This is a genomic window from Vibrio floridensis (genome assembly GCF_021852965.1).
Lineage (GTDB): Bacteria > Pseudomonadota > Gammaproteobacteria > Enterobacterales > Vibrionaceae > Vibrio > Vibrio floridensis.
Map to the genome: position 1 here is coordinate 1 of NZ_JAKGCY010000004.1, position 230,686 is coordinate 230,686.

Annotated in this window: 208 protein-coding genes, 1 riboswitch and 1 other annotated feature (1 of these 210 cut by a window edge); of the genes, 90 read left to right on the forward strand and 118 right to left on the reverse strand. The window is 46.4% G+C overall.

Annotated elements, in window-relative coordinates; translation table 11 throughout:
* Positions 1-191: 191 nt before the first annotated feature.
* The 5 genes from LZU85_RS08260 to LZU85_RS20890 form a co-directional block, all read right to left on the reverse strand.
* Positions 192-1,067: a hypothetical protein gene (locus LZU85_RS08260; protein WP_224635875.1), complete on the reverse strand. Its 876-nt coding sequence runs from the start codon at positions 1,065-1,067 to the stop codon at positions 192-194.
* Between the two features lie 1,590 nt (positions 1,068-2,657).
* Positions 2,658-3,581 carry a hypothetical protein gene (locus tag LZU85_RS08270; protein WP_237286870.1) on the reverse strand — a complete coding sequence of 308 codons (924 nt, stop codon included), beginning with the start codon at positions 3,579-3,581 and terminating at the stop codon, positions 2,658-2,660.
* A 269-nt stretch (positions 3,582-3,850) separates the two neighbouring features.
* Complete coding sequence (locus LZU85_RS08275) at positions 3,851-3,940, reverse strand: DUF645 family protein (RefSeq protein ID WP_113624546.1); 90 nt, start codon at positions 3,938-3,940, stop codon at positions 3,851-3,853.
* Positions 3,941-4,198: 258 nt separating this feature from the next.
* Complete coding sequence (locus tag LZU85_RS08285; RefSeq protein ID WP_039542897.1) at positions 4,199-4,456, reverse strand: hypothetical protein; 258 nt, start codon at positions 4,454-4,456, stop codon at positions 4,199-4,201.
* A 779-nt stretch (positions 4,457-5,235) separates the two neighbouring features.
* Positions 5,236-5,361, reverse strand: a complete 126-nt coding sequence (locus tag LZU85_RS20890) for a hypothetical protein (RefSeq protein ID WP_263155557.1) — start codon at positions 5,359-5,361, stop codon at positions 5,236-5,238.
* A gap of 218 nt (positions 5,362-5,579) precedes the next feature.
* Here LZU85_RS20890 and LZU85_RS08300 point away from each other — a divergent pair, with 218 nt between their 5' ends.
* Entirely contained in the window at positions 5,580-6,542 is a 963-nt protein-coding gene (locus LZU85_RS08300) for an integron integrase (protein WP_176297393.1), read from the forward strand.
* 57 nt (positions 6,543-6,599) lie between these two features.
* Here LZU85_RS08300 and rplT read toward each other — a convergent pair whose 3' ends face one another.
* From rplT to LZU85_RS08325, 5 genes are all read right to left on the reverse strand, one after another.
* Positions 6,600-6,953 (reverse strand): 50S ribosomal protein L20, encoded by a 354-nt coding sequence (gene rplT, locus LZU85_RS08305; protein WP_004727974.1) that lies wholly within the window; start codon positions 6,951-6,953, stop codon positions 6,600-6,602.
* 41 nt (positions 6,954-6,994) lie between these two features.
* Entirely contained in the window at positions 6,995-7,189 is a 195-nt protein-coding gene (rpmI, locus tag LZU85_RS08310) for a 50S ribosomal protein L35 (protein ID WP_011080265.1), read from the reverse strand.
* 103 nt (positions 7,190-7,292) lie between these two features.
* A complete protein-coding gene (gene infC, locus LZU85_RS08315; RefSeq protein WP_081036175.1) occupies positions 7,293-7,844 on the reverse strand; it encodes a translation initiation factor IF-3 in 552 nt (183 codons plus the stop codon).
* Positions 7,845-7,847: 3 nt separating this feature from the next.
* Positions 7,848-9,776 carry a threonine--tRNA ligase gene (gene thrS, locus LZU85_RS08320; protein WP_237286873.1) on the reverse strand — a complete coding sequence of 643 codons (1,929 nt, stop codon included), beginning with the start codon at positions 9,774-9,776 and terminating at the stop codon, positions 7,848-7,850.
* 346 nt (positions 9,777-10,122) lie between these two features.
* Positions 10,123-10,866: a sporulation protein gene (locus LZU85_RS08325; RefSeq protein ID WP_130251617.1), complete on the reverse strand. Its 744-nt coding sequence runs from the start codon at positions 10,864-10,866 to the stop codon at positions 10,123-10,125.
* A 193-nt stretch (positions 10,867-11,059) separates the two neighbouring features.
* On the opposite strand from LZU85_RS08325, the gene hutC reads away from it, so the two are divergent.
* The 6 genes from hutC to LZU85_RS08355 all read left to right on the forward strand — a co-directional run bounded on the left by hutC (position 11,060) and on the right by LZU85_RS08355 (position 18,330).
* A complete protein-coding gene (gene hutC, locus LZU85_RS08330; RefSeq protein WP_072610152.1) occupies positions 11,060-11,767 on the forward strand; it encodes a histidine utilization repressor in 708 nt (235 codons plus the stop codon).
* A 120-nt stretch (positions 11,768-11,887) separates the two neighbouring features.
* Positions 11,888-13,108 carry an imidazolonepropionase gene (hutI, locus tag LZU85_RS08335; RefSeq protein WP_206625296.1) on the forward strand — a complete coding sequence of 407 codons (1,221 nt, stop codon included), beginning with the start codon at positions 11,888-11,890 and terminating at the stop codon, positions 13,106-13,108.
* Positions 13,101-14,111 carry a formimidoylglutamase gene (gene hutG / locus LZU85_RS08340; protein WP_206625297.1) on the forward strand — a complete coding sequence of 337 codons (1,011 nt, stop codon included), beginning with the start codon at positions 13,101-13,103 and terminating at the stop codon, positions 14,109-14,111. The genes hutI and hutG overlap by 8 nt, the downstream gene beginning before the upstream one ends.
* A 62-nt stretch (positions 14,112-14,173) precedes the next feature.
* Positions 14,174-15,871 (forward strand): urocanate hydratase, encoded by a 1,698-nt coding sequence (hutU, locus tag LZU85_RS08345; RefSeq protein WP_206625298.1) that lies wholly within the window; start codon positions 14,174-14,176, stop codon positions 15,869-15,871.
* Between the two features lie 5 nt (positions 15,872-15,876).
* Positions 15,877-17,418 (forward strand): histidine ammonia-lyase, encoded by a 1,542-nt coding sequence (hutH, locus tag LZU85_RS08350; protein WP_237286874.1) that lies wholly within the window; start codon positions 15,877-15,879, stop codon positions 17,416-17,418.
* Between the two features lie 186 nt (positions 17,419-17,604).
* A complete protein-coding gene (locus LZU85_RS08355) occupies positions 17,605-18,330 on the forward strand; it encodes a DUF3581 domain-containing protein (protein ID WP_176297386.1) in 726 nt (241 codons plus the stop codon).
* Between the two features lie 104 nt (positions 18,331-18,434).
* On the opposite strand, the gene LZU85_RS08360 is transcribed toward LZU85_RS08355, so the two are convergent.
* From LZU85_RS08360 to ydiJ, 3 genes are all read right to left on the reverse strand, one after another.
* Positions 18,435-20,072 (reverse strand): S1 family peptidase, encoded by a 1,638-nt coding sequence (locus tag LZU85_RS08360; RefSeq protein ID WP_237286875.1) that lies wholly within the window; start codon positions 20,070-20,072, stop codon positions 18,435-18,437.
* 174 nt (positions 20,073-20,246) lie between these two features.
* On the reverse strand, positions 20,247-20,708 hold the full coding sequence (locus tag LZU85_RS08365; protein WP_176297384.1) for a methyltransferase family protein: 462 nt from the start codon (positions 20,706-20,708) through the stop codon (positions 20,247-20,249).
* An 89-nt stretch (positions 20,709-20,797) separates the two neighbouring features.
* Complete coding sequence (ydiJ, locus tag LZU85_RS08370; protein ID WP_176297383.1) at positions 20,798-23,833, reverse strand: D-2-hydroxyglutarate dehydrogenase YdiJ; 3,036 nt, start codon at positions 23,831-23,833, stop codon at positions 20,798-20,800.
* A 211-nt stretch (positions 23,834-24,044) separates the two neighbouring features.
* On the opposite strand from ydiJ, the gene LZU85_RS08375 reads away from it, so the two are divergent.
* From LZU85_RS08375 to purT, 7 genes are all read left to right on the forward strand, one after another.
* Positions 24,045-24,734: a DUF3334 family protein gene (locus tag LZU85_RS08375; protein ID WP_176297382.1), complete on the forward strand. Its 690-nt coding sequence runs from the start codon at positions 24,045-24,047 to the stop codon at positions 24,732-24,734.
* Positions 24,735-24,880: 146 nt separating this feature from the next.
* Positions 24,881-25,570, forward strand: a complete 690-nt coding sequence (locus LZU85_RS08380) for a DUF2786 domain-containing protein (RefSeq protein WP_176297381.1) — start codon at positions 24,881-24,883, stop codon at positions 25,568-25,570.
* An 87-nt stretch (positions 25,571-25,657) separates the two neighbouring features.
* Positions 25,658-26,323 (forward strand): YiaD family glycine zipper/OmpA-like lipoprotein, encoded by a 666-nt coding sequence (locus LZU85_RS08385; RefSeq protein WP_176297380.1) that lies wholly within the window; start codon positions 25,658-25,660, stop codon positions 26,321-26,323.
* 92 nt (positions 26,324-26,415) lie between these two features.
* On the forward strand, positions 26,416-27,405 hold the full coding sequence (locus LZU85_RS08390; protein ID WP_237286876.1) for a J domain-containing protein: 990 nt from the start codon (positions 26,416-26,418) through the stop codon (positions 27,403-27,405).
* A 173-nt stretch (positions 27,406-27,578) separates the two neighbouring features.
* The gene (locus tag LZU85_RS08395) at positions 27,579-27,758 is read left to right on the forward strand and encodes a hypothetical protein (protein ID WP_176297379.1); all 180 of its coding nucleotides are present in this window, start codon (positions 27,579-27,581) and stop codon (positions 27,756-27,758) included.
* A 348-nt stretch (positions 27,759-28,106) separates the two neighbouring features.
* The gene (cdd, locus tag LZU85_RS08400; protein ID WP_176297378.1) at positions 28,107-28,994 is read left to right on the forward strand and encodes a cytidine deaminase; all 888 of its coding nucleotides are present in this window, start codon (positions 28,107-28,109) and stop codon (positions 28,992-28,994) included.
* Positions 28,995-29,125: 131 nt separating this feature from the next.
* Complete coding sequence (gene purT, locus LZU85_RS08405) at positions 29,126-30,301, forward strand: formate-dependent phosphoribosylglycinamide formyltransferase (protein WP_237286877.1); 1,176 nt, start codon at positions 29,126-29,128, stop codon at positions 30,299-30,301.
* Positions 30,302-30,353: 52 nt separating this feature from the next.
* On the opposite strand, the gene LZU85_RS08410 is transcribed toward purT, so the two are convergent.
* Positions 30,354-31,007 carry a thiopurine S-methyltransferase gene (locus LZU85_RS08410; RefSeq protein WP_237286878.1) on the reverse strand — a complete coding sequence of 218 codons (654 nt, stop codon included), beginning with the start codon at positions 31,005-31,007 and terminating at the stop codon, positions 30,354-30,356.
* A 289-nt stretch (positions 31,008-31,296) separates the two neighbouring features.
* Here LZU85_RS08410 and LZU85_RS08415 point away from each other — a divergent pair, with 289 nt between their 5' ends.
* Positions 31,297-32,073: a nucleotidyltransferase family protein gene (locus LZU85_RS08415; protein WP_176297376.1), complete on the forward strand. Its 777-nt coding sequence runs from the start codon at positions 31,297-31,299 to the stop codon at positions 32,071-32,073.
* A gap of 105 nt (positions 32,074-32,178) precedes the next feature.
* Here the strand turns inward: LZU85_RS08415 and ihfA are convergent, their stop codons facing one another.
* The 3 genes from ihfA to LZU85_RS08430 all read right to left on the reverse strand — a co-directional run bounded on the left by ihfA (position 32,179) and on the right by LZU85_RS08430 (position 34,252).
* Positions 32,179-32,466, reverse strand: coding sequence for an integration host factor subunit alpha (gene ihfA, locus LZU85_RS08420; protein ID WP_011080242.1), 288 nt, complete (start codon positions 32,464-32,466; stop codon positions 32,179-32,181).
* 415 nt (positions 32,467-32,881) lie between these two features.
* On the reverse strand, positions 32,882-33,526 hold the full coding sequence (locus LZU85_RS08425) for a cysteine hydrolase family protein (RefSeq protein WP_176297375.1): 645 nt from the start codon (positions 33,524-33,526) through the stop codon (positions 32,882-32,884).
* 12 nt (positions 33,527-33,538) lie between these two features.
* Positions 33,539-34,252 (reverse strand): NUDIX hydrolase, encoded by a 714-nt coding sequence (locus LZU85_RS08430; protein ID WP_011080240.1) that lies wholly within the window; start codon positions 34,250-34,252, stop codon positions 33,539-33,541.
* Positions 34,253-34,529: 277 nt separating this feature from the next.
* On the opposite strand from LZU85_RS08430, the gene pncB reads away from it, so the two are divergent.
* Complete coding sequence (gene pncB / locus LZU85_RS08435; RefSeq protein WP_237286879.1) at positions 34,530-35,843, forward strand: nicotinate phosphoribosyltransferase; 1,314 nt, start codon at positions 34,530-34,532, stop codon at positions 35,841-35,843.
* Positions 35,844-35,945: 102 nt separating this feature from the next.
* Here the strand turns inward: pncB and pheT are convergent, their stop codons facing one another.
* The 10 genes from pheT to LZU85_RS08485 all read right to left on the reverse strand — a co-directional run bounded on the left by pheT (position 35,946) and on the right by LZU85_RS08485 (position 48,682).
* Positions 35,946-38,333, reverse strand: a complete 2,388-nt coding sequence (pheT, locus tag LZU85_RS08440; protein WP_237286880.1) for a phenylalanine--tRNA ligase subunit beta — start codon at positions 38,331-38,333, stop codon at positions 35,946-35,948.
* An 18-nt stretch (positions 38,334-38,351) separates the two neighbouring features.
* The gene (pheS, locus tag LZU85_RS08445) at positions 38,352-39,335 is read right to left on the reverse strand and encodes a phenylalanine--tRNA ligase subunit alpha (RefSeq protein WP_011080237.1); all 984 of its coding nucleotides are present in this window, start codon (positions 39,333-39,335) and stop codon (positions 38,352-38,354) included.
* Positions 39,336-39,602: 267 nt separating this feature from the next.
* Complete coding sequence (locus tag LZU85_RS08450; RefSeq protein WP_237286881.1) at positions 39,603-40,718, reverse strand: GGDEF domain-containing protein; 1,116 nt, start codon at positions 40,716-40,718, stop codon at positions 39,603-39,605.
* A gap of 210 nt (positions 40,719-40,928) precedes the next feature.
* Entirely contained in the window at positions 40,929-42,113 is a 1,185-nt protein-coding gene (locus LZU85_RS08455) for a hypothetical protein (RefSeq protein WP_176297370.1), read from the reverse strand.
* 12 nt (positions 42,114-42,125) lie between these two features.
* Entirely contained in the window at positions 42,126-42,944 is an 819-nt protein-coding gene (locus tag LZU85_RS08460; RefSeq protein ID WP_237286882.1) for an outer membrane lipoprotein-sorting protein, read from the reverse strand.
* Positions 42,945-42,957: 13 nt separating this feature from the next.
* Complete coding sequence (locus LZU85_RS08465) at positions 42,958-45,339, reverse strand: efflux RND transporter permease subunit (RefSeq protein WP_419795965.1); 2,382 nt, start codon at positions 45,337-45,339, stop codon at positions 42,958-42,960.
* Between the two features lie 171 nt (positions 45,340-45,510).
* Positions 45,511-46,299, reverse strand: coding sequence for a TetR/AcrR family transcriptional regulator (locus tag LZU85_RS08470; protein ID WP_237286979.1), 789 nt, complete (start codon positions 46,297-46,299; stop codon positions 45,511-45,513).
* Between the two features lie 254 nt (positions 46,300-46,553).
* Positions 46,554-47,363 carry a helix-turn-helix domain-containing protein gene (locus LZU85_RS08475; RefSeq protein ID WP_237286884.1) on the reverse strand — a complete coding sequence of 270 codons (810 nt, stop codon included), beginning with the start codon at positions 47,361-47,363 and terminating at the stop codon, positions 46,554-46,556.
* A 198-nt stretch (positions 47,364-47,561) separates the two neighbouring features.
* Positions 47,562-48,110 (reverse strand): GNAT family N-acetyltransferase, encoded by a 549-nt coding sequence (locus tag LZU85_RS08480; protein WP_217904491.1) that lies wholly within the window; start codon positions 48,108-48,110, stop codon positions 47,562-47,564.
* Complete coding sequence (locus tag LZU85_RS08485) at positions 48,107-48,682, reverse strand: DJ-1/PfpI family protein (RefSeq protein WP_237286885.1); 576 nt, start codon at positions 48,680-48,682, stop codon at positions 48,107-48,109. Before LZU85_RS08485 ends, LZU85_RS08480 begins: the two co-directional genes overlap by 4 nt.
* 214 nt (positions 48,683-48,896) lie before the next feature.
* Here LZU85_RS08485 and LZU85_RS08490 point away from each other — a divergent pair, with 214 nt between their 5' ends.
* Complete coding sequence (locus LZU85_RS08490) at positions 48,897-49,727, forward strand: HDOD domain-containing protein (protein WP_176297365.1); 831 nt, start codon at positions 48,897-48,899, stop codon at positions 49,725-49,727.
* Between the two features lie 78 nt (positions 49,728-49,805).
* Here the strand turns inward: LZU85_RS08490 and LZU85_RS08495 are convergent, their stop codons facing one another.
* A complete protein-coding gene (locus LZU85_RS08495; RefSeq protein WP_176297364.1) occupies positions 49,806-50,282 on the reverse strand; it encodes an HAD family hydrolase in 477 nt (158 codons plus the stop codon).
* 213 nt (positions 50,283-50,495) lie between these two features.
* On the opposite strand from LZU85_RS08495, the gene speA reads away from it, so the two are divergent.
* The 6 genes from speA (at position 50,496) to LZU85_RS08525 (ending at position 57,215) form a co-directional block, all read left to right on the forward strand.
* Positions 50,496-52,406, forward strand: a complete 1,911-nt coding sequence (gene speA / locus LZU85_RS08500) for an arginine decarboxylase (protein WP_176297363.1) — start codon at positions 50,496-50,498, stop codon at positions 52,404-52,406.
* Positions 52,407-53,342 (forward strand): agmatinase, encoded by a 936-nt coding sequence (speB, locus tag LZU85_RS08505; RefSeq protein WP_176297362.1) that lies wholly within the window; start codon positions 52,407-52,409, stop codon positions 53,340-53,342.
* Positions 53,343-53,707: 365 nt separating this feature from the next.
* The gene (gene emrD, locus LZU85_RS08510) at positions 53,708-54,913 is read left to right on the forward strand and encodes a multidrug efflux MFS transporter EmrD (RefSeq protein WP_237286886.1); all 1,206 of its coding nucleotides are present in this window, start codon (positions 53,708-53,710) and stop codon (positions 54,911-54,913) included.
* A 173-nt stretch (positions 54,914-55,086) separates the two neighbouring features.
* A complete protein-coding gene (locus LZU85_RS08515; RefSeq protein WP_013571554.1) occupies positions 55,087-55,329 on the forward strand; it encodes a hypothetical protein in 243 nt (80 codons plus the stop codon).
* A 147-nt stretch (positions 55,330-55,476) separates the two neighbouring features.
* Positions 55,477-56,508 (forward strand): sensor histidine kinase, encoded by a 1,032-nt coding sequence (locus tag LZU85_RS08520; RefSeq protein ID WP_237286887.1) that lies wholly within the window; start codon positions 55,477-55,479, stop codon positions 56,506-56,508.
* A gap of 2 nt (positions 56,509-56,510) precedes the next feature.
* Positions 56,511-57,215, forward strand: coding sequence for a LytR/AlgR family response regulator transcription factor (locus tag LZU85_RS08525; protein ID WP_237286888.1), 705 nt, complete (start codon positions 56,511-56,513; stop codon positions 57,213-57,215).
* 22 nt (positions 57,216-57,237) lie between these two features.
* Here the strand turns inward: LZU85_RS08525 and LZU85_RS08530 are convergent, their stop codons facing one another.
* Positions 57,238-57,699 (reverse strand): OsmC family protein, encoded by a 462-nt coding sequence (locus LZU85_RS08530; RefSeq protein ID WP_237286889.1) that lies wholly within the window; start codon positions 57,697-57,699, stop codon positions 57,238-57,240.
* 169 nt (positions 57,700-57,868) lie between these two features.
* On the opposite strand from LZU85_RS08530, the gene LZU85_RS08535 reads away from it, so the two are divergent.
* Entirely contained in the window at positions 57,869-58,321 is a 453-nt protein-coding gene (locus LZU85_RS08535; protein ID WP_131069764.1) for a hypothetical protein, read from the forward strand.
* Positions 58,322-58,357: 36 nt separating this feature from the next.
* Here LZU85_RS08535 and LZU85_RS08540 read toward each other — a convergent pair whose 3' ends face one another.
* Complete coding sequence (locus tag LZU85_RS08540) at positions 58,358-58,843, reverse strand: outer membrane beta-barrel protein (RefSeq protein ID WP_131069763.1); 486 nt, start codon at positions 58,841-58,843, stop codon at positions 58,358-58,360.
* A 120-nt stretch (positions 58,844-58,963) separates the two neighbouring features.
* The gene (hrpA, locus tag LZU85_RS08545; protein WP_237286890.1) at positions 58,964-62,896 is read right to left on the reverse strand and encodes an ATP-dependent RNA helicase HrpA; all 3,933 of its coding nucleotides are present in this window, start codon (positions 62,894-62,896) and stop codon (positions 58,964-58,966) included.
* 181 nt (positions 62,897-63,077) lie between these two features.
* On the opposite strand from hrpA, the gene LZU85_RS08550 reads away from it, so the two are divergent.
* On the forward strand, positions 63,078-63,665 hold the full coding sequence (locus LZU85_RS08550) for an FMN-dependent NADH-azoreductase (protein WP_176297355.1): 588 nt from the start codon (positions 63,078-63,080) through the stop codon (positions 63,663-63,665).
* A 143-nt stretch (positions 63,666-63,808) separates the two neighbouring features.
* Here the strand turns inward: LZU85_RS08550 and LZU85_RS08555 are convergent, their stop codons facing one another.
* Entirely contained in the window at positions 63,809-64,396 is a 588-nt protein-coding gene (locus LZU85_RS08555; RefSeq protein ID WP_176297354.1) for a TfoX/Sxy family DNA transformation protein, read from the reverse strand.
* Positions 64,397-64,755: 359 nt separating this feature from the next.
* Here LZU85_RS08555 and LZU85_RS08560 point away from each other — a divergent pair, with 359 nt between their 5' ends.
* The 5 genes from LZU85_RS08560 (at position 64,756) to LZU85_RS08580 (ending at position 70,269) form a co-directional block, all read left to right on the forward strand.
* Positions 64,756-65,676, forward strand: coding sequence for an HDOD domain-containing protein (locus LZU85_RS08560; RefSeq protein WP_176297353.1), 921 nt, complete (start codon positions 64,756-64,758; stop codon positions 65,674-65,676).
* Between the two features lie 158 nt (positions 65,677-65,834).
* Entirely contained in the window at positions 65,835-66,740 is a 906-nt protein-coding gene (locus LZU85_RS08565) for a LysO family transporter (protein ID WP_176297352.1), read from the forward strand.
* Positions 66,741-66,814: 74 nt separating this feature from the next.
* The gene (locus LZU85_RS08570) at positions 66,815-67,327 is read left to right on the forward strand and encodes a hypothetical protein (RefSeq protein WP_176297351.1); all 513 of its coding nucleotides are present in this window, start codon (positions 66,815-66,817) and stop codon (positions 67,325-67,327) included.
* A 114-nt stretch (positions 67,328-67,441) separates the two neighbouring features.
* A complete protein-coding gene (gene panP, locus LZU85_RS08575) occupies positions 67,442-69,100 on the forward strand; it encodes a pyridoxal-dependent aspartate 1-decarboxylase PanP (protein ID WP_176297350.1) in 1,659 nt (552 codons plus the stop codon).
* Positions 69,101-69,414: 314 nt separating this feature from the next.
* Positions 69,415-70,269, forward strand: coding sequence for a MurR/RpiR family transcriptional regulator (locus LZU85_RS08580; RefSeq protein ID WP_176297349.1), 855 nt, complete (start codon positions 69,415-69,417; stop codon positions 70,267-70,269).
* An 86-nt stretch (positions 70,270-70,355) separates the two neighbouring features.
* On the opposite strand, the gene LZU85_RS08585 is transcribed toward LZU85_RS08580, so the two are convergent.
* Positions 70,356-71,609, reverse strand: a complete 1,254-nt coding sequence (locus LZU85_RS08585; protein WP_336886288.1) for an iron-containing alcohol dehydrogenase — start codon at positions 71,607-71,609, stop codon at positions 70,356-70,358.
* A 274-nt stretch (positions 71,610-71,883) separates the two neighbouring features.
* Between LZU85_RS08585 and LZU85_RS08590 the strand changes: the two genes are divergently transcribed.
* The gene (locus LZU85_RS08590; protein ID WP_011080656.1) at positions 71,884-72,147 is read left to right on the forward strand and encodes a GrxA family glutaredoxin; all 264 of its coding nucleotides are present in this window, start codon (positions 71,884-71,886) and stop codon (positions 72,145-72,147) included.
* A gap of 163 nt (positions 72,148-72,310) precedes the next feature.
* On the forward strand, positions 72,311-73,993 hold the full coding sequence (locus LZU85_RS08595) for an aspartate:alanine antiporter (protein ID WP_176297348.1): 1,683 nt from the start codon (positions 72,311-72,313) through the stop codon (positions 73,991-73,993).
* Between the two features lie 114 nt (positions 73,994-74,107).
* Here the strand turns inward: LZU85_RS08595 and fabV are convergent, their stop codons facing one another.
* From fabV to LZU85_RS08630, 7 genes are all read right to left on the reverse strand, one after another.
* Positions 74,108-75,310 (reverse strand): enoyl-ACP reductase FabV, encoded by a 1,203-nt coding sequence (gene fabV, locus LZU85_RS08600; RefSeq protein ID WP_011080658.1) that lies wholly within the window; start codon positions 75,308-75,310, stop codon positions 74,108-74,110.
* Positions 75,311-75,491: 181 nt separating this feature from the next.
* Positions 75,492-77,777, reverse strand: a complete 2,286-nt coding sequence (locus LZU85_RS08605; RefSeq protein ID WP_176297347.1) for an acyl-CoA dehydrogenase — start codon at positions 77,775-77,777, stop codon at positions 75,492-75,494.
* A 62-nt stretch (positions 77,778-77,839) separates the two neighbouring features.
* Positions 77,840-78,466: a TetR family transcriptional repressor PsrA gene (gene psrA, locus LZU85_RS08610; RefSeq protein WP_011080660.1), complete on the reverse strand. Its 627-nt coding sequence runs from the start codon at positions 78,464-78,466 to the stop codon at positions 77,840-77,842.
* A 467-nt stretch (positions 78,467-78,933) separates the two neighbouring features.
* Entirely contained in the window at positions 78,934-80,103 is a 1,170-nt protein-coding gene (gene nhaA / locus LZU85_RS08615) for a Na+/H+ antiporter NhaA (RefSeq protein WP_176297346.1), read from the reverse strand.
* A gap of 272 nt (positions 80,104-80,375) precedes the next feature.
* Positions 80,376-81,500 carry a lipocalin-like domain-containing protein gene (locus LZU85_RS08620; protein ID WP_176297345.1) on the reverse strand — a complete coding sequence of 375 codons (1,125 nt, stop codon included), beginning with the start codon at positions 81,498-81,500 and terminating at the stop codon, positions 80,376-80,378.
* Entirely contained in the window at positions 81,501-83,954 is a 2,454-nt protein-coding gene (locus LZU85_RS08625) for an ABC transporter permease (RefSeq protein ID WP_237286891.1), read from the reverse strand.
* The gene (locus LZU85_RS08630) at positions 83,935-84,606 is read right to left on the reverse strand and encodes an ABC transporter ATP-binding protein (protein WP_013571971.1); all 672 of its coding nucleotides are present in this window, start codon (positions 84,604-84,606) and stop codon (positions 83,935-83,937) included. Before LZU85_RS08630 ends, LZU85_RS08625 begins: the two co-directional genes overlap by 20 nt.
* A gap of 178 nt (positions 84,607-84,784) precedes the next feature.
* On the opposite strand from LZU85_RS08630, the gene LZU85_RS08635 reads away from it, so the two are divergent.
* A complete protein-coding gene (locus LZU85_RS08635) occupies positions 84,785-86,275 on the forward strand; it encodes a DUF2867 domain-containing protein (protein ID WP_176297343.1) in 1,491 nt (496 codons plus the stop codon).
* Between the two features lie 28 nt (positions 86,276-86,303).
* Here the strand turns inward: LZU85_RS08635 and LZU85_RS08640 are convergent, their stop codons facing one another.
* The 3 genes from LZU85_RS08640 to rsuA all read right to left on the reverse strand — a co-directional run bounded on the left by LZU85_RS08640 (position 86,304) and on the right by rsuA (position 89,105).
* Positions 86,304-86,963, reverse strand: a complete 660-nt coding sequence (locus LZU85_RS08640; protein ID WP_017422197.1) for a DUF2913 family protein — start codon at positions 86,961-86,963, stop codon at positions 86,304-86,306.
* A complete protein-coding gene (locus LZU85_RS08645) occupies positions 86,963-88,165 on the reverse strand; it encodes a Bcr/CflA family multidrug efflux MFS transporter (RefSeq protein WP_237286892.1) in 1,203 nt (400 codons plus the stop codon). Before LZU85_RS08645 ends, LZU85_RS08640 begins: the two co-directional genes overlap by 1 nt.
* Before the next feature lie 238 nt (positions 88,166-88,403).
* Positions 88,404-89,105 carry a 16S rRNA pseudouridine(516) synthase RsuA gene (rsuA, locus tag LZU85_RS08650; protein WP_011080669.1) on the reverse strand — a complete coding sequence of 234 codons (702 nt, stop codon included), beginning with the start codon at positions 89,103-89,105 and terminating at the stop codon, positions 88,404-88,406.
* 73 nt (positions 89,106-89,178) lie between these two features.
* On the opposite strand from rsuA, the gene radD reads away from it, so the two are divergent.
* The 7 genes from radD (at position 89,179) to LZU85_RS08685 (ending at position 97,294) form a co-directional block, all read left to right on the forward strand.
* Positions 89,179-90,921 carry a DNA repair helicase RadD gene (gene radD, locus LZU85_RS08655; RefSeq protein WP_013571977.1) on the forward strand — a complete coding sequence of 581 codons (1,743 nt, stop codon included), beginning with the start codon at positions 89,179-89,181 and terminating at the stop codon, positions 90,919-90,921.
* Positions 90,922-91,003: 82 nt separating this feature from the next.
* Entirely contained in the window at positions 91,004-91,393 is a 390-nt protein-coding gene (locus LZU85_RS08660) for a PepSY domain-containing protein (RefSeq protein WP_011080671.1), read from the forward strand.
* 11 nt (positions 91,394-91,404) lie between these two features.
* Positions 91,405-92,064, forward strand: coding sequence for a response regulator transcription factor (locus LZU85_RS08665; RefSeq protein ID WP_237286893.1), 660 nt, complete (start codon positions 91,405-91,407; stop codon positions 92,062-92,064).
* Positions 92,054-93,403 (forward strand): ATP-binding protein, encoded by a 1,350-nt coding sequence (locus LZU85_RS08670; RefSeq protein ID WP_198102630.1) that lies wholly within the window; start codon positions 92,054-92,056, stop codon positions 93,401-93,403. Before LZU85_RS08665 ends, LZU85_RS08670 begins: the two co-directional genes overlap by 11 nt.
* A 180-nt stretch (positions 93,404-93,583) precedes the next feature.
* A complete protein-coding gene (gene rplY, locus LZU85_RS08675; RefSeq protein WP_011080674.1) occupies positions 93,584-93,862 on the forward strand; it encodes a 50S ribosomal protein L25 in 279 nt (92 codons plus the stop codon).
* Positions 93,863-94,358: 496 nt separating this feature from the next.
* On the forward strand, positions 94,359-95,987 hold the full coding sequence (locus LZU85_RS08680; protein ID WP_237286894.1) for a DUF1800 domain-containing protein: 1,629 nt from the start codon (positions 94,359-94,361) through the stop codon (positions 95,985-95,987).
* Entirely contained in the window at positions 95,981-97,294 is a 1,314-nt protein-coding gene (locus tag LZU85_RS08685) for a DUF1501 domain-containing protein (RefSeq protein ID WP_237286895.1), read from the forward strand. Before LZU85_RS08680 ends, LZU85_RS08685 begins: the two co-directional genes overlap by 7 nt.
* A gap of 14 nt (positions 97,295-97,308) precedes the next feature.
* On the opposite strand, the gene LZU85_RS08690 is transcribed toward LZU85_RS08685, so the two are convergent.
* Complete coding sequence (locus tag LZU85_RS08690) at positions 97,309-98,901, reverse strand: sensor domain-containing diguanylate cyclase (protein ID WP_237286896.1); 1,593 nt, start codon at positions 98,899-98,901, stop codon at positions 97,309-97,311.
* Positions 98,902-99,597: 696 nt separating this feature from the next.
* Here LZU85_RS08690 and LZU85_RS08695 point away from each other — a divergent pair.
* Positions 99,598-99,819: a hypothetical protein gene (locus LZU85_RS08695; protein ID WP_013571984.1), complete on the forward strand. Its 222-nt coding sequence runs from the start codon at positions 99,598-99,600 to the stop codon at positions 99,817-99,819.
* A 61-nt stretch (positions 99,820-99,880) separates the two neighbouring features.
* Here LZU85_RS08695 and LZU85_RS08700 read toward each other — a convergent pair whose 3' ends face one another.
* Positions 99,881-100,129 (reverse strand): DUF1289 domain-containing protein, encoded by a 249-nt coding sequence (locus LZU85_RS08700; protein ID WP_011080680.1) that lies wholly within the window; start codon positions 100,127-100,129, stop codon positions 99,881-99,883.
* A gap of 196 nt (positions 100,130-100,325) precedes the next feature.
* On the opposite strand from LZU85_RS08700, the gene LZU85_RS08705 reads away from it, so the two are divergent.
* The 8 genes from LZU85_RS08705 to LZU85_RS08740 all read left to right on the forward strand — a co-directional run bounded on the left by LZU85_RS08705 (position 100,326) and on the right by LZU85_RS08740 (position 109,769).
* Positions 100,326-100,772 (forward strand): META domain-containing protein, encoded by a 447-nt coding sequence (locus LZU85_RS08705; protein ID WP_011080681.1) that lies wholly within the window; start codon positions 100,326-100,328, stop codon positions 100,770-100,772.
* 278 nt (positions 100,773-101,050) lie between these two features.
* Positions 101,051-102,196 (forward strand): ABC transporter substrate-binding protein, encoded by a 1,146-nt coding sequence (locus LZU85_RS08710; RefSeq protein ID WP_045620140.1) that lies wholly within the window; start codon positions 101,051-101,053, stop codon positions 102,194-102,196.
* A 38-nt stretch (positions 102,197-102,234) separates the two neighbouring features.
* Positions 102,235-103,935 carry an ABC transporter permease gene (locus LZU85_RS08715; RefSeq protein WP_206624303.1) on the forward strand — a complete coding sequence of 567 codons (1,701 nt, stop codon included), beginning with the start codon at positions 102,235-102,237 and terminating at the stop codon, positions 103,933-103,935.
* Positions 103,901-104,551 (forward strand): ATP-binding cassette domain-containing protein, encoded by a 651-nt coding sequence (locus LZU85_RS08720; RefSeq protein ID WP_072603047.1) that lies wholly within the window; start codon positions 103,901-103,903, stop codon positions 104,549-104,551. The genes LZU85_RS08715 and LZU85_RS08720 overlap by 35 nt, the downstream gene beginning before the upstream one ends.
* Positions 104,541-105,164 carry a CDP-alcohol phosphatidyltransferase family protein gene (locus tag LZU85_RS08725; protein ID WP_061058436.1) on the forward strand — a complete coding sequence of 208 codons (624 nt, stop codon included), beginning with the start codon at positions 104,541-104,543 and terminating at the stop codon, positions 105,162-105,164. The genes LZU85_RS08720 and LZU85_RS08725 overlap by 11 nt, the downstream gene beginning before the upstream one ends.
* Before the next feature lie 105 nt (positions 105,165-105,269).
* A complete protein-coding gene (norR, locus tag LZU85_RS08730) occupies positions 105,270-106,799 on the forward strand; it encodes a nitric oxide reductase transcriptional regulator NorR (RefSeq protein WP_206624304.1) in 1,530 nt (509 codons plus the stop codon).
* 203 nt (positions 106,800-107,002) lie between these two features.
* Entirely contained in the window at positions 107,003-108,664 is a 1,662-nt protein-coding gene (gene hcp / locus LZU85_RS08735; protein WP_108678635.1) for a hydroxylamine reductase, read from the forward strand.
* 61 nt (positions 108,665-108,725) lie between these two features.
* On the forward strand, positions 108,726-109,769 hold the full coding sequence (locus tag LZU85_RS08740) for an FAD-binding oxidoreductase (RefSeq protein ID WP_039553370.1): 1,044 nt from the start codon (positions 108,726-108,728) through the stop codon (positions 109,767-109,769).
* A gap of 68 nt (positions 109,770-109,837) precedes the next feature.
* Here the strand turns inward: LZU85_RS08740 and LZU85_RS08745 are convergent, their stop codons facing one another.
* The 4 genes from LZU85_RS08745 to LZU85_RS08760 form a co-directional block, all read right to left on the reverse strand.
* The gene (locus LZU85_RS08745) at positions 109,838-110,770 is read right to left on the reverse strand and encodes a class I SAM-dependent methyltransferase (protein ID WP_017790573.1); all 933 of its coding nucleotides are present in this window, start codon (positions 110,768-110,770) and stop codon (positions 109,838-109,840) included.
* 20 nt (positions 110,771-110,790) lie between these two features.
* Entirely contained in the window at positions 110,791-111,486 is a 696-nt protein-coding gene (locus LZU85_RS08750) for a TIGR01621 family pseudouridine synthase (RefSeq protein WP_206624305.1), read from the reverse strand.
* A 113-nt stretch (positions 111,487-111,599) separates the two neighbouring features.
* Positions 111,600-113,216, reverse strand: a complete 1,617-nt coding sequence (locus tag LZU85_RS08755) for a methyl-accepting chemotaxis protein (RefSeq protein ID WP_206624306.1) — start codon at positions 113,214-113,216, stop codon at positions 111,600-111,602.
* A 133-nt stretch (positions 113,217-113,349) separates the two neighbouring features.
* Positions 113,350-114,777: a sodium-dependent transporter gene (locus LZU85_RS08760; RefSeq protein ID WP_026060822.1), complete on the reverse strand. Its 1,428-nt coding sequence runs from the start codon at positions 114,775-114,777 to the stop codon at positions 113,350-113,352.
* Positions 114,778-115,129: 352 nt separating this feature from the next.
* Here LZU85_RS08760 and cls point away from each other — a divergent pair, with 352 nt between their 5' ends.
* Complete coding sequence (gene cls / locus LZU85_RS08765) at positions 115,130-116,584, forward strand: cardiolipin synthase (RefSeq protein ID WP_039553367.1); 1,455 nt, start codon at positions 115,130-115,132, stop codon at positions 116,582-116,584.
* 124 nt (positions 116,585-116,708) lie between these two features.
* Positions 116,709-117,917, forward strand: coding sequence for a cystathionine beta-lyase (locus tag LZU85_RS08770; RefSeq protein WP_206624307.1), 1,209 nt, complete (start codon positions 116,709-116,711; stop codon positions 117,915-117,917).
* Positions 117,918-117,988: 71 nt separating this feature from the next.
* Here LZU85_RS08770 and LZU85_RS08775 read toward each other — a convergent pair whose 3' ends face one another.
* From LZU85_RS08775 to pspA, 7 genes are all read right to left on the reverse strand, one after another.
* Complete coding sequence (locus tag LZU85_RS08775; protein WP_206624308.1) at positions 117,989-118,558, reverse strand: DNA-3-methyladenine glycosylase I; 570 nt, start codon at positions 118,556-118,558, stop codon at positions 117,989-117,991.
* Positions 118,559-118,618: 60 nt separating this feature from the next.
* On the reverse strand, positions 118,619-121,726 hold the full coding sequence (gene vmeI / locus LZU85_RS08780) for an efflux RND transporter permease subunit (RefSeq protein ID WP_206624309.1): 3,108 nt from the start codon (positions 121,724-121,726) through the stop codon (positions 118,619-118,621).
* Positions 121,719-122,834, reverse strand: a complete 1,116-nt coding sequence (locus LZU85_RS08785) for an efflux RND transporter periplasmic adaptor subunit (protein ID WP_080932308.1) — start codon at positions 122,832-122,834, stop codon at positions 121,719-121,721. The genes vmeI and LZU85_RS08785 overlap by 8 nt, the downstream gene beginning before the upstream one ends.
* Positions 122,806-123,837 (reverse strand): efflux RND transporter periplasmic adaptor subunit, encoded by a 1,032-nt coding sequence (locus LZU85_RS08790; RefSeq protein ID WP_237286897.1) that lies wholly within the window; start codon positions 123,835-123,837, stop codon positions 122,806-122,808. Before LZU85_RS08790 ends, LZU85_RS08785 begins: the two co-directional genes overlap by 29 nt.
* 163 nt (positions 123,838-124,000) lie before the next feature.
* Positions 124,001-124,420 (reverse strand): envelope stress response membrane protein PspC, encoded by a 420-nt coding sequence (pspC, locus tag LZU85_RS08795; protein WP_080933266.1) that lies wholly within the window; start codon positions 124,418-124,420, stop codon positions 124,001-124,003.
* Positions 124,383-124,616, reverse strand: a complete 234-nt coding sequence (gene pspB / locus LZU85_RS08800; RefSeq protein ID WP_011080700.1) for an envelope stress response membrane protein PspB — start codon at positions 124,614-124,616, stop codon at positions 124,383-124,385. The genes pspC and pspB overlap by 38 nt, the downstream gene beginning before the upstream one ends.
* A 15-nt stretch (positions 124,617-124,631) precedes the next feature.
* Complete coding sequence (gene pspA / locus LZU85_RS08805; protein ID WP_011080701.1) at positions 124,632-125,303, reverse strand: phage shock protein PspA; 672 nt, start codon at positions 125,301-125,303, stop codon at positions 124,632-124,634.
* A gap of 230 nt (positions 125,304-125,533) precedes the next feature.
* On the opposite strand from pspA, the gene pspF reads away from it, so the two are divergent.
* The 7 genes from pspF (at position 125,534) to LZU85_RS08840 (ending at position 132,816) form a co-directional block, all read left to right on the forward strand.
* Positions 125,534-126,571 carry a phage shock protein operon transcriptional activator gene (gene pspF, locus LZU85_RS08810; protein ID WP_237286898.1) on the forward strand — a complete coding sequence of 346 codons (1,038 nt, stop codon included), beginning with the start codon at positions 125,534-125,536 and terminating at the stop codon, positions 126,569-126,571.
* A 177-nt stretch (positions 126,572-126,748) separates the two neighbouring features.
* The gene (locus LZU85_RS08815; RefSeq protein ID WP_176297328.1) at positions 126,749-128,365 is read left to right on the forward strand and encodes an ABC transporter substrate-binding protein; all 1,617 of its coding nucleotides are present in this window, start codon (positions 126,749-126,751) and stop codon (positions 128,363-128,365) included.
* Entirely contained in the window at positions 128,365-129,327 is a 963-nt protein-coding gene (locus tag LZU85_RS08820; protein ID WP_176297327.1) for an ABC transporter permease, read from the forward strand. The genes LZU85_RS08815 and LZU85_RS08820 overlap by 1 nt, the downstream gene beginning before the upstream one ends.
* A complete protein-coding gene (gene sapC, locus LZU85_RS08825) occupies positions 129,314-130,201 on the forward strand; it encodes a putrescine export ABC transporter permease SapC (RefSeq protein ID WP_176297326.1) in 888 nt (295 codons plus the stop codon). The genes LZU85_RS08820 and sapC overlap by 14 nt, the downstream gene beginning before the upstream one ends.
* The gene (locus LZU85_RS08830; RefSeq protein ID WP_080535974.1) at positions 130,201-131,196 is read left to right on the forward strand and encodes a peptide ABC transporter ATP-binding protein; all 996 of its coding nucleotides are present in this window, start codon (positions 130,201-130,203) and stop codon (positions 131,194-131,196) included. The genes sapC and LZU85_RS08830 overlap by 1 nt, the downstream gene beginning before the upstream one ends.
* Positions 131,193-131,978 (forward strand): peptide ABC transporter ATP-binding protein, encoded by a 786-nt coding sequence (locus tag LZU85_RS08835; RefSeq protein ID WP_237286899.1) that lies wholly within the window; start codon positions 131,193-131,195, stop codon positions 131,976-131,978. Before LZU85_RS08830 ends, LZU85_RS08835 begins: the two co-directional genes overlap by 4 nt.
* Before the next feature lie 55 nt (positions 131,979-132,033).
* Positions 132,034-132,816: a DUF2927 domain-containing protein gene (locus tag LZU85_RS08840; protein WP_237286900.1), complete on the forward strand. Its 783-nt coding sequence runs from the start codon at positions 132,034-132,036 to the stop codon at positions 132,814-132,816.
* A 93-nt stretch (positions 132,817-132,909) separates the two neighbouring features.
* Here LZU85_RS08840 and LZU85_RS08845 read toward each other — a convergent pair whose 3' ends face one another.
* Together LZU85_RS08845 and LZU85_RS08850 are read right to left on the reverse strand one after the other, a co-directional pair.
* The gene (locus tag LZU85_RS08845; RefSeq protein WP_103193155.1) at positions 132,910-133,299 is read right to left on the reverse strand and encodes a DUF2750 domain-containing protein; all 390 of its coding nucleotides are present in this window, start codon (positions 133,297-133,299) and stop codon (positions 132,910-132,912) included.
* A gap of 131 nt (positions 133,300-133,430) precedes the next feature.
* Positions 133,431-134,336: a manganese-dependent inorganic pyrophosphatase gene (locus LZU85_RS08850; RefSeq protein ID WP_026130783.1), complete on the reverse strand. Its 906-nt coding sequence runs from the start codon at positions 134,334-134,336 to the stop codon at positions 133,431-133,433.
* Positions 134,337-134,514: 178 nt separating this feature from the next.
* On the opposite strand from LZU85_RS08850, the gene LZU85_RS08855 reads away from it, so the two are divergent.
* The gene (locus LZU85_RS08855) at positions 134,515-135,729 is read left to right on the forward strand and encodes a putative manganese transporter (protein ID WP_237286901.1); all 1,215 of its coding nucleotides are present in this window, start codon (positions 134,515-134,517) and stop codon (positions 135,727-135,729) included.
* Positions 135,730-135,830: 101 nt separating this feature from the next.
* On the opposite strand, the gene LZU85_RS08860 is transcribed toward LZU85_RS08855, so the two are convergent.
* Positions 135,831-137,570 carry a glycoside hydrolase family 36 protein gene (locus LZU85_RS08860; protein WP_237286902.1) on the reverse strand — a complete coding sequence of 580 codons (1,740 nt, stop codon included), beginning with the start codon at positions 137,568-137,570 and terminating at the stop codon, positions 135,831-135,833.
* A gap of 236 nt (positions 137,571-137,806) precedes the next feature.
* On the opposite strand from LZU85_RS08860, the gene LZU85_RS08865 reads away from it, so the two are divergent.
* Positions 137,807-138,724: a sulfotransferase gene (locus tag LZU85_RS08865; RefSeq protein WP_237286903.1), complete on the forward strand. Its 918-nt coding sequence runs from the start codon at positions 137,807-137,809 to the stop codon at positions 138,722-138,724.
* A gap of 89 nt (positions 138,725-138,813) precedes the next feature.
* On the opposite strand, the gene LZU85_RS08870 is transcribed toward LZU85_RS08865, so the two are convergent.
* The 6 genes from LZU85_RS08870 to torE form a co-directional block, all read right to left on the reverse strand.
* Positions 138,814-139,785, reverse strand: a complete 972-nt coding sequence (locus LZU85_RS08870) for a porin (protein WP_237286904.1) — start codon at positions 139,783-139,785, stop codon at positions 138,814-138,816.
* A gap of 469 nt (positions 139,786-140,254) precedes the next feature.
* Positions 140,255-140,575: a transthyretin-like family protein gene (locus tag LZU85_RS08875; protein WP_336886289.1), complete on the reverse strand. Its 321-nt coding sequence runs from the start codon at positions 140,573-140,575 to the stop codon at positions 140,255-140,257.
* Between the two features lie 16 nt (positions 140,576-140,591).
* The gene (locus LZU85_RS20990; protein ID WP_332214734.1) at positions 140,592-140,720 is read right to left on the reverse strand and encodes a transthyretin-like family protein; all 129 of its coding nucleotides are present in this window, start codon (positions 140,718-140,720) and stop codon (positions 140,592-140,594) included.
* A gap of 271 nt (positions 140,721-140,991) precedes the next feature.
* On the reverse strand, positions 140,992-143,454 hold the full coding sequence (gene torA, locus LZU85_RS08880) for a trimethylamine-N-oxide reductase TorA (protein ID WP_237286905.1): 2,463 nt from the start codon (positions 143,452-143,454) through the stop codon (positions 140,992-140,994).
* 24 nt (positions 143,455-143,478) lie between these two features.
* Positions 143,479-144,663, reverse strand: a complete 1,185-nt coding sequence (gene torC / locus LZU85_RS08885; RefSeq protein ID WP_176297320.1) for a pentaheme c-type cytochrome TorC — start codon at positions 144,661-144,663, stop codon at positions 143,479-143,481.
* 50 nt (positions 144,664-144,713) lie between these two features.
* Positions 144,714-144,893: a trimethylamine N-oxide reductase system protein TorE gene (gene torE / locus LZU85_RS08890; RefSeq protein WP_011080718.1), complete on the reverse strand. Its 180-nt coding sequence runs from the start codon at positions 144,891-144,893 to the stop codon at positions 144,714-144,716.
* Between the two features lie 578 nt (positions 144,894-145,471).
* On the opposite strand from torE, the gene LZU85_RS08895 reads away from it, so the two are divergent.
* Entirely contained in the window at positions 145,472-146,266 is a 795-nt protein-coding gene (locus LZU85_RS08895; RefSeq protein WP_237286906.1) for an ABC transporter permease, read from the forward strand.
* A gap of 213 nt (positions 146,267-146,479) precedes the next feature.
* Positions 146,480-146,602, forward strand: coding sequence for a hypothetical protein (locus LZU85_RS20895; RefSeq protein ID WP_264921975.1), 123 nt, complete (start codon positions 146,480-146,482; stop codon positions 146,600-146,602).
* 82 nt (positions 146,603-146,684) lie between these two features.
* Here LZU85_RS20895 and focA read toward each other — a convergent pair whose 3' ends face one another.
* Both focA and LZU85_RS08905 read right to left on the reverse strand, forming a co-directional pair.
* Positions 146,685-147,527, reverse strand: a complete 843-nt coding sequence (focA, locus tag LZU85_RS08900) for a formate transporter FocA (RefSeq protein ID WP_176297318.1) — start codon at positions 147,525-147,527, stop codon at positions 146,685-146,687.
* A gap of 287 nt (positions 147,528-147,814) precedes the next feature.
* Positions 147,815-149,200, reverse strand: a complete 1,386-nt coding sequence (locus LZU85_RS08905; protein ID WP_237286907.1) for a DNA repair protein — start codon at positions 149,198-149,200, stop codon at positions 147,815-147,817.
* 359 nt (positions 149,201-149,559) lie between these two features.
* Here LZU85_RS08905 and LZU85_RS08910 point away from each other — a divergent pair, with 359 nt between their 5' ends.
* The gene (locus LZU85_RS08910) at positions 149,560-149,793 is read left to right on the forward strand and encodes a TIGR02647 family protein (protein WP_176297316.1); all 234 of its coding nucleotides are present in this window, start codon (positions 149,560-149,562) and stop codon (positions 149,791-149,793) included.
* 138 nt (positions 149,794-149,931) lie between these two features.
* Here the strand turns inward: LZU85_RS08910 and LZU85_RS08915 are convergent, their stop codons facing one another.
* Entirely contained in the window at positions 149,932-150,357 is a 426-nt protein-coding gene (locus LZU85_RS08915; RefSeq protein WP_130192819.1) for a PACE efflux transporter, read from the reverse strand.
* Between the two features lie 89 nt (positions 150,358-150,446).
* On the opposite strand from LZU85_RS08915, the gene LZU85_RS08920 reads away from it, so the two are divergent.
* The 3 genes from LZU85_RS08920 to LZU85_RS08930 are packed head-to-tail and all read left to right on the forward strand — an operon-like array spanning position 150,447 to position 152,790.
* Entirely contained in the window at positions 150,447-151,322 is an 876-nt protein-coding gene (locus LZU85_RS08920) for a LysR family transcriptional regulator (protein ID WP_237286908.1), read from the forward strand.
* Between the two features lie 2 nt (positions 151,323-151,324).
* Positions 151,325-152,155: an SDR family oxidoreductase gene (locus LZU85_RS08925; protein WP_237286909.1), complete on the forward strand. Its 831-nt coding sequence runs from the start codon at positions 151,325-151,327 to the stop codon at positions 152,153-152,155.
* The gene (locus LZU85_RS08930; protein WP_130192815.1) at positions 152,152-152,790 is read left to right on the forward strand and encodes a YdcF family protein; all 639 of its coding nucleotides are present in this window, start codon (positions 152,152-152,154) and stop codon (positions 152,788-152,790) included. Before LZU85_RS08925 ends, LZU85_RS08930 begins: the two co-directional genes overlap by 4 nt.
* A gap of 102 nt (positions 152,791-152,892) precedes the next feature.
* On the opposite strand, the gene LZU85_RS08935 is transcribed toward LZU85_RS08930, so the two are convergent.
* Together LZU85_RS08935 and cysS are read right to left on the reverse strand one after the other, a co-directional pair.
* Positions 152,893-153,471 (reverse strand): thymidine kinase, encoded by a 579-nt coding sequence (locus tag LZU85_RS08935; RefSeq protein WP_011150030.1) that lies wholly within the window; start codon positions 153,469-153,471, stop codon positions 152,893-152,895.
* 80 nt (positions 153,472-153,551) lie between these two features.
* Positions 153,552-154,934, reverse strand: a complete 1,383-nt coding sequence (cysS, locus tag LZU85_RS08940) for a cysteine--tRNA ligase (RefSeq protein WP_237286910.1) — start codon at positions 154,932-154,934, stop codon at positions 153,552-153,554.
* Between the two features lie 205 nt (positions 154,935-155,139).
* Between cysS and LZU85_RS08945 the strand changes: the two genes are divergently transcribed.
* The 4 genes from LZU85_RS08945 (at position 155,140) to LZU85_RS08960 (ending at position 158,328) form a co-directional block, all read left to right on the forward strand.
* Positions 155,140-155,634: a peptidylprolyl isomerase gene (locus LZU85_RS08945; RefSeq protein WP_176297312.1), complete on the forward strand. Its 495-nt coding sequence runs from the start codon at positions 155,140-155,142 to the stop codon at positions 155,632-155,634.
* Positions 155,635-155,695: 61 nt separating this feature from the next.
* Positions 155,696-156,427 (forward strand): UDP-2,3-diacylglucosamine diphosphatase, encoded by a 732-nt coding sequence (gene lpxH / locus LZU85_RS08950; RefSeq protein WP_237286980.1) that lies wholly within the window; start codon positions 155,696-155,698, stop codon positions 156,425-156,427.
* Between the two features lie 107 nt (positions 156,428-156,534).
* On the forward strand, positions 156,535-157,749 hold the full coding sequence (locus tag LZU85_RS08955; RefSeq protein ID WP_176297311.1) for an EAL and HDOD domain-containing protein: 1,215 nt from the start codon (positions 156,535-156,537) through the stop codon (positions 157,747-157,749).
* Between the two features lie 75 nt (positions 157,750-157,824).
* The gene (locus LZU85_RS08960) at positions 157,825-158,328 is read left to right on the forward strand and encodes a YchJ family protein (protein WP_237286911.1); all 504 of its coding nucleotides are present in this window, start codon (positions 157,825-157,827) and stop codon (positions 158,326-158,328) included.
* A gap of 191 nt (positions 158,329-158,519) precedes the next feature.
* Here the strand turns inward: LZU85_RS08960 and hisIE are convergent, their stop codons facing one another.
* From hisIE to tet(35), 9 genes are all read right to left on the reverse strand, one after another.
* Positions 158,520-159,155 (reverse strand): bifunctional phosphoribosyl-AMP cyclohydrolase/phosphoribosyl-ATP diphosphatase HisIE, encoded by a 636-nt coding sequence (hisIE, locus tag LZU85_RS08965; protein WP_065090569.1) that lies wholly within the window; start codon positions 159,153-159,155, stop codon positions 158,520-158,522.
* A complete protein-coding gene (gene hisF / locus LZU85_RS08970) occupies positions 159,152-159,925 on the reverse strand; it encodes an imidazole glycerol phosphate synthase subunit HisF (protein WP_060531982.1) in 774 nt (257 codons plus the stop codon). Before hisF ends, hisIE begins: the two co-directional genes overlap by 4 nt.
* Entirely contained in the window at positions 159,907-160,644 is a 738-nt protein-coding gene (gene hisA, locus LZU85_RS08975; RefSeq protein WP_005390889.1) for a 1-(5-phosphoribosyl)-5-[(5-phosphoribosylamino)methylideneamino]imidazole-4-carboxamide isomerase, read from the reverse strand. The genes hisF and hisA overlap by 19 nt, the downstream gene beginning before the upstream one ends.
* Positions 160,645-160,656: 12 nt before the next feature.
* A complete protein-coding gene (gene hisH, locus LZU85_RS08980; protein WP_011080736.1) occupies positions 160,657-161,271 on the reverse strand; it encodes an imidazole glycerol phosphate synthase subunit HisH in 615 nt (204 codons plus the stop codon).
* Between the two features lie 26 nt (positions 161,272-161,297).
* Positions 161,298-162,371, reverse strand: coding sequence for a bifunctional histidinol-phosphatase/imidazoleglycerol-phosphate dehydratase HisB (gene hisB / locus LZU85_RS08985; RefSeq protein ID WP_237286912.1), 1,074 nt, complete (start codon positions 162,369-162,371; stop codon positions 161,298-161,300).
* 69 nt (positions 162,372-162,440) lie between these two features.
* Entirely contained in the window at positions 162,441-163,481 is a 1,041-nt protein-coding gene (hisC, locus tag LZU85_RS08990) for a histidinol-phosphate transaminase (protein ID WP_237286913.1), read from the reverse strand.
* Positions 163,482-163,494: 13 nt separating this feature from the next.
* Positions 163,495-164,790, reverse strand: coding sequence for a histidinol dehydrogenase (gene hisD, locus LZU85_RS08995; protein WP_085760898.1), 1,296 nt, complete (start codon positions 164,788-164,790; stop codon positions 163,495-163,497).
* A 5-nt stretch (positions 164,791-164,795) separates the two neighbouring features.
* Complete coding sequence (gene hisG, locus LZU85_RS09000; RefSeq protein ID WP_011080740.1) at positions 164,796-165,692, reverse strand: ATP phosphoribosyltransferase; 897 nt, start codon at positions 165,690-165,692, stop codon at positions 164,796-164,798.
* 43 nt (positions 165,693-165,735) lie between these two features.
* Positions 165,736-165,872: a sequence feature (His leader region), on the reverse strand.
* A gap of 180 nt (positions 165,873-166,052) precedes the next feature.
* On the reverse strand, positions 166,053-167,654 hold the full coding sequence (gene tet(35), locus LZU85_RS09005; protein ID WP_039448992.1) for a tetracycline efflux Na+/H+ antiporter family transporter Tet(35): 1,602 nt from the start codon (positions 167,652-167,654) through the stop codon (positions 166,053-166,055).
* 108 nt (positions 167,655-167,762) lie between these two features.
* Positions 167,763-167,942: riboswitch (Lysine riboswitch) on the reverse strand.
* Between the two features lie 488 nt (positions 167,943-168,430).
* Between tet(35) and LZU85_RS09010 the strand changes: the two genes are divergently transcribed.
* On the forward strand, positions 168,431-168,838 hold the full coding sequence (locus LZU85_RS09010; RefSeq protein ID WP_176297305.1) for an H-NS histone family protein: 408 nt from the start codon (positions 168,431-168,433) through the stop codon (positions 168,836-168,838).
* Positions 168,839-169,004: 166 nt separating this feature from the next.
* Here LZU85_RS09010 and LZU85_RS09015 read toward each other — a convergent pair whose 3' ends face one another.
* Positions 169,005-170,216 carry a cyclic di-GMP phosphodiesterase gene (locus LZU85_RS09015; RefSeq protein ID WP_176297397.1) on the reverse strand — a complete coding sequence of 404 codons (1,212 nt, stop codon included), beginning with the start codon at positions 170,214-170,216 and terminating at the stop codon, positions 169,005-169,007.
* Positions 170,217-170,527: 311 nt separating this feature from the next.
* On the opposite strand from LZU85_RS09015, the gene LZU85_RS09020 reads away from it, so the two are divergent.
* Positions 170,528-171,406, forward strand: coding sequence for an AEC family transporter (locus LZU85_RS09020; RefSeq protein WP_237286914.1), 879 nt, complete (start codon positions 170,528-170,530; stop codon positions 171,404-171,406).
* 209 nt (positions 171,407-171,615) lie between these two features.
* On the opposite strand, the gene LZU85_RS09025 is transcribed toward LZU85_RS09020, so the two are convergent.
* The 11 genes from LZU85_RS09025 to LZU85_RS09075 form a co-directional block, all read right to left on the reverse strand.
* A complete protein-coding gene (locus tag LZU85_RS09025) occupies positions 171,616-172,092 on the reverse strand; it encodes a response regulator (RefSeq protein ID WP_011080146.1) in 477 nt (158 codons plus the stop codon).
* Entirely contained in the window at positions 172,061-173,416 is a 1,356-nt protein-coding gene (locus LZU85_RS09030) for an ATP-binding protein (RefSeq protein WP_237286915.1), read from the reverse strand. The genes LZU85_RS09025 and LZU85_RS09030 overlap by 32 nt, the downstream gene beginning before the upstream one ends.
* Before the next feature lie 4 nt (positions 173,417-173,420).
* Positions 173,421-174,839: an SLC13 family permease gene (locus tag LZU85_RS09035; RefSeq protein WP_237286916.1), complete on the reverse strand. Its 1,419-nt coding sequence runs from the start codon at positions 174,837-174,839 to the stop codon at positions 173,421-173,423.
* Between the two features lie 232 nt (positions 174,840-175,071).
* Positions 175,072-175,545 carry a DUF2947 domain-containing protein gene (locus tag LZU85_RS09040; protein ID WP_237286917.1) on the reverse strand — a complete coding sequence of 158 codons (474 nt, stop codon included), beginning with the start codon at positions 175,543-175,545 and terminating at the stop codon, positions 175,072-175,074.
* A gap of 9 nt (positions 175,546-175,554) precedes the next feature.
* Positions 175,555-176,142, reverse strand: coding sequence for an HD domain-containing protein (locus LZU85_RS09045; RefSeq protein WP_237286918.1), 588 nt, complete (start codon positions 176,140-176,142; stop codon positions 175,555-175,557).
* Positions 176,142-176,717: a ribosomal protein S5-alanine N-acetyltransferase gene (gene rimJ / locus LZU85_RS09050; protein ID WP_237286919.1), complete on the reverse strand. Its 576-nt coding sequence runs from the start codon at positions 176,715-176,717 to the stop codon at positions 176,142-176,144. The genes LZU85_RS09045 and rimJ overlap by 1 nt, the downstream gene beginning before the upstream one ends.
* Before the next feature lies 1 nt (position 176,718).
* Entirely contained in the window at positions 176,719-178,263 is a 1,545-nt protein-coding gene (gene tyrR / locus LZU85_RS09055) for a transcriptional regulator TyrR (protein WP_176297297.1), read from the reverse strand.
* 86 nt (positions 178,264-178,349) lie between these two features.
* Positions 178,350-179,375 carry a YcjF family protein gene (locus tag LZU85_RS09060; RefSeq protein WP_237286920.1) on the reverse strand — a complete coding sequence of 342 codons (1,026 nt, stop codon included), beginning with the start codon at positions 179,373-179,375 and terminating at the stop codon, positions 178,350-178,352.
* Positions 179,372-180,748: a YcjX family GTP-binding protein gene (locus tag LZU85_RS09065; protein WP_072616017.1), complete on the reverse strand. Its 1,377-nt coding sequence runs from the start codon at positions 180,746-180,748 to the stop codon at positions 179,372-179,374. Before LZU85_RS09065 ends, LZU85_RS09060 begins: the two co-directional genes overlap by 4 nt.
* Positions 180,749-180,944: 196 nt before the next feature.
* The gene (locus LZU85_RS09070) at positions 180,945-181,130 is read right to left on the reverse strand and encodes a hypothetical protein (protein WP_011080137.1); all 186 of its coding nucleotides are present in this window, start codon (positions 181,128-181,130) and stop codon (positions 180,945-180,947) included.
* Positions 181,131-181,276: 146 nt separating this feature from the next.
* A complete protein-coding gene (locus LZU85_RS09075) occupies positions 181,277-182,800 on the reverse strand; it encodes a fumarate hydratase (protein WP_011150610.1) in 1,524 nt (507 codons plus the stop codon).
* A 160-nt stretch (positions 182,801-182,960) separates the two neighbouring features.
* On the opposite strand from LZU85_RS09075, the gene pabB reads away from it, so the two are divergent.
* On the forward strand, positions 182,961-184,361 hold the full coding sequence (gene pabB / locus LZU85_RS09080; RefSeq protein ID WP_188011965.1) for an aminodeoxychorismate synthase component 1: 1,401 nt from the start codon (positions 182,961-182,963) through the stop codon (positions 184,359-184,361).
* A 30-nt stretch (positions 184,362-184,391) separates the two neighbouring features.
* On the opposite strand, the gene LZU85_RS09085 is transcribed toward pabB, so the two are convergent.
* The 3 genes from LZU85_RS09085 to LZU85_RS09095 are packed head-to-tail and all read right to left on the reverse strand — an operon-like array spanning position 184,392 to position 186,857.
* Positions 184,392-184,580 carry a hypothetical protein gene (locus LZU85_RS09085; RefSeq protein ID WP_013571486.1) on the reverse strand — a complete coding sequence of 63 codons (189 nt, stop codon included), beginning with the start codon at positions 184,578-184,580 and terminating at the stop codon, positions 184,392-184,394.
* An 11-nt stretch (positions 184,581-184,591) separates the two neighbouring features.
* A complete protein-coding gene (locus LZU85_RS09090) occupies positions 184,592-186,307 on the reverse strand; it encodes an ATP-binding protein (protein WP_237286921.1) in 1,716 nt (571 codons plus the stop codon).
* A complete protein-coding gene (locus LZU85_RS09095) occupies positions 186,300-186,857 on the reverse strand; it encodes a heme NO-binding domain-containing protein (RefSeq protein ID WP_011080133.1) in 558 nt (185 codons plus the stop codon). Before LZU85_RS09095 ends, LZU85_RS09090 begins: the two co-directional genes overlap by 8 nt.
* A gap of 67 nt (positions 186,858-186,924) precedes the next feature.
* On the opposite strand from LZU85_RS09095, the gene LZU85_RS09100 reads away from it, so the two are divergent.
* The 4 genes from LZU85_RS09100 (at position 186,925) to LZU85_RS09115 (ending at position 191,255) form a co-directional block, all read left to right on the forward strand.
* Positions 186,925-187,551: a CoA pyrophosphatase gene (locus LZU85_RS09100; RefSeq protein WP_237286922.1), complete on the forward strand. Its 627-nt coding sequence runs from the start codon at positions 186,925-186,927 to the stop codon at positions 187,549-187,551.
* A 290-nt stretch (positions 187,552-187,841) separates the two neighbouring features.
* Positions 187,842-189,095 (forward strand): aromatic amino acid transport family protein, encoded by a 1,254-nt coding sequence (locus tag LZU85_RS09105; RefSeq protein WP_176297291.1) that lies wholly within the window; start codon positions 187,842-187,844, stop codon positions 189,093-189,095.
* Between the two features lie 95 nt (positions 189,096-189,190).
* Positions 189,191-190,552 (forward strand): L-serine ammonia-lyase, encoded by a 1,362-nt coding sequence (locus LZU85_RS09110; RefSeq protein ID WP_103185759.1) that lies wholly within the window; start codon positions 189,191-189,193, stop codon positions 190,550-190,552.
* A gap of 235 nt (positions 190,553-190,787) precedes the next feature.
* Positions 190,788-191,255 carry a GNAT family N-acetyltransferase gene (locus LZU85_RS09115; RefSeq protein ID WP_011080128.1) on the forward strand — a complete coding sequence of 156 codons (468 nt, stop codon included), beginning with the start codon at positions 190,788-190,790 and terminating at the stop codon, positions 191,253-191,255.
* A gap of 72 nt (positions 191,256-191,327) precedes the next feature.
* Here the strand turns inward: LZU85_RS09115 and queD are convergent, their stop codons facing one another.
* Entirely contained in the window at positions 191,328-191,690 is a 363-nt protein-coding gene (gene queD, locus LZU85_RS09120; RefSeq protein WP_026050647.1) for a 6-carboxytetrahydropterin synthase QueD, read from the reverse strand.
* 299 nt (positions 191,691-191,989) lie between these two features.
* Here queD and LZU85_RS09125 point away from each other — a divergent pair, with 299 nt between their 5' ends.
* Entirely contained in the window at positions 191,990-193,615 is a 1,626-nt protein-coding gene (locus tag LZU85_RS09125) for a methyl-accepting chemotaxis protein (protein WP_237286923.1), read from the forward strand.
* A 175-nt stretch (positions 193,616-193,790) separates the two neighbouring features.
* Positions 193,791-195,191 carry an asparagine--tRNA ligase gene (gene asnS, locus LZU85_RS09130; protein ID WP_237286924.1) on the forward strand — a complete coding sequence of 467 codons (1,401 nt, stop codon included), beginning with the start codon at positions 193,791-193,793 and terminating at the stop codon, positions 195,189-195,191.
* A gap of 67 nt (positions 195,192-195,258) precedes the next feature.
* Here asnS and LZU85_RS09135 read toward each other — a convergent pair whose 3' ends face one another.
* On the reverse strand, positions 195,259-195,492 hold the full coding sequence (locus tag LZU85_RS09135) for a hypothetical protein (RefSeq protein WP_011080124.1): 234 nt from the start codon (positions 195,490-195,492) through the stop codon (positions 195,259-195,261).
* A gap of 82 nt (positions 195,493-195,574) precedes the next feature.
* Positions 195,575-196,981 (reverse strand): aminotransferase-like domain-containing protein, encoded by a 1,407-nt coding sequence (locus LZU85_RS09140; RefSeq protein WP_045618879.1) that lies wholly within the window; start codon positions 196,979-196,981, stop codon positions 195,575-195,577.
* A 160-nt stretch (positions 196,982-197,141) separates the two neighbouring features.
* Between LZU85_RS09140 and LZU85_RS21225 the strand changes: the two genes are divergently transcribed.
* The 4 genes from LZU85_RS21225 (at position 197,142) to LZU85_RS09160 (ending at position 201,102) form a co-directional block, all read left to right on the forward strand.
* A complete protein-coding gene (locus tag LZU85_RS21225) occupies positions 197,142-197,372 on the forward strand; it encodes a hypothetical protein (protein WP_013571481.1) in 231 nt (76 codons plus the stop codon).
* 177 nt (positions 197,373-197,549) lie between these two features.
* On the forward strand, positions 197,550-197,849 hold the full coding sequence (locus LZU85_RS09150; RefSeq protein ID WP_026050646.1) for a hypothetical protein: 300 nt from the start codon (positions 197,550-197,552) through the stop codon (positions 197,847-197,849).
* A 299-nt stretch (positions 197,850-198,148) separates the two neighbouring features.
* Entirely contained in the window at positions 198,149-199,603 is a 1,455-nt protein-coding gene (locus LZU85_RS09155) for an HD-GYP domain-containing protein (protein WP_237286925.1), read from the forward strand.
* 308 nt (positions 199,604-199,911) lie between these two features.
* A complete protein-coding gene (locus LZU85_RS09160; RefSeq protein WP_176297289.1) occupies positions 199,912-201,102 on the forward strand; it encodes an amino acid aminotransferase in 1,191 nt (396 codons plus the stop codon).
* A 60-nt stretch (positions 201,103-201,162) separates the two neighbouring features.
* On the opposite strand, the gene LZU85_RS09165 is transcribed toward LZU85_RS09160, so the two are convergent.
* Entirely contained in the window at positions 201,163-201,732 is a 570-nt protein-coding gene (locus LZU85_RS09165) for an outer membrane beta-barrel protein (protein ID WP_237286926.1), read from the reverse strand.
* Positions 201,733-201,980: 248 nt separating this feature from the next.
* Here LZU85_RS09165 and LZU85_RS09170 point away from each other — a divergent pair, with 248 nt between their 5' ends.
* Together LZU85_RS09170 and LZU85_RS09175 are read left to right on the forward strand one after the other, a co-directional pair.
* A complete protein-coding gene (locus LZU85_RS09170; RefSeq protein ID WP_176297287.1) occupies positions 201,981-203,858 on the forward strand; it encodes a DUF294 nucleotidyltransferase-like domain-containing protein in 1,878 nt (625 codons plus the stop codon).
* A 3-nt stretch (positions 203,859-203,861) separates the two neighbouring features.
* On the forward strand, positions 203,862-204,578 hold the full coding sequence (locus LZU85_RS09175; RefSeq protein ID WP_237286927.1) for a 3'-5' exonuclease: 717 nt from the start codon (positions 203,862-203,864) through the stop codon (positions 204,576-204,578).
* A gap of 113 nt (positions 204,579-204,691) precedes the next feature.
* Here the strand turns inward: LZU85_RS09175 and LZU85_RS09180 are convergent, their stop codons facing one another.
* Both LZU85_RS09180 and LZU85_RS09185 read right to left on the reverse strand, forming a co-directional pair.
* Positions 204,692-206,575 (reverse strand): methyl-accepting chemotaxis protein, encoded by a 1,884-nt coding sequence (locus LZU85_RS09180; protein WP_176297285.1) that lies wholly within the window; start codon positions 206,573-206,575, stop codon positions 204,692-204,694.
* Between the two features lie 200 nt (positions 206,576-206,775).
* The gene (locus LZU85_RS09185) at positions 206,776-208,347 is read right to left on the reverse strand and encodes a BCCT family transporter (protein WP_237286928.1); all 1,572 of its coding nucleotides are present in this window, start codon (positions 208,345-208,347) and stop codon (positions 206,776-206,778) included.
* A gap of 394 nt (positions 208,348-208,741) precedes the next feature.
* Between LZU85_RS09185 and LZU85_RS09190 the strand changes: the two genes are divergently transcribed.
* Positions 208,742-209,227: a MarR family transcriptional regulator gene (locus tag LZU85_RS09190; protein ID WP_176297283.1), complete on the forward strand. Its 486-nt coding sequence runs from the start codon at positions 208,742-208,744 to the stop codon at positions 209,225-209,227.
* Between the two features lie 13 nt (positions 209,228-209,240).
* Here LZU85_RS09190 and LZU85_RS09195 read toward each other — a convergent pair whose 3' ends face one another.
* The 6 genes from LZU85_RS09195 to LZU85_RS09220 all read right to left on the reverse strand — a co-directional run bounded on the left by LZU85_RS09195 (position 209,241) and on the right by LZU85_RS09220 (position 215,178).
* A complete protein-coding gene (locus LZU85_RS09195; RefSeq protein WP_176297282.1) occupies positions 209,241-209,879 on the reverse strand; it encodes a response regulator in 639 nt (212 codons plus the stop codon).
* A complete protein-coding gene (locus LZU85_RS09200) occupies positions 209,872-211,227 on the reverse strand; it encodes a cache domain-containing protein (protein ID WP_237286929.1) in 1,356 nt (451 codons plus the stop codon). The genes LZU85_RS09195 and LZU85_RS09200 overlap by 8 nt, the downstream gene beginning before the upstream one ends.
* Positions 211,228-211,338: 111 nt before the next feature.
* Complete coding sequence (locus LZU85_RS09205; RefSeq protein WP_176297280.1) at positions 211,339-212,625, reverse strand: TRAP transporter large permease; 1,287 nt, start codon at positions 212,623-212,625, stop codon at positions 211,339-211,341.
* Positions 212,626-212,635: 10 nt separating this feature from the next.
* Complete coding sequence (locus LZU85_RS09210) at positions 212,636-213,175, reverse strand: TRAP transporter small permease subunit (protein ID WP_176297279.1); 540 nt, start codon at positions 213,173-213,175, stop codon at positions 212,636-212,638.
* A 124-nt stretch (positions 213,176-213,299) separates the two neighbouring features.
* Complete coding sequence (locus LZU85_RS09215; protein WP_176297278.1) at positions 213,300-214,388, reverse strand: TRAP transporter substrate-binding protein; 1,089 nt, start codon at positions 214,386-214,388, stop codon at positions 213,300-213,302.
* Positions 214,389-214,779: 391 nt separating this feature from the next.
* On the reverse strand, positions 214,780-215,178 hold the full coding sequence (locus LZU85_RS09220) for a MarR family transcriptional regulator (RefSeq protein ID WP_176297277.1): 399 nt from the start codon (positions 215,176-215,178) through the stop codon (positions 214,780-214,782).
* A 235-nt stretch (positions 215,179-215,413) separates the two neighbouring features.
* Between LZU85_RS09220 and LZU85_RS09225 the strand changes: the two genes are divergently transcribed.
* Complete coding sequence (locus tag LZU85_RS09225; protein ID WP_176297276.1) at positions 215,414-216,085, forward strand: DUF2982 domain-containing protein; 672 nt, start codon at positions 215,414-215,416, stop codon at positions 216,083-216,085.
* A gap of 35 nt (positions 216,086-216,120) precedes the next feature.
* Here the strand turns inward: LZU85_RS09225 and LZU85_RS09230 are convergent, their stop codons facing one another.
* The 10 genes from LZU85_RS09230 to cydH all read right to left on the reverse strand — a co-directional run bounded on the left by LZU85_RS09230 (position 216,121) and on the right by cydH (position 226,483).
* Positions 216,121-216,777 (reverse strand): MBL fold metallo-hydrolase, encoded by a 657-nt coding sequence (locus tag LZU85_RS09230; RefSeq protein ID WP_176297275.1) that lies wholly within the window; start codon positions 216,775-216,777, stop codon positions 216,121-216,123.
* Between the two features lie 70 nt (positions 216,778-216,847).
* Positions 216,848-217,393 carry a peptidoglycan L,D-endopeptidase MepK gene (gene mepK / locus LZU85_RS09235; RefSeq protein ID WP_176297274.1) on the reverse strand — a complete coding sequence of 182 codons (546 nt, stop codon included), beginning with the start codon at positions 217,391-217,393 and terminating at the stop codon, positions 216,848-216,850.
* A gap of 163 nt (positions 217,394-217,556) precedes the next feature.
* Entirely contained in the window at positions 217,557-219,113 is a 1,557-nt protein-coding gene (locus LZU85_RS09240) for a L,D-transpeptidase family protein (RefSeq protein WP_176297273.1), read from the reverse strand.
* A gap of 83 nt (positions 219,114-219,196) precedes the next feature.
* Positions 219,197-220,291: a DUF1513 domain-containing protein gene (locus tag LZU85_RS09245; RefSeq protein ID WP_176297272.1), complete on the reverse strand. Its 1,095-nt coding sequence runs from the start codon at positions 220,289-220,291 to the stop codon at positions 219,197-219,199.
* Positions 220,272-221,297: an imelysin family protein gene (locus tag LZU85_RS09250; RefSeq protein ID WP_176297271.1), complete on the reverse strand. Its 1,026-nt coding sequence runs from the start codon at positions 221,295-221,297 to the stop codon at positions 220,272-220,274. The genes LZU85_RS09245 and LZU85_RS09250 overlap by 20 nt, the downstream gene beginning before the upstream one ends.
* A gap of 9 nt (positions 221,298-221,306) precedes the next feature.
* Entirely contained in the window at positions 221,307-222,686 is a 1,380-nt protein-coding gene (locus LZU85_RS09255; protein WP_237286930.1) for a di-heme oxidoreductase family protein, read from the reverse strand.
* 72 nt (positions 222,687-222,758) lie between these two features.
* Positions 222,759-224,021 (reverse strand): imelysin family protein, encoded by a 1,263-nt coding sequence (locus LZU85_RS09260; RefSeq protein WP_237286931.1) that lies wholly within the window; start codon positions 224,019-224,021, stop codon positions 222,759-222,761.
* A gap of 170 nt (positions 224,022-224,191) precedes the next feature.
* Positions 224,192-224,788 (reverse strand): GTP cyclohydrolase II, encoded by a 597-nt coding sequence (locus LZU85_RS09265; RefSeq protein WP_176297396.1) that lies wholly within the window; start codon positions 224,786-224,788, stop codon positions 224,192-224,194.
* A gap of 426 nt (positions 224,789-225,214) precedes the next feature.
* The gene (locus LZU85_RS09270; protein WP_176297269.1) at positions 225,215-226,375 is read right to left on the reverse strand and encodes a patatin-like phospholipase family protein; all 1,161 of its coding nucleotides are present in this window, start codon (positions 226,373-226,375) and stop codon (positions 225,215-225,217) included.
* A gap of 15 nt (positions 226,376-226,390) precedes the next feature.
* Positions 226,391-226,483 (reverse strand): cytochrome bd-I oxidase subunit CydH, encoded by a 93-nt coding sequence (gene cydH / locus LZU85_RS09275; protein WP_176297268.1) that lies wholly within the window; start codon positions 226,481-226,483, stop codon positions 226,391-226,393.
* A gap of 125 nt (positions 226,484-226,608) precedes the next feature.
* Between cydH and LZU85_RS09280 the strand changes: the two genes are divergently transcribed.
* The 3 genes from LZU85_RS09280 to LZU85_RS09290 all read left to right on the forward strand — a co-directional run bounded on the left by LZU85_RS09280 (position 226,609) and on the right by LZU85_RS09290 (position 229,215).
* Entirely contained in the window at positions 226,609-227,202 is a 594-nt protein-coding gene (locus LZU85_RS09280) for a porin family protein (protein WP_176297267.1), read from the forward strand.
* 454 nt (positions 227,203-227,656) lie between these two features.
* Positions 227,657-229,117: a sodium-dependent transporter gene (locus LZU85_RS09285; protein ID WP_176297266.1), complete on the forward strand. Its 1,461-nt coding sequence runs from the start codon at positions 227,657-227,659 to the stop codon at positions 229,115-229,117.
* A 2-nt stretch (positions 229,118-229,119) separates the two neighbouring features.
* Positions 229,120-229,215 (forward strand): MetS family NSS transporter small subunit, encoded by a 96-nt coding sequence (locus LZU85_RS09290; protein ID WP_017422301.1) that lies wholly within the window; start codon positions 229,120-229,122, stop codon positions 229,213-229,215.
* A 67-nt stretch (positions 229,216-229,282) separates the two neighbouring features.
* Here LZU85_RS09290 and LZU85_RS09295 read toward each other — a convergent pair whose 3' ends face one another.
* Together LZU85_RS09295 and ptsG are read right to left on the reverse strand one after the other, a co-directional pair.
* A complete protein-coding gene (locus LZU85_RS09295; protein ID WP_237286932.1) occupies positions 229,283-229,684 on the reverse strand; it encodes a hypothetical protein in 402 nt (133 codons plus the stop codon).
* 226 nt (positions 229,685-229,910) lie between these two features.
* Positions 229,911-230,686, reverse strand: partial view of a PTS glucose transporter subunit IIBC gene (ptsG, locus tag LZU85_RS09300; protein ID WP_176297264.1) — the 3' portion only. It continues 655 nt past the right edge of the window; only the last 776 of its 1,431 coding nucleotides appear in the window; its start codon lies beyond the right edge, outside the window; its stop codon occupies positions 229,911-229,913.

The window sequence follows — 230,686 nt, forward strand, 5'->3', positions numbered from 1 at the left end:
CTAGTCGCAGGAAAAGAGCCACAAAACGCATTGAACTCATCGTAATTCATATCATTCATCCTTGAAGCACATAACGCCCAATTAAGGGGTGAACAACGCCTCCACCCAGACCTAAAGCATTGTGCCATAAACACTAAAACTGAAGTAGAAGCAAAAGTGCCAAGCGTTGTGAATCCCTCTTAAATTGCTTGTTAAGTTTTTTTAGCATGTAGTACTCTTTGTAATTCTAGAGGCACATGCTCCCCTAAAGTTTCAGTAATTTTGCAAATGCCCGAACTGGAGCAATAAATTAATTCAGAGTCATTGGCAATTACTTGGTTTAAATCGTCATTAAATTCGCTATACATTGAGTTTGGCTTGTCTGAAAAAAGAAACATCGGCGAGCGGCGTCTCGAATGACTAGCATAGTAAGTACCAACAAGAAGTTTATCATCAAACTCATACATGGAATAACATGGTCGGGAACCATGCATGTATACTTGAAGTTGTGATCCCTTTCCAAGAGAGCCTCTAATTGCCTGAGAAACTACAGACCCTACAGACTCCCCTATTTTGTCTTTCATTTGATCATCAGTATATTGAAAGTGCTCAGTTAATGGTTTAAGAAATCTGTTCTCAAATTTGGGTATAACAAGAATCAATGATGAGTTATCTTGTCGCATATGATTTGATACCTCTACCGAATATCGATTTAGCCAAGAATGAGCGTATAACACAAAGACTCTTATCGATTTTGCATTATTTATTTCTTTAGCGTAATCAAAATCCAAGTAGTTTACAGTCACGTCCGCAAGTCCGGCACCTAACATTGATTCTTTCAACTCAATCGATTCTAGTACAAACTTAGTTTGTGCTTGTCGAATAAAGACCTCATAAATTAGCGCAAATACTCCCGAGCTTGCTAAAACAGAAGCAAAAGAGGGTAAAACAATTCCTAAGAATATTGGAGCAGAGTTTTTATATACTTGCGATACCCATAGTAACGCTATAGCAATCAACACTAGTACGATTGAAAAGAAAGCTGTTTTCCAATTCAGCACAATTCGCCACATTTCTTTTGCTTCCATGTATTCCTCCTTAAACTTAACGCCCAATTAAGGGGTGAACAACGCCTCCACCCAAACCTAAAGCATTGTGCCATAAACACTAAAACTGAAGTAGAAACAAAAGTGCCAAGCGTTGTGAATCCCTCTTAAATTGCTTGTTAGCACATAGGGTTACGCATTAACTAGCCCCAACCGTGAGGCATACCTTCATTGCTATCATGTTCCGCATTACAGACCTTGCACCTGAAGTAACTAACCTGCGACTCTGATTTGCTTGAGCCTAGCAGAACACCAAAAACGATATTGAGAATACGAGACTTGGTACTATTCTTCACTCGCTGCTGAGCTTCGACTTCAGATGCACTTAGCCTTCTATGAGCCGTCTTCTGATTGCAGTTTCCACAATGTAGAAGCGTTTCATCTTTAGACATTTACCTCTTCCTTAATCACGAATGTTGAACCTGTGTGCTAACGCCCAATTAAGGGGTGAACAACGCCTCCACCCAAACCTAAAGCATTGTGCCATAAACACTAAAACTGAAGTAGAAGCAAAAGTGCCAAGCGTTGTGAATCCCTCTTAAATTGCTTGTTAGGCGAAGTTTCTCACCAGTGTTTAAGTGACTTTGAAAGCAGGTTACCTGAAACCCTATTACCAACCAAATGCACACAGACTTTTTGCGATTCAAGAACCACAAAATCCACTATGTTTCATCTAAGATTTCAACATCCACAAAATGCGAATTTGCAGCAAAAAAGTAGGTTTTGAACCTGAAAAACCAAAAGCTACGAAATGACAGCAAAAGCCAGAGCGTCGTTCAACTTGCCTTTGCCACACTTTGAGCCAGTGAAACTTGCCACCAACCGGCACCAAAAGCCAATGAGGCAACCCACGAACTTTGGCTTGTTTTACGGCTGGAGAGATTCAAGAACTTAAGCCGACAACGCTAAATTGCCGACATAGAAAAACGAAAGGCCAAGGAGGAATAAGAAGATGAGAACAAAGAACTTTTCTGCCCGTCGCCTAACGCCGCGTTAAGGGGTGCAGGCACGCAATACAAAAGCTACCGCACAGTGCCGTAATCTCCGAACTCAACGCAAACTAAAAATGCCACGCGTGCCAAATCCCACTTTAACGCTTTGTTATGCTTAAGCTTCAACGCCCACATTTTTACCAAAACTAAGATTAACTCGACTAGGATTAGCTAACAAAAGGCAAAACCTAAAAAACTGAAATGACTCATAATCTTTGAAAATGAGACTTTGAAATTTGGCAGATAAAACTCAAAAACCTACTATCAAATTGCTGATTGAGCCAACTGCCCTAACCTCGTGCTTACCCGAAAACTGATTGAGGCAACTCTCTGAATTTTCAGCGCCAAAGAATAAGTGTCCAGAAAACAGCGACCAATGAAGTCAACTTGCCGACGAGCACAAAACCAATCAGCCAAGGGAACAAAGAAAAACCATAAACCACTGATTTTAGGTGATTAAGCATAACGCCCGCTTAAGGGGCAGCCAACGCCACGACCAACTTTCCGCATAACAATATAACCACAAAAATCAACGCATAGTAAAAATGCCACGCGTTGGCTGTCCCTCTTGAAGCGTTTGTTAGCTGCTTTGCTCTGAGCCACAAGTTAAGCAACAATTACTTATGTGTTCATAATATGAGTCTTCTGGGAAAATCACATTGGCTGGACAACCATTTTCGGTACAATCACGCCTTTCAACTTCCGTATGACAGTCGCAAATCCAACATTTAATCTCGTTAGAACCTGGCTGGTTAGGTTCAAGTCTTGCGTAATTTGCTTCAAATTGAAGACCGGATTCAACCACGTTGTTAGTACAATATGGACAGAGATAACGACGACCATCTTCAGGCATGCCGATCAAAGCCCTAAAGGCTTTTGCTGATAAATATTTTTCAAAAAACTTGTAGTAATAAAGTAATTGCATGTGTTCTTCTTCGTCGTTAGACAAGCCATATAACGACTCAGTTAACATAACGGATTTAAAATCATTAACCCAAGAATTACCCCATAACCCTGTAAGGAAAGTAGCCTGCGCTTCAACAATATAGGATGGTTCCAAAATTTCCCGATGAAGACCATGCGTGTACTTATTACGTTTTTTGCGCAAGTCTTCCAAGGTTGTTTTAACATCAGCATCAATCGTTTCTGACGTTATCTCTTGATAGATAACAAGTAGATCATCAAATTGATGTATATATAAGTCTTCAAAATCTTTATCGGCTCCAGATAAGCCCCATTTCGAGGGCTCACCCGCTAACAATAAAAGTGGATCAACTTTACATATTTCAAATTTTAGAAAGTTTTCAATAGCGAGGAATAGCATTATTAAAGAGTTACCTAAAATTCCTTGTCTGTCTTCCCATTCTTCTTCAAGTTCGTTTGTTTCCCAATCACCATGCACAGCTAAAGCAATTTCCGTATTCATCAAATGGTCGATTGATTGAGCTAAATATTGAATACTCAGACTTTGAAACTCATCTGGATTTGGTTTGTTTTTTATCATATCCCTATACTCAAATAATTATGACTTGCAGCTAACGCCCGCCTAAGGGGCTGGCAACGCATAACACTAAACTCAACCACAACAACCGTAACCACCGCGGTTCATTGGGACTGGAAACGCCACGCGTTGACAGTCCCTTTGAGGCGTTTGTTAGCTTCGTAGCCTATTGTTTACCAATGACCTTTTTAACACTTTTAGTTTAGTTGAAAAGCATTTTACGAAAATGCATCGGACAAACACACGCTCAACGCCAAAAGCTGTGAAGTGGTCTACCAAAACTTAAAACGATCTAGGCTAAGTTGGCCACGGTTAAGAGTCCGCGACAAAGAAAACGCAATTTCAGCGGCTTTGAAACTAATGAACTTTCAATACTTTCTACCAAATCAGCATCAGGCTAAAACACAGAACCAAATCGGGCAACTTGAACGCTAAAAGCTGCATGTTCAGAGCAACTGAGCTTAGATTTTGATAATTTTCCGCTTCAAGAAGCTAACGCCGCGTTAAGGGGTGAATGCCGCACAAACCAACTTTCCGCAAACCACTTTCACCACCAAAAATCACCGCATACCAAAAATGCCACGCGGCATGAATCCCTCTTAAACGCCTTGTTAGGTACACTATACCTCCAAGCCCTCGTATAGGTTAGCAAATTTGGAATACAAATCAGCTAGCTCTTTATTATTTGCTAATTCACTTTCGATAAATAGATGACCAAAACGTAATCGTTGTGGGGTAAATGGCGAATCAGATAGAGCATTATCTACGAAAGGAGTAATCTGTTCGAGTGACTCAGCAGATGCCGGAAACTCAAATTTTGCTTCCGATATAAGAATTTTAAGATCTGTGGCTACTTGCACAATATTATCGTTTTTCACACTTCTATCCATGTGTACCTAACGCCCTGTTAAGGGGTGAGCAACGCATTACAAAAGCCGCCGCAAACCGCCTTAAACACTAAAGCCAACGCATAGTAAAAATGCCACGCGTTGCGAATCCCTCTTGAACAGTTTGTTATAACGTAGTTCACTACACTCTGTGAACCCAAAAGCCACTAAATTGAGTACAGTCGTTTTTGATAGGCACTGTAAGTTGCTGAGATCATCGATACAAAACCAACTAGGAACCCGGCAAACCAACGATAGTTAAAAAACTTTGTCACCGCGCTCATTGCGTCAACTGGTTGAGGAGAGTTCCATGCAATAACGAAACTGATGCAACAGGCAAGGAACAAAATACAACTTAAAACGATACCTAGCTTAACTTTCCAATCAAACAAGTAATACATAGTTTTCCTTTACGTTATAACGCTGCGTTAAGGGGTGAATGCCGCATAAACCAAGTTTCCGCACACCACTTTCACCACAAAAATCACCGCAAACCAAAAATGCCACGCGGCATGAATCCCGCTTAAACGCCTTGTTATGCTTAAGCTTCAAAGGTTTACGTTTTAATTGAACTAAGATTAACTCGACTTTGATTTACAAACAAAAACCAAAACGTAGAAAACCGAAATGAATCATAGTTTTGACAATCAGGCTCAGAATTTTGGCAAATCTAGTTTGAAGTTTGAAAACCTAAAAATGGATTTCTGATTGAGCCAGCCGCCCTAACCGCGTAGTTGCTCAAGAATTGATTGAGGCAACTCTCAGAATTTTTAGCGACCAAGAATGGATGTCCAGAAAATAGCGCCCACAAAAGCCAACTTGCCGACAAACACCAAACTGACAAGCTGAGGGAACAAAGAAAAACCATAAACCACTGATTTTACGTGATTAAGCATAACGATCTCTATACATCTTCTTGTCGGTCTAATCGCCCACGCTACCGCATCCTCGAAGATGAAGATTATTGGCATGCTATCACATAACCATATGAAACAAATATCAAATTTGGATGAAAATACATGTTCATCATCTCAATTAAGTATCAATGTGTAGCCTAATTTTTTTATCCTGTTAAAAATGAGACCACTGTATGTAAGAACAGGTGTTTATCGAAATGAAAAATCAGTTTCTTTTAAGTGTTCAGGATCATATGAGAACACGTCATTACGCAAGTAAAACCATACAAGCGTATATAAGCTGGATTAAGCAGTACATTATTTTCCACAAAATGGCTCATCCTTCGACTCTAAATGAGACTCACGTTGAAGAGTTTTTAAGCTATCTCGCTTTGGAACAAAAAGTGGCCGCAAAAACCCAGGCGCTAGCTTTGAATTCGGTAATGTTTTTGTATCGAGAGTACTTTAGAACTCCATTAAGTAATGAGATAAAATTTCAAAAATCACTTCTAGACAGGAAACTGCCTGTTGTACTGACTAAGTCAGAACTCCGTTCCTTAATACAGCATGTTGACCCACGTTACAAACTGCACATCATGCTACTTTACGGATCTGGTTTGCGAGTAATGGAATGTGTACGACTCAGGGTTCAGGACATCGATTACCACTATGGTGCTCTACGGATATGGCAAGGAAAAGGAGGTAAGAACCGGACAGTAACGTTGGCAAAAGAGCTGTTCCCCATGCTTAAACAGCAAGAAGCGTTGGCACTTCGCTACTATCAGAAAGACATCAACACGGCTGGATACTCTGGTGTTTGGTTGACACATTCTCTACAACGGAAATATCGCGGTGCTGAAATGGATTTCAACTGGCACTATCTTTTCCCGTCAGAGAAGCTATCCATTGATCCCGAATCAGATCTATTGCGGAGGCACCATATAAATGAGCAGTCCTTGCAAAGAACAGTTAAAAGAGCGGCTAGGGATGCTGGTATAAATAAGACTGTCACGTGTCATACCCTTCGGCATAGCTTTGCTACCCACTTATTAGAATCAGGGGCAGATATAAGAACAGTGCAAGAGCAACTAGGCCATTCTGACGTTAAAACCACCCAGATATACACTCATGTATTAGAAAGAGGTGCGGGCGGAGTCCTAAGCCCTCTATCTAAGCTTTAGTTTCAGAATACAAAAAAGGAGAGCCTAAGCTCTCCTTTCTCTTAACCTAAACTCTAATTAAAGAGCTGCTTTCGCTTTTTCAACTAGAACTGCAAATGCAGCTTTGTCGAATACAGCGATATCCGCAAGGATCTTACGATCGATCTCGATAGATGCTTTCTTAAGACCGTTGATGAAACGGCTGTAAGATAGACCATTTTGACGAGATGCCGCGTTGATACGTGCAATCCACAGTTGACGGAATTGACGTTTCTTAGCGCGACGGTCACGGTAAGCGTATTGACCAGCTTTAGTAACTGCTTGGAAAGCTACGCGGTAAACACGTGAACGTGCACCGTAGTAACCTTTAGCTTGTTTTAAAACTTTCTTATGACGTGCACGAGCTTGTACACCACGTTTTACGCGAGGCATTATGTCTCTCCTAAACTAAACGATTATGAAACTAAAAAGAATTAAGCGTATGGAAGCATACGAGCAACTGCTGCTACTTCACATCTTGGAAGTAGAGAGTTTGGACGTAGCTGACGCTTGTTCTTAGTAGTACGCTTAGTCAGGATGTGACGTTTAGTAGCGTGCTTGTACTTAATACCACCAGCAGTTTTCTTGAAACGCTTAGCAGCACCTTTGTTGTTTTTCATCTTAGGCATGATGAATAACTCCGCATTGTAGTAGTTTAATAACAACGTAATTAGGGCGAATAAAACCCAGCCGCCTTTCAACGGCTGGGTTTTATTACTTGTAAGCCGTTAATTACTTCTTTTTAGGGGCTAGCACCATGATCATCTGACGACCTTCAATCTTCGTTGGGAAAGATTCAACAACGGCATGTTCCACTGTATCCACTTTCAAACGCTCAAGAACGTCTACACCGATCTCTTGGTGAGCCATCTCACGGCCACGGAAGCGAATTGTTACCTTCACTTTGTTGCCTTCTTCAAGGAAACGGATCAGGTTGCGTAGTTTTACCTGATAGTCTCCGATATCAGTTCCAGGTCGGAATTTTAGTTCCTTGATCTGAATCTGTTTTTGCTTTTTCTTCTGCTCTTTCGTAGCTTTGCTCTTCTCGAAGAGGAACTTGCCATAGTCCATCACACGACAGACTGGTGGCTCGGCGTTAGGGCTGATCTCTACGAGATCCATACCAGCTTCTTCTGCTGCAGCAAGTGCTTCTTGGATCGAAACGACACCTACAGATTCACCGTCAGCGCCTGTTAAACGAACTTCACGAACGCCACGAATTTCACCGTTTAAACGGTGCTGGTTTTGTTTGACCGGAACTTGGCCACGTCTTCCGCCTTTAATAGTTTATTCCTCCAGATTGAGCTTACGGCTAGCGATTTGATCTTGGATGTAAGAAACAAAGTCATCCACTTTAAATTTACCCAAATCGTTACCTTTACGTGTACGTACTGCGATTTCTCCGGCTTCCATCTCTTGGTCACCGCAAACCAACATAAACGGCACACGTTTCAAAGTATGTTCGCGGATTTTAAAGCCAATCTTCTCATTTCTCAAGTCCGCTTTTGCTCTAATTCCACATTTTTGTAGTTTCTGGGCGATTTCCTGAACATAATCAGCCTGTTTGTCAGTGATGTTCATGATCACAGCCTGCTCTGGTGCCAACCAAGTTGGGAAGAAACCAGCATATTCTTCGATAAGAATACCGATGAAACGCTCAAGAGAACCCAAAATGGCACGGTGAATCATCACTGGCACTAAACGCTCATTGTTTTCACCAACATAAGTCGCACCTAAGCGATTTGGTAGGTTGAAGTCGAGCTGAACGGTACCACACTGCCATGCGCGACCTAGGCAGTCGAATAGTGTAAATTCAATCTTAGGGCCGTAGAAGGCGCCCTCGCCCTCTTGAATCTCGTAAGCGATATCCATAGATTCTAGGGCCTGCTTTAGCGCTTCCTCAGATTGATCCCAAATTTCATCGCTACCTACACGCTGGTCAGGACGCGTAGACAGTTTCACCGCGATGTTGTCAAAACCAAATGTTTGGTACGTGTCGTAAACCATCTTGATACAGTTGGTTACTTCATCTTGGATTTGGCTTTCTGTACAGAAGATGTGTGCATCATCCTGAGTAAAACCACGAACACGCATGATACCGTGTAGCGCACCTGATGGCTCGTTACGGTGACAAGAGCCAAATTCCGCCATACGTAGCGGTAGATCGCGGTACGATTTTAGACCTTGGTTAAAAATCTGCACGTGACCAGGACAGTTCATTGGCTTGATAGCGTATTCACGGTTCTCTGAAGAAGTGGTGAACATCGCATCTGCGTATTTATCCCAGTGGCCAGAGCGTTCCCAAAGTACACGGTCCATCATTAATGGGCCTTTTACTTCTTGATAGCCATATTCCGTGAGCTTCTCACGAATAAAGACTTCAAGATCGCGGAATACAGACCAACCATTGTGATGCCAGAACACCATGCCCGGTGCTTCTTGCTGCATATGGAACAAATCGAGTTGTTTACCGATCTTACGATGGTCACGTTTTGCCGCTTCTTCAAGACGAGTCAGGTGATCTTTCAGCGCTTTCTTATCGTGGAAAGCGGTACCATAGATACGTTGAAGCATCTTGTTGTCGCTATTACCACGCCAGTACGCACCAGCCACGTTCAACAAAGTAAAGTGCTGACAGAAGCTCATGTTTGGCACGTGTGGACCACGACACATATCGATGTATTCTTCGTGATGGTAAAGACCTGGGCGGTCGTCACGTGATACGTTTTCATCCAAGATTTCCATCTTGTATGTTTCACCACGAGCTTCAAACGCGTCACGCGCTTCCTGCCAGCTTACTTTTTTCTTGATAACCTGATATTTGGTTTTCGCCAATGCTTGCATGCGTGCTTCGATCTTTTCCAGATCTTCTTGCGTCAATGACTCTTCCAAATCGATATCGTAGTAGAAACCATTATCAATGGTTGGGCCGATAGCCATTTTGGCATTTGGATAAAGTTGCTTCAGTGCGTGACCAAGTAGGTGAGCACAAGAGTGGCGAACAATTTCTAGACCATCGACTTCATCTTTCGTAGTGATGATCTCTAAGCTTGCATCTTCTTCGATTAAATCGCATGCATCGACGCGTTGGCCATTCACACGACCAGCGATGGTCGCCTTCGCAAGACCGGGGCCGATAGATAGCGCGACATCCATCGTTGATACAGGGTTATCAAATTGACGTTGACTGCCGTCAGGAAGAGTAATAATAGGCATTTTGATTCCTTTACAGTGGTGTTGCACACCAAGCAACACGTGTTCAGTAATTACGCTTTGAAAATCAATATATTAATAATCAAACATAAATGAATTTAGATAATTTTCGACAAGCTTTGGTACAAATACGGATGCACCTGCGCTTGAAGCGGAACATTGTAAACGATTAGGCTTAAATCACAACGATTTAAATCGCTCTCTTTAGGCGAATGAAAAGACTGAAGTGGTAACGGCCCGACGAAAGTGAGGTTTGAAGAGGACTTTAAGCAAAACAGAAAGAAGGCCGACATTCACTGATCCGCGAATATCGACCTGACTCGCTTAAGCAAAGTTCAGCGACACAACATTAAGCGCTTAATACTGGCGCGATGGCTTGCGCGACTTGTGAGTCCGTTGCGTTTAATGGCAGAGTGAATGAGCGGTACTGATCCCCAGCTAAACTGAGCGAACGATCAATTTCCGCTAAGCAATGCACCACACCACCCTCCAGAATAAAAGATAACTCAATCTCTTTGCTGCCTAGGAAGCCATTGCTACGAAACTCAAGCTCTTGATAACAACCAGAGCGCGACGCAAAATTTTGCCCTCGAAGAAAACCTTTCTCTACATCCGCTTTCACCATGTTAAAACCAGCGCTAGTGATTGCGGCAATCACTTTTTGTACCACTGGCAAAGGTTTAACATCAATAAAGTCTCGGTCTCTCGGGTCTATTGCAAACTCAATGTCTAATGACGTTTCCAGCCAAACATGACATTGGTTTTTCAATGCGTTCACCGCAGTGACTGGCGTTTCATCGTGAAGTTTTAACTCAAACGCCACGCTTTTTTGCTCGCCCGCTTGAATGATAAATGGCTCTACGGCTTGAATTTTGTCGATGGTGAAGGTTTGGTAGCTCACGCCATTATCTGATTCAACTTTGACCTCCGTGTTGAGCTTTACTGTAATTGCGTCGATTTTCTGCTCAACATCACCGCCTTGAATATGCACCTGACCTTTTAGAGTTTGTCCTTGCTGCACACTCATTTCATCAAGAATTGTATCGACCTTCGCCGCCCCAATACCCAAAGACGCTTTTAACTTCTTAAACATACCTTTCCTTTCTATCTCTGTATTATTTCAGCCGTTTTTGTTATCTGATTCTGTTTACACAACCCCACTCAAACCTGCAAGCAAATTAGCTCACCTCGCTCGTAACAATGTGTTTCACCACAAAATGTGGCGATGAAGTTGCATTTTCAACGTTAATTACGCACTATTTGTATAGTCAATTAGAGGAAAGATTATGCCATCACCGCTGTATATTCAGATCAAACAGTTTATTGAAAAAAAAATCGACAGTGGCGAGTGGCACATCGGCTTTAAGATCGCGACTGAGTTAGAGCTGACCGAGCAATTTGGCGTCAGCCGCATGACCGTCAATAAAGCCATTCGCGATTTGGTCAATGAGGGCAAATTGCAAAGGCGACCACGTTTAGGCACGTTTGTCTGTGATAAACCAGAAAAGGCAGAATCTCCACTGCTCGATGTCCGTAACATTGCCGAGGAGGTGGTCAATCGCGGCAAGACGCATCACAGCAAAGTCATTCAACAATTGGTCCTCAAAGCGGATGATACGATTGCAACCAAACTCGGTGTAATGCTAGGAACCAAAGTGTTCTACAGTGAAATTATTCACTACGAGGATAAGGAGCCTATCCAGCTCGAGTTGCGCTGGGTTAACAGTCTCTATGCACCCCGCTATTTGCAACAAGATTTCACCCAAATGACCCCCAATCAGTATCTTTCTGAGAACTGCCCTTTGAGTGCGATGGAACATACGGTTGAAGCCATCATGCCCGATACCCGTATTCGCCAAGAACTCAACATGAAAGTCAATGAACCTTGTCTGCTGCTCAACCGTCGTACTTGGAGTGAAGACAAACTCGTCAGCACCGCACTGCTGTATCATCCGGGTAATCGCTACAAGCTGAGCTCTAAGATTTTGTTGTAATTTAGAGTATCACACTTCGATTTGATCACATTTCAGCAACATTCACCTTGTCACAACGGTTATTTTCTCCTATTTATTTGTATATACATTTAGTCAATACAAATCATTGGAACCTTAATCATGGATCTGTTGCTTACCAACGCACGCCTTGTCACTTTGCAATCAGGGGAAATGGGTTATCAACCCAGCACGCCGATGTCGATTGGCATTAAGGCGGGGAAGATCCATTATCTAGGCAATGACACGGCACTGGCTGCTACTAAGCAAATTGATCTAAAAGGTAAGCTGGTTACTCCCGGTCTTATCGACTGCCACACACATCTTGTTTACGCGGGTAATCGGTCCAACGAATTTGAAATGCGATTGCAGGGCGTTCCCTATCAAGAAATCGCTCGCCAAGGCGGCGGCATTCTTTCTACCGTTTACGCGACACGCCAAGCCAGTGAAGCGCAGTTACTCGAACAAACGCTACCACGTCTTGATGGCTTGCTTGCCAGTGGCGTCACGTCGCTTGAAATCAAATCGGGTTATGGATTAACACTGGTTGATGAAATCAAAATGCTGCGAGTGGCAAAGTCCTTATCACAGCATCGATTGGTGAAGGTCACACCAACACTGTTAGCCGCCCATGCCCTTCCCCCTGAATTTACTGGCCGTGCGAACGACTACATCGAGTTTATTTGCCAAGAGATCATCCCACTGGTGGCCGAAGAACAGTTAGCCACCAGCGTCGATGTATTTTGTGAGTCAATTGGGTTTGATTTGGCACAAACAGAAAGAGTCTATGCTTGTGCTGTCGAGCACGGGCTGCGTGTCAAAGGGCACACAGAGCAACTGTCAAATTTGGGCGGAACCGCTTTAACTGCTCGTTATCAGGGGCTTTCTGCTGACCATATTGAATTTCTTGATCCAGCAGGCGTCGAAGCACTTGCCCGTTCATCGACCGTCGCGACTCTATTGCCTGGAGCGTTCTATTTTCTGCGTGAAACTCAATTGCCGCCGATTGAACTATTGCGTCAGTTTGGTGTGCCCATGGCCATTGCCAGCGATGTTAACCCCGGCACCTCACCATTTTGTGATTTAACCTTAATGATGAACATGGCTTGTACCCTCTTTCGTTTAACGCCAGAAGAAGCTTTACGTGGCGTCACTCAACATGCGGCGCAAGCATTGGGCTATGCGGGCAGTCGAGGGCAAATCAAAACAGGTTATGACGCGGATCTCGCTATCTGGCAGATCGAGCATCCCGCCGATCTCAGTTATCAAGTCGGAACTCAGCGTCTCTTTGCAAGAGTCGTTGATGGTCAATTCGAGCAGCACAAGGAGTGTTGTGATGAGTAAACATTTTTTTCTTCATAATGAATTTCATTGGCAAGGTCGCCACGATGCAGAAGACGGTGCCGCGGGTTTGCGTGTTCATCATGTGGTGCAGCAGATCGATTATACCCATATTGGTGAAAATCCTTATGGTGTCGCCCTGCTTGGCTTCGCCTGCGATGCGGGCGTGGCGCGCAATAAAGGCCGCATTGGCGCAAAGAAATCACCGGACTTGATCCGCCGAGCTTTAGCTAACTTAGCGTGGCATTCACCACATCCGCTCTACGACTTGGGCACCGTTGTGTGCGATGACGACCTGCTGGAATCAAGCCAGCAGCACTGCGCCAAAATTATTGCCGAAGTTCTTCCGAGTGTTCCTGTCATTACCCTAGGGGGTGGCCACGAAGTGGCATGGGCGTCCTTTTCTGGTTTGGCGCGCTATTTTGAACAGCATCATCCTGAAAAAGCCCCTAAAATTGGCATCATCAATTTCGACGCGCATTTCGACTTACGCGCTTTTTCAAGTTCACAAGCCGATGTCAAGCCTAGCTCGGGCACGCCTTTCAATCAAATACAGCACTATTGCCAGCAACAAGGTTGGGATTTTCATTACGCTTGCCTCGGTGTGAGTAAGGCAAGCAACACGCGCGCCTTGTTTGAGCGTGCCGAGCAACTCAACGTGTGGTTTGTTGAAGACAAAGATCTTGGCTCGGTCAATCACGACTACCATCTTACCCAGTTGCAGCATTTTATCGACGACTGCGACTACCTCTATCTGACGATTGATTTAGACGTTTTCCCAGCGGCCACCGCGCCAGGCGTAAGCGCCCCTGCGGCAAGAGGGGTCAGTTACGACAACTTAGCACCCTTTCTTGATCGTATCCTCGCGCACCGAGACAAATTAATGTTGGCCGACATTGCCGAATACAACCCGACTTATGACGTCGACAGCCAAACAGCGCGGCTAGCGGCCAGATTGTGCTGGGACATTGCCAACGCCATGAACGACAAAGTTGAACATCAATAAACAGAACAACAATCAGGTGAGCCAATGAGTTCACCGCTACGTGAAATTAAAGGAGTCTTACAATGACACAGAGCCAAGGACAAGATCCTCGCCTAGACACCAGCCGAACCATTCGCGCCCCTCATGGCACCACGCTAAGAGCCAAGTCATGGTTGACCGAAGCGCCATTGCGCATGCTGATGAATAATTTGGATCCTGATGTGGCTGAGCATCCGCACGCCTTAGTGGTGTATGGCGGCATTGGGCGTGCTGCACGCAATTGGGCATGCTTCGACAAGATTGTTGAAGTGCTTGAGCGTCTGGAAGACGACCAAACGTTGTTGGTTCAATCAGGTAAACCTGTGGGTGTCTTCCCTACACATAAAAATGCACCACGCGTGCTGATCGCCAACTCTAACCTGGTTCCACACTGGGCAAACTGGGAACACTTCAATGAGCTCGATAAACAAGGCTTGATGATGTATGGCCAAATGACCGCGGGCAGTTGGATCTACATCGGCTCTCAAGGCATCGTGCAGGGTACCTACGAAACCTTCGTCGCTGTTGCAAAAAAACACTTCGCCGGTGAAGCAAAAGGTCGTTGGGTACTCACTGGTGGTCTTGGTGGCATGGGCGGCGCACAGCCACTTGCTGCAACCATGGCGGGCTTTTCGATGATTGCCGTTGAATGTGATGAATCGCGTATCGATTATCGCCTACGTACGGGTTATGTCGATAAGAAAGCGACCACCCTAGATGAAGCGCTGGCCATCGTCAAAGAATCCGACACGCCTGTCTCTGTTGGCTTACTGGGTAACGCCGCCGATGTGTTCGCAGAATTGGTGGAGCGCAACATCACGCCCGATGTCGTCACCGACCAAACCTCGGCACATGACCCATTGAATGGCTACTTACCGCAAGGCTGGAGCATGGCCTACGCCGCGGAAATGCGTCAGCAAGACGAGAGCGCTGTCGTCAAAGCCGCAAAACAGTCCATGGCAGTTCAAGTCAAAGCCATGCTTGAGCTGCAAACTCGTGGAGCGGCCACGCTCGATTACGGCAATAACATTCGTCAAATGGCGCTAGAAGAAGGGGTCGAGAATGCATTTGATTTCCCGGGCTTCGTGCCAGCGTATATTCGACCTTTATTCTGTGAAGGCATTGGCCCTTTCCGCTGGGCGGCACTGTCGGGCGATCCTGAAGATATCTACAAAACAGACCAGAAAGTGAAAGAGCTGATTCCTGACAATCCTCATCTGCACAATTGGTTAGACATGGCACGCGAGCGTATTCAGTTCCAAGGTTTACCTGCGCGCATTTGCTGGGTGGGTCTGAAAGATCGCGAGCGCCTAGGTCAGGCATTTAATGAAATGGTGAAAAATGGCGAATTAAAAGCGCCGATCGTGATTGGCCGAGATCATCTAGATTCGGGTTCCGTCGCCAGCCCAAACCGTGAAACGGAAGGCATGGTGGACGGTTCAGACGCGGTTTCTGACTGGCCACTGCTCAATGCCCTCCTCAATACTGCCGGTGGTGCGACTTGGGTATCACTCCATCATGGTGGTGGTGTCGGCATGGGTTTCTCACAGCACTCTGGAATGGTGATTTGCTGTGACGGAACAGAAGATGCGTCCGCGCGTATTGCCCGAGTGCTGCATAACGATCCCGCGACGGGGGTAATGCGCCACGCCGATGCGGGTTACGACATCGCCAAACAGTGCGCAGCGCAGCAAGGTCTTGACCTGCCGATGCTGAACGAAGAATTGAGCAAGTTGAAGTAAGGAATATGGATATGTTAAATCTCACGCTAAAGCCCGGTTGTCTTAGCTTAAATCAACTGCGTCAAGTCAGTCGTTCGCCCATCAACCTTTCTCTTGATGCGTCAGCGATTCCAGCCATTGAAGAGAGCACGCAAGTGGTTGAACGAGTCATCGCCGAGGATCGCACCGTTTACGGCATTAATACTGGATTTGGCTTATTGGCCAATACACGCATTGCCCCAGAAGATCTTGAAACGCTGCAGCGCAGTATCGTCCTTTCTCACGCAGCGGGTATCGGCGAGTTCATGGCAGATGAAACGGTCCGTCTGATGATGGTGCTCAAAATCAATAGCCTATCCCGTGGTTATTCCGGTATTCGTCTCAACGTCATTCAAATGCTGATCGATTTGGTCAACGCGCAAGTTTATCCTTGTGTACCACAAAAAGGCTCGGTTGGGGCATCGGGCGACTTGGCCCCACTGGCTCATATGAGCACAGTGTTACTGGGTGAAGGGCAAGCACGTCACAATGGCAAAATTATCTCAGGCCTAGAAGCCCTCAAAATTGCTGGCCTTGAACCTATCACGCTTGCGCCAAAAGAAGGTCTGGCACTACTGAATGGCACGCAGGCGTCGACGGCTTTCGCGTTGGAAGGTCTGTTTATCGCTGAAGACCTCTTCGCATCCGCAACCGTCTGCGGTGCAATGTCAGTCGAAGCTGCGTTAGGGAGTCGCCGTCCTTTTGACCCGCGTATTCACCGCGTGCGTGGGCACCGCAGCCAAATGGATTCTGCGATGGCCTATCGTCACCTACTGGACACCAGTAGTGAAATTGGCCAGTCACACAGCAACTGTGAAAAGGTGCAAGACCCTTATTCGTTGCGTTGCCAGCCGCAAGTGATGGGCGCATGTCTGCAGCAGATCCGTAACTCAGCTGAGATCTTGTTGGTTGAGTCGAACTCGGTTTCCGACAATCCCCTCGTATTTGCTGAAGATGACGACATCATTTCTGGTGGTAACTTCCACGCGGAGCCTGTTGCTATGGCAGCAGACAACCTTGCTCTCGCGATTGCAGAAATCGGCAGCCTCTCGGAGCGCCGCATGGCATTGCTGATTGATAGTGCACTCTCTAAGCTGCCACCATTTTTGGTCGATAACGGTGGAGTCAACTCTGGTTTTATGATTGCGCAAGTGACCTCGGCGGCGCTGGCAAGCGAAAACAAAACTCTTGCACATCCGGCATCCGTGGACAGCTTACCCACGTCAGCGAACCAAGAAGATCATGTGTCCATGGCCACCTTTGCTGCCCGTCGTTTACGTGAAATGGGTGAAAACACACGTGGCATCTTAGCGGTAGAGTATCTCTCAGCGGCGCAAGGACTGGATTTCCGAGCCCCACATAAATCCTCACCTCGCATAGAACAAGCAAAGCAGATGCTACGAGAGAAAGTCAGTTTCTATGATAAAGACCGTTACTTTGCTCCGGATATTGAAAAAGCCAATTCACTGCTGAAGCAGGCCGTGCACAACGTGCTGATGCCAGAAGCGCTGTTACCGAGTGTTCTCTAATCACGGATAAGCCAACCATAACCACAAGAGGGCATAACTTGCCCTCTTGCTTCTTATTTCCAGATGTAAACCGTTCACTTTGCACCCAAATCTGTGAACAAATATTGAACTTTCACACTGGATGGACCATTGAATCTGTTCTCATAGCGTATAATCAGCCACAGTTTTGGCTATATCATACGACATATGTTTCTAACACCTTATTTTTCAAGCAATAACCATCAATTCCAGTTCACTCGCGAGCAAGCAAGCCACTTTGCAAAAAAAGTCGCGGGAGACTATAACCCAATCCATGATGAAGACAGCAAGCGCTTCTGCGTACCTGGCGATCTTTTGTTTGCCGTACTGCTCAGCAAAGAAGGCGTCAGCCAAAAAATGCGTTTCGACTTTTCTGGCATGGTCAACGATGGTGTGGCTCTTCACATTGAAAATAAGTGTGCGAAAGAGAGTGCCGTAGTTGATGCTGCAGGTAAAGAGTACCTGCACATGAGTCGCGAAGGCGACGTGAATCGCGATGCGGCTTTCATTGAGCATGTGGTGACCAACTATGTTCAGTTCTCAGGCATGAACTTCCCACACATCATGGTTCCTCTGATGGAAGAGCAACAGATGATGATCAATTGCCAGCGTCCTCTGGTGATTTACGAAAGCATGGAAGTCGAATTTGAACGTCTGGATCTTTCTCACCCAGAGGTGGCATTTACTGGCGCGACCTTTGATGTCGATGGGAAACGTGGTGTTGTCACCCTTAACTTCGCGTTCAAAGAAGATGGTGAAGTCGTTGGACGAGGGGTTAAACGCATGGTAGCCAGCGGCCTAAAGCCTTATGACCAAGATGCTGTTGATGACTTGGTTAACCGCTTTAACGAACGTAAAGAAGCCTTTTTGCAGCAGTTTGCGCAAGCGGCATAAATAACGTAAAGAACAACGAATGCAAAAAGGGAGCTTAATATAGGCTCCCTTTTTTCTATGACAGTAAACAGGCCTGCATCGAGGCCTGTTTTGAACACTTGGTGCTATGATTGTTTGCGTCTTGCCAAAACCAGCAAAGCGATGAGCGACAACCAGCCTAAGCTCCCACCGCCGCTACCTGTAGAGAAGCTAGGCTGTATTACTGATGGCAAAATCAGCGAAGAGCTGTAACGGATGCCATTTAAGTAACCACGATCTTCCCCTCCACTTCCTACCTTATCTTTCACATAAACCACTTCAACGACGTTCTTCTCACGTGGCAACACGAATGAAACTGTCCCTTCTTGCTCACCACTTGCTGATAACTCTAGCCGTCCATTCACAAAGACTTTCAGTTCATCATAGTCTTCTTCCGATGAGACCGCTAAGTCCAGAGCCACTTGCCCTTTAGCGATTCCTGAAATCGCAAAAGTAGAGTACTGATCATGGCCAATCACGCTTGATACAATACCTGTACTCGTTCGTTGCCACCCGTTGGCTTGGCTAAAAACGGACAGTTGCTGATTTGGTACTTGCTCGCTCACCCAATCCGACAAAGGTGAACTTGCCACTGGATAAGATTGATAATGCACTTGTGAACTTACAGAACCAATCCCTTGTGAACTATCCATAGTGACATTAAAAGAAAAGTCTCCATCGCCAGCAACGTTATAGCTTACTGTTACCTCGCACTTATCTCCCACCGGTAAGGGTTGAATACAGCTATTATTGTCAACTGTGACACCCTGACCCCTTGTTAGATTCGACAGAATCAACTCACTCTCAGTATTGTTTTGGTACGTTAGTGTCGTACTCTGAGCACCTTTTCCGAGGATACCTGCATAAACATGCTGATCGTAACTCAGACCTTTGGTTTTCGCTGCAATCCAGTTTGCGTAATAACTGACATTGGCATACACACCGTATTTGCCTGCCACCGCGCAGCCATCACCCCAGCTGACGATACCCAGTTGTTTGTATTGTCCTCCATCCATGACGACAATCGGACCACCACTGTCACCTTGACAGGAGTCTTTTCCTCCCTGCACCACACCCGCGCAGAATGCGTTTTCCGTGATTTTATCGTAGCCCAGCGCTGGTACGTTTTTGCAGACTTGCTGATCAATCAGTTCTACGTTGACCTGTTGTAACTGAGTTGCTTTTCTGAACTCATCCGTTGGGTCTTGATCCCCCCAGCCCATTACGGTGAGAGCTTGACCAGCCGCAAGTTCGTCTCTTAGGTTAAATTCTGCAAGTGTCACTGCAGGACCTTCGTAAGCTTCGCTCAGTTCGAGTATGGCGATGTCGTTTCCCTGAGCCGCACCATCATACTCTTCATGAATATATACTTTACGTACCGAAAGCCGCTGTTCACTCGTCGCTGCAGACAAGTCCTGCTGGCCGATGATCACTTCGATGTCATCACCCAGCGTCGCATCCAAACAGTGTGCTGCCGTCAGGACATACCGAGAGCCAATGAAACTGGCACCACAAAACTGACCTTTGCCACCCTTGTAGCCCTTACTCACAACCGCCGCCATAAATGGCCATTTTTCTGCAGGTGCGGTAGTACCACCAATTATACGGCTTGTACGTTCAAGTGAATTGATTGGGGTTATAGATGGTTCTTGGGCTATAACATGACAACTTGCCAATGCTATCGCCGAGGCAAATACTGGTGAGAGTTTACTTGGACGGGTCATCGAAATTTCCTTACAACATGACGTTAATGATTTGTATTTTTAACGAGATGTGAGGATGATATCCCAAGCCATCAATAGATAGAACGAATGAATACAAAGTTTCGTTGTATTTTATAGACCTATTTCACGCTGTTGAAAATTAACATTTTCTACATTAGTGCTTTATTGAAATAGTCAGAACCAACGCCTGACTTGATTTTTATAGTCTAAAAACGTTGGGCCAAAAAGACGCTCTAACGCTCTTTCTTCCGGACGTATTTGAAAGCGGTTCATATAAATCACAAACAAAGGACATCCGACAAACGCCAGGCCGTTTTGTAACCAAAGAGCATAAGCGAGAAGTAACAATAGCAAGGCAAGGTACATCGGGTTTCTGCTGTAACGAAAGATTCCGCTCGAAACTACTGAACTAGCACTTTCTGGTTTTATTGGATTTACCGTTGTTTTTGCACGGCGAAACTCGAGCACGCCAGAAAGGCCCACCACACCAGAAACCGCAAACAACGCACCTGCGAACCATTGGTAACCGACAATTGTGAACGTCAGCGACGGTAGACTCATTGAGATCAAATACATCACTAACATAACCAACAAAAATACCGCCACCGGTGGCACTTTTAACTCCAATTTGTCCATTTTTGGCTCCTACCAAAGCTTGAACTTCTCAAGTCAGAATATGCGTTACATCGATAAAAAACCCAGCAGAGCGCTGGGTTTGATATTGATTACTGCAACATTCCAAGTAACGCTTGAACTGGATGCTGCGGCTGAATACCTTCGAAACGTTTTACTTGGGAACGACAGGAATAGCCAGTAATTAAACAGCGATCTTTGGGCAACAAATCCAAGCTCGGTTTCCAACTAAGGCCATAAATATCTTTCGACATTTGTAGCTTGTCACTTTCGTGGCCAAATGTTCCCGCCATACCACAGCAGCCAACGGGGACAGTATTTAGTTGAGCGCCAAAGTGAGCAAAGATCCTTCCCCATTCTTTTTCCGCATTGGGTAGCTTGGTTTTTTCTGTACAGTGGGCAAACAAGTACCAAGGCTCATCAACCGTTTTCGTCTCAGTATTAAACTCAGCAAGACGTGGCAATAACCATTCATGAGCAGTTAATACCTCAAAATCACCCCGTTTATCGCCCAAAATCTCTTTGTACTCATCGCGATAACAGAGTACCAGCGCGGGATCAACACCCACCATTGGGATCTCTAAGTCCGCCACCATTTGTAGAAATGTTGCTGTATTCCCGGCAGTTTGTCCAAAGCGCTTCAAGAAACCTTTAATGTGTTGCGCTTTTCCGTTGGGTTTAAATGGCAGTAACACCGGCGTTTTACCCAGTTTAATCGCAAGCGTCGTAAAATCTTCTACCACTTGCGCATCATAATAGCTGGTAAACGGATCCTGAACGACCAACACATGATGGCGTTTTTCCTCGCTCGACAACCCCTTGAGCTGTTGCAAGTCAAAGGTTTTCAACGCAGAAAGTCGTTGCTTCAATGTCGGCACAGATAACAAAGGCGTATCCACATAGCCCACAGTTTTCTCGGTCAAGCGTTCTACCCAAGGCTGACCGATCACACCATTAATCAGTTGCGGTGCTTTCGCCATAATCGGTAGTAACGTCTCGATATTGGCAACCAGATAATCTTTCGCCGGACGCTGATAACGGCTGTGATAAATATTTAGGAAACGGGAACGGAAACTTGGTACATCGACTTTAATCGGGCATTGGCTGGCACACGCTTTACACGCCAAACAACCATTCATAGCCTCATACACTTCATGAGAGAAGTCGTACTCATGACGCTGATTAATTCGATTACGGACTCGATCAAGCATGTTCTTAATGGTCGGAGAACCCTGTAGGGTTTGAGCTTCCAAATCCAAAATATCAATGCCCTGCTCAGTCAGCTGGCGCAACCATTCACGAACCAAACCTGCACGACCTTTTGGCGAATGGCGTCTGTCTGCAGTGACTTTCATCGAAGGACACATGGGTGAGCTCGTGTCGTAGTTAAAACACAAGCCATTGCCATTACATTCCATTGCCTGTTTGAAGCTATCACGGACTTTGACATCGATTTGTCGGTCAAAGTACCCACGCTTGGTGCCAGAGACTTTAACAAGTTCTGCATCACTACCAAGCGGGGTACAGATCTTACCTGGGTTCATTTTATTGTGAGGATCGAACGCCGCTTTAATACGTCTTAGCTCGGTAAACAGCTCTTGGCCAAAAAACTCCGGGCCATATTCTGAGCGAAAACCCTTGCCGTGCTCACCCCACATTAAACCACCGTATTTTGCGACAAGCTTGACCACTTCATCTGAGACTTCATGCATCAGCAACTCTTGTTTAGGATCACAAAGGTCAAGCGCAGGGCGCACATGGAGCACACCCGCATCCACGTGGCCAAACATGCCGTATTCGAGATTTTTACTGTCCAGCAGCTGGCGAAACTCAGCAATAAAATCGGCCAAGTTTTCTGGTGGCACACAGGTATCTTCCGCAAATGCGACTGGTTTGGCTCGCCCTTTTGCAGCGCCAAGTAACCCTACCGCTTTCTTACGCATGTTGTAGATACGCCCCAAGCTAGCCACGTCGTTACACACTTGATAACCAATAATGCCGGCTTCACCGTGTTCCAGCATGCTGTCGAGTTTGCAGGTCAGCGCAGCAACTTGCTCTGCCACTTCCAACTCATTTTCACCTGCGTATTCCACCATGTTCAAACCGAGCATTTCCTGACCTGGTACATCAGTAATCAAATCACTCACGCTGTGCCAAACAATGTCTTGTTTAGCGAGATTCAGAACTTTGGAATCGACGGTTTCAACAGACAGTGCTTTTGCCTCAACCATAAAGGGCGCATTACGTAGCGCGGCGTCGAAACTGTTGTATTTTACATTTACGAGCGTGCGCGCTTTAGGAATCGGTGTAAGGTTGAGTTTGGCTTCAGTGATGAACGCCAATGAACCTTCGGCACCACAGAGTACCCGAGTAAAATTAAACTCTCCGGTTTGTTCTTCAATTGCATTCTTTAAATCATAACCGGTTAGAAAGCGGTTCAATGGCGGGAATTTCGCTAAAATCTGCTGACGCTTTTCTCGACAAACGGCTTCCGTCGTTTGTAAAGCGTGGTATGCGTACTGGCCTTCCTCAGGCAAGCCTTTTGAAAGGTCTGATTCGAGGACCGAACCATCGGCAAAAACCGCTTGCAGTGACAAGACATGATCGGACGTTTTGCCGTATTTCAGCGAACCTTGCCCAGAGGCATCTGTATTAATCATCCCACCCAGCGTTGCACGATTGCTGGTCGACAAATCTGGAGAAAAGAAAAAACCATACGGTCGAACCGCATCGTTAAGCTGATCTTTTACCACACCCGCTTGAACACGCACCCAGCCTTCTTGCTCATTGATCTCCAGAACCTTGTTCATATGACGAGACATATCAACCACAATTCCTTTGGTCAACGATTGCCCATTGGTCCCAGTACCACCGCCTCGAGGAGAGAAGGAGATGCGTTCATATTGAGTACTCAGGCTAAGCTTAGCGATCAAGGCGACATCTTCTGTACTTTTAGGTAAGAGAACCGCTTGAGGGAGCTGCTGATAGACGCTGTTATCAGTCGCCACAGCAAGGCGACTCGCGTAGTGTGATTCAATATCACCGTTGAAACCAGCTTGCTCAAGTTCTTTGAGAAAACTCAGGACAACGGGATCAACATCCGATTGAGAATTAAGTCTTGGTAACATTTGCTTCCTGCCCCTACAACACTGATCCTATCAGCCTCGGGTTTATATTAGAGTTTGAAATTAATCTTTGAATTTCGTCACTTTACAACATTTAAAAGGTGATCAAAACAGAATCTAAATGCAAAAATGAAAGTTGTGCTTTCATTTCTAACGATACCAACCTAAAGTCATTGAAAGACCATATGTAAAGAACTTAAACAGAGCATTGATAATGAAAAAAAACAGAGTCGTTACGACCGAAGATATCTTGTTAAAACTGTGTCAGTCCGTATCTGGAGTGCTCACTTCTGCCACTTCTTCTCAAATTCACTATTCTGCAATGGTGCAGAAAATCAACAAAACCAGTCTAAAGCCTGATTTCGGCTGTTTCGTTCTTTTTGATGGCGGTTTTACTGGCCTCGTCGTCATTAACTTTACCGCAAAAGCAGCATTAGAGATTTACACCAATTACATGCGTAATATGGGCATGCCAGAAGAAGAACTGGCCGTGTTGCACACCTCCGATGAAGTGGGTGATGTGTTGGGTGAACTGATGAACCAGTTAGTCGGCGATTTCACCAATAAAATTCGCAAAGAGCTGCAAACCAACATCACCCAAAACCAACCTAAGATGTTGTCTCTGAACAAACAAGTTATTCTTTCGGTGGATACCAACCTAGACCGACCACAGGCACGTCGCGTTACCTTTTCCACCGCTAACAACAATATCTTCTACTTAGAGCTTGCGATGGATAAAACTGAATTTATTCAGCTTGAAGATTTTGAAGTCGCAGAAGATGAAAACCCAGATGATATTTTAGAAGCGGCACAAGCAAACATGCTCGGCAAGAAAGCAGAGAGTAACTCATCAGCAGAGGAGTTAGACATTACCTCAGACTTGCTTGACGAACTGGGCATCTAAAACTCTTCGCAACATCTCGACTGCTATAGCCGTGTCCACTGAGGCACGGCTTTTTATCGCCATACCTTTCGCAAGGATTCAAATTTTGTCGGAAAAAAGGTATGATGTCCGACTTTGCTGATTGAGTTAGGTTTTTGCCATTGTCTATGGATAAACAAAAAGCGCTGAAGAAAATTGCCAAATGCCTAGAGCTAGGCAACTCCGCCAACGTCAACGAAGCGGCCAACGCGATTAAGATGGCGCATCGATTGATGCTCAAGTATGGTCTCGATAAAGATGATATCGAGTTCATCAAAATGGGCAAAACTCAGTCTACCCATCTTCTGCCTGCGAGTATCAGTTCCGTCTTGTTGCGTGTTATTCGCGGCATCAATACCAAATTTGGTGTGGAAGCGGTATTGCTTAACCATAAAGGACTCAAACGCTTGGAGTTTATTGGTGAGGCTGACCGAGCGATTTTCGCTGCTTTCGCCTTTGACATTATTTACCGTGAAATGAACGAAAGTACAGGTCAATTCCGCAATAGCTTCGCAGGATCTGGAACCTCTTCTCTTGAGGTAACACGCCGAGTCAACTCATTTGTCTCTGGCTGGGTGGAAGGTGCGTTGGAAAAACTACCGGAGATCACACCCGATGAAGAGTCAGCGAACAAAATCAACAGCTATATCGATAAAGAGTTCCAAAACATCGATCGTGAAACTTTTAAGCAGCAATTGCGTGAGGCGATGAAAAATCTCACTGCCGATTACGAAGTAGGCTTAAAAAAAGGACGCAAAATATCAGTTAATCGCCCGGTTGGCGGTGCGCAAGCGATGAAACAAATCGAAAAAAGATAACCTTACACTGACATTTCTCTCATTGACTTGCTGAATAATCCGCACGGAGGCAGCAGTTAGCCTCTGAATGTACATGGAGAGATGACTTTGAAAAAAGTTTCTATTGCTTTAGCAATTCTTCTGACTCTAAGCGGATGTCAGGCAACGCAACGTCAGAATGCAACCACTGGCGAATCTGAAACCAACTCAGCCACCAAAGGCGCACTCATTGGCGCGATTGCAGGCGCAGTAGCCGGTGCGGCAACTGGCGACAAAAAAGATCGTGGTAAACGTGCTCTGATCGGCGCAGCCGGCGGAGCCGCTATTGGTGGTGGTGTTGGCTACTACTTTGACCAGCAAGAACAAGCTCTACGCCAAGAGCTGCTTAATTCTGGCGTTCAGGTTGAACGTGTGGGTGAGAATCAATTGCTGCTGCGTTTGGAAAACGGTATTGGCTTTAGTTCAGGTTCCTACGCACTTGATAGCGGCATACACAACACGTTAAAAGGCGTCGCTCGCATACTGGTTGAGTACCCTGATACTAGCCTTGTGATTGACGGATTCACCGACAGCACAGGTAACGATAACTCTAATCAAATTCTCTCAGAGCGTCGCGCTGAATCCGTGCGTAGCTTCCTAATTTCACAAAACGTTGCTGCCGGTCGTGCAGTTGCAAGAGGCAATGGCGAGCGCTACCCACTTTGCACCAACAGCACCGCAGAAGGCCGTGCATGTAACCGTCGCGTTGAGATTCAAATCCTCCCTTTAAAATAATCGCACGCAACAAGCGATTTTCGCTTAACTGCTGATTTCGCTTCAGGTTCAGTCTATAATTTGGGCTGAACCTGAACTCTAGAGATCCTATTTTGCGCACTCTTTTTTCGTTTTGTCTTGGCCTATTATTCACCGCAAACACCCTTGCTGACACCACGCAAGAACTGACTGTAAAAGCCAAACAGCAAGATCCCAAAGCGCAATATCAACTCGCAGTTCAACTAGAAAAACACCAAACTGATGGCTCAGCCGTTGATGCGCTCTATTGGTATCAACAATCTGCTGATTTAGGCTATGAACCCGCCCAGTTCAAACTTGCTCAATCTTTCGAGCAAGGTTTAGGCACTTCTGTCGATGTTAAGCAAGCCGCCAATTGGTATCTTCATGCCGCTTTGCAAGGCAATCAACAAGCGCTATTTCAGTTGGGTGCTTTGTTTGAGAAAGAAGGTCAGCAATTTAGCCATCTCGACTTAGCTCAGCTTTGGTTTGGCTTAACCGCGAAACAGAATGAAAAAGCTGACGCCGAATACAATCGCATCTTAGAACTGAAGTTCAATCAACTTCGAGCCAAACAAGTTTCCGCGATTTCACAGTTGGATAGTGCATTGGCTGAACCAAGCGACCCCTCTTTCACGACAGAGCTGCATCAGGAGGAGAGTTCTCTGCTCTTCCCTATCTATAAAGATTGGTGGGTGCTTGTGATCTTACTGACCATTATCGCTTTAGTCACCATCGCACGGGCAGTGCGCAAGCGTCGTTTAACTCAGCAAATTGAACAACATTTAATGCTAGAAAAAGAGCTAAAAAACCAACAGTTCAATAATAAGCAACTAAAAAGACAGCTTGAGAAAGTTTTTAATGAGTACAAAAAAATCCAATCACAAAACAAAAATCACAAACTCGCTCTCGCCTGCGCCATGTTTGGCTATCTGCCAAGCAATATCCCTGATGAAAAGTCGATCAAAATACGCTTTCGCCAGCTATCTAAACTTTATCATCCCGACGCTCAAGGTAGTGAAGAAGAAATGAAGCGTTTGAATGGCGCGCTAAAAGTCTTATTACAAAATGTTACAAGTAGGTAAAGCAAAGACTAGTGACAGTTCCATCAAAAGCTGAATCACCCGTTTTATATAGGATAGCAATCGATCTCCTTCTCATTTTTCGTTTACAGACATTTAACATCCATAGAAAAGTTATGGCATAATACACAGGCAAAAATGACACCTGCAATAATAGCTAGGTGGGGAGAATAGAGATGTTTACCATTGAAGGCACCTGCGACTGGTGCAAAAAACCAAGAATGCTAACACGCCATGATTATTTAGATGGAAAAAGCCATCATTCATGCCAAGAATGCAATGACATTGCAAAAATTGATGTAAGACTGTTCAACATCGGTGAGCAACAGATGAGAGAACGTCAAGCCATCCTCTAAAAAATACTCTTTTCGTGGCGACTAAAACACGATCACGGACTGAACAAATAACGAAATGTTTCCTTCTTACCCTCAGTTTCCTGAGGGTATTTTTTTGTCTATTACAACGATCCAAAGCCAACATTTACGATCGTCATTTTCTAGGTTTATATATTTGATTGGCTAACGATTCGCCTAGTTGATTGCTATCGGCTATCTTTTGGGGGACATTGTGCAATCGAATACATTTGTGACATCACTCTAATTATGAAATACAAACATCCGTTACATTGGTTATGGTGACGCAGATCACTGAATAGTTTTCGTTCTTGCATAGAATAACCTTCCATGCAATTACAAGGATTCACTATGAAGAGTCGCTTTGAGAACGCGCTGGCAAGCGCACCAGAATCACTTTCACGCCACTTAGCGCCTATCATTTTGGCTGCTGATTTTGATGCATCCCTTTCAACAGCTCAGTTTGATGAGTTACTCAAGCAAACAGGGATGACTGACAACCAATTGCGCGTGGCGCTACTTCCTTTTGCTGCCGCCTATTCTTACGCGCCCATCTCTGAGTTTTATGTTGGTGCGATCGTTCGTGGCCTATCAGGTGCTCTTTATTTTGGCGCTAACATGGAGTTTGATGGGGTCCAACTTGGACAAACGGTTCATGCTGAACAATCGGCTATCAGCCATGCATGGATGAAAGGCGAGCAAGGTCTTTCAGACATCACCATTAATTTCAGCCCTTGTGGTCACTGCCGTCAGTTCATGAATGAGTTATCTGGTGCCAAAGAGCTTAAGATTCAATTGCCAGAGCGCGAAGAAAAGAAACTACACGACTATCTGCCAGATTCATTTGGCCCATCAGATTTGGGCATCGAATCTGCATTAATGAGCCAAGTCCATCATGGCTTCACCACTGAAGATGATGATGCCTTAATGCAACGTGCGGTTGAAGCAATGAACTGTAGTCATGCACCTTATACGCACAACTTGAGCGGTGTGGCATTGCAAACTGAAAGTGGACGCGTTTATCTGGGTGCATACGCTGAAAATGCGGCTTTCAACCCAAGCCTTCCACCACTGCAAGTGGCATTAATTCAATTGCTTCTCGCGGGTGAGAGATTTGAAAATATTCAGTCTGCGGCGCTTGTTGAAAGCCATAAAGGCAAAATTAGTCACTTAGCATGTACCCAGTCAACACTGGAAGCTTTAAACCCCGATATTCCAGTGAGTTATCTCAGCTTATAGTGATATGTCGTCAGCCCTACTTTACGTAGGGCTTTCTTTAAAATCACAAAGCAAACGTTTGCTTTGCAGGTTAAATTGAGTATGATCGGCGGCAATTTTATTCTCTCTGATTACTTTTTAAAGGAAGCACTATGTTCGGTACCGCGACTCGCGAAAGCGCCACACGCGTATTACTTTTGGGCTCTGGTGAACTCGGTAAAGAGGTGGCGATCGAATGCCAACGTCTTGGGCTGGAAGTGATTGCCTGTGATCGCTACCCTGATGCACCCGCGATGCAAGTAGCACACCGCAGTTATGTTTTCGACATGTTAGATGCAAGCGAGCTAGAAAAAGTTATCGCCGCAGAACAACCTGCGTTTGTAGTTCCAGAGATTGAGGCTATCGCAACGGACAAGTTGGTAGAGCTCGAGGAACAAGGCTTAAACGTGGTGCCTAGTGCAAAAGCAACCAAACTTACAATGAACCGTGAAGGGATCCGTCGTCTAGCGGCAGAAGAGCTTGGCCTCACTACCTCACCATACCGCTTTGCAGACAACTATCAGCAATTTGTCGAAGCCGTTGAAGCCGTGTCAATTCCTTGCGTTGTGAAACCCGTGATGAGCTCTTCTGGCAAAGGGCAAAGCGTCATTAAATCTCCAGCCGATATAGAGAAAGCATGGCAATACGCTCAAGAAGGCGGTCGCACTGGCGCTGGACGAGTGATTGTCGAAGGCTTCATCAACTTCGATTACGAGATCACTCTACTCACCGTTCGCGCAGTTGATGGCGTGCATTTCTGTGCTCCTATTGGCCATCGCCAAGAAGATGGGGATTATCGTGAATCTTGGCAACCACAGCAGATGTCTGAAAATGCCATCAAAGCTGCCGAATACACAGCAGAACAGGTCGTCAATGCGTTAGGTGGCTACGGTATTTTCGGTGTAGAACTTTTCGTAAAAGGTGACAAGGTGATCTTCAATGAAGTCTCCCCTCGCCCACACGATACCGGGCTAGTAACACTGATTTCACAAGAAATGTCTGAATTTGCTCTCCACGTGCGTGCATTTACTGGCATGCCAGTGAACAAGATTGTTCAATACGGCCCTTCCGCTTCAGCGGTGATTTTGGGCAATGGTCAATCAGAGAACCTTCGCTTTGACGGTATGTCTGACGCACTTGAACAACCGCAAACCCAGTTGCGTCTGTTTGGCAAACCCGATATTAATGGCCGTCGTCGTTTAGGTGTTGTGTTGACACGTCGTTCTAGCACTGAGAAAGCGGTGGATGCAGCAATAGAAAGTGCTAAGAAAATCAAAGTCATTTACTGAACATCGTTTTTCGATTCAGCCGATTAAAAAGGGTAGCTCACGCTACCCTTTGTTATTTATCGTTTTCAATAACGTAGACTTCTTCGCTAAAGCGGCTTAAGCCTTGTTTTGCAATTTTGGGATGATGTTCATCCGCAATGTCTTGGTGTAAACGAGTCACACGCATGCCCGCAAATAAGTGTTCTATCTCTTTTTGAGTGACCGAAAACGGAGGGCCGGACATTTCTTGCTGAGGGTAATCTAAACTCACCAGTAAAATACGCCCACCAGGATTTAATAGACCACGAATGCGTTGTACATACTCCACTCGCATCTCTTCAGGCAACGCAATCAGAGCTGCACGGTCGTATATCAAATCTGCTTTACTGAGCGGAGCGGTGAAAAAATCCCCCGCGTAAATAGACAACTCATCAAACTGATAGAGCTCATGTTGACCGGAAATCGGAGTCACCGTCGGAGTGTAGAAGTGCTCTGCAAAAAACGATCGCACGGCAATCAAACTGAGTTCAGCCCCTTCAACGTGATCATGCTTCGTTGCCAACCACGCAAGATCTTCTGTTTTACCACAAAGTGGAACCAAAACCGTTTCTTCTCGCTTCGGTACCAACGCAGACCAAAAACGGGTCAATAATGGATTAACGTCCTCCAAATGGAAGCCAATTTGGTTGCTGGCCCATTTGTTGTGCCAAAATTCTGCATCTCTCATCGTTATCTGTATCTTTCTTTTGAACTGACCTGCGCCATAGCCTAACCAATAATTCACATTGAAAACAGTGAAAAATGGTTTTCGTTCATATTAAGTTAATCCTAGGAATGTAGAGTGTATGACTGAAATCTGGGGATTATGCAGTGTGTGACACTGCGCACATAAGAGAAACATATACACTTATCTTGATTGTTTCCTGACAGTGCGCCCCCATAACTTAAGTAACTTGACTGTGTTTTAGACCTTTTGACTCCCCGTTTACTAAAACAACGCAAGTTAAGGAGAGTGAATGAGCTTATTTCTTCGTACTACCGCATTGATGCTTTTGGTACTAAGCCGTGCACCTGCGTTTGCAGCCATTCCCACCGCGCCATCGAACCAAGAAAAACAGCGCGAAACAAGCCAAAATGAAGTGTGCTCAAAACTGTTTAAACACAGCTTGAGTGGTTTATACGGCATTCAATCCACTGATACGCAACCACTTCAACCCTACACTGATTTTGACGTGCTTTATAGTAAAGCGCACCAAGCGCAATTTGAGCTCGAAACCATCGTAAAGAGCACCGCACTGTTGACGGATACTCAGCCCTATTTTGCAGGCGTGAAATCACAACAACGCGCGAAACAGAAAATTGCTTTGGAACTTAATAATCAACCAGAACGCATTACTGACCTCGCTAGAGCAACCATTGTAGCCGATGACGTAGCAAGCCTTGTTAGTGCCTACGAGGCTTTAGAGCGAGAAACACACATCGTCAAAGTGAAAAACCGCTTTAAGAGCCCAGGTGAGTCTGGGTATCGTGACCTCAACCTGCTGGTACAACTACCAAAGACCAACTTAGTTGCAGAAGTCCAATTGCACTTGAAAGCGATTGCAGATGTTAAAAGTGGCCCTGAACACGATTTATATCAGCAAATTCAAATGATGGAGAGACAAGCAGCAAGTGAAACGCGTTCACTGAATGATGTCGAGTTGGCGACCATTAAACGACTAAGAAGCCACTCAAAAGATCTTTACCAACAAGCGTGGCAACCTTATTTAACCACACACTTGGAAGCGGCTTAAGCGCTTAAGCAAATAAGCAAATAAGCAAATAAGCAAATAAGTTAGATACCGCTGAAAAACGAAGACCACGCAATGCGTGGTCTTTCTGTATTCATAGTTCCATTACTATTTCAGATTTTCGACACGAGCTTTTAGCTTCTGGCCTGGTCTGAAAGTGACAACGCGTCGTGCAGTAATTGGAATGTCTTCACCGGTTTTAGGGTTACGACCAGGTCTCTCGTTCTTATCTCGTAGATCAAAGTTACCAAAACCTGATAGCTTTACCTGCTCGCCATTTTCTAGTGCCTTGCGAATTTCTTCAAAAAACACTTCAACCGTGTCCTTGGCGTCCCGTTTACTAAATCCTAGTTTTTCAAACAGGTTCTCTGCCAAATCGGCTTTTGTGAGCGCCATAAAACTTTCCTCAAAGCTAAGTTATACCTTGCTACACAATGGGTAGCGCCAAAGCAATTTGCCCTACCAATCAACAACATATCGGGCTTACAACGGAAAGTGTATGCCAAGCTTCTGATTTACGCCAACTTTTTATTTGATCTAAATCGCGCATTGAATTCAAAAAGGCAGCGCTAGAGTGTCAATTTTTGAAGCAATTCAACAAAAAATGTAATAAAGCAAACACTTATAAAGATTAAAAAACCAAATCAAAGCAAAATTGCGAAATTTTTATCTATTTGATATTTTCGTTAGCTATCGCATATTTTTTCACCACCCTGACAAAACCTTCCTTTTTATCAGTAAGTTGCAACCGCAATAACATGCACATAAATAGGATAACACCCTAGCGATTTGTTTCAAAAATAGCAGTATTTCATTCGTGCAGTTGCACTTGATTCACATCATCGATACAGATAACGCCAAGCGCCGTTAAGTAACTAAGCACCTGTGCGTTGTTTTCTGGAAACACTGCGCGAGTTGACGCCAAATTTAGAATCACCTTAAAGCCTGCGGCGACAAGCTGTTCTATGGATTTTTTCACGCAAAAGTCCAACGCCAATCCACCCACAAGCACAGTATCTATTCCGTGGGCATGAAGGAACTCAATTCCCCCTGTCGATAGTGTATCGGCTTGGTCATGATAAAACGCCCCGTATGGGTGGGCATCGGGATCAATACCTTTGTTCATTTGGAAATCGTACTCTCGAATAGCAGGTAAGCCCGGCAGCAATTCGACACCTTGCGTACCGACAATACAATGTGGATTCCATTTAATATCCACTTCCGGAAGGCCAACCGGCTCTAACATGTTTGCAGGCGTTTCAGCTTCCCACGCGGCTCCCGGAGGATGCATATCGCGCGACACTAACTTCAGCTTTGCTTTTGTATGATTCTGCTTTAACGCTTCAACAATCTCTAACGCACCGGAGACAGGAAGTTCATTGGGGCATAACTCACTAAACCCTTGTTGCGGATCCACGTCTAACGACGCTGTGCGATTTTTGAAGATATCTACCATGTTTAACTCCCTTTAACGCAAGCAAGTTTGAAAATAGGTTACGTGTTTATCCGCTAAGCTATAGACCTGAGCGGGTTTGCCTCCCTTCCCTTTGTTGGTCGAGGCAATTTTATTCGCGCTCACGATCACACCAGTGTCGATCAAACGTCGCTTGATCGTCATGCGGTTCACATCCACACCAAACTTGGCGTAGGCGTGAATGATGTCAGAAACGAGAAACTCTTTTTCGAGTGCAAACAAGACCACCGATGTGTATTCGATCGCGGCACGCAACTTGGTCCATGCGAGGCGAATTAAATCGGCATGGTCAAAGGCCAGCGCCACTTCCCCTTGCAGCACCGACTCAAGCGCGAACCAAGCCAATTGCTGATCACACAAACCACAGTTTTGAATTTGTTCGATATTGGTTTGATTAAGCAGTGCATAGTGGGCGATGGTCACGCTCCAACCATGGGGATCGCGTTTTGGGTTACCATCCACCATCGGCTCACTGATGTAGTGAGGATAGGTATGAATTTTCTGCCGACAGATACGACGTCGTGCAGAATCAAAATCAGCGTCAGCGGGTTGTCCTCCCTCTTGGGATAAATCGTGTTCAAACACAAACCCTCCCGGAATAGACCACATGCCATGCTGTGGTCTCTCAGGATTGGTGCGCTTAATCAGCAGAACTTCCAGCCCTTTCTCACCTAGCTTCAGGCAAATCATGTCAATCGTAACAATCATACGGCAACTCTTAATATCAAACTGGCACTACAATACTGAGACGATCCTATAGGGTCAATAGGAAAGTACACTTTTGTTCCTAACTTTGATTTATACCTAATCATTCAATTCCAGGCATGCTTCATCCGTCAAACATAAGAATCAAATTAGCCCGGCACATCCCTCGCCAGACCATGTGATGTTAGTAACAAAAATTGACAAACCATACTCTCTCATTTAGAGTTCAGCACATTAACGAACAAAATGTTCTTAACCTAAACAGGGTGAAAACAGACACATGTGCGCGCCACTTTTTCAACCAGCCATTATTCAAAGTGTTCTTGATTTAGATGTGTATAAAATCAATATGATGCAAGCCGCGTATCGATTTTATCCTCAAACACAAGTGCGCTACGAACTGATCGTTCGCTCTGATGATAACTTGTCTGATTTAGTGGAAGAGGTTCGTGAGGAAATCAACCGCCTCGCAGAGCTTCGCTTTGATGCTGCCCAGTTGGCTTACTTGGCAGAGAAAGCGCCCTATTTAACGGCAGAGTTTCTCTCCTATTTAGAAACCTTCCGCTTCCACCCTCAGCAACAAGTCTCTGTCGGTATTTTCCGCACCGCACAGGGCGACTGCCAGCTCAGAGTCACCATAAATGGCATTTGGCACGAAACCATTCTCTACGAAACCTTAGTGATGAGTATTATCTCAGAACTGCGCAATCGTCGTTATTGGGCACAAATACCCCAATCTCAACTGCACAAGGTATTAGAGGACAAACTGGACTTTTTAGATTCGGAACTTAAACGCCGTAATATTACTAATTTCCGTTTCTCTGAGATGGGGACACGACGCCGATTTAGCTTTGCTGCGCAAAAAACGATGCTTGACGTATTGCGTGCACGAGTGCCAGAACTGCTCTTAGGCACCAGTAATTATCACCTTGCTCAAGAGTTCAATTTAACGCCAATTGGCACGGTCGCACATGAATGGACCATGGCACATCAAGCGCTTGTCGCTGTTCAACACTCTCAGCGTGTCGCATTAGACAAATGGCTTGAGGCGTTCGATGGCAGTCTTGGTATCGCTCTAACCGACACCATCGGTATTGATGCGTTTCTTAGCGATTTTGACCTAGACAAAGCCACTGCCTATGCAGGCGTGAGACACGATTCCGGCAGTCCATTTGTTTGGGGAGATAAAATCATTGCCCACTACGAAAGTCTAGGCATCGATCCAACCACTAAGTCCTTAATTTTTACCGATGGACTGGATTTCGCGCGTGCGCTTGATATTTGCGAGTATTTCGCCGGACGCGCACAGATAAGTTTTGGCATTGGCACTTTCCTCGCCAATGATATGGGGAACTGGACCAATGACAAAGGCACCCGTTACCAACCGATATCAATGGTGGTCAAGATGGCGGAATGTAATGGCTCCCCAGTGGCAAAAATCAGCGACGAGCCGGAGAAAGCCATGTGTGAAGACATCTTTTTCTTGATGAACCTCAAGCAACGCTTTGGCTTAGAAGTGGACCTTGATAAAGCGATCGAAACGCTAAAGCAGATGAAACGTCAGCAGAAAAAGCGCATTCAAAGCGTCGCTTAAAACAAATTTGCCTCTGTCCTCTCATGGCGCCTTTCGTGGCGATTAACGACAGACATAAAAAAACCTGCCAACTGGCAGGTTTTTTGTCTTCTATGTTTGAGATTAGTCGCGCAGTGACGCGCCAAACTTCTCAGACACATGTGCAACGATGGCATCTACCGCGCCTGCGATATCGGCATCTTCCAACGTGCGCTCGTTAGACTGTAGAGTCAAAGCGATTGCAAGGCTCTTCTTGCCTTCCTCAACGCCTTTACCTACGTAAACGTCAAACAGTTTTGCCGCTTTAAGGAACTCGCCGCCCACTTCTAGACACGCGTTAACGATGTCACCAGAAGCAACCGCTTCATCGACAACAACCGCAATATCACGACGGTTTGCAGGGAACTTAGACAATGCTACCGCTTCAGGGATCACTTTGCGATTGATTGCAGACCATTCGATCTCAAACACAATAGTGCGACCATTTAGACCAAACTTGCGTTCTAGCTCAGGGTGAACCGTACCAATCACACCGATTTCTTTACCATCAACAACAATAGCCGCTGACTGACCTGGGTGAAGTGCTGGATGTTTTGCTGCAACGAAGCTGTATGCTTTGTCGTTTGCAGAAAGATCAAGAATCGCTTCCACATCACCTTTAAGATCAAAGAAATCAACCGTGTTGGTATCGATGTTCCAATGTTCTTCACTGCGAGTACCTGCGATAACACCAGCCAGCATTGGCTCTTGGCGCATGCCGTTTTCAGCCGTGTCACATGGGATGAAACGCAGACCGTATTCGAATAGACGAACACGTGGTTGCTGACGCTTCTGGTTATGAACCACAGTGTTTAGCAAACCTTGAATCAAGCCAAGACGCATTGCTGACATTTCTGCAGAAATTGGGTTTGGCAGGATCAGCGCATCAACACCTGGAACAACCAATTTCTGTTGTTCAGGTTCAACAAAGCTGTAAGTGATCGCTTCGTGGTAACCACGGTCAACAAGCAGATCGCGAACACGTTTAAGAGGGATGTTCGCCTCTTGGTGATCGTGCATTTTCAGTGCGGCTGCTGGGTTTTGGTTTGGAATGTTGTCGTAACCGTAAATACGGCCAACTTCTTCCACCAAATCCTGCTCAATCGCGATATCGAAACGCCATGTTGGTGCCACAGCGACCCAACCTTCTGCGGTCGTTTCTACCGTCATACCCAGACGTTCTAGGATCTCAACCACGTCGCTGTCTGCAATGTGATGGCCTAGGAGGTTATCCAGTTTAGTGCGGCGCAGTGCGACTTTGTTTGGCTTAGGTAATTCCGCTTCAGATTCTACCGCCACAACAGGCGCAACTTCACCACCACAGATTTCAACAAGCAGTGCGGTTGCACGCTCCATTGCACTCGCTTGCAGTGCGTAATCCACACCACGTTCGAAACGCATTGAAGAATCCGTGTGTAGACCGTAGCTACGAGCGCGGCCACGAATGTGGTCAGGTGCAAAGAAAGCACACTCAAGTAGCACATCTTTGGTTTCAGAGGTTACACCAGACTCTTCACCACCAAAGATACCCGCGATCGCCAGTGCTTTGTTGTGGTCTGCAACCACCAAAGTATCGGCATTCAATTCTGCTTCGCTGCCATCAAGAAGGGTGATTTTCTCGCCCTGCTCTGCCAAACGAACCACGATACCACCGTCGATCTTCGCTAGATCAAAGGCGTGCATTGGCTGGCCTTGTTCTAGAAGAACAAAGTTTGTGATATCAACCACTGGATCGATTGAACGAATGCCACAGCGACGCAGTTTTTCTTGCATCCATAGAGGTGTTTTCGCTTGAACGTTAACGTTCTTCACCACGCGACCAAGGTAACGTGGACACGCGGCTGGCGCTTTCACTTCAATCGCAACGGTGTCATCAATAGAAGGCGCAACAGGAGCAACAGAAGGCTCAGTGACGTCAGCACGGTTTAGTACGCCCACTTCACGCGCCATCCCGCGAATGCTGAAACAGTCAGCACGGTTAGACGTCAAATCAACGTCTACGGTCACGTCATTCAGTGCTAGGAAATCACGGAAGTCCATACCGATTGGTGCATCGATAGCCAGTTCCATGATGCCATCCGATTCCACATCGATGCCTAGCTCTGTGAATGAACAAAGCATGCCGTGCGAAGGCTGACCACGTAGTTTCGCTTTCTTAATTTTGAAATCACCTGGTAGCACAGCACCGACGGTTGCCACAGCCACTTTCAGGCCTTGACGACAGTTCGCTGCACCACAAACGATGTCCAAAAGCTCTTCTTCACCCACGTCGACTTTGGTGACACGCAGTTTGTCTGCATCTGGATGTTGACCACATTCCACAACGTGACCAACTTTAACACCGTTAAAAGTGCCTGCGACAGGAAGAACATCGTCTACCTCTAGACCGGCCATCGTGATTTGGTGAGTAAGCTCGTCAGTAGTAACCGCAGGGTTTACCCACTCACGAAGCCAAGATTCGCTGAATTTCATTGTGCTTAAACCTCTGGATTACTTGAACTGTTTTAGGAAACGAAGATCGTTCTCGAAGAACGCTCGTAGGTCGTTCACGCCATAACGAAGCATGGTTAGACGCTCAACACCCATACCGAATGCAAAACCAGAGTATTTTTCAGGATCGATGCCAACGCTACGAAGTACGTTCGGGTGAACCATACCGCAGCCTAGTACTTCTAACCATTTACCGTTTTTACCTTTTACATCCACTTCTGCTGAAGGCTCAGTGAATGGGAAGTAAGACGGACGGAAACGGACTTCAACTTCCTCTTCGAAGAAGTTACATAGGAAATCGTGCAAGATGCCTTTTAGCTGTGCAAAATTCACGTTTTCATCCACCAGCATGCCTTCCACTTGGTGGAACATTGGCGTGTGCGTTTGGTCGTAATCGTTACGGTATACACGGCCTGGTGCGATGAAACGGAATGGTGGTTTACCATTTTCCATCGTACGGATCTGTACGCCAGACGTATGAGTACGCAACATCAAATCTGGATTGAAGAAGAAGGTATCGTGGTCTGTACGCGCCGGGTGATCCGCAGCGATGTTTAGCGCGTCGAAGTTGTGGAATGCATCTTCGATTTCTGGGCCAGACTCAACGTTAAAGCCTAGTTCACCAAAAAACTGTTCAATACGCTCAACTGTACGCGTAACTGGGTGAAGACCACCATTTTCGATACGACGACCAGGTAGGGTCACATCGATGGTTTCTGAAGCCAGTTTTGCTTCCAATTCCGCTCTTTGCAGTGCGTCTTTACGAGCTGCTAAAGCGTGTTGAACAACCTCTTTGGCCTTGTTGATCTCTTGACCAGCTTCGCGGCGCTCTTCTGGTGGAAGTTTACCTAGGCTTTGTAGTTGAGCCGTTAGCTCACCTTTCTTACCTAGATACTGAACTCGCACTTCATCGAGTGCGACAAGCGACTGTGCGGCATCAATCGCAGCATTCGCATTAGCAATGATCTCTTGTAGATGTTGCATCGTTTCCTCATCTACCTTCTGGTAGTGTCCATAAGGGAGTAATTGGTACTTTTTTGATAGCTGTACATAGTAGCTAAACCCGCCTCTAATGCCAAATTGAATTATTAAAAGAAGAGGTTATTGAGTAAAAAGACGCCAAATATTAAAAGAAGACAAAATCCCAGAAATCCGATTAATGACATTTGGCTGGAAAAGAGGCGAAGTGAACGAAAAGATAAGCGCTAGTTCGTCTCTGAACCAAGATGGCCCAGAGACGAATTGAGCATATTAAGAGTTGAGTTGAGTCGCGTTGACGCAATTTTTACCATGATGCTTAGAGCGATATACAGAATCATCCGCGACTTGAATTAACTCTGTGTAGGTGCTCATCGCGGGCGTTCTTTCTGCCACCCCGACACTGATGCTGCCGCGCCATGGTTCCAAGCCTGTCGGGATAAGCAAATTGTTCACTTGTTGACGTACAAGCTCAGCGACATGCAAACCGCCCGCTAAATCGGTATTTGGACAGATCACCAAAAACTCATCTCCACCCAAACGACAAACAATATCGTCACTGCGGAAACTGTGTTTCAGCGTGTGCGCTAACTCTTTCAACACCACATCACCAGCTTCATGGCCGCAACTGTCGTTCACTTGTTTAAAGTAATCCGCGTCAATCATGATACACACCAACGGCGCGTCAGCCAAAGAAGCATCATTCCACAGCTCTTTAAGTGTTTGGATGGCGCAGCGACGGTTAGGCAACTTAGTCAAAGAATCGGTATAAGAGAGCACTTCCAGTTGTTTATTGGCTTCAACCAGCTGCCGTGTGCGCTCCTCCACTTTTTGTTCAAGGTACTGATTAAGCGACAACAACTCTCGATTACGCTCCGAGACTTGATTAAATAACGCGTTCAACGCATCAAGCAGCGGCTGAGTCGAAGAATTACTTTTCCGTTCTTCTTGTTCATAGGCTTGTTGCGGTGACATCCCTAATTTAATCGCTTCCACTTGTCTCGCCATATTTTGGTCAATACCCAAAATATGATAAGCCAACCAATGAATCAGAAAATGCAGTAATTGTTCTGCGGATTTTTTGTTTTCTTCCGAGATAAAGCTCTGCATGCCCATGATGTCAGACATGAAAGCGCGATGAATTTTGATATGGTATTGCAAATGCTCGTGATAGACACCCGCGTTACGCATCAAGTTTTCTTCTTCTTTGAAGTGAAACTCGGCGTAACGCGACAGCTCAAACAATGCCATTTGAATGTCTTGTATTGATATCGTATTTTCTGAAATCAGCTCACCGTATCGGTTGATAAAACCCACCAAATACTGATGTTGCTCATCAACATCTGTGATGCCCGTTTCAAAGTTTTTATCCCATTTGAATGAGTTCAATTGACAGCCCTTTAAAATGTGTCCGTTTTTCGTGAACACTCTAAATCCACTCATTTTTCGAGGGATTTTATAGTGAATATAGTGAAAGAGCTTTATGGAAATGTTGAAAAAATGAGGTGGATCTAATTTGAATCGGTATCACAAAAACAAAACCAATAATCCACCTCAATCAATATCGAAAATATAACGCTAAAAATCAGTTAGTTATATTCAAAAATGGTAATCTAATGAAAATTCAATAAAGTCATCTTTACGACCAAAGTATAGCAGGTCATTCGGGGTTTCATTCTCAAACAGCCATGCATCGATACGCCACTTGAGCTGATTGTTAATTCGGCTGCTCGCTTCAAGCTTGGCGTTGTATACGTCACTATTATCAAGATCTTGAGTTATACCCATTAAGAGTTCGGTGCCATCCTCATCATTAAAGGCAAAACGTAGCCCTGCAAAAACATCATTTTGCCCTATCGTCTGAGCATTGTTTCCTCGGCTGTCATACAAGTATTCCGCAATAAAGCCGATATCAACGACGGAGTCCAACACGCCTACCCATGTGTATTCAAAACCGGTCACAACACCGGTGTGGTGATCGTCACTATCTCGGTAAATGCTCTCAAGCTTCCACAGCCAATCTCCGACAATACCTTGGATATCAATGCCAACTTGAGACATTTGTACGTAGTACGGTTTTATCTCTCCCCCATCCAAACGATAGTAGGGATCACGATTGGTGCCTTTAAAATAGCTGACTCCGACATCCCAATCTCCAAGCATTTTGCTATATCGAAAGGCAAAATCGGTGTGTTTCTCCGCTTGCGAAGATTGATATAACGCATCTTGAGAAATGGGCGGATTAGGCCTTAACCTGCCCTCTTCGCCTGAAAACGTTCGCTCACGAAAATACGGCAGCACAAACCAATCTGTTGTTCCCCACTCTTTTACGACCGTCACATGCACCATCGGCTGTCCTAATTTGGCTTCGCCATCTACCGATTCAACCGCATCGGTCTGGTTAATCACATCCACTAAATGCGCCGATTCCGTTACCCCCCAAAACACTTTGCCGACGCCTGCTCTGAGCTCATAATCTCCCCAATAATTGAGGTAGAGTGCTTCGCGTATATCGCCATGAGAGCGCTCTTCATCCACCGCATCCCAACGATAAAATGGAATAAAAGTAAAACGGCCATTACCCTCACTTTGCTGCCAATAAAATTCAGGTTCGAATACCAAGGAACTTTGGCCTTTGTCTTGGCCTTGTAACCCTGATGAAAAGAACTGCCTATGTTCAAGACTTGCGCTGCCCGAGAGCTCAATGCCAAAACATGGTAACGCTGCGGTGACAAGCAGCGTTGAGGCCAGCAACTGGCCTCCCTTAACGATGGTTTTCTTCATGTATCGATCCCATTACTTGATGCGTTTCAGCACGTTTTGCTCGAAATCGCTTTCCGTTAAGCCCGTTCGAAACGCCATTGCATTGGTCGTCAGTTCTGTACTTTTGCCTGTTTGATGATTCACCATCGTCATTTTATGGGCTCGCCAGTATTGATTGAGGTATTGCTGGTACTCATTGAACACGAGGGTTTTGAGTAACGCATTTTTGCGATCATAGAACTCCATCTTCAAAGGACGATAATGTTGCTGATCCAGCCAAACCAGTTGACGCGTATACCCCGAGTTTTCATCCGTTGGCACTTGCTCGATGACAAATGCGTTTTCTCCATCTATCGATTCATCACCCAAATAAGCAAAACGGTATTTTTCCAGCTCGAACGAGCTGAGATCTTCATAGGCAAACTCACTGCCCATAAAAGGGCCGGATTTATTGCGTGACGAAATGCGTTTCACCCGTTTAAGCGCAGGTAAATAAAGCCACTGATCGTCCGCATCGCTGATGTGCGAATGGTTGAGAAACGCCGTACCTTGAACGTCTCTTGGCTCATCGAAGATGGTGAGCCCTTTGTCACCATCGGCTTCGACCTCCAGCGACTTCAAACGCATCAAACGAAGGCTACTTTCGCCTTGTGCATTTTTGAGGAGCATTTCCATGGTCGCGACCGAGTCCCCCCAACCAAGGTCACGCTGCTTGCGCTCCTTGGCGATTTCTAGTCCTTTGGCTTGATCATTGGCCATTGCTGGCGTGACTCCCAGTGCAGCAGATAGTGCGATAAACAAAGCCGCCACCACCGCCATCGTATTGAGTTTTTGTATGCTGAGTTTTTTCATCTTGATGTCCTTATTATGCTTGATTCGGTTGAATGGGTGTTGTGTTCGGCTCTTGAGCGGCTTCCAACTGCGCGTATTCCGCTGTATCAAATCGCATCAGTAACGATGGCAATAGAACGAAGTCGATCACCAAAGCGACGAAAATAACGATGGCGCTTAACTGCCCCATATCTGAGTTGAGGCGGAATTGCGACATGGCCAACACCGAAAACCCGGCCACTAACACGACGGTGGTGATCCACAAAGCACGCCCGACGGTATGAAAGGCATATCGCACTGCCTGCTCTGCGTTTTGCCCTGCTTTGCGTGCGTGCTGATACTTGGCAAGGAAGTGGACTGCATCATCGACAACGATGCCAAGCGTCAGGGTCACCACAACCGAGAGACCTAAGTTGATTTCACCGGAGATCAACGCCCAAAGACCAAAACCAATCACCGCTGGGGCAATATTCGGAACCAAACTGATCATGCCAAGTCGCCAAGAGCGCAGAGCAAAAATCATCAACGCAGAGATGAGGATTAAGGTAATCGGCAAGGTAGACAGCATGCTGGCCATGTTCGTTTCACCGATATGAGCAAACATCAGCGATGGGCTTGATGCTACCACTTGATATTGCGGCGCATGGCTGGCAAACCATTGATAGAGGCGCTCTTCCAAGGCCACCAACTCGACGCTGCCTAAGTTTTTCACAGTCAATTGCAGTTTGACGGAAGACTTGTCGACATTGACTTGGTTATTCAGATCTAAGCCAAATGGCAATGACATTTCGTAGAGAAGCAAGTACTGCGCGGCCAACTCACGCTCTGCTGGCAATGTGTAATAGGCATTATCATCACCGTGCATGTTTTTGTTTAAGCGCTTATAGATGTCCGACAACGATGCCACGTGGTCCGTTTCAGGCTGCTCGCGTAGCCAGTGGGTGAACTCCCCCAAAACCGCTAAGAATTCCGGACTGGCAATCCCTTGTGATTGATGCGTTTTAATGGCAATGCTCATCGTGGTCATGCCACTAATTCGTTGCTCCATAAAATCGGCCGCTTGTCGAAATTCACTACTGGTATCGAAATACTTGACCGATTCGTCGTTAACTTTGTTGTAAGGAATCAAAGCGGCACTACCTGCAATCACCACGATGGAAAGTGGCAATAAAACGTTGCGTCTGTGCACCACAAGATCCGCTAACTTATCCATAATATCCGACGATTTCGCCGCTTGTTTGGCACTAAAACGCACTGGCAGCAGGTTAAGCAAGGCGGGCAGTAAACTCACGGACAACACACACGCGATCATCACCCCTAGCGCAGACAAATTACCAAAGTCTCGTAGCACGGGAGAATCAGACATGTTCATCATCAAGAAACCAATCGCGGTGGTCACTGAAGTGATGATGATAGGCACAAAATTGAGCGTCACACTACGATGAATCGCTTGTGATTTCGGCATGCCCTGGCGCATAAAATGGCGCATGCTGGCAATGACATGAACACAGTCTGCCACCGCCAATGTCATGATCAGTGTCGGCACATTCACAGAGGCTACATGCAAAAACATCCCAGCCCAGCCGACGATGCCTAAGGTCGCAACAATGGCGCCAATAATCACCACTAACGTCGCCAAAACACTGAGAAACGAACGCAGCATGAGGGTGAGAAAAACCAAAATCACCAACAACATTGTCGGAACTAACGTCGCGCTGTCGTTTTGCGCCGCCATCGCAAACGAATGGTTCATTGCGATGATACCCGCCTTGTAGATGGTGACATCAGGATACTGTGCGCGATAATGGCTGAGCATTTGTTCAACGTACGCGACCACTTCATTTACTTCAGCGGTTTCATCCACCCCCGGCATTTGCATGGTAATATTGATAACCGCAACATCGCCTTTTTCGGAGACCAAAGCGTTCACCAGTAGCGGTTCTGACATCGCAATCGTGCGAACCTTGGCAATGCGTTCTGCGGTAAGTGGATACGATTGATAAAGAAGATCTTCCACCAGCAGATCATCGTCTACCGCTTCGGTATGTTGGTAGTTGGCAAGCGAGTCGACACGGCTTGAATAAGGGACTTGCCACGCTTGTTCCGTCATTTCTTGGATTTGAGTCAGTGTGCGCTGGTCAAACACATCGCCACTTTTAGGCGCTAAGACTAACGCGATGTTGTCGGTTTTCGCGAAGGTGGTTTGAATCTCATCAAAGGCTTGTAGTTGAGCATTACTGCCATCAAAAAAGATATTGTAATCCCCACGAAAATAGAGATTTTTTGCCCCCATCGCAGTCGCGACAATGGCAATCAGGCTGATGATAAGGGTCCAAAAACTGAACCGCGTTGAGAACGCGAGCAGTGAAGTGCGTTCATTGGTTGACTGCTGAAGATGGTTCATCACACTCTCCATTTGTGACGTTTCGTCAATAATCTCTCTTTAAAAACCAGCAAATGCTGGTTAAGAGAGGAAGAATTTTGGAATCAACAAAGAACAACCTATTTTTGTTTTTCCAAGTTCATTTTTTGACGGTTCGTCACTAAGTGTGATTTAAAAGCCAATCCTTAGATTGGCTTTGTTCCCTTAACGACCAACAGATTCGAGATAAGCGATTTCTTCAGCAAACAGTTCTTGCTCTACCCGTCGCCAGGTTTTGCGATAATCCCATTCGCTCGAAAGCGGCTTCCATCCGAGTCCATCAAGTAGCAAATTCGCGTTATGTAGCACCGTAAATGGATCTTGAAGGCGGCTGATACAGTGACTGTTTGATGCGTTTTGCGTCAAGGCATTCGAACCAAATGCAATTGACCAGTTAGCAAATACAATGGCATCAGAACCCACTGCGGGTGAAAACTTCACATCGCCGACTTCGGCCGCGTAGCTCACGAGCGCATCCGCACCTGAAATCACTTTCTCTTCAAGCTCATTTAACTCATTCACCCTCGCTGGCGACGCTTTCTCTAGCACCCATGGTGTTTTGGCCATGATGGCGCAGGTCGATAGCACAGGCTCAAGACGCGAGTAGATACGGTAACCTACATGCATCGCGATCATTTTTTCTCGCGTCGTACCTTCAAACGCTGCGGTACGATTAAAGAGAAGCGCTTCATTTTTTAGCGAATGAATACACAGCGCTAAAATCACATCCTCTTTGCTGCAAAAATGATTGTAAATCGTCCCTTTTGAGTACGGACTGGCCGCTGTTAGTTTGTCCATCGTAAGGTTGGCAAATCCTTCCTTCTGTACAATGGCTTTTGCTAACAGAATTAATTCAACTTCTCGATCAGCGATAGCTAGCTGTTTTTTCGTCTTTCCAGCCGAAAATCCACATCCTTTTTGCTCATCACTTTTCTTACAACCAAAGCTAAACATCATTCACTCTTCCGTATCGACGTACTCCCGCTGCGATTGTAACACGAATCCCTATTAAAGGAATCTCACTCATTTTTGACGAATCGTCATAAATGACACTTCGTCATAATAGCTTTAAATTTATCCATGTCAACACTCTTCATCAATATAAAACCAAAATGAAATTCATAGCATCAATACAAAGACGCAATAAAAAGCCGACGCAAAATAAGGCTATTTTGCATCGGCCAAGAAAGCGTATTTTTAGTGAGTAACTAGAGGGCCAAGCTAGGTTTATCCCCTGCTTGTTCGATGCGATCTTTGATCTGTTCTAGCACGTCTTGCGGTAGTGAACCGATGCCGTCTGAAAACATCAAAGAGCCATGAGGACTGCTGATCAACATGACATTTTTGAAATCTGTCACCGAGAAGTTGCCATCCGCCATATTCTCGCTGTGGTAGCGTAGCACTTCTGTCGCCACTATTTTGCCCACCGCTTTTAATTGGTCATCGGTCAGATTCATTCGCGATAAACCAACCTTGACACAATCTGGAAACGCAGTGGTCTGCTCAATCAGTATTTGGGTGTATTTTTTGTTGAGCTTGGATTCTTCGGCAAAACTGTAGTACATCGGCCCGACTAAGCTAAAGCCATACTTCTCGTCTAACTTGATGAGTCCCAGCAGTTCTAAAGCATGAAAATAAGAACGCGTGGTCGCTTCATCTAGACCGTGTTTTTCCTTCATCCAGTTGAAGCCATTTTTATCACGTAAGTGTCTTAACTCTCTATAAAAGTCATAGATTTCGGGATACTCAAAAAACACATCATCTTGGGTTTGACTAAAATAGTTTTGATCGTTTTCTTTTAACTGATTTGCCAGTTTTTGTAACTCTTCTAAAGAAGTATCTGTCTCACGGCAATATTCCAGCAGTTTATCCAGCGAAATGTTCGAGCTGTAAAGGTGTCTTTTAAACGTAGAAAGAGGTATTCCTAACCTGTCAGACAACTCTCGATATGTCAGCCCCTTGCTTTTGATCGCCTGTCTTAAAGCAGCCAACAGATACTCGGGAGTGGTATCTTGCATTTCTTCTTTCCCTATTGTCAGTATTTCTGGGCTACATTTGTAACCAGTTCAAAATCTTTCGCAACTGTTTATATTAATTTAGTAATAAATAATGTGCTCAATAACCTATTTTTACCTTCATTCACAAGCGGCCTCTTTGTTGCCTTACCGATTCAATCGTTCCCAATCTCATCAAATTTCATCTAATCACGCGAGCAATTATCTCACTTTAAACTGGTGTTCATACCGATAACAGTCGACCGACTGGCCATGCAAAATGACATAGTTTGCGATGAGGTTCATTTGCCTAAAACCACACTTTTCCAGCACTCTTTGCGATGCAATGTTGTCTGAAGCAACAACCGCCAACACACGTCTAAAGCCGAGCCGTTGCAATACAGACATCGCTTTGCTGACCATTTGCGTAGCAATGCCTTTGCCCGCCACATTCTCCGCAAATCGATAACCTAGTGTCGCAACGCCACGGTTGAACTTGATATCGTGAAAGTTGACCCGTCCCACGATCGCACCCTCATCCGATTCAACAATCATCGGCAACATTCGCTTATGTCCATACTCTGACAAACAGTAGTCAATGTGTTTTCGTATCCCCTTCTCGGAAAATATCGACGGTTCTCTCGGTGTAATAAATCGCTCAAACCAATAGCGATTTTCGTATTCAAAGGCCAACAATGGCGCATCATCGCTGCCGTGAAGCATTCTCAAATGCAAACGCGCTTCATCCACACTCGTCACGTATTGTCTCATTCTTGATTCCACTGATACTCCATTTGCTTGGCTGTCTGACGAGCCAAATCCTCGCCTTTCAACTTGGCGACCAAATAGAGGCTCATATCTATACCAGCAGAAATGCCACCACTGGTGGTGTATTTTCCGCTATCTACCCAACGTCGTTGCGACAAAACAGTCAGCTTGGGGTAACGTTGTTTTAAATCTTCGATGTCTTCCCAATGCGTCGTGACTTCCAAGCCATCCAGTAAGCCGGTTTCCGCTAACAGAAAGCTTCCGGTACACACGGAGGCGACTAAATTCGCCCGCATTGCTGTTGTACCTATCCAGTTGATAACATTGAGCTTCTTGATTTCATCACGATGAACACCCCCTACAACCAAAAGCAAATCTAAGTGAGGGTGATTGTCAATGGAATAATGAGGCTGAACAGAGAAGCCACCTCGCCCTTTTACCGGCTTACCTGTTTCGCCAATCAATGCGACTTGCCAATGGTGTTCACCAAAACGGTTGGCGGTTGAAAACACTTCAAACGGCCCTGCAAAATCGAGAACCTCCGCCTCATCATAAATATAAATTCCAATGTTCATCCTTGCCTCACTGATTATTCATTGTTTGACTTCCAAGGGATTTAAGCGCTTTTCTAAGCGCGCTTAACGCTGCAGATTCACTGCTCTGATTACCTTGCCCATACAGGTATCAAAGGCCACCATCGGAATTATCTACTTTTTTGTAAACATCAAATGACCTGACCTATATTCAAATGACTAACGCTCATTACGCTGAGCACTGAGGAGACAGAACATGAGTCAGGCTGCATTAATAACTCGATTAAATGAATTACCACGTATTCAAAGTCTTCTGCAAGAATTACTGGAGATGGTTAACCAAGAAGACGTTAACTTTGGTGCGCTCGCCAAAAAGATATCGATGGATCAAGTGCTCAGCGCACGGCTATTGCGAATGGCCAACTCTGCCCACTTTGGCGGAAAAAAAACGATTGCGACAATCAACGATGCGCTTATTCGTGTTGGTACTGGACCGGTACGAACGTTAGTCGTGGCATCAGTCCTCTCCAGCGCGTTTCCAAAGGTGAGCACGTTAGACATGGAGCAATATTGGACCGACACGTTTGAAGTCTCTGTTATCTCGTCCAAATTGGCGGCCGAAGCTGGTATGGATGTGAATGAGACCTTCACCACTGGCGTATTGCATAATATTGGCGAATTGATGATTCACACGCTGGTCCCCGAACAAGCTTTAGTCATTAATCAAAGAGTGGCCAAGGGGGCCGACCCCATTACCGTCCAAGAGGAGTTGCTGAATGTCTCTTCTCCCACACTTGGCGCAAAACTTGCGCGCAGTTGGAACTTCCCAGAAGAGATGGCGGATGCCATTGAACATTTCCATGAGCCGAGAGAAGCCGATGTTTCACCCAAACTGGCCAGCATTATCCACTTTGCGCGAGCCATCAACAGCAGTTGGGACGATTTCAAAGACTCAAATGAAAAGGCTCATTTTCTCGCTAACCATCCCGATTCAAGACTGCTGTGCATTTCGGCGACATTTGTTGACCAAATTGACAGAATCCGAGGAAACGGTCGCGACCTCGCTATGCAGATGGTCGCCGCTTAAGAGAAACGGCGTCACCATCCTCCAGTAAGTGGTGTTTCAGCCCACTTACTGGAATCATTCACCGACTCAAGCAAAGCGCTACAGCAAAATCGCACAAAGTTGATGCAAGTGTTGAATCGTCACTATACCTGAAGGGTGCGGCCCCACTTCCTCCTGCAGCCAAACAGCGGTTAACCCAGCTTTTTTCGCTGGTAGAATGTCTTTTTGCAAGCTATCACCGATCATGCAAAGCTGATTGGGTTTTAGCCCAAGGGAGGCTGAAATGGCGAGATAAAAATCACTTGAACCTTTCGCAAAAGGAATGTTTTCTCGATTAAAATATCCTTTGATAAAAACATCGATTTCGCCTCGCTGAAACGTTGCATGAATATCTTCAATTGTTGAATCAGCCGCTCCGGTTGCGATGTAGATATCGTAGCGCTCACTCAGTGCCTCTAGCACCTCTTTAGCTCCGTTAATCAATTGAATTTGTTCCCAATACCTCATCTTTCCAGTTTGGCTGGCATCGTCTTTCATTAAGGTATTTCCCCAATCAAACAAGATCGCTTTATGCATTGTTCCTCCATGAAAATTCGCTACCATTTTTACCTATATCTCAATAAGCAGCTATTGTCGTAATAATAGATTTTATTCATTAGACTCAAGTGGTAAATTGTCCGTTAATTCGCGCAACACGCGTTGCGTGCCAGGCCATGAGAGGGACTTTCCACTCATGTTTTGTTCTTAATATCCGTAGCAGTATTGCGGATAGACTCTGTGAGATTAGATGTGGAACAAACATCCAAATTAGACCGCGTTCGCGCCGACTACAACGTTCACTACTGGAGCCAAGGCTTCTATGGCATTGATGACCAAGGTGAGATGTACGTTTCACCACGTAGTGACAACGCCCACCAAGTGCAGTTAAGCCAAATCGTTAAACAATTAGAAGAGCGTCAGCTCAATCTACCTGTTTTGGTTCGATTTCCGCAAATTCTGCATCAACGTGTGCATTCGATCTGTGACGCGTTTAACCAGGCAATTGATGAATATCAATACCCAAATAAATACCTGCTTGTTTACCCAATCAAAGTAAACCAGCAGCGTGAAGTGGTAGACGAGATTCTTGCCAGCCAGGCACAACTTGAAACCAAACAGCTAGGCCTAGAAGCAGGCAGTAAACCTGAACTTCTAGCGGTACTGGCGATGGCACAGCACGCAAGCTCTGTTATTGTTTGTAACGGCTATAAAGACCGTGAGTACATCCGTTTAGCATTGATCGGTGAAAAACTTGGCCACAAGGTGTTCATCGTTCTAGAGAAAATGTCGGAACTTGATCTCGTGCTACGTGAAGCGAAAAGCTTAGGCGTATCACCACGTCTTGGTATCCGTATTCGCCTAGCTTCACAAGGTGCCGGTAAATGGCAAGCCAGTGGTGGCGAGAAGTCGAAATTTGGCCTCTCAGCATCACAAGTGCTGAATGTGATCAGCCGCTTGAAGCAAGAAAACCAATTAGACACGCTGCAGCTCGTTCACTTCCACCTTGGCTCACAAATGGCCAACATTCGCGATGTGCGTAATGGCGTGAATGAATCAGCGCGTTTCTATTGTGAGTTGCGCACGTTGGGTGCCAACATCGCGTACTTCGACGTAGGTGGCGGTTTGGCGATTGACTACGATGGTACTCGCAGCCAATCTTCCAACTCGATGAACTATGGGTTGGTGGAGTACGCGCGCAATATCGTCAATACCGTGGGTGACGTGTGTAAAGATTACAAGCAACCAATGCCAGTGATCATTTCTGAGTCTGGTCGTTCACTAACAGCGCATCACGCTGTGTTGATTTCAAACGTGATTGGAACTGAAGCTTACAAACCAGAAACCGTCACCGAGCCAGAAGAAGATTTCCCTCTTCTACTGAACAACATGTGGCGCAGCTGGTTGAACTTACACAACGGTACCGATGACCGAGCGTTGATTGAGATTTACAACGACACGCAAAGTGACTTGGCGGAAGTACACTCACAGTTTGCCACTGGGGTACTAACCCTTGAGCATCGCGCGTGGGCAGAACAAACATCGCTGCGTATCTACTATGAATTGAACCGCTTGATGAGCACGAAAAACCGCTTCCATCGCCCAATTCTTGATGAGCTGACAGAGCGTTTGGCCGATAAGTTTTTCGTCAATTTCTCTCTGTTCCAATCATTACCAGACGCTTGGGGTATTGAACAGGTATTCCCTGTTCTGCCACTTTCTGGCTTACAAAACGCGGCGGATCGTCGTGCAGTGATGCTCGACATCACCTGTGACTCTGATGGTGCGATTGACGCTTATGTAGATGGACAAGGTATTGAAAGTACCCTTCCAGTACCCGCTTGGAATGCAGATGAACCATATTTAATGGGTTTCTTCCTAGTGGGTGCGTATCAAGAAATCTTGGGTGATATGCACAACCTGTTTGGCGACACACACAGTGCGGTTGTCAATGTCGGTGACCAAGGTGAGATCAATATCGATTTCATCAATGAAGGCGATACCGTGGAAGATATGATGCGCTACGTACATATCGACGTCGATCAAATCCGCAAAAACTATCAGTCGCTCGTATCACAACGAGTAGACGAAAACGAACAACAACAAATCCTGGCAGAGCTTGAGCAAGGCTTGTCTGGTTACACCTATTTAGAGGACTTCTAAATGAATGATTTGTTTACTAAAACTGATTATTCGCTTTACTCCAACTCAATGAGTTTTGTGCGTCGCCCGTATGTCAAAGATCCTGTTGCGGCTGATGCAGACCTCGTTGTGTTTGGCGCACCGCTAGACATGGCAACCTCTGGTCGTCCTGGTGCTCGCATGGGCCCAGATGCGATCCGTCGTGCATCGGTGAATCTTGCATGGGAAGGTAAGAAATTCCCATGGGATTTCAACCTATTTAAAAAGGTGAAGGTGATTGACGGTGGCGATCTTGTCTTCGATTGTGGTGATGCAGAAGACTTCACTTACCGTATGGAAGCAGCCACCTCTGCGATTCTAAAAAGCGGCAAAACAATGCTTGGCCTAGGTGGTGATCACTTCATCACGCTGCCTATTCTGCGCGCTTATGCAAAACACTACGGTGAAATGGCATTGATCCACTTCGATGCGCACACCGACACGTACGCAAACGGCAGCAGCTATGACCACGGCACCATGTTCTACCATGCGCCCAAAGAAGGGTTGATCTCTCCTAAGCATTCGGTACAAGTGGGTATTCGTACTGAGTACAAGCAACAAGGTCATGGCTTTAACGTTATCAATGCGATGCAAGCAAACGACATGAGCGTGGATGAGATCCTTGCGGATATCCGTCGCATCGTGGCAGACAAGCCAGTGTATGTGACGTTTGATATCGACTGTCTGGATCCTGCTTTTGCCCCTGGCACCGGTACGCCTGTGTGCGGTGGCTTGAACTCGGACAAGATTTTGAAAATCATCCGTGGCTTGAAAGACGTTAACATCGTTGGTATGGATGTGGTGGAAGTCTCTCCTCCGTACGATCAAAGCGATTTGACCGCACTGGCTGGCGCAACCATCGCGTTGGAACTGATGTACGCTTGGGCGGCGAATAAAGAGTTTGATTCAGAGTTCTAAGCAAACACTCTAACGCAAAATAACGAAATCCGATAAACCCTGTTTATCGGATTTTTTTATGCTTACTTTCCATGTTCCCCACTAACAACCCTAAGGCTATTCTACCTGCTCCTCACCCCGTCTCTTTGTTATCTCAAACCAAGGAATCACTAATGAACGGGTCGTTAAATAAAAAATAATCATTAATTTTTCTAATGCAAATGATAGATTTTTATCTTGCTTAAGATCACATTTTCAGATTGATCACAATGCCATCAACGACTAATATCTCGCGCCGTCAATCCCTATAAAACTCATTATTTGGCAGTCCTTACCGATCTGTCATGGTCTTTTTCGTTTTTAATTTAGCCGGAGAATTTGCGCAGATGTCCGCGTCATTTCCATTAGCCAAGCTTACCTTTTTGATCGCTATTTTGACCGCTGTGGGTCAAATGACTCAAACCATGTACGTGCCATCAATCGGTCACATGGCCAGTGAGTTTTTGGTATCGCCTGCTGCACTGCAGGCTGTCATGGCGTGCTATTTGATCCCTTACGGATTGTCGCAATTTGTCTATGGTCCACTGTCGGATCGCCTTGGCCGTAAGCCGATCATCATCGCCGGTCTGCTGGTTTACATTGCCGGCACTATGCTGTCACTGTTTGCACACGAGTACACTTGGTTCCTTGTCGGTAGCTTCGTTCAAGGCTTGGGGATCGGTTGTGGTGGTGCGATGTCTCGTACCCTGACTCGTGACTGTTTTGAAGGCGCAGAATTACATCGTGCCAACAGTTTGATCAGCATGTGCGTGATCTTTTCACCGCTGATGGCTCCTGTATTGGGTGGCGTGCTGACGGAAACCTTTGGCTGGCGTTCAAGCTATTTGTTTTTGGCACTATTTGCTATTGCGGTCATTATTACCATGATGACCAGCATGATGGAGACGTTGCCAAAAGAAAAACGTAAACACGAGCCTGTTGCTCGCAGCTACCACTACGTTTTATCCAACAAACGTTTCCAAGGTTACTTACTTTGCTTAGTTGCAACCTTTGCTGGTGTGGCGGTTTTTGAGGCAGCGGCGGGCGTGCTATTAGGCGGTGTGTTAGGGCTACCTGCGACTATCGTCAGCATTTTATTTGTATTGCCGATCCCGGGCTATCTGATTGGTGCGGGCTTATCTAGCTACATTGCTCAGCGTCGCTCAGAAAAGCGTGCTCTGAACGTTGGCTTAGTTGCAATACTGATCGGCGCAGCCGTGGTGCTGATTCCAGGTCTGTTTGGTCAAACAACGGCACTGACGTTGATCGGTGGTGCGACGATTTACTTCCTTGGCGCAGGCATTTTGTTCCCAGCGGCGACCACGGGAGCACTGGCTCCTTTCCCTTATCACGCGGGAACTGGTGGCGCTATTTTGGGCGGTATGCAAAATCTAGGAGCCGGTATCGCGACATTAATCGCCTCCTTGTTCCCAGCCCAAGATCAACTGCCTCTTGGCTGCCTCATGCTCGCAATGTCCATCCTTGCGATGTTAGGACTGCGTTTGGTTTATCGTAAACCTGATTCTTCCAATGAAATGCCGCTGGCAATCTGATCTTTCTAAGAGGCGATTTCATCGCCTCTTTTCTTATCTCCCCTATGCTCGTCATTAAGCATGGTTCTCTTTTGCCGTTTACTCAGTTTTTTTACCGCTCGTCCCTTTTCTTCGCAACCTAAATACCGCTGCTGCTATGTTGTCACCACAAACCCATTTTGTGAGGTCAACACATGAAGAACAAAACCGTTTGGTTTCCGAAAAGACGCTATGGCTGGGGTTGGGGTGTTCCGACGACTTGGCAAGGTTGGATGGTATTGGGAAGCTATTGTGTCGCGCTCTACATCACTTCATCCTACTTTCATCCGCAAAGTGAGCCCTTTACTTGGGCATTGTGCATAGTGATTCAAACAGCCCTACTGATTGCTTTTTGTTATTGGAAAGGTGAAAGACCGAGTTGGTCTTGGGGAGAGTAACCCCATCAGCTATGTAGCCTTCACCAAGAATTATTGATGCATAACATAGATTTACACATGTAACGTTGCTTGCATCATCAAAGTTTATAAAATCACCCTCACGACTCAAATGGGGGAAGTGAGTGGTGGCGAAAAAGGAGTTCTGCCATGTCGTTAACCAATAACCAAAAATTTTGGTTTATCCAACTCAGTATTTGGGGTGGCTTTAGTTTAATTAACATCATTACAAGAAGTGCTCTGCTTGGCTTTCAACCTTTTGAGTTGGCGAATGCCCTCGCCCTGCTGCTTGCTTTGCTGGTTGCCTCTGGATGGATGCGTTCTTTTTACCAAAACAAAAACGAGACCAAGATCGGCAGCTCGTTTTTTTACGCGCTATCTGGTTCGGTAGCTGCGTCTATTATGGCTAACATCGTCATTGCACTCATCCTTTATCCGGCGCAAATGCTTCTGTTTGAGCAAATATTACCGCAGAGTCATCTGCAAATTTTGGCGGTATGGCCAACGCTTTTTCTCTTTACATTTTGTTGGTCAATGACCTATTTGCTGATCAAACGTCATCGCACGCTAAAGCAAATACAGCTTGAGAAAGCAGAGCTTGATACTCAGTTACACCATGCTCAAATGGAGTTGATGCTCAATCAATTAAACCCTCACTTTGTTTTCAATGCCATTAACAACATACGTGCTTTGATCCTTGAAAACCCAAACAAAGCACGAGACAGCCTCACTTCGCTTTCTGAAGTACTACGTTCTTTATTGGCCGTGGAGGCAGAGTCTGAATGGACACTTGATGAAGAACTTTCACTCTGCCATGGTTTTATCAATCTTTGTAAATTGCAGTATGAACAACGCCTGCAAGTTGAAGAAAACATTCGAGGAGACACTCAATCTTGGATTGTGCCGAGAATGCTTCTTCAGTTGATCATCGAGAACGCCATTAAACACGGTATTGCTCAGCACCCTTCTGGCGGAAACATCCAAATCCACATCGAAGCTCAAACGGATAGCTTACTAATAGAAGTAACCAACCCTGGTGTACTAAATGATTTACGAGGTGGTGTTGGATTGAGAAATATTCGAACTCGCCTGGCACTGCTCTATCCAAGTCGGCACGTTATCCAGCTTAAACAAGTCGATTCTATGGTAGTCGCTACCATTCGTATCACGAACAAGGAATAAACATGTATCGCGTACTCATCGTCGAAGATTCTCGCCTAGCTCGCCTTGAGTTGCGAACTCAGCTTGTGGAAGTGATGCCAATTAGTGTTATGTATGAAGCCAGTTGTCTGAACGAAGCAAGAGTGATCTTGAGTGAACAAGAGATAGATGTGTTGTTTCTGGATATCGATTTACCCGATGGCAACGGTTTTGAATTGCTTTACGAGTTAACGTCGACACCCCATGTTGTCTTTACCACCGCATACAACCAGTATGCGGTCGATGCTTTTGAAAGAGATGCTGTTGACTACTTACTCAAGCCTTTTTCTGTTGAGAGATTAAAGAAAGCGTGTGCTCGCCTTCCTCAATGTGTTAATAACAAAGAAACCATCTTAAGTATCGAGCAAAAAATTTTTGTCAAAGATGGCACTCGTTGTTGGTTCGTCCCATTGGCCAATATTGAAAAATTTTCAGCACAAGGTAACTACACTCAAGTCCACTTTAGACAAAATCGCCCCATGCTATCCAAAACACTGGCAAACATTGAATTACGCTTACCCGAAGAGGCTTTCTTTAGAGCAAACCGCAGCGAAATTGTGCAGCTTTCCCACATCATCGCGACCGAGCTCTGCAGCTCCGGTGCCTTAGTCTTAACGTTACATAGTGGGGATAAAGTGGAAGTTTCTCGACGCCAACTGAGTAAGTTCCGTCAACTCTTTTCACTGTAGCCACGAAACTCAATTGTGATCACTAAAACTCTGTCACTACTTCACTTTTCACTGAATTGGCAATAAAGCAATGCTGATGCGCTAAATGATGCAGTTTTTCCAACGCTTGCCGATCAGGCTGCTTGTCACCGGAAAAACGAATTTGAGGCCGCAAAGTGACTTTGGCTACCCACGTTTTACCCTGCTCATTTTCTTGCATGAATCCCACCGCATCGTCAACGTACTCATCAATCACGTAGCGCTGTTTTGCGGCAATACCAAGGAACGTTAGCATGTGGCAACTTGAAAGAGCAGCAACAAACGCTTCTTCAGGATCGACATTTTCTGCCACAGAAAGCGGCAGTGGCACCACATGTGGCGATGCCGACGCAGGTACCTGCACACCACCATCGAATTCCCACATGTGACCTCGGCTGTATTGATTGTCTGAGAACACTTCGCTTCCCTGACGCTGCCACACGATTTTTGCTTTGTACTCTGCCATCTTCCCTCCACAGCTTGTATTGCTTTTTAATCCAATTTGAGTGAGACCCTACTCTAGGGCAACGTACAGTTGCAACTTTTCTTTTTGTCCACCATGCCTATTCGATGCTCAAATCTGCGTTACAATAAGCCCATCCAATCCGAGTTTACTATTAAGCCACATCGCACTTATGTACGACACCGATATAGAACTGCAGCACATCTTGTTAGAAGTGAAAGCGGAACGTTGGCACGCCATCGAACGCTTCCTTTTCCCTTATTATTGCTATCAGCACCAGTTGCTCACGCGTCAAGGCAAGCCAGATTGGCACTTAGCAAGAGAAAAGTTGCCTCGTTCGGTTTCAGTTGTCACCACTAAGCAATGTGTTATTGAGCCACTCGTGCCTGAGCAGAGCATCGTCGGTTTGCTGAAAGCCCACTGGAAAGACCATGAGCAGATCTCTTTGCTATCGCTGAAGTCGCTGTTTGAGCAATGGCTGCACTACACTGTGATCACCAAAGATGAACACGCGATTCTGAAAAAAGCGGGGTTAGAAAACGCCATGCCAAAGGAGTGGTATCAGGATGAACAACCCTTGGTGGAAGCACGTTTTGAGAAAGTGGGGATAAAAATAAACCGCTAACAAGGTAGCGGTTTATAGGAACAATTTCGCGTCAGCTTATAGGAAGTGTAGTGTCGCGTTCAGTGAGAAAGTACCCACATCGTCTTTGTCCATGGTGTAGTTCATGTAGCTTGCGCCGACAGAAAGTGGACCAAAGATAAAGTATTCAGCGCCCACACCAAACATCACATCAACACCGTCATCGTTTGCAGAAGAAAGACCCGTTACTTCTTTGTCCCATGAGTGCAAACCACCTTTTGCCCAAATGTGCAGTGGACCAAAATCGATGCTTGGTTTTAGCGCTGCATAAAAAGAGCTTAGTTTTGTATCACGATTGTTAATCTCAAATGTACCGTGTTGAGTGATACCACCTTCAATACCGATGATAGGTAGAATACCTGTACCTACATGCAGTGAGTAAGACGTGTCGCTTTCGCCTTTGTAGTCAGACTGACCTACACTCGCACCGCCGTAAATCCATGAATCTGCCATCGCAGTTGATGACGCGCCGATAAGCGCTAGTGCTAAAAGAGTCTTTTTCATTGTTAACCTTCTCTTGTTTACTAGTCAGTCATTCAGGTGGCATGGTTTTGCCACCTGACCGACATATCAATATCCGTTATTATAGCGTCTGCAATTTATATGCCTACCGCAAACAACGAATTAGCAAGCTTCTATAGCGTTTTTTACCCGTTTATCGGAGACCGGATAAGGTGTTCCGAGCTGCTGAGCAAAGAAACTGACTCGCAGCTCCTCGATCATCCAGCGAATCTCTTTCACATTTTCCGGTACCGCTAATCCTTTCGGAATCTTGTTCAATAGTTCTTTGTAGTCTTTGACTACCGACTCAATCTTCAACATATGTAAGCGATCTTTGTTCGGGTCGATAGGCAGTTTTTCCATTCGACGTTCAATCGCTTTCATGTAACGCAAGATGTCTGGCAGTCGTTTCCAACCACATTCCGTGGCAAAGCCTTTGAAGATCAGACCTTCGATTTGCGCTTTGATGTCCGACAGGGCAAATGCCATGGTGAAATCAATCTTGCCTTTGAGCTTTTTGTTGATGTTGAAGGCCGTGGTCAAAATCGTTTCCACTTGCTTGGCGATATCCACCACCGTGTCGCCCAATTCTGCGCGCACGTGTTCCTTCAACGCTTCAAATTTTTCTGGCTCCCAAACTAAGCCACCCTGCTCTTCAATCAGCTTGTCAACGCCACAAGCAATGCAGTCGTCGATCAAATCAAGCACTTTGCCATAGGGGTTAAAGTATAGGCCCAGCTTCGATTTGTTCGGCAAGTTCGCATGCAGATACTTAATCGGCGATGGCACATTCAACAAGATCAAACGGCGTTGACCGGCTTGCATCGCACTGATTTGCTCTTGCTCGGTTTCGTAGAGCTTGATTTCTACGCTGTCTTTGTTGTCAACCAGCGCAGGGAACGCCTTAACCTGATAACCGCCACGTTTCTGCTGATATACCTGTGGCAACTCACCAAAGCTCCATGTGTGTAAGCCTTGTTGCTCGATGTCGTCATCCGCTACTTTCGATAAGGTTTCTTGCACCTTCTCTTTTAAGCTTTCTTTTAACTCATGAAGATCTTTGTGTTCTTTCAGTTTACGATTTCTTTCATCAACCGCACGGAAAGTGACTTTCAGATGGTCAGGAACTTGATCCAGTTTCCAATCTTCACGCAGCACCGTCGCCCCGGTCATACGGCGTAGCTCTTTCTCTAAAGCATCGAGCAACGGCATTTCCATTGCAGTAACGCGAGATAGGAATGCATCGGCATAATTTGGTGCAGGCACAAAGTTTTTGCGCAGCGTCTTCGGTAGCGACTTAATCAAGCTCACCACCAATTCATGACGCAAGCCCGGGATTTGCCAATCGAAGCCCGCCGGATCGATTTGGTTCAAAATCGGCAATGGAATGTGCACCGTGACGCCGTCGCTGTCGTCACCCGGCTCAAACTGGTAGCTCAACTTGAGTTTCAAGCCATTCTGATGCCAGAAATTCGGGTAATCCAAATCCGTCACGTGGCTTGCATCGCCTTTGAACAGCATCTCTTTTTCAAAGTTCAGCAGCTCAGGCTCTTTCTTCGATGCTTGCTTCCACCAGGTGTCGAAATGGCGTCCAGAGACCACTTCCGTACCGACGCGTTGATCGTAAAATTGGAACAGCTCTTCGTCGTCGACCAAAATATCGCGACGACGAGATTTGTGCTCCAGCTCTTCCACTTCGAGCAGTAATTTACGGTTTTGTTTGAAGAAAGCGTGTTTGGTTTCCCAATCCCCTTCCACCAGCGCACTGCGAATGAAGATCTCACGGCTCACTGACGCATCGATATTGCCATAATTCACCAAGCGCTTAGGCACAATCGGAATGCCATAGAGCATCACTTTTTCGTACGCCATCACAGCCGCTTGTTTCTTCGACCAATGGGGCTCGCTGTGGCTACGCTTAATCAAATGCTTCGCCAGTGGTTCAATCCATTCTGGTTGAATCTTGGCAATAATTCGGCCCCACAGTTTCGAGGTTTCGACCAGCTCTGCCGACATCACCCACTTTGGCTGTTTCTTAAACAGACCCGAGCCAGGGAAAATATGGAAACGGGCATTGCGTGCACCGTGATACTCATTTTTCTCCTGATCTTTCATCCCAATATGCGATAACAGGCCAGTCAAAATCGCGCTGTGCACCGCATCGTAAGAACCGGGTTCACTATTGAGCTTGAACTCCATCTCACGCATCGATTGATGGATTTGGAAGTAAACATCTTGCCACTCACGCACACGCAAGTAGTTGAGGTAATCGTCTTTGCACTGACGACGGAACTGGTTGCCCGACAACGCTTTTTGTTGCTTCTGAATGTGATTCCACACATTCACAAAGGTGAGGAAATCAGAATCTTCATGGTAGAAGCGACGATGCTTATCATCTGCCGATTGCTGTTTGTCTGAAGGTCGCTCACGCGGGTCTTGAATCGACAAGGCCGCTGCAATGATCATGACTTCTTTCAAACAACCAAATCTTGGCGCTTCCAACACCATGCGCGCTAAGCGAGGGTCAATCGGCAAACGAGCCAACTGTTTACCCACCGCGGTGAGGCGTTTTTTCGGATCTTTGGCGTTGCTGTTGATGGCGCCCAACTCTTCAAGCAAGCGTACACCATCAAGAATATTGCGTTTATCTGGCGCTTCAACAAATGGGAACGCTTCAATGTCGCCAAGGCCCAACGCGGTCATCTGCAAGATAACCGACGCTAAGTTGGTGCGCAGAATTTCAGGATCGGTAAACTCCGGACGCGAATTGAAATCGTCCTCAGAGTAGAGACGAATACAGATACCTTCTTGCACACGACCACAACGACCTTTTCGCTGGTTGGCACTGGCTTGAGAAACCGGCTCAATGGGCAGTCGCTGTACTTTGGTGCGATAGCTGTAACGGCTAATACGCGCGGTACCAGGGTCAATCACGTACTTGATGCCCGGCACGGTTAACGAGGTTTCAGCAACGTTGGTCGCTAAGACAATGCGGCGGCCAGTATGCGGCTGGAAGATTTTATTTTGCTCGCCCGCAGAAAGACGCGCGTAAAGCGGCACAATCTCAGTATCTTTGAGCTTACGTTTGGCCAGCGCATCTGCGGTATCGCGAATTTCACGCTCACCATTCATGAAGATAAGAATGTCGCCCAAGCCTTCGTCGCACAGCTCGTCAACCGCGTCAAAGATGCCTTCAAGTTGATCACGATCGTCTTCGGTTTCGCCACCTAACGGACGGTAGCGCGTTTCCACAGGATAAGTCCGTCCCGACACTTCAATGATCGGCGCGCCGCCAAAGTGGTTGGAGAATCGCTCTGGGTCAATGGTTGCCGACGTGATGATGACTTTCAGATCAGGACGACGTGGCAGCAACTCTTTCAAATAACCCAAGATAAAATCGATATTCAGGCTGCGCTCGTGCGCTTCATCGATGATGATGGTGTCATATTGATTGAGGAAACGGTCGTGTTGGATCTCGGCCAGCAAGATACCGTCTGTCATCAATTTAATTTGGGTATTTTCAGAGATTTGATCGTTAAATCGAACTTTGTAGCCGACGAAATCCCCCAGTTGCGTTCCCATCTCTTCGGCAATGCGATTGGCCACCGAGCGTGCCGCTAAGCGGCGTGGCTGAGTATGGCCAATCAAACCAAACTTACCACGGCCTAATTCGGCGCAGATTTTTGGTAGCTGAGTGGTTTTACCTGAGCCCGTTTCACCCGCCACAATCACCACTTGGTGATGAGCAATGGCGTCTGCAATGTCATCTTTCTTCTGACTAACAGGCAGGATTTCTGGGTACTCAATTTTCGGTTGATAGCGGCTCCGCTGTTCCACTTCCATCATGGATTTGGCGATGTCCAGTGCGATCTCATCAAACACCGCGTTGCGTGCCGATTCTTTATTAATTTTACTGGCACCTGCAATGCGCTTACTCAGACGAAAGCGATCTTTGATCAAACACTGACTGAGCGCCTTGCGTAATGACGCGGCGCTGTTTGCTTGAGCCTTTTGCTCAGAAGCATGGGATTCTGTATTTGGCTGTGACGAAGTCAAAGCATTTCCTATTCATTTCATGGGATAAAACTGCGCGGATTGTAGCATAGCGTTAAGCAATTGACCCTAACTTGGTTTATTCAATTTTTTTGAATGAGATGAGCAAATTTCAACACTTCATCACCTGAGCGTGATGGGTAGAATGGCTCCATAGTTTGAACACTCATTGAAGGAACTCATTATGTCTCGTTTACTGGTACTAAAATCAAGCATCCTTGGTGATTACTCTCAATCCAACAAACTGGTTGACGAGTTCATCAATAAATTCGACCAACAGAATGTTGTCGTCCGCGACCTCGCTCAGCAGCCGCTGCCAATGCTAGATTTTCAGGTAGCCACAGCACTGCGTGCCACAGAGGCTCTGACTGCAGAGCAACAAGCCATCGTTGATCTATCAGATACTCTGATTCGCGAAGTGAACGCCGCTGACATTCTTGTCATTGCAGCACCGATGTACAACTTCACTGTTCCGACACAACTAAAAAACTGGATTGACTTGATTGCACGTGCCGGCGTTACTTTTACCTACACCGAGCAAGGCCCGAAAGGCCTAATTGACGGCAAGAAAGCGGTGATTGTAACCACTCGCGGTGGGGTGCACAAAGACAGCGCAAATGACATTATCACACCATACCTAAAAACCGTGCTGGGCTTTGTCGGCATTACCGAAGTTGAGTTTGTCTATGCAGAAGCACTGAACATGGGTGCAGAGTCTGCGGAGAAAGGTTTGGCGTATGCAAGCAACCACCTAGCATCACTCACTGCATAATCAAACGACCTGAATAAACCACTGCTTGACGTGCACACGGATGGATTTGCCTTTTGCTCAACGCATGTCACTTTCATTTGCCCTCACATGGCGTGAGGGCGCTATTGCTCTGCAAAAGAAAAAGGTAAGAAGGGACACAGCAACTAACAACAAGCCGCCAACAACTGCTTACGACGAGGCTCTTGCAATAGTTTCCAATGGATACCCTCTACCGCACCGGCAAATTTCCACAGCAACTTAACGTCCACATCATTACCATAGGCTTGCTTAACTCGATTGAAGACTTCAATTGCTCCCAGCTCCATAAAGGTTTCAACATCCTCTATGCCCGCCTTCTTAACCATGCGCTCCAGCGTTAACTGCATATTAGGCAAGTCCCTCAGCCGACGACTGGCAGAAGATTTCTGAAAATTACGCTGCTTTACGGAACATTCGATAGATTGTTTTACCAAACGATCAAGCTCAACACTGTGCTTGCCGAATAAATTCGAGATTTCATAATAATTAACTGTTGCAGTAGTTTGTCTCTTAACATGACGATATTTCTCACAACCTAACTGAGTAAACTCCTCATCTAAATTGTCACCACCACGCAAGTAGTAAGCACCCTCGCTCACCAATGCAAACATAGCATCGTCAGCAAAAAGGCCAACACCACCAAACATAGATCGTTTCTGGAATTCACCAAACTTATTGATGTAGTCAAAAAAAGCTTGTTCTGTCATATCCATTGACTCCTAAATCAAAGATTACCCCGATTAGTTTTGTCACCAGATAGCAGCATTTTGTAATAAGCGAAGAAAATATATAGAAAAGTAATTATTTGTTTATTGATTATTGAAATTAGCAACCAGAATCATACTGAACAAAAAAAAATAGTTCGAGATTCGCGTCACAAAGAAAGTTTTGAGCACTCAACCATCGTGAGCTATTTCACATAAATAAACAAAACCCAACTGATGAATAATCATATCGCCACGAACGAGTCGTACAAATATTCGCCAAACAAGTCTCGACACCTGTAGCATTCTGTTGCACTTACTCACCCGTAACTAGTACACTGTACCAAAACAAATTAACTATCTAAGTTATGGAACATCTATCGTTTTTTTGGCTACCCAATAATAAAGACTTGTTAATACAAGCCTTGGAGAGTGAGTTCGCTCAACTTGTTGAACATTCACTTTCTACTGGTAAGGTAACCTTGCCACCCATACCTGAAGCGGTCTTGAAAATTCAGCAACTCTGCACTCAGGAAACCACTGGCATAAACGATATAGCGGACTGTCTTCTAGAAGACCCAAGTCTAGCGGCTATTGTTATTCGCGTTGCAAATTCCGTCATTTTTAACCGCAGAAACATTACCTGCACAGATTTAACAACCGCTGTGTCACGCTTGGGTATTCTACGAGTAAGAGACATTGTTACCGCTCAAGCAATTGAGCAGCTGAAACATTCCGTTAATCTGAGTAAAGAGTGTAACGCCGTACTAATGAACAGTGCTGCAGTCTCGCGGCAGTTAGGCGCAGTCATGGTGATGGTCGTTAATGCCTTCAAGCAAAGAGCTCCTGATAGGTATCACTATTTAGAAGCAGAAAAAGCGTTACTCGTTGGTTTGCTTGCTGATATCGGCCTTTTTTGTTTAGTGAACGAATATCATTTTTACCTCGATAAAGGTAATTATCTCGATCATCAAATTGCGTTACAAATATTCCAAACCCGTTGTTCCGCAACGAGTAGACTGGTTTTGAAAACATGGGAGTTTGACGACGATTTTATAGAAGTGTCATCGAATCAAGTGTTAAACAGCCACCGGCCAGAAGTAAGCTATCTCGATATCGCTCGCATCGCCAATCACCTCTTAATGTACAGAAACCAAGATGAACGCATAGATGAACATGAAGTTGAGTTCAATCTAGATGGTGCGGAAGTGTTGTTTGAATTAAGCAATCTATCCGAAGAAAGATTCCAAGAGATGACGCAACACGTATTGAATTCCAGTGGTTTTTAGTATGCGTTAATCCAATGATACAGAACCGGCATGAATCAATACATTTAACTCTATATCAATGCGAAAACCGCCAAAATATAGTGATTGTCCCTATGGACGGACTCTACGTCCGAAGATAATTACGCTTTATCTTCGACGACTTATTATCAGGAGCTTTCATGCTTTCAGGGATGCTATTTATCTTCGCCCCTCTTGTAGTAGGGTACTTAATTCCAATCGCTAGCACTTCAACACTCGCTCGGATTAATAAAACCACCTCTCATCTTATCTACGTGATTTTGTCACTGATGGGCTTGAGCTTAGCTGCTTTAGATAACCTAAGCGCAAATTTGCAGGTTATTTTGACCTATACTGGCACATTTTTTCTTTGCTTGGGTCTATGTAATTTAGCGGTCTTACCCTTGATTGATCGTCTTCTTCCTGTTGTAACGGACACTTCACAGAAAAAACCACCACTATCCGCGATGGCGCTGGAATCACTGAAACTGATTTTCGTCGTAGGTGGTGGATTGCTTGCTGGTTTGATCCTACCGATTGGCTTGGAGTGGGTAGACACGGCTAGTGAATGGATCCTATTCGTATTGTTGTTCTTCATCGGGATTCAACTGCGCAATAGTGGCTTAACGCTAAAGCAAATCCTACTTAATAAGCAAGGGATGGTGATTGCGCTGGTTATCATCGTTACGTCGCTAATTGGTGGTTTGATTGCAGGGGAAATACTGGATATTCCTGTCTATCAAGCACTAGCAATGGCGTCAGGATTTGGCTGGTATTCATTGGCTGGAATTTTGATGGGCGACGCATTCGGCCCAATATTTGGTGGAGCTTCTTTCATGATCGAGCTACTGCGGGAACTGCTCGCTTTGGTTGTTATTCCACTTTTGATTCGAACCCGCCCTTGCACGGCAATCGGCTACGCCGGCGCCACGGCAATGGATTTCACCCTACCCGTTATTCAAACTACGGGAGGGGTAAGATGTGTGCCCATCGCGATTGTAAGTGGTTTTATCCTGAGTCTGCTCGTGCCCGTGCTGATGCTATTCTTTGTTTCACTTGCTAGCTAGATCTCAGGATAGGCGTGTAACATCGTATAAACTACGCGTTAAAAAATAATAACCGCTTTCAAAAAGGAATCTCTATGAAACGCTTCGTTGTGGCGCTGATGCTAGCTTCGACATCTACATTCTCCTTGGCCGCCAATGAGCAATGCTTGGCCCAAAAGTACGATGCTTATATCGATGCATCATTGAACTGGTACGCAGACCTTGCCGATCTCACTTCGGCTAAATACCCTGAGTTAACCGAAGTAAGTAGTTGGTTCCTTGAAGGGCGCAAACACCACTTCGAACTGAATCGCGCTGCTGTTCACTATTACTTGCAACATGACCCAAGCCGAGTTTCGGTCGAAAAGCCGGTCGAAAGTTGGCTACAACTCGAACAAAACGACATTAAACAGCTCGCTAGCCGCAGTGATGATTTGGGTGAAATAGCTAAGCGCACTTTCAATGATCGCCAAGCAGCAAACCACGAAAAAAACTATGAACTCCGTTCTGCTTTTGCCGATTTATTGAGCCATCCTCAACAAATCGATACTGCCCTGGTGAAATACAACCAAGCCATTGCAAAAGTGGCTGAAGCCAAGTGTCACTAAGCTCTCCCTATCATTTCAGTAAACGATGATTTGTTAATTAAAACGGGACTTTGTTCCCGTTTTGGTTTAGATTGTCTGGCTCGAACTACTAGTATAATTAAATCGATTTGTTATATGGCAATGGAACAAAAAATCGCTGATGTCAGCTTTGAAAGCCTACTTAAGATCTTCACTATTCCTGAAGGTCCAGACTCAACCCTGACTCAAATCGAAGCTAAGCTATCACAAAACTTAAATAAATTTCTCGGTGAGCACATCGTTGCAGAAGAAAAGCCTTTGCGTGAAATCGAGAAAGACTTTTCTTCTGCTCAGATCCCGGAAAGACCGTCGTTTGTTTCTGATCACACCGAGCATTTGCTAAATACTTTGGTTTCACACTCTGTGCATACCTCGTCGCCAAGTTTTATTGGTCATATGACCTCCGCACTCCCCTATTTTTTGATGCCTTTATCAAAAATTATGATCGCACTAAACCAAAACTTGGTAAAAATTGAAACGTCTAAAGCCTTTACGCCGTTAGAACGCCAAGTGCTGGGTATGCTTCATCGCCTTATCTATTCGCAAGACGAGCATTTCTACTCTCGTTGGATGCACAGTGCTGAGCATTCACTCGGTGCATTTTGCTCCGGTGGAACCATTGCTAACATCACCGCTCTTTGGGTAGCGCGTAATAATGCCCTACGGGCTGATGGTGCTTTTAAAGGCGTCGAGAAGGAAGGGCTTTTCCAAGCCATGAAACATTATGGCTATGAAGGATTAGCTGTATTGGTCTCAGAGCGTGGACACTACTCTCTTAAAAAAGCGGCCGATGTTCTTGGCATTGGTCAAGCAGGCCTAATTGCGATCAAAACCGATGAGAATAATCGTATTTGCCCAGAAGCATTAGACGCGAAAATTCGGAAGCTTGAAGCTGAGAGAATTAAAGTGTTTGCTGTAGTTGGCGTGGCGGGAACCACCGAAACCGGTAGTGTTGACCCATTGGCCGCTATCGCAAAAGTATGTCACAAACATCAATGTCACTTCCACGTGGATGCCGCATGGGGCGGAGCGACCTTGATGTCGAATAAATATCGCTATCTGTTGGACGGTGTTGAACTGGCTGACTCTGTCACCATTGACGCACATAAGCAGCTTTATATACCTATGGGAGCCGGGATGGTGCTGTTCAAAGATCCCAGTGCGATGAAATCGATCGAGCACCATGCACAGTATATTCTGCGCAAAGGTTCAAAAGACCTTGGCAGCCACACTCTGGAGGGTTCACGCTCTGGAATGGCGATGCTTGTCTACGCGAGTATGCATATTATTAGCCGCCCGGGCTATGAGCTCTTGATTAACCAAAGCATAGAAAAAGCGAAGTATTTTGCTAATTTGATTAAGCAGCAAAACGATTTCGAACTGATCTCCGAACCAGAACTCTGCTTACTCACCTATCGCTACATTCCAGAAAACGTTAAAAAAGCACTGCTGTGCGCAGATATTGAACAGCAAGCAAAGCTGAATGACATGCTCAATGAACTAACCAAGTTCACGCAAAAACGCCAACGCGAAACAGGCCGTTCATTTGTGTCGCGTACTCGTTTAAACCCAGCACAGTGGTCTCGGATGAATACGATTGTTTTTCGCGTTGTGTTGGCAAACCCACTTACGAGCGTTGATATACTCTCAAGCGTTTTGCAAGAGCAAAGGCAAATTATTACCCACGAAGCGCCAAACCTTTTGGCTAAAATCCATCAGTTTTCGGATGAAATTTTGTCGAATTTGACAAAATGACGATTTCTTTGTCAGTACAGCAAAATGAAATTTTCTTTCGTTTTGCTGTAATTTCAACATCAATATCGTGCCAGATAAACCCCGGTAAAACGTTCAAACATTCAGTTTTGTAGTTTAAACAAAATTTTGTTTGAGGCTTGTCAAATTCTCACCAAATAGTATGGCTATTTGGTTTAGTCACACTGATTAATCGGTTTATACTCATTTTATGGCGCTGATAGCGGTTTATCGTTGGTGATTTGCACTTTGCCCAAGAGCAGTTTCAGTCATCGCGATAGAGTCAGCGAGTTGTTCTCTATGCCCTCGTGAACACTATGAACACATTAGAAAAAATTCAAAAAAATTTGGAGAATTTCAGTAAATCTGAACGTAAGGTTGCGGAAGTAATCATGGCGTCTCCACAAACTGCAATTCACTCTAGCATTGCTACACTGGCTAAGATGGCTGACGTCAGTGAGCCTACGGTTAACCGTTTTTGTCGCCGATTGGACACGAAAGGCTTTCCTGACTTTAAACTCCACTTAGCGCAGAGCCTGGCCAATGGTACGCCATATGTAAACCGTAATGTCGAAGAAGATGACGGCCCAGATGCGTACACCCACAAGATTTTCGAATCGACAATGGCGTGCTTAGATGTCGCTAAAAATAGCCTCGATCCAATGCAGGTTAACAGAGCTGTTGATTTGCTGACGCAAGCAAAACGTATCTCATTTTTTGGCCTAGGAGCATCGTCTGCTGTTGCAAAAGACGCACAAAACAAGTTCATTCGTTTTAATATTCCAATTACTTGTTTTGAAGATGTCGTGATGCAACGTATGAGCTGCATCAATTGCAGTGACAATGATGTCTTCGTATTGATTTCGCATACTGGCCGTACCAAGAGTTTGGTCGAAATTGCCAACCTAGCACGAGAAAATGGCGCAACGGTTATCGCAGTTACAGCCAAAGACTCACCTCTAGAAAAAGCGGCCTCATTAGCCATCTCCCTCGACGTTCCTGAAGATACTGATGTCTATATGCCAATGGCAAGTCGCGTTGTGCAAATGACGGTCATCGACGTGCTCGCAACTGGCTTTACCTTAAGACGCGGTTCTGGTTTTAGAGAAAATTTGAAACGCGTGAAAGAGGCGCTGAAAGATAGTCGTTATGACAAACTTTCTCACTTCTAGTGCTCAATAATGAAAACGGAACCTAACGGTTCCGTTTTCATTTTAATCAGTAAAGCCGCTAGCACTGCAGATGTCCAAACCACTTGTCACTTTGTACCCATGCCCTCTTTTTGCTGAGAATTCAGTACTTCGTTACAAATTATTTCAGCAGATGTTGCTGCCCCTTGCTCAGGTTGTTCGACATTCAAACCGCACTGACACACCTGATCCAAAATATAGATCAAACGCGCTTTGGTTAACGGTAGTGGATTGCCTTTGATCGCCACGGAGCGTAATGCATCTTCTGCGACAACATCAAAAGACGTAGCACAAACACCAAACTGCCCGAGCTCTGGAAGCTGTAATTTCGCTAATACATTTCTGACCCATTCAACCCCATCCAACTCTGACGCATTAGGGTTATTAGTGACCAATCTTGATAACGATTTATAGCGCGACAATACATCAGCCCTGCCTGCTTCGCGCGCGGCCATAATGTTCTCATTCATGACGTGGGGCGCCAGTTGAGCCGTAATCACACTATGAGGAGCATCCAGTTTCCCTCCCAAAGCCGAAGCCAAACCATGAGCCGCACCTAACTTCGCATTAGTAATCGCCATTCCACCGAGCATGGCGGAAAAAGACAGATCAGAGCGAGCCTTGTAATCATCTTGTAAACATCCTGGCAAGATTGAGCTGCTCAATCGGCGCAAACCCTCTTCGCAAATCATATCGGTCAGCGGATTTGGCTCCCCGCATACATAAGCTTCCATTAAATGGGTAAAGGCATCCATCGCGCCACGACCGGATGTATAGGCATCAGTACCATAGGTGAGTGTCGGGTCGACAATCGCCACATCAGCCAGCATATCTGGACTGCGCAGACTCACTTTCACTTTATCCTGGCCCGATTTTAATACCGCATTTCGCGTCACTTCCGATCCCGTGCTGGCCGTCGTCGGAATGGCAATAAAATGTATGGGTTGTGTTTTTAATGGCACATTTCTGCCCACCACTTCGACGTAGTCGTACACGTCACCTTGATTTGGAATGATCGCTGCCAGCGCTTTCCCCATGTCAATGACACTCCCTCCACCAATGGCGACGACCATATCTGGCTTAAACTTCCGTCCTAATACAGCCGTTTCTTCAACCATAGTGATGTTTGGCTCGCCACTGATCGCGACATGTTGATAGCGAATGTTCTGCGATTTGAAATAACTCACGATGGGCATTGCCCTGGCCAGATCCTTACCGGTCACCAACAATGCGCTGTACCCAAACTGACTTAATATTGACAGCGAGGAGTGTAAGGCCCCTTCGCCAAAAATAATTCTTGTCGCGGTCATAAATTGGAACATACTAACTTGCCTCTCTTGAATCGAAATTCGTCGCTAGTCTCAAGCATTATTTCACTCTGCCTTGCTTTGTACGTAAAAAAATTGACCCAGTGCAACTTGTCGCAAATGACCTTTTTTTTTGTGGTGGTTTATAACCTGCTTCACACTGCTTCTATAAGCAAACTGACTAACTCTTATTCGATAGCTTTTCCCTATTGAAACAACAGGCATTTGTCTCTTTATTTCCGACAAAGGATCGGGCATAGTTGCGGTATCAAAATAAAGGAGAAAGAACATGTTCGTAGTTATCTTTGGTCGTCCGGCATGCCCTTACTGTGTTCGTGCAAAAGAACACGCAGAAACTCTTAAAGCTAAACGTGATGATTTCAATTACCGTTACGTTGATATTCAAGCAGAAGGCATTTCTAAAGCCGACCTAGAGAAAACCGTAGGTAAACCTGTAGAAACAGTGCCACAAATCTTTATCGATCAACAACACATAGGTGGTTGTGACGATTTCGAAGCATACGCTAAAGAGCATCTTGGTCTGTTTGACTAGCAAGTTTCGTAAAAAACCCGCTGAATCAGCGGGTTTTTTATTGGGTTTGTTCAAAACAATCTAACTAATTAGAGATCTTAAAAAATTTCACTTATCTTTTATTGATATTTAGTTACAATCCGACTCTAACCCTGTTCCTGAACCAAACTGTTTGAGCGACAACGTGAACATAGACGTCGTACTTCTTCTTCAGCAAAATCCAATACTACTGATTTTTGTGGTATTGGCCATTGGCTTAGCCATTGGAAAAATGCGTATAGCCAACATGCAACTCGGCAACTCCATTGGCGTATTGATCACCTCATTGATCATGGGGCATCTCGGTTTCTCATTTAACGCGGAAGCCTTAACCATAGGCTTTATGCTGTTTATTTACTGTGTTGGTATTGAAGCTGGACCCAATTTTTTTGGCATCTTTTTCCGCGATGGAAAACACTACTTCACACTCAGCATGGTTGTACTGGTGACAGCGGTGTCTATCTCCTACTTCGCTAGCCACTTTATGGGGTTAGATTTCGGCCTATCTGCTGGAATGATGGCAGGCGCACTCACTGCCACTCCCGTGCTGGTAGGTGCTCAAGATGCACTAAATTCAGGGTTAGCAACGATTCCGAGAAACATGGAGTTTTCTCTGGTGCTCGAGAATCTTTCAGTTGGCTATGCTATGGCTTATTTGGTTGGTTTAATCAGTATGATTATGTTTGCCAAACTGCTACCTCGTTTACAAAAGCAAAACCTCTCTGATTCAGCGCAGCAAATTGCCCAAGAACGTGGCTTGGGAGGCTCTGGACAACGTAAGGTTTATCTACCGATTATTCGAGCTTACCGAGTGGGTCCAGAGCTAATCAACTGGACCGACGGGAAAAACCTGCGTGAGCTGGGCATCTATCGTCAGACGGGTTGTTATATTGAACGAATTCGTCGCCATGGCATCTTGGCACATCCAGACGGGGATGCCATTTTGCAAGAAGGTGATGAAATCGCTTTGGTAGGTTTTCCCGACAGCCATGCGCGACTCGATCCAAGCTTTCGTAACGGCAAAGAAGTGTTTGACCGCAATCTTCTTGACCTTCGCATCGTTGAAGAGCAGATAGTCGTTAAAAGTGATGCCATCGCCGGCAAACGACTGTCAGAACTCAATCTTTCTGAGTACGGCTGTTTCCTAAACCGAGTCATCCGTGCGCAAATTGAGATGCCGATGGATCTCGATATCGTGCTTGCGAAAGGTGATATTTTACAGGTCAGTGGAGAAAAAAGCCGTGTGCATGGTCTTGCAGAACGAATCGGCTTTATCTCGATTCACAGTCAAATTGCAGACCTACTTGCCTTCTGTAGTTTCTTTATCTTAGGCATTATGTTTGGTTTGGTGACCATGACATTTGGTCAAGTCTCTTTTAGCTTAGGTAACGCTGTCGGCCTGCTGCTTTCAGGTATTACCTTAGGATTTTTGCGAGCGAATCACCCAACATTCGGTTACGTGCCTCAAGGGGCACTCAACATGGTCAAAGATCTAGGGCTGATGATCTTTATGGTCGGTATCGGTTTAAGTGCAGGTGGAAAAATGGCAGAGCATCTGACGCAAGTTGGCCCACAAATCATTGGTATTGCGTTTTTGGTCAGTGTCGTCCCGGTCTTTTTTGCTTATTTGGTTGGGGCTTATGTGCTGAAAATGAACCGAGCACTGCTATTTGGCGCCATCATCGGTGCGAGGACATGTGCACCCGCAATGGACATTGTTAACGAGTACGCCAAATCAACGATTCCAGCATTAGGTTATGCCGGCACTTACGCGATTGCCAATATCTTAATGACCTTAGCAGGCACCATTTTGATCATACTCAGCTAACCAAACACACTCTTTGGATACAAAAAAGGCGCTTACAAGCGCCTTTTTCATTCTATTTGTCTGTTTCGTTGACGGTAGCACAACCCAGTTTGATGCTGTGCTACGGTATAGAAACTAGATAGCAATAAAATCCGTTGCAACGTCTGGGTTAACGTCTGCTTCGTAATCTACGCCATCAATGCCGAAACCAAATAGCTTCAAGAACTCTTCTTTGTACTCAACGTAGTCAGTCAGCTCTTTTAGATTCTCAGTGGTGATTTGTGGCCATAGGTTACGGCAATGCTCTTGAATATCATCGCGCAATTCCCAATCGTCGAGGCGAAGACGGTTTTTCTCGTCCACTTCTGCCGCACTGCCATCTTCTTTATACAGACGCTGGCTAAACATGCGGTAGATCTGTTCCATACAACCTTCGTGAACGCCTTCTTCACGCATCTTTTTGAAGACCATCGCGATATACAGAGGCATCACTGGAATCGCTGAACTTGCTTGAGTCACAACAGATTTAAGCACTGCAACATTTGCACTACCGCCAGTGGCAGAGAGTTTATCGTTCAGTGCAGACGCTGCGCGATCGAGATCCATTTTCGCTTTACCCAGCGCACCATCCCAGTAGATAGGCCAGGTTAATTCAGTACCGATGTAGCTGTAAGCAACGGTTTTGCAACCGTCTGCCAGCACACCCGCTTCTGCTAGCGCATTGATCCAAAGTTCCCAGTCTTCACCACCCATAACCGTTACCGTGTCTTGGATTTCCTGCTCAGTTGCAGGTTCCACACTGGCTTCAATAATGATGTCTTTGTTGGTATCAACCGCCGTTGAGGTGTAAGTTTGGCCAATAGGTTTTAGCGCTGAACGAATAAGTTCGCCCGTTTCTGGTAACTTACGAACAGGCGAAGCCAAAGAGTAAACAACCATATCCACTTGACCCAAATCTTCTTTGATTAGGTCGATTGTTTTTTGTTTTGCTTCGTTAGAAAACGCATCGCCGTTTAAGCTTTTTGCGTACAAACCTTCTTCACGAGCCAGTTTCTCAAATGCTGCGGCATTGTAAAAACCTGCGGTGCCTGGTTTCTTCTCTGAGCCTTCTTTTTCGAAGAAAACACCGATAGTGGCGGCACCACCACCGAAAGCAGCTGCAATACGAGAAGATAAGCCGTAGCCACTGGATGCACCCACAACAAGTACGCGTTTTGGTGCGTTTTTGATAGGGCCTTGTGCTTTGGTGTAAGCAATTTGTTCTTTTACATTAGCTTCACAACCCACTGGGTGCGTTGTAGTACAGATAAATCCACGAATTTTAGGTTTGATGATCATATTCAACTTCCTTTAAAAAACTGTGTAAGGATAAAAGGTTCGTCGCCTATTCGCATCTAATTTCTGTAAAAATGCGCTGAAAATGCAAGTGGTTGGAGCTCTATGCACCGATTTCTATTGCTAACCATACGAAAAAGCACCTCATTTGAGGTGCTTGGTTCGTCTCTTCACTGCGATGGTGCTACGCCGCGCTAGTTAACTTCTTTTTTTTCTCAGGCGCATTGGTAAGCGTCTTTGAGAAGTCAAAGCTGAAGTGATCCACTTGGATTGCTTGGTAACGCAGTTTATCGGCGGCCAAGATTTTATCCACTTCACTTTGCGTTAGCACATCGGCGTCTAGCGCTTGTTGCAGACGCTCAGCCAGCAAGCCTTTACGAGCCACTTTGCCATCTTTTGCCGCTTTCATCAGCTTACGCTCCAGCGGTTTGATGTCATACATCGCAAGAAACGCTTGTTCCATTAAACCAACACTGTCCTCTTTCTCTTTGCCGATATAGCAGAGATTGGTCAGTCGGTCGCGCTGCACGCCTGGGGTCATCATCGCTTCCGCAATATCCACACAGAGTTCATCACTTGGTTTAGCAAAGTGATTGCCAAGTGGGAATAGTAGCCCTTTGAGCACGCCACCGACATATTTCACCGGGAAGTTAGCATAGGCTTCGTTCAACGACTTCGCTGCGTGATGCAAGCAGTGCTGCACTGCGTAATGGACGAAGTTGAGATCCGATTGTTGACGACCTTCATCTTCATATTTTTTCAATGCCGCAGAGGCCATGTAGAGATAGCTAAGGCCATCACCCAAACGTGCAGAAATCATCTCTTTACGTTTCAGTTCACCGCCTAGCGTTAACATGGCAAAATCGGCACTGACCGCCAAGGCGCGACTCAGACGAGTCATGTCTTTATAGTAACGTTGCGTTGGGCCGCTCATTTGCGCTTTTACAAAGCGTGAGCCGGTGAGCGCTGCACCTAAGGCACCGAGCGTATTGAACGTGGCATGTTTAATGTGCTTAAACAGCAAATCGTCGAATTGTTTCGCACCTTCTTTGGCATCTGGGTTCGCTGCTGCTTCCATTTCTTTCAAAACGTAAGGATGGCATCGCGTTGCGCCTTGGCCAAAAATCATTAGGTTACGAGTGAGAATATTGGCACCTTCAACCGTAATCGCTACGGGGATACCAAGATAATGGGTCGCTAGGTAGTTCATCGGACCATCTTGAATCGCACGACCAGAGTGAATATCCATCGAGTCATCAAGAATCGTTCTCGCCATCTCCGTCATGTGATACTTAGCAATAGCGGTTACAATGCCAGGTTTTTCCTTCAGATCGAGCGATGTTGTGGTCAAAGTACGAGTGGCTTCCAATAAGTAGGTCAAACCGCCAATTCGTCCCATCGCTTCTGCAACACCTTCAAACTTACCGATCGACATGCCAAATTGTTTGCGCACATAGGCGTATGCCCCCGTTGTGCGCGTGGTCAAATGACCAATGGCCGTACCAAGCGCAGGCAGTGAAATACCACGCCCAGCCGATAAACACTCCACCAGCATGCGCCAGCCTTTACCAGCATAATCCGCACCACCAATCAGCCAGTCCATCGGGATGAACACATCGTGGCCACGAGTTGGGCCGTTCATGAACGCCAGACCTAGAGGATCATGACGTTCACCAATCACCACACCTTCATGATTAGCTGGAATCAAAGCACAAGTGATGCCAACATCGGTTTTATCACCTAGCAGATGATCAGGGTCTTGAAGTTTAAATGCGAGACCAAGTACGGTTGCGACAGGCGCAAGAGTGATGTAACGCTTGTTCCAACTCAAACGAATACCAAGAACTTCTTTGCCTTCATGCATGCCATAGCAGACTACGCCTTGATCGGGAATACCACCGGCATCCGAGCCAGCTTCTGGACCCGTCAACGCAAAACAAGGGATGTCTGTACCATCGGCAAGACGAGGTAACCAGTAATCTTTTTGTGCCTGTGTACCATAGTGAGAAAGGAGCTCACCTGGGCCTAATGAGTTCGGTACCATAACCGTCACGGCGGTACTGATACTGCGTGTCGCAATTTTGGTTACTATGGTTGAGTTCGCCAGTGCAGAAAACTGACGGCCACCATATTTCTTCGAAATGATCAGTGAGAAAAAACGTTCTTTACGTAGGTATTCCCACACCTCTTTCGGTAGATCACGATCTTCTTTCACAATCTTATGATCATCGAGCATTGCAAGCAGTGTTTCTAGCTCGTTATCAATGAAAGCTTGCTCTTCAGCCGACAAGGTCGGTTTTGGATAATGATGCAGTTTGGAGAAATCTGGCTTCCCAGAAAACAGCTCCGCGTCCCACCAAACACTTCCCGCTTCCATTGCTTCCTTCTCTGTTTCAGACAAAGGAGGAAGTACTTTTTTGAACATTTTAAATGCTGGGTCGCTGACCCATTTTTTTCTTAGAGAGCACATAGTTCAGATCCTTTTGTTCACTTGGTGGAACCTGTTGGTCCTTGTTTGTATTTTAATAATAGCTACTCAGCGGACATGCCGGCTGAGAGATAGGGAATCAATAGATCAACGACAGATTTCACGTCGGTCTGTTGATTAAATTTACTGTCTGCAATTTCCACTAACGCTTGGCTAGAAGCCATGGTGAAAACACACGTACCTAAAGTGAAGTGCAAACGCCAGAATAGTTTTTCTTCCGTCAACGCTGGGTTGGCTTTTAGGATGGAGGCGATAAAAAGCTCCAGCACTTCGGCATAACGTGTCGTGATAAACCATCTTAGATGGCCCTGCACGTCGGTATAGCCTCGACCGATGAGAAGCATAAAAAGGCTGGTACCATTGGGCCTGACATCATTGAGCTCTCTTAGCGGCAATCGAAGCGACTCAAACACTTCATCCATCGTATAGCTCTCTTGACTATTGAGCTGAGTCAGAGATTGCTTTACCGCAGGCATCAGTGCCTCTAAGTAACGGTTAAGTACTGCACGAACTAAGGTTTTCTTATCGCCAAAATGGTAGTTCACGGACGCAAGATTAACGCCTGCTTTACCCGTTATGGTGCGCAATGACGTGTCATTAAAACCGTATTCCGCAAATAAACCTTCGGCTACATCAAGGATTTTTTCTTTTGTACTGCTTCTTGGAGCCATTTTAATCACCCGTATCAAACAACTGTTTGAAATATACGTTTGACACCATAAATTAACAAGCAATTAACATCACACTTTTCAACATTGGTCCGACCAGATGATGAATTTATTTGTTATGTGGTTGAATTTAATAATTTTTAAAATAAGAATAATTTTTTTAAAATTTTTTGGAACTGTTTAGAATTGAGGTGGTCTGAATAGATGTAACAAAAAGGGCAATTTAAAGTTCTACTGGCCGTCAAACTTGTTTCTTACTTTCTGTTACGTTGCTGCTTTATCTTATTAACTCCTATGTTTGTATCTGCCCAGACCCAATTGGTACTGGGCTTTTTTTTTGCTCTTCTCGCAACTACGATGCCAAGTGGTTGTAATCCTTCTCTATGTACAGATTTATCTTCAGCCTTTAGAGCGACCAAGAAAAGCCCCTGCATTCTAGCAGGGGCTTAAGGAAGAAAGTTGGGGAGCCGTTAGCTTACAGCTTTCTTGCTCTCAACTGCCGTTTTTGGCAGTGATGTGTGTAGTAAGAAATAACCTAGCAATGCTGCTGTCGTTGAACCCATCAAAATGCCCAAGCGAGAGTAAGTATCAAACTCTGGATTTGCACCACCAAACGCCAGCGATGAAATAAAGATCGACATGGTAAAACCGATACCACAGAGCACCGACACGGCAAAAATGTGCTTGAAGTTCACACCTTCAGGCAATTTAGCCACACCAAACTTCACCGCTGCCCAGCTAAAGGTGAATATACCCAGTGGTTTACCAACCAACAGTCCTAGTGCGATACCGAGCGGCAACATCGAAGTCAAGCCAGAAAGAGAAACCCCTTCAAGCGAGATACCAGCGTTAGCAAAAGCAAAGACAGGCAAGATAGCAAAAGCAACATATGGGTGAAGCGCATGTTCCATGTGTTTCAACGGAGAGTGTTCACCTTTTTTGCCTTGTAATGGGATAGAGAAACCAATCACTACACCGGCCAAGGTCGCATGGACACCCGATTTCAGTACCGCTACCCACAAGATAAAGCCGACAACGATATACCAAATTAACTTTGTCACATTCTTAGCGTTTAGCATGAACAAGACACCCGTCATCGCGAATCCAATCGTCAACGCCAGTGTCGACAAATCGCCACTGTAGAAGAGTGCAATAATCACAACGACGCCCAAGTCATCGATGATCGCTAATGCCAAAAGGAACACTTTAAGACTGACAGGAACGCGCTTACCTAGCAGCGCCATGATACCCAAAGCAAATGCAATATCGGTCGCTGCTGGAATTGCCCAACCTTTAATCGCTTCCGGATCATTGCCATTAAACGCAACATAGATAAGCGCTGGTGCCAACATACCACCCACGGCGGCAATCGCTGGGAAGATCGCAGTTTCACGCGATTTCAATGCACCTTCTAATAATTCACGCTTAACTTCCAAGCCGATAAGCAAGAAGAAAATTGCCATTAGGCCATCATTTATCCAGTGAGATACTGACATGCCAAATACATAAGTATGCAAAATCGCTTGATAACTTTCATTGAGAGGCGAGTTTGCAATCACCATTGCGATCGCGGCAGCGATCACAAGCAAAATACCGCCAGCAGATTCCATTTTAAAAAAGTCACGAAGGACATCGTTCATGATTTCACCCTTTTATTTATAATCGTAATCAACGAACTTCAAAGAATGTCAGCAGTGTATAGATAACCATTTTGTAGGAATAATCGCTTGTTTAGATGTTTAACTTCGGTTTTTCCGACAAAAACCTATTATCACGTCGTTGTATTACAGATGTTTTATGTTTCAAGCCATTGAAAAGATTATAGCGGCAACGTTGCACACATGTTAGCCAAACGCGTTATTATTCACAAATCGTAACAGATAAAACAAAAGGCCCAATCGGACCTTTTGTTTTAATAACCAGTTAATTGCATGAAACCGTGACCCGATTTGCTCCCCGACACTTCTATCGGCCCTTCCCAATATGGAATCAAGAATGGAAGCCACATTTCTGCGTAGAGCGCTTTCGTCTGCACGTAAATATCCTGACTAGGGACTTCTATTGCCCACTGCAAAGGCACGCGTCTACCATCTGTCAACGTGGTGTATAAAATCGGATAAATGGTTACTTCTTTTTCCGTCAAAGGAATCACTTTTCCAGACGTAGTAGATAATGTGCCAAAAATATAGGGTAGCCTACTTCGATGGCGGTAACGGCTCACACTTAACGCTTTATCGTTGTCCAGTTGCAACGTGAACCAGTCCCAGCCTTGCTGCCCTTCACCGAACAAGTTACTGCCCCACTCTTTTTGCAGCCATGCTTGCCCAGCAACCTCAATTCTGCGTCCATCAAGAGAAAGTATCCCTTTCACATCCAAGAAGGGAGCACTCACACTAAAAGAGGCAACGGATTCTAAGTCATGTTTAATCTGGTAGCCTTTATCACCATTTAACACAAATGGTCCACCGGTCCTTGTTGCTAACTCAATTGAAAAATCATCGGTATCCACACTTAAGCTTCCCGGAAATGGAGTGCTCCCCAACGCTCTCCACGACCAGTTATCGATCCACATTCGGAAAGGTTTATTCGTGGAACCCGCTTGTCCAATACCACCGCGAGCCACTCTTTGCTCAAACACAATATTTTTGGGGTCGGTAAGAACAATGTTTGCGAGATAAAGTTGTGGGTTTTGCCAACCACTGACTTCTCTTTCATCGGTAGCAATACGGAACATGCTGAACTGAACAGTATAAACTTGTTCTTGTGCGTCTTTTAGCGTAGCGAAATAGTGCCACCATTCATGTTGGTACTGCTCGTGAAACTTAAAATCATCCGGCAAAGTCACTTTTTTATTCGGCAAAACTGGCTCAAATATGGTTTTGTCTTGAATGCCTAATGAGGTTTTCAAATGATAATCTTGACCCTTATTGTCGCCAGGTTTTGACCAATACCAGCCTAGAAAGGCCGTACTGATTGCCACCACGATGAAGATGGCAATCAGTACTGCATTCTTTGATTGCACGGCATGTGATTTCATTTAAAACGAATCCCTTAGCGATTTCATTGGTGTGTTTTTGATTAAGCGCAACACGGGTAACGCACCTGCCAGCATAATCGCAATCATTGCCCACAGAATGGTTTGGCCGTATTCAAACACATCGATCTGCAGTTGCAAAGACCAACCAAAAGATTGCTTGATGACAATATCAACCACTAACGTCGCTAAAGCCATGCCTAGAGGCACCGCAATCAAAGCAGAAATTACACCAAAAACAAACAACTGTAGGCCACCCAAAACGATCAGTTCTTTGCCCGATACACCCAAGCAACGTAAAATTGAAATATTTTTCTGACGGCTCATTTCGCCAGCTAGTGTAGCAAAGAAGAGGCCAAAGACCGCAATCACGAGTGTAATGTTGCCCAAGGTGTCGGCAATCGCGAACGTGTGATCAAAGACTCTCATCGCTTGACTATAGATATTGTTATTATCAAACACTCGTTCAGACGTCAGTCTAAAGATGTTTTCTAGACGATGCTTGAGACCTTCACCATTCACGTTTTCTTTTAACAACACACCTAAACCAACGTTGCCCGTACCAGCAAAGGCATAAAGCCAGTTCCGATGAGATAAAAGCACTTGATTGTAGGGGTTACCATAGTCGTAATAAACGCCAACCACATGCCAGCCTCCCCCAAGAGGGGCAGCAAGATCAAGATAATCGCCGGGTCGGATATCGAGTTTTAAAGCCATCGATTCACTGATCATGACGCTTTTACTATGATGTAAGTGATACCAATAGTTGGGTACGCCCAGCTTCACCGTAAGCGCTTCCAACTCGCCATCACTTGGTCCTGTGCTGACCACTTGAACAACGTCACGCTCCCCTGCCAGCTCTTTCTCCCAGCGCCACCACACTTCATCCACTTCTGGCTGAGCTTCCAACCAATGACTTAAACGTGCGGCGGAATTGTTAGTGGGGTAAATATAGAGATCAGCTGCGAGACGCTGTGTTAACCATTTGTCCGTGGTATCTCGGAAGCTGCCCACCATGGTTTCAACACCAATATTGGCAGCCAACGCCAACATGAATGCCATCATAGCGACCCCACGATAACTCATACTGGCAGCCATATCGGCGAAAAACCAACGTAAATTCACCCAGCGCAAAGTATAAGAAAAGCTGTTAAATACCTTCCACATTAAAAAAGGCGTGAACAACGCCACACTCATCAGCATTAGTGCAATGATTGTAAAACCTGATTCTGGTGTTTTAGGCGCCTGATACACCGCAATGGCTGCCACACTGAATCCACAGGCAGCGAGCGCCTGCCAGGCAAATTCACGACCAGCAAATCTCACCAGAGAAAGCTTGGAAGAGAGTCGTATCGGTGGCGATTTTAGCAGGCGAATTAACGGCCAAAGGCAGGAAATTAACGCTCCCAAAACCGCCAGCAACAAGCTGTATAAACTCGATTCCCAACTCCAACCGATCGAAAGGCCAACGTTGGCATCGTACAAATCCCCTAAACTAGCCGATACAGCCGGAATCAGTTCATTGGCGAGGACGAGACCCAATAAATTGCCACATCCCCACGCGACTAAAACGAGAATGGCGAGTTCAAGCAACAGTGCTTTTGCCAACTGCATACCTGTCACACCCGTTTGGCGCAAAATTCCCACAAGCGGCTGGCGTTGGATCAATGACAAAGACATGGCTTGATAGAAGATAAATAGCCCGACCAGAAATGACAACATGCCCATTGCCGTGAGGTTTAGGTGAAACGCTTTGGTTAACGACTCCAATTCATCTTGGCTGTTGCGTACTAAGGTCAAGCCATTCGGCAGGTAGCGTTTCAAATGTTCTAGCTTCTCTGGCGGCATTTCTGCGCAAGCGATGACAGAGAGGCCGGAGCTACGCTTTAGCATCCTCAGCAATGAGATATCTGCAACCATACGACTGCCATTTAGACGCTGATCTCGATCGACCTTCAATGGCCCCAATTGGCTTCCATCGTCTAACGCAATAAAGTCGCCATCTTGCCAAGCCATATGTTTCGCTAAATCTTGGCTGATCAAAATCGGGTATGGCGGATTCATTAACGCCAGTGAGGTGGCGCGATTTAAAGAGGTTTCTTTCTCCAACTGCAACATGGCAACAGGATCCATACCTATCAACGTTAGACCCATCCCATCTGCCGTTTTGATCTGGTGCATGTCGAAAGGTGTGCATTGCTGGAAGCCAGCTCGGCGTAATTGAATATAGAAACCTTGTGGAATTTTATTGGCGCTGTGCTTTGGGCGGATGCGGTACGGCAAAGGGTTATTGAAGAGTTTTTCACCGTTTTGATAGCTTTCTTGCGCATGATGATTGATGGCTGTCACACCAACCAATAAAGACACGCCTAACGTGAGGCCAAGCCACACCAATAATATTTGTAGCGGGTAACGTCTGTAGTGACCAAGTAGCGCCTTAACTACGGGCCATAACATGCAGTTGCCCCCCTTGCAGGCGAATCATCCCTTCCATGTGTTTGGCCACTTTTTCACTGTGTGTTACCAACAACAAGGTGCAGTCTAGCTGACGGGTAAGCGAGGTGAGTAAGCGCATCACTGCTTCGGCATTGCGTTCATCAAGGCTACCAGTGGGTTCATCCGCCAACAGCAATTTGGGTTCCATATACAACGCTCGAGCAATGGCCGCTCTCTGCTGTTGTCCCCCAGACACTTCTTCCGGATAACGCCCAAGAAGCGGCATGAGATCCAAAGCCGATAAAATTTGACGCCACAATCCCTTATCATCAGGAAGGCCCTTTAATTGGCGGCAAAAACGAATATTGTCGGCAATATTGAGTGTAGGTAACAGGTTGAATTGCTGGAAGATATGGCCAATATTATTTCGGCGGTAGGCAGTTCGAAGATGCTCTGGAGCATCGTTCATAGCAAATCCCGGAAACATGATTTCGCCAGAATCAACAATGTCGAGGCCGGAAATCAAGTTCAACAAAGTGCTTTTGCCAGAGCCACTTTCCCCCATCAAAGCAAGTTGTTCCCCTTGCTTTAGGGACAATTCAGCACCTTGTAGTACGGGATGAAACTCGCCTCCATCCACATAGCCTTTACATAGGTCTGAAAGTTGTAGCATTGTTCGAATCACTTTGTTGCTTTGAGAAATTGGAACAAGAATCTACACTAAAAACCTGATAACCGGAAGTATTTTGAGCCCTACATCACGCTATTTCGGGTTTCCTTTGCCTTGAATCAAAAGCTCTCCTTTTTAAATCACTTACCGACAAAATAGACAGCAAGCGCTTGAGTCGACAATGAAAATGCGACAACATGAAAATATTCAGACAGGAGCATTACTCGTTAAGGAAAACGGAATGAAAAAAGTGCTGGTGTTAGGGGCCTCTGGCTACGTGGGTTCACAGTTGATCCCGCAGCTTCTTGAGCAAGGTTATCAGGTCACGGCGGCGGCAAGGCACATAGATCATTTGCGAGCGCGAGTGCTGCCCCACCCTTCTCTGAACTTTCACTACCTGGATCTGGCCGATCAAGAACAAACCCAGGCACTGATCCCCCAATTTGAGCTCATTTACTTCCTTGTCCACGGCATGGCCCATGGACACGACTTTGTCGACTACGAGTTATCGCTTGCCGATCATTTCTATCAAGCACTTGTGGACAGCGATGTTAAGCACGTTATTTATCTCAGTGCCATCCAACCGCAATCGGGCTGCTCGCAGCATTTACTGGCGAGAAAAATGACTGGGGATGTGATTCGTAAAGCCAATATCCCCGTCACCGAGCTACGCGCGGGCGTCATTATCGGCCCCGGCTCTGCGGCTTTCGAAATTATGCGCGATTTTGTTTACCACTTACCCATTCTGATCACGCCCAAATGGGTCGACTCAAAAGCCAATCCGATAGCACTCGACAATTTGAATCATTACTTGTTGCGTCTAGCGGAGGAAACACCAGAGCAGCACCACACTTACGAAGTCGGTGGACCCGATACCCTCTCCTACCGAGATCAATTTCGCACCATTTGCCAAGTCACCAAGATCCCGTTCCGCTTGGTCAGCTCTGCGTTACTCACGCCGAGGCTTGCCTCTCATTGGCTTGGGCTAATCACTTCGGTGCCCTCCAATATCGGCAAAGCCCTTTTGGCAGGCTTAGAGCACGACTACATTGCTAACTCCCAAGCAATACGAGAAAAATACCCTCAACCACTGATTCGTTACCAAGAGGCTGTGGCTCAAGCGGTTGAAAATGAAGGTACTTTCGTGAGGAGCAATGTTTGGGGATTTGATCCAACCGCACTTCAACGTTGGCAGCCAGGCTACGGTTACTACGCCAAACAGGCAGGAGCAAGCATTCGCACCCAAGCAAGCACAGAGTCACTTTGGACATGGGTGCAAAAAATTGGCAGCCGTGAAGAGGGGTACTTTTTCGCCGATATCTTATGGCGCACCCGCGAATGGCTCGATGTGCTATTTGGCGGCTCTCGGCCTGTTCGCCGCTCTCCAGCCGGCCCTGAGCTAAAAGTGGGCGACTATATCGATTCTTGGAAAGTGATTCGCTGTGAAAAGCAGCAATTTCTTTCGCTGTTTTTCGGCATGAAGGGGCCAGGCTTAGGTCGACTCGAGTTTACCATCCACGATCATGGCCATTATCGGGAGCTCAATGTCACCGCGTGGTGGCATCCACAAGGTTTTCCGGGCCTACTTTACTGGTTCGCCATGATGCCTGCTCACCTGTTTATTTTTAATGGCATGGTGAAAGCGATCGTAAAAAAGGCGCTAAACCATTAGCGCCTTCTCTGAAGTGTCTGCCTAACCACTAGCAAGTAAAGCTCAGCGGGATCTCCGCCAATTGGTTACCGAGGTTGCTCGGGAACACCAAATATTCACCATGATATTTGACGTTAGATTTATAGTCCGTCACCTTGTGAACCATAAACCCAGCCGCGCTCGCTTTCTCAACGAAACCGGCATGGTGACCGCGAACAAACCAGCTCATCGGTTTCACTAATAGCTCGCCGTCAAAACAGTTTTCGCACTGCTGCGCGCACAGTGCCAAAGAGTTCTGTCCTTCCGTGAAAATCTGCACTTTGCCACAGCCGACAATCGGATCTGAAGTCGACACTTCCCAGCCCGCGTTTTCCATTTCATCGAGAAAAGCTTCGATCTGTTTGTCGGTAATCGCTTTTGGTGCGCCCTCTTGGGCAAAGAACGAAGCATAAAACGCAGAAATACGTTGGAACGTTGGCAACAGCGCCGCGTCATTTCCTTTCGATCGTCCTGCTTTTTGCCAGCGAGTTAAGTCCGCGACAACACAACGGTCGAAACGCTGACCTTTCAGCGCTTTGGTCACCCAACGTACCAAAAAGTGGTTGTTGGCAATCGGTGCGTCGACCAATTTGCCCGATTGATGTTCCGCAGCCAGCTCAGCGAGTGCGGTATTCACTAAGCGCTGAATTTCACTTGTGTAGTTCGACATTATGCTTTTCGTCCGAAAATCCAATAAAACAGTGCTGAAAGCACAGAGCACGCAGACATCACTAGCACCATAGGCCAAGTCACTCCTGATGGCAGTATCGCAACCAAAGCACCAACTAGAGAGCCAGTGCCAAAACGCAATGTGCCCGCCAGAGAAGACGCCGTCCCCGCCATATTAGGGTAGCCAGAAAGCAATAGCGCCATTGCGTTACTGCCGATGGTAGAAAGTGTGCCGATAAATAGAACCACGAATGGTACCGTGCCCCATAGCCCAAGGTCTAGTAGCCAACTGACAAATAGACCAAGACCGGCGATCAATTGAACAGTCAGACCCAAACGCAACATGAAATGCGATCCCACTTTCTTCACCATTCGGCCATTTAGACTGGTCATGATGATCATCGCAACAATGTTCAAACCAAACAAATAGCCAAACTGATCGGGTGAAATGCCGTAAATATCAATATAGACAAACGAGCCTGCGGTTAAAAAAGCAAACATTCCCGAGAAAGAGAACGCGCCAGACAGAATCAACCCCATTGCCGTTTTGTTACAGCATAACTTTAAGTAGTTACGCATGGTCGTTTTGAAGCGCAATGGCTGTCGGTTTTCTAACTTGAGTGTTTCTGGTATTTGCCACCAAACAAGGGCGATCACGATAACGGCAAAAAACGCCAGCACCCAGAAAATTGAACGCCAACCAAACCAAATAGCGAGGTGACCACCGATCATCGGCGCGACAAGAGGCGCAATAGTGATCACCAATGTGACGAACGACATCGCACGCGCAAAGTCCTCGCGATCAAACATATCGCGAACCACGGCTTGAATGATCACCGCAGCCGCGGCACCAGCAAAGCCTTGCGCCGTGCGCACATACGTTAACGCATCAATGCCATTAGTGGTGGCACTGACCACCGCCGCTAGGCCAAAAAAGAGCACCCCAAGCAATAAAACCGGACGTCGACCAAAACTGTCTGCCAGTGGACCATGAATCAGCTGGCCGAGCGCAAAACCTGCAGTATAAGCGGTTAGAGTAAACTGCACCGCACCGGCATCGACGCCCAAATCGCGTGCTATGGTCGGCATCGCTGGTAGATACATGTCGATGGCCAAGGGTGTCAACGCACCGATGGCACCGAGTACAGCAAACAAAAAGAGACTAATTTGTGATTGGCTAACGGCTTGAGATTGATTGGTCATTAATGCTCCGTTTTGGTTGCGATTGCGTCGCAACACTCCGGTCGCAATACAATCTCGTTGCCCATGTTCCACAACAGTTTGCCAAACGTTGGCCGTTGTCCTTTCTGCTAGAAATTCTGGGAGGGAAATGATGGCGTGATGCCATAGCAGCCTGCGTGAAGAGGTTAAAGAAATGTCAGCAGGCTGAACTATTGTGATACAGATTAGGCAGAAACACTAGTTCCGTATAGGAACTAAATCATTTCCAAACAGAGTCTATTTCTTCCTGAGTGAGGTAACGGTATTCTCCCGGCTCAAGACTTTCATCCAGCTCGATCGCGCCAATACGCTCACGATGTAATTGCTCAACTTTGTTACCCAATGCCGCGAACATGCGTTTCACTTGATGGTATTTGCCCTCATGGATAGTCAGCAGCACTTCGTTTTCATCCGCATTGACGATGGTCATCTGCGCTGGAAGCGTTAGCTCCTTTTCGTTACGCAATTGTACGCCTTCGGCCAGTTTTTCTGCATAATCACTGCCAATCGGGTCCGCCAACCAAACACGGTAAGTTTTGTCGCATTTATGCTTAGGCGAAGTAATACGGTGTGACCACTTACCGTCGTCGGTGATCAACACCAAGCCCGTGGTATCCACATCCAAACGACCTGCAAAATGAAGCTCATCCATTTTTACTTCGTCTAATAAAACAAACGCAGTGTGGTTAAAACCATCTTCATGCGAGCAGACAAAACCTTCAGGCTTGTAAAGCATAATGTAACGCGGTCCTTGCATAGCCAGCTCGCGCCCTTGCCATTCAACCACACACTCTTCCGTTACTTTTACCGCACCGCTTTTTTGCACTTGTTCGTTAACAGTCACTTCACCACTTTTTAGAATCTTAGTGGCCTCTTTTCGCGTCGCGCCAAGCGCATCGCAAAGAAATTTATCTAAACGCATGAATACCTCATCTGGTTAAGGTCGGGTATTATAGCGAGCTCACAAAGAATAGTTGAGTGATTTCATCGTTTCCATGTACACCCTCAGACCTTATCAAGCCGACTCAGTCAAAGCCGTTGTGCATTATTTTCGCCGCCATTCCACGCCGGCAGTCATTGTACTGCCAACTGGGGCGGGCAAAAGTTTAGTGATTGCCGAATTGGCACGATTGGCGAAAGGACGCGTATTGGTTCTGGCACATGTAAAAGAGCTGGTTGAACAAAATCACGCGAAATATGAGGGATATGGCTTACAAGGTTCGATTTTTTCGGCAGGATTGGGACGAAAAGAAACCCAACATCAGGTGGTTTTCGCCTCTGTTCAATCGGTCGTTCGAAATTTAGAGCAGTTTCGTAATCAATTCTCTCTGCTGGTAATCGATGAATGCCACCGAGTACCGGAAGAAAAAAGCAGCAGCTATCAAAAAGTCATTAGCCATTTAACGGATCTCAATCCGGGGATAAAAATCCTCGGCCTAACGGCCACGCCTTATCGCTTAGGCATCGGCTGGATTTACCAGTATCACACTCGCGGCCAAGTTCGCAGCGAAGACGCGCGATTTTTCCGCGATTGTATTTTTGAATTACCCATTCGCTATTTGCTCGATGAAGGCTTTCTTACCCCAGCCAGAATGATGGACGCCCCCGTCTTGGCGTATGATTTTTCACAGTTGAAACCCGCTAACACTGGCCGCTATAAAGAAGCAGAGCTGGATATGGTGATCGATAAAGCCAAGCGTGCGACACCGCAGATCGTTGAGCAAATCCTTCATCTCGCCCAAACCAAGCAGGGTGTGATGATTTTTGCAGCCACGGTGCGTCATGCCCAAGAGATCCACGGCTTATTGCCCGTAGATGACAGCGCTATCGTCATTGGTGACACGCCGACACCAGAACGAGATGAGATCATCCGTCGCTTCAAAGCGCGTGAAATCAAGTTTTTGGTCAACGTCTCGGTGCTCACAACAGGTTTTGATGCGCCCCATGTTGATCTGATTGCGATTCTGCGCCCTACCGAGTCCATCAGCCTTTATCAACAAATTGTAGGGCGTGGTTTGAGGCTCTCCCCCGGCAAAGAAGAATGTTTAGTGCTCGACTACGCGGGTAACAGCTATGACCTTTATCAACCAGAAGTCGGCGATCCCAAACCAGACTCAAACAGTGAGATCATCACCATTCCCTGCCCTGCTTGCGGCTTTAATAACAACTTTTGGGGCAAGCTCGACAGCAATGGCTTTTTGTTAGAGCACTTTGGCCGACGCTGCCAAGGGTATTTCACTGACGAAGAGAGTGGAGAGCGAGAGCATTGTGGTTATCGCTTTCGCGCCAAATATTGCGGTGAATGTGGCGCTGATAATGACATTGCAGCGCGCATCTGCCACGAATGCGATGCCACTTTAGTGGACCCAGATAAAAAGCTCAAAGAGGCGTTAAATCTCAAAGATGCGTTAGTGTTTGAATGCCTTGAGATGGTGTTGAGTGTGCATAAAAATCCTGAAGGCAAATCGCAGCTAAAAGTCAGCTATCTCGGCGATAATCAAGCCCAAGTGCATGAATTTTGGCCTTTAACCACCGCCAAACAGAAATTGCTGTTTAAGAATCAGTTTGTGCGACCTCACTTGGCAGACAAACATCGTCCTTTCGAAGAGGCCTCGCCAACCAAAGTTGTGGCTCACCAGCATCGATTCCGACCGCCACAATTTGTCATCGCCCGTAAAAGTGGCCGTTTTTGGAAGATGCGCGATAAAATTTTCGAAGATGAACTGCAAGAGCGCTAGCCTGATTCGGAGAGACAAGGTTCACTTTCGATTCATCTTTATTCATTTATACTCGGCTCACACTCTTTACCAAGGTAAGAACATGTTAAATAGTAAGCTCACTTGCGCTCTTTTATTCTCTTCTCTCCTTGTTGCGCCCGCCATGGCGCAAAACCTTGAGCAAGATGGCCACAGACTTGTACAGGACGTCTACAAAGAAGGCACGGCAATCGAGTTTGATGAAGATCAGAACGAAGTCTACCAAGCTGTGCAGCAAGGGTTGATCAAGCCTTTTTCTGAACTTTATTCTACCGTCGACAAACAACTCAATGGTCGCCTGATCAAAGTCGAGTTAGAAGAAGATGATGACGAATGGATCTATGAGTTAAAATTGGTCCATGATAATCACATCATCAAAGTGGAGTACAACGCCACCACCTTGGAACTCATTGAGATAAAAGGTCGAAATTTACACGACGTCATCAAGAAATAGAGAAAGATCATATGAAAATTTTGGTAGTGGAAGATGACCCTCGTTTGGGCGAACAGATTATTGAATCCCTCGAAAAAACGGGCTGGGTGCCTGAGCTTTCTCAAGATGGAATCGATGCTTTGTACCGTGCGACGTCAGAAGAGTGGGATGCAATAGTGCTGGATCTGGGCCTACCGAAGCTAGACGGATTAACCGTACTAAAAGGCATTCGTGACGAAAACATCAACACACCAGTGGTTATTTTAAGTGCGCGAGATACCCTTACTCAACGCGTGGAAGGCTTAAACGCAGGTGCCGATGATTACTTAACCAAACCGTTTGAAATGGTTGAACTGATCGCTCGTATTCGCGCCCAATTGCGCCGAGCCTCCGGTAACGCGTCACCAGTAATGCAAATCGGAGACCTGAGTTTGGACACACGTACGTCAAAAGTGATGTGGCAGGGTCAAGCGGTGAGTTTGACCGCACTGGAATACAAAGTGGTTGCCTATTTTGTGCATAACGCCGATAAAGTGATTTCACGTACTGAGCTGGTGGAACACATCTACAAGCAAGACTTCGACCGTGATTCCAATACCATTGAAGTCTTCATTGGACGCATTCGTAAGAAGATCGCACCCAATATCATTAAAACCGTTCGCGGCCTTGGGTATCGGCTCAATGCCAACTAAGCGACCGCTTTTCAAGCACCTCAGCTTAAAAAGCCGCCTATTTTTGGCGGCTTGCCTGTGGGTGACCGCAATGATCATCGCCGCCGGTGTCGGGATTCCCAAGCTGGTTAAAGAGTATTTAGTCAGTGATGTGGAAAGCCAACTGCGCTTGGCGCTAGATGAAATTTCGGCCAACCTTGAAGCCGGTAAGAATGGCAGTATTGTGCTTTCATCACGGCTTTCCGATCCTCGTTTCAGTCAGCCATACAGCGGCCTATATTGGACGGCAACCATCAACAACCAAACTCTGCGTTCTCGCTCTCTTTGGGATCGCACGATTCAAATCAAGCAAGGTCCCATACGAAAAACGGTGCTTGGGGCGAAAAATGAACGTTTAATTGTGTTAGAGCAGGATGTATTTCTCCCTGAGTACGTGAAACCCGTCCACATTGTGATTGGCATGGATGAAGCGCCGATGAAATCCACCTTGGACCATTTAACTGGACAACTGTGGATGATTCTCGGTCTGCTCTTTGTTGGCGTCATGACCGTGATTGGTTTGCAAATCGCTTGGTCATTCCGACCATTAGGGAAATTACAACGCGAGCTCAAAGCGCTAAGAGCCGGTAGCCAACAACAGCTCGAAGCCAGTTATCCAGCGGAAGTATCGCCGCTGATCGATGATCTCAATGCCCTGCTCTTCCATTATCAAGAGTTGTTGCAACGTGCTCGCAACCATGCGGGCAACTTATCTCACTCCTTAAAAACACCGCTATCTGTTTTGCGTAACGAAATCAGCCAATTGGATATCGAATCAAGCCACAAGCTCTTACCACCGGTTGAACAGATTCAGCAGCATATTGATTACCATCTTGGTCGTGCTCGAATGGCCGGCTCGATGAATATTCTTTCGGTGAAATCCAACCCTTCTGAGCGTGTCGATGCCATTTCCATAGCGTTCGATAAAGTCTATGCCGAGCGAGATCTATTGCTTATCAACGAACTGGACAGTGAACTGGAGGTGGCCGTCGATCAAAGCGATCTCGACGAGATGCTGGGTAACTTACTTGAAAACAGCTACAAATGGGCACGCAGCCAAATTCGAGTCCATAGCACACTAACAAGCGACGACCAGCTTACGCTCATCATCGAAGATAACGGGCCAGGAATCGCTGAGGAACACCTCACTCAGGTGCTGAAACGGGGTGTTCGCCTTGATGAGACCACGCCAGGTACCGGCCTAGGACTGAATATTGTGGCGGAAATGGCCTACAGCTATCGCGGCGATCTTACGCTAGAACGCAGCCAACTTGGCGGTTTACGCGCCAATTTAACCCTTAAGCTGGCAGCAAAGGGTTAGCGACGATAAGAAACCACTATAAAACAGCGCTTTTGGCGGAATATCAGTTGCTCAAAGCACGGTTGAGTGGTAGTATCCGCGCTCGCTTTGACAGGAAACTTCCCGTTGAAGCCATACTTACTTCTGTAAGGTCGCATTACAGAGTATGAAATTAACTTTTACTAATTTGAGAGTAAAACTATGAAATTTGAAGCAGTAGTACGTACTGAACTAGGTAAAGGTGCGAGCCGCCGCCTACGTCTTGCTGGCCAATTCCCAGCAGTTGTTTACGGTGGTGAAGCAGCACCAGTTGCAGTAGCACTAAACCACGATGACATCGTAAACCAAATGGACAAGCCTGAATTCTACGAAGCAATCACTCTAGTGATCGGCGGCGAAGAAGTTAAGGTTAAGCCACAAGACGTTCAACGTCACGCGTTCAAGCCAAAAGTTGAGCACATGGACTTCATCCGTATCTAATTCCTCACCAGGGAATTAATCGGATTTAATCCAACCTTTTGCATATATAAGATTCTCGGCCTTACCATCCGAACAATCTAAAAAATTCGAAACCCCAGAGACTTACCACCTCTGGGGTTTCACCGTTTTATGCCCTTTCCTACGTTTATACTCTCTCCCACATCGCTGCCTTCTTTAAGATGCACCATCAAAACGCAAACCATCCAAAAGGCTTACTCCTTTTCATTCTATAATTTGCACTGCCTTTGCATTTTCTGTAATCAGCTTCGACGCAACTTGAAGCAACTGCACATTAATCCTGATCGACGCTTTTAATTACCGCACGCTTTCTGCTACTTTCCGCTCAATTTTTTACTCGATCACCGTTTATATACAAACTACTTGGTGTGACAGTTCGGCAGCCAATAATCCTCCCTCGACAAACATCACGAGAAACGCTTTCGAGGGTGAGCTTTTTGGGCCGATAGCACTGCGCCAGCAAGTAGGAAAGGAATCTATGAATTTTTGGCAAATACGCATTCTACCCGTCACTCTTTTGGGTGCTCTGTTATCGGGATGCGGCAGTGACAGCAGCAACTCATCCCCGGCAGAACCCAGCCGTCTAGAACCGAACCAACGCTACGATTTGCTTTATCGAGCGACCTTTGGCCCAACCCCGAATAGTTATCAACAAATGGCGTCAGTTGGCTACCAAGCTTGGTTGGATCAGCAATTTTCAATGCCCCCCTCATTCCATTTTCCGCTCTTACAAAGTTATGTGATTGAGGGCGATACGCCCACTCAATCAGATCGCGTTGCAGTCTGGTGGCATCAGGTGAATCATGCTCCTGATCAACTGCGTCAGCGAGTCGCCTTTGCCTTGAGTGAGATCTTTGTTGTGTCACGTTATGGCGCCAGCCTCAATGGCCGTGCGCAAGAGCTCACACACTATTACGATATGCTGTTGGAACACGCTTTTGGCAATTATCGTGATCTGCTGGAAGCGGTAACTCGCCATCCCGTAATGGGCGACTACCTTTCGATGATGGCAAACCAGCACGCCGATCCGCAAAAAAACCGCTTCCCAGATGAGAACTACGCGCGCGAAGTGATGCAGCTATTTAGCATAGGTCTGTACCAACTCAACCAAGATGGCACCCCTTTACTCAATAACGGGGCCCTGCTCTCGACTTATTCACAAGATGACATCGAAAACTTAGCGCGAGTCTTTACCGGTTGGCACTTGGCGGACAAAAGTAATGGCAGTTGGACCAGTAAGCAGGGAGATTGGTTTCAAGCCATGGCACCTTATGCGGACAAACACGATAGCGATGAGAAGTTCGTCATGGGTGAGCGCTTCCCTGCTGGGCAAAGCATTGAACAAGATATGGCTCAAGCGATGGCGATGTTGACCAACCACCCCAATACCGGTCCATTCATCGCTCGCCTACTTATCCAAAGGCTAGTCACGTCCAACCCGTCCCCTCAGTATGTTGAACGTGTGGCTTTGGCCTTTAATGACAATGGCAACGGCATACGAGGCGATCTCAAAGCCGTCATCCAAGCTATTTTGCTCGACCCAGAAGCACTCAATGGCCCAACAGAGCGCTTGAAAGAGCCGCTGATTTCAATGGCCAATCTTTACCGTGCGCTCGAAGCCAAAAGTGCCGACCCAACCGGACGTTACCACAACAGCAATGGTACGTTTTTCGCCTTTGGCCAAGCGCCTCTCTCTTCTCCGAGTGTGTTCAATTTCTTCTCGCCGGACTACGCGCCAAATGCGCAAATGAAGGAAAAAGGCCTAGTAGCGCCAGAATTTCAGATTCTAAGCTGGAACAACTTCATCAATATCAGTAACCAGATGTGGTCTACTACTGGAAACAGTCAATACGATTCAGAAGAAAACCCAAAGAAAATTGTCGTTAATCTCGCCCCGTTAGAAGCGCTCGCGAATGATCATCCCGCGCTGATTGCCGAGCTGAGCCGACGCTTTCTCTCCGAGCAAATCAGCCCAGAACTTGCGCTCATCATTGAGCAGAACTTAAATCAGCTCAAAGAGCACCAACAAAACACCAAAGTGCGTAATGCGCTGCATATCATTTTGAACAGTCAGGAATTTCACACCGAGGTAAACAACGCATGGTAACTCGTCGACAATTTATCTCTGCTCTCGCCGCCACACCTTTGGTATCGATGATGGGCAGCAAACCCAGCTTCGCTCTACCCACCAATGATTATAAAGCGCTTGTGTGCGTGTTTTTATTTGGTGGCAATGATGGCTTCAATATGTTGGTTCCGACCAGTGATGCCCATTACGATGAATATGCCCGCGCTCGGCCTGACATTGCATTAGCCAAAGAATCGCTATTGCCGCTGACATTGGCCACAGGTTCAACGCTCTCTTTGGGGCTTCACCCTGCCATGAGTGAACTGCAAGCATTAGTTAACCGCGGTAAAGCGATTCCCATTGTCAACAGTGGGGTACTCGTAGAACCCACAACCAAAACAGAGCTTCTCAATGGCACTCGCGCTCTACCGCCTTTTCTTTTTTCACACAACTCGCAACAAGCTGAATGGCAAAGGGGTTGGGCGGGCAGTTCCTCCACGTTAGGTTGGGCAGGCAGAATGATGGATGTGCTTTCCAATGGGCAGTTAGAAGTGAGCCCAACGTTCAGCATCAACGGCTATGTGCAGTGGCTGAATGGTGAGAAGCAGCGCGCGAACCTGATCAACCCAGATGGCATGCCCACTTTATGGGCAAACAACAATACGTTGAGGAAACAAAGCTTTGACCAAGTTTTGGCGCTGCAGCCCGATAGCCTATTTGCACAAGCTTTTGATCAGGTGAAGAGCGATTCTATTACCATTCGAGATCAGCTTTCAGCCGCGCTAGAGTCCTCTCCTGAGGAGCCACACTTCCCAGATAACCGATTGAGCCAACAGCTTCATACCGTGGCAAGATTGATCACATCCAGTGAACAACTGGGGCATCAAAGACAGGTGTATTTCGTTGGAATGGGTGGATACGACACCCATGCTAACCAATTGGTCGCCCATCAAACCTTGTTGGCTGAGCTAAGCCAATCCCTCGACGCCTTTAACACTTCGCTTGAAAACGCCGGGATCGCCCATCAAGTCACTACCATGACAATGTCCGATTTTGGCCGAAGGCTTGCCAGCAATGGCTCGGGAACGGATCACGGTTGGGCAAGCAATCACTGGGTCATGGGTGGCGCTCTGCAATCTGGTCGGATTTATGGCCAATGGCCTTCCCTCATCCTTGATGGGGAAAACGATTTTAATCGCGGCCGAATGATTCCAACCACCTCCGTCGAACAAATCGGTGCAACGGTGGCAAAGTGGATGGGTATTCAAACTGAGCAGCAATTGCTCGACGTATTCCCCAACCTCAAGCATTTTGCGCAAAAAGATTTAGGATTCCTTGCTGGATGATGTCTTGCGGATGATCAGTTGCTTTCATTGGCTTTTTGCACTTGGACAACTCTTCCCTTGCCTGCGGATTTTGCTTGGTACATGGCGATATCCGCCTCGTGAATGAGGCTATCCACATTGGTTGACGTCGTCTCGACGTCAACCGTCACTAATCCAATACTTGCGCCAATGACGAGGGCTTTGCGCTCAACAATCACTGGTATCGCAATCGTCTCAAGCAGTGCTTGAGCAATTTGGGTCGCTTCTTGCGTCGATTGATTCTTCAACAAAACGATAAACTCATCTCCGGCATAACGAGCTGCCATATCCTCCTGACCCACAGTATCCAGTAACCGCTGAGCGACCGCTTTCAAAAGGAGATCGCCTGTTTGGTGACCATACTCATCATTGACAGCTTTGAAGCCATCAAGGTCAATAAATAACAGTGAAAACGGCTGCTTACGCTCCAAGAATTTTGCTATCGCTTGTCTCACGGCAGTACGATTCGGCAAATCCGTGACAGCATCATGTGATGCGAGATGACGCGCGAAACGCTCTGCCGATTTCAGCTCTTTGGTTCTTTCTAAGACTCTAAATTCGAGCTCTTTTCGCCCGCGATTCACTTCATTAGCCATGAGATTGAAGCTTTCCACCAACGCTTGAGTCTCTTTAATTCCAGTAAAACCTTCGATGGTTTCCAAATGAGAGATGTGGCTCTCCGTCATTCCTTGAATTTGTTTAGTGAGTTTCCTTATTGGTCGCATTAGCAGGCCCGAGAGCTGCCAACTTAAGATAAAACAGATGACAAAACAGGCGATGGCTACCACCAACGTCACTTTTTTAAAATCGTTGATTGCAGCATCTAATTCACTCACAGGTTGAGGGATCATAATTCCCCAGCCTAACGTCGGCGTCACAGTAAACCCAGCAATCATGTCTGCCTTCATTGCTGGTGAATAAAAGCGCTCCACGCCTGTTTCACCTCTTAACATCCGTTTTACCACACTGATTTTGGCAATGTTTTTCGCCTGAGCTTGCCACTCTTTGTTTGGATGAGCCAAGACGCTTCCGGTGTTATCGACAATAGCGGCATGCCCTTTCTCGCCAAAGCTCACCGCCTCTTGAAGCTGAGCAACATACTCATTCGCCATCGCCGCCACCCAAACTCGACCGTATGTATCTTCGCGGTAGAGATAGAGGGTGGGAATGGGTAGACTTTGAGAAAAAACCGATGAGACCTGAGTGAATAGGCTGGCTCGGAATTCGAGACGTTCCGGTAAAAAAGCAGCATCACCAAAAATGATTTCCGGATTTGCTGCCTCTTTCTTGTACTGCCCTAAAGTATGTAAGTTGAGTTGTTTGAGCAGTTTTATCTGTTGAACGGTGATCGCTCCACTCTCAAGCTCTTCAGTGACAGCATTAAACACCGCAAGTACGTCTACGCTGTAGCGCTCCAAAGCGGCGCTCAGGTTTTTAGCGAGCAACAAATGCTTTTCATTGACGGCTTGATACTCTCTATCCAGCGCACGAACAACCGCCCAGTAAGAAAAAAAAACAATCGGCACCACAGAAACAAGCAGCATCACCGATAATAAGATGGAACGTAGAGAAGGTTGCAGCACAAACATAATCAATCCATATCAAAAGCAAGAATACCAACAAGCCTGTTGCCACCAACGCTTAGCAACAAAACTTGCTCTCAACTGCGCCAACCAACTTCTATAGATTCCCTATCCATTTATAAGATAAATGATTTAATTCGCCCTGGAAAACAAAACGTCGATACTCCTAGTACTACGTCCCATATTTCGTTGTGTTTGATACCGAAATCTTACTTCTTGGTAATGAATGTGCCACTAGAAACTCAATGTTATTTCATGATAAGTGAGTTAGCAGCCTAACCTTGTTAATCAATGCCCTATCGTGATGTGTCAGGTTTTTACATTCTCTTTGGTAGGAATTTTTCTGTTTACAAACAAGTCTTAAGACTCTTTTTTCCTTGCAAAATGTTAGAAAAACTCAAAACCAAAAAAATGAACAAAAAATAACCAAATCAGTATTGACGCGCCTACACTCCACTTCTAAATTTGATCAATGCCGCTGATGCCTACGCCATAATATGATCGTTGGGTAACTCGGTAACGTTACAGTCTCTTCGATGTCAGCAAAGAGACCGATGGCGTGTCTATCTGCTCTGAAAAAATGTGTTAATCGCTTGGCTATTGTGGTGAATAGCCTCCAGAGGTTTTGTGCCACTTGAGCACGAATGGGAGCAGGTGTTACGTCTTAAACACTGCTGCTATGTATTCACGGAGGTTAGAAATATGAAACGAGCCAGCAAATCCTATCGTCTACAGCTCATAAGAGAAGTGGTGACAAGACGAGAGCTGCAAACCAGTAACGACCCTATGGCGAATTACATCTATCAACTGATGACAGACAAAACGCATTCAACGCATGACGTTGAACAAAATCATAAATTTGTCGGTTGCCATTTTGATGAGCATGCCGGGGGGTGGGTAAACGATAAGTGGGGGCTAAAATAGTCATCAACGAATGCATTTGGCTCTCCTTAGTCAACACATCTCAAATGTGTGCTAGGGAGAGTTAAAATAAATCTTGCTGTGGGCTTTGTACTTCTTCTTTTGTGCTTGATGGATCTTTACCTTGTGCAAGCTTACGACGATAACGCTGACGACAGAGTTTAATCACGTGCAGCTGTTCACTTGGTGTCATGTTTAGCCAGTTAAAACGCTCTTCACGTTTACGCATGCATCCATTGCAATAACCTTTGTCATCCACACTGCAAACCCCCACACAAGGGCTGGGTACAGTGAAAAACTCCAATTGTTCCATACCGCCTCCTGCTGCTTATCGCTTTCACTGTTCACTCTAATCGTATCTCCATGAGCTAAGAAAGCATTCTCTAATAAAAACATGACCATGGTTGCTTTAAACGACAAATTTTCATACGAAACTATGACCGTATTCTGACAAATACAGTGTTCGATTAACTATACTTCCCACGTTCCCTAAATTCGGAGTTAATATAATGAAGCTTAGTTCAAAAACACTACTTGCTGCTATCTCAATGCCTATCCTAGTAACTGCGTGTGTAAGTAATGGTGACAACGTGAAACAATTAACAGCTCAAGATTTACAGCACCATAATTGGGAACTCGTCAGCATTGATGGCAATGCCATTACAATCAACGAACATCAGCAAGCCCCTCGTCTTGAAGTGGGTGAAAACATGATGGCCAATGGTAACGCGGGTTGTAATAACTTCTTTGGCCAAGCCGAGCTGAAAGATAACCAGTTCCGCATTGAAAAAATGGGCATGACCATGAAGATGTGTATCGATGACGCGATGAACACTGAGCAAGCCGTTTCTCAAACCTTGTCTGACTGGAGTGATATCACCCTTACTAAAGACAGCCTAGTGTTGAAAAACAGTAACCACACGCTCACATTCACATTAAAAGATTGGAAAAACTAGTCCAGTTTGATCGATTTTTTAGGGCCGCTTTTCGCGGTCCTTTTTATTATCTCGCGACTCTATACCTCACTTCCCCTCCTGTATTCTCTCGTCTTGCATCATGGGGCTTTCACTTTCTTTCTCCGCACCTGTTCATAGAACCATCAAAAACTGAACAACTTGCACACAAAACTCGTAAACATTTCAATAAATTCAATTTTTTCATTCATAATGAAAGAAAACCGAGACAAGCACGGTCTCTGGTTGCAACACATAAAGCTCAACATGAAAGGAATGTTATGAAACGGCTGACAACACTACTGACTGGCGCGCTACTCTCTGCCAGCGTTTTTGCTACCACACCCTCTTGGCAACAAATCGAAGAAAAAGCACAAGGACAAACGGTCTTTTTCCATGCATGGGGCGGTAGCCAAGAGATCAATGACTATCTTCGTTGGGCTGGAGGCGAACTGAAAACTCGCTATGGTGTCACGCTTAAGCACGTCAAAGTCACCGATATTGCTGAAACCACCACTCGACTCATCGCAGAAAAAGCAGCGGGGAAAAACCAAGGCGGAAGTGTTGATATGGTTTGGATCAACGGTGAAAACTTCAAGTCCATGAAGAACAATGACCTACTTTACGGACCTTTTGTTGAACAGCTTCCAAGCTGGCAATACGTCAATAAGGCGCTGCCAGTAGACAGCGACTTTTCAGAACCCACTCTGGGGCTCGAAGCGCCATGGGGCGTGGGCCAATTGGTGTTTATTCATGATGAAAAAACACTTAACAATCCGCCCAGTTCGTTTTCAGAAATGCTGAGCTATGCAAAGGCGTACCCGAATCGCGTCAGCTACCCACGCCCTCCTCAGTTTCACGGCACCAGTTTTTTGAAAGCGGTGCTCATTGAGCTAACGGATAACGACCCAGCATTAGCGAAACCGGTCAACGAGCAAGAGTTTCAACTCATCACTAAGCCACTTTGGCAATATTTGGATGAGTTTCACCGTGTTGCTTGGCGTCAGGGAAAACAATTCCCAACGGACAGCGCTGAGTCTTTTCAACTATTGGATGACGGCCAGTTGGATTTAGCCATCACCTTTAACCCAAATGCGGTTTACTCCGCTCAAGCGAATGGCACGCTAGCAGAATCAACCAAGACATTTGCCATGAGCAAAGGTGCGCTATCGAACATTCATTTCCTCGCCATTCCTTGGAATGCAAACGCAACGGAAGGGGCACTGGTCACCATTAACTTCCTGCTCAGTCCAGAAGCGCAGTCACGCAAAGGCGACCTGTCGATTTGGGGTGATCCCTCTGTATTGGAGAATCAGTATCTCACTGGCAGCGCTAAAAATACGCGCCTATTTAAATCGGTTGCTGAGCCACATCCAAGCTGGCAAACCGCGCTTGAAGCCGAATGGCAAAAGCGTTACGGCAATTAATTCGACCACAACCAAGAGCAAATGCAAACGAGAGCACGATGTTTAGAGCCGCTTATTTGATACTGATTTTAGTATGCATTGCCCCCGTTATTCCGGGCTTATTCGGCGTGTTGCTCTCGTCTTTTGGTTATATTCCTCCCGTTGGCTTGCACCAATTGTCTTCGATCGGATTTGATGCGGTATTCACTTGGACTGGCGTGGAAAAATCCATCGCTTTGACGGTGTTTAGCGCTCTTTTCAGTACCTACTTGGCTTGCTTGTTTACTTTCGCAATCTTGCAAGCCTTGTGGCAAAACCGCCATTGGAAAAAAGTGGAGTCGCTACTCTCTCCGCTGCTTGCGATGCCCCACGTGGCGTTTGCTATCGGTTTCGCCTTTCTCTTCTCTCCCACAGGGTTGGTTGCGCGAGTCGCTGCGCAAACGTTGGATGTTGGCCTATCAACGGACGATAGTGCTTGGTTTGTCAACGATCCGTATGCGTTGGGGTTGACCATTGCCCTCGCTCTAAAAGAAATCCCATTTTTGTTGCTCATGAGCGTGCCGGTTTTGCAACAGTTAAACGTGGCTCAGCTCAGTCAAGTCTCCGCCTCCATGGGCTATTCACCAGCACAATTCTGGTGGAAAACAGTCCTGCCTCAGTGGCTACAAAAAATGCGTTTTCCACTGTTTGCTGTAATGGCGTATGGCGTTGCGGTGGTTGATCTCAGCTTGATCCTCGGCCCGACGAATCCTGCCACGTTTGCCGTATTGGTGTGGCAGTGGTTTAGTGATCCTGAGTTGGAGTTATTACCAAGAGCTGCCGCAGGTGCGATGGTTCTGTTTGTTATCGCCAGTCTGCTTATGGCAGCTATTGTACTGTTTGAAAAGAGTATCACGGGTTATTTTGGTCGCTGGCAGTATTCCGGTCGATTTGGTTTTTCGCTGCCAGGAAAAACACTCTTTGCTTTTTCAGCGTTATTGGCACTGACCATGTTTCCTTTGATGTTGCTCTGGAGCTTTGCCCACCGCTGGCGATTCCCCGATCTTCTACCCAGCCGTTATAGTGATCGCTTTTGGCAGGCCGAATGGCAAAACGTACTGCCAACCATAGAACAAAGTTTGCTTTTTGCCCTCGCTACAGCATGCGTGACTGTGCTTTTAGCCTTGGTGGCACATGAATACCGCGATAAGCATCGCATTCATCTTCCAGGTTATGTGATTGCCTTGCCGATGTTGATCCCACAGCTTTCAATCTTATTTGGATTGCAAATTGCGACGCTTTATCTCTCGTCCGATGCCTATTCGCTTTGGGTATTGTGGTCACACGTGTTTTTTGCGTTTCCGCTTGTTTATTTGGCTTTGGATGGCCCTTGGCGCAGCTACAACCACAACTACACGCGCGCTGCGCTCAGTCTTGGTAAAGCACCGATTTGGGTCTTTATTCGCATCAAGATGCCCATTCTGATGCCGGCTATTTTGTATGCTTGGGCAGTCGGGGCAAGCGTGAGTCTTGCACAATATTTACCAACACTGATCCTCGGTGCGGGCCGCATCACCACCATTACCACCGAAGCGGTAGCGCTCTCGAGCGGCTCAGATCGTCGCGTGACTGCCATTTACGCATTGTGGCAAGCCATACTGCCATTCGTTTTCTTTTCTATTGCCCTCTTTATTGGACATTTGCAAACGCGCCGCCATCACGCTCGCGTTAAGGACACTAAAACTCATGACGTTTTGTCTCGAAAACCTCGCCATCCATAAACGCTCGGGCGAGACGCTGTTTTCCGACATCAATTTAACGATTGACGCCGGTGAGATTGTTAGCTTAATGGGCCCAAGTGGCTGCGGAAAATCCACATTATTGAGCCTTATCGCTGGTCATTTGAGTGACGAATTTGAATACTCAGGCACGCTTTCGCTTAACCAGCGTGATCTCGCACCTTTGGCCCCCCACCAGCGTCAGGTAGGTATTTTGTTTCAAGATGATATGCTCTTTCCTCATTTGAATATTTGGCAAAATTTAGCGTTTGCACTGCCCAACGACATCAAAGGGACGGAGCGAAAAGCACAGGCTATCAATGCTCTCGACAAAATCGCGTTGTCTGAGTTAGCCGACTCTTATCCAGAGCAAATTTCTGGGGGACAACGGGCGCGGGTCAGCTTGATACGAATGCTATTAGCGAAACCACAAATGGCGCTGCTCGACGAGCCATTTAGTAAACTGGATAAGGAACTGAGAGTGCAATTTCGCGACTGGGTAATCAGCCAACTGCAACAGGCCAATATCCCAGCACTGATGGTGACACACGATATCGATGACGTGCCGCCGGGAAGCCGAGTGCTGCATTGGCCTTGGGAGCAGTGCCATGTTAGATAGATTTAGCATTAAAGTGATACGTTGGCCGCTGACGCAAAGTGCCCAAGTGCTCAACCATTATGGTGTCACCGCTAATCAGATCACCGTACTCGGTTTTGTCTTAGGCTGTTTTGCCCTTCCCGCCCTAATGGCAGAGCAATACCTGCTGGCATTGGCTTTTATTGTTTTAAATCGAGTCTGCGATGGGCTTGATGGGGCGTTAGCACGTATTCAAGGGATCACTGACGCCGGTGGTTTTCTCGACATCAGCTTGGACTTTCTCTTCTACTCGCTCGTCCCTTTTGGCTTTGTCTTGGCTAACCCAGAACAAAACGCCATTGCTGGCGCGTTTTTGATTTTCTCTTTCATTGGAACAGGCAGCAGTTTTCTCGCTTTCGCGGTGATGGCGGGTAAACGGGGCATTGATAACCCGGTTTATCAAAACAAATCACTTTATTACATGAGTGGTCTGACCGAAGGCACAGAAACCATTGCCTGTTTTGTGTTGTTTTGCCTCTTCCCACACTCTTTCGCGACACTTGCTTACCTCTTTGGTGCGGCATGTTGGTTCACGACAGGGACACGTATCTACTCTGGCTTCCATACCCTCAATCAGGTTGATGAAGAGGAATAAGACAAATTGATCGACGTCAATAGAACATCAACTTTTGCCTGAATGCGATGTTCAAATGACATCAGCTTGGTAGCATAACCGCTCAAAATCCCATAAGAGGCGGTTATGTCCCAAACGATTGACCAAGCGGTGTTGAAAATCGCACTGAATTTAAGTTCAACCCTATCAAGCGAACAACAGTACCAACACTTGATTGATGGTATCGCTTCGGTATTTCCTTGTGATGCCGCCGCGTTATTTGTGTTTGACCGCAACGGTTTTCTTACGCCCGTTGCGGTGAAGGGCTTATCCCCAGCGGTATTAGGCCGGCGTTATTTTCCCGCCACCCATCCCCGTTTAGAGCGTATTTTACAAAGTCGCCACACGGTGCGCTTTGATGCCGATTGCGCCCTACCCGATCCCTTTGATGGTTCGCTGCTCACCGAAGATCAATGTATCGATGTGCACGATTGTCTTGGCAGCAGCCTTTATGTCGACGGCCAATTGGTTGGTGTACTAACAATGGATGCTCTGACCGTCGGCGCCTTTGATTATCTCGACCCCGTGATGGTGGAAACCTTTACCGCCTTAACCGCGGCCACCTTGCGCAATATTGCCCAGTTCAAGGCCTTGAAAGCGCAAAACAAAAAGCAAAAAAGCGTCACGCAAACGCTGATCCAGCAAGCGCGATCTCAGCAAGGAGAAATGGTGGGATTTAGCCCGCAAATCAATCAGCTGCGCAAACAAATCACCACCGTAGCCCCTTCAGATTACGCAGTATTGATCATGGGAGAAACGGGCACGGGCAAAGAGCTGGTGGCGCATAACGTTCATGCGCAATCACATCGCAGTGACAAGCCGATGATTTACGTGAACTGTGCGGCGCTCCCAGAAGGATTGGCCGAGAGTGAGCTGTTTGGGCATGTAAAGGGCGCCTTTACCGGCGCCAATCAGCACCGTGCAGGGAAATTCGAGCTGGCTGATGGGGGCACTATTTTTCTTGATGAAGTGGGCGAGCTGCCTCTGGTACTGCAAGCCAAATTGCTGCGCGTGATTCAGCAAGGCGAATTGCAGCGAGTCGGGAGTGATAAACACCTGCTGGTGAATGTGCGCATCATTGCCGCCACCAACCGAGATTTGGAGAAAGAAGTCGAAACAGGCCATTTTCGCGCCGACCTTTTCCATCGTCTGAATGTTTTCCCAATCAAGGTTCCAGCCCTACGTGAGCGAGAAGGCGATATCCCAGTATTAGCCGGTTATCTGCTTGAAAAAGTTCGCCATCAATTCAATGAGCCTAACTTGCATGTTCACCCAAAACTTTTGAACCAATTAGAGCATCTTCCTTGGTATGGTAACGTTCGTGAACTAGAACACACCCTCACTCGCGCCGCTTTGCATGCCATTCAACAAGGACAGACCACCATCAAAAGCGACCATATTGGGACACTGACAAATCAACTTGATGTCAAAAACACATCCACCCTCTTTCCTGAACAAACTCAAGGGATGAGAGAGTTGGTCGAATCCTATCAAAAACAATTAATTGAACACGCTTTATCCCAATCGGATGGAATTTGGGCGAAAGCCGCAGAGTTTCTACAGATGGACAGAGGCAATTTGTACCGGATGGGGAAAAAATTAGGGGTTAAAGCGTAAGCAGCTGAGTATTTCTTGATGTAAAAAAGACACGGACAGCGTGTCTTTTTCACATCGCAGGCATGAGCAATTTAAAAATAAATTATTTAATTTCATATAGATAACAGTTGGCACGCAATCTGCTCTTAGGTGAACGTTTTTAATCTAATAACAACAACCTAAACCCATTTCGTTTAGGGATAACGACACCGGAGACGCCAACTATGTTCTGTATTCAATGTGAACAGACGATTCAAACCCCAGCCGTAAAAGGCTGCTCTTTTGCTCAAGGTATGTGCGGAAAAACCGCAGAAGTGTCCGATTTGCAAGACGTCCTTGTCTACTCATTACAAGGGGTTTCCTACTGGGCGACTCAAGCACATCGATACGGCATCATTAACGATGAAATCAATCAATGGGCGCCAAAAGCATTTTTCTCCACACTGACCAACGTTAACTTCGATCCTGAACGTATTCTGCAATTAACCTCTCAAGCCGCTCAATTTAAAGCACAGCTAAAAGACCAAGTACTCACTGCCTCTTCATTAGCAAACTCGCCACTGTCAGAGGTTCCTGCGGTTGCCGAGTTTGAACTGCCAGAAAACGCACAAGCCATTCTCGCCTTCGCCCCACAAGTTGCGGTCAATCGTGGCAAAGAAAGTGTTCATGAAGACGTCATTGGCCTGCGCTTACTCTGCCTGTATGGCTTAAAAGGGGCCGCCGCCTATATGGAACACGCACGCGTGTTGGAACAAACCAGCAACGACATTTATGCGGAGTACCACGAAATCATGGCTTGGTTAGGCACCGATCCTGAAGATCTTGGCGAGCTACTAGACTGTTCAATGCGTATTGGCCTAATGAACTACAAAGTGATGGAAATGCTCGATCATGGCGAAACCGCGACCTTCGGCCACCCGGTTCCTACCGCGGTCAACGTCAAACCAGTCAAAGGCAAATGCATCTTGGTTTCCGGCCATGACTTACACGATTTAGAAAAAATCTTGCAACAAACCGAAGGCAAAGGCATCAACGTCTACACTAACGGTGAAATGTTACCAGCACACGGCTATCCAGAACTGAACAAATATCCACACCTAGTTGGTAACTATGGCAGTGCTTGGCAAAACCAACAAAAAGAATTTGCGAACTTCCCGGGTGCCATTGTGATGACGTCAAACTGCCTGCTGAACCCTAATGTGGGCCAATACGCAGACCGTTTGTTCACGCGTAGCATCGTAGGCTGGCCGGGTGTCGCTCATATTGAAGGTGACGATTTCAGTGCCGTGATTGAATCTGCGTTGGCACAACCGGGCTTCCAGCACGATGAGATTGAGCACATGATCACCGTCGGCTTTGGCCGTAACGCACTGATGAATGCCGCCCCTGCGGTGATCGATCAAGTGAAACAAGGCAACATCAAACATTTCTTCCTTGTGGGTGGATGTGACGGTGACAAGGCCGAGCGCAGCTACTACACCGACTTCACCGAAGCCGCACCAGAAGATACGCTGATCTTAACGCTTGCTTGCGGTAAGTTCCGTTTCAACAAAAACACCTTTGGTGACATCAACGGCATTCCTCGCCTACTCGATGTTGGCCAATGTAACGACGCGTACTCCGCGATTCAATTGGCGTTGGCGCTGGCACAAGAGTTTGACTGTGGTATCAACGAACTGCCACTAACGCTTGTCCTCTCATGGTTTGAGCAAAAAGCGATTGTTATCCTACTCACCTTGTTCGCACTGGGAGTGAAAGGCATTTACACCGGTCCAACGGCTCCTGCGTTTTTGACCCCTAACCTGATTGCCATCATTCAAGAGAAGTTTGATATGCGCAGCATCGGTAATGTTCAGGACGATCTGAACGCCATTCTTGCCGCTTAATCACTCGTGCCCTCCTTCGTGAGGGCACTTATCTTCCTTCTATCCCAACAAAGAGTGCTCTATGTTTTTTGAATGGCAAGGCAACGAACCCGCAACGTTGCAATGCGTAGACAAGTTTTTTGAAACTGATGACACGGTTTCCATCCGTCTCGCTGATCTCACTGAATCGCTGCTTTTTCAATTTAAGCCAGGCCAGTTCGTTAACCTTGGTGTAGAGATCGACGGCAAGATGGAATTTCGTGCCTACTCAATCAGTTCGCTGGCTGGTGAAGAATACCTTCAGTTCACCATCAAACGAGTTGAGGGGGGCAAAGTGTCAAACTTCATCATCGACTCTCTGCTTATCGGAGATACGGTTCAAGCCCTCGCCCCTGCGGGTGAGTTTAATTGTGTTGACCACCCACCACGTGAATTAAATGGACAAGGGAAAGCACTCTTGATCAGCGCTGGATGTGGTGTCACTCCCGTTTTTGCCATGGCCAAACATTGGCTGAGTAACGAGATGAATGTCGATATTGAGTTTCTTCACATTGCCCGCTCAGCCCAAGAAACGATCTATTTTGATCACCTATCAACCTGCCAGTCGGCCTATGCTCATTTCCACTTAAAGCTGCTGCTCAAAGATGCCCAAGGTACAACGCACCCACAAGGGCGATTCAATGCGCAATGGCTGCAAGATTTGGTGCCAGATTTTGCCACTCGTACCATCTATCTCTGTGGGCCAAATCAGTTTATGCAAGACACGCAAGACTATTTGCAAGCCTTAGGGTTTGATATGAACCACTTTTATCACGAAAGTTTTACCCCAGAGAAAGTCGAAGCTATGGAAGCGAGCGATGAAGAGGTTTGTATTTCGGTGCCTGACTTCGCCCAAACCATCAACGCCAAGAAAGGTCAGTTGTTGGCAGATGTACTTGAAAATGCAGGTCTGCCGTTGATTGTCGCTTGTCGCAGTGGCATTTGTGGCTCATGTAAGTGCAAAGTGGCGAATGGCCAAGTGCGTTCCATCAGCCAAGAAACGCTCACCGCCGAAGAAATTGCGCAAGGTTATGTTCTGGCTTGCTCATCGCACATCGAATCGGATCTGGACGTGAGCTTGCACTAACAAGCTATGCATTTGATAAACAAACGCCCTCACGATTGAGGGCGTTTTCACGTGCGGTGGATACGCTGTTAATTGAAGCGCAGCACTTTCAGCGCGGCTTCACTGTCGATATCCATAAACTCAGGGGGATTGTCCAAACGCTCACGGAAGGTCAACTGAGGCGCTTCTTCTTTCATGCTTTCAATCAAGAAATCACTGCTCACTGCAGGAGAGTTAACGCATGCCAACACCTCACCTTGGTCTGTCAATAACTCTGGCAGACGGCGAAGAATCTTCTTGTAATCCTTGGTTAGCGCAAAACTGCCCTTTTGAAACGACGGCGGATCAATAATCACCAAATCATAAGGGCCCGCTTTTTTGATTTTCCCCCAAGATTTGAAGATGTCGTATCCCAAGAAGCTAACCTGATTGATGTTGTGCTCATTTAACTTGTGGTTGTCACGCCCTTTCGACAACGACGATTTGGCCATATCGACGTTCACCACTTTGTCCGCTCCACCCGCGATCGCCGCAACAGAGAAACCACAGGTGTAGGCAAACAGGTTGAGTACATTTTTGTGTTTGGCATTTTTGCGTACCCAATCGCGGCCATAGCGCATATCCAAAAAGAGGCCAAAGTTCTGATTTCGGCCAATATCTAATTGATATTTCAGGCCACTTTCGACAACCACAGGACGCGCTTCCAACTCGCCAACCAACACTTCGGCTGGATCACCATCGGCATAGCGGTGCTGAATCACCACGCAGCGACCAAGCTTCTCTTGCCACAAAGGTGTGTGCGTTAGGGCTAACAAGCCTTCTCTGAGGCATTGCAAGAACGCCTCATCCACTTGTTTGAAGAGATTGACGATCAACTGGCCGTGCAGCCAATCACAGGTAATTTGTTCTAGCCCTTCAAAACGTCGCCCACGCCCATGAAAAAGACGGCGAATCTCATCGGGAGCTTGCTGTAACTGTGATTCGACATGCTGGAAAAATGTCGTTAGGTGTGATGCTTGCATCTCTGTCTCTACTCATTCGTTTATTTATTGATGGTTGGCCAGTTGAGTTGCCAAGGTGTTAACCATTGTTCAATCGCCTGGTTAAGCGCCTCGCTGTTCCATTTCTCACCCAAGGCGGGCTGATTTCTCGGGTCGCACACGAAGTGGTATTGCTCACCTTGGTATTGGAAACCAAGACAAAACGCGTGTAAGTAGCCACGATCGGAATCGCTGCCCGCATTGTAGATGGGATCGCCAATAATGCTTGAGCCTACCGATTTTAACGCCACGCGGATCTGGTGGGTTTTGCCTGTGTAGGGTTTACACAGAAAGGCACGTTCTCCCGGTTCTCCGGCAAGGGAAAAGAACTGAGTGATGGCGGGATTTTGCTTACTGTTGACCAGCTTCCAGCTGGCCCGTCGTGAGCGTTCCATATCGCCAATAACGGTACCTTGTTTTTTCTTTGGCTTCTTCGCGCCAATGGCGAGATAGAACTTCTCCACCTCTCGTTGCGCAAAGCGTTGTGAAAGCGCGCTGGCCGCCGTGCTGTTTCTTCCCAGCAGCAAAATACCAGAAGTCATTTTGTCCAAACGATGAATGAGGTAAAGCTGCTCATCGCCACTCACTTTCGCGACTTCTTGGAGCAACATGGTGTCGCCATCGTCCTTATGTACCGAAACATGCGGGTATTTGTTGATGATTATAAAATCGGGATGGGTGAAGAGTATGTCAAACATGGCGTAAAAAGCGTTTAAGCCCAATGAAGCGTCAATGGCTGGTTTCAAGAATAAGGGCGAAGTATACCCTTTATCACCATGAATACCAGCCAAAGAGCCAGAGTGCGTCGGTGTTACGCGATACGGAACTTACCAATCAACTGTTCAAGCTGTGCCACTTTGCTTCCCAGCCCCGCCACGCTGGCTGAGCTGCGATTGGCAAGTGCAAGAGATTGCTCTGAGATGTCACTGATGGCCGTGATGTCAGAGGCGATTTCTTTGGTCACGGCGGTCTGTTCCTCTGCGGCGGTCGCGATAGAATTCACCATGCTTTGCACATTCGCCGCTCCAGCCACGATCGCCTCTAGCGACGAGACTGCACCTTGGCTTTGCTCAACACCAATTTCAACCAAACGGCAGTTGTCTTGAGTGTAAGTCACCGCATCATGCGTCCCTGATTGAATGGCTTGAATGATATCTGCCACTTCCTTGGTCGCTTTGGTGGTTCTTTCAGCTAACGCTCTAACCTCATCTGCTACCACCGCAAAACCACGGCCAAACTCACCAGCGCGGGCCGCTTCAATCGCCGCATTCAACGCCAAAAGGTTGGTTTGCGCTGCAATATCTTCAATCACCTTAATCACGCTACCAATTTGTTCGCTATGTGTTCCTAGTGCGTTCATTTGTACCGACATATCACTCATTTGCTGAGAGACTTGCTGAATGCTCGCCACCATATCGACGATCACTTTTCGCCCTTCTTCGGCTGAAGACTCTGAACGTTTGGCTTCCTCAAACGTTGAGGTGCCTTGTTGCGCGACTTCAGAGATCGTGAGGCTAAGCTCTTCGGCTGCGGTGGCAATCAAATTCGCTTTGTCAGCTTGCGCGGATGCGCCCTGAACAATGTCTCGGCTCACATTATTGAGATCGCCAGTCACCACTTGCACTTCACGGGTGACCGAAGAGATTGAGCCAATGAGACTCACAAGCGAATGCTGCATTTTATTGACGGATGCGGCAAGGTTAGCCAACTCATCGCCTGAACGATCTTCAATATCTTCTGCGGTGAGATCGCCACCAGCAACACGTTGAGCCACTTCATCTAGCTTACTCAAGCGCACGGTAATCGAATTCGAAAGCAGATAAGCAATGGTACATGTTAGGACGATACCAATCGCTGTGAGTATCATGATGGTACGCTCAATATTAGACAGAGAGTCCTCTAAGGCCCCCATGGCCGCATCTGCACCCGCAATTTCTTCCTCTGATGCCTCATCAAGCATGTTTTCAATGGGAATTAAATTGGTTTGATATAGGCCACGCAACGCAATGATCAGTGACTCATCGATCACGCCTTGCTGGGTTTTCGTCAAAATTTGAGCTTCAAATGCGTCAGTAAACTGCTTCATGGACGATTCAATTTTCTCAAGGCGGCGATCATCTTCTCCCCCTGGCGTTTCGAGTTTACGCACCTCGCGTAGTGCAGCGGCAAATTCACCTTTATTGTCTCGATAGTCTTGTGCTGCGCCTTCTACGCCTGTCACAACCCCCATCGCATCACGGTAGACGTCTCCCGCTTCATCCACCAAAATTAAGTAGTAAACCACTTCTGGTACATCGTCTTGACGCACTTCATTGGCCACAGAATGCGACTCCGTCACTTCTATCCAAATCGTCGTCACCATCACCAGCATAATGGCTAAAATACTGCCAAAACCAGCGTAGAGCTTTTTCCTGACTGACATCTTCACAACACTTCCCTTCTTAATATAAATAGAACAATCACCATTTATATCGACAAGCTAATCAATATGTTTAGTGTGACGCGTCGCAAAAAAAAACCTCCTTTTGAAGGAGGTTTTTATCACTCAAACGGATTTGAATTTAGAGTTTCTTCGACAGTAGCCCTGCGAAGACGAAGATGGAAATACCAAGAACCATGATCTCGCCTTTGCCGCTATCAAAGCCCGACTTGATGCCCATCACTGCTACGATGGCAATCGCTACAGGGATAATGTACTTCACTAGGTTGTACCAAACACCGAATAGTGGGAAAGAAACTTTGCCGTCGTTGGTGATCTCTTTTTCAAGATCTTCGCGGCTCAAACGCCAGCCGGCAAAGATACATACCAACATACCACCCACTGCAAGGAAGATTTTATCAGTGAGCAAGTCGAAGATATCAAATGCACCAGTATCAAACAGTTTTGGACCCACACCACCTAGCGACAGTGAAGCGAAGATACACAAAGACGCCATCACAACACTTGATGAGATGACAGCCGTTGAACGCTTCATGCCTTTCTCATCGATGAGGTAAGAAACCACCACTTCAAGAAGAGAAACGGAAGAAGTCAGTGCTGCTACAGTCAAACCGATAAAGAACAGGAGCGCCAGAACTAGACCAATAACGCCACCCATTTCAGAGAACAACTGAGGCACAACAACGAATACAAGACCTGGGCCAGCTGCTGGCTCCATACCAAAAGCAAACATCGCTGGGAACATTGCGACACCCGCTAGGATAGCGACACCGGTATCCATCGCAGTAACCATACCCGTGGTTTGTACAAGGTTTTCTTGCTTCTTCAAGTAAGAGCCGTAGGTCATCATACAACCCATACCTAAGCTCAGTGAGAAGAACGCCTGACCTAGAGCGGCCAGCACAACATTGCTGTCTACTTTTGAGAAGTCCGGCATAAACAGGAACTCAAGACCTGCCATCGCGCCTGGCAACATCAAACCTTTCACCGATACGATGATGAGGATGATAAATAGCAGTGGCATTAGGACCTTGCCCGCTTTCTCGATACCACCTGAAACACCACGCATAACAATTACGATGTTTAGTAGTAGGTAGATACCCATCCAAAGCAAAGGTTGAACCGGATCGGAAATAAACGCACCAAAGCTCGAACCAATGGTGTCTGGTGTGCTTAATAGACCACCGCCCACTTTGAAGATGTAAGCCAGTGCCCAGCCACCAACCACTGGGTAGAAACCCATGATCAATAGACCACTGAATACACCTAATACGCCTGTGAACGTCCAACGACGATCCGTTGACTTAAATGCGCCAACTGCAGAAAGACCTGTCTTACGACCAATCGCAAACTCAGTGAGCATTACGCTAAAGCCGATAAAAATAACGAAAAATAGGTAGATCGCAACGAATGCACCGCCGCCGCTCTCACCTGCTGTGTAAGGGAACTTCCATATATTGCCTAAACCGACCGCAGAGCCTGCGGCTGCCATCACGAAGCCTAGTTTAGACCCCCACGTGTCACGTGGTGCTGCACTTGTATTACTCATATCCACGCTCTATCTCCAAAAAATATGTTGTGTTTGCATCCAGATGAGCGTCTAAATAGGTTATGTACAAAATTTTTTACACACGAACATTGTTCGCTTGACGTCATCCTGCTAGCAAGTAAAACAGTTTAAGAATAAAATTGGAAGCCCGAACAGTCTATTTTCCCACCTTATCTTTCATTATCGCGATTAAGTGCTGATTTTTTAGCCACAAACACCTCATCAACCTTAATTTTACAAAATCTTTACAACTTTTCGCTATATGAACTCGGTTCTCTATTGAGGCTGCTATTTCTAATTTTTCTATTTCAGCTTACTATCTGAATCGTTTACTAGTTTCTACGAGATAGCGATGGACAAGTTCTACCATTTTCTCACCCTCGCAGGGATCGGACTTTATTGGGTCCTGATTGCTGGTGTGACGTTCCGTGTCGTGTTAAAGCGTCGTGCCGTGAGCGTTTCGCTCGCATGGCTAATGATCATTTACATTCTCCCTGTGCTGGGCGTCGCCTGCTATTTTCTGTTTGGTGAGCTAAATCTAGGCCGCAAACGAGCCGAGCGTGCCAAAGAGATGTTTGCCCCCTTTGCCACTTGGTTCTCGCAACTGAATGACTGCCAAGCCCATGCGCCAGAGTCGATGGGACGCCATATCTATCGTATTGACGAATTGTGCAATACTCGGCTGGGCTTACCCGCACTCAGCGGCAACACGCTCTCTTTGCAACGTTCGCCTGAAGAGATTCTTCATTCCGTCATTCAAGATATCGAAAACGCGCAAAGTAGTATTCGTATGGTGTTTTACATCTGGCATCCTGGAGGCTTAGCGGATTCTGTCGCTTCAGCGCTTATCCAAGCCGCCAAACGAGGTGTGGATGTCAAACTGTTGCTGGATTCAGCGGGGAGTCCACGATTTTTCCGTAGCCATTGGCATCAGATGATGGTGAACGCAGGCATTCACGTGGTACAAGCGCTAGAAGTGAGCCCATGGCGTATTTTTCTACGTCGTCTCGATTTAAGACAACACCGAAAAATCATCGTTATCGACGATGAGATTGCCTACACAGGTTCAATGAATTTGGTCGACCCCGCCTACTTCAAACAAAGCAGCGGCGTTGGGCAATGGGTGGATATCATGGTGCGTTTGACTGGTCCAACGGTGAACGTGCTTTCCGCCATTCATTGCTGGGATTGGGAAGTAGAAACTGGACATCGCCAATTACCCAGACTGCCTGAATGCCCGTTAGACTCGACGCAATACCAAAACCCCATTCAAGTGGTTCCATCGGGCCCCGGCATGCCAGAGAACTTGATTTCTCAAGTGTTGATTCTCGCCATCAACCAAGCGAATCACTCGGTCACGATTACCACACCTTACTTTGTGCCGAGTATCAATCTGCTCGACACGTTAAAAATGACCGCTCAACGTGGTATCGACGTTCAGTTGATCATTCCTCATAAGAATGATTCTTTAATGGTTCAGTGGGCATCACGGTCGTTTTATAGCGAACTTATGGAAGCGGGCGTGAAGATCTTCGAATTTTACGGTGGATTGCTGCACACTAAATCCGTCGTGATCGACCAAGAGTTTTGTCTCGTCGGGACGGTCAACATCGACATGCGCAGTTTGTGGCTCAATTTTGAAGTCACACTGGCGGTAGATGATGAGCATTTCACCCAACAAATGCACCAATTACAACAAAACTACAAATCGCGCGCTCATCCTGTTCATCTGAGCGAATGGAACAAACGCTCGCTTTACTCGCGCTTTTTAGAGCGACTCTACTACCTCTTTAATCCTTTGCTGTGAAACTCACCCACAGTGACAACTTGAAAACATCCCCTTGTCGGGGATGTTTTTGCTTTGCAACCCTTGCCAAGCCTATACGCTCCATGTTTTAAATAGGGCATTCTCTCATAGACAAGGAATTAACATGTCGGAAGGCAAACAAACCAAGCTGGTCACCGCTGGACGCGATAAAAAATGGACTAATGGCGTGGTAAACCCGCCAATTCAGCGTGCGTCGACGGTGGTTTTTGACACAGTGGCAGACAAACACCACGCGACCGTCAATCGAGCCAACAAAACACTTTTTTACGGACGTCGCGGCACTCATACCCACTTCGCCTTTCAAGAAGCGATGACACAAATTGAGGGCGGTGCCGGCTGCGCACTTTACCCATGTGGCACCGCCGCCATTTCCAACGCGATTATTTCCTTCGTCGAAACCGGTGATCACATTCTGATGGTCGATACCTGCTACGAACCAACTCGCGATTTCTGCGATAAGATCATGAAAAAAATGGGGGTAGAAACCACCTATTACGATCCGATGGTTGGAGAAGGCATTCGTGAGCTCATCAAACCCAATACCAAAGTGCTGTTTTTGGAATCTCCCGGCTCTATTACCATGGAAGTGCAAGATGTCCCTACTCTCGCACGTATTGCGCATGAGCACAGTATCATCGTGATGTTGGATAACACGTGGGGTGCCGGTGTCAACTTCTCACCTTTCGAGCATGGTGTAGATATCTCGATTCAAGCAGCAACGAAGTACATTGTTGGCCATTCGGATGTGATGTTGGGAACCGCTGTCGCAAGCGAGCCCTATTGGGATCAGTTGCGTGAGCAAAGTTATTTGATGGGACAGTGCGTCTCACCGGATGACGCCTACCTTGGTCTGCGTGGTCTGAGAACGATTGATGTACGTTTGCGTCAACACGAACAAGCCAGCCTAAAAGTAGCGCAATGGCTCGCAACCCGACCAGAAGTGGACCATGTTCGCCACCCAGCATTGGAGAGCTGCCCTGGTCACGAGTTTTTTAACCGTGATTTCACTGGCGGTAATGGCCTGTTTTCTTTTGTATTGAAGACCTCATACCCTCGTGCAACCACAGCGCTGCTCGATGGAATGAAACACTTCAGCATGGGCTATTCGTGGGGTGGATTTGAAAGCTTAATTTTGGCCAATGAACCAAAGAGTTTCTCAAGCTTACGTACTGTCGCCAATCCGAACTTTGAAGGTACCTTGATCCGCCTGCATATTGGTTTAGAAAATGTCGAAGACCTAATTGCCGATCTCGAAGCGGGGCTTGAACGTTATAACGCATTGATTCTTGAAAGAGAAACCTCTCTTAGCTAGCGGCGATTTACCTCGTTAGGCGCTCCCCGCTATGCATATAAAACAGCCCCTCATCTCTGCGGGGCTGTTTTTTATCTGCATGCTTTGCTGGGGCAGTGAATTAAATGGTCATCGACCATCCCGACGGCCTGCATGAAGGCATAGCAAATGGTTTCTCCAACAAACTTAAAGCCACGCTTTTTAAGAAACTTGCTGAGCGCTTTGGATTGCTCAGTGACCGCAGGCACTTCATCCATGGATTGCCATTGGTTAACAATCGGCTGATGGTCGACAAACGACCACAAAGCGTTAGACAGTGAACCAAACTCTTCTTGAAGCGCTAATGCAGCGCGTGCATTACTAAACACCGACGCAATTTTCCCACGATGTTTCACCACATCGTACTGAGCAATGATCTCCTCAACCCTTTGCTCTCCCTGTTGCGCGAGTCGTTTGAGGTCATAGCCTTCAAATGCCTCTCGATAACCTTGACGTTTTTTCAGAATCGTAATCCAACTCAATCCTGCCTGTGCACCTTCTAGCGTCATGAACTCAAAAAGTATGGTGTCGTCGTAAACAGGCTTACCCCATTCCGCGTCATGGTATTCACGTTCTAAAGGGTGATTCATCGCCCACGCACATGTTTTTTGTTCTGCCATCATCTAACTCCTTATAAAAACGCCCTCACAAGGTGAAGGCGTTTAGATTCCTAGGCCGATTCATTATTTCGGCACCGCCACTTTGTGGAAGAGACGATACAACACTGGCACGACAATCAGTGTCAGGATTGTCGCAAAACCCAGACCAAACATGATGGTGACTGCCATCGGCTTAAAGAAAATGTCGGGTAACAGAGGCACCATGCCCAGAATCGTGGTGATCGCCGCCATACAGACTGGGCGAACACGGCTCAACGCAGCATCCACAACCGCAACATACGGATCTTTGCCTGACTTCATCTCTATTTCGATCTGATCAAGCAATACGATACCGTTTTTCAACAGCATGCCAGACAAGCTTAAGAAGCCGAGTAACGCCATAAAACCAAATGGCGTATTGAGCGCTAACAAGCCAGTTGTTACCCCAATCACCGCTAGAGGCACCGTCAGCCACACGATCAATGGCTCTTTCACTGAGTTAAACAAGAACACAGTGATCAAGAACATAAACAGGTAACCCATCGGCATGGTGGTAAAGAGCGACGCTTGTGCATCACGAGAGGATTCATATTCCCCACCCCATTCCAGAGAGTAACCTGGTGGCAGTTGAATGGCTTCGATTTGTGGCATCAAACGTTTCTGTAACGTTGACGCGGTCTCTTCACCAAGAATGTCAGGATCAGCCATCACCGTCAGCACGCGTTTGCGGTTCTTACGCACAATAATTGGGTCTTCCCAAAGCAATTCATAGCCTAACGTCACCTGTTGAAGAGGAATGAATTCGCTTAACGCCGGGCTCCAAATTTTCATCCCTTCGATATTACGAATATCCACACGCTCTTCATCTGGTAAACGGGCAACGATCGGCATTAACGTCGTGCCATCACGATAAATACCAATCGCCATTCCCGAAAACGACATGGCAAGGAAATCGTCCACATCCGACTTTGTGATGCCGTAACGTCTGGCTTGGCTTTCGTTAAACTGTGGCTCAAGCACTTTGGTACGTTCACGCCAGTCGTGGCGAACGTTGGTTGCCCCTGCATCGGCGTACATGATATCCATCACCTGAGCGGCAATTGAACGCAATACCGTTGGATCCGAACCGATAATGCGCGCTTCGATCTTCGCACCACCGCCTGGACCTAACTCAATTTGCTTCAATTTGTAGTTGATCTCAGGGAAGTTCTCTTTGACATGCTGGCGGAATTTCGCCATCAAAGGATCAAGGGCTTCATAGCTGGTGACACGCGTAGTAATTTCACCATACGCGGCATAGCTCTTCTCTGGTGCGTAGGTCAGCATGAAACGCTGCAAACCCTTACCCGCTGTGGTCGTGATGTGCTCGACATTGTCTTGTTCGGCTAACCAGCTTTCCAACGCTTTAAGCTTGGTGTTAGTCGCTCGAATGTCCGTCCCTTCCGGCAGCCAAATATCGGCTTGGAACATTGGCGTGGTCGACGATGGAAAGAATGCCTGCTTAACCAATGTAAAGCCGTACAAACTGACGCCTAAACCCAGCACCAACACGATCATAGTCAACCAAGCTCGCTTCATACAGAACTCTAAGAAGTTCTTGTATACCACGAAGATCATGCCGTTATACGGGTCCACTTCTTCGCCCGATTCTGACACATTCACTTTCTGGCCTTTAAAGAAAATATCGGCGAAGAAAGGCGTTAAAGAAATCGCAGTGAACCAACTCAGCATCAGAGAAATCAGCAACACGGTAAAGAGAGTGCCACAGTATTCACCTGTCGCATCTTCAGACAGACCGATAGGAGCAAATGCGGTCACCGCAATGACCGTCGCCCCAAGGAGCGGCCACTTAGTTTGCGTGACAATGTCGGTCGCTGCCTGCAGACGCGTTCGGCCTTTTTGCGTGCCAATCAATATCCCTTCAACCACCACAATGGCGTTATCCACCAGCATCCCCAGCGCAATAACCAACGCGCCGAGAGAGATACGTTGCAAGTCGATCTTGAAATACTGCATGAAGATGAAGGTACCCAGTACCGTGAGCAGCAAAATCAAACCAATCAACAGGCCAGAGCGCAAGCCCATAAAGAACAACAGGACGATAATAACAATCGCAACTGCTTGCCCCAAACTCACCACGAATCCGCTGACCGACTTATCCACTTCCTTCGGTTGGCTATAAATCTCGGAGATATCAATGCCAACCGGTTGCTGGTATTTCAGTTCTGCTAGGCGACGGTCGAAGGATTTACCCACTTCCACCACGTTGACACCTTGTGCAAAAGAAACGCCGACGTTCAACGCCAGTTTGCCATTGAAGTTGATGATGTTGTTCGGCACTTCAACATAGCCACGTTTGATATCAGCCACGTCGCGAAGATAGATCAATCCCTGAGCACCGCTTTCGGTGATAATGAGATCGCCCAACTGATCGACGTTTTGGAACTCACCCGTAGGATGGATACGAACGTATTCATCGCCAATTCGGATCGCACCAGCGTCAGACACCACGTTTTGCGTCGAAAGCAGGTTAAAGACCGTGTTTGGTGAAATACCTAAGCTACTTAAACGCTTCATCGATATCTCGATAAACACTTGCTCTTGCTGTTGTCCAGTGACGGAAACTTTACTGACCCCATCGACCAGTTCGAGCTCACGTCTTAAATAATCGACATAATCCAGCAGTTCTTTGTAACTGTAACCATCACCGGTGACTGCAAGTAAAATCCCGTACACATCACCAAAGTCATCAATCACTTGCGGGTCATTCACTCCGGGAGGAAGCTGACCTTTAAGGTCGTTGACTTTACGACGCAGTTCATCCCAGATTTGTGGCAGATCATCCGGACCATAATTGTTTTTCATGGTCACAGTGATTTGAGATAACCCGCGGCTGGAAATGGAGTTAACCTCATCCACATAAGTTAATTGCTGAATCGCTTTCTCAAGCGGATAAGTCACCTCTTCTTCAACCTGCTGAGGTGTGGCACCCGGATAGGAAGTCACCACCATTGCGTCTTTGATGGTAAAGGCCGGATCTTCTAAACGACCTAAACCAAAAAACGCAGCCACCCCACCAATCAAAAAGATCAGCGAAATCATCCAACTAATCACACGATTTCGAATAAAATACGCTGCGACGCCCGTTACTTCATCATCGCTTTGAGGCGACACTACTGGTTTATCACTCATTGTTCGCCTCCTGAGAAATCACATTCACTTTAATGCCGTCGCGCAGTCGTGCGATACCCGCCACCACCACTTGCTCTGAATGCGTTAGCCCCTCAATAATTTGCGCACTCTCTTTCGACGCTTTACCTACAACGACTTGACGTTTGCTAACGCTATTGTCCGCGTTTAACACCCAAACAAATTTTTTCTCTCGATTCAGCTCATCCCCATCAGCATTAAAAATGGCCTCAATCGGTACACGAATACCCGAGTTCAGCTCCAGCCCGACACCTTCTCCTCGTGAAGTCACCTCAACGGCCATGCCGTCTAAGATGTACTCTTTTTCCGGCATCGGCATGGTCAGCGTGACCGTAAAGGTGCCTGTTTTTGGATCGGGCTCTGTGGTGAACTCTTTGATTTTTGCCGAGTACTCATTTCCACTGCGAACACGAACTAGGGCATCAACTTGCTCAAGCTTTTCTCTGGTGGGCTGATTGACATACAGCTGATCGGGAAGCTGAATTAAGATTTCGACTTCATCAACACTGTGAATGTTGACCACTTGCTGCCCAACTTGAACGTTTTCAAATTGATCAACACTGACTCGTGAAATGATGCCGTCAACAGGTGCTTTTAACTGTGTAAACGAGAGGCGCAGTTTTGCCAATTCAAGTTCAGCCAGTGCAATTTGGCGCTGCGCAGCGATCTCATCAAACTGAGATTTTGCCAGTAACCCTTTTTTCACCAGCGGCTCCGAGCGCTTAAACTGGCTATCCACTACCGAGAACCTTGCTTGCGCGTTATCCACGTCCAAGCGGTAATCAGTGGGGTCAAGTTCAGCAATCACATCGCCTTTTTTTATCCTATCCCCTTCTTTGACGTATAAGCTCCTGACTTCTCCGGCGACTCGAAAACTGAGGTGAGAACGTTCTGCAGCGTTTGCTACAGCAGGGAAATAGAGGCTGTCGATCATCTCTTCGTCAGTCAACGAGACAATTTTGACATTTGGGTCAGCCAAAGCGGCTGGCTGATTTTGTTGCCCACATCCGGCTAACAGTAAAGCGGCGGACAACGCGGTTAAACCAATCCATTTATTCACGTTATAGCCCTCGCTCTTTAACCCATTCACGAACTTTTATCCCTGACTCGATACCACTGACACCAGAAATAATGATTTGGTCACCATCATTGAGACCATTAACCACTTCGCGCTCGTCGTTAAGCTCCACTTCCGCGAGCTCAACAATGCTCTGATCATTCACTCGCCAAACATACTTTTTCTCATCTTGCTTAAAGATGGCAGAGGTAGGGATTTGTGTGGCAGATTGAGATTTGGCACTCACGTGGACACTACCAGCCATACCGGGGAGCACTCCAAGATCGGCAGGACGCTCCATGATCATAGTGACTTTATAACTGCCGGTTTTGGTATCCGCTTCGGTATCGATTTCTTGGAAGCGCAGTGGGAATTCACTCCCTGGGAATGCATCAAAACGCATCACCGCGTTCGGCTCAACACCCTGAGAGAAACGGCCCAATAGATGATCTGGCAACTGGAAAATCACCTTCATCAATTGATTGGTTTGGATATTCATTACACCTTGTTTGGCCGCAACGTATTCGTGATTTTCAGCTGGAATAAGAGAAATGGTGCCATCATAAGGTGCAATCAGCTTAGTGTAACGAAGGTTGGCCTCAGCTTGCTCTAACGTAGCGCGCGCAGAGTTGTGGTTGGCTTGTGCTTGATCGAAGTCTTGCTCAGAGACCACCTTATCGGCGCGAAGCTTTTTGTAGCGCTCATATTGCACATCCGCCAGTTTAAAATTCGCTCTCGCTTGTTTTGCCAGCAAAGCGTACTCATCTGGGTTCAAGGTGGCTAAAACCTGCCCTTTTGTCACTCTTTGACCTGCAGTAACATCAATGGTCTGCAATTGTCCAGGGACACGAAATGTTAAAACTGCCTTATCACCCGCTTCAGAAACAGCAGGAAAAGTTCGTTCAAATTTGGCGTCACCCACCGACACCGTGAACAACTTGGCAGGCCGCGAATCGGGTTCGGGAATAGGAGGAAGCTCTCGACCACATCCTCCCAATGCTGTGGCGACAGCAAGAAAAACCAATGCTTTTCTCATGGTTATCATCCTGTTAGAAAATGTTCTCTATACCTTAGATGAAACTATGATTTTGTTCCAGTTAACAGCTTTGTAAATATCTGAAATTTAATAAAATGAGAGCAAGGTTAAACCTTGCTCTCATGAAAATTGCCCAAGAAGGGTTATTTTTACTAAAACAAACTTAAAGTTTGTTAAATTCACGGTTCACTTTGAAGGTATCGGAAGTGACATACGCTTCCATATCACGCACTTTGTTTTCAATTCGATTGAAATCCGCTTCAAGGATCGCCAACAAGGATTCCGCCGTTTGCCCTTGCTGCCAAGGTTTGGCTTTGAGCTTATGGTCATGACGCATTTTTAAATCCTCTTGGTACTGGATTGGTTGCTTTTCCAACATAAATGTCAGGGCAACGTACGCCAGAATAACCAGAAAACTTCCGCCTAACAGCGCCGCAGAAATCACTAGGATTCGAATCAACCAAACTTCAATGGCCAAGTAGTTTGCAATACCCGCGCAGACACCACTCAATTTGCCGTTGACTGGGTCACGGTAGAGCTCTCGACTATTCATAGCGACGTCTCCAATTTGGGTTTTCCGCATCGAGGATACGTTCCAAGGTGTCTATGCGTGATTGAAGCTTTTCCGCTTGACCGGACAAAGACTCCAACTTCTGCAAATCTATGTCCGACAAACCGCTACCTACTTTGCGCTGACTGCGATAGTGAAGAAATAGCCACAGTGGTGCGACAAAAATCAGAAATACGATTAATGGCCCTGCAATCATAAATGTCGTCATAGATGGCTCCTTTGCTTATTTTTGTTGTGAGTTCACTTGTTCTTTTAACTTTGCCAACTCTTTTTCAATTTCATCCTGAGCTTGAAGCTCAGCAAATTCCTGTTCCAATGATTTTGATGAACCTGAGTTGGCGTAGAGATCCGCTTCGGCTTCCAGCTCATCCACTTTACGAGCGTATTGCTCAAACTTTGCCATCGCTTCATGCGTGCGGCCGGAACTCAAATGACGCTGAACATCACGACGATTGGAAGCCGTTTGATTGCGGATCATCAAAGCTTGCTGCTTCGCGCGCGTTTCGGCAATTTTGGTTTCCAACTTGCCAATTTCGCCAGTCAATTTCTCAATGGTTTCTTCCACAAGAGTTTGCTCTGTATGCAAACCTTTGATCAAGTCTTGTAGCTTTTGCTTTTCAATTAATGCTGCACGCGCCAAATCTTCACGTTGCTTAGTCAGCGCCAATGTCGCTTTTTGTTGCCAATCCGAAATTTGGCTTTCCATTGCTTCCACTTTACGAGCGAGCTCTTTTTTATCCGCAATGGCTTTCGCCGAGTTGGTACGCACTTCGACCAGCGTGTCTTCCATTTCTTGAATGATGAGACGAATCATTTTTTCCGGATCTTCTGCTTTATCCAGCAGCGCACTGATATTGGAATTGATGATGTCTGCAAAACGAGAAAAAATACCCATGATGGAACTCCTCTATTAGTCTCGATATCGTGCTTTTGTCTAAAAATGCACTCAGTCAGTGTTCTAGTTATTAACGTTATAACAAGAAGCATGCCAAAGTTGATTTTCTTTATTTTTCAATAAAATAGAATTCAACTTGTCTCTCACCGAACCTATGCTATGATGATTTTCACCAAATATTGGTGAATTTAACCAATTTCGTTTCCCAAACGCTCACTAAGAAGGAACTTATGAAGCAAAACTTGATCGGAGAATCACCTGCCTTTCTGTCTGTCCTCGACAAAGTGTCAAAACTGGCACCGATTGAGCGTCCAATCTTGATCATTGGTGAGCGAGGCACAGGTAAAGAACTGATCGCTCAGCGCTTGCATTACCTGTCTAAACGTTGGGATAAGCCCCTACTCTCTCTCAACTGTGCCACCTTGTCTGAAGGTTTAATCGACTCCGAGTTGTTTGGCCATGAATCCGGTTCTTTTACGGGCTCAAAGGGGAAACATAAGGGGCGATTTGAACGTGCAGAAGGCGGTACCCTGTTTCTTGATGAGCTGGCCACTGCGCCTTTGATGGTACAAGAAAAATTGTTACGAGTGATCGAATACGGTGAGTATGAGCGCGTGGGTGGCCATCAGCCACTGACCGCGGACGTTCGCTTGGTGTGTGCGACCAATGCGGATCTGGTAAAAATGGCCGAAGAAGGTCAGTTTCGCGCTGACTTGCTCGACCGACTCGCGTTTGATGTCATTACGCTACCGCCATTACGAGAGCGCCAAGAGGACATTTTGTTGCTCGCCGAGCACTACGCGATAAAAATGTGCCGCGAACTCAAACTCGATTACTTTGTTGGCTTCACGTCCCATGCGAGTTCACAACTGATTGCGTATCGCTGGCCGGGCAACGTTCGAGAGCTGAAAAACGTGGTGGAACGTGCCATTTATCGTCACGGCCTGAACCCAGATCCGATTGATGAATTGATTTTTAATCCCTTCGCTACCGGATGGGAGAGCGAAAAGGCCGAACAAGAGCAACCGAATGCATCAAGTACTGCTTCAAGTTCAACAAGCAACGATCAAGTCTCTTCGCCAGCAACGACCGAGATTTCGTTTCCCATTGATTACAAACAGTGGCAGGAAGAGCAAGACATCAAGCTACTCAATCAAGCCTTGGAAGCCAGTAAATTCAACCAGCGCCAAGCCGCCGATCTTTTAGGGCTCAGCTATCACCAGTTCCGAGGTATGGTGAGAAAATACGCTTTGGTCGGACAAAACTAGACCTAGGTCCACCAGCAATTTGTCGGCAAGGTGTTACACTTAACTCAAAGAAAATACGCTTACTTAACGCTTTGCTGAAAAACGAATTTCTGTTTGGAGCAAGGTAAATTAAATGGTAAATTAGCCGGATCTTTTGGCGCTGACAAAGGCGTACATTCATACGATACGTTTCATTTTATGAAAACACTAATACAACTCACATTGGGATTATTAGGCTTTAGCTTATTAACCGGGTGTGGCAAAGACATTGACCACAAAGAAGTACGCCAAACTGGCTTTGTTTTTTGTGGGCAAAGCAATCTTAAAACCTTCAACCCTCAGTTGATTGATAGCGGTATTACGGCAGACACTCTCAGCCCGCAGATTTTCGATACCCTTTTAACGCTTGATCCACAAACACATCAGCCCATTCCGAGCCTTGCTGAAAGTTGGAAGGTCAATAAAACAGGTACAGAATACACGTTTACCCTACGCAAAAATGTCACTTTTCAAACCACAGCATGGTTCGCCCCGACCCGTCAGTTAAACGCAGAAGATGTTGTTTTCAGTTTTCGTCGAATAATCGACCCATCTCATCCTTTCCACCTCGTCGGTGGTGGTCACTACCCTTGGTTTGCGGGCATCGATTTAGCCAACTTACTTGTGGATGTTGTCGCGATCTCCGATCGCCAAGTAAAATTTACGCTCAGCCGTCCCAATTTTGCTTTCTTATCCAACCTCGCTACCACCCATTCGGTCATTCTTTCTGCGGAGTATGCGAATCAGTTGGCGGCTGCCGATACAAAAGAGCGTATCGATATGTATCCCGTTGGCAGTGGCCCATTTTTATTGGAGGAATATCAGATCAACGATTTGGTTCGTTTGCGTCGCCACGAAGGCTATTGGCGGAACCCGGTAAAAATGGAACAAGTGGTTTTCGATATTTCACAACGTGGTACGGGCACGCTTGCCAAACTACTGCGTAACGAGTGCGATGTGTTGCGCTCCCCCATCTCCAGCCAGATCCCGATTATTGAAAACAACCCCAATATGGAACTGACGGCAACGCCGGCGATGAATGTGGCGTTTATCGCCATCAATACCAGCCATTCTGCACTAAAAGATGTGCGTGTGCGCCAAGCGTTGAACCTCGCGATCAACCGACAAAATATCCTCGACTCCGTCTACTATGGAACAGGAACAAAGGCGTACACCTTGCTGCCACCGAACTCTTGGGCATACCAAAAAGACAGTGTCAAAGTGCGCTTTGATCGTAACTATGCACTTGCGCTAATGCGTGAAGCTGGGTACGAGCAAGGCTTATCACTTACTATGTGGGTACCACTCGAACCACGTGTTTATAATCCAAGTCCACGTAAAACCGCCGAACTGATTCAGTCTAACTTGGCTGATATCGGCATTGAACTGATTCTGATCACTGATGAACGAACCGAGCGCGTAACCGTTGATCATTCTCAAGGTGATTTGTCTCTCACTGGGTGGGTTGGCGACACAGGCGATCCGGATAACTTCTTACGCCCACTGCTTTCTTGCAGCTCTGAAAGAGCGGGGATTAACGTAGCCATGTGGTGCAACAGCGACTTCGATTTCTTACTCGATTTGGCGTTGGAAACAGAGAAAAGTCGATATCGCCTAAACTTATATCGCCAAGCACAGAACATTCTCAATGAAGAATTTCCAGTGATTCCATTGGCACACGGCGTTCAGTTCAGAGCTCACGACAAATCGTTGATTGGCTTTAAATCCAGCCCATTTAACTCCCAACCATTTGACAGTGTAGAGAGAGTTTACTGATGTTTTGGTATACAGTACGACGCTTAAATCTATTTGTAATTACACTGGCCATTTTAACCATGGTTGGTTTTTCGATCTTACGCTTAGACCCAGAATCGGTATGGGCTCAAGCAGATTATTGGCATGGTTGGTCTATCTATCTTTCTGAGCTGGCACAGTTAAACTTTGGCGTGAGTAAAAATGGCGTTGCAATCTATGATGAACTCGCCGTTGTTTTCCCTGCCACCCTAGAGTTGTGTTTCTTTGCCTTTTTGGTCGCGCTGCTTATTGGTATCCCCTTTGGCACGATTGCGGGCATGAAGCAAGGCAAGTGGGTCGATACCACCATCTCTTTTGTCTCCATGTCTGGCTACTCAGCCCCGCTCTTTTGGGTCGCACTATTGATGCTGATGGTGTTCTCTCTCCATTTCGAGATATTTCCTGTCTCTGGGCGCTATGACCTACTTTATGAAATCAAACACGTAACTGGTTTTGCCATCATCGATGCGTTTCTTGCTAAAGGGCCTTACAAAGCTCATGCACTGCAGAGCGTCATTGAGCATATGGTGCTGCCCTGTTTGGTCTTGGCGCTGGCGCCAACCACACAAGTGATCGGATTGATGAGAGCCTCGGTCGCAGATGTGATGAGCAAAAACTATATTCGCGCCGCTCGAATTAAAGGTTTGACTACCCGTGAAATTGTCACTCAGCATGTGTTACGTAACGCCATCCCACCTATTATCCCTAAAGTTGGCGTACAGCTTTCTAGCATGTTAACACTGGCTATCATCACAGAATCGATTTTTAACTGGCCGGGTATTGGTCGTTGGCTATTAGATGCGCTCTCTAATCGCGATTACGTGTCGATTCAAGCGGGAGTGATGGTCGTAGCGACGTTAGTACTCACAGCCAACATTTTGTCGGATCTGATTGGCGCAATCATCAATCCACTGGTAAGGAAGGAATGGTATGCTAACCGATAGTGTTTACCAGGAAGAGCATATTCCGACTCAATTTGAGCGCTTTTGGCGTAGTTTCCGCAATAATAATCTAGCCATGTTTGGATTGTGGTGTTTGATCTTGTTGTTGCTGGTTACCATCAGCGCACCTTGGTTGGTTCCACATGATCCTCAGCAGCAAACCGCGCAATTGCTGGTACCGCCATCATGGAGCCCTGCAGGAACAGTCGAGTACTTTCTTGGTACTGATGATTTGGGCCGAGACATCCTCTCGCGACTGATTATGGGAGCTCAACCCACTTTAGGCGCCGCGATCATCATCACCGCCATTGCCGCCATCATTGGCTGCTTTATCGGTGTTCTTGCCGGGATGACACGCGGACTTCTTTCCAGTACGTTGAACCACTTACTGGATACGGTCATGTCCATTCCATCACTGCTTTTGGCGATCATCTTTGTCGCGTTCTTTGGTGTGGGTGAATTCACCGTGTTGTTGGCCGTTGGGCTGGCGCTTATTCCGCGTTTTATTCGTTCGGTTTATATTGCAGTGCATACTGAAGTTGAGAAAGACTACGTGATGGCGGCACGCCTTGATGGCGCCAACAACTTTTACCTGCTTTGGAACTCGATTTTACCCAATGTGCTGATTGTCATTGCCACTGAGATTACTTTAGCCCTTTCTGTGGCCATATTAGACATCACCGCGCTTGGCTTTCTGGGGTTGGGGGCACAAGCACCAAGCACCGAATGGGGCGCAATTCTTGGCGATTCCGTGGAGCTGATCTATCTCGCGCCTTGGACCGTAACACTGCCTGGTTTGTCCATTATGTTTACCGTTATCGTTATCAACCTTGTCGGTGATGGCGTACGCCGAGCACTCAATGCGGGGATCGAATAATGCCGTTATTGGATATTCGTCATTTGACGATCGAAATTGAGACACCGCAAGGCTTAGTAAAAGCCGTTGACCGCATGAGCCTCACGCTAAATGAAGGTGAAATTCGCGGTCTCGTTGGCGAATCAGGCTCGGGTAAAAGCTTAGTCGCCAAAGCCATCGTTGGGGTATGTAAAGACAACTGGAAAGTCACCGCCGACCGTATGCGATTGGGCAACATTGATCTGCTGCAACTCACGCCAAGTGAGCGTCGACGAGTCATTGCTCGCGACATCGCAATGATTTTCCAAGAGCCATCCACCTGTCTTGACCCGTCTGAAGAAGTGGGTAAGCAGTTGATTGAATCGATTCCATCACGCACTTTTGACGGAAAATGGTGGGAACGTTTCAAATGGCGTAAGAAACGCGCCATTGCCCTTCTCCACAAAGTTGGGATTAAAGACCATGTACGCTTAATGAAGAGCTATCCTTATGAGCTTACAGATGGTGAATGTCAAAAAGTGATGATTGCGATGGCAATAGCCACCGCACCTAAGCTCTTGATTGCCGATGAACCCACTAATGACTTAGATCCAATCACTCAGAACCAGATTCTGCGTTTGCTAAGTCGTATGAATCAGCTGAACAACACCACGATTCTGCTCATCGGCCACGACTTAACCAATATTACCCAATGGGCTAACCGTATTACGGTAATGTACTGTGGGCAATCAGTAGAGTCTGCTGATACAGATAGTATTTTGGAGGCGCCAAAGCACCCATACACCGCTGCGCTATTGAAAGCGATGCCTGATTTTAGCCACTGGATTCCTCACAAACAAAAGTTGCAGTCTCTACCGGGGTCGATCCCGCCATTGCAGCATTTGCCTATTGGCTGCCGTTTGGGGCCACGCTGCCCTTATGCACAGCGCCAGTGTGTGGAGATCCCTTATGCACGCCGCATTAAAAATCATAAGTTTAGCTGTCATTTCCCTCTTAACACGGAGAAAGATTCATGAGTGCCTTGTTAGAGGTAGAGAACCTATCCAAGAACTTTGTCACGCGTTCGGGCTTGTTTAAACGCAGAGTACAACAAGCGGTCAAACCGGTCAGCTTTACGCTCGAAGCGGGTCAAACCATTGGTTTTATTGGCCAAAATGGTTCAGGGAAATCAACACTAGCCCGTATGCTGGCGGGCATGGTGGAACCGACTTCTGGCGAAATTCGTGTCAACGGCGAGCGACTCGAGCACCGAGATTACGCCACGCGCTGCAAACTGATTCGGATGATTTTCCAAGATCCCAACACCTCGTTGAATCCACGTATTCAAATCGGGCGTATTTTGGAAGGTCCACTCAAGCGAAACACCAATATGCCACCAGAAGCACGTCTAAAACGGGTTAAAGACACGCTATTGCGGGTTGGCCTGTTACCCGAACACGCCTATTTTTATCCGCAAATGCTGGCAACCGGGCAAAAACAGCGTGTCTGCTTAGCACGAGCCTTGATTCTACAACCCTCTATCATCGTTGCCGACGAAGCGCTAAACGGCTTAGACATGGCAATGCGCTCACAAATCATCAACCTCTTTTTAGAACTGCAAGAAGAGATGGGCGTATCGTTTGTCTACGTATCACAACACATCGGTATCGTTAAACACATCACCGATAAAGTGATGGTGATGCATGATGGAGAAGTGGTGGAATCTGGAGATACGCAATTCGTGTTGAGCGATCCACAGCATCCTCTTACACAACGCTTGGTCGAAAACCATTTCTACAAAACCCCTTCTCACTACTAGTAGAAGCCATCTGTCAGCGTGATGAGAAAATAGTCAGCGAAGCAAGGAGCAATGCATGAATAACATTTGGGTGAAACCACTGATTGGCATTGCTCTCCTGCTTTTGACATCGGGCACTCATGCAGTGGAGAAAACGTGGCTTCAACCCGCCTTCGTCAGCAACGCATTCATTCAAGTGGCATTGCGCAATGAATATAGCCCAGGGGAAAAAAAAGTTCGCAAATGGCACACGCCGATACGTGTGTACGTTGAGCATCAGGTCGCAGATAAAGCGCTGCATGCATCGCTATTAAAAATGCACCTGCGTGATTTGTCCGCCATCACAGGCCTCTCAATTGAGACCACCAGCGACAAAGCGCAAGCCAACGTTGTTTGGGTGTTCACCCAAGAATCGAGCTATCAAAGTGAAGTCAAACGTCTCATGGGACGCAAATCTGCCAACAATCTGGGCAGCGCGGTTTGCAAAGCGGGTTTTAAAACTCGCCAAAGTGCCATCTATTACGCTGCGATTGTTATTCCTGTCGACAAAGCACGCGAGCACGGCAAATTAGTCGCTTGTATTGTGGAAGAAGTCACGCAGGTTCTTGGCCTGCCTAACGATTCAGAACAGGCTTACCCTTCTATTTTTAATGACAATTCCCCAGAAGAGTTACTCTCACCACTCGATATCGTTCTACTCAAGTTGCTTTATCAACCGGAGATTAAAGCCGGTATGTCGGAGGCGGAAGTCAAACCAGTGCTAAGTACACTGCTCACGCGTTTCGCCGACAACGGCACCTTATCTCAATCCGTCGATGTCGCGACGCAAACCGAGCTGTTTCAGTTTATTGGGTATTGATCGTTAAGCGGTTCAAAGCCGTTAAATTGCTATACGGCGATAAAAAAACGGCGCTGAATCGCACCGTTATGTTCTGTGATTGACCAGAGCGTTTTATCTCTTCGCCGCCTGTTTTTTCAGTTCAAAGTCAAACTCATCAGGGAACAGCACCACCCCTTCCTCATTAATGCTCGGAAACACGACAACCGATAGCTCGTCGTCTTCTAAGCCACGAGTCCAGCGGCTGTGCCACTTGTTTAGCGAGATCGATTCCGCTTGGCACTCTTGCCAATCGCCCGTGGCCCACTCTTCGGCAAACTCTTTATTTGGCCAAACCGGTACGCACTCTTCCTCTTCGCTGTTGAGCATCACGCAGCCATGCTCATCAGTGAGGATCCATACTTGGCGCTGGGCGACAATTTCCTTAACGCAGTAACGTAAACGTTGCTCTTGATCGTAACTATTAATGGTACGAATTTGATCTTGGGATAATGGTGTGGTCATTGCGCCTCTCCACTTTTGCCTTTTGGCGACATTCAATTAAAAACGCCCACTTGCCGTGGCAAATGGGCGTTTCCATTATGGTGCAAAGTCTCATCGAGTACCAGCGAGACTCTTTCACTCTGTGCGACTGATTACGCAAGCTCAACTTGAAGCCAAGGCCAGCCTTGCTTCTTACGACTTAGCGTGTTTTCCATCATCAGCAGGCCATCTTTTTCATGCTTAGCCAGTTTGTCTGACCACTCACCTTTGTAGATCAAGCGAGTCCATGCTGTCGTGATGTCAGTGAGCATAACCGCAGCAAACGCAAGGCCATCTTCGTCACAACGACGTTGTAGGTCTGCTTCTAGTGCTTCGATCATGCCATCTACTTGCTCAAGCGTTGCCAGTTCAACTTGGCCTACAACCACGTCACGACCATTGAATGGGTAACCTTTCAGATCTTTCTCTACAAGCTGTGCAGCAGACAGACCTTCAATGTTTGTTTTCGCGATCAGTAGATCTTTAGTGAACGCATCAATATCAGTAACACCGGCAATTTGCGCAAGCTCTGCTACTGCATCTTTATCTTTTTGCGTACAAGTTGGAGAAGCAAAACCTACGGTGTCAGACAGGATTGCAGACATCATTAGCTTAGCGATTTTTTCAGAGATCGCGTGACCTTCAATCTTAAACATGTTGAACAGAACGGTGTTAGTACAACCAACAGGCCAGATCCATGCTTCCATTGGGTTTACGGTCATGACGTCACCAAGACGGTGATGGTCAACGATACCCGCAACTTCAGCTTCAGCGATATCATCAGGCGCTTGCGCAAGATCTGAGTAATCCACCAACCATACCGTTTCACCGGCTACTGATGTACGTAGCTCAGGAACCTCTGCACCAGCCACTTCAAGAATGTGCTGTGTTTCGCGGTTGATTTCGCCTTGACGAATCGGCATCGCTTCAACGCCACGCGCTTTTAGCAGCTCAGTGGCTACGATGGCACTACAAATACTGTCACTGTCTGGGTTTTTATGACCTACAACTAGAATCATTATCTTTCCTATCCAAGTCTCGTTATTCCTGCTTAACCAAAAAGCAGGGTTGCTCACAAAGGGGCATACTTTACCTGAAATGAGCGGATTTGACATCAAGAAAAGTGACCTCTCGCTATTGCGAATAATTCTCACTTTCATATAATGATAATCATTCTTATTTGCATTAGAGACAACAATGAACGCAACGAAATTTTTTAGCTCAACGCACCCGTTGCTGCAACCGACGCAGTTTCGTCTCGCTCATAAACGGTTGGTGTTGCCTGTTGCCCTTTTGATGTTGCTGCTTAGTGACACGACTCGACAAATCACCGTGACGACTCTCTCTGACTCTTTCTGGGCGGTTTCTTGTTACGTCGCGGCCACGCTTGCCATTTACCACTATTTGTCTGGCTTTATGTCGCGCACCAATCGAGTGACACAACTTTATCGCGCATCACGTCACTACCAAGTCTTTTTTGCCGCTTTACTTGGCGCTCTGCCCGGTTGTGGCGGCGCCATTGTTGTAACAACGCAATTCATCAGCGGCCGAGTTGGCTTTGGAGCGATTGTCGCCGTGCTAACCTCAACCATGGGCGACGCTGCCTTTCTGCTGCTTGCCGCCAAACCCGTGACTGGACTCGGCGTTATTGCGTTGGGCATTGCGGTAGGAACCCTTTCTGGCATGGTGGTGAACGCACTCCATGGCGACGATTTTTTACGGCCCAAAGTGAGCGATGAACCTAACCGACCACATTGTTGCCAAAACAAGCAAGACGCACATACCCCATTTGAACAGCGAGCCATTAACTTGCAAGGCGCATTTTGGAAATGGCTTCTGATACCTGCCGCGGGCGTCGCTCTGCTTGGTTCGTTTCAAGTGGATGTGAATTTGCTGTTTGGTCTTGAGGAAAACACCATCGAATGGATGGGCGCGATTTTCGCCGTCACCAGCATGTTCCTTTGGGCATTGACCAAAGAGTTCGGCAGCTATCAATCCGCCGTCTCTGAAGACGAAAAGATCATCGACTCCCATCCGATTCAAAAAGCCGCCCAAGACACGAATTTCGTCAGTGCTTGGGTGATTTTGGCCTTTCTCGCCTTTGAACTGACTCGCTATTTTTCTGGGCTGAATTTACAGGTGACGTTCTCAGGATGGGGCGTATGGATGCCACTCATCGGGGTTGCCGTGGGAATGTTGCCCGGATGCGGGCCACAAATTCTCATGACCAGCTTATATCTCTCCGGTGCTGCTCCGCTCTCCGCGCAGCTCGCCAACGCGATTTCAAACGATGGTGACGCGCTCTTCCCTGCCATTGCAATGGCACCGAAAGCGGCCTTGGTCGCGACGATTTACTCTGCCATTCCGGCTTTTATTGTGGGTTATGGTTATTTCTTCCTGTTTGAATATTAGTTTGTACAAAGCAAACAACCGTCAAACACCCCATCATCTCAACGGAAAAGAGCCTCTATAAAGTGAGGCTCTTGTCTGGATATGCTTACGACTAAGCGCGCTTACGCTGTGACGATGGCTTTGGAATTCAAGCCCGGATTTAATTGGGTCACAAACAACTGGCAAGGCTCATCACTTAAACGTTCTTGTGTCCAGTAGTCGTACCAATGCACTGGCGTATCAGAGATCAACGTAAACTCTTTGTCTTGCTGGCCGTCATAATTGAACAAACAGTGCAGATCGTTTTTCTCGGTCAGCTTCAAGAAGGCGTGGTTGAGACTGAACGCGGTAAATTTCGCCGCATTCTGATTGTGCTTTTGACGAACCATCAATTTGGCAAGACAAGATTTGGCGAATGGCGTGATCTCTGGAAGTGGATCGCCCGACAGCAGCAGCCCGCCACACGCAAGTAGGACATTGCGGTGAAATTCATATTCTTGCCTTTGCACACCTTGGTTAGGTAGCGAAGTGAAGGTTGCGCAGTCAGGATCAATCTGCCAAAGTTTTCGATGCTGCCAACTGCGGTAGAAGGTCTCTTTGGCAATTTGTTCGAAGCGATGTGCGTGGCGCTCAACGTCATCCGAAACGCGCATGGCATCAACCAATCCTAAAGAAGGCCACATTGGCGCGTTACAACCAAGTAGCCACGCTTCGCCCGCTCCTTGAGCGATCGCATCCATCCCGAGTCGATACGCTTCAACACCTGTTATGCCTTTTTGGTAACGCTGCCCTTTTAGCGTCCCCCAATAGTTAGCGTCCAATTTAAAGAGCTCTACACCCCACTCTTCTCGCATGGTTTTTACTACATGAGTTAGGTGCTCCTGCACTTCAGGATGTGATGTATCAAGGATATACCAAGGTGTACAGCGCCAACCGCCATAAGTGATGTCCTCTGCTTTTAGCAGTGAGCCATCCTGATGTTTAACAAACCATTCGGGATGCTTACGAAAGATCTCTGATTCAGGCTGAGCAATAAAGGGCGCCAGCCAAATCGCTGGTTTTTTGCCACTCGCTCGAATTTGTGCAATCAGTTGTTTGACTCCCCCTGAAAACTTGTCAGAAGGAGTAAGCCAATCGCCCATAAAGGCCTGATAGCCATCATCAAGTAAGACCCACTCCAGCGCCTCTAAGCTGCCCTGCATCTGCTCGACATTCGCTAAGATATTTTGCTGGCTCACATCGGCATAATAGGCATACCAAGAACACCAACCTACTGGCGAATTCTGCTCCACCCCTGCTCTGATCGGATGATGAACCGTAATATGTTGCGCAAACTCAGCATAGAGCTCAGACAAAGAGGCGCCTTCCAACAGCACTACAGATTCCAGCGTATTGGTTTCCCAATCTTGGATTTCCGTCTGTTCGCCATCAAGATAAGCGACAACATGCCAGTGGTTACCCGCCTGTTCCAGCTCAAAATAGCCAGCGAAGCGCCGACAGGAGGTAAAACCAAACAAGGTGTAACCTTGTGATTCCTCAATCACTAAGTAATTGTAGTAACGCTTAGGCGCATGCTGTGAATAAAGGCGATATTGTGGGTTATTGTCAGGACAACGACCGATGTCGATCACTTGGTCTCGAGTGCCAGTGGTCTGCGCCAACATTTGAAACCCGTCCCCCAAGAGCTGAGCCTGAGCTTCAAAATTGAAAGGAGTACGAAAAAGTTCAAATCGATCATTGATGATACGGTTGTGCATACCGTGATAGCAGAAGTGAACTTCATTGTTATTTATCGTCACTTCCAGTTCATCATCATTCACCTCGAAAGGGATGTGATTGCCTAAGGTATAAGGGCTTTTCATGAAATCTGCTCACTGTGTTTTTCTTGTATTATCAGTCAATAGCAGCACTACAAATCGTTATCTTCATCACGATTTGCTGGCAAAGATTTTCAAATTGCCTATCAAATTGAGAATAACTCAACGCCGAAGAGTCAATTTTCTCTAACGAATTGTTATTTATAAAAATTCCCCTTGGCACAAGCTTTGCGTACAACCTAAAAGCAAGCACAAAACCGACTCTAACGTGGGACGATAGCATGATGACAAGCAAACCCGATCATCAAACACGATTATCAGCGCCAATCATTTTTATCGGTCCCGGCCGTTCAGGCTCGACCGTTATTTCTGAGTTTGTCATGGCTCATCACAGCCTTGGCTGGCCAGATAACTACTGCGAGTGGTTTCCGTCTCTACCATCACTTGCTTGGCTCACCCGACTCACCAATAACTCGCTTTGGTACGTATCCGGCGAAAAAGCGCAGCTTAATCACACGTTACCGCTCAATAACTTGCTACCCAGACCCGCTGAGGCATGGCCTTTGTGGCAAAAGATCACTCGTGATGAGATCGATTTTAGCCGGGAATTTTTGCTTCACCAGAGAGCCAGTGCAGAGGAGAAACAACGGATTCGTCGTTATTTAAATCAGCATTTGCGAGCGCAAGGCAAACCGCGTTTAGCAATGAAATTTACTGGTCCCGGACGTGTGGAGTATTTGTCCAGTATATTCCCAGATGCGTTGTTTATTAATGTCGTTCGCGAGCCCATCGCCACCGTCAATTCACTGCTCAAGGTACCATTTTGGCAAGCACAGGGGTTACATCAACTATGGTGGCGAGGCGCCTACAGCAACCGCGAACTCGAAACCTATCAGCAAATTCGTCACGACCCGGTATGCAGCACCGCCTTTCAACTGAGTAAAATCCTGAAAACCACCGAGGAGGAAATCGCACGAACAAAAGTAAAATCGTTGACGGTTCATTACGAGGACTTTGTTCGAGATCCACAGTTTATCGTCCATCAAATTATGCATTTTTGTCACCTTCCCCCTTGCGAAAGAGTGCGCAACAAACTGAGAAACAGTCCCATTAGGGATCAAAACAAAGCAGCAAAAGTGAGTGGTATCGCGAAAAGAGTATCCACTTGGTGTGAAAACGAAAAGACCCTCGAATCCTGAGGGTCAAAGAAAAGGCAGTGGATTATCGCCAAAAAAGCGTCCTGCTTTAAATGGCCCGCAATGCAGGCCATAAATTGCTAAGGAAGTTCTTAGAAGTCGTAAGCAACTTTGAAGAATGCGGCTAGATCATCGCTGTTGTTGTTATCAGACAGATCAACATTGAAATCCACTAGTGCAGACAGCTTGTTAGTGAACTGGTAAGAACCACCAAAGTTAACTGACTCTTCGCTAGCTGAATGATCATAATCTTTAGCTGCGTAACCAGCAGCTAGGTACAGTTTATCGATAGTGTAGCCTACTGATGCACTGTACAAAGACGCGTCTTCACCCTTGAATGATTCATGGTTAGCGAAGTTTGCACCGATCGCTAGGTCACCGAAAGTCACCACACCGTTTACTAGGTAGATTTGCTCGATGTCAGTGCCGCCAACTTTCTCATCATTCTTCTCGTAGCCAGCGTTAACTTGGAACTGTTCGTTTTTGAAACCAACATAGCCGTTGAAACCACGTTGACCAGATGCGTCTGCTTCGCGGTCACCGTAGTAAGAAATACCGTATTTGAAGCCTTCTTTCATGCCTTCAAATTTGATCACTTGGTTTACGTCAGAAGCGTCAGAAGCGGATGCACCAAACTCAATAGTTAGGTCGGCTGCGCCATCTACTGCATCTAGAGCAGAGTCGTTTGCGTAACCGATAGACGCTACGCCAAAACCAGTTTTGTAACCAACCCAAGTGTCGATCACTGTGAACTTAGCATCCATTGAAGAGTAGTTGTCTGCAAGGTCGAATTCACCAGCAAACTGACCAACTACGTTGCCTTTTTGGTAGTTGATGAATAGATCAAAACCAGTCACACCGTCATTGTAAAACTCTCTATCAGGACGACCTTCTTCATAGTAACCACCGACAGCCACTTGACCACCAACAGAGAATTCTTCGCCAGAAAGGATTAGGTCGATCATTGACTCACGAGCACGCTCAGAAACGTTTTGGTTTACGTCTGCTGCGATTGCAGAACCAGCAACAAGAGATAGCGCCACCGCTAATACTGTTTTTTTCATTTTTATTTTGTCCTATCAATTTTATAGATTTTTTCACCACTCGACTTAGCCCGTAAGCACCAGTCGTTGCGGCGAAATTATTCTCAAAGACAAAACTTTCCTAATAAAACATTACAAATAGATATAAATCACAACCACTAAGGCAATGGAGTTTTTCTAAAAAACAATGAAAAATGCGCTCCATTTAATCGATTGTCTGTATTTTTAGCGAGCGTAATCACAAAAACAGCCAACAATTCACAAAAAAGTATAAATTTAAAATGAGCATATAATTTTTCAGTTTTAATCACTTTCAATGACACCCCACCAAATACAAGCGAAAAAAGCCGCACCAAAACGCTCACAAAGCATACAGCTCAACCTATTACTCAGCGTCTAATTTAACTCTTTGTTTAGCATTAAATATACGTTTCTAGGACTGCGGCGTCTTCTTATAACGTATATAGGTATCGGTACTTTGATCATATACCTATGTGTTTATGCTCGGACTGTTCCAGTCGCCAATGGAGTGAACAGGCACACGCCTTTCTTCTATAGGAGAGATATCGACTTCGTGAATGCGCTTCGAATGCGATAGCTCACAGCGAAAATGAGTCAACATCCAACGCAGTGACTTGGCTCCTTCTATTGGAGCCCAAGCACTCCAACTCTCTTTTTTCTCACTTTGATATTCAACACTAATTTGCTGATAGACTTTTAAGCTTCCGCCAAAAATATCTCCTGGCAATTTCGAACGAATGGTTATAGAGGGAAAAGAAAACTCCCGCTTGTTCATTGGTTTGAGTCTCATCAACAACCGTTCTCCCTTAGCTATACCCTTCGTAAAACAACTCTCGAACAACCGTCATCCCTTCCTGTGGCACTCCTTCAAGCGTGATCACCCCATGCACTTCTGGAGACATCTCAACATCATATTTTTTAAATGGCCAAAACATGGCATTTGCTCCTGACGAAAAAGACCCTAACGAAAACCGCACAAAACCAATAGCAGCGAGACTCTTTGAGCCATAGCCCCACTTTATTGAGTACATCCAGTTGAGATCATATGGAAAACGACAAAACAGCGAGCGTATTTCGCTAGAAGAAAATAACTTGTGGGAAGGAACTCGAAGGAATATGTAATGGTGATGCTATTTTTGCGTTGTCGACATAAAAAAAGGTCCGGCATGTATGCCAGACCTTTTCTCGTTCATTATCAAGCTGCGATTACGCGACTTCGATTGGACCACCAAATGAGGTGACTGGTGGAACTTTACCAGTGAACTTCTCGAAGTCCACGATACAGGTGTTCGCAGAAGTCGCCTGTGCCAATTCAGAAGAGCCGATGTCTTGAGTCAGTGTGTTTGGATCACCATATGTGTCGATTGCGCCCACTTTCTCGTTAAGCGGACCGTACCACGCACCTTCTTCGATACGGATCACGCCACGTGGGTAGCTATCAGTCACAACTGCGCCCGCTAGAAGCTGACCACGGTCGTTGAATACACGCACTAGGTCACCATCTTTAATGCCTTTCGCTTTCGCATCAACTGGGTTGATGTAAACGGGCTCACGACCTTGAACTGCGTAAGTCGCACGGAACTCTTCAGACTCACACATCTGAGAGTGCAGACGCTTGTCTGGGTGACAAGATTGCAACCAGAACGGATGTTTGTCTGAACCTGGTCCGCCGTGTGAACGTTCTGATTTTTCGAACCACATTGGGTGCTCTTGACAATGTTCGTAACCGTAACGACCGATCTTACGAGACGTGATCTCGATAAAACCTGAAGGTGTACCCAGTGGGTTGATTTCAGGGTCTTGACGGAAGTCCGCGTGACGAACCCAAGGTTGACCTTGACCGAAGTCCAGCACGCTCTTCTCCCAGAACTCATCAAATTCTGGCATCTCGAACTTGCCTTCGTTCGATTTCTTACAATCGTTGTATAGGCTGCGAATCCAATCCATTTCACTCATACCGCGAGAGTATTCTTCACTGCGGCCAAAGCGCTCAGTCAATTCCTTCATGATTTGGAAGTCTGGCTTAGATTGGAACAGTGGATCCACCAAACGGTGCATCGCAATCAAACCACGGCTTGAGTATGAACCGTATACGTCGATGTCATTGCGTTCCCACTGGGTACATGCTGGTAGCACGATGTCTGAGAAGCGACACGTCGCTGTCCACGCGAAGTCGATCGTCACAACAGTTTGTAGTTTCTGGAACGCTTGCTTCATGCGGTTGCGATCTTGATGGTGGTGCCATGGGTTACAACCCGAAATGACCATCATCTTGAAGTCTGGCAGCTTCACTTTGCCACCGTTGTAGTTGATCTCTTTGCCTGGCTCTAGCAGACAGTCGATCCAACGCGCAACAGGGATAGTACGGCTGTAACCATTGAAGTCATTGTTGTCCCACTTAGGTTTCATGCCTGCATCAAGGTTACGAGGGAAACCACCAGGGCCAGCAAAACCGGTTGAAGGCACACCGATACTTGAGTAGTGGTGACCATAAGAGATACCACCGCCAGGCAAGCCGATTTGACCGATCATTGCCGCAACAACCGCTGCTGCCCAGTAAGGCTGTTCACCGTGCTCTTGACGTTGGATACACCAACCCATCAGGATCTGAGTGCGACCTTTCACAAGCATGCGGGCAAATTCACGGATTTTGTCCGCTTTCACGCCACAAATAGGCGCAGCCCATTCTGGTGTTTTCTCAACTTTGTCCTTAGTTTTGCCTTGAACGTAGTTGATGAACTCTTCAAAGCCAAGACAGTAAGTTTCGATGAACTTCTTATCGTATAGGTTTTCAGTGTAGAGAACGTGTGCAATCGCCAACATAAACGGTACATCTGTCATTGGGTTGACATACAGATGATCGTTCTCTAGGTAACGCTGTGTTTTGTTCTTAACTGGGTCAACCGAAATCACGTTGATCTCGCCTTTGGCCACTTTCTCTTTTAGTTGCGCAAGGTAAGCGTAAGATTCATGCGTTTCACAGTTCCAACCCACTTGTAGGTTTTTCACTGGGTCGTTCGCCCAAAGAATAATGTTGTCTGCGTTTTCTAAAATCTCAGACCAAGACGTGCCTTGTGCGTATACTTCGGTAGAACCTAGCACGTATGGCAGAATCGTTTGACCGGCACCGGTTGAGTAGTCACCAACTTTGGTGATGTAGTTACCGTGCATGCCCACAGCGCGCTGCATATGTGCAGTACAGTTGTTGAATGAACCGGTTTGGTTCCAACCTGTTTGGCCTGCGTGTAGCGCCCAAGGGCCGTACTCTTTTTGTACGCGCTCTAGCTCACGGTAGAACAGATCCAGCGCTTCATCCCAAGTCACACGTACAAAACGGTTGTTACCGCGCGTATCTGCGCTGTACTTGTGTTTTTTCAGCCAGTCAAGGCGCACCATTGGGTAACGCACACGTGAAGGGCTGTAGATGATGCCTTTGATGCCGTTTAGCATCTCAGTTGGGTTTTGGTCTAGCTCTATCGGTTTGATCTCTTGAACTTTACCCGCGTAGATGTGGGCGCGGAACGCGCCCCAGTGAGAACCAGATACTTTCCAAGTTCCTGTTGTTTCTACTGCGTTTGCAGAAGCCGACGCCAATAAGCTAGGACCGATAACAGAGGCAGCACTTGTCGTTGCTACGCCCTTAAGAAAACTTCTTCTTGTAATAGCCATTTAAATTACTCCATCCAATGCTTATTAGTGATGACCTTCAGCATAATCTGAAGAGTGCTTCTGTAGATATTTCAAGATCAGTGCTTCGCTATCCGTATCAAGGTTCACGAACGCTAGCATGCCGTCAAACATACCTGGCCAAGTATTGGCATCGAAGTGCGCTTCTGCTGGTTGCGTGTGACACACTGAACAGTTTGTTTTGTATGCTTCACGAGATTTTTCCCACACTGGGTTGATGTCGTTCAGCATTGACTCTTTCTTGATCCACACTTTCGCGGCCACTTTTTCCCATGGAAGACCAGTCAGCTCATCCACTTTCTCTTCACCAGTGGTGACAATCTTGTCATCCATAGACGCTTCTTTTAGTAGCGAAGCCACTGCGATGTTCTTGCCGAAATCTTCTTGGATTACACGACCAAAGCCTTTTGCTTTACGCCAGCCGTCGATCTCGATTTCGACATAATCGCCTTTGTCTTCCAATACTTTTACGGTAGACGCAGGGTTCAATAGACCCGCTTCGGTTTGACCTTGTGCATCAAAGTAGATTGGTAGGTGACGAACACTCACGAGCTCTTTACCCACAGAGTAATCGGTATTGGATGCCATCTGCTCTAGGTCACCCACGATGCCGCCAATGCTATCCATACCTGCTGGTAGTTTGTGTGCGATACCTTTGTGACAGTCAACACAGCTTTGATCTTTCTCTGCCGCTTGCTTCATTTGGATGCGAGCTGTTGGAGACATTTGCTCGAAATCCATCGAGTCGTAGTTATGACAGTTTTTACATTCAAGGGATTTGTTGGCTGAGAAGCGATCCCATTCGTGTTTTGCTAGCTCGATACGGCGAGCTTCGAAAACGCCCGGTTCATCGTAGTTGCCAAATACTTGCGCAAAAACTTCTTTAGACGCCTGCATTTTACGTGCAATTTTGTCCGTCCAGTTGTGGGGTACGTGGCAATCAGGACAGGTCGCGCGAACACCTGAGTGGTTTTTCCAGTGCACCGTCTCTTGCAATTCTTGGTACACATTGTCACGCATGGTGTGACAACTAACACAAAACTCTTCGGTGTTGGTCGCTTCCAACGCGGTATTAAAACCACCCCAGAAAATCACACCGGCAATGAAGCCGCCCACGGTCAGCACACCAAGGCTGATATGAACTGCTGGGCGCGTTACAGTACGCCACAATTTAATGATCAATGATTTCATTGTCTGCTCTCTTAAAATCTTTTCAAAAGTGTGGAGGTAAGTTCACAGGCTTACATGCCGTGAGCACCTGGAGGTCCGAAGAAGAAAACCTGCAACATCCAAACGATGAAGCCATATCCACCAACGAACGCCACACTCAAGATTGGAAAGAGGACGACGGTAATGAAGAGGAAAGATTTCCACTCCAATGAGCGCTTTTCAGCACTCTCAATTTTGTTAACATCACTCATACATTTGCCTATTTTGTATTTAGTAATTTCAGTTGCCTCACCCCAACAGGATGAAACTTTTAACACTATCTAATGCAAAATGTTAGACCATACACAATGTATGGTTCAATCAATTCCCGACGCCCTACCCTTGTTATTCAACACTTTTTTGAGCTCATCCAGAGATGTGTCGGATTGATATTTCATGTGTAAATTTGTGAATAGATGTGAAGAAATAAGTCCTTTGCATTATTGTTAAAAACAAAACAACCACATAACACAAATGCTAGCAAAGTGATATTTTTTAGCTGGACTGATTCTTATTCTCTCAAAAATAAAACAATCCGCATGATGATTATGTGATTTTATTGTTACCACAATGTGAATGCCAAAGGAGCAAAATAGCAGTCTAAAGTGGCCCTCTTAATGCAAAAACCGTTCAACATTTAAGCAAACAAGCAACTCAAGAAATACATACGCTGCGACTCACCATTCGTGATTTACGCAGTGTGACTTCTGACAAGAAATCGAATCAGACGCCTTCCCATATCACCTCAGATTCGTTTCAATCCCGATATGACCAATGGAAAGAGATGGGTATGGAATCGGTTATTGATCTCACTTGGGAGGCACTCTTGGCGTTTTCCAGCCTCCTTGTTATCCCGCTATTCATTAGCCACTTCTATCAGCTGGCGATCGCGAAAGAAGCCCTACTGAGTGTTGGCCGTATGGCACTGCAACTGATTTTAGTGGGCTTCTATTTGGAGTATCTGTTTACCCTAAATGACTGGCGCATCAATGTAATTTGGTTATTGGTGATGCTCACCGTTGGCGCTTCTTCCATTGTCAGCAAAGCCCACTTGCCACAAAGTCAGCTACTCTTTCCTACCTTATTCGGGCTCGCTGGAGGTATGTTGCCAATACTCTCAGTGTTGCTTGTTGGCATCATCGTGCCAACACCTTGGTATCACACGCAATATATGATTCCTTTGGCTGGTATGCTGCTGGGCAACAGCTTAAGTGGCAATATTGTCGCTTTGCAAAATCTGTTTGATTGCTATCGCAATCGAAGCAATGAATACGAAGCTGCGATCGCCCTCGGTGCATCGCCACGTTATGCGTCACTTCTGTTTGTTAGGCAAGCGATGCAAAAATCTTTTGCTCCTATTCTTGCCTCAATGGCGGCGACAGGGCTGGTCACATTACCTGGCATGATGACAGGACAAATCTTGGGGGGCGCAAGTCCGATGGTGGCGATTAAATATCAACTGATCATTATGATCGCGATTTTTGTCACCCTAGCCCTTTCTGTTGTCATCACTTTAGAGCTGGTGCTACATCGCTGTTTAGATAGAAATGGGCGAGTGAAAATAAACACTCAGGATACAAAATGAGCAGTTTACTCTCTTTTTCTAACCGCCTCTTTTCTAATCACTTTTAGCCGAAATAAGATACCCACGAACTTTACGACAGGTTATCCACAGAAAATGTGGATAACCTCATTCGGTGCCGATCTGTTGGTGTCTTAAAAACGCAGGAAGTTCGTCACACGGCCGTCATGATTGAGACGTAACTTACCTATTAGGCATCCGACGGAGAGGAAGAATATGGACTATTCACCGCAATACCACGATGAGCTGCAGCAAGATTGTCGAGAGTGGCTAATTGATAAGCCCTTTGAGTTGCCACCGCAACCAACCGAGTTCTCATCAAGCTCAAGTGATTTCTAAAGGGTATGAAAAGCGAAAAAAGCAGACTTAACGTCTGCTTTTTAGTTATCTAAGAATCGCGGTGAATAGTGTCACTCAGCGATTAATCGCGCAGGTAGATTAACCAATACCACATGCCAACAAACACACCACCACCGATGATATTGCCAAGCGTAACGGGCAATAGGTTATTCAGCAGAAAGTCCATCATGTTCAGGTCGGCGTAATCGGCAATGTTGGCACCCGTCATTTGCCAAAATTCAGCAGGGGCAAAATTTTTGATACCAATCGCCATCGGCACTTGGAACATATTGGCAATACAGTGCTCAAAACCTGCCGAGACAAACATCGCAACAGGAAGAATCATCACGGCAATTTTATCCGTTAGTGTACGACCGCTAAACGTCATCCACACAGCGATACAAACCAGCACATTACACATGATGCCTAAAGCTACGGCAGAGAAAAAGCTGTGGTGCATCTTATGCTGTGAAATCGCCATCGCGTTTAGGCCAACCTGTCCATGGTCAAACATGTACTGCTTAGTGATCAACATGCAAACCACCAGCAAAATGGCGCCAACCAAGTTACCGACATAAACCACAAACCAGTTTTTGATCAGAACACGCCAAGAGATTTTACCGCTGGCACGTGCAACTAAGGTCAGCACTGAACTCGTAAACAGTTCACCACCAGTCACAACAACAAGGATTAAGCCTAAGCTAAATGCCAAGCCACCAATTAAGCGCGTAATTCCCCAAGGAAGATCCACTGCGCCAGTGGTCACTGTGGTATAGAAAACAAAGGCGATACCAATGTGAATACCTGCCGAAATAGCAAGTAAAAATGATTTAACCGGATCCTTGGTCGCTTTCCCTTCACCGATCTCTGCCGCTCTTTCCGCGGCCTGTGGTGGTAATAGCGAGTCAAATTGATTGAAGTTCATTGCAAAGTAACATTTGGAAACAATTTCGAGTGGCGCGGATAATCTCTCCTTTTCCAGAGTTTTTCAAGGGGTATTTTTTATGTTTACAAAAAATGTTGTTTTAGTGAGTTGATGTAAAAAACCAGATTGCGACAACCTATTCGCATCTTCTGCTTTCAGTTTCTGTGCTGGCATTAAGAATGGCTCGCCAACACCTTATATCCAAACGTATTTTAGCAAACCATAGAAACAAAAATGCCTCATATGGTTGAGGCATTTTTGGGATTAGTGTTAGCGAAGCTCTGAGGTTATTCTGCTGCATTCTCTGGCTGCGTTTCTGGCGCTGCGGTTTCGCTACTCGCCTCAACGGCGCTTGCTGCTTCTTCAGTTTCAATCGCTTCGGCTTTAGGGGCTGCCTCTTCTACTTGAGGATCTTGCTCTTCTAATGCTGTCCCCTCTTGCACTGGCTCTGCCTGTTCCACAGTAGACGCAGGCTGATCTTTTGCCGCTAACTGAAGTTTCAGATTCGCGACCAACTCTTCCAAGCTCTTGATATGCGCAGCTTCACGTTCAATGTGGGCATTTAACGCCAACTCACGTTGATTGGCTTTTTCCAATGCTGCTTTCTGCTCCGCCGACTTGGTTTCAAGCACTTTCACTTTGCTATTAAGCTCCGTCACCTGCTGAGACAAATCGGTAGTTTTGTTTGCTTCGTGCATGCGTTTCACGCTGTCAAGAATCTTTTCGCTTTGTTCTCTCAACATCACATCACGGTAATCAGAACCATCGACTGCTTTAGAGATGGCGAGCAGCTTATTTTCAATTTCTAAAACTGAGTTTTCAAAAGCATCATCTTCAACAGAAGCCAACAACTTCACCTGATGCGTGACTTGCTTAACGTGTTCGATTTCGAACTTCGCATTTGCAACAGCCAGCTCAATCGCTGCTTTGTCACGAGGATTCGTTTGAGCGATATTGGCGGCGATATTGACTACATTTTCTGCGGTTGCAAAACTCACTGGCGCCACTTCGTTAAAGTCTTCTTTCTTTAGCGTGGTCAGTTCTTGCTTCAGTGGAAGAATCAGCGTTTTATGGATGACCTTCACTTCTAGCTGTTTCGCCGTGTTCAAAAACGCAACTTGTTTTTCTTGCGCTTCATCAAGTTCATCAACCACAACATAGGCGAACAGTTTCTTGTATTGTTGTAGCACCTTGTTGTAATCGGAGGCGTAGTGGTCCGCCGCATTAATCTCTTTTAGATAGTCCATCTGAGAAATCGAGTCAGCCAGAATCACATCTGCTTTCAACTTCAGGCTCTGCAAGGCAGCATGGTTTTGCTCAACGAGCTTAAGTTGCTCTTGATACGCTTGTGCATAAGTTTCACCTGAAAACAGTGAATGACTTTTACCAGCAAGTTCTGGCTCTTTTTCCAACTTAGCGTAAATTTCACTCAGTTCCTTCCACGCAGAGTTCATGTCCTTGAAATTTTCTGGCGCATAGATCGCCAACTCAGCACTTTGCTTTAGTGTTTCTTGCCACTGTTGGTAAGACGTTTGGATTCCCGCAAATGGGGTGGCTGTATTTTCTGCGACAACATTGGTGGTTGCTTCGCTCACCTTTTCATCAGGAGTCGATTGACAGCCAACCATCGAAAGCACCATTGATGTAACCAGTGCCATCTTAAATTTGTTCATCATTTGTTTCCTTCTAAAACTAGCTCATTGACGCGCAAGTGTTTTTTCCCCCTCGATGCTTCTAAAGCCAGCAGGCGAAACATGAAGAAATGAAGCACTCGCAAAAAATTGATAGTAAACGGGCGTTTTCGTACACCCTGTAATCTTGAATAGACGTCTAAATATATTACAAATGTCTTGAGATTAATACTTTGTATTGATTGTGAGAATAATAAAACAGCGTTTCTTATCGAAAAACCACATTCATCTGGTTAGAAAAAGAGCAAATCATTGTCTAGCTAACAATTCTTACTCTTTATGATTGTAACTGCTGGGTAAGCATACTAAGTTGAAACAAAACGATTTGTCGGAGTATGAGTATGAAATTTACAGAAGAACACTTAGCTGAAATGAACCTATTACTGCAATTTGATTTGAGCAGCGCAGCAACAGGGATAAAAGTGCACAAAGATGCGGCGGAATCGACTCAAGCTGCGGTAAAACGTCTATTTGATAAAGGCCTATGTACTCAAATCGACGGAGGCTACCTCACTGACGAAGGTATTGAAGTAGCAGAGCACGCAGAAAAAACATTGAGAGTATTAAGCGCATAATGCTTTAGCGCAACTGACTGAGAATAATAAAGACTCGCTTTTGGTTTATTCAAAAGCGAGTCTTTTTGTTTCTCTAGCTAGGTGACGGAGCGTGCTAACAACACACTGTTGAATATTGCGAACCCCGCAGAGCATTGTCTAGCGAGAAAATAAGGCATTCACCCGTTGATAGGGTTGAACGCGGTCATAAAACCAATTAAACCCCGTCGCGTAAACTAGGAAAAAGAGCAAAAAACCCGCTTCCAGCAGCAAGGCTTGTAATATCGAGATGCTGAGGAACCAAGAGATCACTGGAATGGTAATAAAGATGAGCCCTCCCTCAAATCCGAGCGTATGCAAAAGACGCATTTTTAATCCTCTCTCTGCTCGATTCTCACCAAACCATTGATCAAAATATTGGTTATAGATGTAATTCCAAATGACGGTAAAGATACTCAGCCCGATCCCTACAATAGCCAGTGCCGAAGCCCCTTTTCCAGTCATCAAAGATGTCGCTGGTACAATAATCGCCAATGCCAAAAGTTCAAACGCCACGGCATGAAAAAGTCGTTCACCTTGTGTCATCACAAAACCTCTTACTGATGCTTTTCAATCACACACATTCTATCTACCATTAAGATACACAAAAGTTAGATACCATCTATAAAAGCGATATGTTTACTATTGAGCAACTACAAGCATTCGTCACTACCTCAGAAAAAGGCTCCTTTTCTGCCGCTGCGAGGGCGCTTGGTAAAGCGCAATCGGTCATCAGCCAACATATTATGAATATGGAGCTTGATTGCGGGGTACCTCTTTTTGATCGCACAGGACGATACCCTGTACTCAATTCGTCAGGTTTAGCACTTCTCCCTTACGCGAAAGCAACTCTGGAACAGTTGGAGAGATTCTCTAATAAAGCCCGTTCGCTATTTGAACCGCGCGCGTCGCAACTGATTCTTGCCGTCGACGAAGGTGTACCGCTGTTAACGCTGCCACACGTTTTTCGTACCTTGGAGGCGTCATTCCCAGAGCTACAAATCGAGTGTTTAACGGCTTCAAGCCCCGATATTATTGAACTTGTGGAATCAGGACGCGCGACTACTGGCATCATTTTGAGTGAAACCGTACTGCCATCGACCATCGATTTCTCAAGCTTAGGAGCGGTTGCTTTTGATGTGTTCGTGTCCACTGAACATCCTTTGGCTTCGATGTCATTAACGCATAGCGACCAACTCAAGCTGCATCGGCAATTGGTCATACGGTCTAAGAACGCTCAGTTCAGCTCCCTGAATCAAGCCTTTGGCCCAGACGTTTGGTACGCTGATAACTATTTTATGCTGTTAGAGATGGCAAAAGCGGGCTTCGGCTGGTGTCTGTTACCAGAACACCTTATCGGCGCAGAACAACACGGCTTGGTGAAAATACAAAATCCTCAGTTGCAATTTGGCTGGCAAGCCAATATCGATGTGATACAACATCAAAAATGGCACTCTGATCCAGTGCATTTAGAAACGCGTAGATTGCTGCGTAACTTATTTGGGAAATAGCGATGAAAAAGATATTAATCATTGGAGCCGGTTGGTTGGGTTTACCTTTTGCTCAACAATTGTCCGCGTTAAAACATCAGGTGATTGTCACTCGACGCTCTACAGACAGCCTTCGTGAAGTCCCTTTGGCGCAAGAAAGCAAAGTCGTCCTCGATCTCGCCAATGATGATGCCGCAAAGAAGGTGCGAGAGCTCGTGGACAACAATGCCATCGATATTGTTGTTGGCAGTTTCCCCCCCGGCTTTCGAAAAGGTAGCGGTGAAGAATATGCCCATCAGTGGCAAAAAATCGTCGACGGCATCAAGGATAGCGCGGTACAAAAAGTCATTATGGTCAGCTCGACGACGGTTTACCCAAATCAACCCGTCGAGATGAGGGAAGACGACGCAACACTCGCTAAGGCAAACAGCGAGAGCGACTTATTCAGTGACAAAGCACGCGTGATGTTGCAGGCAGAGCAATCACTGCTAGATTCAGGCAAAAACTTTACCATCTTACGGTTGAGCGGACTCTTTGGGCCTAATCGCCACCCTGCCCGCTTCGTCCCTCATCTAAAACAAATTAGCAGCCGTGCGCCTGCCAACATGCTTCATCTTGACGATGCAATCAATGCACTTTTGTTTGCGCTTAGTGCTGTCGACCAGCAAGTGCTCAACGTCTCAACGCCAACGACGGTCGATAAAGCGGCCTTCTATCAAGCCGCGCTTGAATCTGCACAACTCGACGTTGATTTCCCACCCGTTGTCGCCGTTGAAGACAAACGTATTGTGGTGGATAAGTTGCTGCAATCGGGTTTTCAATTTCAATATCAATCAACGCTGGATGCTTTATGAAACTTTTCCGTCAAATTGAACTGCTCTGGCAATACATGCAATTGCAGCATCGCTTAACCCCCGTTGAGTGCTTGCTCGTGATGTGCAGTAACGATCTTAGAGTGGCTGAACATGCTGCGAATTTGTACAAACAAGGGTACGCCCCCTATATCCTTTTTTCTGGTGGTGAGGGACGTTTCACTGAAGGGCTATTTGAAAAAAGCGAAGCTGAGACTTTTGCCGAGCTCGCCAAAGCATCAGGCGTGCCTGCAGAAGCCATCTTACTCGAAAAAAAATCCTCCAATAGTGGCGAAAATGTCTGTTTTTCCGAGCAACTTTTGCTCGAAAAGGGGTTGGCGTTTGAGTCGTTTATTTTGGTCCAAAAACCCTTTATGGAAAGACGCGCCCTCGCGACGTTCGAGAAACAATGGCAGGGGCCTTACTCACACCTGTTGGTGAGCTCCACCGGAGAGGCCTTCTTTGATTACATCAATGAAGAGATGCCTCTAATGTTGGTGCTTGAAGCGCTTCTTGAGGACTTTGAGCGCATTAAACGTTATCCAGCAAAAGGCTTCCAAACCGAACAACCGCTGCCCGATGACGTCGAAACCGCTTACCAAGGTATCCGAGAAAAGCTCACTTCGCTGCTTATTTAACGCAGTCACACGCTTAATGCGGTAACCAACGAAAAAAAGCCACTGCACATGATGTGAGTGGCTTCATTGCATTCTTGTCAGTAGGGTTACTCAAAGAACCTGTTATTTACCCAACGCTTCTTTGTAGTGTTGACGACAGACTGACACATAACGATCGTTCCCGCCAATCGCCACTTGGTCGCCTTCTTTAATTGCGTTACCGTGCTCGTCGGTGCGGATAACCATGTTGGCTTTGCGTCCACAATGACAAATGGTTTTTAGTTCGACCAATTTATCAGCCCAAGAAAGGAGGTATTTGCTGCCTTCAAACAGCTCACCAAGAAAATCCGTACGAAGTCCGTAACACAATACAGGAATGTGCAGCTTATCGACCACTTCCGTTAACTGATACACTTGCTCTTTCGATAAGAATTGGCACTCATCCACCAAAATACAATGGCGTTTCTCCACTTCATTCAGAGCAGCGATCTCTTGATAGAGATTGGTGTCTGCTTTAAACAATTGCGCTTCAGCTTGTAAACCAATTCGTGAGCTGACTTTACCAATACCATAGCGATCATCTAAAGCCGCGGTAAAAATAACGGGCGTCATACCACGCTCTTGATAGTTGAAAGAAGACTGAAGAAGAGTCGTTGATTTACCCGCGTTCATCGCTGAGTAATAGAAATACATCTGAGCCACAGAGCACTACCTAAGTAAAATTGGAAAATGTAAAAATATAAAGAAAAGGGCTGAATCAACAGCCCTTTAAAAAGATGCAATTACTTGCGACGCCACGTTGTTCCTTCAGGGCCATCTTCAAGTACGATACCCATCTCGTTCAGCTTATCGCGCGCCATATCCGCGTTTGCCCAATCTTTCGCCGCACGAGAATCGTTACGCAGTTTGATCAACGCTTCAATTTCTGCCACTTCATCATCATTGCCCGCGTCACCTTTCAAAAACGCGTCTGGATCTTGATGAAGAATACCGATCACGTCCGCAAGCTCACGCATCAAAGCACCTAGTGCGCTAGCGTTGGCCAGATCTTCGGTTTTCAAACGGTTGATCTCACGCGCCATATCAAACAACACGGAATAGGCTTCCGGCGTGTTGAAATCGTCGTTCATTGCTGCGGTAAAACGTGACACATACTCTTCACCACCTGCTGGCGCAGCCGAGAAATCCAAACCACGCAGAGAAGTGTATAAGCGCTCTAGTGACGCGCGAGCTTGGTTGAGATTTTCTTCGCTGTAGTTAAGCTGACTGCGGTAGTGACCTGACATTAGGAAGTAACGTACGGTTTCCGCATCATAGTGACCTAACACATCGCGAATAGTGAAGAAGTTACCTAGAGACTTAGACATCTTCTCTTTGTCGACCATCACCATACCGCTGTGCATCCAAGTATTCACATACTGAGTATCATGGGCGCAGCACGACTGAGCAATTTCGTTTTCGTGGTGCGGGAACTGAAGATCAGAGCCGCCACCGTGAATATCAAAATGATTACCAAGAATGGACGAGTTCATTGCCGAACATTCGATGTGCCAACCAGGACGACCAGGTCCCCATGGTGATTCCCATGTAGGCTCACCCGGCTTGGACATTTTCCACAACACGAAATCCAGCGGGCAGCGTTTTGCTGTTTCTACATCGACGCGCGCGCCTGCTTGAAGCTGGTCAAGGTCTTGCTTAGAAAGCTTGCCGTATTCGTCAAATTTATTGACTTCAAACATCACGTCGCCGTTGTCGGCGACATACGCGAAACCGCGTTCAATCAGTCTTTCCACTAACTCAATGATTTCTTGAATGTATTGCGTTGCACGCGGTTCCACATCTGGGCGTTTCATGTTTAGCGCATCGAAGTCAGCGTGCATTTCACCGATCAAACGTTCAGTCAGTGATTCACAGCTTTCACCATTTTCCGCGGCACGTTTGATGATTTTGTCATCGATATCGGTAATGTTGCGCACAAACGTCAGGTCGTAGCCTAAATAACGCAAGTAACGAGATACGACGTCAAAAGAGACAAATGTACGGCCATGACCGATGTGACAGAGATCGTAAATGGTAACTCCACAGACATACATACCGATTTTACCGGCTGTGATTGGTTTGAATTCCTCTTTCTGTCTTGTCAGTGTGTTATATATCTTCAACATGATCTCTATCTGTATATTGATTGAACTAAAATGAATCGGCAGTATACCAACTACATTGTTTTAAGGTAATAACAATTCCGCTGAAAAACGATAATCGGCTAAACTTCCAACACAAAAGCGTAATTTGCTTAGTCCTTCGTTTTGCATGAGCCTGAACTTAGGCTAGAATTCTGACTTTAAACAAAACAGCACAAAGGAAAACAGCATGATCACCCTTCACACAAATTTTGGTGACATCAAGATTGAGCTAAACGCAGAAAAAGCACCAGAAACAAGCGCAAACTTTCTTCAGTACTGCCGCGATGGTTTTTACGACAACACCGTTTTCCACCGTGTTATCGATGGTTTTATGATCCAAGGCGGTGGCATGGAGTCTGGCCTACGTGAGAAACCAACTCGCGCGCCAATCAAAAACGAAGCGAACAACGGCCTAAGCAACAAAGTCGGTTCTATCGCGATGGCTCGTACTATGGATCCACACTCTGCTAGCTCACAGTTTTTCATCAACGTGAACAACAACACATTCCTTGACTTCCGTAGCGAGAGCCGTGATGGCTGGGGTTACTGTGTGTTTGGTGAAGTTGTTGAAGGCATGGAAGTGGTTAACAAAATCAAAGGTGTTAGCACAGGTTCTTACGGTATGCATCAAGACGTACCACTTGAAGACGTTGTCATTACTGGCGCGACTATTGAAGAGTAATATTGATACTCGTTATCCTAATTAAAATAGGTATGGGGAGGCAGTGCCTCCCCTTGTTTCTATGACGACACTTTTTATTTCAGATTTACACCTAACACCTTCTCGCCCTGATATTACGAATTGTTTTGTACGATTTATGCGCGATGAAGCCATATATGCAGACGCTCTCTACGTGCTAGGCGATCTTTTTGAGTTTTGGATTGGCGATGAGGACAGCACCCCATTTGCCCAAGAGATTCGCAGCGAGTTTAAAGCCCTCACGGCGAAAGGTGTTCCAGTTTTTTTCATTCAAGGCAATCGTGACTTTTTATTAGGCGAACGATTTTGCCAAGAAACAGGGGTGACTCTGCTAGACGACGTCTGCACCATCGAACTCTACGGGCAAAAAACCGTCATTCTTCATGGCGACACACTCTGTATCGATGATCACAAATACCAAGAGTTTCGCAAGACCGTACATAAGCCCTGGCTGCAGTGGATTTTCAAACGCATTCCTTGGTTTGTAAAAAAGCGCATCGTTGCCAAAGTACAGTCCGGTGTTCGTGATGACAAGCAGCACAAAACTCTCGAGATCATGGATGTCAATCCAATAGAAGTTGAACGAGTAATGTCTCAGTTTTGCGTCAACTTGATGATACATGGACACACTCATCGCCCCAACATTCATCAAATTCGCAACGAAGATGGCGAAAAAACTCGCATCGTTTTAGGCGATTGGTATTCACAAGGTTCTGTTTTAAAAGTAACTAGTGATCATTTTTCGTTAGAACAGCGTTCTTTTTTTAGTGAGTAAATTATTAATACAACATCACTAGCAATCCGCCACATTCGATATAGATATTTTAGAAAAAGTCGCTATCATCAAATCTAAAGCACGTTAACAGAACAGAGTCCAGCAAATTGAAGTATTCCTACGTTGCCAGACAACCCATTCTTGATCAAAACAAAAAAACCATTGGTTATGAATTGCTGTTTCGCGATGGCCCCAAAAACACCTTTCCAGAAGTAGAGCCCGAACTCGCCACGAGCCGTTTACTTTCAGATCACTTTCTTTCGACTCATTACAGCACTTTGGGTAACAAGCTCGGGTTTGTTAATTTTCCTTATCAAAGCTTGATAAATTTAGTACCCATTCTTTTTCCTAAAGAGAGCCTGGTCATAGAGATTTTGGAAGATTGTGAGCCTACCGATGAGCTCTACGAAGCGATCATCAAACTTCATAAGGCAGGCTATCGTATTGCATTAGACGACTTTGTCCCAAATCGCGCTTGGAAACGGTTTTTGCCCTATATTCATATCATTAAGTTTGATATTCGCATCGTTCCGATTGAAAAAGCGGCTCTGTTCATTCAGTCACTAAAAAAACTAAAAATCAAGTTCTTAGCGGAAAAGGTGGAAACTTACCAAGAGTTTGAGCAGGCTATCAAAGCTGGATTTGATTACTTTCAAGGGTACTTCTTTAGTCGCCCCGAAATGATTCAAAAGAGAAGAATTAACCCTTCTTTTTTAACGGTCGTGCAACTGTGCAAAGAGATTGCCGACGAGCCAATCGATTTCAATGAAGTTGAGCGCTTGTTTTCCATTGATGTCACGTTATCCTACAAGTTGATGACCTATGTAAACTCTGGGTACACGCTAACTTCCAAAATTAAATCATTCCGCCAAGCATTGATTTACATGGGGGAAGAGAAGCTAAGACGCTTTATTTCACTGGTCGCGGTGGCGTCCGTTCACGAAGATAAACCCGATTCTCTTTATTCGTTAGCCGTTCAAAGAGCTCGAGCTTGTGAACTGACTCTCGGTTACACTTCTACCAAATATGATCCTGGGCAAGCGTTTCTCACTGGGTTGTTTTCACTTTTGGATTCTCTACTCGATCAACCGTTGGCCGATATCATCATTGATATTCCTGTCGATGAAGAAATCAAACTCGCATTAAGCCAAAGAGACGGACACCTCGGTTCGATTCTTTCGATGGTTATCGCCTACGAACAAGCTGACTGGGAGAAAGCTAACGATTACCAACGACTGTTAGGGATTTCTGAAGAGCAAATCTGCAAGGCGTACAGTGAGGCGACGGCTTGGACACAAGAATTGCTGTCGCAGACACCGTAACTCGTTATAATGACAAACAACCCCACAACAGTGGGGTTGTTTGTTTTATCGCTTTATTTGCTGAGATTTCAATTTATGGCTGCTTCTTGCCCTTGCGGATCAAACCGTACCTATGCTCTGTGTTGTGAAATTGCCCATAAGCATCACGCCAATGTGATCACACCGGAACAACTGATGCGTTCTCGTTACAGTGCCCACGTATTGGGGTTGGTCGATTACGTTGTGAATACCTACCACCCAAGCTGCCATGCCGAAGAACAGCGCGAAGGCATCGCGGAATCCATTGAGAACGATTGGTGCAAGCTTGAAGTGGTTAAAACAGAAGCAGGCAGCAACGAAAATGAAGGCTTTGTTGAGTTCAACGCTTACTTTGATGAAGACGGTAAACGCTACTGTATGACCGAACGCTCACGCTTTGTGAAAGAAGACGGACTTTGGTATTACATTGATGGCACCTTTCCGGAAGAAGAGCCAGAGCAAGATCCGCGGTTAAATCAATCTGTCAGTAGTTTGAAAGTGGGCCGCAACGATCCGTGTATCTGTGGCAGCGGTAAGAAATTTAAGAAATGTTGTGGGTAAGAGCCAAGGGAAAAACTAGGTTCTAGGTTCTAGGTTCTAGGTTCTAGGTTCTAAAAAACCTTAAATCTTTCCTTTCCGTAAGTAAAGCGCCCTGTATTCCATAACACTTGCTACAACAAATGAAGTGCACAAGACTTCCCGTGCACCCCACCTAGGATCTAGGTCCTATAACCTAGGACCTTTAACTTCCCTTACTTATGACGCTCTTTAAGCTTATTGATCACATCATTCATCGATAAGCCTTGGTCTTGCAGCAATACCATTAGATGGTAAATCAAGTCTGCCGATTCACACACTAACTCCGCCTTATCACCCGACGTCGCCGCAAGCGCGACTTCAACGCCTTCCTCACCCACTTTCTGCGAAATACGCTTGGTACCACGAGCATACAGACTGGCAGTATAAGAGGAGTCTGGGTCGGCACTCTTGCGGGCAGCCAGTAGCTGCTCAAGTTGATGAAGCCACACCATTTGTGACTCTTCCTGTGGATCACCATCCCAGCAAGTGGTGGTGCCCGTATGACACGTTGGCCCAAATGGGTTGACTTTCACTAGCAGTGTGTCGTTATCACAATCCAACGACATGTTCACCAATTGCAGCACGTTACCTGACGTTTCACCTTTGGTCCAAAGGCGTTCTTTGGTACGAGAGAAAAACGTTACTTGGCCTGTTTCCCCCGTTTTCACCAAGGCTTCTTGGTTCATGTAACCCATCATCAGCACTTGGCTCGATTGGAAATCTTGTACGATGGCAGGTACCAGACCGTCCACCTTTTCCCAGTTGATTCGCTCAGCGAGCGAGCTGACTTCGGCGGTTTTAAAACTCATAGTCGTACCTCAATGCCTTGTTGCTTTAAATACTGCTTTAAATCACCAATATTGATGACTTGTTTGTGGAACACCGATGCAGCCAGCGCACCATCCACATTGGCTTTTTGGTAGGCTTCCGCGAAGTGCTCCATGGCACCGGCACCACCAGAGGCAATCAATGGCACCTTACACACTTCGCGTACCATATTCAGTTGTTCGATGTCGTAGCCGTTACGTACGCCGTCTTGGTTCATCATGTTCAATACAATTTCACCAGCGCCACGTTTTTGAACTTCTTGCACCCAATCACGTGTTTCCCATTGGGTCGCTTTGGTGCGTTCTTCGTCACCAGTAAACTGGTAAACCTGATACTTACCGGTCTCTTTATCGTAGTATGAATCAATACCAACGACGATACATTGCACACCAAACTTATCGGCAAGGTCAGTAATCAACTGCGGGTTTGCCAATGCAGGTGAGTTTATAGACACCTTGTCTGCGCCAAATTCAAGAATGCGCGCTGCGTCTTCTGCTGACTTAATGCCACCAGCGACACAGAACGGAATATCAATCACTTCTGCAACGCGAGCGACCCAACTTTTATCGACAACACGACCATCACTTGAAGCGGTAATATCGTAGAATACAAGCTCGTCAGCGCCTTCTTCCGCATAGCGTTTCGCAAGAGGAACGATATCACCAATGATTTCATGGTTACGAAACTGAACGCCCTTCACCACTTGTCCATCACGAACATCAAGACATGGAATTATTCGCTTTGCCAGCATGCAAATGCCTCCTCTGCTGTGAACTTGCCATCTAACAGTGCACGACCAACAATCACACCCGCCACACCGCTGCCTTTTAGTGCTTCGATATCCGCTAATGAGCCGATGCCGCCTGAAGATTGGAACTGCACTTGTGGGTACTGCTTACATAGGTCGACATAAAGCTCGACGTTTGAGCCTTCTAGCGTACCGTCACGAGAAATGTCCGTACACAGCACGTGCTGTAGACCTACCGTTAGGTAATCGTTGATCAGCGCTTCAATGGTTACGCCTGAATCTTCCTGCCAGCCAGAAATCGCCACTTTACGTGTGCCGTCTTGGTCGATGTTGATGTCTAGCGCGAGAACGATTTTCTCCGCGCCATATTTTTCCATCCAACCTTTCACAAGCTCTGGCTGTTTTACTGCGGTCGAACCAACAACGACACGTTGAGCACCGGCTTCTAACAGATCAATCACGTCTTGCTCTGTACGCACACCACCACCGATTTGGATGTTCGCTGGCGTACTTGCTAATAGCTTTGCAATCAAATCAAGTTGACGCGCTGTTGTGTCTTTCGCACCAGTTAAATCCACTAAGTGCAGCCAGTTGGCACCTGCTTGGTGGTACAAATTAAACTGCTCTGCTGGGTCGACTTTGTATTCGGTGACTTGGCCGTAATCACCTTGATAAAGGCGAACTACCTGTCCTTCAATTAAATCAAGAGCTGGAATAATCACACTAAATCCCTTTTATAATTCTAAGAAGTTTTGAATAAGCTTCGCGCCCGCTTTTGAAGAACGCTCAGGATGGAACTGCACACCGTAGTAGTTACCACTTTGTACTGCCGCTGTGAACGAGTTGCCGTATTCACATTCAGCAATGGTGTAGTCCCCAACTGGCATTGCAAAACTGTGCACGAAGTAGAAGTACTCACCTTCTTCAATACCTTTGAACAGTGGGTTACCTGCTTTTGCAGACACCGTGTTCCAGCCCATGTGCGGCAGCGGTAAGTCGCCAGTTTGTAGCAGCTTCACTTCACCGTCACAAAGTCCAAGACACTCAACTAACTCGTCGGCTTTCTGCCCTTTCTCTTGAGATACTTTGCCCAACAGTTGCATGCCTAAACAGATACCGAGCAGCGGCTTCTCTACCTGTTTTACCAAGCTGATCAGATCGCGCTCTTCTAGGTTCTTCATCGCTTCACTGGCGGTGCCCACGCCCGGTAGAAATAGCTTGTCAGCCGACAATACCACTTGTGGATCTTTTGAAATCGTTACGTCATAGCCTAGGCGTTCAATGGCAAACTTCACCGAAGAAACGTTGGCACAGCCAGTATCGATAATGACAACTTTCTGTTCTGTCACTGTTTTTCTCCTTGCTTACGCTCGTCTTACAGCACGCCTTTACTACTTGGTAGCTCAGTGCCTTCTACTTTGATTGCTTGGCGCAGAGTACGACCAAACGCTTTGAATAGACTTTCAATGATGTGGTGATCATTGTTGCCCGCAGAAGAAAGGTGCAGCGTACACGCTAGGGTATCCGTCAAAGAACGGAAGAAATGAACCACCATCTCAGTGGATAAGTCACCGACCTGCTCACGGCTGAACTGCGCGTCGAACTTAAGGTAAGGACGACCAGATAGGTCTAGTGCACATTGTGCCAAGCACTCGTCCATTGGCAGGCTGAAGCCAAAGCGGCCAATACCACGCTTGTCACCCAGTGCTTCTTTCAATGCTTGCCCCAACGCGAGAGCGGTATCTTCTACCGTGTGGTGATCATCAATGTGCAAGTCACCTTCCACTTTGCACACCATCTGGAATCCACCGTGCGTGGCGATTTGATCCAACATGTGGTCGAAGAAACCAAGACCGGTTGATATCGCGTTACCGCCTTGCTCATCAAGATTAACGAATACTTTGATGTCGGTTTCTTTCGTGGTGCGAACCACTTCGGCAGTACGCGCTTTCACCGTCAGATCTTTCAGGATCCGTTTCCAGCCCATGGTTTCTGGGTTGTATTGAATGCCACGAATGGCCATGTTTTCTGCAAGTTGAAGATCCGTTTGACGATCGCCAATCACGAACGAGTTCTGGAAATCCACTTTACCCGCTTGAAGGTACTCTTTTACCAAGCCCAATTTCGGTTTGCGACAAGAGCAATTGTCTTTTTCAAAATGAGGGCAGATCAGTACATCATCAAATTTCACCCCTTGAGATTCGAAAATCTCCATCATCATATTGTGTGGCGCATCAAAATCTTCTTGCGGATAGCTGTCTGTTCCAAGGCCGTCTTGGTTGGTGACCATCACTAGACGGTATCCCGCTTCCTGCAACGACAACAGGCTTGGAATCACAAACGGTTCCAGTTTCAATTTGTCGAGACGGTCTACTTGAAAATCGACTGGTGGTTCCACGATCAAAGTGCCGTCACGGTCGATAAAAAGGATTTTTTGTTGTTTGCTCACTCGAACTTCCTTATTGCTATTCTTTTGGCGCTCTCGCTGTTTAGCGAGAGCAATTCATTTTTTCTCTACTTATGAGTAGTAGTTTCTAATGAAACCCAGTGTTTTCTCGCACTCATCTCGGCTGCCAACACTGATTCTTACGCAATCTTTGATTGGTGAGTTTCGCAAGATAATGCCGTACTCCCAAGCCGACTTAAATAGCTCGTCACCATTAGGGAATTTCACCAGCAGATAATTGCCCCACCCTTCAAACACTTCGAGACCTGCGATCATTGATAATCCCACTTGCAAATAGGCACGATTTGCATTGAGGTCGAGCACTTGAAACTTGGCGCGAGCCAAGCCGGCTTCTGACAATGCCTGTGTCGCAATTTCCGCAACAGGCACTGGTACCGGATAGGGCGCGATAACTTTGAGAAGGACATTAATCAGCTCTTCATTCGCAAGTGTGAATCCACAACGCAAGCCAGCCAATGCAAAGGCTTTCGACAAAGTACGCAAAATCGCAAGGTTCGAGTACTGAGCAAGTAAATCGACGGTTGAGGCCTCTGGACAAAAATCGATATACGCTTCATCCATCACAACGATGGCTCTGTCTTTTGTCATCTCTAGCAAGGCGATGATGTCTTCTCGCTTCACTAAGTTGCCTGTTGGATTGTTTGGTGAACAAACAAACACCAATTTAACCTTGTCCAAGTTGGCTTCAATACCTGCAAGGTCTAATTGCCAATCCTCTGTTAGCGGTACGGTTTTACGCTCAACGCCAATGGTTTCAGCGCTCACAGAATACATGCCATACGTAGGAGGACAGTAAAGAATGGCATCTTCATTTGGTTCGCAGAAAGCGCGAATCAGCAATTCGATACCCTCATCCGCGCCACGCGAAGTAAGAGTTTGTTCTGGTTTAACACCTGCATAGGCAGCGTAGGCTGCAATCAATGCTTTCGGTTGACAATCACTGTAACGGTTCAAACGCGCAAAGTTTGTGCGGTATTCATTGTCAAATGGTGATTCATTGGCATTCAACCAAACATCGCCAGTTCCACCGATGCGGCGCGCCGAAAGGTAAGGAGTCAGTTTCTGTACACTTTTTCGAGCAAGTTTTTCCATTTTCTCTCTCTCCTTATCCACGTGCATTCAGCTTTTCGACACGAATGGTCACCGCACGTTTGTGCGCATCCAACCCTTCCGCTTCTGCCATTGTAACAACCGTAGGTGCCAGTGTTTTTAAACCTTCAGCCGATAGTTCTTGAATCGTCATACGTTTTGAAAAATCAGCCAAACCTAAACTTGAATACGTACGGGTGTACCCATACGTCGGCAATACGTGGTTGGTTCCTGACGCATAATCGCCCGCCGATTCAGGCGACCAATCACCTAAGAAAATGGAACCTGCGTTATCCAGCAATGGCAACAACTCTCGAGGATTTTTGGTTTGAACAATTAAATGCTCTGGACCGTAATAATTTGAAATAGAAACCGCTTGGGTCAAGGAGTCAGCAATAATAATCAAGCTCGACGCTAGTGCTTTTTCAGCAATTGAGGCACGCGATAATTGCTTCAACTGTTTCTGCACAGCATCCGTTACTTGATCTGCAATCAATACTGATGGCGTCACCAAAACCACTTGCGAGTCTGGTCCGTGCTCGGCTTGGCTAAGTAAATCGGCGGCGATAAAATCGGCATCTGCAGTTTCATCAGCAATCACCAACACTTCTGATGGCCCAGCGGGCATATCAATAGCGGCACCACGAAAATCATTGCTCACTTGGCGTTTTGCTTCTGTGACATACGCATTGCCAGGACCAAATATTTTGTCCACCTTAGTGACACTTTCCGTACCATAAGCCATCGCCGCTACCGCTTGCCCACCACCGACATTGTAAACTTCATCTATATTACAAAGCTTTGCCACATAGAGAATTTCATCGGCAATCGGTGGTGGTGAACATAAAACCACTTTACGGCAACCCGCGATTTGCGCAGGAACACCCAACATCAATACCGTTGAAGGCAGCGGTGCACTGCCACCAGGAATGTATAAACCCACTTTTTGTATCGGGCGAGTGACTTGTTCACACACCACACCCGGTTGTGTTTCGACTTTAATTGGCGTCGGTTTCTGGGCATTGTGGAACTTCGCGATATTGGCGTAAGCCTGCTCAAGCGCTTGCTTCATTTTTGCAGTTAAGCGAGCAGAAGCCTCCTCGATTTCTTGTTCAGTCACTCGAATCGATTCTGGTTTAATGCGATCAAACTTTTCCGTCAGTTCGAACAGCGCCGCATCGCCTTCTGCTCTGACTTTCGCAATCACTTCTGCTACTGCAGCGGTAATATTCGCACCTTCTGTTATCGCTGGACGTTCCAAAATAGCGTCTTGTTGCGTCTCACTAAGAGATTGCCAAACAACCGTTCTCATGAGTCTTACTCCATCATTTTTTCAATTGGTAGAACAAGAATAGAGCTCGCGCCAAGTTCTTTGAGCTGTTCCATCGTTTCCCAGAATAGGTTTTCAGTACTCACCAAGTGGACAGCCACTCGTTGTTTCTCTGCAGAAAGTGGTAACACGGTTGGATCTTCCGCCCCTGGCAACAGTGCTTTGATCTGTTCTAGCTTATCAACTGGAGCATGTAGCATGATGTATTTGGATTCTTTGGCTTGCTGAACGCCTTGCATACGCGTTAACAGCTTCTCGATAAGCGCTTGCTTGTCTTGGGCAAACTCACCTGAACGTTGAATAAGTGTTGCTTTCGATTGGAAAATAACCTCAGCCTCTTTTAGGCCATTGGCTTCAAGTGTTGCGCCTGTTGAAACCAAATCAGCGATTGCGTCCGCCAAACCAGCACGAGGTGCAACTTCAACAGAGCCTGTCAGCATACAGGTTGAGAAAGGCACACCTTGTCGATCCATATAAGCTTTGAGCAGTTGTGGGTAAGTCGTCGCAATACGTTTCCCAGCAAGATCTTGAGGGCCATTGTATTTTTCATCTTTATCAATCGCGATGGACAAACGACATCCACCAAAATCTAGACGACTCAAGGTTTCAAATTGACAAGCATCACCAGTGGCTTTGCGCTCTAGACGCACTTCTTCCAACACGTTTTCACCGATAAAACCAAGGTCAACAACGCCATCCATGATCAGCCCTGGGATGTCATCATCACGAACTAATAACAGATCAATTGGCATATTTTCTGAGTGCACAACTAAACGCTCACCCATAATATTGAATTTAACGCCACACTTTTTTAAGAGCCCTTGGCACTCTTCACTCAGTCGGCCTTTTTTCTGAATTGCAATTCTTAAGCGTTGTGTTTGCATGACATTGTCCCTGTGCTTCAATTTGAAAATGATGAAAGTGAAAACTAAAAAACCCTCGAGAGATGTTGGTCTCCCGAGGGTTTAAAATCTGAATTTGATGATTTTCACCTCCGGGAGTTTCCTATCTCCCGGGTATGCGTACATCTCCCGAAAGACTAGACTGGGTGATGATGGTGATGAATGTTCATTACAAAATTACGCATACTTATATAGGCTCTTAGCTTGATTGCTTCGTTGATATCCACACTAACTAAGCTTCTCTTATTTTGCAACACTTTATTTTAAAAAATATCAATTTGTATAAGACAAATAAAAAGGGCAGCCGAAGCTACCCTTTCAAAGTTCATATAAATAAATAGGTTACGCTTGTTGGCAAGACTCAATCTTTGCTTTTGACAACCAAGAGAGGATTGCACAAACGATGATGAATGCCATGGTTGCAGCCGCCAGTGAGAACATAACGGAAGCGGTCATACCCAATACCACGAAACCAATACAAGAAACCAATGCCACTGCAAGTGCATAAGGCAACTGAGTCGCTACGTGGTCAATATGATGACAACGTGCGCCCGTTGAAGAAAGAATCGTCGTATCAGAAATCGGTGAACAGTGATCACCAAAAACAGAACCCGCTAATACTGCACTTAGCATAGGAAGCATAAGAGCGATATCTGTCGCACCCGCCATATCACCCGCGATAGGTAGCATAATCCCAAACGTGCCCCACGATGTTCCGGTAGAAAACGCCATCAAACCTGAAAGCAAGAATAAAATTACGGGTAACCAATGAGGGTTAATATTGCCTTGTGCCATAGAAGACAAGTAGCTACCTGTTTTCATGTCGCCAATAACCGAACCGATAGTCCAGGCGAAAATCAGAATAAGGATTGCACCAAACATCGATTTAGCACCGATCCATAAAGTACGAGCAATTTCTGCAACTGGAAGACCTTGTTTGAACACGGTGAACAAGGCCACAGCCAAACCAACCAGACCACCATAAATCAGCGATGTACCTACGTTGGTATTTTCGAATGCACCAAGCAAGTCGAACGCTTTACCATCGGCCGCAAGTGCTTGGCCACCGGTATAGAGCATTGAAGCGACCGTTGCAATAATCAAAGCAATGATCGGCATAACAAGATCGGTTACTTTACCTTTATCGCTTTCACGGATATCAAGCTCTTCGTCAATTTCATGCGCTTCTTTTAGGTCAGTATCAGCGTCATTGTCAAAGCCACGGCCTTGTGAGGCAGCAATTTCATGTTCACGCATTTTACCAATGTCTAAACCAAACCAAGCGACCGCAAACACCATTAACAAGGCGAAAATCGCGTAGAAGTTCATCGGTACTAAACGTAGATATGCGCCTAATGCGGAATATTCAGTGATGCCATGTGACACCAAAATACCGCCGATAATGGTCATGATGTACGCACCCCAACTCGATGCAGGCATCACCACACACATTGGTGCTGCTGTTGAGTCTAGAATATAAGCAAGTTTGGCGCGTGAAACATAAAAGCGGTCCGTTACTGGGCGAGAAATCGCACCTACAGCTAGGCTATTGAAATAGTCGTCTACAAAAATGAATACGCCTAAAAACGCTGCTAGTAATTTCGAACCTCGCTTACTTTTCACTCGAGTCTGTGCCCATTCAGCAAAAGCTCGAGTGCCTCCAGAAAGAGTCAGTAGAGCGGTGGTCATACCCAATAACAACAAGAAACCAACAATACTCATATTCCAAGTATTGATGCCACCATCTTCAATAAAAACAGCTGAAACTTTATCTGTAATATAAGCTGCCGCAGAGCCTACCGAATAATCATTCAGTAACACTGCACCTAGAAGAATACCGACACCAAGCGATACAAGCACTTTACGCGTTAAAATGGCTAGCGTCAGTGCCACTATCGGCGGCAAAAGTGAAATGGGAGATGTAGCAAAATCTATTAAATTCATGATCTTCAAAAACCAAAGTTTGGCTAGAGATCTACTGCAGACAAAGTATACGAACTTATTTCGATACTTATGTTGAACTAAGCGACAGGGAAGTGGACACTTCACCCAACCTACAGTAGCGCTCCATAGTTATAAGTTAAATACTATGGCAGTGTTGTTCCTTTCGGATGCAACCCCAGCAAGAAGCTTTGATATGCAACTCACTTCGGCAATGGACACCTTTCACTATTATTCATTGGCATCACCCCAATAATAGCTACTCTTTACCATTGCGCCTCTACGGCGATAACAAACTCTTAACCAATTGCTGTCCAAAAAAACAACAAATAATCTAAGTTATCGCATCAGGTATCGTCTATTGTACTCAGAGTGAACCTATTTGCAACAGATCTATCTTCTTACAACGAAATTTGACGCCACCTTTATGAGACCAGTTTTCTATGTATTTACTCCAACCATTTTCTAGTGGAAATACAATAACAGGCCTGATAACCAGACATGAATTCAACGAGCACACATACAAAATAGTTTATTTAAGTTTTATATATAAGATCAGTCTTTATCTTAGCTTACTTGATTGCGGGAAGTTTAACCTGAACAAACGCAAGACGTAACGAAACTACCTTTTTATAAACATTATTGCTATTTTTTCATTTTAATTATTGCTTATATCGTACATAACGTTAATATTAGTAATCTAAGAATTAATTAAGCTTGTGCAATCTAATTCTCGGTATAAATTAGACAATTGACTTAACAAATATATAGGAAAGGTTATGTCTGAACTCACTAAAACTCTGTTAAACATTCGCAGCCTGCGTGCTTTTTCCCGTGAACTGACTCTGGAACAACTAGAAGAAGCTCTAGATAAATTGACGACCGTTGTAGCAGAACGTCAAGAAGCAGAAGCGGAAGAGCGTGCAGCAAAAGCCGAGCAAGAAGCTAAACTAGCTGCGATTGCAGAACAAATTGCTAAAGACGGAATTGATCTTGAAGCACTTATCAGCGCACTTGCTGGTGAGACTAAAACAAAGAACAAAGGTAAACGAGCTCCTCGCCCAGCAAAATACAAATATGTTGACACAAATGGCGAAGAGAAAACTTGGACTGGCCAAGGTCGTACACCTTCTGCAATCCAAGCTCAATTAGATGCGGGTAAATCTCTAGAAGACTTCGAAATCTAATTGATTTTGAGATAGAGATAAAATTCAAAAAGACCACTAACACTCAGTGCTGGTGGTCTTTTTTATTGATGCAATTTAATTTCCCCTACCGATAAACATGAACATTAGCTCACAAGCGTTGATTGTCTATTCCGGTAACCATAGAAATTCACACCAGCCTTCTAACCTAATCATAAAACGGCCTAGCATCGACATCTAAGCATGCAGGTGCCACCGCTTTTTCAATCTTTAGCGCGTTGTGTTTTAAATCTACCATTGCCACATCGACAAAACGTTTGTATTTACGCGAGTAGAAACACTTCACTTCCGGCTTCAATGGTTGAGTCGGGTTAGAGGTCCAGACGATTCCCACTCGACCATCGTTCAATTCGACAATAGAACCAACTGGATACACGCCAATGCAGTTAATGAATTTGTAAACCAGATCAGGATCTAAGTGAAATGGGGTTAAGCCGAGTATGATTTTAAAGGCTTCGGCAGAGCTCATGCCTTGCTTGTAGCATCGGTCTGCCGTGAGCGCATCATAGATATCAACGATACAACTCATACGACCATGGAGTGGTATTTCATCCCCTTTTAGCCCTTTGGGGTAACCATTTCCATCAAGCTTTTCATGGTGCATTAAACAGACGTCACGGCTCACATCGCTTAGCCCTTCAACATGCACAATGATCTCTTCGGCAAACACCTGATGGAGCTTCATGTGTTCAAACTCTTCAGGCGTTAATCGCGCTGGTTTATGCAACACTTCATCATTTACTTTGATCTTGCCGATATCGTGAATGATCCCACCTATCGCCATCTGTTTGAGCGTTTCGCGCTCTAAGCCCAAATGCTTGCCGAAAGTCACTAACAAACAAGCGACATTCACCGAATGTTCAAGCAAATAGGTGTCCTTTTGGCGTAAGGCAGAAACACACTGCAAGGCATCTGAATCCACCAAGGCAGCTTCTATCATATCCTCAGCCCAGTCCTCAATCTCATCAACCAGAATCACTTTGCCTTCAAAAGTTTGATTAAGGAGCTTCTGAGCTAGGCCTTTAGCTTCTGCGATAAGTTTTTTAGCTTTCTTTTGGTTAGAGGCGCGACTCTTTGGCTGCTTACGTGGCGTTGGTGAATGGGATTCTGTCACGGCTTGCCACTCAGTGTTATCAACCTTTGGCGCTGGTTTAATCACACAATTTTTAGCCGATAAGCCTGCGTCTACCCACACAAACTTCACCCCACTTTCAAATAAGCGGGTAATGGCTTTTTCTGACTGAACACGCCCAGCGTTAGCCAAATTAACCCGTTCACTATTTTCAATAGCGGTGACAAACATGCCAATCGTTAAGTTTGAAATATCTACTTTTATCGATTTTTCAGGGTCATACTGCATATTCAAGACATTTTCCAACACAAACTATTCTCGACTAACTCAAGTATATGGCAGTCTTGCTCATACGACCTGCTGAGAACATCGAATAATTTACATTTGTTTACAAGCGTTTCATTTGCCCAGAGAATACAAATTTAAAATATATTTGCAAACTCTAATTTACAACACTTTGAAGTGGCAATAATCGACGAGTTTAATAAGCAACAAAGACAATATCATAGTGGTGAGCTCATGTTTTTCAACCAGTTTAGGTGACGAAAAACACACCACCTGATAGCGTAAAAACAGTCCACCCTATCTGGAACGTCCATATGCTCATCAAAGTCGTTAACATTTTATTCCCTGTTTTTGCGTTGGCTGGCGTCGGCTTTTTGGTTGGGCATTATTTAAAACCCGACTTTAAGCCAATTAATCGGATCAATATCGACGTTTTCCTCCCTGCTTTGGTGTTTTCATCTCTCGCTACCATGCCGCTAGACACCCAGCAGCTTCCTTTGATTTGGGCATCGCTTGTGGCCGTGTTACTGCCGGGTCTACTGATGATGCCCGTTTGCAAACTGACTGGGCTTTCTTTTAAGACTTGGGCACCACCGCATATGTTTCGCAACAGTGGCAATCTTGCCATTCCTCTCTTTGCCTACGCATTTGGTGACGCCGCACAATCAAGCGCCGTGCTGCTTTTTGTCATGTCGTCTTGCATTCACATTAGCTTAGGCATCGCGTTGTTGAGCCGAGGCGGATCACTGTTACAAATGGTCAAAATGCCTGTGTTTATTGCCGCGTCTTTGGCTGTGGTTTTCAATCTCAACCATGTTGCCGTTTGGTCACCGCTGATTGAAGCCACCTCTTTGCTAGGTCAGGCCGCAGTGCCTGTTATGCTCCTCTCCCTAGGGGCGCAAATGACCCATTTGAAATGGTCCGGCCTCAGAATTGGGCTCTATTCAACGCTCCAATCCATCGCAACAGGATTGATAGCATTTGCGGTGATTTATTTCTTTATTCCTCTTCCTCCGCTACAAATGAAAATGATGGTGCTGTTCACCATGCTGCCAGCAGCGGTAATGAATTATCTTTTTGCTGAACGTTTTCATATTGAGCCAGAAAAAGTGGCCTCGATGGTGCTATTTGGCAACTTCTTTAGCGTGTTAACGCTACCACTCTTACTTTGGTGTGCCCTAAGCCTGAACTAAACATTCGTACCAGAACAAAGCGTTCCTTGAACAAATAGGTATAAGCATATTGGCGCGGTTAGGAGGATGGCGCTTTTCCGGTTTTTACGACCTGCGCCAACATCGCGCTTCTTGGGGAATGTTAGCCTTCCGCTCCCCGTTTTCTCTTCTTAGGCGCGGCCCTAAATGACATTAGCATCATGACACTTAGGGCACTCGATGCCTATTGATTATGGATGCAGATGTTTCAGCACGCCCGCTTGATCCAGTTCATCATGCCAAATCTGGTAATCCAGTCCCTGATCGAAAATAAAATCGGTCACCAATTCGCGAATGCACTGTACGAGTTCTTGTTTTTTCCAAGGTTTTTCGAAATAGCGCACAATACCAGCGGAATTGATCGCTTCGATGGTATCGCTATGCGTGGCTTGCCCTGTGAGCAATACCTTGCGTGTTTTGAAGAATCGAGCATCCGTGTGCAACGTTCGTAAAAGCTCGACACCGGTCATTCCCGGCATCACGTGGTCTGAAATCACCACAGCGATAAACTCGCCATCCGCATCAAGCTCATCGATCAGCTCCAACGCTTCATGGCCAGATTCACACTCTTCAATATTTAGCCAGTCAGCTAAACCGTCTAGATCCTGCACCACCGCATTAAGCACTTCGCGCTGATCATCCACGCATATTAGGTTCAGTTTCTCCATGATTTCCCTCTGTTGGCAATTTGATTCTAAAAATAGTGGCTTGGTCATCGCTTTTCACCACAATCGAGCCTCCTAGCCCGGTGACGATTCGCTTCACAATCGATAACCCTAAACCCAGTCCAAATGACAGCCCGCCTTTTTTGGTGGTGAAGTTAGGCTGAAAAATTTTGCGTCTTGTTGCCTCATCTAAGGCAGGCCCATTGTTGGCGATCGTAACCAAAATGCGCTTGCCTTCTTGATGAACACGTATCTCCAACTGCGGCGATAGTGTGTTTTGCATCGCGTCACAGGCGTTCTTGATGATATTGACCCAAACTTGCACCAATTCGGTCTCCGAAGCCCAAATCGATTCGACAGGTGATGGACGAAGACGCACTTCGACACGGCGCAGCTCACTTTGCAAAAGCGCGATGGCTTGATTGACGGTGTCGCCAATATTAACTTTGCTAATGCGATCCGAATCCGCCCTACCGAGCTGTTTGACCGATTTCACAATACCAACCGTGTGTTTGGCTGCTAAACGCAGGTCGTGTAAATCACACCCCATTGCCCAATAACGAATGGCTTGATCTGGGTTGTTCAACCAGTGCGGGCTAACCAAACCATCAGGTATCGCTTTCGCTAATGCTTTGGCCTGTTTTTTCTCCAAACCATATTTCTGCTCCAACAACTTGGCATTTTGTCTTGCCGTGCTTGTTGGCACATTTTGTCCCGCAAGCAGTCCAATATCGAAGAATTGGCTGGCTTCTGGGTGCCGTTCTTCAAGCAGCTCCAGAATAATGGTTTCGAGTCTTTCGGCTTTGCTACTGACCACCCCGATGGCGTTATTAAGCTCGTGCGCCAACCCCGCCGCGAGTTGACCTAAGGTTGTCATTTGCTCGGCGTTATGTAGCCTTTGCAAGACCTTCTCTTTGGCCACCGCCTCTTGCGTTGCTCGCCTTTGACGGCGCGAAAGCTCATTCACAATCACCGGCATAAATTGTGTAGTCAGCGGGCCGAACTCCTCGACTTCAACGGCAGGCGTGCTGCGATCAATCCAAGCCAGTGTCACTTCGGTCTTGGCCATCACCGTCGACGATGCTGTCCAAGTACCAGAAAAGAAACTGTGCACGCCAATAAATGCCCCTTGTGAGGCTGAAAAAACGCGTACTTGTTTCTCCTCATGTTCAGAAAAGTAACCTTCCAGCTCACCTTGAAGAACGAAAAACAGACGGTCGTTGTAGCCTTGCTGCACAATGACGACCGATCCCGCTTCCAACGTAATTTGACGCTCTGGATTACAGAAGTAACGCTCAATCAGTGCTTCTAATTTGCTCAAATACATGGGGCTACCCGATGTGTCCAACCATATGAAGGATCCAAACCATCACAAAGCTGAGCAATACGCCGACAACGCCCAAAATCACGCCCACACGCGCCATTTGATTACTTTGGACATGACCCGTTGCATGTGCCAATGCATTCGGCGGAGTACTGATAGGCAGCGACATGCCTAAGGAAGCGGCCATCGTCACCACTAAAATCAGTGTCACTTCTCCGCCCAATGGAGCCAGAGAAGTCATTGACATCCCCAATGCGGCCATAATTGGCATCAGCAAGTTCGCCGTCGCAGTATGCGACATAAAGTTCGCCATCACTAAGCAGAGGAACGCCGCACCAAACAAGACGATATAAGGCGAAAACTCATCAAATGGAATGCTGTGCACCACCAGCTTGGCAAGTCCTGTTTTATCCAGAGCCAAACCAAGGGCGATACCGCCTGAAACCAACCAAAGCACATCCCAGGAAATTTTCTTCAAATCTTCTTTGTTAATGATGCCAGTGATGGAAAAGATCGCGACAGGAATCAGGGCCACTGTATAGGAATTCATGCCATGTGCAGACCCCATCAACCAAAGCAAAATGGTTAAACCAAACGTCACGTACACCACAATCGCCTTCGGTGTTTTCAGGAACTTACCTTTTATAGAAAGTTCTATCTTAGGAATGTCTGCTCGATACATCGCCGTGATCAAAAACCACGCTAACGCCATCATCACCACAACAAAAGGAACACCAAACGCCATCCATTCCCCAAATGTGATCAGGTTGTCACCCACCAGATATTTTAGGGCGATGGCATTGGGTGGCGTACCAATCGGTGTGCCAATGCCACCAATGTTGGCCGCAACCGGAATACAAAGCGCAAAGGCAACTCGCCCTGGGTCTTTGGGGCCAAACACCGCGATCACTGGCGTTAAGATGGAGAGCATCATCGCGGTTGTCGCGGTGTTAGACATAAACATCGAGAAAATCGCAGTGATCAGCATCAGCCCCAACATAACGAATTTAGGGTCTTGGCCAAATGGCTTGAGCAGCACGCGTGCCAAGTTCACATCCAAGCGGTATTTGGTGGCCGCCATTGCAAGGAAAAATCCACCTAAGAAAAGCATGATGATTGGGCTGGCAAAGGTTGCCATGATTTCACTGTAAGAGAGCAATTGCCCAAAGCTTTCACTGCCCTCGTTCAATCGGAATAGATACAAACCTTTGTCGGAAACCAATAAAAGCTCTAAAACAATAATGACGACGGACGTGGCATAGATGGGAATTGGCTCAAACACCCAGCACAGTGCCGCCAATAAGAAAATGGCAATCACACGTTGCTGCACGATGGTCATGGCTTCAAACGGAAAGGCGGACAATGGCAACAACAGCACAATCAACGGAATGATACTAGGGATAATAAACTTCAGATACGGGCGCATAATACAACTTCTCTTCCTGAGATAGACACCTTAGAGCTTTGGCTCTACGGGGATAGACAAGAAATTATGCGCGCGTGTTTCAAAACAAAATTTGGCGTTAGATCAATGAAACTGAAGTCACAGGAAAAAACTTACTGAACTGTGTCTTACCTCACTAAACGCTCATAAAAAAAGCAGCGTAAACACGCTGCTTCTAGTGACTAAGCCAATGATTAGCCGATCATTAGGCTGATCAGTTTCTTTGCCCCAGTTTCACTGTTCCATCGGTAGCAAACCACAGTGCCTGCTGACGACGTCGACCCAGCAAAATCGGGCCGTCATCGTAGAATAAGAAGTTTTTCCAATGTTTGCGGAAAATAACCCACTTGGTTTCAATCACGTTGTATTTTTCGTAACAGAAATAGACCGTCACATCATCTTGCCAATCAATATGCTGAAGAATTTCCTCTGGCATATCTGGTTCATCGGCTTCCCAAGCCGCCATCCAGTCAATTTCAGCTAACCAATTGCTCTGTTTCGTAGGCCAATCATCGCTACCAAGACGTTCTGCATCTGGGCTATGGGCACTGATGTTCTCTTTCCAAAACTGCGCAGAGCGTGCCTGATCCATCGGGCGAATGTGCGCGAGATCTTCTTGTGGCACTGGCATCGACGGATGCGTAAAAATCCATTTTCTTTGGTATTGGTCCAAAGTTAAATAAGACATTCAGGTTCCTTAAGCTTTCAGCCACCCATTTTGGGTTGCCTGTTCAATAATTTCTTGCGCCTTATCCCATAACACATGGGAACCAAGGTCGATTTTCTGATTCACCGTCAACGCTTGCTGACGAGTCACGCCATGCTCTTGCCAACTTTGTCCTTGGTTGTGGTAGTTAAGCAGCATAGGAATGATTCGATCTAACGCCTTGCCAAACTTGGCATCTGCCGTTTGAGCGGCTTCAAACTCTAACCAAAGTTGAAGTAATTCTTCTCCTTGGTCAGCCGGCAACATGCCAAATAAACGCTGAGCAGCTGCTAGCTCTTTTTCCGCTTGCTGTTCTGACGCGACCGCATCGTACACAAAGGTATCGCCGGCATCAATTTCTACTACATCATGCAGCAGCAACATTTTGACTACACGGCCGATGTCGACAGGCTCATTGGCATGCTCTTCCATCAACAACGCCATCAAAGCGACATGCCAACTGTGCTCTGCACTGTTTTCCAATCGTTTCTCTGCGCTTTTCACTCGCGTGCGACGCAGTACCGATTTCAGCTTGTCCAACTCCATCAGGAATGCCAGTTGCTTGTTCAATCGTTCCATTACTTTTCAACTCGCCAGTTAGGGTTGATTAAGGAGGTCAATACGTGGTCTTGCCACTGCCCATCAATCAAAAGATAGGAATGCGCAAAGCCCTCTTTGCAAAAACCAAGGTGCTCTAGCACACCAGCACTACGGTGATTATGCGGCATATACGCGGCTTGAATACGGTGCAAATTTAGCTGCTCAAACATATAGTCACACGCCATTTTTAATCCACGGCGCATGTACCCTTTTCCTTGAGCCTCTTGCGCTAACGAATACCCCACGTTACAGGCGTAAAAAGGAAACTTCGACAAATTGCTAAATGAGATGGTCCCGACCATCTCATTCGTTTGCTCTTCAATCAAAACACAGTAAAAGCCCAATTTCATGCGATGTAGCTCATGGAGCTTGATCAGCTTTTGCGCCCAACCCGCTTCGGTGAAAAACGACGCTTCACGTGTCGGCTCCCACGGTTTTAAAAAGGCCTGATTGCGTTGAAAGTACTGAGAAACCATCGCAGCGTCGCTCACATTAACGGTTCTTAGCACCAAACCTTCGTCAACTTGATAAATGATATGTTGGTCAGCGCCCATATTAGTGCTTCTTAATCCCGTAGTCTCTTAGCTTATTGGCAATCGAGGTGTGCGAGACATTTAAGCGCTTCGCCAACTTACGGCTCGATGGGAATGACTGGTAAAGACGCTCCAACACCTGAGATTCATAATCGCTCATAATCTCATCCAATGAACCATCAAGATTCACGAGTGTGTTTGTTGTGGCCACCGCCGCTGGTTGTGGCAAATGGAAATGCTCTGCTTTCAATACATCGTCATCCATCTCAGTAAGCGCACGCAACACCATGTTGTCCAACTGTCGCATGTTGCCCGGCCATTGATAAGTGCTTAATTCATCAACCAATTGCTCTTGATACGCAGGCTTAGCAATCGCCAGTTTTTGGCAATGCTTGGCAACAAAAAGATCGAGTAGAGGGCCGATATCACTGGAGCGAGAACGCAAAGATGGGATCGACAAGGTCAACACATTGAGTCGGTAGAAAAGATCTTCTCGAAACGATCCCGCTTCTGCCAACGCAGCCAGATTATGCTTGGTGGATGCGATGATTCTCACATCAACGTGCATCTCTTCTTCTGCGCCAACGCGGCGGAAATTGCCATCCTGCAAGAAACGCAGCAACTTAATCTGCAAATGGGGGCTCATTTCACCGATCTCATCGAGGAAAACGGTGCCACCATTGGCCTGCTCGAAAATACCTTTGTGGCCTTGCTGATGATTAAAAGAACCCGGAGCATGACCAAACAACTCGGTTTCTGCCACATCGTCGGGCATGGATGCGCAACTCAACACCAAGAAGGGCTTACCCGCACGATGAGAACGGTTGTGACACGCTTTTGCCAGCATCTCCTTACCCGTTCCTGTTTCCCCTTCAATAAGCAAAGGCTGATCGAGTAAAGCCAGTTTTTTAGCTTGACCAATGAGGGCTTTATGACGATTGGAAACGCCAACAAAATGCTCAAAACCCAGTTCACTGTGCGGGGAGAGTTGATGACTATCAACGGAATTTGCTTTGGCGCCGCGCACCATCACAACCGTACTGGCAAACGTGGATTGTTTGGATTCATCTTGAATATAGACGGGCATGAACTCAAGCAGATAATCGAGGCCATCGATCACCATGCTTTCTCGCTGACGGTGCTGTTCGCCTTCTGACCAACGACTAAACTTCAAACTGGGCAGGAGCGCGGCTATCGGCGCACCAATCACCTCTTTTTCAGTTTTACCAATCAGCGCCAACGCGGCTCGGTTCGCCATGTCCACCGCGCCCTTTAGGTCTATCGCCAAGACGGGATCGGGCAAGTTGTTGACGAGTGAAATCAGCTCGGTGTTATGGCGTTCCATCGGCATAAATTGGATTTTACGCACGTCTTTCACGCCAGAGATTCGACGAATTTCTGCCATCAGTAGACTGAAGGTATCAAAGTCTATATCAGGGCAATTGAGATAAATGATGCCACTGATATCAATTTCGATACCTCGTAAATCGATATTTTTGGAGGCTAATATATCGAGCAGCTCTCGGGTTAAGCCGAGTCTGTCTTCGCAAAAGACTTCTAGGCGCACGGAAAATCCTAATTCACACTGTCACGAAAAGTTGACAGTAGTTTCTACTATGCCCGCGTTAGCGTCAAGATGCGCCCGCTGAAACTCTATGGTTTTAGCGTGATAGAAGCGACTTTCGACACAATTTCTTTGCGAATTGCTGATAACTTAACCTGTGTTTCGGTTTGCCAAGGAATCGGCCTTAGCAATGCCATCGCTTTCAAACCCAGTCTCGCAGTCAAAATCCCCACACCGACCCCCTGCCCTGCCCTGGCGGAAAGCTTGCCAGCGAGATCCATCGACAGCAAATCCATACCCGCATCAATCACCAGCTCGCTGGCGCCCGCCACCGCCATGTTTGCCAACACCAAACGCAGCAAACGAATACGAGAGGCATAGCCAAGCTCGATACCATAGATCGTTGAGAGCGTGTCAATCATCTTGAAGTTGCGCCAAGCCACCAGCAGCATGTCCGCGATGGCGAGTGGGCTAATAGCCACCAGAGCCGCAGACTCTGTCGCAAAGCGCGAGATCACTTTGGTTGCTTGTTTGTCTTGTTGAGTCACGACCATCGCATCGTACATCTGCAAGATTTCTGCATCACTGTGTGCCGTATTGACGCTGTTTTTCCAGCGGTCATAAGCAGGATTCTCTTCTGCAACGCCACTTTGTTTCGCCACTTGCTGGCAAAACGCTTTACCTTGCCCAACACTGTCACTTTGCAACAATTTTTCCCCTTGCTCCTGCACGGAAAATAGGTGTCTCAATTGGCGCAGCTTCCACAGTTCTTTGCCCATGGCCCCAAGCCCCAAGCCGGCAAGCACGGAAATAAACCCAGACCAACCGAGCGTAAGCCAATCGCCATTTTGCATCGCACTGAGTACGCTATCAACGGCTTGCCAACCAACCAATCCAGCGAAGGCAGCAAACAGCCCTCCCGCTAACCACTTGCGACGGCCTGATGGACGTATCACCTGCGCCAAAGCGTCTTCAAGTTCAGGTTCAGTCTCTTCAATCGTGGTTGGAATGAACGTCTGCTGCTGATCAAATTGCTGCTGAGCAGTGAGCTCTGGTTTGTCTTGCTGAGAGAAAATCGTCTCTTCAAACACTTGTTTTGGTTTTAGATCGCTCATAGCAACTTATCTCCCAATAAAAACTCTAGGGCTTTATCAACTCGAATATGCGGTAAAGGCTCTTCACGTTTGCCTTGCATTGGCCTAAAAGCGGTAAATTCAAACCCTCGCGCTTGCCAATAGTGCTCATCAGGCACTTTGCGTGGCACTTCGCCAGGAAAGAGGGTTAACGCTTGCCCTTCTAACGTCATCCCCTGAATGGCCGGTGTGCTCTTATCACCATTGGCAATAAAACCAGCCTGAGTCGCTTGTACCGACGCCATCGACAAACAACCCATTTCGATATTTTCGTATGCTGCGGTTTGCCATGCGGGGTGGATCATCTGTTGCAGCAAGGCAACCAAATTAGGATGCTGCTCAGGCGTCACATGATCCGCTTTGGTCGCGGCAAACAGTACTTTGTCTATTTTGGGTGCAAACAGACGCTTAAGCAGTCCTGAGCGCCCGTAACGAAAGCTGTGCATGATTTGCTCTAAGGCATCACGCATATCATAGAACGACTCACGGCCAGCATTGAGCGGCTGCAAACAGTCGACCAACACTATTTGGCGATCGAAGGTTGAAAAGTGATGCTTATAAAATGCTTTCACCACTTTTTGTTGATATTCCTGATAGCGCTTTTTCAACATTGCCAAATTGCTGTGTTTGGCGGTTTTGTCCGCGTCATCAAAGCGGCAAGGGAAAAATTGCAGCACTGGCGCACCAGCAAGCTCACCCGGTAAAACAAATCGTCCCGGCTGCACCCAATGCAACCCCTTTTCTTTACAGCGGTGCAAATAGTCAGTGTATGCCTGAGAGATGCTTTGCAGCTGTTTTTCATTCAGTTCCGCATTGAGATCTAAACTGTCGAGTTGACTGAGCCATTCACTCGCCAAATTCAAACGCTCGCCTTTTAGCGCATCAAACTGCGTCTGACTCCAAGTGGCAAAATCAAGCTCCAACAAGGGTAAGTCCAACAGCCACTCCCCCGGATAATCGATGATATCCAGATGCAAGATCGCGGTTTGGCCCAGTAATTTCTTGGTTTTTTTCTTTGGTCGATACTTAATGGCAAGGCGGATTTCACTGACATCTCGCGTCGGTTCAGGCCACATAGGCGGCACATTGCAAAGCTGGTCCATCGCTTCATCGTAAGCGAATCTTGGCACCATCATGTTACTTTGCGGCTCTCGCTTCGCTCCAACGAGACGTTTATCTCTCGCACTGCTCAGTAGGGGCATATTGTCGTGCGTTGAAGTATGGAGGAGTTGGTTGACAAGCGAAGTGATGAACGCGGTCTTTCCGGCTCGGGAGAGCCCCGTTACCGCCACACGAACGTGGGAATCCATACTGCGGTGGATAAAATCATTCACTTCTCGGGTAATCTTCTTCATAGCCCTTCTCTTACTGTCAAACAACACCATTCACTGTGCGCCAAAGTGCACCAACAATCAAAGGGATTTCTCGGCGCATCTCATTTTCTTCTTTAGCGTGGGGCGAACCATAACTCTACTAATATTAATCGCAGATGAACAAAAAGCCCCTGATATAAATCAGAGGCTTAGTATAAGAACGCGAGGGATGCCGAGATTAATCGTCCTCAATCAGTTTGTAGATAACAAACAGAGCGATTTCCAGAATGAGCCACAATACGCAAGTGATGGTGACGTATTTCTCATCAAAAATGCTAATGCCGTGCAGGATCAAGTCATAACCGACAAAACTACCGACAACCACAGCGAGAATAATTTGTAATATTTGAATAAAGCGAGGCATTGAGCACTCCTTTTTGCTTTGAGTAGTGAGTGTTGAGCAAACTACCAGATGATATGGAACTGGTTGGTATTATACAAAAACAAAGTGCAGCTTTCGCTGCACTTATGTCAAATGTTTGCTAACTAAATCAGCACTTTGTCACATTCTTATTTTTGTGATTCCATTTCTTGGATTTTAACTTTCCAAGTATCAGGACCAATTTGGTGAGCATTGGCACCGCTCGAATCCACCGCGACCGTTACTGGCATATCTTCGACTTCAAATTCGTAAATCGCTTCCATACCGAGATCTTCAAAAGCAACAACACGCGCTTTCTTGATGGCTTTCGCTACCAAGTACGCCGCACCACCGACCGCCATCAGATACACCGCTTTATGGTTCTTGATTGACTCAACAGTGGCTGGACCACGCTCCGCTTTACCGATCATGCCCATAATGCCCGTTTCATCCAGCATCATGTCGGTGAACTTATCCATACGTGTTGAAGTGGTTGGGCCTGCTGGGCCAACCACTTCGTCACCCACTGCATCCACAGGGCCAACGTAGTAGATAAACTTCCCTTTAAGGTCAACGCCTTCAGGTAGGCCTTCGCCATTTTGCAACATAGTTTGAATGCGTTTATGCGCGGCATCGCGACCAGTCAAAATCTTACCTGAAAGCAAGAGTGTCTCACCGGTTTTCCATTGCTGAACGTCTTCTTTTGTCACGGTATCGAGGTTAACACGGCGCGCGCTTGCACCCGCATCCCAAGTGATGTTTGGCCAATCTTCTAGCTTCGGTGGCGTCAGTTCTGCTGGGCCAGAGCCGTCAAGTGTGAAGTGAACGTGACGAGTCGCCGCACAGTTCGGGATCATACACACTGGCTTGGACGCTGCGTGCGTAGGAGCGGTTTTGATTTTCACATCCACCACCGTTGTCACCCCACCGAGCCCTTGAGCACCAATACCTAAACGGTTAACACGATTGAAGATGTCCAAACGCAGCTCTTCTTCCGCATTTTGCGGGCCACGTTCAATCAGTTCGTGGATGTCGATGTGCTCCATCAACGACTCTTTAGCCAGTACCGCCGCTTTTTCTGCGGTGCCGCCAATGCCAATGCCCAGCATGCCCGGAGGACACCAGCCCGCGCCCATCAAAGGCAATGTTTTTTCTACCCACTCAGCAATATCGTCTGAAGGGTTGAGCATCACCATCTTGGTTTTGTTTTCAGAGCCGCCGCCTTTTGCCGCGATCTGAATTTCTACGGTATTGCCCGGCACCATATTGATGTGAACAACCGCAGGTGTATTGTCTTTGGTGTTAATACGTTTACCTGCAGGGTCCATCAATACCGACGCACGCAATGGGTTGTCAGGATTGGTATAAGCCTGACGCACGCCTTCGTCAATCATCTGTTGTACGGTGAGATCCGTTGAGTCCCACTGAACGCCCATACCGATATTGACAAAACACGTCACGATACCGGTATCTTGGCAAATTGGGCGATGCCCTTCCGCCGACATACGCGAGTTGATCAAAATCTGCGCAATGGCATCTTTGGCCGCTTGGCTCTGCTCACGATGGTAGGCTTTTTCTAGGGCTTGAACAAAATCGAGTGGGTGGTAGTAAGAGATGTACTGAAGTGCATCAGCTACGCTGCTGATGACATCTTGCGTGCGAATTACAGTCATTGCATGCCTCGTTATAGTTATGCTTCCATAAACTTACTTAGTTGTATCGATTGTTGAGCTAGTGATCGAAAGAATCCATCCGATTTTTTATGAGTTCCCGACTGAACTAAGTAAGCGAAATTGTTTCGTTTTATGATACTCTTGCTTTCCATCACGCGCTATGCAGCAATCGAACTCTTTGTCACAAATTAAACAAATGAATAACAGCATAAATACGGCCATTTCTTCAAAAACACTGCCTTATCAAACGGACCTTGCCCAACAGTGGTTTGACGCCATCCAACATCAACCTTGGGCAATGCTGTTGCGTTCGGCATCACCAACACATGTTGATAGCCGTTTTGACATTCTCGTCGCAAAGCCCGTTGCGACATTAGAAACACGTGGTGCGGTGACTGAGATCAACACCAATGACGAAGTCATTGAAAGTAAAGATGATCCTTTCACGCTTCTTGCGCATTATCAACAGCGTTTTACCCCATCTCTATCCTGTGATGAAGAGATTCCTTTTATTGGTGGCGCTCTGGGTTACTTTAGCTACGATTTGGGCCGTCGCGTTGAAAAACTGCCTGAGATTGCAACGCAAGATATCGCTGCGCCCGACATGGCGGTGGGCATCTACACATGGGCGTTGATTGTCGATCATCAGACGCAGACCGCGCAACTGGTTGGCCAAGACGTAGAACAAGCTTATCAATGGCTGAGCACGCAAACAAAAGCAAACGAAGCGACGTTTGCCCTTACCAGTGATTGGCAATCCAACATGAATCATCGCGATTACCAAGGTAAGTTTGATTGCGTACAGGAGTACTTGCTCAGTGGTGACTGCTACCAAATTAACTTAGCGCAGCGCTTTCATGCCAATTACCAAGGCAGCGAATGGCAAGCTTACCAGAAGCTAGAGCAGAGCAACCAAGCACCATTTTCTGCTTTCATTCGTTTGGAGGACGTGGCGATTTTAAGTGTGTCGCCGGAGCGTTTTCTCGAGCTCAAAAAACGTGTCATTGAAACCAAACCGATCAAAGGAACTCGTCCTCGTCATAATGATGAACAACAGGACAAACAGGCGGCACTTGAGCTTGCCAATGCCGAAAAAGATCAAGCGGAAAATCTGATGATCGTCGATCTGCTGCGCAACGATATTGGCCGTGTCGCCAAACCGGGCAGCGTGCATGTTCCTAAACTGTTTGACATCGAAAGCTTTCCCGCCGTGCATCACTTAGTCAGCACGATTCGAGCTGAGTTGGCAGCGCAGTATACTGCCGCTGACTTACTGCGAGCGTGTTTCCCGGGAGGCTCGATTACCGGCGCGCCGAAAGTGCGCGCAATGGAAATCATTGAAGAGCTTGAGCCTCATCGACGCTCAGCCTATTGCGGCAGTATCGGTTACATCAGTCGCCATGGTCGCATGGATACCAGCATTACAATTCGTACCTTAGTGGCGGAGCAAGGTAAGTTGTTCGCTTGGGCTGGGGGCGGTGTAGTGGCTGACAGTCAATGCGATGCGGAATATCAAGAGACGTTAGATAAACTGTCGAAAATTCTACCAACATTGCAATAATCACCGTCACAGCACATTGGCCGACTAGCGCTAAGTCGCCCTTTTATTCTGAATAGTGTTGTTCACAACCGCTTTGTGTTGAGTCGCTTTGTTCGAAAAATTGAGCATTGCAATTTCAGCCAATAAAAAGAGAGAGAACGGTACGCCTTCTCTCTTCTTTATTAAATTCTTTGCGTCTTTCTCACGCTTTCCTTTACTGCCCTTTCCTTTATTGCGCATTCCGCTATTGCTTATCCACTCACTAACCACTTCAGCATGATCCGTTCCACATCGCCTGCGGTATAGGGCTTGGTCAAAATGTCGTTCATGCCACTCACTAAGCACTTCTCCCGCTCCTCCAATGTCGTGCCAGCAGTAAGTGCCACGATGGGAATTGCCAGCCCCTGCTCTCGTAAATAGTGGGTCGCCTCATAACCATCCATTTCCGGCATGCGACAATCCATGAATATAAAATCATAATCTTGCTGACTGACCGCCTGAAGCGCCTCCACACCGTTGTTTCTCACGTCCGGTGTGACTTGTAGCTTTTTCAACATTTGATTGATGATGACCTGATTCATGCGTATGTCATCCACTACCAGTACTTTCAGTGCAACCCAATCCAACTGATGACGCTCAACCTGTTCAGTGTGTGGCTCAAGCAACGGCTCATCACTTGCTGGCAGTGGAATGGCAAAATGGAAGCAGGAGCCTTGACCTAACTCGCTACGAAAACCAATCTCTCCTCCCATCAAATGGCAGAGGGTTTGGCATATCGCCAACCCCAAACCTGACCCTTCATAGTTACGCTTGCTACTGCGGTCTGCCTGGACAAAAGGGTCAAATAAGGTGCTTTTAGCCTGCTCGGCGATGCCAATCCCAGTATCTTCTATTTCCACTGACAACACATCGTCTTGCCAATGAGTACGAAACGTAACGGCCCCATGTTGAGTAAACTTGATCGCGTTGCCAATCAAGTTCACCAAAATTTGTTTGATTCGCTCAACATCTCCGCATACGCAGCTAGGCATGCCAACCTGTTTCTCAATGTGAAAGCCAATCTGTTTCTCGCTCGCTTTGGCGGCAAATATCCCTACGATGGACTCCTCTACCTCTCGCCAACGAAACACTTTCGGCACAATTTCCATCATGCCAGCATTCATTTTGCTGAAATCGAGCAGATCATTGATGATGACTCGCAGCAGCTCTCCCCCCTGACGTAGGTTTCTTAAATAGAGTTGCTGCTCATCATTGAGGTAGGTGTTACCCAGCAGTTCTGCGCTGCCTAATACACCATTTAACGGGGTGCGTAGCTCATGATTGATCATCGCGACGAACTCTTTGGTCGCTTTCTCTGACTCTTCTGCTCGCTTGCGTAGCTCCGTTTCTCGCTCCATCCAGAGCTGACGATTGAGTGCATTGCTGACCAAATCAGCGATCAGGCAAAGCTGGTTGGAAATAAAATCGAGATCGATATCGAAGTGATCAATGGTGAAAACCATGCTGCCAACATGTTCACTTTCTAAAATGATGGGAATGCAAAGCGCGTCGCCAAACCACTCAGCACGCGTTCGGGTATCGTCAGCTCGATAGAGAAACCCCGTCGGCTTCAGCCCATATTCAAGGCTTTTTAGCGTTGTTAGGATGGGCTTATCCAGCTTCAACCACGCTTGACGAATCACTGACGCACGAGAAAGACGCTCCAATAGATTGGCCAATAGTAAGTCGTCGATACCATCGACAATGAAGACTCGACCAAACGTGATTAAGGTGTCATCAATTTGCTGCTCAAACTCAAACTTGAAAAGCTGTTGTTCCGATTTTAACTCTAACTGCTTCAACGCCAGTTTGAGTTGTTGATTGGATTGGTAAAGCTCCAAGCTTTTTTCTTCCAACAGCCTTTCCGCTTCTTTTCTTGAGGCGATGGCGCGTTGGAGTTTGCGATTGAGATGCAAAGAATCATCCATCTTGTTTACCCTTTACCAAAGCAACATTGAAACGAACGTGACTACCTGTTGGGTTGAGTGTCTCCATCTGTATCGCCAGTTCTTCGCCAAAATGCTTGGCACACCCTCTCATCAATCCAAGGCAAACATGCCCCATGCAACGCGCGCTTTTGTAGTCAAACACCATCTTCATTCGATCTTGTTCGATGAAGATAAATTCCGGTGGCTTGGCATCGGGGTAGAGTTTCTTCACCTCAACATGGATATACTCTTCCACATGGCGAATAAACTGAAAGGTTGAGTGACATTGATGCAGGCTTGAACGATTAGAAATGGACGCCAATAAGTTGTCGAACACGGCTTCACCGAAGACCTCTTGCAACTGCTCAACAGACAGCCCCGTCACTTGGCTAAGATGCACAATCAAACTGACCAGTTTTCGGTGGTCGTAGCTCCCTACTGCGGTGTAGACACCCTCATCTCCTGCCCTGTCCAAAATATCGTCCAGTACGGTCAAACCAAATTTCTCTTCGACCAATTCCAAAAATTCAGTGAAAATGATGCCCTTCATTTTTTGCGCTACCCTGTAATCAGACGCTATGCCAAATAAGCATGGTGTATAAAGTAGGTTTGATCAAATGACGGGCAGAGGTAATACCTTGTTTGAGCTTAATAAAAATCAACTATTACAATCTTTTCAGTTCAATCTGCCTCGCGGTTATCACGCAGAGTCCACCGCACGTGTTGCACACTTGAAAGGCAGTAAGCTTCGCGATGCCGCCGTGTTAATTGGCTTTGTTGAACGAGAACAAGGCTTGAATGTGATTCTGACTAAACGCGCCTCTCATCTGAAACATCATCCGGGGCAAATCAGCTTTCCGGGTGGCAAGTACGAAGAGAGTGATCGTTCTTTACAAGCAACGGCGTTGCGCGAGACCCGCGAAGAGATAGGAATTGCACCAGATGCGATCTCCATTTTTGGCCAAATGCCGGAATTGGTTACCGTCAGTCGGTTCAAAGTCACACCAATATTGGCGTTTGTCGAACCAAATTATCAAATCGTCATTGATAGAAATGAGGTCGATGAGGTGTTCGAAGTTCCCGCCAATCACCTACTTGATACGCAGAAACTGAAAAGTGCCCAGTTTCGCGTGAATCAATCTCATCATCGAGTCTTTGCCATTCCCTATCAGCATCATTTTATCTGGGGGATGACTGCCCAGATAATCCAAGCCATGCAGCAACAAATTATGAAACGAGGTTAAGAGTTATTAACGGCCTCGTTGCCAAGCATCAGGTTAGTTATTTTAATCTCCGATAAAGCAAACGTTTGGCATGAGAATATTTTGTACAAACACCCCTTCAGATTATTTTTTCTAATGCCAAACATTAGCAATAATCACGTGTAGCACATCATTTTCGTGATAATAAACAGGTTTTTGACATATCATTCAATAAGCACGAGCAATACATGATTTAGATCTAATTTTCTTGCAACAAAAAAGTGCAGAATTGCGGCCGACTTATTTCCTGTTCCCAAAATGAGTAATCAAAAATGAAAACAACTTCAACTGCGGCTCCTGCCGTACAATCTTCTAGTAAGTTTACTTACAAAGATTTCACTTGGTGTCTGTCCCTTTTCGGTACAGCGGTAGGTGCTGGTGTACTTTTCCTTCCAATTAAAGCGGGTGCTGGCGGCTTCTGGCCATTAGTTATGCTAGCGCTACTTGCAGCACCAATGACTTGGTTCGCTCACAAATCTCTCGCTCGTTTCGTTCTTTCTGCTAAGAACCCTGAAGCGGACATCACTGACACTGTAGAAGAGCACTTTGGTAAGACTGGCGCAAACCTTATTACTTTTGCCTATTTCTTCGCTATCTACCCAATCGTTCTGATTTACGGTGTTGGTATCACAAACACAGTAGACTCTTTCCTTGTTAACCAAATGGGTATGGAATCCATTCCACGTCCGCTACTGTCTGGCGCATTGATCCTTGCAATGACCGCTGGTGTGGTATTTGGTAAAGAACTGATGCTAAAAGCAACGTCTGCAATGGTTTACCCACTTGTACTTGTACTGCTTGCACTTTCTGTCTACCTGATCCCAGATTGGAACACGTCAATGATGCAAGTGGCACCTGATTGGTCTTCTATGCCTGTTGTCGTATGGCTAGCGATCCCGATCATCGTGTTCTCATTCAACCACAGCCCAATCATCTCTCAGTTCTCTAAAGAACAGCGCCTACAGCATGGTGACAAAGCGGTTCAGAAAACCGATGCGATCACTGGCGGTGCAGCGATGATGCTAATGGGCTTTGTGATGTTCTTCGTTTTCTCAGTTGTACTGTCTATGTCTCCAGAGCAACTGGCTTCTGCGAAAGAGCAAAACATCTCTGTACTTTCTTACCTAGCGAACGTGCATGAGTCTCCACTGATCTCTTACCTTGGTCCACTGGTTGCGTTTGCAGCGATCACTTCTAGCTACTTCGGTCACTTCCTTGGTGCGCATGAAGGTCTAGTTGGTCTGATCAAATCTCGTTCAAACAGCCCTATCAGCAAGATCGAGAAAGCGTCGCTACTGTTCATCGTTATCACTACTTGGATTGTGGCTATCGTTAACCCAAGTATCCTAGGCATGATTGAAACAATGGGCGCGCCAATGATTGCGGCAATCCTGTTCCTAATGCCTGTATTTGCAATGCAAAAAGTGCCAGCGATGGCGAAGTACAAAACTTCAGCAGCTGTGCAGATTTTCACAGTTATCTGTGGTCTTGCTTCTATTACTTCTGTAATCTACGGCGCTCTTTAATCTCACTCCCCCTGTAAGATGAGAATAAAGACAAAAGCATAACGATAAGATAAAGCCTCCCACCTCTAGGGGGGCTTACTTTTGAGGTAATCAAAATGATTAGTGTATTTGATATCTATAAGATCGGCGTTGGCCCTTCAAGTTCACACACTGTAGGTCCAATGAAGGCGGGTAAAGAGTTTATTGATGATCTCCGCGCAATGGGTAAATTGCGTGACATCACTAAAATCACCGTCGATGTTTATGGTTCATTATCACTGACAGGGAAAGGTCACCACACCGACATCGCCATCATCATGGGCCTTGCTGGTAATACACCAGAGAAGGTGGATATCGAGTCAATTCCAGGTTTCATTGCTCGTGTAGAAGAGACAGAACGTTTGCCAGTTGGCATGCACTGTCATACTGTTTCATTCCCTCGCGAAGGCGGGATGAACTTCCACAAAACAAACCTTGAGTTGCACGAGAACGGCATGCAAATCCACGCGTGGATTGATGACGAAAAAGTGTATTCAAAAACCTATTACTCGATCGGCGGTGGTTTCATCGTGGATGAAGAGAACTTTGGCAAAGACAACAGCAGCTCTATCAAAGTTCCTTACGAGTACACCTCAGCGGAAGAGTTGGTTAATCAATGTAAAGAGCACGGTTTGTCTATCAGCGCACTTGTGATGAAAAACGAACACGCTCTGCACTCAGATGAAGAAACGCGTACTTACTTTGCTAACATCTGGCGCACCATGCGCGAGTGTATGGAACGTGGTATGAACGAAGAAGGCATTCTGCCTGGTCCACTGCGTGTTCCTCGTCGTGCCGCTGCACTTCGCCAATTGCTGCTGACCTCAGAAAAAACCTCGAACGATCCTATGGCCGTGGTTGACTGGGTAAACATGTTCGCTTTTGCGGTAAACGAAGAGAACGCAGCAGGTGGTCGTGTTGTGACTGCACCAACTAACGGCGCATGTGGCATCATTCCTGCGGTACTGGCTTACTACGACAAGTTCATCCAAACAGTGACAGAGAAAGATTACATCCGTTACTTTGCTGCATCGGGTGCGATTGGTGGTCTGTACAAACGTAACGCTTCTATCTCTGGCGCTGAAGTTGGCTGCCAAGGCGAAGTAGGCGTGGCTTGTTCTATGGCAGCAGCTGGCCTTGCTGAGCTTATGGGCGGTAGCCCAGAGCAAGTGTGTATGGCAGCTGAAATCGCAATGGAGCACAACCTTGGCCTAACGTGTGACCCAGTTGCAGGACAGGTACAGGTTCCATGTATCGAGCGTAATGGTATTGCGGCGGTGAAAGCGATTAACTCAACACGCATGGCACTTCGTCGCTCTTCTGCGCCTCGCGTCTCTCTTGACAAAGTGATTGAGACGATGCTGGAAACAGGCAAAGACATGAACGCGAAATACCGTGAGACATCACAAGGTGGCCTAGCCATTAAAGTGATTTGCTAACTACTCACAGCGCAATGAGTTTCAAGCCTAAGCATCGCTTAGGCTTTTTTGTGCTTTTCTCTACCCATTTATCCAAACCTTCGGTTACCTTTTGTTTGTCGTCGTGAATAAAATTTACGCGAAATAAAACTCACATCTTATCGATATATTTACGAATATAATCAAACACCTAGACGATAGCATTGATTGGAATTTATAATGCCGCCTCGCACTTATCGTTTCGATATTTACTGTCATGATTGCAATAAAACCTACTAAGCTACGAGATTTCGCCAGCTTGATGCAATTGGATGTGCATGAAGAACAAAAAGGATTTTTTAAGCCTTTTGAGCAGGCTTATCAAAAACGCCATAAGTCCGAAGCGTTTTTTACGATTTATTCGGACAGTTCGACGGTTGGTTATTTGGTCATTGATAAAGGGTTTTCTCAGCACGCGCCATTTGCCAAACGCCATGAGCTGGGGCTGAACTACCTGATGATCGACCGTCAATACCAACGTCAAGGCATTGGGACTGAGGCACTGAAAAAGCTGTTTGTGTATGCGTACACCATTGATCCAGAGAGTAATTCTCTTTGCCTGACAGTGCCAAACAGCCACAAAACGGCCAATCAGTTTTTCCTCTCTGCTGGCTTTACCAATACCGATAAAGTCATCTATGGCGAAGTAGAAAAAGAGTGGATTTTACGCCACCCACTGGGATAAACGTTTTAACCCAGCTCAGAAACAACAAAGGCAAGCTTTATGCTTGCCTTTGTTTCAATTTGCTAAGGGAGATTACTCACCTTTGTAGATGCAGCCTGCGGTGCAGGTTTCCTTGATTTCCACTTTGCTCAGTAGCGGCAAATTTGGCTTAAGTTGTTGCCAAATCCATTTTGCCAGTACTTCGCTGGTTGGGTTTTCTAGGCCTTCAATATCATTTAAGTAATAGTGATCTAAGCGGTTATAAATCGGTTTAAACGCCGCTTTGATTTCAGCAAAGTCCACTACCCAGCCCGTATGCGGATCCACTTCACCTTCAACATATAAACGAACTAAGAATGAATGGCCATGTAGGCGACCACATTTATGACCTTCAGGAACATGTGGAAGATGATGGGCAGCTTCAAACATGAACTCTTTATACAATTCGGTTCTCATCACGATACTCAGGCTTTTTCAAAGAGTGGCAATACTAAGGATTAATTATAGGAGTGACAAGCGTTGGCTGTGAATATCGAACAATAATCTGCAGCCAAACGTTTAGCCCTATGGGTTAGACCTAAGTTGCATGTCGGAATAATGACCATTACGTCAATAATACGTTCACAACGTGCTCACATCACATTTACAAAAACCATATTTTGTCTATGGTCACACTGCAGAAATCTCATGATCGCGACACTTTATCCATCAGCTTAAAATATTGAGGTCTATTCCAAAACTCAATTATAAAAACTATGCGCTCAACCATTACGTTCAAATTACTTGTCGCCCTGATCACTGTCTTTACTTTTGTCCTCACGGTATCGACTGCCTATCAATATTATCAACAGAAACAGCTTATTAACTCTGTTTTAAGTGAACAACTGCACGACAAAGCCAGTAACTATTTCGACAGTCTAAATATGATGATGCTCACGGGCACTATGGCCCAGAAAGAGACATTGAGACAAAAAGCCCTCGCTCAAGATGGTATTGAGCAAGTCCGTGTATTACGCAGTGAGTTAGTGAGTAAGTTGTATGGTCCAGGTCAAGCGAATCAAGCCCCACAAGATGACATCGATCAGAGAGCGTTAAATGGTGAGTTGGTGATCGAGCCTGTGGAAGCCGATTGGGGCAAAGGTTTGGTCGTCGCTCTGCCAATGAAATCCAGCGAGAATTACCGAGGCACCAACTGTGTGGCCTGTCATATGGCTGCAGAAGGCGAAGTCTTGGGTGCAATTCGTTTGGAATACAACTTAAGCCATGTCAACTCGATGATTAATAAGCAAGCGATGTTTGCCATTGCGATTATGTCTTCCATTGCTTTTGTGGGTTTTTTGATCACCATGACGCTGATCCGCAAGATCATCGTACGCCCTATTCAAGCCACCTCGCACTTTATGACCAAAGTGAGTAAAAGCAAGGATCTCGCCCAACGCGTTACTATCGCTCAAAATGACGAGGTGGGTGTGCTTGCCACATCAATTAACTCCTTTATGGACACGGTCACAGAGAGCCTTAATCAAGTACAATCGACCTCTCACTCGCTCGCTAACTCAGCGACCCGCCTAACGCATGTGGCCCAACGCACCGACTCGGCGGCAAACAACCAACAACAAGAAACCAGCGATGTACAAAACGCCATCGAAGCGATGCAACATCAGCAGCTCGAGGTCGAGCAAGCCACCATCAATGCAACCGAGTTGGTGAATCACACCGTGGAAGTGGCAACCACCAGCTCCAACCAAGCGCACAATGCCAGTGAAGAGATCAAAAATCTCGTCGGCGATATTGATAAAGTGCGAGACCGGATTTCACAGTTGAATGCGCAAACCGACGAGGTTTCGTCAATTTTAAGTGTGATTCACGCCATTGCCGATCAAACGAACCTGCTGGCATTGAATGCTGCCATTGAAGCCGCTCGCGCCGGAGAACAAGGCCGAGGCTTTGCCGTGGTTGCCGATGAAGTACGCAGCCTAGCCTCCCGCACTGCCGTCGCCACAGGCGACATCGGCTCGATCATCGCTCAATTCCAACAAGGCAGTTCCGACTCTCTACGCGCGGCGGCGCAAGTCTCCGAGCATGCCCACCAGCGCTCTCTTGAAGTAGAAGCCTTGTCTGACACCATGCGCAAAGTGGTTGAGGAGATGCATCAAGTCCTCTCGCACACCAAGCACATTCAATCGCAAACGCAAGCAACGAGCCAATCCAGCCTTGCGATACAAGCCAAGATTGGCACCATCACCCAACACGCCGATGACACCTCGCATTCCGCGAGCCATACACGTGATATCTCCGTCGAGTTAGAACAGCTTTCAGAGCATCTAGAGCAATTAATCAACCAATTCACCCTCAACAACCGTTCGTTTCAGTCGAAATGAAAGAATTTCTTGGCTGGAATGAACATTAAAGGTTGAAGCTGGCGAATTGACAGGTAATATGTTCCGATGAATCTGTAAAATTCTATCCAACCCAATGTTTCGCTTAATTTTTGAACGCTTACGTTTTTGGCAAACATTGGGTTGTATGTTTACCTCAATGGAGATTATTTAAAACATGACTTACGCGCCTGTAAAAGACGTATTAAGCGGTAAGCTGGCAGTGGACAGTGAAGTCACTGTACGCGGCTGGATCCGTACACGTCGTGATTCCAAAGCTGGAATCTCTTTCCTTGCCATCTACGACGGCTCTTGTTTCGACCCGATTCAGGCCGTGGTCCCAAATAATCTTAATAATTACAACGACGAAGTACTCAAGCTAACAACGGGTTGCTCTGTTGAAGTAACGGGTAAGATTGTGGCTTCGCCTGCCGTTGGCCAAGCGTTTGAGCTTGCAGCGACTGACGTGAAAGTGGTGGGTTGGGTTGAAGATGCAGATACCTACCCAATGGCGAAAACACGTCACTCTATCGAGTACCTACGCGAAGTGGCTCACCTACGTCCACGTACTAACGTGATCGGTGCAGTTGCACGTGTTCGTCACTCGTTGTCTCAAGCGATCCACCGTTTCTACCACGAGCAAGGCTACTACTGGCTATCGGCTCCACTAATCACAGCCTCTGACTGTGAAGGCGCTGGTGAAATGTTCCGTGTGTCAACATTGGATCTTGCGAACCTACCTCGTACTGAGAGCGGTGACGTTGATTTCAACGAAGATTTCTTCGGTAAAGAGACATTCCTAACCGTTTCTGGTCAGCTAAACGGCGAAGCATACGCGTGTGCATTAAGCAAAATCTACACATTCGGTCCGACTTTCCGTGCTGAAAACTCAAACACCAGCCGCCACCTAGCTGAGTTCTGGATGGTTGAGCCAGAAGTCGCGTTTGCTGATCTGAATGACATCGCGAAATTGGCTGAAGACATGCTGAAATACGTATTCGCCGCCGTACTTGAAGAGCGTCGTGATGATCTCGAGTTCTTTGCTAGCCGCATCGACAAAGATGTCATCAATCGCTTAGAACAGTTCGTGAATTCTGATTTCGCACAAGTGGATTACACAGACGCGATTCAAATCCTGTTGGATTCTGGCCGTGAGTTCGAGTTCCCAGTTGAATGGGGTATCGACATGTCTTCTGAGCACGAGCGTTTCTTGGCAGAAGAGCACTTTAAAGCTCCGGTTATCGTGAAAAACTACCCGAAAGACATCAAAGCGTTCTACATGCGTATGAATGAAGATGGCAAAACGGTTGCGGCGATGGACGTTCTCGCACCGGGCATCGGCGAAATCATCGGTGGTTCACAACGTGAAGAGCGTTTAGACGTGCTGGATGCTCGTATGGTTGAAATGGGCATCGATCCAGAACACATGAACTGGTATCGCGATCTGCGCCGTTACGGCACCGTACCGCACGCTGGTTTCGGTTTAGGCTTCGAGCGTCTTGTTTCTTACGTAACAGGCATGGGCAACGTACGTGACGTGATCCCATTCCCACGTACACCACGTAACGCAAACTTCTAATCTTTTAGAATTGTCGTTGAAATGAAAAAGCCTCCCAAGTCGGAGGCTTTTGTTTTTTAAGGCAATATTACTCTTGTGCATCATTTTCGATATCCGCATTCAAGGCATACCTCACGCCTAGTAAGCACAAGCCAAGCATGAAAAAGGGAATGATTGCCGCAGTGTATTCAGTCCAAAATAGCTGTGAAAAAGATTTCGCTAGTATCAGGTGTGCAAACACCAATAAAAAGGCACTAAAAATAGCGACAATCATCAGTTTAATTTCTTGTTTTGCCGGTTGTTTGCTCCGCTCAGTTGCCATCCATCATCACTCCTTTTGTCAGGGAGTTTTATTGAATCACACCGTCGCTTCTCTCTACAGGCACAGTTGTGTGGAAAAATCCCTAATCAGTTGCGAGACGATTAATCGTCACCGCCAAACATCGGATTGCTTGCACAAGGTCATCACTTTCCGGCAATGAGCAATTGATACGTAAATAATGGTCAAACCGCTTTGTTTGGCTAAATAAACCGCCATAAGCCGATAGCACACCCTGCTGCTTCAGTTGTGTGTACACCAGACGCGCTTGAATAGGTTCAGGCAGTTTAAGCCATAAAAAATAGCCGCCCGTCGGCGATGAAAATTGCACCGTATCAGGCAATTGTCGCCTGAGTTCGTTCATCATCCATTGCTGTCGTTGTTTTAGCGTGCTACGCAACTTGCGCAGATGTTTATCATAGCCATCGTTTTGCAAGTAATACGCAACGCCTTGTTGTATCGGTGCACTGCCCGATAACGTAGAAGTCAGCTGCAACTTTTGGATTGCATGGTTAAAACGCCTTGTCACGACCCAACCAAGCCGATAACCGGGGCACAAGCTTTTCGACAGTGAACCACAATGCAATACGCGATCTTCCCGATCATAGGTTTTAAATGAGCTGGGCTTGTCTTGTGAATAGTAGAGCTCGGAGTAAACATCGTCCTCAATTAAGTAAAGCTGATAACGATGAACGAGCTCGACCACCGCTTGCTTCTTTTGCTCGCTCAATGTCACGCCTGTTGGATTTTGGAAGTTACTCATCAACCAACACGCTTTGACTTCATTGTTAGCAAGCACGTGCTCGAACTGCTCAAGATTCAGGCCATCACGCTCATCAACATCAACTTCAATGACGTTGAGCCCAAGCCGCTGAGCCGCTTGCAGTGCGCCATAAAAACACGGAGATTCGACGACGATGGTATCTCCTGGCTTTGTGACCACTTGCAAACTCAGATTTAGCGCTTCCATTGCGCCCGAGGTCATAACGATATCGTGATGGGTCAAATCCATCCCTTGCTGGATATATCGCTGTGCAATCAAGCGTCTCAATGCTTCATTGCCTGGCGGTAAGTTGTTGAGCAGATCATTCGCAGACATCTTACGCCCCGCACTCGCTAAATTGCGATTGAGGGCTTCTAAGGGGAAAAGATGAACATCGGGGAAAGCCGAACCCAGTTTCACCGCCTGACTCTCACTTTGATCTTTCAGAAAGTCATACAACTCGTCACTAAATGACGGTGGCGCACTCACGGACGGTTCTCGTGGTGCCGTGAGTCGTTGCAAATCAGAGGTGACAAAATAACCCGATTGCGGCTTTGCAATAACCCACCCTTGCGCTTCAAGCAATTGATACGCCTGTAACACGGTACCCGCACTGACACCATGATGCTTGCAAGCCATTCGCACTGAAGGCAGTTTTTCTCCCGCTCTCCAAGTTTTACTTTCGATCTGCTGTCTAAACGACTGTGCCAGTTGGCGATAACGATTCATACATCCCTCATAAAACGAAGCCGAGCAACCATATCACAGTTTGTTGAGCTGAATTTGCGCAATGAGCAATTGTTCAAAGTTAGTTGTCACATTTCTTGCTACAAATTGGCTATTTTTGTCCCATACTGTCAGTGAAATCATGCATCTCTTAGGAGGAACAATGAAAGTTTTTACATTAGACGATCTTTCATATAACGGCGTGCATCAAGGTGTTCATAGCTGGGATCACCCTCAAGGCGACAACCCCTACTACTGGCATCCGGACTGGCTCCATATTGCAGAAGACGCGACAGGAATGTATCCCAAACGCGAATTAGACGTGCCTGCTGGTGAAACCGCCACAGAGCAACACGCCGCTGAAGCGATTGTCAAACATCTCAACGGTGAATAGCTTACTTACCATCGCAATGAGCTTGCCAATCGTTCAAAATGAGAACTAGAACAGATTGTCAAAAAGACGCACGATAGCAACGAGATTCACTTCACGTTATTTTTGCGCGCATCTGTTACATTTACGCAGCTTATAGTGATTATGCGCACAGCTGTCGCAAAACAAGAGATGATAAAAATGAAAAAATACAACTCAGATGACATTCAATACAAAGGCGAAACCAATGGCGTCCATAGCTGGACTGCCCCATCTGGCCAACCTTACTATTGGCATCCAGATTGGTTGCACATTGCGGAAGACGCGACTGGCTCACACCCAAAACAAGAGCTAGACGTAGAAGAGGGTTCTCAGCCAACTGAGAAACACGCGATGAAAGCGATTCTTAAACATATGAACGATTGGGCAGCGAAAAAACTAGCAAACAATCCTGACATCGAAACCAACGCAATCGAATCAGAAATCAACCTGAAGAAATAAACGCTTTCGATACATCACCTAATGAATAAAGCACCGAATGATCGTCGGTGCTTTTTTTATTTTTCGTTGTAAAAATGTATCCTTTATTGCAATGAGAACATAGAATGCTCGGTCTTTTATTTGCAACAAGAATGCTTTTGCTTGCTTGAATATTCCAAGCTGATGCGAGGCACTCTTCTACACTAAAGTGAGAAGAAGGTTCTTTTCTTAGAACAATCAGCGTAATGCTGAAGGTTCAATCAAGCAGAGAATTGGCCAAGTCGCATTTGCTGCGAATGATAATAACAAGGGCTTACACAATGTCTCATTACAACGCGCCATTAACTTTCAAACTCTATGCGCTTGCTGCCATCGTTTTTGGTACTTATGGCGGTCGCGTTTGTCCTATGCTGGCAACGCTGTCACCGCTAGAAGTGCTGGTGCACGTTTCTATTACTTTTCTTGCTGTCTTTGCAGTACGACACTTTTTCTTTGCTCAACACCGATGGATCCGCGAGCAAAAACACGCGCAGCTCGATACCGTGTTGTTTTTTATCGGCAGCTTACCTCTTGCCTACTACTACAACAGCCAATATGACTTCACCATTGATAGCAACTTAAAAGTGCTGTTTGGTATGACGTTGTTTGGCTTTTTTACTGGACTGATCCTGCAACTCAAAGCCAAATTACTTCGCTTTGAGCTTCTTGAGGAAAATACCACCCGCCAAGATACCCTGAGTGGCGAGCGACAATCGATTATCAAACAGCTCATTTTGATGATGACGCTACTTATCATCGCGTTGACCACCATGCTGACCATGGTGGCGGTGAAAGACATTTTTTGGCTGGAGCACAACCCAGAGAGATTACTCGATGGCAGTGGCAAGATCAGCATCATTAAAGAGTTCATCTATTTAGGCGTAGTACTTGGTGGGTATGTCCTAGCCATTCTTCTCTTGTGGTCGAAACTCATGAAAAAGATTTTGTTGCGACAAGAGCATTCCCTACAAGAAGTGACCAATGGTGCAATAGGATGCCGCCTTGCCGTTTTCGAGCATGATGAATTGGGTTCAATGGCGGCGCTCACCAACAAAATGTTGGATAGCTTACAAGCATCGCAAGATGAGGTAAAAACCACTCGAGATGTGGCCATCGTCAGTCTCGCTGCGCTCGCCGAATCGCGCGACAACGAAACGGGTGCCCACATTATTCGCACGCAGGAATACGTTAAGGCATTGGCAGAGCATTTAGCCCAAGACCCACAACACGTTTCTCTGCTGACGCCAACTTACATCGATTTACTCTATAAATCCGCCCCCCTTCACGATGTAGGAAAAGTCGGTATCCCAGACAGTGTGCTACTCAAGCCTGGCAAATTAACTGACGAAGAATTCGACATCATGAAAGGTCACCCGCAAATTGGCGCTGATGCCCTCTCGATTGCTGAAAAACGCATGGGCTCTAGTTCTTTTTTACGAGTGGCTAAAGAGATATCCCTCTCTCACCATGAAAAATGGGACGGTTCTGGTTATCCCAATCAACTGGCTGGCGAAGCGATTCCATTATCTGGGCGATTAATGGCGCTCGCCGACGTCTACGATGCGCTGATTTCTAAGCGTGTATACAAACCTGCATTTAGTCATGATAAAGCCAAAGAGATCATTCTTGATGGCAAAGGAAAGCATTTTGACCCTCAGGTGGTCGACGCCTTTTTAGCGGTAGAAGCACAGTTTTGTCGTATTGCAGCACAATATCAAGACTCCACAACTCATTAGACCTCTAACATCATGTTAACACCCCAATTTCCTACGCGGTTTTGGGGTGTTTTATTAGCAAAACTCGCAATTCATTAGCACTTCTGTTTCAAATCAAATTTTTTTTAACTTTTCTACTTACAAACTGTTGTGTCTACTATGTGTGAAAGGTATAAATAGACGGTTGCGACGAGTGAGAATCGGACGCACGCGACATTTATCGGTTAGGCTTAATGCTGTTGTGTGAATGCCTGATTATGTTTCATGGTCTCGCTGGGCCCTGAAACATAAACAGACCTACCCCCTTCGATTTAACATGGATGAAGATTATGTTTGAAAAAGTAGTTGCCGCTCCCGCGGACCCGATTCTTGGCCTAACTGAAGAATTCAAAAAAGACCCTCGCGCAGAGAAAATTAACCTTGGCGTGGGTATCTACAAAACAGAACAAGGTGAAACGCCTGTTCTTGCTACGGTAAAGAAAGCGGAAGCAGCGCTTGTTGAAACCGAAAAAACCAAATCTTACCTAACCATCGAAGGAACAGCAGAATACGCATTAGCGGTTCAAAAACTGCTGTTTGGTGCAGATGCTGAGCTAATCAATGCGCAACGTGCAAAAACAGCACAAGCACCTGGCGGTACTGGCGCACTGCGCGTTGCAGGCGAATTCATCAAACGCCAACTTGGCGATGTAAAAATCTGGATCAGCAACCCAACTTGGGCTAACCACCATGGTGTGTTCCGCGCAGCAGGCCTAGAAACGGTTGAGTACGCTTACTATAACCCAGAAACCAAAGACAAAGACTTTGCCGCTATGCTGGCCGACCTTGAAAAAGCTGCCGCTGGTGATGTGGTACTGCTGCACGGATGTTGCCATAACCCAACAGGCATCGACCCAACGGCACAAGAGTGGGAAGCGCTCGCTAAATTGGTTGCCGACAAAGGCCTACTGCCGCTATTTGACTTTGCCTACCAAGGTTTCGCGAAAGGTGTTGAAGAAGATGCACAAGGTCTACGTACCTTCGCTAAATTCAACAAAGAGATCCTTGTAGCAAGCTCATTCTCGAAAAACTTTGGTCTGTACAACGAGCGTGTCGGTGCATTCACATTAGTGGCAGAAAGCCAAGGCGTTGCCGAAACGGCATTCTCACAAGTGAAAGCGATCATTCGCTCTATCTACTCAAACCCACCAGCGCACGGTAGTGCTGTGGTTACATACATTCTCAACGATGAAGCGCTTCGCGCGGAATGGGAAGCGGAAGTGGCTGAGATGCGTGATCGCATCCAAGAGATGCGCGAGCTTTTTGTTGCGACACTGAAAGAAGAAGGCGTTGCTGCTGACTTTAGCTTTATCGAGCGTCAAAACGGCATGTTCTCTTTCTCTGGTTTGAACAAAGATCAGGTAGCTCGTCTAAAAGAAGAGTTTGCGATCTACATCGTCGGTTCGGGTCGCATCAGCGTTGCGGGCATGACCAAATCCAACATGGGTCCGCTTTGCAAAGCCATCGCTGCGGTACTGTAATTCGCAAGATGATGATAAAAAGGCCGTTCAAACGGCCTTTTTTGTTTGTGAACGCTTACGCTAATAGACCCACTTAAGGGAAATGCCCGCTTCATTGATGTAGTTTTTGCCTGCATCCCGATACTTGTAAAAGGCGCTACAGCCGAATCGCTTGCCCCACTGATAAGCAACCGATAACTTGGCATTATCTTCATCGACCCAATCTGTCCGTGTAAACTCGCCTTCGACCTGAACACTGAGTTTATCCGTCGCGAAATAATAAAAACCCACTTTGCCGCCCGTTAACATGCCCTTTTCCGAGTTAAGTTTGGTATCGGTCTTATTTTGTCGCTCCTCTTCGCGAAAGCCGCCCAAGCCATAAAAAGCATAAATATCAAGCTGTTCATGCAGAGCATAACGATATCCTGCTGAGATCAGCGCCCGATCCAACCTGATGGTGTAACTCTCTGGATGAAAAAATTGTGCCGAGTAATTGATGCTTACCAGCACATTTGAAGAGTAACGATGCAGACCTTCCACTTCAAAAAAAGAGGCGTTTGAACCTTCGAGCCAATCTTGATTCGTGGTTCCAGAACCAACCCACAATGCCACACTCTTATAGGCCGCATCAATTGGGGATGGGGCTTCCATCTTTTCAGCTAAACACGGCATTGAAACGAGCAATGGCAACAAAAAACAACTGCGTCTTAGCATGAGACCTCTTCCTGTGGCGTTTATCCTAAGATAAGGGTAGACGAAAACTGGAGTGAAATACGCGAAGTGGCTCATTTTCCGATAAATTTCGTCTCTCGCATTTAGCTCAAAGCACAATTGCGTTACCATGGTGCGCTTACGCGAACAACGGGTCACCATAGGCTCAAAACCCAAAAGGTTTGATTATGGAAGCAGAACTAAGCGATATTCTTCACTTTCTTTCCCTTCACTCGCCCTTCAGCGAACTGCCTCATGAAACATTGGAGCACGTCGCCCATCACATCGAGATTGGCTACTACCGCAGCCAAACCCCCATCATTAACGCGGGTGACGAGATCCACGAACTGTTTCTAGTCAGAAGCGGTATAGTGGAAGTGTATCGAAGAAATGGTGAACTCTATAACCGACTCGATGAAGGGGCGCTGTTTGGACAAATGGGTCTGCTGACCAACAACCGCGTGCGCTTCCCCGTAACGGCAATCAAAGATTGCTTGGTGTACACCATTCCTGAAGCGATATTTCAGCAGTTGTATGAACAGCACGATTGCTTTGCTGACTTTGTGGAAGTGGAACAAACCACACGGCTTCGCCAAGCAGTGAAAGGGGTAAATGAGGCCAATGATCTTACTACCTCCAAAGTGCGCACCCTGCTCACTCGGACCGCCCAAACCATTCACGCCCGTGCCACCATTCAAACCGCTGCGCAAAGAATGGCCGATGAACAAGTCTCTTCGCTTTTGGTGTTGCAAACACCCGATGAAGAAAACCAAGATCCTATCGCAGGCATTGTGACTGACCGAGATTTGTGCACTCGTGTTTTGGCTCAAGGTAAATCCCCCAACGAGCCCGTGGCATCAGTCATGACACCACAGGTGATTCGATTGGATCACAATGCCTACGTCTATGAAGCGATGTTGACCATGCTACGCCACAATGTCCACCACTTACCGATTGTGCAAGGTACGACACTGCTGGGCGTTATTGAAGCGACTGACATTGTCCGTTATGAATCGCAAAACTCTTTGCTGCTCGTCAGCCGGATATTTCAACAGCAAAGCTTTGATGAGTTGGCACAACTCGCTCAAGAGGTCAAAGCCAGCTTTGTTCGCTTGGTCAACGAGGATGCCAACTCTCACATGGTCGGCAGTGCGATGTCGGTAATTGGCCGCAGTTTTAAGCAGCGCATTATCGAACTCGCCGAAGAAGAACTGGGCCCCCCTCCCATCCGGTACTGTTTTTTGGCGTTGGGTTCGATGGGACGGGACGAGCAACTGCTGGTGACCGATCAAGATAACGCGATTATTTTGGATAACAGCTATCAAGAAAGCGTGCACGGCCCATACTTTGAACAACTGGCTCATATCGTCTGCGATGCGCTCAATGAATGCGGTTATCAATATTGCACCGGCGATATTATGGCCACCAACCCGATCTGGCGTATGACCAAGGCGCAATGGCGAGATTGCTTTGCCGATTGGATTGACGCCCCTAATCCTAAAGCGCTGCTCAACGCGTCGATTTTCTTTGATCTTGATGGTGTGTCCGGCCAAGTCGCATGGGCAGACCAACTGACCGAATTTGTCGTCAAACGTGCCAAAGGCAATCCACGCTTTCTGGCTTGTTTAGCCAGAAACGCCTTGAATCGCACACCGCCGTTGGGATTTTTCAAAGATTTTGTGATGGAAAAAGACGGTCGACATAACAACTCGATCAACTTAAAACGTCGAGGTACCGCACCTTTGGCCGATTTGATTCGTGTGCACGCGCTCGCCGTTGGTTCAACGGCGAAAAACTCCTTTGAACGTCTTGATGACATTATCGAGTCAGGGATCTTGCCAACTGGCCGAGCACAAAATCTTAAAGATGCCTTGGAGTTTATCTCCATGGTTCGGATCCGCCATCAAGCTATTGATGTGGCAAATGACAATGAACCCGACAACAACATTGAGCCTGAAAATCTGTCCGACTTTGAACGCCGAACGTTAAAAGATGCGTTTCAGATTTTGAGTAACGCGCAGAATTTCCTGAAGTTTCGTTACCAAGCCTCCAGCCATTTTAAGTAGCTTATGATCTCTTTACTCAAACCCACCAAGCTTGAATGGCAGCACAAATTCCTGCAAAAGCAGCAGCGAGTTGCCGATACGCGCTTGCGCCGATTTTATCAATCACCGCCTGTCTCGGGCGAGACAATGATAGGTTCAACACCACTGGTGGCCTTAGACTTTGAAACCACCGGCTTAAATCCCAATCAACACGATATTCTTTCCATTGGGCTGGTACCCTTTGATTTACACCGAATACGGCTGCAACAAGCACGCTATTGGACAGTCAAACCGGAAAACCAGTTGCATGAAGAGTCCGTCGTCATTCATGGTATTACGCACAGCAAAGTTCAGCGCGCGCCTGACTTAATCGACGTATTGGATGAAGTGCTTGATTGCCTTGCGGGTAAAGTGGTGGTGGTCCACTACCAACATATTGAGCGACCATTTTTTGATAGCGCGTTACGTAAGCGAATCAATGAAGGCATTGAATTTCCCCTGCTCGACACCATGGAAATTGAAAGCCAGTGGGCAAAACAGCAATTTGGTGGCTGGCTGAATCGACTCAAAGGGAAATCGCTTCCTTCAGTCCGTTTAGCCCAAAGTCGTCGTCGCTATGGCCTACCCGATTATTCCGCGCACCATGCACTCACCGATGCCATTGCCACCGCCGAGCTATTCCAGGCACAGATCGCCCATCATTTTTCCTTGCAAACGCCTGTTTCGGAGCTGTGGCGATAGCCAAGGCAAAAACCAAGAACAGCGATTGCCAAGAGCGTAGAACAATCCTCAAGTTTCGAGCATAAAAAAGGAGCTGAATGACCAGCTCCTTTTTGGTGTGTAAAAAACAGGGCTTACAGTTTGAAGCGTCGGATTTCCTGTTCCAGCTCGTGTGAGAGCTCAGAAAGCATCGCAGCTTGAGAAGCCGCTTGCTGCGCTTCGTACGCGAGCTCGTTTGAGACGTCGCGGATCCCTTCGGTATTACGCGTGATCTCGGTGGTAACAGAGGCCTGCTCTTCTGCTGCTGACGCGATTTGCGTTGCCATATCACTGATACGCTCAACAGCGGTGTGGATTTGCGTCAAGCTTACCGCTGCAGAGTTCGCATCATCAACGCTGGTGCCCGCAAGCTGACGGCTGTCGTCCATAATGCCCACCGCTTGAACGGTTGTACCTTGCAGCATTTCAATCGTGTGTTGGATTTCTTTGGTCGACGCATGGGTACGTTGACTTAGCACGCGAACTTCATCGGCCACCACGGCGAAACCACGACCTTGCTCACCCGCACGCGCCGCTTCAATCGCTGCGTTCAGTGCAAGTAAGTTGGTCTGCTCAGCAATCCCTTGAATGGTAGAAAGAATGGTGTTGATGGCATTACCGTGTGCTTCCAACTCTTGGATAACATTGGTCGCCACTTGCACTTCTTTTGCCAAGTTTTGGATCGAACCTTGTGTCTGTGTCACTTGCTCAGAGCCATGAACACAGGCAGAAACCGCTTCTTCCGCATTTTGCGCCGTGTGGTCGGCATTGCCCGCGATCTCTTGGGTTGCGGCTGCCATTTCATTCACTGCCGTCGCGACCATGTTGATCTCATCTTGCTGATGAGAAATGCGCTGACTGCGCTCTTCTGCACGCATTGCTGTGGTTTTCGCCTGCTCAGACAACGAAGCTGACACGGCACTCAACTTGCTCACCATTGTGTGCATGTTGCCGACAAAACGGTTGAAGTTTTCCGCCAGCTTGCCCACTTCGTCATCGCTGCGAGGCTCAAGACGTTGCGTTAGGTCGCCTTCACCTGAAGCGATCTCTTCGAGTGCTTTAGATACGCGGCCTAGGTCACGGAACAAGAAGCCCACCAACCAAGAAACCGCAACAATCACCACGATGGTGATCAACACTGCGGTGATCATCATTTCACGCAATAATTGGCTATGGCTTGCTTCTTCAGTTGCTCTGTCCATTTCAATCGCGAACATCCAAGGTGTTTCAGGTACTTTAGTGAAGTAGAAAAGCTTAGCTTTGCCGTTGATGGTCGCCTCTTCAATATGGCCTTGAGACGCTGAACGCTCGATATCTTGCAATGTAAATTGTTTCAATAAAGTATTGATAGGTTTGAGTGCAAGCTTCTTATCCGGATGAGCCAGGAAAGTACCGTCTTGGGTATCGATCAACATAGCATAAGCATTGGTGCCTGCGTCTAGGTTAATCACGTCACTGATCAACTGGTCGATCAAAACGTCGGCACCGACAACGCCCACCATTTTACCACCGCGGTTGACCGGTTCTGCGATGGTCACCAGTAGCGCATTGGTGATCGCATCTTGATAAGCAGTAGTAATGATTTGTTTGCCTGCGACTGTGGCATCCTTGTACCAAGGGCGAACACGAGGATCATAATCAGGGCGATTACGCTCTGGATGAGAGCGGTACATATCACCAGCTGGCGTACCTAAAAAGATGTCGTCAAATCCGCCGGCTTTACGCGCTTGCTGCAAAAACGGCACCACATCGCTTTCTTCACTGTAATCGTTAAACGCGCGAGCAATGTCTTTACGAATCGCAATCCAGTCAGAAATGCCTTGTGAAGCCGCCACACCCAAGCTTTCTGCTCGAGCGTAAACGCCATTACGGGTTTGATCAAACAGCTGTCCAGCAGACAGCCAAGTCAAAACGGTAGCCATGATCACTACCGCCGATAGGCTTGCGCCTATGAGCTTTTGTTTCAGGGTTAATTTCATGTCGTAAGGTCTTGTTGGGGGAACAAATTTTCGCCTGCGATATTACACAGAATCCCTTATTGATGCACTAATTATTACAGCAAACAGAGTACGTTAAGCCTTTGTTATCCATACATTTATCAGTGTCATTTTTATACCGTACGACAAATAAAAAGCCAGTCAACAAAGACTGGCTTTTAAAACGAACTCAGTATGAATCATTACTGCTTTTCAGTACGCATCCCCATAAGCAAACTAACACACATTGCTAATAGGATCACCGTAAACGGTAGCGCGGTAGAAATCGCCCCCGCTTGCAGTGCTTGTATCGCTTCGGTGCCACCGACCCAGAGCAAAGCAACGGCAATCGCGCCTTCCATAAAGGCCCAGAATACACGCTGCAGCACAGGTGCATCCACTTTACCGCCCGCGGTAATGGAATCGATCACCAATGAACCTGAATCCGACGAGGTAATAAAGAACACCAACACCAACACCACAGCAATAACCGACAGTAAAGTGCCATATGGAAGCTGATCAAACATCTGGAACATCGCCAGTGGCACATCGGTTAGCCCTTGCGTACCTAACTCACCAATACCGTTGATCACTTGGTCAATCGCTAAACCACCGAAGACCGACATCCAAAGTAATGTTACTGCGGTCGGCACAAGCAACACCGCGGTCATAAACTCACGAACGGTGCGACCTTTTGATACACGAGCGATAAACATGCCTACGAATGGTGACCATGAAATCCACCATGCCCAGTAGAAGACAGTCCAACCTTGGAACCAAGCTTCGTCTTCTCGACCAATTGGATTACTCAAAGGAATGATGTTTTCAATATAGGCACTTAAGGTGGTAGAAACGGAACCAACACTGACCGCCCAACCAATCAGGCCAACCAACGCTAATAGAGCAAAAGCAACCAACATATTGATGTTACTAATGACTTTTACACCGCCATCAATACCACGAACAACCGAAACCACAGCCAGCAAAGTCACCACGGTGATCACCGCGATTTGTAGGCCAAGACCCGCTTCAACACCAAACACATGGTGAATACCGCTAGCAGCCTGCTGTGCGCCCAATCCCAAGGAAGTGGCAAGACCAAATAAGGTGGCAACCACAGCTAAAATATCAACCAGATGCCCTGCCCAACCCCAAGCACGATCACCCAGCAAAGGGTAAAAAATGGAGCGCATCGACAAAGGCAAACCTTTATTATAGGCAAAGAAAGCTAACGACAACGCAACGACACCATAAATCGCCCATGGGTGTAATCCCCAGTGGAACATGGTCGCGCCTAACGCTAATTTGGCCGCTTCTGGGGTATTCGGTGCCACATTGAGTGGTGTTTCATACCAACCCGTAAAGTAAGCCACTGGTTCCGCTACACTCCAGAACATCAGACCAATACCCATGCCTGCAGCAAATAACATCGCGATCCAAGATAGGAAGGAATAATCCGCTACCGCATCTCGACCACCTAAGCGAATCTTGCCTAACGGAGAAACGATCAAAGCCAAACAGAAGATGACGAAAATATTGCCCGACCAAATAAACAACCAGTCAAACACACCGATGATTTGCCATTTAATACCGTCTAAAGCGGTTTTCATCGTATGCGCATCCAACACTAATGCAGCAACTAAAAATAGACCCACTAATCCAGCACTGATGCCGAAAACAGGGTTGTGAACATCGAACCCCCAACGCTGAACATTATCTTGTCCAACGGTGTAGTCCGTACTGTCAATACTGTACTTATCTATACCTTTTGTCATTCTCACTCACTTAACGATAACTTTTCAAAAGACACTAACTAATTTTGAAAATACAGCCCAATATTAGTTAGAGAACAACACATTTATCATTTCAAATCGGCTAATACCCTAACAGAAATTGTACACACAATGCAAATTACCACCAAAAATCAGGCCAAAACCTCAATTAACGGAACAAAATAATCAGTTAAACGACGCGACAGATAGTTCGACATCTAAACATTACACAACGAAGTGAAATTTACCAAAAGATGCGCTAAAATACGCTTCTTGTTGCCTCTTCCATTTCAAACGCGCCCCCTTGATGTATAAGGGATCCAACGAATTAAGGTCGAGTCAATCGCGATATGTGCAAATCACCCCCCAACAATAAAAATCGGATAGGCAGGCCATAGTGGAAAAACATGAAGAAGTCCTGATCGCAATTCGTCAAATCATTCGCGCGATCGATCTCCATTCAAAAAAACTCAACAAAGTGTCAGGGCTAACGGCGCCACAACTGATCTTAATGAGGGCCATCAATGAGTTGGGGGAAGTTACAATTCGTCAGTTGTCAAACCATACGAATATGAGCCAAGCAACAGCAACGACCATACTCGACCGATTGGAGAGAAATGGCCATGTACAACGTGTACGTAGCCTAGAAGATAAACGAAAAGTGCATGCGACCTTAACCGAGTCAGGTACGGCGTTGCTCCAGCAAGCTCCCATGCCACTGCAAGAAAACTTTATTTCAGAGTTTCAAAAGCTGCAGGAGTGGGAACAGACCTTGCTGCTTTCTTCCGTGCAACGCATTTCTAGCATGATGAGTGCCGAACAAATTGAGGTTGCCCCTATCCTTGAAATTGGCAACATCGCCAAAACGGAACAAGATTCTTAGTCGCGCTATCGCGTTAATCGATTAAGCCTTGTTCTAACGCATATTTGGCTAGCTCTGCTGTCGAGCTGACATCCAATTTATGTTTGATGTTATGCCGATGAGTCTCGACCGTCCGATAACTAATATTCAGCAAAGTCGCAATTTTTTTGCTGCTATGCCCCTGAGCCACGAGCTTAAGCACCGCTTCTTCTCGACGGCTCAAGGGACTTGGCCGCTGAGACGCAGGAATGATCGCTTGAGTAAACAACGTCTGCGTGGCTGATTCGCAGAAATAGGTCGAGCCTTGGTTGACGGTCTTGATCGCTTGCACCATTTTTTCTGCTGAAATCTCTTTCAACATGTAGCCAACCGCCCCTTCTTGCATCACTTTCACAATGTACTCTCGGTTGTCGTGCATCGTCAGCATCAAGATTTTTGCCTCTGGCCAATCGGCTTTAATGATTCGAGTTGCTTCAATTCCGTTCATAATGGGCATACTGATGTCCATAAGTACAACATCGGGTTTCTGTTTTTTCACCACATCCAAGGCTTCTAATCCATTGCTGGCTGTACCCACCACATTGATTTCACGCTCCATTTCTAGACGAGCCATAAAGCCATCTAAAACCACTTGATGATCATCCACTATCACCACTCGAATTGGCTTATCCATAAATCAATCCATTTAAATTCAACAACACGGTAATTTCTGTGCCAAAGCCGGGCTCGCTCATCAGCTCAAAGTCACCACCAATAAATTCCACCCGCTCGCGCATATTACGTAGGCCAATGCCTCTTTTTCGTAAAGCGTCATTGACATTAAATCCATAGCCATCATCTCGAATCAACAACTGTAAAACACTGCCCAGTTGCTGCAAACTCACCGTTACTTTTTTAGCGCCAGAATGCTTTTCAATATTGTTCAATGATTCTTGTACCACGCGATACAAAGTCGTCGCCACTTCCGACTTCAAACGCTGATCTTGAGTATCAAATAGAATGTCAATTTCTATGCCTGAGTGAGCTCGAAAATCTTGCATTAATCGCGATAACGCAGCTTCCAAGCCGATGTCGTCGAGAGCACTCGGGCGCAGTTGATGCGAGATGTGTCGTACTTCATTGATCGCAGTCGTCAAAGAGTTCTGCGATTTATCAAGATGAACACGCAGTGTTGGATCTTGAACTTTGTGTGCAAGGAGCTCTAAATGACACTTGCTTGAGACTAAAAGCTGATTGATACCATCATGAAGCTCCCTCGCAAGATGCTTCTTCTCGTCCTCTTGAAACATCACGGTTTTGTGGGCAAGTTCCTTAAGATTTTTGTCAGCGAGTCGATGCTCGTGTAAGTTAATCGCCAAAGTCAGCACGACAATAACAGAGACGGTGACCGACAGAATCACCACCACCGAAAAGAACGTTGTCTCAATGTTCTTGTTTATCGCTTCTTGCATATTGGCCACTTCTTGACTGATGTCTTCGATGTAGAGGCCAGTGCCAATCATCCAATCCCATTTATCTAACCACGCTGCATAACTCAGTTTGGGTACCGTTTCCCCTGTTGATGGTTTTTGCCAAAGATACTGGTGAAATCCCCCGCCACTTTGCGCTTGATAGAGCAATGCTTCAATAAGATGGTCGCCGTTTTGATCTTGTAGTTGAAGTAAGTTTTGACCCACCAACTCAGGTAAGATTGGGTGAACGAGATTAGTACCACTTTTATCATAAGCAAAAAAATAGCCATCTGCGCCATAGCGGATTTGTGTTAGCAGCGCTTTGACACGGTTCTGCGCTTCGTGCTCAGGAAGGTCGGGATTGTTATAGAGATAAGAAATCGCATCGAGCGCCTGATCAACACTGTCTTTCAATGCGCTTTCTCGTGATTTGATCAAGCTCTGTTGAAAAATGGCCACTTCTTTGTGCCCTAGCGTTCTCGCTTGATAAATAGAAATCCAACTGATGCTAGCAGAAACCAACAGCAGCGGCAGAAGCGTTAGCAAAATTAATTTAACTTTCAGCGGCATATTCAAGTCCCTGATAAAGAAACTGCTTCCTTTCCTGGAAGCAGTTTCACTCTATCAACTACGGCACTAATAAAGAAACCTTTAGGTCACAAATCCGTTAATTGACTCGCTTTAACCCATCCCATAAAACGATGGGAAAACCAGCAATGAAATCAAAACCAGTATCTGCAGGCCGATAAATGGCATGACGCCACGATAGATATCTCGCGTCGTTACTCCTGCAGGAGCCACGCCTTTGAGGTAGAAGAGACTGAAACCAAAGGGAGGCGTCAAGAATGATGTCTGCAAGTTCATCGCGATTAGAATGGCAAACCAAGTCATATTGATACCCAAAATTTCAGCGACAGGCGCAAGAATTGGTACAATGATGAAACAGATTTCGACAAAATCGATAAAGAAACCGAGGATCAGTATCACCAACATAGTAATAATTAAGAATCCCCATTTTTCACCCGGGATTGATAACATCCATTCTTCAACCAGCTCATCCCCCCCAGTGTAAGTGAAGGCCATTGAGAATGCTGTCGCGCCTAGCAAAATAGCGAACACCATTGCGGTGACTTTCACGGTTTCTTTTGCTGAGTCGTACACCATTCCCCAACTGAACTGCTTATACAGAACAGCCAGCACAATCGCACCCGCGCCACCTAACGCAGCAGACTCAGTTGGTGTCGCAACACCAGCAAAGATGGAACCAAGCACCACCACAATCAGAGCCAATGGCGGGATCACCGCTTTCAACGCTTTGACAACTTCTTGCTTACGGCTGATGGTATCATCGCGCTCCATCGGCTGAGCAGCTTCTGGATTCAGTTTTGCATAAATCAAAATATAGATAACATACACACCCACAAGCACAATTCCCGGCCACACGGCCGCTTGGAACAGATCGCCCACTGGCACGCCGAGCACATCACCCAATAGGATCAAGACAATCGAAGGCGGAATAATTTGCCCTAAGGTACCTGACGCACAAATAGTGCCGCACGCTAGCCCTTTGTCGTAGTTGTACTTCAACATGACTGGCAATGAGATCAATCCCATCGCTACGACAGAAGCGCCCACAACGCCGGTTGAAGCCGCCAAAAGAGCGCCCACCAACACGGTTGAAATCGCCAAACCGCCACGCACACTGCCAAACAGCTTGCCCATAGATTCAAGCAGCTGTTCTGCAAGACGGGTTTTCTGCAGCACCAAGCCCATAAACACAAACAGAGGCACCGCCATCAATACGGTGTTTTCCATGATGGATTGAATGCGATACGGCATGAAGGCAAACATTTCTACCCCTTCTGCCCACACACCAAATAACAGCGCAATACCACCAAAGGTAAATGCCACAGGGAAACCAAGCAGTAACGCAAAGAGCGCTACAAAAAACATTACTATACCGATCATCTTGATTTCCTTACGACTTATCTGATGAAGAGTGATGCATAAGATGCGGGTTAACGATTTTATTAAGTGAATGCAACAGCAAACCCACACCGCTCACTGCCATAAAAACAAACGAAAGTGGAATAATCGCTTTAATTACCCAGCGATAGGGCAAGCCACCGGGATCGCCCGACGTTTCGCCAAGCGCATAGCTCTCTTTCGCGAAATCAATACCAAACCACGCCACTAACAGGCAGAAAGGAAATAAAAAGAATACGGTTCCGAGCAAATCGATTATCGCTTGAGCACGGTGGGAAAGACGTTCGTAAAAGAGGTCGACACGCACATGGCCACCCGCTTTTAACGCAAAAGGAATACCGAGCAGAAAGACCGCCGAGAACAGGTGCCACTCCATTTCTTGGAAGGCGATGGATACGTCATTGAACACATAACGCATGACGACATCGTAGACAACGTTGGCCAGCAGCAAAATAAACAGCACGCTGGAAACCCATCCTAGAAGATCGCCAAAGCGGTTAAAGAGACGCTCAATATAAATTAGGTTTCTCATTCCCTACTCCATGGAACTTTGAAAGATGCTCCGCTTGGCAGTACCAGCGGAGCTTTTTAGTATGCTCGTCACCTTTCGGCTAGAGCTATCTTGGGCTTCTCGTCAGGGGGAACTGACGAATTTCTTACTGTGCTTGGCTATTGAGATAAGCACGTGCAGAAATGTCTGTCCAAGGACGAACTTGCTTGATGTAAGCCGCTTGGGATTCTTGAATTTCTTTTGCTAGTGCATCTTGCGCTGCGTGTTCTTTCAGCAGTTTGTCGTTAGCACTGCGTAGCGCCGTCATTACCGATGCAGGGAAATCTTTCACCTGAACATTCGGGTATTCAGATTTAATCGATGCCCAGTTTTTACCACTCTCATGCACAGATTGAACATACATGTCATAAGCTGCAGTCTTCATTGCGACTTTCAGAATCGCTTTCAGATCATCAGGCAGACCATCCCAAGTGCGTTTGTTCACCAAGAATTGGAGTTCTGTGCCTGGCTCATGCCAACCGGTGTAGTAGTATGGGGCAATTTTGTGGAAGCCCATACGCAGGTCAAGTGACGGGCCAACCCATTCCAACGCATCGATGGTACGGCGCTCAAGCGAGGTATAAAGCTCACCCGGGGCAATGTTGGTTGGTTTTGCACCAAGTTCGGCTAGGATTTCACCGGCAAAACCTGGAATGCGCATTTTCAGGCCTTGTAAGTCATCGACCGAGTTGATTTCTTTTTGGAACCAGCCGCCCATCTGAGTATCGGTGTTACCACCTGGGAACGACAGCAGGTTATGAGGTGCATACACTTTTTCCATGAGCTCCATGCCGCCACCTTGATAGAACCAGGCATACTGCTCGGCAGGTAACATGCCAAAAGGCATTGACGTGAAGTAAAGTGTGTTTGGGACCTTGCCTTTCCAGTAGTAGGATGCAGAATGCCCCAAGTCGTACTGACCAGATTTCACCATATCAAATACACCAAGTGGCGCTTTGTGTTTGTTGGCGGAATCAATCCGGATTTGCAAACGGCCGTTTGACATCTCTTCTGCCATTTTGGCCATGTTTTTTGTTGCATCGCCGAAAATTGGGAAGTTTGGCCCCCAAGTTTCTGCCAGTTTCAATCGGTATACCTTTTCAGCTGCGTGTGCCGATGTCGCCACGAAAGCAAGAGCAGCGGCAACTGCAGTGGTTTTTAGCACTCGTTTTATCGTTCTTTGGATAAGACTCATGTTTCACGTCCTTTGTTTTAATTCATGTCACTTCTATTGACACTTGAAATTCATGTTAAACATGTAACAAAAAACGAAACTTGTTAATCGGCAGGAACACGCAATCGCTCGATAGAAAAGAAGGTCAGCCACTTACTTTAAATAAGTATAAATACGTAGCCAGATCGCCACATGCAAACTATTCATTTGAAATACATGAAATTAATATCTACGAAAGAAAGCTAGCAGTACGCAGTTACAACTAAGTATTATTAACAGTAATATTTAACAAACTTTGTCCAAAATGTGACCAGGTCGATACAAAATGGATAACGAGTGAAAGGACATATCACCCGATATAAAAAACCCTCAGCGATGCTGAGGGTTTGAATCAATTTACTCGCGAATAAAATTAAATGAGCTTGTAGAGAACTTTGTTACCCGCGAGTTGCTCTTTCTTCACGAGATTATCGTCAAGTAACTTTTTCAATGCTCCCGTCGCCCAAGATGCGGCTTTCGCGTCTTCTTGACCCGCAGCTAAACCAATGCTTTTTGGATTGATACCTTCTGCGTTAGCCGCAACGATATCCAGCACCTGCTGTTGCTTCGGCGTCAGTGCAATGTCTGCTTTCACTGCTGAAGGTACTGCTACTTGAGTTGCAACGACTTTTTTCTCAGCCACTGACTTAGAGATGACGGTTTTTTCTGCAGCTGGCTTAACTGTTTTTGATGCAGTAGCCAAATTCGCTACAGCTGCTTTAATGCGTTTTTGCAGTTTCATCTGCACTTTACGCTTATGAGCAAGTCTCATTGAATGTGTCTCCAGTTCACTGCTTATCAGCAGGGATGAAAATTTGAAGCGCGTTTTATACCAAAATTTCAGCTCGATTTGTAGGCTTAAGCAGTGAACAGTGGCGAAAAATGCGTTATGAACGGAGAGAGACTATTCTTTAATCAATAAGATAATGAACTTAATTGGCTATGCCAACGTACAACTTTTCGCCAGCAGGCTGGACACAACACAAAAAGTAGGTAAATCAATCACAATGCAAACACTGCAACTCAGCAATAGCTATCTGACCACTAACTCAGCCTTTGTAAAAGGGTTATGGGTGATTTTTGTCTTCGTTGCCGTGCTACTGCTCATCTTGTCTCCCGGCTGGCAACAAGCCCTACTTTCACTCGGTTTGATTATCACCATAGCGCTTTTTGCCCTTTACTTAATTAAACGAAGTACCGTTGCCTACACCCTGACCTCAACCCATTTCCAGCAACATCTATTTCGGGGAGGTTGGGTAGTGAAATGGCGCAACGTTGAGCGCATCGGCATTTGTACTTACGAGAGCGAAGGTTGGCATCAACCACTGCCATGGATCGGGATCAAGCTTCAGCGCTATTCTCCTTACCTCAATGCGGTGTGCCCACGCGTCGCGACAGAGGTTCTTTTGAGCCAACGTGCACTTTTGTATTTAGGTGCAAGACAACATCAATGTGAAAGCCGCTTCGAAGAAATGGTATTAGATGCAACACCATTTATTGATGAGGAAGGCCGCGAGCATACCGGATTACAAGCCATGCTGGCCAACCGAATGCGCTATCAGCGAGTTTTTTTTGATTACGATATTTTTATATCGGCTCAGGACTTAGATCGCCCTGCGGAAGAGTTTGTTGGCCTGACACGACGCTATCTTGCCGCGGCAGAGCCAGACCAACCATAGCGCGTTTATTTCACGCTCATTAAGCTCTGTTACCCTTAATAGAGCGGCATTTCATCAGCCACAAACGGATTAGTTCGACGCTCGTGGCCAAAAGTTGACTCTGGGCCATGGCCCGGAATAAAGGTGACGTCGTTACCTAATGGCCACAACTTATTCTTGATTGACGCGATCAGCGTATTGAAATCGCCTTGCGGAAAGTCAGTACGACCAATGCTGCCATTAAACAACACATCTCCGACAAACGCACGACGCGCTTCTTCACTGTACAACACCACGTGACCAGGAGTATGCCCAGGTGTATGAAGCACTTGCAGCACTTGATTGCCAAAACGCACTTCGTCACCATCATTGAGCCATTGATTTGGTTCAAACGCCTCTGTCAACGGAAATCCAAACATTTGACTTTGTCCTTCCAGACCTTGTAGCCAAAAGTTGTCTGCCTTATGAGGACCAACAATCTCGATACCATCAAGCATTTCAGCCAGACGCTCGGTTCCGCCAACGTGATCCAAATGACCATGGGTTAATACCAAATTGATCACTTCCACACCCAATTCTTTGATGATCACGGCAAGTTGCTTTTCATCACCACCAGGATCGATGACGATGCCTTTCATGGTGTCATCACACCAAACAATCGAACAGTTTTGTGCAAATGGAGTAACGGGAACAATCTGATATTTAAGTGCCATAGCAACCTCGGTCAATTTCGAACTGGGCGAAACTATGACACCGGAAGCACCGAAAAACAAGAATAAGCCACTACCAAGAGCGAACTGGGCCTGTATCGATATGGATAAAGTTGCTACCTGGGTAATAACCCACACCACCAGCATTGAGACTTAGTGCAGCATCGCGAATGGTTGCCAGTTTCACACCATCAAGGCGAAAGTCGATGGCTTGTCCAAGCATGTGATAGCTTTTCTTGGCTACGCCAGACGACTTAGCTCTCAAGGCTTCATTGGTTTGGGGCGAGCGGTAGCCAGAAATGATCTGCACTTCGTTCTCCGTTCCAACCAGTTTTTGGATCTGAGTTAGGCGATCAAACAAGCGACGATCCATGGGATGCACTTCATTTAAGCGGAAGTCACGACATAAATGGTCAATCCGTGCTAACTCTTCATCGAGATAAGCATTTCCGTCAAAATAACAGGTTTCCAACCACTCTCCGGTGTGCAAATTATTCAAAGCCAACGAACGAGGTTGATCAGGCATCGAAGCAACAGCAAGCTTCGGCATTGCGGTTGCCAACAACAAACCACCACTGGTGATGCGAAGAAACTGTCGTCGAGAGTATTGCTCAGACATGTAATAAGGTACCACTTAAAATGACATCAGCAGCGAACCTTATCGAATGACATTTCCCTCGTCAAATGCATAAAATGCGCCTAAAGTGGACACATTCTATAAAAGTAATCATTAGTTATTGAGTAAACTCTCTTTTTTTCTTATGTAAAATTTTGTTCAATTTTCACCCTTTGTGATTATCGACCAAATCGTATTGATAGATATCATCCCGGTAATTGATCTCCTCACCTTCAAACCACACCGTCTGATAGATGATGTGCACAGGTACACGGTGTTTCAAAGGGATCATGGTGTTTGCTTCTTGTCTTGATGAGACATTACTCAGTTCTTGCTCCAGCCCCTGAGTTTTAAGCAGCTCTAAGGCAAACTGATCAGCGTTTTCTACCCGAACACATCCAGAGCTGAATGCTCGGCTATCCTCTTGAAACAAGCTTTTTGACGGTGTGTCATGCAGGAATATCGCCCGTTTATTGGGTATATTGAACTTATACAAACCCAGAGCATTCTGATTTCCTGACAATTGACGCATCTTATAGGGAAACTTGTTTAGCGATACCTTGGTCCAATCAATGGACTGTGGGTTGACGACCGTTTGTGAATCCCACCCTTCGACAATTTCAATGTTTTGCTGGGAGAGAAAACTTTGGTCATATTTCACTTTCGGCAAAATATCTTTAACCATGATGGTTTTAGGTACATTCCAGATAGGGTTAAGTACCACACCATCCATTTTTCCTACCATAATCGGCGTTTTTCGGCTCTTTCTGCCAACCACCACCTTGGATTCGAAGATCTCCTCTCCTTTGTACCAAAACTTCATCTCATAGCCAGGTACATTAACCAAGACCAGAAGGTCACGTTCTTCCGGCCACAATCGAGAGCGCTCTGAGTTGAGCGCCATAGAATGCAGCCGCTGAGCGGGGGTCATGTTGAGCCATTTGATGGTGATTGGCCCAATGACACCATCTTGACGTAGCCCATGCATTTTTTGGAACTGCTGGATAATGCTGACTAACTCAGCATCATAGTAGAGGCCATCTTTTCTCAGAGTTCGTGTCTCTAAACCGACAATATCAAGGCGACGAATCAATGCTTCCCGGTCATTAAGTTTTTCACCAGGCTTAAGTAACCCAGTTTGATGGTAGAGAGGAATGGCATAATCTCTCGCCTTAAGTAGACGACTATAGCGGTTAGCAAAATGCTGATGGCGCTGAAGAGGCGAGCGTAGCGACTGCACAAACGTAGCCAAATAGCCCGCTTGAATATCCGCAGATAATCGGTTGGTGATTGCCAGCGAAGGCGCTGGCAGACTTTGATTTAATGGCTGGGTAAACAACCAATCTTGCCCATGTGTCGGAAGTTTTTCTAAGTAACTTAAATAGGAAAGCAACAGGTCGGTAGCAACGATGTCATATTCAAACCACATCTGTTCCGTTTTGTATCGTCTTAACTTGTCTATCTGATACTCAAAGTAAGGGCTAATTGACGCCGATTTGATCAACTCCAACTGGAATTCAAGCTGTGCTGTCGCTTCTTCATCTGACCAAATTAAACGATGGTGGTTTTCCTCATAGAGACGTTCCACCTGCAGAGGAAACTGTACATAAGCGAACACGGCAGAGTGACTATTCAGCCAATGCTTCTGATCCAGTCCAGAGCTTGCCCATACGGAACTGGAGATAAGAAAAAACAACAGCATCATCACTCGTTTTACCATCATCCCAGCCCCCTGCGAAATTCTCCGTACTGCTTAAGTATGGCAAAGTTCAAAAAAAACAGGGGAAGGAATTCAAACAACGCGATTTAAATTACTTTTGACCAGTGATTATCCCATTGAATATTCGATTGAATCTCAGAGCTACCCATCTGGACCGATGTGGTGATCACTTTTCCAGCTCCAGAGCTCACGCGAAACTGATCTTGGTAAACCACCACGCCTGAGGCATCAGGCAGTGCGGCTAACTCCACCAATTCTCCAGTGGCTTTAGACCAGATACCATAACAGTTGCCCGGCGGTGAGGTGGCCAAAATCCAATCGGATGTTGCCGCAATGCTGGCGATGTAATGATTAAAACGAGCCCACTGCTCTGGTTCAGCACGCAATGGAATCATCTCTCCTCCACGAGTGTGCATCGCCAACAGCGATGGATACTCATCCGGCTCACCTCGATACTGCTGACCACATAACACCGTTTCCGCACCATCGTGAGCGAGATGCCGAATGCTAAGCTTAGGATCCGATAAAGCAACTTGCTCCAACAGTTTCCCTTGTTGTGAGAGGTAACTTAACGATGGCCGCATGGTGTCCAAATTTAATGGCGCGCGACCAAGGGTATGAATGCCGCCAACACCAATTGCCAATACACCATCAGGCATCATGATCACCTCATGAGGGCCAATGCCAAATCCGCTGAGCTCCGCGACTTTTTTATAACGGTTGCGGACATCGTACACACCGATGATACCTCGGCTTGTACTGCGCTCTCCCTCGGTGGCAAAGAGGTAATCCCCGGCATGAGAGTAGACACCGTGGCCATAGAAATGCCTTTCGGGATGAGCACTTTGCAGATGGATGGTTTCTCCCGAGTGATAATCAAACACCATGAAGAAACTACCCGGACGACGTGCAAATACCGTCGCATGTCCATGCGCATTGGTGGCGACACCATGGCCACGATCAGGAAGCGGCAACTGCTGTAGTGGTCGGCCATATTGATCAGCCACTACCGCTGTATATTGGTTACGCCCACGAATCGCGCATCCCACCAATGCGGGTTCAGCTTGTCTCGCATCTTGATTGGTTGATGCACAGCCAAAAGGCATGAGCGGTGCGCTCACGCCAAACAGTGCAGCTTTTAATAAAGCTCGTCGTTGTTCGTTAGTCACCATCGGTTGCATTGAATCCTATAACGACGCCCAACTCGACCGCCACTTCATCGTGGATGAGGTACTTCAACTGCTCCAGTTTGCGTAACTGAGTCAACGCCATTCGATAGCCTTCTTTGTCTTGCAATGTTGCAAACAAGCTCGTTTGCTCAGGCCAAGTTGCTAAAGTGACATCAAACTGATTCACCACTCGATCTGCCAACTCTGCTTTATCCATTCCCCTCAATGTAGCGTCTAGCCCCTCTCCATTGGCTAAATAAAGCGCTTTTAATGCTTCCACGTTCGCTTTTAGATTGGAAAGCGAGGTTTGAGAGCGCCATGATTCAGAAAAATAAGGGCGAGGTTGACCAATATTGGCTAACGGACGGCTCAGCTTTTTCATCGCATATTCCAATTGGTTTGACAGCAGTGAAATGTACTCTGAGTGCCACTCTTTCTCATTGAGCGATGCCCAAGGGTTACTTGACCATGCATCTGAAATACGTTGCGTGTTTTGATTGAGATGACGGCTAATCGCGACCCCAGTTTGGCAAGTTTGAGCATTTCGACTGAGATCTGAACTTTCATCATAAAGTAGCCATTCAATCGCACCAAGACCTTGAACTGTCACGCTTTGTGCCGCAATGTCATCTGCTTTCCACGTTGTGTTCTGCTGAATCAATGCGGACATCTTACGTCCTGTGGTGTTCTTTTTATCTGGCCAAAATTGTACGTTCCAGCTTTGCTCAAGCGCCGCTGCAGGTCCGCGCTCTTGACCTTGCAACGCCATCCAGCTCAACATACTGCGGTGCCACTGTTTCTTGACGGTCTCCATGCCCGCCTCTGGCAACTGGCAGTAATGCACAAACGCGCTAACAAGTTCTGTAGTTTCTTGAGCCAAAGTGGCTGCCGCCGCTCGTTCGAGGTGGTAAACCGCTTCGCTACGATGTTGTGAAACCTTGTGCGAGTCTGTGGTTGATTGGCAGCCGACAACGAGCAGCGCCGCGCTCATTGCAAGTGAAATGTGTATGATCTTCATTGCCACTCCCTATAGCGAATTGAGGAAAGCGATCAACGCATCGCGCTCTTTTGCTGACATCTTCAACACGTTTTGCTTGGCAGCTTCCGCTTCACCGCCATGCCAAAGTACCGCTTCCATCAGATTTCGTGCTCTTCCATCGTGTAAAAAATAAGTGTGGTCATTCACTTCTTGCGTATAACCAATGCCCCACAACGGCGGTGTTCGCCACTCTTGACCATTGGCTAGGTATTCTGGTCGATTGTCTGCCAAACCTGGCCCCATGTCGTGCAACAATAAATCAGTATAGGGATGAATGGTTTGTTCTGACAATGCAGGCAATGCCTCACGTTTGGCGGTTTTCACCGTCTGCTTATGACAACTCTCACAGCCTGATTGAACGAACAGCGTCTCGCCGAGCTTGACCTGCGGATCATTCACGTTGCGACGAATCGGCACCGCTAAATGCTGAGAATAGAACTCAACAAAATCCAAAATGTTGTCACTCACCTCGGGCGAGCCACCATTGGGCAACTTGCGACAGAGATCTTGTCTATCGGTGCAGTTTTCTTGCGGGAAGAGATGGCTGGTTAAGCCAAGATCACCGTTAAACGCCGCCGCGTTTTGTTGCATTAAGGTCGGTTGACCCGCTTTCCAACCAAAACGACCAATTGCGAGGGATTGAGTTTGCACATCCCACACTTTATTGAGTTTTCCTGAGATGCCGTCTTGATTGCGATCGTCTTTATCAGCCCACTGCAACAGGGTTTCTTCGGCTATCGATTCAAGCAGACCAAGACCGATCATCGGAGGTGCGACACGAGCAGAAAGCAAGGTTTGTGGATGCATCTCTCCATAAGCCAGATCACGGATCTCTACCGTCGGCTTACGCAACACCACCGTCGTCCCATCGCTGAATGTAACAGGTACATCGCTGTAACGGATGCTGATTTGCCCTTCCGGTTTTTGGTCTTGAAGAGCAAAATCTTGTAACTGACCACCGTAAGTCGGTTCAGGAATGACACCACTGGTGATCACCGCTTTTTTCTGCTCCGCCGTGAGTGCTGGAATGCTCAAGCGCACCAGCATTGATACGGCATGACTGTCCCCTTTTTCAGGAGGATGGCCCCGACCATCTTTAATATGGCAGTTTTGACAACCATTCGTGTTAAACAGTGGACCAAGGCCATCACGTGCATCCGTTGAGGCCGGCGCAGACACCCAAGGGTTGCGGAAAAAACTGTTGCCTACACTAAAATCCAATCTTTTGCTCATTGGAAGATTGGCTGCAGGTAATGAAAAAGCATTTGGACCCTCTTTTTTAACGCTGGTGTCACCACCAGATTTAAGGTCGTTGGCAAACGCGGTTGAAGAGAGCACGATGAGAGTGCTGAGCAAGTACGGCTTCATTGAATTGCTTCCTACTAAACTGCATAAACAGCAAAAGGGCTCTAATGAGCCCTCTAAATATGATAATAATTATTAGAATTCGTGATCCGCGGTGTCTGGATTTAGACTGTCGATGCCAACAATCTTAGCCGCACGTTCGATCGCTGAGGTTTGCGCCACCAATGACATGATGGTTTCGTTCACTAGCGCATTGCCTTGCGCATTGCCCGCTGCAATCAGTTGGTCAAAATGTTGATTTTGCTTTTCCGCAGATGTAACTAACTTGCCTACTTGCGCACGAGTGGTATCAAACTGTGCTTGGATCTCTTTGGCCGCGTTTTTATCTTGTTGTGCCACCAAATCATGTAGGCTTGGTCCTGTGAGCAGTGAGCCATCAACACGTTTGTAGATACCGGTGTAAACGTTATAGATACCTTGCTCGTTGTAGTAGTGTGAGTTATGAGTGTTGTCCGAGAAACAATCGTGCTCATCCTCTGTCGAGTTTGCTTCTAGTGCCACTTTCATACGCTCACCGGCCAATTCACCAAGCGAAAGTGAGCCCATACCAAACAGCATTTTACGCAAACCATTTTCTGCCGACTGTCCAAGCAATTCTTGACGGTAGTTACCTTTCTCTTGCGCAGACCATTGTTTTTCCATCCACTCAAGATCCGTTACGAGGAGCTGAGCCGCTGCTTTTAGATAGGCGCCACGGCGATCACAGTGACCATTGGTGCATTGCGAACCCACAACAAAATCCGTGTAAGCACGTTGACCAGCACCAGCATTTGTACCGTTAAGATCTTGACCCCAAAGTAAAAACTCAATGGCGTGATAGCCAGAAGCCACGTTAGCTTCAGAGCCACCGACTTCGTTGAGCTCTGCGATCAACTCAGGTGTAATAACGGAAACATCCAGTTGCGACGCGCCAATTTTCAGCGTTGTGTTCGCAACGATATTGGCTTTCGCCCCTTCGTTACCCAGCTCATATTGGTAGTCGGTTGAAACATAATCGATCAAACCTTCGTCTAATGGCCAAGCATTCAACTGCCCTTCCCAATCATCCACAACGGCATTACCGAAACGGAACACTTCAGATTGTTGATAAGGCACTCGAGCAGCTAGCCACGCCTGCTTAACCTCTTCTAACTTTGCCGCTGAAGGCGCAGACAAAAACTGTTCTACTTTCTTTTCAAGTTGTTGTGCGGTTGTCAATGAATCCGCAAAAACAGCGTGGGCAACGTCAGCATAATGCTCGACAACTTGCTGATTGGTAACATTCGCGGCAAGCAGGTGACCACTGGCAAACAGTGTTGTCACTGCTAAAGATTGGACTAATAGAGTTTTTGCATTCATCTGAAGCATCCTTGTTGAGCATTTTTGTTTGTTATTCGTAGTGCTAATTATTCTTATTTGCACTATTAGTCGCCAGATAATACAAAGTTACATTTTTTTTGCAAGTGACAAACAAAAAAAGCTCCACAACTGTGGAGCTTTCTATCAATTATTGCTAAGCAAGAACCGAGTTAAACTTTCAAGTGGTGCTTTCCGTGGGAAACTTTCGCTTTCAAATAGCTCTCATTTCCGTCTTTGATATGTGCAGAAGTATTGACGACTTCAACAATATCAATGCCATATTCTTTTAACTCACGTATTTTTTTCGGATTATTGGTCACTAATCGAATTTGTTTCACACCCAACGCTTCAAGCATTTGTGCCGCTTCCGTAAAGTCACGAAGATCGTCATCAAAGCCAAGATGGTTATTGGCCTCGTAAGTATTCATCCCTTCGCTTTGCAAACGGTAAGCATCGATTTTGTTGTAAAGGCCGATCCCGCGACCTTCTTGGCGAAGATAAAGAATGATGCCGCCAGATTCACCCATACGATTGATGGTTTCTTCCAACTGTTCACCACAGTCACAACGAGATGAGTGGAACACATCGCCAGTTAGGCATTCTGAGTGCATGCGAACCATCGGAACTGCCTGCGTTTTATCGGCCGATTTAAAAATGACAGCCACGTGCTCTTTGTCGGTCTTCAAACCACGAAATGAAAGAATTTCCGCATCAATATTACTTTTTGCACCGACTTTAAAATCGACCCTGGCTCGGACTTCCGCCATATCTCTACTCACTTGATTGGTTACTTCTAATCTAACGGTTCTGTTAAACATGATGTTGTCTCATCTGCAATTCAACTATGGGGGTTGATACTCTGTTTTTCAACGTTCGGATCACAAATGAGTTTTGTTATATTATAACAATATTTCCCAAGCGCAACGCTTGGCTAGAAAGAATCATACTGTTTGACGCTCAGTTCTAAGGCGAGCTAACAGTGTTGCGTGAAGAACAATGGGATGAAAATGGAAGAAAACAGGTAAAATGATGAACATATAGCCCCCTATCTACCGCTGAAGATCACCTCTAAAAAAAGCAAAGCAAAGCAAAGCAAAGCAAAGCAAAGCAAAGCAAAGCAAAGCAAGTTGAGGCTGTCCCTTTTTGAACCACTTGCCAAGTAAGAGTGAGAATAAATGGGTTCGTGTTGAACACTAAGAAATGCGTTCCAACATCCTATTCCGTTTTACCAAGTCATAGTCTTCAATAAAGCGATACCCTGCTTTGAGTCCGCATTCATAATCAAAAAGCAGGTCATCCTTACTGCTGAGTAGTGAGCTCGAGCGAAGAGGGGCATCCGGTGTAATTTGAATGATAAAGGTGTCGTCAGGTGGCTTAGCAAGAAAATCACGGGTTAAAGAGTACGTTTGGTAATGTACCATCAACATATCGGCCAGCCCTGAATCAAAATTGTCGCCAATCAGATGACTAAGGCGGTAGATGTTATCGGCACCAAATAACCAACGCCCACCATTTAACAAACGAAATTTGTGATCAGGTATCGCCTGGGAATCGGCAATTTGCTGTTGAAAGAACAAGCTCCAATCTTCGCGCCAACGGCTCACCCTATCCTGCCATTTTAACTGTACATTACCGAATGAATTACGAAACCAATCCGCCTCTCTCGGTTTCATCTCTGTTAGATTAATCGGCGTCGTATTGTCAGTTGCACTAAACGGTTCAGTTCGGATAACCACAATAGAGCGCGCATTGCGTCGCCACGGCTCCTGCACCGGCACGGACGCCGATACGCCACCGTCCACATACTCGGTGCCATTTATCATTACAGGGTGTGCGTATAGCTTCGGAATAGCACACGTTGCCAACATGGTGTCATGCCATAACGGACCAAACATCGGTAAATAACGGTCAGTTAATGTCGATGTTTCCGTCACCGAAGCATACGCGTGTCGTTCACCCAATATGGATTCACCAAGATCAAGATCCAACTTATAAGGATAAGAGCGAATTTTATCCAACGCCCATTCCAAACCCAGATATTGCTTCTGCCGAATGTAACCAAATAAGTTAAAAAACTCAGAATCCGTGGTGAGATCGAGTATGAATGCTTTTCCTAGTCCATGCTGACGACACAAGTAAGCACACAAATTCAATGCGCCAGCAGACGTACCATAGAACTCATTAAAGGGATCGAAGTCAGAGAGGATGAAAGCGTCCAATACGCCGGCAGTAAAAATTCCTCTTTGGCCACCGCCTTGGGCAACCAAAGATGTTTTCCCTTGTTGATATTTCGCATACCGATCTTTGTCAAGATTGGTGTAACTGTTCGTGACAATACCACTGTTTATTGCCATCGGCGTTACCTAAATTTAAGCGGCAGTGATCGCAATTAAACCAAAAGAGAGTAGAACAGCAAAGACAGTTGCTGTGATGATTAAGGCTGATTTTAATTCTTGTTCCATAAGAAACTTCCATTTGCAACAAAGTAGTAACATCAGTATGGGGGATGTATGGCAATTGTCTAAACTTGTCATGCAAAATTGACGTGAACATCACAAATAAACAGTTGGCGAAAAAGGACTTTATTATGTTAAAACGATTTTCTCTCCTGAGTTGTATCCTACTACTTCATGTTTCGTCTCCGGCAATAGCAAATCAAATTATGGTTACGCCATTTCTCGGCTATACAATCGGTGGGGCCGTTGAAGATGAAAATCAAAAAAGCTTCGACCTCAACCCATCGGCCACCTATGCTATCGCTTTAGAAACCCCACTTGATAAAGGCAGAGTTGGCTTGTTCTACTCATATCAAAACTCAGAAGTGGATGTCATCAAACATGAGTACGGTTTCCACTATTTACACCTTCAAAGTAGTGTTTACTACCCGACAGACTCAGGATTGAATAGTTACCTAGGATTAGGCCTTGGTGCTTCTTACGCTGATGTCGATTGGGCAAATGATAAAGTCGGATTTTCAGCCAGCATTTTCGGTGGTATTGAGTACCCAATAACAAGTAACTTGTCTGTTTCAGCGCAAGTCCGCTGGCTTGGCACGGTGGTTGATAACAATTCAAGTGCTGCCTGTGTGGTACCAACAACTGGTCAAAACTGTGTCATTCAGTTTGAAACCGATTGGGTAAACCAATTTCAATCTAATTTAGGATTAACCTTCAAGTTTTAACATTAATACAACAAAAATATTCTAGTGGGCGGATAAAAATCAGTTATACGCCCTAAAAACTTTAAAAAGTAACATCCCCCAGCGATATCCTACAGACCAAAACATTCCACTAAAAACTCAACAAAACACCATCACTTAACTTTGCATATACCGCTAGAATCCAAATAAAAACAAAAAACAAATCCATATTTAACAATTACATTCTATTGCTTAACGCAAAATAAATCGCTACTCTCCATCACACGCGACAGTTGAATATTTCAACCAGCGCAAACACACATCAAACAAATTGGGTTTTAATTCTAAACTTTCTCTCTTGATTCGACATAAAAACTAACAATGACATTAACATTAGGTTAATTGCTCAAATACAGTATGAGAGACCGTTTTTCATACATATTCGTCACTCAAAGAGAAAAGCTTCATTCCTCAGGGAGTCGTAAAGGAGTTTATTATGAAGCGAGAACAATGGGGATCCCGCGCGGGATTCATTTTAGCGGCCGTCGGTTCAGCGATCGGTTTAGGCAATATTTGGCGTTTCCCATATATGGCTTACGAGAACGGTGGCGGTGCATTTTTTATTCCTTACCTTTTTGCTATGGTCACCGCGGGCATTCCCTTTATGATCCTAGAGTTCAGTATGGGACAAAAATATCGCGGCTCAGCACCAGCAACCTTAGGTAAAATCCACCCTAAGTTTGAATGGTTGGGTTGGTTCCAAGTTGGCGTAGCGGCCGTTATTGCGGTGTACTACGTCGCCGTTATTGGCTGGGCAATCTCCTACTTTGGGATGTCATTTACACAAAGTTGGGGAAGTGATACCAACGCCTTTTTCTTCAGTGAATATCTGGCGCTGGGCGATAACTCACCAACCAATCTAGGCGACATCCAATGGAAAATTGCTTTGGCGATGCTGATTGCATGGGGGATCACCTATGCCGCTATCATCGGCGGCGTAAAATCCGGTATTGAGCGTGCATCAAAAATCATGATGCCGATTCTATTCATCATGGTACTGCTGTTGATTGGCCGTATGATCTTCTTACCTGGCGCATTGGATGGTGTGAACTACATGTTCGAACCAGACTTTAGCAAGATTTGGGATGTTAAAGTATGGGCCGCTGCATATGGGCAGATCTTCTTTACCCTCAGTATCGGTTTTGCCATCATGCTGGCGTATTCAAGCTATCTACCTGAAAAATCGGACATCACGAACAACGCTTTCATGACCGTATTAATCAACTGCGGTTTCTCGATTCTTGCAGGCATTATGATTTTCTCGGTACTGGGCTATATGGCACAAGAGCAGGGAAAACCGATCACAGAAGTGGTGTCTGCTGGTGTGGGCCTTGCATTTGTTACGATCCCAGCGGCCATTAACTTGCTACCTATTCCATACATCCTTGGACCATTGTTCTTCTTAGCGTTGGTGGTAGCAGGTCTAAGCTCGCATATTTCAATTATGGAAGCGGTGACTTCTGCACTGATTGACAAACTAAACTGGAGCCGTAAAAAAGCGGCTACGATTGTTATCGGTAGTGGACTGGTTGTCTCTATGGCATTTGCAACCAATGGTGGTTTGTTACTGCTCGATCTCGTTGATCACTTTGCAAACAACGTCGGTATCATGGTCGGAGGTTTGGTTGAAATCGTACTTATGGCATGGCTGCTTAACAAAGTGGCCGATGTTCGCGAATACGTGAACAAGATTTCTGATTTCACGATTGGCACTTGGTTCGATGTTTGCTTGAAATTTATTACCCCAGCCGTTCTTGCTGTGATTCTTGCTACCAAGCTGATGACACTGTTTACCGAAGGCTACGGTGGTTATGACTTAACGCTTGGCTGGGCAATTATCGCAGCACTGTTTGTTATGGGCTTTGTTATCAACGCAACAAATCGTAAGGAAGCATAATTATGGCAACGAGCGCAATTATTATGATGCTGATTGGCCTAGGAATTACCTGGGGTGGTGCTGCCATTTGTATTAAACGTGCGATGGACAAACAATAACTTGTCTCTTGTTCCTCGAGACTACGGCACATAAAAGAAAACCGGCTTAAGCCGGTTTTCTTGTCTTCTAAAACTGATATTTAATGCCTACCGCACCGCCAAGCTGCAGTTCTGCACCTTTGTATAAACTGAGCTCTGGTTGTATTTGACCATACAGGTCCCACCCGTGAGTGAGATCCCAATTGAGTCCCAACGGTACGCGAAAGCCAAAGTCATCATTCCACTCAGCCCAACCACCTATGCCAACATACCAAGTCACAGGGATATCTTGATTAAACGTGCCTTTTTTGGCGAGGTAATCAAATGCTAAACCATCATTACCAATCACCCCTCGGTATTGCTGATTCAATTCAATCACGACACTTAACTGCTGGTCCACTGCCATACCGACCGCAAGGTCGGTCTTTTGTTCTGCAGCTAGAGTAGCGAAAGGAAATAAACAAAGAGAAGCCACTAACCACTTATTCATCTAAACGTCCTATTAATAAAAAACAAAAGCTGCAAGCATCGCCACAAGCTCAGGTTTTGCATTGCTCTGTCGTATCTGTGGTGCGATTTTGTCCGCATAACCATTTCGCCATGTCAGCCAACGGTTAGCCCTATGATAATTCGTTGCAAATGAGGTGGTGAGGATTTAAGCCGGATGGCAAAAAGGAGGCCTGAGCCTCCTTTTGTCAATCAATGAGTGTTAGGGATTAACCGTGGTTACGGATCCACTCATCCATTTCAGTTTTTAGGTTGTCAGATTTAGTACCGAAGATAGCTTGAACACCACCAGCAACGACAACAACACCGGCTGCACCTAGCTTCTTCAATTTATCTTGGTCTACCGCTGCTGTATCAGCAACAGCCACACGTAGACGAGTGATACATGCATCTAGACCTGTGATGTTTGCTTTACCGCCGAATGCAGCAACCAGCTCACCAGCAAGGTCTGAACCAGAAGTCGCTGTTGCTTCTTCCGTTTCATCTTCACGACCTGGAGTCTTAAGATCCATCGCTTGAATAACGAAGCGGAATACTACGTAGTAGATAGCTGCGTAGATTAGACCAACACCAATCATTAGAACCATCTTCTGTGCGTTACCAGATAGAACTAGGAAGTCGATCAGACCGTGAGAGAATGAAGTGCCGTGTACAAAACCTAGAGTGTTAGCAACAACGTATGCAGAACCCGCTAGTAGAGCGTGGATACCGTATAGAACAGGAGCAACGAATAGGAATGAGAATTCAATTGGCTCAGTAATACCGGTTAGGAATGAAGTCAAAGCTGCTGACGCCATGATACCCATTACTTTCGCGCGGTTCTCTGGCTTAGCACAGTGTGCGATAGCGATCGCTGCTGCTGGTAGACCAAACATCTTGAACATGTAACCACCGGCTAGCTGACCGAAGCCATTGCCCGCAGCACGAGAAGCTTCATCTGCAACTAGGTAACACGTTAGAACACCATTTTGAGCTTCGCCTGCAG

What these genes read in the sequence shown, in the direction of transcription:
- hutI (WP_206625296.1), top strand. Translation starts at nt 11,888, where the DNA reads ATGGATCTGTTGCTTACCAACGCACGCCTTGTCACTTTGCAATCAGGG.
- LZU85_RS09220 (WP_176297277.1), bottom strand. Translation starts at nt 215,178, where the DNA reads ATGAGACTTGCTCATAAGCGTAAAGTGCAGATGAAACTGCAAAAACGC.
- LZU85_RS09075 (WP_011150610.1), bottom strand. Translation starts at nt 182,800, where the DNA reads ATGACTGTAATTCGCACGCAAGATGTCATCAGCAGCGTAGCTGATGCA.
- LZU85_RS09230 (WP_176297275.1), bottom strand. Translation starts at nt 216,777, where the DNA reads ATGGCACTTAAATATCAGATTGTTCCCGTTACTCCATTTGCACAAAAC.
- LZU85_RS20890 (WP_263155557.1), bottom strand. Translation starts at nt 5,361, where the DNA reads ATGCTTAATCACGTAAAATCAGTGGTTTATGGTTTTTCTTTGTTCCCT.
- hisIE (WP_065090569.1), bottom strand. Translation starts at nt 159,155, where the DNA reads ATGAGTTTTAAAACCGCCGAAGTCAGCTCGCTCGCTGAGCGAATCAAC.
- LZU85_RS08870 (WP_237286904.1), bottom strand. Translation starts at nt 139,785, where the DNA reads ATGAAAAAAACAGTATTAGCGGTGGCGCTATCTCTTGTTGCTGGTTCT.
- fabV (WP_011080658.1), bottom strand. Translation starts at nt 75,310, where the DNA reads ATGATCATCAAACCTAAAATTCGTGGATTTATCTGTACTACAACGCAC.
- rimJ (WP_237286919.1), bottom strand. Translation starts at nt 176,717, where the DNA reads ATGGGCGCTGACCAACATATCATTTATCAAGTTGACGAAGGTTTGGTG.
- pspC (WP_080933266.1), bottom strand. Translation starts at nt 124,420, where the DNA reads ATGCGGAAAACCCAAATTGGAGACGTCGCTATGAATAGTCGAGAGCTC.
- LZU85_RS09255 (WP_237286930.1), bottom strand. Translation starts at nt 222,686, where the DNA reads ATGAAGCCGTACTTGCTCAGCACTCTCATCGTGCTCTCTTCAACCGCG.
- LZU85_RS08695 (WP_013571984.1), top strand. Translation starts at nt 99,598, where the DNA reads ATGAAACGAGCCAGCAAATCCTATCGTCTACAGCTCATAAGAGAAGTG.
- LZU85_RS20895 (WP_264921975.1), top strand. Translation starts at nt 146,480, where the DNA reads ATGGACTATTCACCGCAATACCACGATGAGCTGCAGCAAGATTGTCGA.
- LZU85_RS08300 (WP_176297393.1), top strand. Translation starts at nt 5,580, where the DNA reads ATGAAAAATCAGTTTCTTTTAAGTGTTCAGGATCATATGAGAACACGT.
- LZU85_RS09150 (WP_026050646.1), top strand. Translation starts at nt 197,550, where the DNA reads ATGAAAAAATACAACTCAGATGACATTCAATACAAAGGCGAAACCAAT.
- LZU85_RS08930 (WP_130192815.1), top strand. Translation starts at nt 152,152, where the DNA reads ATGAAACTTTTCCGTCAAATTGAACTGCTCTGGCAATACATGCAATTG.
- LZU85_RS09250 (WP_176297271.1), bottom strand. Translation starts at nt 221,297, where the DNA reads ATGAAGATCATACACATTTCACTTGCAATGAGCGCGGCGCTGCTCGTT.
- LZU85_RS08915 (WP_130192819.1), bottom strand. Translation starts at nt 150,357, where the DNA reads ATGACACAAGGTGAACGACTTTTTCATGCCGTGGCGTTTGAACTTTTG.
- LZU85_RS08760 (WP_026060822.1), bottom strand. Translation starts at nt 114,777, where the DNA reads ATGAGTAATACAAGTGCAGCACCACGTGACACGTGGGGGTCTAAACTA.
- LZU85_RS09110 (WP_103185759.1), top strand. Translation starts at nt 189,191, where the DNA reads ATGATTAGTGTATTTGATATCTATAAGATCGGCGTTGGCCCTTCAAGT.
- LZU85_RS08895 (WP_237286906.1), top strand. Translation starts at nt 145,472, where the DNA reads ATGGAATCGGTTATTGATCTCACTTGGGAGGCACTCTTGGCGTTTTCC.
- LZU85_RS09200 (WP_237286929.1), bottom strand. Translation starts at nt 211,227, where the DNA reads ATGCCGCTGAAAGTTAAATTAATTTTGCTAACGCTTCTGCCGCTGCTG.
- LZU85_RS21225 (WP_013571481.1), top strand. Translation starts at nt 197,142, where the DNA reads ATGAAAGTTTTTACATTAGACGATCTTTCATATAACGGCGTGCATCAA.
- LZU85_RS08855 (WP_237286901.1), top strand. Translation starts at nt 134,515, where the DNA reads ATGAACGCAACGAAATTTTTTAGCTCAACGCACCCGTTGCTGCAACCG.
- hisG (WP_011080740.1), bottom strand. Translation starts at nt 165,692, where the DNA reads ATGCAAACACAACGCTTAAGAATTGCAATTCAGAAAAAAGGCCGACTG.
- LZU85_RS08720 (WP_072603047.1), top strand. Translation starts at nt 103,901, where the DNA reads ATGACGTTTTGTCTCGAAAACCTCGCCATCCATAAACGCTCGGGCGAG.
- LZU85_RS08705 (WP_011080681.1), top strand. Translation starts at nt 100,326, where the DNA reads ATGAAGCTTAGTTCAAAAACACTACTTGCTGCTATCTCAATGCCTATC.
- LZU85_RS08605 (WP_176297347.1), bottom strand. Translation starts at nt 77,777, where the DNA reads ATGTGCTCTCTAAGAAAAAAATGGGTCAGCGACCCAGCATTTAAAATG.
- LZU85_RS08480 (WP_217904491.1), bottom strand. Translation starts at nt 48,110, where the DNA reads ATGAGACAATACGTGACGAGTGTGGATGAAGCGCGTTTGCATTTGAGA.
- LZU85_RS08395 (WP_176297379.1), top strand. Translation starts at nt 27,579, where the DNA reads ATGTTTACCATTGAAGGCACCTGCGACTGGTGCAAAAAACCAAGAATG.
- radD (WP_013571977.1), top strand. Translation starts at nt 89,179, where the DNA reads ATGTACACCCTCAGACCTTATCAAGCCGACTCAGTCAAAGCCGTTGTG.
- hcp (WP_108678635.1), top strand. Translation starts at nt 107,003, where the DNA reads ATGTTCTGTATTCAATGTGAACAGACGATTCAAACCCCAGCCGTAAAA.
- LZU85_RS08470 (WP_237286979.1), bottom strand. Translation starts at nt 46,299, where the DNA reads ATGTTTAGCTTTGGTTGTAAGAAAAGTGATGAGCAAAAAGGATGTGGA.
- LZU85_RS08415 (WP_176297376.1), top strand. Translation starts at nt 31,297, where the DNA reads ATGAGCTTATTTCTTCGTACTACCGCATTGATGCTTTTGGTACTAAGC.
- LZU85_RS09170 (WP_176297287.1), top strand. Translation starts at nt 201,981, where the DNA reads ATGGAAGCAGAACTAAGCGATATTCTTCACTTTCTTTCCCTTCACTCG.
- LZU85_RS09095 (WP_011080133.1), bottom strand. Translation starts at nt 186,857, where the DNA reads ATGAAGGGCATCATTTTCACTGAATTTTTGGAATTGGTCGAAGAGAAA.
- LZU85_RS08530 (WP_237286889.1), bottom strand. Translation starts at nt 57,699, where the DNA reads ATGGCAGAGTACAAAGCAAAAATCGTGTGGCAGCGTCAGGGAAGCGAA.
- LZU85_RS09160 (WP_176297289.1), top strand. Translation starts at nt 199,912, where the DNA reads ATGTTTGAAAAAGTAGTTGCCGCTCCCGCGGACCCGATTCTTGGCCTA.
- LZU85_RS09210 (WP_176297279.1), bottom strand. Translation starts at nt 213,175, where the DNA reads ATGAGAAACCTAATTTATATTGAGCGTCTCTTTAACCGCTTTGGCGAT.
- LZU85_RS08625 (WP_237286891.1), bottom strand. Translation starts at nt 83,954, where the DNA reads ATGTTATGGCCCGTAGTTAAGGCGCTACTTGGTCACTACAGACGTTAC.
- hisF (WP_060531982.1), bottom strand. Translation starts at nt 159,925, where the DNA reads ATGCTGGCAAAGCGAATAATTCCATGTCTTGATGTTCGTGATGGACAA.
- LZU85_RS08550 (WP_176297355.1), top strand. Translation starts at nt 63,078, where the DNA reads ATGTCTCGTTTACTGGTACTAAAATCAAGCATCCTTGGTGATTACTCT.
- LZU85_RS09260 (WP_237286931.1), bottom strand. Translation starts at nt 224,021, where the DNA reads ATGAATGCAAAAACTCTATTAGTCCAATCTTTAGCAGTGACAACACTG.
- LZU85_RS09290 (WP_017422301.1), top strand. Translation starts at nt 229,120, where the DNA reads ATGGCAACGAGCGCAATTATTATGATGCTGATTGGCCTAGGAATTACC.
- LZU85_RS08590 (WP_011080656.1), top strand. Translation starts at nt 71,884, where the DNA reads ATGTTCGTAGTTATCTTTGGTCGTCCGGCATGCCCTTACTGTGTTCGT.
- LZU85_RS08640 (WP_017422197.1), bottom strand. Translation starts at nt 86,963, where the DNA reads ATGTCGAACTACACAAGTGAAATTCAGCGCTTAGTGAATACCGCACTC.
- LZU85_RS09030 (WP_237286915.1), bottom strand. Translation starts at nt 173,416, where the DNA reads ATGTATTTGAGCAAATTAGAAGCACTGATTGAGCGTTACTTCTGTAAT.
- LZU85_RS09225 (WP_176297276.1), top strand. Translation starts at nt 215,414, where the DNA reads ATGCAAACACTGCAACTCAGCAATAGCTATCTGACCACTAACTCAGCC.
- pspF (WP_237286898.1), top strand. Translation starts at nt 125,534, where the DNA reads ATGAAGCAAAACTTGATCGGAGAATCACCTGCCTTTCTGTCTGTCCTC.
- LZU85_RS09185 (WP_237286928.1), bottom strand. Translation starts at nt 208,347, where the DNA reads ATGACAAAAGGTATAGATAAGTACAGTATTGACAGTACGGACTACACC.
- LZU85_RS08925 (WP_237286909.1), top strand. Translation starts at nt 151,325, where the DNA reads ATGAAAAAGATATTAATCATTGGAGCCGGTTGGTTGGGTTTACCTTTT.
- LZU85_RS09215 (WP_176297278.1), bottom strand. Translation starts at nt 214,388, where the DNA reads ATGAGTCTTATCCAAAGAACGATAAAACGAGTGCTAAAAACCACTGCA.
- LZU85_RS09180 (WP_176297285.1), bottom strand. Translation starts at nt 206,575, where the DNA reads ATGAAATTAACCCTGAAACAAAAGCTCATAGGCGCAAGCCTATCGGCG.
- LZU85_RS08685 (WP_237286895.1), top strand. Translation starts at nt 95,981, where the DNA reads ATGGTAACTCGTCGACAATTTATCTCTGCTCTCGCCGCCACACCTTTG.
- LZU85_RS09040 (WP_237286917.1), bottom strand. Translation starts at nt 175,545, where the DNA reads ATGTCTTATTTAACTTTGGACCAATACCAAAGAAAATGGATTTTTACG.
- LZU85_RS09240 (WP_176297273.1), bottom strand. Translation starts at nt 219,113, where the DNA reads ATGATGGTAAAACGAGTGATGATGCTGTTGTTTTTTCTTATCTCCAGT.
- LZU85_RS09045 (WP_237286918.1), bottom strand. Translation starts at nt 176,142, where the DNA reads ATGGAACGATTGAACAAGCAACTGGCATTCCTGATGGAGTTGGACAAG.
- LZU85_RS08840 (WP_237286900.1), top strand. Translation starts at nt 132,034, where the DNA reads ATGAATAACATTTGGGTGAAACCACTGATTGGCATTGCTCTCCTGCTT.
- lpxH (WP_237286980.1), top strand. Translation starts at nt 155,696, where the DNA reads ATGACGACACTTTTTATTTCAGATTTACACCTAACACCTTCTCGCCCT.
- LZU85_RS20990 (WP_332214734.1), bottom strand. Translation starts at nt 140,720, where the DNA reads ATGTTTTGGCCATTTAAAAAATATGATGTTGAGATGTCTCCAGAAGTG.
- LZU85_RS09020 (WP_237286914.1), top strand. Translation starts at nt 170,528, where the DNA reads ATGCTCATCAAAGTCGTTAACATTTTATTCCCTGTTTTTGCGTTGGCT.
- cdd (WP_176297378.1), top strand. Translation starts at nt 28,107, where the DNA reads ATGAAGAGTCGCTTTGAGAACGCGCTGGCAAGCGCACCAGAATCACTT.
- LZU85_RS08665 (WP_237286893.1), top strand. Translation starts at nt 91,405, where the DNA reads ATGAAAATTTTGGTAGTGGAAGATGACCCTCGTTTGGGCGAACAGATT.
- LZU85_RS09025 (WP_011080146.1), bottom strand. Translation starts at nt 172,092, where the DNA reads ATGGAGAAACTGAACCTAATATGCGTGGATGATCAGCGCGAAGTGCTT.
- LZU85_RS09010 (WP_176297305.1), top strand. Translation starts at nt 168,431, where the DNA reads ATGTCTGAACTCACTAAAACTCTGTTAAACATTCGCAGCCTGCGTGCT.
- LZU85_RS08455 (WP_176297370.1), bottom strand. Translation starts at nt 42,113, where the DNA reads ATGAAGAAAACCATCGTTAAGGGAGGCCAGTTGCTGGCCTCAACGCTG.
- hutG (WP_206625297.1), top strand. Translation starts at nt 13,101, where the DNA reads ATGAGTAAACATTTTTTTCTTCATAATGAATTTCATTGGCAAGGTCGC.
- LZU85_RS08585 (WP_336886288.1), bottom strand. Translation starts at nt 71,609, where the DNA reads ATGTTCCAATTTATGACCGCGACAAGAATTATTTTTGGCGAAGGGGCC.
- LZU85_RS08580 (WP_176297349.1), top strand. Translation starts at nt 69,415, where the DNA reads ATGAACACATTAGAAAAAATTCAAAAAAATTTGGAGAATTTCAGTAAA.
- LZU85_RS09270 (WP_176297269.1), bottom strand. Translation starts at nt 226,375, where the DNA reads ATGGCAATAAACAGTGGTATTGTCACGAACAGTTACACCAATCTTGAC.
- norR (WP_206624304.1), top strand. Translation starts at nt 105,270, where the DNA reads ATGTCCCAAACGATTGACCAAGCGGTGTTGAAAATCGCACTGAATTTA.
- LZU85_RS08570 (WP_176297351.1), top strand. Translation starts at nt 66,815, where the DNA reads ATGAAACGCTTCGTTGTGGCGCTGATGCTAGCTTCGACATCTACATTC.
- LZU85_RS08645 (WP_237286892.1), bottom strand. Translation starts at nt 88,165, where the DNA reads ATGACCAATCAATCTCAAGCCGTTAGCCAATCACAAATTAGTCTCTTT.
- LZU85_RS09085 (WP_013571486.1), bottom strand. Translation starts at nt 184,580, where the DNA reads ATGCGCAATAAAGGAAAGGGCAGTAAAGGAAAGCGTGAGAAAGACGCA.
- LZU85_RS08560 (WP_176297353.1), top strand. Translation starts at nt 64,756, where the DNA reads ATGGAACATCTATCGTTTTTTTGGCTACCCAATAATAAAGACTTGTTA.
- LZU85_RS09285 (WP_176297266.1), top strand. Translation starts at nt 227,657, where the DNA reads ATGAAGCGAGAACAATGGGGATCCCGCGCGGGATTCATTTTAGCGGCC.
- hisC (WP_237286913.1), bottom strand. Translation starts at nt 163,481, where the DNA reads ATGGAAAAACTTGCTCGAAAAAGTGTACAGAAACTGACTCCTTACCTT.
- LZU85_RS08410 (WP_237286878.1), bottom strand. Translation starts at nt 31,007, where the DNA reads ATGAGAGATGCAGAATTTTGGCACAACAAATGGGCCAGCAACCAAATT.
- torE (WP_011080718.1), bottom strand. Translation starts at nt 144,893, where the DNA reads ATGAGTGATGTTAACAAAATTGAGAGTGCTGAAAAGCGCTCATTGGAG.
- LZU85_RS09295 (WP_237286932.1), bottom strand. Translation starts at nt 229,684, where the DNA reads ATGAATAAGTGGTTAGTGGCTTCTCTTTGTTTATTTCCTTTCGCTACT.
- LZU85_RS08920 (WP_237286908.1), top strand. Translation starts at nt 150,447, where the DNA reads ATGTTTACTATTGAGCAACTACAAGCATTCGTCACTACCTCAGAAAAA.
- LZU85_RS09205 (WP_176297280.1), bottom strand. Translation starts at nt 212,625, where the DNA reads ATGATCGGTATAGTAATGTTTTTTGTAGCGCTCTTTGCGTTACTGCTT.
- LZU85_RS08660 (WP_011080671.1), top strand. Translation starts at nt 91,004, where the DNA reads ATGTTAAATAGTAAGCTCACTTGCGCTCTTTTATTCTCTTCTCTCCTT.
- LZU85_RS08835 (WP_237286899.1), top strand. Translation starts at nt 131,193, where the DNA reads ATGAGTGCCTTGTTAGAGGTAGAGAACCTATCCAAGAACTTTGTCACG.
- LZU85_RS08830 (WP_080535974.1), top strand. Translation starts at nt 130,201, where the DNA reads ATGCCGTTATTGGATATTCGTCATTTGACGATCGAAATTGAGACACCG.
- psrA (WP_011080660.1), bottom strand. Translation starts at nt 78,466, where the DNA reads ATGGCTCCAAGAAGCAGTACAAAAGAAAAAATCCTTGATGTAGCCGAA.
- LZU85_RS08260 (WP_224635875.1), bottom strand. Translation starts at nt 1,067, where the DNA reads ATGGAAGCAAAAGAAATGTGGCGAATTGTGCTGAATTGGAAAACAGCT.
- cysS (WP_237286910.1), bottom strand. Translation starts at nt 154,934, where the DNA reads ATGTTGAAGATATATAACACACTGACAAGACAGAAAGAGGAATTCAAA.
- LZU85_RS08820 (WP_176297327.1), top strand. Translation starts at nt 128,365, where the DNA reads ATGTTTTGGTATACAGTACGACGCTTAAATCTATTTGTAATTACACTG.
- LZU85_RS08790 (WP_237286897.1), bottom strand. Translation starts at nt 123,837, where the DNA reads ATGAGAAAAGCATTGGTTTTTCTTGCTGTCGCCACAGCATTGGGAGGA.
- pheT (WP_237286880.1), bottom strand. Translation starts at nt 38,333, where the DNA reads ATGAAATTCAGCGAATCTTGGCTTCGTGAGTGGGTAAACCCTGCGGTT.
- LZU85_RS09245 (WP_176297272.1), bottom strand. Translation starts at nt 220,291, where the DNA reads ATGCAACCGATGGTGACTAACGAACAACGACGAGCTTTATTAAAAGCT.
- purT (WP_237286877.1), top strand. Translation starts at nt 29,126, where the DNA reads ATGTTCGGTACCGCGACTCGCGAAAGCGCCACACGCGTATTACTTTTG.
- LZU85_RS08725 (WP_061058436.1), top strand. Translation starts at nt 104,541, where the DNA reads ATGTTAGATAGATTTAGCATTAAAGTGATACGTTGGCCGCTGACGCAA.
- LZU85_RS09060 (WP_237286920.1), bottom strand. Translation starts at nt 179,375, where the DNA reads ATGAGCGATCTAAAACCAAAACAAGTGTTTGAAGAGACGATTTTCTCT.
- LZU85_RS08495 (WP_176297364.1), bottom strand. Translation starts at nt 50,282, where the DNA reads ATGCATAAAGCGATCTTGTTTGATTGGGGAAATACCTTAATGAAAGAC.
- LZU85_RS09280 (WP_176297267.1), top strand. Translation starts at nt 226,609, where the DNA reads ATGTTAAAACGATTTTCTCTCCTGAGTTGTATCCTACTACTTCATGTT.
- LZU85_RS08515 (WP_013571554.1), top strand. Translation starts at nt 55,087, where the DNA reads ATGAAGAACAAAACCGTTTGGTTTCCGAAAAGACGCTATGGCTGGGGT.
- pabB (WP_188011965.1), top strand. Translation starts at nt 182,961, where the DNA reads ATGCAGCAATCGAACTCTTTGTCACAAATTAAACAAATGAATAACAGC.
- LZU85_RS09070 (WP_011080137.1), bottom strand. Translation starts at nt 181,130, where the DNA reads ATGCCTCGCTTTATTCAAATATTACAAATTATTCTCGCTGTGGTTGTC.
- LZU85_RS09155 (WP_237286925.1), top strand. Translation starts at nt 198,149, where the DNA reads ATGTCTCATTACAACGCGCCATTAACTTTCAAACTCTATGCGCTTGCT.
- rplY (WP_011080674.1), top strand. Translation starts at nt 93,584, where the DNA reads ATGAAATTTGAAGCAGTAGTACGTACTGAACTAGGTAAAGGTGCGAGC.
- nhaA (WP_176297346.1), bottom strand. Translation starts at nt 80,103, where the DNA reads ATGAACGATGTCCTTCGTGACTTTTTTAAAATGGAATCTGCTGGCGGT.
- LZU85_RS08380 (WP_176297381.1), top strand. Translation starts at nt 24,881, where the DNA reads ATGGATAAACAAAAAGCGCTGAAGAAAATTGCCAAATGCCTAGAGCTA.
- LZU85_RS09265 (WP_176297396.1), bottom strand. Translation starts at nt 224,788, where the DNA reads ATGGCGGAAGTCCGAGCCAGGGTCGATTTTAAAGTCGGTGCAAAAAGT.
- cydH (WP_176297268.1), bottom strand. Translation starts at nt 226,483, where the DNA reads ATGGAACAAGAATTAAAATCAGCCTTAATCATCACAGCAACTGTCTTT.
- hutH (WP_237286874.1), top strand. Translation starts at nt 15,877, where the DNA reads ATGGATATGTTAAATCTCACGCTAAAGCCCGGTTGTCTTAGCTTAAAT.
- LZU85_RS08565 (WP_176297352.1), top strand. Translation starts at nt 65,835, where the DNA reads ATGCTTTCAGGGATGCTATTTATCTTCGCCCCTCTTGTAGTAGGGTAC.
- speB (WP_176297362.1), top strand. Translation starts at nt 52,407, where the DNA reads ATGAATGATTTGTTTACTAAAACTGATTATTCGCTTTACTCCAACTCA.
- LZU85_RS09135 (WP_011080124.1), bottom strand. Translation starts at nt 195,492, where the DNA reads ATGGCAACTGAGCGGAGCAAACAACCGGCAAAACAAGAAATTAAACTG.
- mepK (WP_176297274.1), bottom strand. Translation starts at nt 217,393, where the DNA reads ATGTCTGAGCAATACTCTCGACGACAGTTTCTTCGCATCACCAGTGGT.
- rplT (WP_004727974.1), bottom strand. Translation starts at nt 6,953, where the DNA reads ATGCCTCGCGTAAAACGTGGTGTACAAGCTCGTGCACGTCATAAGAAA.
- asnS (WP_237286924.1), top strand. Translation starts at nt 193,791, where the DNA reads ATGACTTACGCGCCTGTAAAAGACGTATTAAGCGGTAAGCTGGCAGTG.
- LZU85_RS08945 (WP_176297312.1), top strand. Translation starts at nt 155,140, where the DNA reads ATGATCACCCTTCACACAAATTTTGGTGACATCAAGATTGAGCTAAAC.
- hutU (WP_206625298.1), top strand. Translation starts at nt 14,174, where the DNA reads ATGACACAGAGCCAAGGACAAGATCCTCGCCTAGACACCAGCCGAACC.
- LZU85_RS08960 (WP_237286911.1), top strand. Translation starts at nt 157,825, where the DNA reads ATGGCTGCTTCTTGCCCTTGCGGATCAAACCGTACCTATGCTCTGTGT.
- LZU85_RS08680 (WP_237286894.1), top strand. Translation starts at nt 94,359, where the DNA reads ATGAATTTTTGGCAAATACGCATTCTACCCGTCACTCTTTTGGGTGCT.
- LZU85_RS08540 (WP_131069763.1), bottom strand. Translation starts at nt 58,843, where the DNA reads ATGAAAAAGACTCTTTTAGCACTAGCGCTTATCGGCGCGTCATCAACT.
- LZU85_RS08715 (WP_206624303.1), top strand. Translation starts at nt 102,235, where the DNA reads ATGTTTAGAGCCGCTTATTTGATACTGATTTTAGTATGCATTGCCCCC.
- LZU85_RS09125 (WP_237286923.1), top strand. Translation starts at nt 191,990, where the DNA reads ATGCGCTCAACCATTACGTTCAAATTACTTGTCGCCCTGATCACTGTC.
- LZU85_RS08865 (WP_237286903.1), top strand. Translation starts at nt 137,807, where the DNA reads ATGATGACAAGCAAACCCGATCATCAAACACGATTATCAGCGCCAATC.
- LZU85_RS08690 (WP_237286896.1), bottom strand. Translation starts at nt 98,901, where the DNA reads ATGTTTGTGCTGCAACCTTCTCTACGTTCCATCTTATTATCGGTGATG.
- LZU85_RS09035 (WP_237286916.1), bottom strand. Translation starts at nt 174,839, where the DNA reads ATGCGCCCGTATCTGAAGTTTATTATCCCTAGTATCATTCCGTTGATT.
- LZU85_RS08535 (WP_131069764.1), top strand. Translation starts at nt 57,869, where the DNA reads ATGTACGACACCGATATAGAACTGCAGCACATCTTGTTAGAAGTGAAA.
- LZU85_RS09105 (WP_176297291.1), top strand. Translation starts at nt 187,842, where the DNA reads ATGAAAACAACTTCAACTGCGGCTCCTGCCGTACAATCTTCTAGTAAG.
- LZU85_RS08875 (WP_336886289.1), bottom strand. Translation starts at nt 140,575, where the DNA reads ATGAGACTCAAACCAATGAACAAGCGGGAGTTTTCTTTTCCCTCTATA.
- queD (WP_026050647.1), bottom strand. Translation starts at nt 191,690, where the DNA reads ATGAGAACCGAATTGTATAAAGAGTTCATGTTTGAAGCTGCCCATCAT.
- LZU85_RS08425 (WP_176297375.1), bottom strand. Translation starts at nt 33,526, where the DNA reads ATGGTAGATATCTTCAAAAATCGCACAGCGTCGTTAGACGTGGATCCG.
- pncB (WP_237286879.1), top strand. Translation starts at nt 34,530, where the DNA reads ATGTGCGCGCCACTTTTTCAACCAGCCATTATTCAAAGTGTTCTTGAT.
- LZU85_RS08620 (WP_176297345.1), bottom strand. Translation starts at nt 81,500, where the DNA reads ATGAAATCACATGCCGTGCAATCAAAGAATGCAGTACTGATTGCCATC.
- LZU85_RS08815 (WP_176297328.1), top strand. Translation starts at nt 126,749, where the DNA reads ATGAAAACACTAATACAACTCACATTGGGATTATTAGGCTTTAGCTTA.
- LZU85_RS08750 (WP_206624305.1), bottom strand. Translation starts at nt 111,486, where the DNA reads ATGTTTGACATACTCTTCACCCATCCCGATTTTATAATCATCAACAAA.
- ydiJ (WP_176297383.1), bottom strand. Translation starts at nt 23,833, where the DNA reads ATGTTACCAAGACTTAATTCTCAATCGGATGTTGATCCCGTTGTCCTG.
- LZU85_RS08670 (WP_198102630.1), top strand. Translation starts at nt 92,054, where the DNA reads ATGCCAACTAAGCGACCGCTTTTCAAGCACCTCAGCTTAAAAAGCCGC.
- LZU85_RS09175 (WP_237286927.1), top strand. Translation starts at nt 203,862, where the DNA reads ATGATCTCTTTACTCAAACCCACCAAGCTTGAATGGCAGCACAAATTC.
- LZU85_RS08490 (WP_176297365.1), top strand. Translation starts at nt 48,897, where the DNA reads ATGAGTCAGGCTGCATTAATAACTCGATTAAATGAATTACCACGTATT.
- LZU85_RS08845 (WP_103193155.1), bottom strand. Translation starts at nt 133,299, where the DNA reads ATGACCACACCATTATCCCAAGATCAAATTCGTACCATTAATAGTTAC.
- LZU85_RS08770 (WP_206624307.1), top strand. Translation starts at nt 116,709, where the DNA reads ATGTCGGAAGGCAAACAAACCAAGCTGGTCACCGCTGGACGCGATAAA.
- LZU85_RS08910 (WP_176297316.1), top strand. Translation starts at nt 149,560, where the DNA reads ATGAAATTTACAGAAGAACACTTAGCTGAAATGAACCTATTACTGCAA.
- LZU85_RS08365 (WP_176297384.1), bottom strand. Translation starts at nt 20,708, where the DNA reads ATGGACAAATTGGAGTTAAAAGTGCCACCGGTGGCGGTATTTTTGTTG.
- LZU85_RS08850 (WP_026130783.1), bottom strand. Translation starts at nt 134,336, where the DNA reads ATGATTCTAGTTGTAGGTCATAAAAACCCAGACAGTGACAGTATTTGT.
- LZU85_RS09195 (WP_176297282.1), bottom strand. Translation starts at nt 209,879, where the DNA reads ATGGATAAGCCAATTCGAGTGGTGATAGTGGATGATCATCAAGTGGTT.
- LZU85_RS08860 (WP_237286902.1), bottom strand. Translation starts at nt 137,570, where the DNA reads ATGAAAAGCCCTTATACCTTAGGCAATCACATCCCTTTCGAGGTGAAT.
- LZU85_RS08520 (WP_237286887.1), top strand. Translation starts at nt 55,477, where the DNA reads ATGTCGTTAACCAATAACCAAAAATTTTGGTTTATCCAACTCAGTATT.
- emrD (WP_237286886.1), top strand. Translation starts at nt 53,708, where the DNA reads ATGTCCGCGTCATTTCCATTAGCCAAGCTTACCTTTTTGATCGCTATT.
- panP (WP_176297350.1), top strand. Translation starts at nt 67,442, where the DNA reads ATGGCAATGGAACAAAAAATCGCTGATGTCAGCTTTGAAAGCCTACTT.
- LZU85_RS08360 (WP_237286875.1), bottom strand. Translation starts at nt 20,072, where the DNA reads ATGACCCGTCCAAGTAAACTCTCACCAGTATTTGCCTCGGCGATAGCA.
- LZU85_RS09100 (WP_237286922.1), top strand. Translation starts at nt 186,925, where the DNA reads ATGACGGGCAGAGGTAATACCTTGTTTGAGCTTAATAAAAATCAACTA.
- LZU85_RS08485 (WP_237286885.1), bottom strand. Translation starts at nt 48,682, where the DNA reads ATGAACATTGGAATTTATATTTATGATGAGGCGGAGGTTCTCGATTTT.
- LZU85_RS08475 (WP_237286884.1), bottom strand. Translation starts at nt 47,363, where the DNA reads ATGCAAGATACCACTCCCGAGTATCTGTTGGCTGCTTTAAGACAGGCG.
- LZU85_RS08525 (WP_237286888.1), top strand. Translation starts at nt 56,511, where the DNA reads ATGTATCGCGTACTCATCGTCGAAGATTCTCGCCTAGCTCGCCTTGAG.
- focA (WP_176297318.1), bottom strand. Translation starts at nt 147,527, where the DNA reads ATGAACTTCAATCAATTTGACTCGCTATTACCACCACAGGCCGCGGAA.
- rsuA (WP_011080669.1), bottom strand. Translation starts at nt 89,105, where the DNA reads ATGCGTTTAGATAAATTTCTTTGCGATGCGCTTGGCGCGACGCGAAAA.
- LZU85_RS08745 (WP_017790573.1), bottom strand. Translation starts at nt 110,770, where the DNA reads ATGCAAGCATCACACCTAACGACATTTTTCCAGCATGTCGAATCACAG.
- rpmI (WP_011080265.1), bottom strand. Translation starts at nt 7,189, where the DNA reads ATGCCTAAGATGAAAAACAACAAAGGTGCTGCTAAGCGTTTCAAGAAA.
- LZU85_RS08375 (WP_176297382.1), top strand. Translation starts at nt 24,045, where the DNA reads ATGAAAAAAAACAGAGTCGTTACGACCGAAGATATCTTGTTAAAACTG.
- pspB (WP_011080700.1), bottom strand. Translation starts at nt 124,616, where the DNA reads ATGACGACATTTATGATTGCAGGGCCATTAATCGTATTTCTGATTTTT.
- pheS (WP_011080237.1), bottom strand. Translation starts at nt 39,335, where the DNA reads ATGCAACATCTACAAGAGATCATTGCTAATGCGAATGCTGCGATTGAT.
- LZU85_RS09015 (WP_176297397.1), bottom strand. Translation starts at nt 170,216, where the DNA reads ATGCAGTATGACCCTGAAAAATCGATAAAAGTAGATATTTCAAACTTA.
- LZU85_RS08270 (WP_237286870.1), bottom strand. Translation starts at nt 3,581, where the DNA reads ATGATAAAAAACAAACCAAATCCAGATGAGTTTCAAAGTCTGAGTATT.
- LZU85_RS08700 (WP_011080680.1), bottom strand. Translation starts at nt 100,129, where the DNA reads ATGGAACAATTGGAGTTTTTCACTGTACCCAGCCCTTGTGTGGGGGTT.
- LZU85_RS08460 (WP_237286882.1), bottom strand. Translation starts at nt 42,944, where the DNA reads ATGAAAAAACTCAGCATACAAAAACTCAATACGATGGCGGTGGTGGCG.
- LZU85_RS08775 (WP_206624308.1), bottom strand. Translation starts at nt 118,558, where the DNA reads ATGATGGCAGAACAAAAAACATGTGCGTGGGCGATGAATCACCCTTTA.
- sapC (WP_176297326.1), top strand. Translation starts at nt 129,314, where the DNA reads ATGCTAACCGATAGTGTTTACCAGGAAGAGCATATTCCGACTCAATTT.
- LZU85_RS08635 (WP_176297343.1), top strand. Translation starts at nt 84,785, where the DNA reads ATGAAAATGCGACAACATGAAAATATTCAGACAGGAGCATTACTCGTT.
- thrS (WP_237286873.1), bottom strand. Translation starts at nt 9,776, where the DNA reads ATGCCTATTATTACTCTTCCTGACGGCAGTCAACGTCAATTTGATAAC.
- LZU85_RS08555 (WP_176297354.1), bottom strand. Translation starts at nt 64,396, where the DNA reads ATGGATATGACAGAACAAGCTTTTTTTGACTACATCAATAAGTTTGGT.
- LZU85_RS08355 (WP_176297386.1), top strand. Translation starts at nt 17,605, where the DNA reads ATGTTTCTAACACCTTATTTTTCAAGCAATAACCATCAATTCCAGTTC.
- ihfA (WP_011080242.1), bottom strand. Translation starts at nt 32,466, where the DNA reads ATGGCGCTCACAAAAGCCGATTTGGCAGAGAACCTGTTTGAAAAACTA.
- pspA (WP_011080701.1), bottom strand. Translation starts at nt 125,303, where the DNA reads ATGGGTATTTTTTCTCGTTTTGCAGACATCATCAATTCCAATATCAGT.
- LZU85_RS08430 (WP_011080240.1), bottom strand. Translation starts at nt 34,252, where the DNA reads ATGATTGTTACGATTGACATGATTTGCCTGAAGCTAGGTGAGAAAGGG.
- LZU85_RS09140 (WP_045618879.1), bottom strand. Translation starts at nt 196,981, where the DNA reads ATGAATCGTTATCGCCAACTGGCACAGTCGTTTAGACAGCAGATCGAA.
- LZU85_RS09065 (WP_072616017.1), bottom strand. Translation starts at nt 180,748, where the DNA reads ATGAAGAAGATTACCCGAGAAGTGAATGATTTTATCCACCGCAGTATG.
- LZU85_RS08630 (WP_013571971.1), bottom strand. Translation starts at nt 84,606, where the DNA reads ATGCTACAACTTTCAGACCTATGTAAAGGCTATGTGGATGGAGGCGAG.
- LZU85_RS08740 (WP_039553370.1), top strand. Translation starts at nt 108,726, where the DNA reads ATGTTTTTTGAATGGCAAGGCAACGAACCCGCAACGTTGCAATGCGTA.
- vmeI (WP_206624309.1), bottom strand. Translation starts at nt 121,726, where the DNA reads ATGAGTGATAAACCAGTAGTGTCGCCTCAAAGCGATGATGAAGTAACG.
- LZU85_RS08465 (WP_419795965.1), bottom strand. Translation starts at nt 45,339, where the DNA reads ATGGAGAGTGTGATGAACCATCTTCAGCAGTCAACCAATGAACGCACT.
- torA (WP_237286905.1), bottom strand. Translation starts at nt 143,454, where the DNA reads ATGGCTATTACAAGAAGAAGTTTTCTTAAGGGCGTAGCAACGACAAGT.
- LZU85_RS09165 (WP_237286926.1), bottom strand. Translation starts at nt 201,732, where the DNA reads ATGGAAGCCCCATCCCCAATTGATGCGGCCTATAAGAGTGTGGCATTG.
- torC (WP_176297320.1), bottom strand. Translation starts at nt 144,663, where the DNA reads ATGAAATCATTGATCATTAAATTGTGGCGTACTGTAACGCGCCCAGCA.
- cls (WP_039553367.1), top strand. Translation starts at nt 115,130, where the DNA reads ATGGACAAGTTCTACCATTTTCTCACCCTCGCAGGGATCGGACTTTAT.
- LZU85_RS09090 (WP_237286921.1), bottom strand. Translation starts at nt 186,307, where the DNA reads ATGGATGATTCTTTGCATCTCAATCGCAAACTCCAACGCGCCATCGCC.
- hisD (WP_085760898.1), bottom strand. Translation starts at nt 164,790, where the DNA reads ATGAGAACGGTTGTTTGGCAATCTCTTAGTGAGACGCAACAAGACGCT.
- LZU85_RS08905 (WP_237286907.1), bottom strand. Translation starts at nt 149,200, where the DNA reads ATGAACAAATTTAAGATGGCACTGGTTACATCAATGGTGCTTTCGATG.
- LZU85_RS08325 (WP_130251617.1), bottom strand. Translation starts at nt 10,866, where the DNA reads ATGTTTAAGAAGTTAAAAGCGTCTTTGGGTATTGGGGCGGCGAAGGTC.
- hutC (WP_072610152.1), top strand. Translation starts at nt 11,060, where the DNA reads ATGCCATCACCGCTGTATATTCAGATCAAACAGTTTATTGAAAAAAAA.
- LZU85_RS09115 (WP_011080128.1), top strand. Translation starts at nt 190,788, where the DNA reads ATGATTGCAATAAAACCTACTAAGCTACGAGATTTCGCCAGCTTGATG.
- LZU85_RS08710 (WP_045620140.1), top strand. Translation starts at nt 101,051, where the DNA reads ATGAAACGGCTGACAACACTACTGACTGGCGCGCTACTCTCTGCCAGC.